Origin of the sequence: Mesorhizobium zhangyense, assembly GCF_011045115.1 — a bacterium.
GTDB lineage: Bacteria > Pseudomonadota > Alphaproteobacteria > Rhizobiales > Rhizobiaceae > Mesorhizobium_M > Mesorhizobium_M zhangyense.
On sequence record NZ_JAAKZG010000004.1, the window covers coordinates 346030 to 576715 of the forward strand.

Here is a 230686-nt window from a genome sequence, read left to right on the forward strand (position 1 = left end):
ACAGAGCGGGAGGTAAATCATGAAACTCGTTATCGAACACCAGAATACGATGAGCGCGGGACTTGATGTGCCGTTCGAGACTGCATTCGGTTCGAAGCCGCAGACGACCTATCCGCTCTTCGATTCTAACAATGAGTGGAAAGCCACGACGGTGTCCCTCGACAAGAGAAATCTTTCATTTTCAGTGACTTGACTAGCCTTTGCGGAAAATGGAAGCAAGTTGGTGACAAACTTTCGAACAACTGTTAGACTTTTTAAAAATCCCGGGTGGAGGAAGCGCTACGGGATAGGGAGGATCGATCCGATGAAAATTTCAGGTTTCCTGACACGATTTCGTGCGCCTATCGTTCAGCAGGCCGGCTGAAATGTTGGACGTCGAAAATATCCAGCTCACCTTCGGAGGCGTGAAAGCCCTCGCTGGTGTCAGTGTTCATGCCGCAACCGGCAAGATCACCGCTGTCATCGGTCCGAACGGTGCAGGCAAAACCAGCTTGTTCAATGTCATTTCTGGTTTCTACAAACCCAATAGCGGGCAAGTTCGGCTTGCCGGCGAAGACATTTCAGCACTTGGGCCTCATGCGCGCGCCTATCGCGGCATGTCCCGCACCTTCCAGAACATCGCCCTTTTCCACGGCATGACCGTGCTGGACAACATCAAGCTCGGCGCCCACACCAATCTCAAGAGCGGCGTGTTGTCGGCCGGCTTCCGACTTCCATCGACACGTCGCGAGGAAGACCGGCTCGACCGCGAAATCCAGCGCGACGTCATCGGCCTTCTGGAGCTGGACCACGTTCAGCACCATCAGGTCGAAGATCTCGCCTACGGACTGCAGAAGCGCGTCGAACTTGCCCGCGCGCTGGTCATGAAACCCAAGATACTGCTCCTCGACGAGCCGGTTGCAGGCATGAACCGCGAGGAAAAGCGGGAAATGAGCCGTTTCGTCACCGATGTCCGCAACAACTGGAACACCACCGTTCTGCTCATCGAGCACGACATGAGCATGGTCATGGGGATTTCGGATCACGTCGTGGTGCTCTCCTTCGGAAAGCCGATCGCATCGGGAACTCCTGACGAGGTCCGCGCGAACCCCGATGTCATCAAGGCCTATCTCGGCGGCGCCGAAGAACCGGCCGCGAACGCGGCATAGGAGAACGGTCCCATGAACTTCTTCATCGAATATTCGATCGTCGGCATCGCTTCGGGCGGCATCTACGCACTGATCGCGCTCGGCATCATCGTCATCTTCAAGTCGTCGAAGACCTTCAATTTCGCCATGGGCGAGATGATGATGCTGTCGGCGTATTTCTTCTACGCGGCAACCGTGACCTATTCCCTCGGCCTCGTCGCCGGATTCTGCGTCGCGCTGGCGGGTTCCATCGCAATTGCCCTTCTCATCGAACGGGTCGCGATCCGACCCATGCTGGGCCGACCGTTCATTGCCGTGGTCATGGTAACATTCGGCATCGGATCGATCATCCGTGGCGTTGTCGGCATGGTCTGGGGCCCGAACGACCTTCAGATCCCCGCAATCCTTTCGCGTAGTCCCGTCATGCTCGGCGACATATTCATTCCGGGAAAGACGGCGCGCGCCTTCGCCATCGCGGTCGTCATCGTCGTCGGGCTTATCGCCTATCTGCGCTATTCGCGGGCCGGCGTTGCCCTGCGAGCCGCGGCAGCAGATGCCATTACCGCCTACTCCATGGGCATCGACGTGCGGCGCATCATCGCCTTCACCTGGATCATCGCGGCGATCACCGGCTGCATCAGCGGCGTTCTGATGGCCAACGTCAACACGCTCACGCCGCACCTTGGCATGGTCGCGCTCAATGTCCTGGCAGTCGTCATCCTGGGCGGCATGAACTCGATCGGCGGCGTTCTGATAGCGGGCTTCATAATTGGCTGGCTCGAAGCAGTAACCGGCCTGATGCTTGGCACCGAGTACCGCGAAATCACCCCTTACATCCTGGCTCTGATGGTCCTGCTGGTCCGTCCCACCGGTCTGTTCGGCACCAAGGAAATCGAGAGAATCTGATGGTCAGTTACGTGGAAACAACAGCTCTCCGTTCCCCCGCGATGTGGTTCACCGCCAACCGGCTGACAACCGGCCTGCTGCTGGTAATTCTTCTGATCCTGCCATTCGTGGCGCCGCGTTACTGGATCTATTTCGCCGGCCTGCTCGGCATCAACATCATCGCCACGCACGGCCTCAACATCATGATGGGCTACACCGGCTTGCTGTCACTCGGCCATGCCGCCTTCATAGGTGTGGGTGCCTACACGGCAGCACTTGCGCAGATCCACCTTGGCCTGCCTTTCTGGATCGCGATCCCGCTTGCCGGTGTCATGGCGGCAGTGATCGGCGTCGGCTTCGGCCTGCCGTCCCTGCGCATCCGCGGGCTGTATCTCGTCATCGCGACGCTGGCGGCGCAGTTCATTCTAAACTTCGTCTTCGTGCACTGGCAAAGCGTGACGAATGGCGATGTGGGCCTTACCGTCCAGCCTGCGACCATCTTCGGCGTCTCGCTCAACAACGAAACCCGTATCTACTATCTGATCCTGTTTGCCGTCGTGTTCATGACCTGGTTCGTGGTGAATGTGATCCGCTCCCGCGTCGGCCGTGCTCTCATCGCCGTGCGCGAACGCGACCTCACCGCACAGGTTCTCGGCGTGGAAATCGTCAAATACAAGCTCATCGCCTTTGCGCTCGGTTCCTTCTATGCCGGCGTTGCAGGCGGGTTGCTTGCCTATTTCAACCGCTTCGTGAACCCCGAGCAGTTCGGCCTTCTTTTGTCGGTTTTCTTTCTCTCCGCCGTCATCGTCGGCGGCATGGGCTCGACACTCGGCGCCATACTTGGAGCGGTGTTCATGACGCTCCTGCCCGAGCTTCTGCGCGAAGGCGCGCTGCAGGTGGGCGATACTTTCGGTTTCGACATCGCGCTCATCCTCGTGCCGCTCCGTGAAACGGTGTTCGGCTTGCTGATGGTCAGCTTCCTGATCCTGGAGCCACGAGGACTGGCTCAGTTGTGGAAGCGCGCGAAACAAAAGTTTGAACGCCGCTGACAACGACGCGGCGGCGGCATCAAAGAATTTAAGCGATCGAAAGATCACGCAATGTGGAGGAAGGCATGTATAGCAGACGCAGTTTTCTAAAAACGGCAGGTGCGGCAGCAGCCGTATCGACCTTCGGCATTCGCACCGCCCAATCGGCGGACGACCTCAACTGGAGCATCCACTGTGACCTGACCGGACCGGCCGCGGAAGGTGGAAAGTTCCAGGGTGACGGCTTCACCGCCTATGCGAACTGGATCAACGCCAAGGGCGGCATTCGCGGACGCAAGGTAAATGCCACTATCAACGATTCCACCTTCAAGGTGGATGTGGCCGTTGCCAACGTCAAGAAAGCCCTTGCGCAGGGCCGAGTGGACTATCTGTTCGGCGAAAGCACGGGCATGATCCAGGCGATCTCGCCCGAGAACAATTCCACCAACAAGATCTTCATGACGTCGGGTTCCTTCGCTTCGGAACTGGCTGATGAAAAAGCCTATCCGTATCACTTCGTACCCGGCGCCACCTATGGCGCGCAGCTCAAGATGCTGGTGCAATACATCAAGGACTCCTCGGGCTCCAATCCGGCCAAGCTCGTCATAGTCCACTCCAGCACCGGCATGGGCCGCGACGGTATCGAAGCCGCCGTGGCATTCGCCAAGGAGCTCGGCATCGAAGTCGCCATGGTGCAGCAGACCAAGTTCGTCGAAACCGACGTCAGCTCGTTCGCACTTGCCATCCGCCAGGCACAGCCGACCCATGTGATCCACCACGGTTATTCTTTCGCGGTCTGGCCCGAGGTTATTCGGCTGGTGCGTGACTACGGCATGGAAGACGTCGTCTTCATGGGCACCGTCTGGCAGAGCGAGCGTGCCAAGCTCTTCGACCTGCGTGATGTCACTCCCGGACTGGTCGGGATCAAGGTCTGGAATGACGACACCGTCAAGCCGGCCGGCGAAACGATGCAGATCATCGGCGACATCCTGAAGCAGCAGAACCCGAACTTCAGCGGCTATGCGCGTCTCGGCTTCCTCGATGCATGGATCAGCAGCATGATGGCGACGAAGGCCTTCGAAATCGTGCTCGATGCCGGCCAGGAGGTGAACGGCGACAATCTGGCCGCTGCCATGCGCACGGTGAAGGATTGGGACACCGGCGGCCTGATCGGCGCGCCGGTCACCATCAGCGATCAGCAGATCGGGCTCGGGCGTGTCATCCGCTTCACCGAAGCGGAAAACCTCGAACCCGAGCTTCTGACCGAATGGGTCAAGGTGGGCTGAAATGGCAGCCGTTCTCGAAATCAGAGACCTGGAAGTCTGCTATCAGGGTGTCATCCAGGCGCTGTCCAGCCTGAGTTTGCGGGTCTCCGAAGGAAGCATCGTCGCTCTTCTCGGCGCCAATGGCGCAGGCAAGACAACGACGCTCAAGGCCATATCCGGCTTTCTTCCGCTCGAGAACGGCCGTGTCACCCGCGGCTCGATAACGATCGGCGGAGAAGACGTGCTCAAACTTGCGCCGCACAAGATCGTGCGGCGCGGCATCTTCCACGTTCGCGAAGGCCGTCATGTCTTTTCGGAGATGACCGTCGAGGAAAACCTGATCGCGTCGACTTTCGCGCAGCGCTCACCACGCTCGCGAAAGGACGCGTTCGACGAAGTCTATAACTACTTCCCGATCCTTTCGCAGCGTCGAAACCAGGCCGCCGGCTATCTCTCCGGTGGCGAACAGCAGATGCTGGCAATCGGCCGCGCTCTCGTTGCCGATCCGGAAATGATCCTGCTCGACGAACCCTCGCTCGGATTGGCGCCACTGATCGTTTCGGAAATTTTCGAGATCATCGCGCGCATCAACCGCGAGAAGCGCGTGTCGATGCTTCTGGTCGAACAGAATGCAGTGATTGCCCTCAAATATGCGTCCTATGGCTATGTGATCGAAAATGGTCGCAGCGTTCTCGAGGGACCGACGGAAGATCTTGCCAACAATCAGGACATCCAGAAATTTTATCTCGGCGTTGAAACGGACGAAGCGGCCTGAAAACTACTAGACCGCACAGAAACAAAAAAAGGGGCGGCGCCATGGCACCGCCCCTTTTTTGTTATGGCGAATACAACAACGTCAGTAGATGGAAATGCCCATCGAACGGCCGCCATCGAGCGTCAGTATCTGGCCGGTGACGTTTCTGGTGCGCGGGCTTGCGAAGAAGGCGATGCCATTCGCGATGTCTTCCGGCTGGCCGACTTCCTTCGTGGGTTGCTTGGCGATCAGTTCCTGCTGGCGTTCCGGCGTCAGCGAGCGGAACATATCGGTCTCGATCAGGCCCGGCGCTATCGCGTTTACGAAAATGCCGCGTTCGGCCAGATCGAACGCCATGCCGCGCGTCAGGCCGACAGCGCCAGCCTTCGACGTGATGTAGGGGGAATGGGCGTAGCCGGCGAGATAGGCGCGAGACGCGACATTGACGATCCGCGCGCCGCGTTTCATCACCTTGATGGCTTCCTGAGCCATGACGAAGGCGCCGATGACGTTGACTTCGTACATCTTCTTGAAGTCGTCTTCGCAGACATCATCGAACTTGCCATCCCAGAAAACCGCAGCGTTGTTCACCAGGACGTCCAGCCTCGGCAGCGAAGCAATCAAAGCCGAGACCGCTGCACGGTCGGTAATGGAAATCGCGTGATGTTCCACCGAGCCGCCTGCTTCGAGCAGCGCGGCCGCATTGGTGGCCAGAGGCTCCGCGTTGAGATCGACCATGACGACGTGAAAACCGTCATCCAGCAGGCGCTGCGTCGTGGCAAGCCCGATGCCGCGACCGGCACCCGTTACAAGCGCTACTTCTTTGTTCATCGCATTCCCCTCACGCCGCATCGACCGGCAGCACAAACGTTTCCGTCATGCCGCCATCGACCACCAGCACATGGCCGTTCATGTAGCTGGACGCCTTCGACGCCATGAAGGCGATAACCCCGCCGGCCTCTTCCGGGTCGCCCCAGCGGCCAAGCGGGATTCGGCTGGAAACGCCCTTTTCGTAGCCAGGCCTTGCCAGAATGGTGGTGTTGATCTCGGTGAGGAAATAGCCCGGCGCCATCATGTTGCAGGTTACGCCCTTGGGGCCCAGTTCCGCGGCCAGCGCTTTGGTCATGCCGGCAAGGCCATGTTTGCTGGCGACATAAGCCGTCACCTTTTCGCGGCCAGTCACCGCCAGCGCCGAGCCGACATTGATAATGCGCCCCCAGCCATTGGGCACCATCAGCCGTGCGGCCTCGCGACAAAGCAGATAAGGTGCCCGCACATTGGTGCCCATCACGCGGTCCCAGGTTGCAGTCGTGGCCTCCGCCAGCGGCTCCCAGGCATTGATGCCGGCATTGTTGACCAGTATGTCCAGACGCCCTTCCGCAGCACCGATTTCCCGGATCGCATCCACGCAGGCCTGACCGTCTGCCAGATCGAAAGCGCGTGTCCTGACATCGAGGCCTTCGGCCCTGAGGCTTTCCGCCGATGCCTCCAGCTGCTCCTGCCCACGCGCAGTCATCCAGACGCGTGCACCGGATTCGCCAAGCGCCTTTGCCATCTCGAAACCCAGGCCGCGCGATGAGCCGGTGACGACAGCGACACGACCCTTCAGGGAAAAACGTTCGGTCATGATGTCCTCTCAGGCTGCAAGCTGGAAGGTGAATGTGGCACTCAGCCCACCATCGACATGGATGACCTGACCTGTGACGAAGCTTGAAGCATCCGACGCAAGGTAGACGAGCGTCCCGACGAGTTCTTCCGGGCGGCCCCATCGCTCCATCGGCGTCACGCCGCTTACGGCTTCGACATAACCTGCTCGCGAGGTCACGCTGGCATTGATATCAGTCACGAAATAGCCGGGCGCGATGACATTGGCCGTGATGTTGTCGCGTCCAAGTTCAGCAGCGAGGGAACGTGTCAGACCGACGATTGCGGCCTTGGATGTGCAGTAGCCGTGTAACTTGGCCCGGCCGATTGTCGACAGCACGGATCCGGTGTTGACAATGCGCCCGCCACGACCGCCGGCTTTCATGACCGCAGCACATTCCTGCGCCATGATGAATGTCGCCCTCACATTCGTATCCATGATCTGCTCGAGATCGCCGAGGTCGCTTTCGAGGACGGGCTGCCAGTTGATGATGCCGGCATTGTTCACGCAGATATCGATGTGCCCGAGATCGCCGGCAACCTTGCGGATGCCTGTCCTGATCTCGTCTTCATTCGCAAGATCGAGCGGCAGCACTGTCGCCTGCCTGCCTTCGTCCGCGATTTCGGCGGCGACGGATTCGAGCTTCTGACGGTCGCGAGCGATGAGAACAACATGCGCTCCGGCAGCCGCCAGGCCCTTTGCCATCGGCTTTCCCAGCCCCCGGCTCGCACCAGTAATGACGGCGACCTTACCTTTCAACGAAAACAGTTCGAGCATGTTTCCTCCCTTGCCCGGTCGGGGCGCATCATTGTCGTGAATCGTGTGCGTAGAGGCTGCGTAGCTTCACCTTGTCGACTTTTCCGCTCGGCAACTTGGCGATCTCGTCGACGAAGACGACATGGCGCGGCTTCTTGTAGCTTGCGATGAGCGCCCGGCAGTGTTCGATCAATTGCTCGGCGGTAGCGCTATTGCCGGGCCGCAGCACGACGATGGCCATCACCGCCTCGCCCCACTTCGCGTCAGGCGCGCCGATCACGGCGACCTCCGAAACCGCGTCGTGTGTCACCACGGCTTCCTCGACCTCGCGCGAATAGATGTTTTCGCCGCCGGAAATGATCATGTCTTTCTTGCGGTCGACCAGATAGAGGAAGCCCTCGTCGTCGAGACGGCCCATGTCACCGGTATGCACCCAGCCGTCGCGCAGCGTTTCGAGCGTCGCCGCGGTGTTGTTCCAGTACCCCATCATTACGCCGGGGCTCGTCAGCAGAATCTCGCCGACCTCTCCGGTCGGCAAATCCTCGCCATGCTCGTCCACGACCCGCACATCGACGCGCGGCGAGGCTTGCCCGACCGAGGTCAGGATTTCCCGGTCACGATCCGTGCCATCGGGCCGATGCTGATGGGCAAGCAATGTCGTGCCGATTCCCTCGGTCTGTCCGAACTGCTGCTGAAAGACGGGACCGAACAGTTTCAGGCCGCGCTTGAGAACGGGGATCGGCATTGGTGCTGCCGCATAGACGATCATGCGCAGGCTCGATATGTCGGTGGTTCCGACTTCAGGCGAATCCAGCAGTGTCTGGATCATCGTCGGCGCCATGTGGGTCACCGTGATGCGCTCCCGTTCGATGCAGGTCAGCACCGCCTTGGGGTCGAAACCCTTCTGGACGACCACGGTGCCTGCCCGCCAATGCTGCGCGAGCTGGATGATCTTGGCACCGATATGGAACAGCGGCATCATGATCAGCAGGCGGTCGGCCGGCGAATTGCGCTGGTCCGAGCCCAGAACTTCTGCAGCGGCAACCTGACCGCCCTGCCCCAGCATCACGCCCTTTGGCCGTCCCGTGGTTCCGGATGTGTAGATCAGAAAGGCGATGTCCTCCGGCTTTGGCCGGAACGGGACGCCCGAGGCATCTCCGAAATTGAGCAGGTCCTCATAGTCCAGGGCAAAATCGGAGTTGCCGTCGAGGCAGATGAAGTGCTCGACCGTTTTCAGCTGATCCTTCATTGCAGCGATTGTCTCGGCGTAATCCGCCTCGAAAACCAGCACCTTCGGCGCACCGTCATTGATGATGTAGACCATCTCGGGGATCGCCAGCCGCCAGTTGACGGTCGCACAAACGAACCCGGAAATCTCACAGGCGCCGTAGACCTCCTGAAATTCCAGTCGGTTCTGGCTGAGGATGCCGACGCGGTCCTGGCGCTTCAGCCCCAATCCACGCAATGCACTGGCAAGGCGGCTGACACGCTCGTGAAACTGGGCGTGGGTTACCTGCCTCTCGCCCCAGACGAATGCGGTTTCGTCCGGATATTTCCAGGCATTGTTGTCGAGCATGTCGGCAAGCGTATTGGGCGCGCGCATCATCCTTCACCGCACCGCTATTGAACGGACGGATCGAAGTTCGGCTTGCGCTTTTCCCTAAACGCGGCAAGCCCTTCCTGAAAATCGTCGCTGGCGAAACAGACAGGCTGTGCGGTTGCCTCGAAATCGAGAACGGCAAAGGCATCGTCGGACAGTTCAAGCATGCGTTTGGTGAGAGACAGCGCCAAGGACGGGAACGCCGCCAGTTCGCGTGCCCGCTGCAGGGCAGTTTCGGCCACGGCGTCGTCCGCCACGATGTCGTCCGCTAAGCCTATGTTAAGTGCTTCAGCCCCTTTGTAGCTGCGGGAATAGAGAAGCGCCTGCCTCGCCTTGGCCAGTCCGATCCGCTTCGGCAGCGTGTATCCGATCGCGAAATCGGGGGCTAACCCGACTCGCGGAAATGGAAAGCCGATGCTGGCGGTTTCGCCCATGACGATCGTGTCGCAGAACAGCACGAGACCGGCCCCTGCGCCCACTGCATGGCCGCGCACCTCGGCGATCATCGGCTTTTCAGCGGCCAGCAACACACGTGCCAGCTTGTGCGCGGATGCGATCCGCCGCCGTCCGTTCTTCGGGTCCGACAGCGTATCCATGCGCGACAGGTCACCACCAACGGAGAAATCCTTGAGCGCCGACGCCAGAACGATGACACGCGTTCCGGCGTCGTCAAAGAGACCCTGGAAAACAGGCAGAAGCGCGTTGCGCAAATCCTCACCCAGCGCGTTGCGCGCCGCGGCATGATTCATCACCACACGAGCGATTCCGCGCTCGTGCCGTTCGACAGTAACCAGTTCCACCGTTTCCTCCCGGCAACCTTCAAGGTCGTAAGAAAGCTACACCAATCCAAAACCTAACACTAGTTAGAAAATAACAAATCTGCTCTTTGTTAGAAAAGTTTCCATCCTTGCGTGCAAAGTCGTACAATGTCCGTGAGAGGACGAGGAGCAGGCCCAATATGACACGAAAGCTGGCAAAGTCGGCAATTTCACAAAAACGCGTTCTGGACGCCGCCGCGAAGATTTTTCGCGACTACGGTTACGCCGGAACGACCATGCGGACCATTGCCGACGAGGCTAACCTCAAGGCGGGCAGCATCTACTATCACTACAAGTCCAAGGACGAGCTTATCAGCGCGGTACTCGACATCGGCATGCATGCCGTTCTCGACACTGTGAATTCTGCACTCGCAGCTCTTCCTGCGGACGCAGATGTTCGCCAACGCATTGAAACCGCGATACGCGCCCATCTTTCGGCGATCATCGACATCGGCGACTATACGCTGGCGACCCGCCGCGTGATTGGGCAGGTGCCCGAAGCAATCCGGGCCCAGAACATGCGGCTGCGCGATTCCTATGCCTCGCTGTGGCAGACCATTCTGGTCGATGCGCAAAAGCGCGGTGAGTTCCGCGCCGACGCCAACATCACCCTGTCGCGCCTGTTCATTCTCGGCGCGCTGAACTGGACCGTCGAATGGTTCAAGCCGGGCGGGCGGACCATCGATGAAGTTGCCCACGAATTTGCGGCGGTGGTTCTCGACGGCCTGGGAAAGCCGGGAAACACGAAATCGGAGGCCGCTCCTGCGAAAGCGAGAGCGACACCCCGGATAACGGTTTAAGTGGTCAGTCCCGGCCCAGTATATGGTCCGAGATGATCCGCATCTGGATTTCGGAGGTGCCTTCGAAAATCTTGGTCAGGCGGGCGTCGCGCCAGTGGCGCTCGACCTGGTTCAGCGTGGTGTAACCCCCGCCTCCGTGAATCTGCAGCGCTTCGCTGGTGACGCGCTCGGACATTTCGGAGGCGAACAGCTTCACCATCGAGGCTTCCTTGTCGCAGCGCACGCCCTGGTCGATCTTTTCGCAAACCGAATACATCAGCGCGCGCGCAGCCTCGATTTCGGTCGCCATGCTTGCGATCTTGAAGCGGATGGCCTGAAACGCGGCGATCGGGTTGCCGAACTGGCGACGCTCCTTTGCGTGGGCGACGGCATCGTCCAGCCCGGCCTGCGCAAGACCGATGGACCGCGCAGCAGTATGGGCACGCGCCGTTTCCAGCCCTGCCGTCGCGAGATAGAAGCCTCGGCCCTCTTCGCCGATGAGATTGGCGGCAGGCACGCGACATTTGTCGAAAGCCAGTTCCCAGGTCGTCCAGCCGAAATATCCGATCTTCGGAATGATGGTTCCCGAGACGCCTTCCGGCAGCTGGCCGCGCGGCTTTTCGACCATGAAGGCCGAAATCCCACGATGCCGTGCTTTCGGATCGACCGACGGATCGGTGCGGGCGAAGACCATGATGAAATCCGCGCCATCGGCGAAAGTGCACCAGTATTTGTTGCCCGTTATCTCCCATTCGTCGCCCACCCGCTTTGCACGGCAGGAGATATTGGCGACGTCGGAACCGGCGTCCGGTTCGGACAGGGAGAACGCTCCCAGAAATTCGCCCCGCGCCATGCGCGGCAGATAGACTTTCTTCTGTTCCGGCGTCATCGCCTTGAGCGAGCCGATCAGCGCATTGCCGCGCGCGATCATCGAAGCAACGCTCATCCAGCCACGCGCAAGCTCTTCGGCGACCAGACAATATTCGAAGGCCCCCAGTCCAAGACCGCCATATTCCTCGGGGATAAGGATGCCGAAATAGCCGAGCTCGGCCATCTGGTCGATCAGTTCGCGCGGCATCTCGCCCTTGACCGGATCGAGCTTGTCGGCCAGCGGGCGAACCTGCGTGCGCGTAAATTCACGCGCCGATTCCTGGATCATGCGACGTTCGTCGGAGAGTTCAGTCATAAACGGATTCCTCAGGCGGCAATTGGCCCTGGCCAAGCGAACGGCCGCCGTCGACGACCAGAACCTGCCCGGTGATGTAGCGGTTTTCGGGAGAAGCCAGGAAGGATACCGCGCGTGCGATATCTTCGGGCTGGCCGATGCGGCCAAGCAGTTGAAGGGACAACATCACCTGCTGGCGCTCCGGCGTCATGTAGTGGAGCATATCGGTATCGACCACGCCGGGAGCGATGGCGTTGACACGGATGTCGCGCGGCGACAGGTCGATCGCCATGGCGCGGGTCAACCCGACCACGGCTGTCTTGGAGGCAACGTAGTGCGCCATTTGCGGAGCGCCGGCGAAGGATCGCGAGGCGATGTTGACGATGCGCCCACCATTGCGCATGCGGCGCGCGCCCTCTTGCGCAACGATGAATGTTCCGACCGTGTTGATGTCGAAATTTTCGCGGAAATGATCTTCGGTCAGATCCTCGAAGCGGTGCGTGCTTGTGATGGCGGCATTATTGACGATGACATCGATCGGCGCGTAGCGAAGCATCAGTTCGGCAATCGCGGCACGGTCACGGATGTCCAGCACCACAGAATCGACATCAGCCCCCGAGCTGCGCAGACCGGCTGCCAGATCGTGGACTTCATCCAGCCTGTCGAGCGCAACCACATGATAGCCCTCACGGGCCAGATGCTCGACGATGCCGCGCCCGATACCCTTGGCGGCACCGGTAACGACGGCAGTCCCAAGTTTCTTGCTCAATGCATTCCTCCCCGGGCAAGCGCCATAATGCCGCCGACCGTTTCTTCCCCGCCGAAATCGGTCAGCGCGGCGCGCAAGACGGTAGCCCTTCCGCCGATTACCGGCACGGCCAGCGCATCGAATTTCGCCGCCAGCTTCAGGCCCTGGCGCACCAGATCGGTGTCGGCCACGCCTGCGTCATGGATTGCGGACAGGCGCGTGCCGTCCGCCGTCCTTATTGCGATTTCAGCCTTGGCTTCCGGCAATGCTTCATCGAAAGAAATCGTCGCCATGTCGCGCAGCCGGACAAGCTCCGGCTCCTGCGTCAGCGCGTCGGTGTAAGTCGCGATGCCGGAAGTGTCCCGGCCGGCCAGCGCCATCGCGACGGTCAGGCGCAAAGAGAACTTGGCCTCAAGGCCCGTGCGGGGTGCTGCGATGTTGCAAACCCGGTCGGTAACCGGCGGCACGCGGATTTCAACAGCCTGAATTGCGTTCGAGGAAACAGCGTGCCTTTCGCGGACCGCCTTTCCTGCTTCGATCGCACCGTGGGTGAGATAGCAGGAGGCGTGATATTTGAAGAGGTTGTTGGCGATGTGATGATCCAGCGGAGCATCCTTCATCGCCTCTTCAGGATTGAAGTCGACGCTCTGGGTCGCAGCCAGTCCCTGCGCGCACTCCAGCGCATCCTGGCGGCTGGTGAAGCCGCGCTTGGCCAGCCGTGCAGCCTGAAGTCCGTTCTGGGCAGCGCGTCCGGCATGCAATGGCTTGCACATCGTGCCGAACATCGACTTCAGGCCGGACGCCATCGTGGCGGCGATGCCGTAGGCGGTTGCCGTGGTTTCGGCATCAAGCTTCAGGAGACGCGCGCAGGCGGCGGCGGCCCCGACGCTGCCGACCGTCGCGGTTGCATGAAAGCCGTGCTGGTAGTGACCCGGGCTCATCAGCGCACCGGCGCGGCAGACGACATCATAACCGGCAACGAAAGCGGCCAAAACCTCGTCCTGCGACGCTGAAATTTCTTCTGCCAGGGCCAGAAGGCCGGGCAATATCGCGACGGTGGGATGGCCAAGTATCGCCATGTTCACATCGTCGAAGTCGATGGCATGCGACGCGGTGCCGTTGATCAACGCCGCGTTGGCTGCCGACGTTCTGTCCGACCGCCCAACCAGCGTTGCAACCGGCCGCGCGCCGTCGGAAAGCAGTTCGTCTGCCAGCAACGTCACCGCCGGTTCGGATGCCCCAGGCAGCGTGACCGCGAACCAGTCGAGAATGCATTGGCGCGCAATCGTGACAGCAGCGTCCGGCAGATCTTCGCGACGGATCGCGCAAGCCCGCTCGGCCAGCCAGCGTGTGACCGATGGACGTGATAAGTCGCTGCTCATATCACGCCCCTGCCGCTGCGGGCGCGCCGTGTAACTGCCGCAGCACCACCTTGTTGACCTTGCCACTGGGCAGACGCGGCAGTTCATCGACGAAGACCACCGATTTCGGCTTCTTGTAGCTGGCGATGAGGCTCCTGCAGTGCTCGATGAGTTCGGCTTCGCCCAGCGTCACGCCGGGATTGACGACGGCAACGGCGCGCACGGTTTCGCCCCAATATTCATCCTTTACGCCGATCACAGCGACATCCTGAATATCGGGATGAGCGGCAAGAGCCTCCTCGACCTCGCGCGAGTAGATGTTCTCGCCGCCGGAAATGATCATGTCCTTCTTGCGGTCGACCAGATAGAGGAACCCCTGTTCATCGAGATAGCCGAGATCACCGGTGTAGTACCAACCGTCGCGCAAGGCGGAGATGGTGGCGGCCGAATTGTTCCAATAGCCGAGCATCTGGCTGGTGGTCTTGATCAGGATCTCGCCGGGTTCTCCCACGGGCAGTTCTGTACCGGCTTCATCGATGATGCGAATGTCGACATTGGGCGCGGCCTGCCCGACCGAGCCGAGCAGCTTGATTTCCTCCGGTGTTCCGTCCGGCTTGTGCTGGCGCTTGTGAAGCGTCGTGCCGCCACCTTCGGTCATGCCGTAGAGTTGCAGGAAGACCGGGCCCAGCAGCTTCAGTCCGCGCTTCAGCAGCGGGACGGGCATTGGGGCGGCGGAATAGCAGATCGTGTGCAGCGAGGAGAGATCGGCTTCATCTATGCCCGCAACGCTCAACACCGCCTGCACCATGGTCGGCGCCATATGCGTCATCGTCACACGCTCGCGAACGATAGTTTCGACGATTTCGGCAGGCTTGAATTCGCGATGAAGAACGACACTGCCGCCGCGTATATGAACGCCGATCTGCAGGAACCGCGCGCCGACATGGAAGATCGGCATCATCAACTGGAGCCGGTCCGACACGATCAGCCCGAGTTCGGTCGCCATCAGGATGCCGATCGCAATCTCTGCTCTGTGCGTGCGCATCACGCCCTTGGGACGGCCGGTCGTCCCGCTGGTGTAGATGAGATGCATGATGTCGTCGGGCGTCGGGCGTGACGGGGCGCCTTCCACGTCTCCCGCAGCAAGCACAGCCTCGTAGTCTTCGGCCCAGGCCGGTACCGCACCGCCGAAGCACAGATATGTCTCGATATGCGGGAGCCTGTCGCGGATCTGTTCGATGACGCCGGCATATTGCGCCTCGAATATCAGCACGCGTGGTGTGGAATCCGTCAGGATGTAGAGTATTTCCGGCGGCGCGAGACGCCAGTTGACGGTCGCCGCTATGTAACCGGCCAGTTCGCAGGCGCCGTAGGCTTCCATGAATTCAAGCGTGTTCTGCGCCAGGATCGACACACGGTCCTGCCGCCTTATGCCGCGTTTCCATAGGCCTGAGGCAAGCCGGTTGGCGCGCTCGGCATGCTGGGCGAACGTGACGTGGCGGCCCGAATAGGTATAGGCGTTCTCGTTCGGAAACTTGTAGGCGTTGTTGCGCAGGACGTCGCCAAGCGTGTCGATCATCTCAGTGCCTCCTCCCCAGAACCGTCAGGCTTTCGGCAAGCCCATGCGGTTCGCAATGTTGTTCTTCTGGATTGCCGTCGATCCTCCGATGATCGGCATCAGCAGCATGTCGCGAACGTGGCGTTCCATATCGAAGCCGCGCGCATAACCATAAGCACCCATGACCTTCTGGCAGGTCAGCACGATGTCCAAGCCCATCTCGCAGACATACATTTTCGCCATCGAGGTCTCGACGCTGCACGGCAGGTTGTTGTCCGCCAGCCAGCAGCCGCGATAGAGCATCAGGCGCGCAGCAGCCAGCTTGGTCTGCACATCGGCCAGCATGTGGCGGATCGACTGGTGCGAACATATGCGCTTGCCGAACTGGCTGCGCGTCTGCGAGTACTCCCACGCGTCGTCGACCGCTTGCGTGGCAATGCCCAAAGCCATAGCCGCGACCTCCAGTTTCTCGACCTCAAGGGCCGGACCGGCTAGTTTCGGCCAGCCCTGGTTCCACCCTTCCTCGCCACCGACCACGTCCTCAATGCCAATCTCGACATTGTCGAGCGTGACGTCGTTGGTGTTGAGACCACGCGCGCCCATCGCAGGAATGTGCGTGAGCGTTACGCCCTTGGCTGTCGGCGGGATCAGAACCAGCGACAGGTTTTTATAGCGTGCGTCGGGCTCGCCCGAGCGGACCAGAGCGTAGATGTAATCCGCACTCTCGGCCCCCGAACACCAGCGCTTGAAGCCGTTGATGACGACCTTGTCGCCCTTGCGCTCGGCACGTGTCTTGACGCTGGCAAGGTCGGAACCGACATCCGGCTCCGACAGGCCATAGGCAAACAGAAGCTCGCCATTGGCAAGCCTCGGCAATAGCCGTTGCTTCTGCTCCTCGCTGCCCGAGGCCAGGATGTTCATCGATCCGTAGCAGGAATTCATGAGATAGAGCGTCGCGATCACCATCGACCGCCGCGACAGCTCCTCGACCGTCACCATGGTGGCAAGGATATCGCGTCCGGTTCCGCCATACTCTTCCGGTATAGTCATGCCGCATACGCCAAGCTCGGTGATGTGCTGCATGAGCGCGCGCGGAACCTTGTCCTCCTCGTCCCACTTCGCCATCATTTCGCGTGGCGCATGACGTTCGAGCATGCGCCGGATGCTTTCGCGCAACATCGTTACATGATCGGGTTCACCGAAATCCATTGCGTGCTCCTCCCGTGTACGAACCGAACCTCCCCGTCCGGTTCACTCAGAGACCATTGAATTTCGGCTTCCGCTTTTCAGAAAAAGCGTTGATCGCCTCGAGGTGATCCTGACTGCGATTGGTCAGCGCTTCATAGGCCATGCAGGTGTCCATCATGCTGTGGGCAAGCTGCTTCAGGCCGATATTGATCGCCGTCTTGGTGTATTTGATCGACTTCATCGCACCCGAGCCTATCTTTTTTGCGAAGGCATCGACGCGCGCATCCAGTTCGTCAGCTGGAACGGCATAGTTGATCAGCCCCATCGCCGCCGCGTCCTTGGCATTGATGAGATCACCGGTGAGCAGATATTCCTTGGCCCGCGCATAGCCGATCGCCTGCGGCCATATCACCGCACCGCCATCGCCTGCCGCCAGACCAACCCTGACATGCGGGTCGCCGATGCGAGCATGATCGGCAGCAAAGATGATGTCGCAGAACAAGGCCATCGTCGCGCCGAGGCCGACCGCATCGCCGTTCATCTTGCAGATGATAACCTTCTCGCAATCGAGAATGCCGAACACCACCTTCTTCGCCTCGTTGATCGAGCGATCGAACATTTCGGTGTCTTCGTACATCTTCTTCATGCCGACGATGTCACCGCCGGCGGAAAAGGCCTTGCCCGCACCGGTAAAGATGACGACGTCGATGGAATGATCCATTCCGAGATCGTAGAAGATGCGCGAAGATTCCTCGTGCATTTCGGCGGTCATGGCGTTCAATGCCTCCGGCCGGTTCATCGTCACCGTCATGGTGCGGCCGTCCTGCTCGAAGATGAAAAACTTGTAGCCAGAATAATCGACGGCCATTGAATCCTCCCGATTGACCAAGGGGCTCGCACCCCGAAATTTCATTTTCTAACGCTAGTTCGAAAGTTATCTCAATTCAAGTCCCGTCTTGGCACGACGAGCGCGTCGAGTGCGACGACTCCTTCGCCGACAGCCAGCACGACGACGGGATTGAGATCGATCGTCTCGATGTCATCGTGATGCGCGGCGGCAAATTCTGAAATCCGAACGAGCACATCGGCAAGGGCATCGACATCGGCAGGAGCCGACCCGCGTACGCCGGACAGCAGCGCCCGTCCGCGTATCGAATCGATCATGCGAACAGCTTCCGCGCGGCCAAACGGGGCAAGCCGAAAGACCACGTCCTTCAGCACCTCGACATGAACACCGCCTATGCCGAACATCACCACTGGGCCGAATACCGGATCACGGGATACGCCGATGATCGTTTCCACGCCCTTCCGCGCCATAGGCGCAATCAGCACGCCCTCTATCCGGGCGTCGGGCCGATGTTCGGCCGCACGTGCCATCAGCGTCTCGAAGCCGGCTTCCACGCCTGCCCGGTCTGCGACGCCGACCATGACCCCGCCGATCTCGGTTTTGTGCTCGATATCCGGCGAGACGATCTTCAATACCACCGGGTAGCCGATGGCATCTGCGTCCGCGCCGGCCTGCGCCGCAGAAGCTGCGACCCGCTCGTCAAGGAAGGGAATTCCCGCAGCGCCCAACAGCGCCTTGGCCGCACTTTCGGAAAGCGCTTCCGTACCTATCGACGCGGCGGGCTGGATACTCGGAGCATCATCGGACCTGTCGAAAGCTGCCGAAAACCCGACCAAAGCGGCGAGTGCCGCCACGGCGCGGTCGGAATCTTCGAACACCAGAAAACCGCTCGCTTCATAGGCAGCCACTACCTCAGGATCGCCGATCATCGACAATGCGATGAGGCGATCGGGAAAGCGCGAGCATCCCTTTGCGATTGCGTCCCGCAGCGGCCCGGACAGCGTCCTCGTATTCGGAACGGAGCTGAAGAAGCCTATCACTGCGTCATAGCCGCCTTCATCGAGGATGACCTCGATATTGCGGGCGAGCAGGTTCATGTCATTCAACGCCTGCGCCGTGGTATCGACCGGATTTTCAACGGACGCGAAGGGCAGCAGGTCCTTCAGCTTCTTTTGCGCGGTGGCCGGCATCGGCGCGACGTCCAGCCCATACCGCTCGGCAGCATCCGAGATCAGGACGCCGGCACCACCGGAAAGCGTGACCACGCCGAGCTTGTTCGACTTTGGAAACACCCCGCGCGCGCAGGCATAGGCAACGTCGATCTGTTCTTCCGTCGTGGTGGCACGGTGAACGCCATATTGCGCGAACACCGCATCGTAGATCGCGTCCGCCCCGGCCAGCGATGCCGTATGCGAAGATGCTGCCTTCGCCCCGATTTCGGAGCGCCCGACCTTCATCATCACGACCGGCTTGCGGTTCCGGCGGGCGAGCTCAAGCGCATTGCGGAAACGCGGACCGTCCCGAACGCCTTCGACATAGGCCATGATCACCTTGATGTCGGGTTGCACCGCCATCCATTCGAGGCTCTCGGCCACATCGATGTCGGCCTCGTTGCCGGTGGTGATCCAGTAGTTGATGCCGATGCCGCGCTTGCGGGCGAGATAGGCGATATGCGAGCCATAGGCGCCGCTCTGGCTGATGATGCCGAGCGGCCCCGGCCCCGGCATCTCCCGGTCGAGCGACTGCGTGAACGTGCCGAAGAAACCGATCTGTGGGTTGAAGATGCCAAGGCAATTGGGTCCCAGCAGACGCAGGCCGCCGGCGCGCGCGATATCGGCGATGCGTTTCTGGACTTCCAGACCCTCTTCGCCGCTTTCCGCATAGCCGGCCGAGAAGATGACAGCACCCTTTATGCCCTTGGCTATGCAATCGCGCACTGCCTGTTCCGTGAGACTGGCGGGCACCGCGAGCAAAGCCACGTCGGGCACGGCAGGCACGTCGGCCAGCGACTTGTAGGCTTTGACGCCCTGCACGGTTTCACGATTGGGATTGACCGGAAAGATGCCGCCCTTGAAACCGCCTTCCAGCAGATACCTTAGGGGCCTGCCGGAAATGCGCGTCGGATCGTCCGAGGCACCCAGTATGGCAACCGACGATGGACGAAACAGGGCATCGAGGCCCGCGGACGGTGTAACGTGCTTCATGTCGTTCCTCAGAAATTCACGCCCGCGCTCAGCAGATCGCGCGCGATGGTGCGACGCTGGATTTCGCTGGTGCCGTCGGGAATGCGCATCGAACGCGCAAATCTGTAGCCTGCTTCCAGCCTGAGCTCATTGGTCAGACCCATGCCGCCATGCACCTGCATGCAGCGGTCGAAAACACGGTTTGCCGCTTCGGTGCAGTGCAGCTTTACCATCGAGGTCTCGGCAAGGGCGCGCTGGCCGCGTTCGAGCTTGATGGCGCAATCCATCAGCATGGTCTCGGCGGCGTAAAGATCGGCGGCACTGTCGGCCAAAAGGATCTGCACCGCCTGGTGCTCGCCGATCGGCTGGCCAAAGGTCTTGCGAACCTTGGCGTATTCGACCGACTGAACCAGCGCCCAGCGGGCAAGGCCGATGCATGTCGCCGAGAGCCCCAGCCGACCATTGTTGACGCCGCGCAGCGCCACTTTCAGGCCCTGATCGACATCGCCGAGGCGATGGCTGTCCGGTACACGCATGCCGTCGAAGGCCAGGATGCCGATCTCCGCGCCCAGCTGTCCCATGATCGGGATGGTCGAGACGACCGAGAATCCAGCCCACGACGTATCGACGAAAAACCCAGTGATCCCACCTTTGCGGGCAGCGGCGAGTTCCGGATCGGTGACTGCAAAGATCATCGCATAGTCGGCATAAGGTCCGTTGGTGATCCACTGCTTCGAGCCGGTGATCACCCATTCGTCGCCGTCGCGGACGGCCCGCGTCTTCATCGCGAAAACGTCCGACCCCGCATCCGGCTCGCTGAGGCCGAAGCAAAGTGTCTTGTCGCCGCTTGCCAGTTGCGGCAGGTATTTTTCGCGCAACGGCTCAACGAGATTGGTCAGCACCGGCGACAGGCCATTGGTGAAAGGCGACGGGATCACCACCGGATGGATCAACGGGCGAGCTGGACCACAATGCGCCGAAAGAACGCCGTTGAGATAGACCGACGCCACCGGACCGAGCCCGCCGCCGCCGATCTCTTCCGGGCCGAACATCGTGTAAAAGCCCTGTTCGGCCGAAAGCATGCGCACCTTGCGCTTCAGCGCCTCCACCTCAGGCGTGAAACGGCCGGCTTCATCATAAATCGTCCGGTCGCTGGAAAGCAGCGCACGGTTGGCGTTTTCGATGGGAACGACATCCTGCTCGACGAAGCGTACGAGGCTTTCGCCGATCTGAAGAATATCCTCGGGAACATGAGTGGTGTTCATGTCAGTCCTTGTCGAGCGTGAATTTTGGCAAGGTCAGCTCCGGCGTGACGTCATCGAAGCGGACGGTCACGCGGTCACCGATCCGCACCTGCTCGACATCCTTGGTGACGATATTGGTCAGCATGCGCGGCCCCTCATCAAGGGCGATCATGGCGATCACATAAGGAACGTCGGCGGCAAACACCGGGCCAGCAGGCTTGCGCGCGATGGTGTACGAATAGACTTCTCCTTTGCCGCTGACATCGGTCCATTCGAGATCGTCCGAATGGCAATGCGGGCATAGCTCGCGCGGATAGAAATGATGCTGGCCGCAAGCCCGGCATTTCGGCATCGACAGCCGATGCGCGCGCGCCGCATCCCAGAACGGCTTGGTGCCGGGATCGATGACGGGCTGCGGCTTTTCATATGTTGCGGTATCGCTCATGACGCATCCCCCTCAGTTGTTCGCCAGGATAACGGTGGCGCCGGACGACAGCGTGCCTCCCGTGCCGTGAACGAGTGCGGTCTGGACATTATCGACCTGCCTGTCCCCCGCCTCGCCGCGCAGCTGCCGCACCGCCTCGACCAGCAGGAAGATGCCGTACATGCCCGGATGGCAATAAGATAGGCCGCCGCCATTGGTGTTGAGCGGGAACGCCCCTCCGGGTGCTGTCCGCTGGCCCGAGACGAATGCGCCGCCCTCTCCCGGCTTGCAGAAGCCGAGCGCTTCCAGCGTCATCAGAACCGTGATGGTGAAGCTGTCGTAGCACTCGACCAGGTCAATCGCGTCGTGGCTGACGCCGGCCATATCAAAGGCGCGCTTGCTCGCCATTTCGGCAGCGGTCAGCCGCGCGAGATCCGGCATGGCCCCGATGGACCAATGCGTATGCGCCTCGCCATAACCGCGGATGTGGATCGGCCTGCTGCCATGGGCCTTTGCGTTCTCCGCCGTCGTCATGACGATGGCGCCGGCGCCATCGGTCACCAGACAGCAGTCGAGGAGCTTCAGCGGATCGGAAATCCTGGTCGATGCCATGACGTCATCGATGCTGATCGGATCGCGCATGGTCGCATCCGGATTGAGGCTGGCCCATTTCCGCGTCGCAACCGCGATCTCGGCCAATTGTTCTTCCGTGGTGCCGAATTCATGCATGTGGCGGCGCGCGGCCATCGCATAGCCGCCGACTGGCTGCGGGATGCCCCAGACATTCTCGAACTGCATGGTCAGGACAGGCGGACGGCCGCCCAGCGTTCGGCTACGTTCGCTTTTCTGCGTCGAGCCGTAGACGATGAGTGCTACGTCGCAATAGCCCTTTTCGATGGCCATTGCGGCATGCGCGACATGAGCCTCGAACGCCGACCCGCCGATGTTGGTGGTGTCTGCAAAGCGCGGGAATATGCCGAGATATTCACCGAGCGTGACGGATGGCAGCTGGCCCGGTCCCGGTACACCCCAAAGCCCCGCAACCAGCAACCCGTCGACATCGCGCATGGGGATGCCGGCATTGTCGAGAGCCGCCTTTGCCGCCCGCGCCTGCACCTGCAGGACAGACCCGCCGCCGACCACTTTTCCGTCCTTGAGCGGGACGTCGCCGACCCCCACGATCACCGCTTCACGCGCCATGACTGTTCTTCTCCACTTACTCTATCGGCTGAATTGCGTGCCCGGCGAGAATCTGCCGCACGCCCGCGCTGCATTGAAGCTTGATCCGCGCGCACTGCCTGCCGTCTCGTTCGACGATATCTTCCACGGTCCCGGACACTTCGACGGTGTCGCCTGTATAGACCGGGCCGACGAAAGCAACGTCGATCTCGCCGGTTTCGTCGAACGCGCCTGCCGTCCACTCGTTCAGCATCTGCGAGACGAAAGCGAGCGTCATCAGACCATGGGCGATCGTCCGGCCGAATGGGCCGGCAGCCGCAAATTCCGGATCGACATGGATGGGATTGAAATCTCCCGACGCTTCCGCATAGGCATTGATCATCCCCTGCGTCACGTGCCGCACCAACACCGGCGACGCTTCGCCAGGTGCTGAAAATTGTCGGGTCGCAAGGCTGGCGCTCATTGGTCCTTCCCCCAGATGGAGGTTATACGGCCGCTCGTGACGAGGGTACCGTCGCTGCCCCGCGCCTCGAAGTCGGCGACCATGTAAGGACGTTCCTTGCGCGTATATTTCTCGACCACGCGCCCCTGCATCACCAGCGTCTCGCCAATAGCGATTGCCCGGTGAAAACGGATCGCCTGCTTGGCGTGAATGCCGCCGGGAGGACTGCGGCGCGCCATCAGAAGATCGATCAGATAGACGGAAGCGATCATCGACGGCGCGCGCCGTATTTCTCCCCCGTGATACAGCGCATCCTCGTTGCTCGTTGCCGCGAGAAAGCCGTTCACGACCTTTTCGCTCACCTTGAAGCTCAGCGGCGTTTCCGGAAAGACATCGCCGACAGCGATTTCGTCGTAACGGCGGTATTCGGACATCGTCAGACCGGTGTCCAGGAAAACACGTCGCGCGACATATCGAGCGATATGAAGGACGGCTTCAATGTCGGAAGCATATGGTCGCGAAGCGTTTCAGGCGTCCACCCTTCGGAGCGATGAACGGAGCGCAACGGGCGAGGCTGGCTCATCAGGAATATCTCATTGCCGCGCACGGCAAAAATCTGGCCGTTGACCTCTCTGGCCGCATCGCTACCCAGGAACACCGCCACCGGGGCGATCTTGTCCGGCGTCAGCATACGCAGGCCGTTCAGACGTTCCTCCTGGTCGGGCGTGTTGGGTATCGAGCCGACCATCCGGCTCCACGCAAAGGGCGAAATGCAGTTGGATCGCACGTTGAAGCGGGCCATATCCAGCGCGATCGACTTGGAAAGCCCGATGATGCCCATCTTGGCTGCCGAGTAATTCGCCTGCCCCGGATTGCCGACAAGACCGGAAGTCGAGGTCATGTGGACGAAGCAGCCCGACTCCTGCTTGCGGAAATGTTCGGCAGCCGCACGGCTGACATTGAAGCTGCCATACAGATGGACCTTGATGACCGAATCCCAGTCCTCGTCCGTCATCTTATGGAAGATCACATCGCGCAGGATGCCGGCATTGTTGACGACGATGTCGATCTTGCCGAAGGTTTCGACGGCACGGTTCACCATGGCGCGCGCATCTTCGACCTCGGAGACCGAGCCGAAATCGGCGACGGCCTCACCACCGGAAGCCTTGATGTCGCGTACGACCTCACGCGCGGGAACATCGGTCTCATCATTGCCCTGAAGCGAAACGCCGGGATCGTTGACGACGATCTTTGCACCGTGTGCCGCCATCATCAGCGCCATTTCGCGCCCGATGCCCCTGCCTGCACCGGTGATCAGCGCCACCTTGTTCTCGAGCATTCCAGCCATAGGCTCACCACCTCTTAGATATGTTGAATTCTAACTTTTGTTCGGTTTTTTCGCAGGCGAAAGCAGCATTACCGCCCTCAAACCATCCATCGGCCGCCGTCGACCACGACCGACTGTCCGGTCATGTAGCGGGCGTCATCGCTTGCCAGGAAAGCGGCGGCGGCGGCGATGTCTTCCGGTTCGGCAAAGAAGCCGAGGGGGATCGAGTCGCGAATTTTCTTCAGAATTTCTTCGGAAATACGGTCGATGACGCGGGTCTTGGTGACGCCGGGACAAACCGCGTTGACGTTCACCTTGAACGGCGCAAGCTCACGCGCAAGCGACCGGGTGAAACCGATCACGCCCATCTTGGCGGCCGCATATTCGCTGATGCCGATCTCGCCTGCCAGGCCGGCATTGGAGGCGACGTTGACGATCTTGCCCTTGCCGGCCTCGCGCATCACAGGAACGACCTGGCGCGAGGCAATCAGCGTGGACATGAGCGTCACGTCGATGACGAAGCGCCACACTTCAGGGCTCGACTTGTAGAACTCGGAGGCACGCTCACGCGCGCTCTGCCCGACATTGTTCATCAGGACGTCGACAAAACCGAAGCGGTCGTAAATCTTCTTGAACGCATCGACGATCACGGTTTCGCTGGTGCAGTCGCCGGCAATCGTCATGACTTCTGCGCCGCCTTTCCTGGCTTCCTCCGCGACCGTTTCAAGGCCATCGGCCTCAAGGTCGAGGATCGCGAGATTGGCGCCTTCCGATGCGAAACGCAGTGCTGACGCGCGACCGATGCCGTTTGCAGCGCCGGTAACGACGGCCAGCTTTCCTTCAAGACGACGCATTTCCGCTCCTCCCTTATCCATCGGAACGGCTGCGGGTCGCCTTCCGATGAAGCCGTTGACGGCTTGTCATTGTCTCATCCGGCAGGGCCGGATTTCATCCTCGTCAAAAACCTAACACTTGTTCGAAAGCGTCGCAAGCCGCGAAATTGTCATTGTCCGGTTTTCCTCGTCACGGATGCAAAAGCCGTTCCGGACGGGCCAAACGCCTGATCGTGGAGATGGCAACGCCAGCCAGCACCACGATGACGCCGAGGGCCGATTGTGCGGTCATGGGTTCGCCGAGGAAGACGGTTCCGCACAGCACCGCGATGACCGGCACGAGATAGTTGTTATAGGAAGTGAAGGTCGCCCCGGCGCGCGGCACCAACGCAAACAGCATGAGGCTGGATAGCGCGGTGTTGAGCAGGCCGAGCACCAGCACCGCTCCTGTCACCCCGATCGAAGGCCAGGCCGGCGGTATTCCATCGACGATCAGTGCGGTGGGAATCATCCAGAGCGCCGCTGCCGTCAGCGATCCAACCGTGACCGTCAGCGGGTGGTGGTGACGGACGATCGCCATGACAAACAGAGCGGAAGAAAACACCAGCGCTGCGCCGACAGCGGCAATTGCGCCGCGCGCACTTTCGCTCGCATGGAGAAGCGCGTCGGGGCCGAACAAAAGGACGATCCCCACCAGGCCGACCAGAATCCCGGCTATGTTGCGCGGCTTGGGACGGTCACCGCCAAAGACGGCGAGCATCGCCGTAATCAAAGGAACGAGGGCCAAGGTTGTGGCGGTAACCGAGGAATTCACATGCGACACCGATATCGCGATCAGCGAAAGCGGCGCCGCGTTCGACATCAGCCCCACCAGAGCAAAGGCAGCCAGGTCTCGCCATGCGAGGCGTTTGAATGAACGCCTGAAGGCCACGATCAAAAGGAGAGCGATCGCGGCAACGAAACAGCGACAGGCGATGAGCGTGAACGGCTGCAACGTCCCGACAGCAATCTTCGTGAACATATAGGAGGTGCCCCAGGTCAGGCTGACGCCTGCGAGCAAGGCGTATTCGACCGGTCCCGGCATTGCCGAGCCTGCTTTACCGCTGGACATAAGTTGCGTTCCTCCACTAAAAACGAACATCTGTTAGAATTTTACTGCGGTCAAGCACGCACAGGCCACGCTTCGGGGAGGAAGACATGACGAGACGGATATTGGTCACCGGTGCGACCGGCACTGTGGGTGGAGCCGTGATCGACCTGCTTGCCGGCGCATCCGGTTTAAAAGAGATCCAGCCGCTGGGGGCAGCCAGAAGCGAAGACAGCGCAGAGCGCCTGCGCAAGCGCGGGCTGATGCCCGTGCATTTCGATTATGATTCACCCGACACGCTGCGTCCGGCTCTGAAGGGCGTCGATGCGCTATTTCTGGCTACCGGCTATTCGGTCGACATGCTGGTTCATTCCAAGCGTCTTCTGGATGCGGCGAAAGCCGAAGGTGTGCGCCATATCGTGCATCTTGGAGCACTCGCGGAAGAAGATACGCCTCACGCGCACTTCGCCTGGCACCAGATGGTCGAGCGCGTGATCGAAGCGATGGGATTTTCCTACACCCACCTGCGCCCGAATTTCTTCATCGACACAGTCTGGGCAGGGTTCCGCCAACGCCCCGACCGCGTCGTGCATTTTGTCGGTGACCGGAAAGTATCGTGGATCTCGTCCGACGACATGGCCGCAGTCGCCGTCGAGGCGCTCTTGCATCCCGAACGCCATGCAGGCGCGACCTACCCGCTTGCGGTCGAGGCCCTGAGCTTCGGCGAGATCGCCGAAGTGCTTTCCGAAATTACGGAAACGCCGGTCGCCTACAGGCCTCGCCCCGCCTCCGACCTGCTGCCGATCACATTGAAGCAAGGCATGGAGCAAACTTATGCAGCCAGCCTCTCCGAGGGCGTGACGGCAATCGAGGCCGGCAGGATGCCGATCTCCGGCGCCGTCTACGATACGGTCCAGACCGTGACCGGGCGCCAGCCGATCGGCTGGCGGGCGTTCGCCGAGAAGCGGAAGGGCGAACTCACTTCGGCCGCTACAGCGTCCGCCCGATGAGTTCCTTCATGATCTCGTTGGTACCTGCGTAAATCCGCTGCACGCGCGCGTCGGCGAAGGCGCGCGTGATCGGATATTCCCACATGAAGCCGTAGCCGCCGTGAAGTTGCAGGCAGGCGTCCAGCACCTTCCCCTGCATCTCGCTGGTCCATAGCTTGACCATGGCTGCGGTGGTCGTGTCGAGCTTGCCTTCCAGCACCAGTTCGAGACAACGATCGAGGAAGATGCGGCCGACCTGCACTTCGGTCTTCATCTCCGCAAGCTTGAAGCGCGAATTCTGGAAGTCGATGACCGCCTTACCGAAGGCCTTGCGGTTCCTCGTATAGTCTATCGTCCAGTCGAGTGCGGCCTCGCAGCAGGAAACAGCCTGGATGCCGACATGCATGCGCTCCCATGCCAGCTCGCGCATCATGTAGCCGAAGCCCTTGCCTTCCTCGCCTATCAGATTGGAAACGGGAACGCGCACCTCGTTGAAGAACAGCTCGGACGTGTCCTGCGCCTTGGTGCCCAGCTTCTTCAGCCGACGGCCACGCTGAAACCCCGGACGATCTGCCTCGACGACGATCAGGCTGATGCCCTTGGCGCCTTCCGTACGATCCGTCTTGCAGGCAACCAGGAAAATATCCGCGGTCTGGCCGTTGGTGATGAAGGTCTTTTGACCGGTAATGACATAGTCGTCGCCATCCCTGACCGCGCTGGTGCGGATGGCTTGAAGATCGGAACCACCCCCGGGTTCTGTCATCGCAATGCCGGCGATGTAGTCGCCGCTCGCCATTTTCGGCAACCAGCGCAGCTTCTGCTCGGGCGTTCCATAGTGATCGAAATAGGGGGCGACGATGTCGGAATGCAGGGCAAACCCAAGCCCCGTGAGGTTCAGCCGCGCCTGCTCTTCCATCAGGATGATGGAGTATCGGCGGTCTGCGCCCACCCCGCCCCATTCTTCCGGGATCGCCGCACAGAGAAAACCTTGCTCGCCGGCCTTCTTCCAGGCCCAGCGCGGCACTTCGCCGTTTTCTTCCCACTCTTCGTGGTGCGGCGCCAGTTCGCGCTCCATGAAGCGGCGAACCTGCTCGCGAAACATCTCATGTTCGGACGAGAACAATGTCCGTTCAATCATACTCTTTCTCCTCCCGGCCTGCGCCTGAGCGCCGAACATATAACAGGAAATGCCAAAAGCCAGATCATTTTCTAACATATGTTTGAAAATAAAATGCCATTGGTTTAAGCATGGATCGACACGAACAGGGAGGTTCAACCGTGATCATCGAGAAGCGCACCTATACGTTTCATCCGGGCAAGGTTCAGGAGTTCCTGGCCTTGTACGAGGCCGAAGGGCTGGCGCTGCACACGAAATATCTGCCGATGATCGGATACTTCGTCTCCGACATCGGCACGCTCAACCAGGTCGTTACCATGTGGGGCTACAAGAGCATGGCCGAGCGCGACGAACTTCGGGCACAGCTTTACGCTGACCCCGCCTGGATCGCCTTCGGGCCGAAGACGACGCCCTTCATCCAGAAAATGGAGACGATGATCCTGAAGCCGACGAGCTTCTCGCCGATCCGCTGAAGGATCGTACGAGGCTGTCAGGCCACCACCTTTCGCGCTCTGAGATCGGCGATCTCGGCACTGCCCAACCCCAGTCCGGACAGCATTGCGTCCGTGTCCTCACCAGTCAGCGGGGCGCGACGCGCAACCCCGCCCGGCGTCGCGGTCATGCGGATCGGGGTGGAGGCGATGGTTACCGGCGTGGCCGAGCCGGGATGCTCGACTTCCGCCAGCATCCCGCGTGCCAGGACGTGCGGATCGGCATAGATGTCGGCTGCAGTGTTGACCGGACCAAACGGCACCTTTCCGTCGAGCGCTGTCGAAATTTCGGCTTTGGTGTGGTTGCGCGTCCACTCTTCGACAATGGCGACGGTCTCGGTGGAATGGGCCAGGCGGTCATTGTTGGTCAGGAAACGCGGGTCTGTTGCGAGTTCGGGCCGGCCGATAATGGCGACCAGTTCGCGCCAGAACGAATCTCTCGGACAGCCCACCGTCACCTGCCCATCCTTTGCAGGAAAGGTCCCGAACGGGCACAAAATGGGATGCTGATTGCCTTCGGGAACCGGCGATTTTCCGGTGTAGGAGTATTGATAGACAATGCGCTCGCACATGGCGAGTACGCCATCATACATCGCGACATCGACGAACTGCCCCTGCCCGCTCTGGCGCGCATGGTGGACCGCCGCCATGATGCCAAAGGCCGCAAGGGTCGCCGGGAAGATATCGCCGACGCCGGGACCGATCTTCATCGGCGTCGCCGAGTCCGGACCCGTTATGCCCATTGCGCCGCCCATCGCCTGCGCAACGACGTCAAAGGCCGGACGGTCCGTATAGGGGCTGGCGCCGGTGCGCGGATCGCCGAAGCCGCGGATCGCGGCATAGACGAGCCGAGGATTTTCCGCGGCGAGGCTCTCGTAGCCGATACCCAGCCGATCCATGACGCCGGCGCGAAAATTCTCCACGACAATGTCCGCGTCGGCTGCCAGCCGGCGAAACAACGCCTTGCCTTCTTCAGACTTCAGGTCGAGTGCGACGCTCTTTTTGTTGCGGTTCGTGCTCTGGAAGTAAGCGCCGAAATGGTGCGCTTCATCGTCTGCGCGAAACGGACCGAACTGGCGCGTCGGATCGCCATCGATCGGCTCGATCTTGATCACATCGGCGCCCTGGTCCGCCAGCAGCATGGTGCAGTAGGGCCCAGCCAGCATCTGCGTCAGGTCGACGACTTTCAAACCCGCCAGCGCGCCCTTGACGAACCCGGCCATGTCAAAGCACCTCGACCGCCGAAGAACCCTCAACCCGCTCTGTGACCGGCTCGTAGATCCACACCATCCGTTCCGGCGAAAGCGCAGGTGAGAGCGGCATCGCCTCCGTGCCACTCGCCTGCTTGAGCGCGGCCAGCGTCTTCGACAGATCGTCTATCTCGATCTCATAGACGGCCATGTATTTCCACTCGAACGGACCCGGCCGATGCTGGACATCTGAAAGTGCAAAACGCTGAGCCGCATTCACTCCCGGCAGCTTCAGAACGTCGCCGAGATGAACATTGGTGTACCAATCATTGAATTCATCTTCCCGTCCCGGAAGCGGGTTGGTGAGCGCGATCAGATTGTATTTCGGCATGGCATTCCTCCCGGCAGATCGTTTTCGATCTCGACAAAATCTAACGAATGTTCGAAAATAAGACAAGCACAAGTTTTATGCCGCGTCGCCGGTTAGGAGTGTTGAGATTCAGATCAGGACGAGTCGAAAATGGTGGTTTTCGAGAACCGGAGCGGAGTGGACATTTGGTCCATGAGCACCGGAAGCGCAGAAAAGTGTCATTTGCAGGCCGTCATGATTTGAATATCAACACTCCCTAGCGCGCAGTGTAGCCCCCATCGACAAGCATGTCGGCACCGGTCATGAAGCTCGACCGCTTCGAGCAAAGAAACCAGATCGCGTCAGCTATATCGGCGGGCTTTCCCATTCGCCCTATCGGGTGGAGAGGAAGCAGATAGTCCTGGGCCGCCTCTTCCGAACCAAACAATTCGAGCAGCCGGTCAGTGGCAATCCCTCCCGGTGAGACCGAGTTCACCCTTATACCCTGTTCTGCAACATCGAGCGCCAAGCTTCGCGTAAAGGCGAGCATCGCGCCCTTTGTCGTCGAATAAGCGACACGGCCCGGCGACCCGACATGCGCGAAGGTCGACGAAAGATTGACGATCCTGCCCCCGTATCCCATCAAAGGCAGCACGGAACGCGTGACGCAGAATGCCCCGGTGAGGTTCACGGACAAGGTTCTGTTCCACTCATCCAGGCCGAGTTCAGTGATGGGCGCAGCGCGCGTCACGGCAGCGGCATTATTGATCAGAACGTCGACTTTCCCGCCAAACGTTCCGACAACATCCTCGACCGCCTGAAGGTCGGTAATATCGCAATCGTGCCGCAAGAGACCGGCCTTTCGAATTACATCGGAATGCGAAATATCCAAAGAATGAACGATCGCGCCCTCGGCCAGGAACATTTTCACGACTTCCAGGCCGATGCCGCGGCCGCCACCTGTGACTAAGCAAACCTGTTCAGAAAACTCGCCCACAACGGCCCCTCCACGATACGGACACTGCGGCTCATCATAAGCCATATTATTCTAACAAATGTTAGATAAATTTCCTGGCACAGGTTTCGGTTTGATCGAGCCGGCAGAGATTCATGCCCGATTTTGCGAAGACGCCCGTCTGGGCGAAGGCCACCCATTATCGCGCAACGGCTTAACGCAGGCCTCTCACCTTGATCAGAATATCTTCTGAAAGAGCCGAGACGAGGGCCCGATCGGCACCCTTGCTCGGAATGAGGACGAACTCCACATCTTCCAGCTGTGGCAGATGCTCAAAAGATATCTCCTTCAGGCCCAAGGGAGACATGCTCTGCGGCTGCACCAGAACCCCCATGCCGGCGCGGGCTGCGGCCGTCAGCCCGCTGAGGCTTCCGCATGTGCACACGATACGCCATGGCATGCGGTGCCGCTCCAGCACCTCCAGCGAGATGCTCCGCGTGACGCTCGGTGCGGGGAAGGCGATCAGCGGCAAGGTCGCAAGCGACAGGACACGGCCCGGGTCGCGGGCAAGCCAGACAAGCGGCTCCCGATAGACGAGCCGGCCGCGGGTGTCGCCGAGCCGGCGCTTTGCCAGCACAAGGTCGAGTTCGCCATTGTCCTGCATCTGGTAGAGCGCACCGCTGAGCGCGACGGTGAGTTCAAGATCAACGGAAGAGTGAGACTGGACGAAGTCCTCCAGCACCGCCGGCAGGCGGCTAGTCACGAAGTCTTCCGACACGCCGAGCCTCAAGGTGCCGCGCAGCTTCTGCGCCGTAAAGAGCGCCTGCACCTGCCCCTCTATCGACAGCATGGTCCTGGCGTGACCGAGCAGGGCTTCGCCGTCGGGCGTCAGCACCACCTTGTGCGTATCCCGCGCCAGCAGTTGCCTGCCGATCGCCGTCTCCAGCTTGCGGATGTGCTGGCTGACGGTGGATTGCCCGAGCCCCAGCCTCTCTGCCGCGAAGGTGAAGCTTCCCATCTGCTGGACGGTGACGAAGCTGCGAAGTTGGGCAAGGTCGAGCATGGATATCCCAATTTGCGATAACTGTTATTCCTTGTATCCCATTTTGCGATAGGCGAAAAGACGCCCATCGCAGCCTTTGAGGACATGTCATGCGCCGCTTTCTGCCGGATACTTTTCTGATCCTGCTCCTGTGCACCGTCGGGCTCGCCTCGGTTGCACCGGCAAGCGGCCAGTTCGCAGCATGGTTTTCGATCGCGACCAACCTGGCCATAGCGCTTCTTTTCTTCCTTCATGGCGCCAGGCTCTCGCGGGATGTGGTTGTTGCCGGCCTGCTGCATTGGCGCCTGCATCTCGTCATTCTCCTGACGACCTTCGGCCTGTTTCCTTTGCTGGGCCTGGCGCTCGGCTATCTGCCCTCCTCGATCCTGCCGCAGCCGCTTTACTTTGGCATTCTGTTTCTCTGCGTTCTGCCATCGACGGTGCAATCCTCGATCGCATTTACTTCGATGGCCGGCGGCAATGTCCCGGCAGCTATCTGCTCTGCATCGGCTTCCAACATCTTCGGCATGTTCCTGACACCGCTACTTGTCGGCCTGCTCTTCTCCTTCGGCGGACATGGCGGGTTCTCATGGGATGCGGTGAGCCAGATCCTGGTGCAACTGCTCCTGCCCTTTGTGCTCGGTCAGATTCTGGAACCGAAGATCGGCAACTGGATACGCTCAAAAAAGAAGCTGCTGATGCCAGTGGATCGTGGCTCTATCCTGATGGTCGTCTATCTCGCCTTCAGCACGGCAGTGGTCGAGGGGCTGTGGCACATGTTCTCGCTGCGAGACATCGCCGTGGTCGTTGTCGCCGACATGGTGCTGCTCGGCCTAGTGCTTCTGTGCACGACCTATGGCAGCAGGCTCCTCGGCTTCAACAAGGCGGACCAGATCACGATCACCTTCTGTGGCTCGAAAAAGAGCCTGGCCAGTGGCGTGCCGATGGCGAATGTCATCTTTGCCGGCCAGGGCGTAGGCGCGATCGTTCTGCCGCTGATGCTCTTCCATCAGATACAGCTCATGGCCTGCGCCATGATCGCCCAGAAATACGCCAAGGCCGCGCACCGATCCGCCCTGCTGCCGCAAGCCGAGCCGGCGACCGCAACGGTTTAGAGACCGATCACCGCGTCTCAGTGGCAACCGGGAAAAGCGGCCCGCCAGTCATCTTCTCGGGCTGTTCTATTCCCATCAGTGCGAGAATGGTCGGCGCGACGTCGGCAAGGATGCCTTCGTTCAAACGCGACACGTCGCTCCGGCCGAACAGAATGACGGGGACCGGATTGAGCGTGTGGGCCGTGTGGGGCGCGCCGTTTTCCGGATCGATCATCGTTTCGCAATTGCCGTGGTCAGCGATGGCCAGCAGGAATCCGCCCGCGCGCTCGACACTCTGGCAAATCACACCCAGAGCGGCGTCCACGGTCTCCACTGCCGTTATGGCCGCTTCGAGGCTGCCGGTGTGCCCAACCATGTCCGGATTGGCGAAGTTCACGACGATGAAGTCGTATTCGCCGCCGTCTATCGCCGCCACTACCTTTTCGGTGAGTTCCGGCGCGGACATCGACGGTTGCAGATCGTAGGTAGCGACCTTGGGCGACGGCACCATCAGGCGCTCCTCACCGGCATGAGGCGTCTCGCGCCCGCCGTTGAGGAAATAGGTGACATGCGGATACTTTTCCGTCTCCGCCATATGAAGCTGACTTCGGCCTGCCTTGGCGATCGTCTCGCTCAATCCGTCATCGAGCGATTGAGGCAGAAAAAGTGTGCGCATCACCGCATTGAGTTCAGTTCCATAGGACGCCATGCCGATTGCCATCGCGATACCGGGCTGCTTGTTCTTGCCCTGGAAGCCGCACGAGTCGGGGATGAGAAGTGCTGACAGGGTTTCACGAACCCGGTCGGACCGAAAATTGGCGCACAGGATCGCGTCCCCTTCGCCAAGGCCGGCATAATCGCCGATGACACTCGGCAGTATGAACTCGTCCGTTTCGCCACGCTGAGCGGCTATCTCGACTGCCTGCTGGGGGGAAGAAGCAGCGACGCCCTCACCGTCGACGATTGCCGCATATGCGAGTGAAATTCGTTCCCAGCGATTGTCGCGGTCCATGGCGTAAAATCGGCCGCTGACGGTCGCAATCGAGGCATCTGCGGGAAGAGCCTCGGCGAGTTGCCGAAGGAAGTCACCTGCCTGTCCCGGCTGCGTGTCACGTCCGTCCGTCCAGGCGTGTATGACTGAACGTATTCCGAGACTGGAAAGTGCTCGGGCGAGTGCCGCGACATGACCCTGATGCGAGTGAACGCCGCCCGGGGAAACAAGCCCAAGGATATGGCAGGAGCCGCCCGTCCGTGCCAGGACTTCCGGCAGGCCAGTTTCGGCTATGAGTTTGCGCAAGGTGCCGTCCGCTACTGCGGCGTCGATGCGAGGCAGATCCTGCATCACGATACGCCCGGCACCGATGTTCAGGTGGCCGACCTCGGAATTGCCCATCTGCCCTTCCGGCAGGCCGACGGCAGGGCCATGCGTCGTCAGGAAAGAATGTGGATGACGTGACCACAAACCATCGAAATTTGGGGTCCTGGCTTGCAAGACGGCGTTGCCGTGCACTTCCTCGCGCCAGCCCCACCCGTCCATGATCATGAGAACAGTCGGTTTTTTGTTGGTCAATGTCTGTCTCTGCTGTTTGAAGCTTTCAATCCACGCCATGCGCAATACCCACCGCAACTGCGGTTGTCATCCATAAATGGGCCGGTGCGCCTCAACGAGCCTGTGTGATGACCGGCTGGCGCCACTGCGCGGCTTCATAAACGGGCTGGCACATCGAAACACTTCGGCCGGTTTCAGGCTGCCTCGCTCTCGTGGGGTGAAGTCGTGTTGAGATAAACGGCAAACAGCGTCCGTGTGGCGCAGATATAGAGCCTGTTGAAATTCGGGCCACCAAAACAGACATTGGCGACCGCTTCGGGAAGTTTGATCTTGCCGAGCAATGTGCCGTCCGCCGATAGGCAGTGCACGCCATCGCCGGCGCTGGTCCAGATATTTCCGTCGCGATCGACGCGGAAGCCGTCGTAAATCCCGATTTCACATTCGCGAAGAAGGCGACGATTGGTCAGCGACCGGCCCTCGACGACTTCGAATGCCAGGAGCTGGCCGGGCCTCGCTCCGCTATCGGCGATATACAGTACGCGCTCGTCGCGTGAAAAACACAGGCCATTTGGCTGCACGAAACCGTCGGCCACAAGACTGATCGACCCGTCGGCGTCGATCCGGTAGACATTGCTGCTGCCGATTTCGCTTTCGCTGCGACTTCCTTCGTATTCCGTCGCGATCCCATATGTCGGATCGGTGAACCAGATCGCGCCATCCCGGCCGACGACGACGTCGTTCGGCGAGTTCAGCCGCTTGCCATCGAAACGATCGGCGATCACCGTGATATCGCCGCTATGCTCGGTTCGTGTTACCCGGCGCATAAGATGTTCGCAGGAAACCACGCGGCCCTGAGCATCGAGCGTGTGCCCGTTGGAGAAATTCGAGGGCGACTGGAAAACCGAGATGGAATCGTCGCACTCGTTGTAGCGCATTACGCGATTGTTCGGAATGTCCGAGAAAAGCAGATGGCGCGATGCCGGAACATAAACGGGACCTTCCAGCCACCGGCCACCCGAGAAAAGGGTATCGACGTGCACATTCGACAGGATCAGGCGTTCGAAACGAGGATCGAATACCTCGAACCAAGCTGTGTACATATGCCCTCCTCCCCGGACAGTTCCCTGGCTAGGTTTTGTTCAGCCAGGTTAGTCCCGCGACCGTATCGCCCAGAGGACGATATTCACAGCCGACATATCCGCCGTAACCGAGCCTGTCGATCTCCGCGAAGATCATAGCATCGTTCAACTCACCCGTTCCCGGCTCATGCCGCAGAGGAACCGAGGCTATCTGGATGTGAGCAATGACCTGCATCATCTGGCCAAGACTCGTCAAGACATCGCCATGGATGATCTGGCGATGGTAAATGTCATACTGCAGTTTGACATTACGAGGACCAAACTCGTCGATCAGCGCGACAGCGCTATTGAAATCGTTGAGGAAATAGCCCGGCATATCGCGGCCGTTGATCGGTTCGATCACCAGGCCGATACCCTTTTCCGCAGTCTTCTCAGCGGCGAATGACAGAGCGTAGCGGTAGCTGGCCGCGGCGGCAGGGTCACGCGGATCGGCAAGCCCGGACATCATGTGCAACAGCGGCGTACCGATGATCGTGGCATAGTGCACCGCTTTGGCGACCGCCTCGCGAAACTCGTCACGCCGTTCCGGCAAGGCCGCAAGACCGCGCTCGCCCTTGGACCAGTCGCCAGCGGGCATGTTGAACAGTGCCTGACTGAGGCCGGCATTCGTCAGTTTTTCAGCAACCACCTCCGCGGGGAAATCGTAGGGAAAGAGATACTCTACCGCCTCGAAACCGGCGTCCGCCGCCGCCTGGAAGCGATCGAGAAAATCATGCTCGGTAAACATCATCGAGAGGTTTGCGGCAAAACGCGGCATATCAGTCTTCCTCGTCCATACCCGGCAATTTGAGCCCGGTAATCTGCGCCAGCAGGCGGGCGACCGACGAGTCATCGTCACCCCCCATGCCGGCTGCTTCAGTCATCACGAAAAGCTGCAGGGCGGCGCTGGCGATGGGCAGCGGAAACTTCAGCTTGCGCCCGATATCCGAAACGATGCCGAGATCCTTTGTGAAGATCGATACGGCGCTGTGCGGCGTATAGTCCCCCGCAATGACGTGCGGGACGCGGTTTTCGAACATCCAGCTATTGCCGGCCGATTTGGTGATCACCTCGTAGACCCGCGAGATGTCGAGGCCAGGCTCCTGGCAAAGGTGATGGCCTCGCAGGCCGCCGCGATATGCACGCCGGCCAGCAGCTGGTTGACGATCTCGAAGGAGGAGCCGATGCCCACGGCATCCCCGAGTTCATAGACCGTACCGGCCATGGCATCGAGCGCCGGGCGGGCAGCGGCGAAGGTTTCGACGGGGCCGGAGGCCATGACCGTGAGCTCGCCAGCCTCGGCCTTGACCGAACCACCGCTGATCGGCGCATCGAGATAGAGCAGGCCCTTGTCTGCCGCGCGGGCGGCGAAGCCTTTCGCCTCCGCCGGCGCGACGGTCGCAGAGGAAATGATGACGGCGCCGGGCTTCATGGCGGCGACAGCACCTTTCTCACCGAAAAGCACGGTTTCCGTCTGGGCAGCGTTCACCACCACGACGACGACGATGTCAGCACCTTCGACAGCGGCGGCGGGGGTGGAGAAAGGTTTGCCGCCGCTCGCCTCGAAGCTCTCCCGTGCCTGTTCGCTGATATCGCAGCCGGCGACGCTGTGACCGGCACGGATAAGCGAGCGGGCCATGCCGAGGCCCATGGAACCGAGGCCAATGACGGCGATATGAGTTTGACCGGGCATTGGCGGTTCCTTTTGAATCTGTGGATCAGCAAGCACTAACAGTATTATCAGGCCGAAGACGATCTGCCTGAAGGCAAACCCAAAACGCTATCTCAGCGCTAACACAAAAATTGTAATCACAGCTCTGGCCTTCTTCAAGTGAAATATGTTAGCGCTGAGATATCAAAAATCCGAGGCGAGCGAAGAGCCCGCGCAAGACAGGGAGGAGCGCCGCAATGCAATATGAGATGCCGACGCTCACCCATGTCGCGCGGCTTGCCGGCGTCAGCGAAAACACGGTTTCGCGCGTCATCCGCAACAAGGGTCCGATTGCCGATGCGACCCGCGACCGTGTGGTTCTGGCCATCGAAAAGCTCGGCTATGTGCCGAATCGGGCGGCGGGATCGCTCGCCTCCTCCGGCTCCCTGCTGATCGGCGTACTGCTGCCGTCCCTGTCGAACATCGTTTATCCCGAGGTGTTGCAGGGTATCTATGCGGCGCTGGCTGCGACATCCTACCAGCCGATGATCGGCGTCACGGACTACGACCCGGTCAAGGAACAGAGCATCCTTTCATCACTGCTTGCCTGGCAACCGGCGGCGATCATCACGACTGGCTTTGACCACACCGACGCCACGCGCCGGATGCTGGATAACAGCCGCGTGCGCGTGGCCGAACTCATGGATATCGATGCCGAGCCGATCGATATTGCCGTCGGCCTTTCCCATCACCAGGCGGGCTATGCCGTCGGCCGGCATTTGATCGCGCGAGGCTATCGGCGTTTCGGCTATGTCGGCCACGACTGGATCGCCGACCGGCGCGCGCGCATGCGGTATGACGGTCTTGTTCAGGCGCTCGCCGAAACAGGCATGACCCTGGAAGGGGAACAGTGCTTCGATGGACCGAGCTCGACCATGGCCGGGCGCGACACGCTCGCAATTCTGCTTGAGCGCCTGCCGGGTCTTGATGCCGTGGTTTTTTCCAATGACGACATGGCGGTCGGCGGCTTTTTCCACTGCCTGGTCGCGGGCATTGCCGTTCGAGAGCGGCTGGCCCTGTTCGGTTTCAACGGTCTCGATATTGGCCAGGTTCTGCCCTTGCCGCTTTCGACCGTCCGTTCGAACCGCTTTCTGATCGGCAAGATAGCGGTGGAGAAGCTGTTGGAGAGCCCTGAACGGGCCCTCGACAAACTGGTGGTCGATACCGGCTACGACATCGTCGAAGGCGCAACTGCCTGAGCCAATCCCATGAATACCCGGAGTGAATGAACATGCTATTAGGTGCGGTTGCGGATGATCTGACGGGAGCGACAGATCTGGCGCTGACATTATCGCGGGAGGGGATGCGCACGGTGCAGACTGTTGGCGTTCCCGCGGACGATTTCGATTTCGGCGATGCCGAAGCCGTCGTCATCGCACTGAAATCGCGGACAATCCCTGCCGCTGAGGCAATCGCAATGTCGCTGGAAGCGGCACGCCTGCTGAAGGCCCACGGAGCCGAGCAGATCATCTTCAAATATTGCTCCACTTTCGATTCCACGCCGCAAGGCAATATCGGACCGGTGGCGGAAGCGTTGCTCGAGGAACTCGGCGGCAACCTGACACTGGCCTGCCCTGCCTTCCCGACCAACGGCCGAACGGTTTATCGCGGCCATCTGTTCGTCGGTGACCAGCTCCTGTCCGACAGCCCGATGAAGGATCACCCCCTGACGCCCATGACCGATTCCGATCTGGTTCGGGTTTTGCAGCAGCAGACAACACTACCAGTTGGCCTCGTCATCCACGATGCGGTCAGCAAGGGACACGAAGCCGTCGCAGCCGCCTTCAAGGCGGCCGCATCCAAGGGCGAGAAGGTCATCATCGTTGACGCGATCACCAACGACGACCTGCGCGCTATCGGCAAGGCCGCCGCCGATATGACCTTGATCACAGGCGGGTCCGGGATTGCCATCGGCCTACCGGAGAATTTTCGCCGGGCCGGGAAGTTGGCACCCAGACAGACAGCGGCAGCCTTTGCTGGACCGGCTGGCCCCGCCGTCATGCTGGCAGGCTCCTGTTCGACCGCGACGCGCCGACAGGTCGAGACTGCAATCGCGGCCGGTACGCCTGCAATGAAGCTCGACCCGCTCGCGATTGCCGATGGCCGGAACACGGCGGATGCCGTGATCGATTGGGTAAAGGCCAACAGCTCCGCTGCGATCCCGCTTGTCTATTCAAGTTCCGACCCCGAGGATGTTAAGAAGGCCCAGGATGTGCTAGGGCGCGACCGGGCGGGCGCGGTGGTCGAACATCTGCTGGCCGATGTGGCGATCGCGCTGCGCAATGACGGCTACCGCCGCTTCCTTGTGGCCGGCGGCGAAACCTCGGGCGCGGTCGTCAATGGTCTTGGCGTCGAAGCCCTGTTTATCGGCCCCGAAATCGATCCGGGCGTGCCGTGGACACTGAGCCTTGGTGACGAGGCGCCATTGGCGCTGGCCTTGAAGTCCGGCAATTTCGGCAGTGACGATTTCTTCCTCAAGGCATGGGAACTGATGCGATGACCGCCATCCTCTCGGAAGAAACCAAGCTTCGCGACGAAATCGCCGCCGTGGGCAAGTCGCTGTTCGATCGGGCACTAACCTTCGGCTCGACGGGCAACATCAGCGCGCGCCTGTCCAATGGCGACCTGCTGATGACCCCTACCAATGCCTCCCTCGGCAACCTCGACCCGGCGCGCCTGTCGCGCTTTACCGCCGAGGGCGTCCATGTCGACGGCGACAAGCCGACCAAGGAAGCCTTCCTGCACCAGTGCATGTATTGCCAGCAGAAACTTTCCGGTGCCGTCGTGCATCTGCATTCCACCTACGCGGTCGCGGTCAGCATTCTGGAAGACGTCGACCCGGATGATGTGCTGCCACCGCTGACGGCCTATTATGTGATGCGGGTCGGCTCCCTTCCGCTGGTGCCCTACTATCCGCCGGGCGATACCGCGCTTGCGAATGCGGTCGCCGAGAAGGCGAAGAACAGCCATGCCGTGCTTCTCGCCAATCACGGACCGGTGGTCGCCGGAAAGACCTTGCGGGATGCGCAATACGCGACCGAGGAACTCGAGGAAACCGCCAAACTCCATCTCCTGCTCGAAGGACGGCGGACACGTCCCCTCACCCCGCAGCAGCGCAATGCCCTCCTGAAGACCTTTTGAAGGGCTCCCCATGTTGCACGGGTCGGTGCTGTTACATTGTTCAGGAATGGGCGGCAGCTCGGCGATGTTGGTATCGCGCAGTCTCCGGCACAAAATCACTGAGGCCCAGGCCGTCGAGAATTCGACCGTCGGCTCTGCGTCCTCCACGAGCCTGCCAGGCGATATCAGTTAAGCGGCTATAAACGCTCGGCAAAATTCCACCCAAAAATAGTAATTTCCGGATAATTGACCACAATTTTTGCCGGTCATAAGGTCCGGCTCGTCGGCGCTTGGGGAATAGGCGAGCGGCACCGGAATTTTTGCAACTGATGTGAACTGCGACCGGCAGCATGGCTGTTTTCGGCGGCGGCGAAGCTTTGCGCGACGCCTGTTGCCGGTTTGCGTTTGCCAGAGGGAAGACCAAGTGAATAGCATTCGCCGCAGCCGACCGGACGCCGCCCAAAACGATAGCGTCCAGAGGTATCCTGCCGCTAGGAAGGCCGAAGCCCCGGCAAGCTCACCGTATGCACGCTACCGCGCGATCCTGCTTGCCGGCACTGCCCTGGTCGCGCCCTTTGGGCTGCTGACGACGAACCAGCCGGCGCTGGCCCAGTTCATCGGAAGCAATGGCGGGAGTGGTGGCAGCGCCGGCGGCAATGGTACCACTGCTGGCGGCGGCGGAGCCGGCGGCAGCTATGGAGATGGCAGCGCGACCGCACCTGGCGGCGGAGGCGGATCCACGGGCGGTCAAGGGTCCCGCGGCGGCGGCGGCGGCGGCTCGGATGGTGGCGGTGGTGGCGGTGGCGGCTATATAGTTGGCGCCGGCGGTGGCGGTGGTGGCGCCGGTGGCGCCGGACTGGTCCTCGGCAGCGATATGAACAACAGCAATGCCATCACCGGCGGCAATGGCGGCAACGGTGGTAGCGGAAGTTACGGTTCCGTCCCCGCCGGCTCCTATGGCGGCGGCGGCGGTGGTGGCGGTGGTGGTTCCGGCATAATCGCCACGACCGGCGCCAACCTCACCAATTCCGGCACGATCACCGGCGGCAATGGCGGCGGCGGCGGAAGCGTGAACGGCATCTACCCATTTACCAACCTGTCGGAGAACGGTGCGGGTGGCCGCGGTGGCAATGGCATCAGCGCCACGGGTTCCGCAGGGTTGACGATAACGAACACCGGCACGATCAAGGGCGGCGGCGGCGGCACCGATTTCCAGAATTTCCAGCCCTACCGGCCACAGCCCGGCGGCTTCGGCATTATCGGCCAGAACCTGACGATCATCAACAGCGGCACGATCGCCGGCGGCGTCCAGGGAGCCGCCGGCGGGTCGAACGGCGCAACCTCCACCGCCATCATCATCACCGGCGGCGTGAACAGTATCAAGGCGCTCGCCAGCAGCAACATCGGCGCGATCGAGCTTGGTGGCAATACGACGCTGGCGGGCGCGTTCAACAACACGATCCAGGTCAACGGCGGCGTCACGATGTCGGTGAGCGGCTCGACCACTGCCGATGATGTGTCCGGCATCACCACGCTGACGAATTATGGCACGACCGCGATCGCTGCCGGGCGCACGCTGAGCGCCCAGACGATCAACAATGGCGCCGGCACGATCAGTGTCGGCGCCGGCGCAACGCTGCGCGGCACAGGCAACACGCTGAACAACAATGCCACCATCAATGTCGATGCCGGCGGCAACCTCATCGATGCCGGCGCTATCAACAACCAGGGCGGCGGCACCATCAATTTCAACGGCCCTACCGGAACCGCGACGCTGTCCGCCGGTGCGAGCGGTATCTACAACGACGGACAGATAAAAGTGCTGGGCGGCGACGTGACCGTCACCGGCAACCTGAGCAACCAGAACAACGGCACGCTCTCGCTGACCGGCGGCAACATGACCGGCATAGGCACGCTGACCAACAGCGGCACTGCGACGTTGAATGTTGCTTCCGGATACAATCTTGGCGTCGACACCCTCTCGGTGACCGGCGGCAGCGTCACCGGCACAGGCATGATTACCGCCACGACGGCCTTCAACATCCAAGGCGGCTCGCTCGCTACAGCACTTGCCGGCAGCGGCGCCCTTAACAAAACCGGCAGCGGCACCGCAACACTGAGCGGCACCAACACCTATTCAGGCGGCACCAATATCAACGGCGGCACGCTTTCCGTCTCGGCAGGCGCCAATCTCGGCACCGGCGCGCTGAGCTTCAACGGCGGTACGCTGCGGGCAACCGCTTCCTTGACCACCAACCTCGATGCTACCCTCGACACAGGCGGCGGCACCCTGTCGGCGGCGTCAGGAATCACGCTTACCTACAACGGCCTTCTCAGCGGCGCGGGCGCGCTTTCCGTCACCGGCGGCGGCAAGGTCTCGCTCGACGGCGCAAACACCTATCTCGGCGGCACTACGCTGATCGGCGGCACGCTGTCAGTGCTCAACGATTCAAGCCTCGGCGACACGGCAGGTGCGCTGACGCTTCAGGGCGGCACGTTGGAGACCCGCAGTTCGTCGGCGGCGATGCGCGATGTCGTGCTGAACGGGACGGGCGGCGACTTGGCTCAGGCTGCGGGAGCAACCCTTATCCACTCCGGCCAGTTCACCGGAACCGGCGCGCTTACCGTGAGCGGACCCGGTACGCTGAAACTCACCAACAGCGCCAACAGCTATTCCGGCGGGACAACGCTGGCCGGCGGCACGCTCGAGGTCACCGGCGACGACACGCTGGGCAGTGGCGGGCTGATCTTTACGGGCGGCGCACTGGCCACCACGGACAGCTTCACCATGAACCGCGCGGTCACGCTGTCGAGCACGGGAACGATCGCCCCAGTCGAAGGCACGACGCTTTCCTATGCCGGTGCGATCAATGGCGTTGGCAGCCTCACCGTCGCCGGCGGCGGCACGCTCGCCCTACTCGCAACCAACGGCTATCAGGACGGCACCACGATTTCCGGCGATGCCACCCTTTCGGTGCTGTCCAACGACAACATGGGCGCGTCAAACGGGACCCTCAATTTCGACGGCGGTACGCTCAGTGTGGGATCGTCCTTCGACATGAACCGCAGCGGCACCATCGGCGCCGGTGGCGGCACCGTGGCACTCGACGGCACGACCTTGACCTCCCTGGCAGGGTTCAGCGGTTCGGGCGCCCTGACCGTGGAAGGCAGCGGCACACTGGTGCTGGCCGGCGCCAACACCTATAGCGGCGGCACGACCATCACCGATGCCACGCTGCAGATCGGCGATGGCGGTGCCGGCGGTTCGCTGGCAGGCACAGTGACCAACAACGGCAAGCTCGTCATCGACAGAACCGGATCCGTCACGCTCGGCGGGGCGATCGACGGCAGCGGCAGCCTTGAACAGATCGGGCCGGGCACTACCGTCCTTGCTGCGGACAACAGCTACAGCGGCGGCACCAAAATATCGGGCGGAACACTGCAGATCGGCAATGGCGGCACTGCCGGTTCGTTATCGGGTGATGTCGACAACAGCGGCGCACTTGCATTCGACCGCTTCAACGACAGCGCTTTCGACGGCGTCGTCAGCGGAACGGGCACGGTTTCCAAGGCCGGCGCAGGCAAGTTGACCCTGAGCGGCGCTAACACCTATTCCGGCACCACCACCATCAGCGGCGGCACGCTCGAGGTCGGCGATGGCACCACATCCGGCACGCTCGGCTCAGGCGACGTCAACAATGGCGGCACGCTTGCCTTCAACCGTTCCGACATCGTCACCGTCGACAATGAAATCACAGGCACCGGCAAGCTCAACCAGACAGGCACCGGCACGACCGTCCTGACCGGCGACAGCACCTATACCGGCGCGACGACCGTTTCCGCCGGCACCCTCCTCGTCAACGGTTCGATCGCCTCGTCTTCCGGCATCACCGTCGACGCCGGTGCCACCATCGGCGGCAGCGGCACACTTGCCTCCACCATCGTCAACGGCACGCTTGCCGCCGGCAACAGCCCCGGCACCCTCACCGTCGATGGCGACCTCGTGCTCAATTCCGGTTCGACCAGCGTCTTCGAGCTCGGCACGCAGGGTGTGGCCGGCGGCCCTACCAACGATCTTGTCGTCGTCGAGGGCGACCTGACACTGGGCGGCACACTGGAAACACCCAACGCGGTGACCGGCTACTACCGGCTGTTCAATGTTTCCGGAACGACCACCGGCTCATTCGACACGCTGCCCACCGACGCCATCATCAGCACCGCCGTCAACAACCAGGTCAACCTGCTGCTGCGCAATAACGGCCAGCTCTTGCAGTTCTGGGACGGCTCAGACATGACCGGCAACGGCACAGTAGACGGCGGCGTGGGTACATGGGACGCAGCCAACAGCAACTGGACCGGCGCGCCCGGCGAAGCCGGCATCAATGACAGCTGGCGCGGCGAGGTCGGCGTTTTTGCCGGCACCGCCGCCACGGTCAAGGTCGAAGGGACCCTGGCCTTCCAAGGCCTCCAGTTCTCAACGGACGGTTATGAGCTGGCCGGCGGAACTTTGGACCTGTCCGGTGACGCCTACGGCAATACGGACGCGAGCTTCGTCAACACCGACGCCGGCGTGACGGCCATCATCTCGTCGGTTCTGACCAGCACCGGCCATGGTCTTGACAAGCTAGGCCTTGGCACGCTGGTGCTGGCCGGCGACAACACCTATTCCGGCCTGACCACGATCAAGGCGGGCACGCTGCAACTCGGCAACGCCGGCACTGCCGGCTCGGTTGCCGGAGACATCGCCAACGAAGGCGTGCTGGCTTTCAACCGCACGGACGACGGCTTGACGTTGGGCGGCGAGATTTCGGGCACTGGGCGGGTAGAGCAGAACGGCACCGGCACGACCACACTGACTGGCGCCAACACCTATACCGGCGGCACCGAGATAAATGTCGGCACCTTGCAGATTGGCGATGGCGGAAGCTCCGGCTCGATCGTTGGCGACGTCGTCAACGACGGTGCGCTGGTCTTCAACCGGTCGGATTTTTACGGTTCTTTCGCCGGCGATGTTTCCGGCTCCGGAACTGTTACCGTCACCGGTGGCGGCATGCTGGTGGCGAGTGGCGACCTCAGCCATACGGGCGGAACGACGATCGACAGCGACAGTGTGCTGCTGGTCGGCGACGGAGCGACGAATGGCTCGCTGGCCGGCAATGTGGCGAATTCCGGCACCCTGGCGTTCGACCGATCGGACGACATCGCGTTTGACGGCGACATCAGCGGCTCGGGGATTTTGAACAAATATGGCGCCGGCGTGCTGGCAATGACGGGTGACAACAGCGGCTATGACGGCATAGTCAATGTGCAGGCCGGCACATTGCGGGTCGAGAACAGCTCGGCGATCGGCACCGGCTATCTCATGATGTACGATGGCGCGCTCGACTATGCGGCCGGTGTCGAGCTTACCAACATCCTGACCGTCCAGCAGGACAATACCGAACTCTGGGTCAAGCAGGGCACTGCCACGCAGACCGGGATCATCCTGACCGGCGGCGGGGTGCCGCGCGCCATCGAAAAGAAGGGTGCCGGTACGCTGGTCATCTACGGGATGGATCACGGCGGCGCGACGACCGTAAGCGAAGGCACGTTGAAAGCCGGCGCTTCGAGCGCATTCGATTCGCGAAGCGACGTGGCGGTGGCTTCGGGCGCCAAGCTCGATCTCGACGGCTTCGACCAGATCATCGGATCGCTGGCGGGAGCCGGCGATGTCACTCTCGGCGCAGGAACTCTGACCTCTGGCGGCAATGACGGTTCGACAACATTCTCCGGCAGGATTTCCGGCACCGGCGGTCTGACGAAGGATGGAACGGGCATCTTCACGCTCAGCGGCGCCAACAGCTATACCGGGGACACGTTCGTCGACGCCGGCACCCTCAAGGCGGGCGCGGCCAACAGTTTTGCGGCCGGCAGCGCCTTCAGCATCGAGTCGGGCGCAAAGCTCGACCTCGGCGGCTACAACCAGACCATCGGATCGCTCGCAGGTACGGGCGAAGTCGCCCTGGGCGCCGGCACGCTCACCACCGGCGGCAACAACACCTCAACTGCATATGCCGGCGACATCGGCGGCAGTGGCGGCCTGACCAAGTCCGGATCGGGCACGCTCACCCTGTCAGGCTCCAGCACCTATGCCGGCGCTACCAAAGTGGAAGCCGGGAAGCTGAAGGCAGGGGCGGAAGACACCTTTGCGGCAGGCAGTGCCTTCAGCGTCGCTTCGGGCGCGACCCTTGACCTCGACGGCTACGACCAGATCATCGGATCGCTTGCGGGCGCCGGCGGAGTGACGCTCGGTGCCGGCACGCTGACCGCCGGCAATGCCAGCGACACCAGCTTCTCCGGTGTCATCTCGGGCAATGGCGGACTGGTCAAGCAAGGCGTTGGCACGCTGACCGTATCGGGCAACAACACCTACAACGGCACGACCTCGGTCCAGGCCGGCCGGCTGCAGGTCAACGGCAAGCTGGGCAACACCGCCGTCACGGTCGAAAGCAGCGCGACGCTCAGCGGCTCAGGTTCCATCGACGGGGCCGTCACGATTTCCGATGGCGGCCATCTCGCGTCCGGATCGGGCCTCGGCCCGTTGACCCTGGGCTCGCTGTCTCTGGCGAGCGGTGCCTATCTCGACTACGAGCTTGGCCTGACTGGCGATCGCATCGATGTCGTCGGCGACCTTACACTCGACGGCACCATCAATGTCAGCGGCGGCAACGACTTTGGCGCAGGCATCTATCGCCTATTCAACTATGGCGGCGCGCTGACCGACAACGGGCTGGCCATCGGCACCGTTCCTGCCGCCTTCCTTGCCAGCGACTTGACCGTACAGACCGCAATCGCTTCGCAAATCAACATGGTCAACGCGGGCGGCACCACACTGTCGTTCTGGGACGGCGGCTCAGCCGCGAATTTCAACAACGGCACGGTTGATGGCGGCGACGGAGTGTGGAGCGCTACCGGTGGAAATTGGACCAAGCAGGACGGCGCTTTCAATGCACCGATGAAGCCGCAACCCGGCTACGCCATATTCCAGGGCCAGGCCGGCACCGTGACGGTCGACGGCAGCCTCGGCGGAATTGCCGTCACCGGCATGCAGTTTGCAAGCGACGGCTACAAGGTCGAGGGCGATGCCATCACGCTCGCGGATGCGGCAACAACCATTCGCGTCGGAGACGGGACGACCTCCAGCGCCGGGACCGAGGCCACGATCGCATCGGAACTCACCGGCGGCGGTACGCTCGTCAAGGATGATCACGGCACCCTCATACTGACCGGCAACAACAGCTACACCGGTGGCACGGTCATCAAGAGTGGCAAGCTCTCGGTTTCTTCCGACGCCAATCTCGGCGCGACCTCCGGCGGCCTTGCCTTTGCCGGCGGTACTCTTGGCAACACGGCTGCGATGACGACTGCGCGCGACATCGACCTACGCGCCGCGGGCGGCATGCTCGATACGCAGGCAGACCTCACGGCATCCGGCACCATTTCCGGCCAGGGCAAACTGACGAAGTCCGGCACCGCGACGCTGACGCTGACCGGCGTAAACACCTACACGGGCGGCACGACGGTAGCGTCGGGAACGCTTACCGGCACGGCATCGAGCTTCGGAACCGGAGCCATCCTCAACGAGGCTGAACTCGTCATCGACCAGAACGTCGACGCCAGCTTCGCCAACGCCATCGACGGCACCGGCGTCTTCACCAAGACGGGCAGCGCGACGCTGATGCTGACCGGCGCCAGCACCCACTCGGGTGGCACCAGGATCAAGGCAGGCACGCTTCAGCTCGGCAATGGCGGCACGACCGGCTCCATGGCCGGCAACGTCGACAATAGCGGCGTACTCGCCTTCAACCGATCCAACCTCATGACCTTTGCCGGTTCGATCTCGGGCAGCGGCGCGGTTCAGCAGGCCGGCTCGGGCAAGACCGTGCTCACCGGCACCAACACCTATACTGGCGGCACGACGATAGCGTCCGGAACGCTTGCCGGCACGGCATCGAGCTTCGGAACGGGAGCCGTCCTCAACAATGCAGCATTCGTCATCGACCACAACGTCGACGCCAGCTTCGCCAATGCCATCAACGGTACCGGCACCTTCGCCAAGACGGGCAGCGGCGCGCTGACATTGACGGGCACCAGCCTGCTCAGCGGGGAAACCACGATCAGTGCCGGTCGGCTTGCCGTCAACGGCTCGCTCGCGAACTCAAGCGTCACCGTGGAATCGGGTGCGATCCTCAGCGGTACGGGCACCGTCGGCAAGGTTACGGCGCTGTCCGGCTCGACGGTCGCGGCCGGCAATTCCATCGGCACGCTCGATGTCGCCGGCGACGCACGCTTCGCCGCCGGCTCCACCTTCCAGGTCGACGTCGATGCCACCGGCAAATCAGACCGGCTCGCCGTCTCGGGTAAGACGACGCTTTCAGGCGGTACCGTGCAGGTTCTTGCGGGGAGCGGTAACTATGGACAGTCGACGCAATACACCATCCTGACGGCCGCCTCAGGAATCTTCGGCCAGTTCGCCTCGGTCACCACCAACCTTGCGTTTCTGACGCCGACACTGTCCTACACAACCAACGCGATCGGACTGAAGCTCGATCGCAACGCCGTCTCATTCACCGACATCGCGCTTACCCGCAACCAGATCGCTACCGGTGGTGCGGCCGAAAAGCTGGGCAACCAGCATGCGCTCTACAAGGCCATCGTCAATCTCGATGAGGAAGCAGCCCGCAAGGCCTTCGACGCACTGTCTGGCGAGGTCCATGCCTCGGTCCAGGGCATGCTCGCCGAAGACAGCAATCTCCTCGCCAACGCCGCGAATGATCGGATAAGGGCTGCGTTCGGCGATGCCGCAAGCTCCCTGCCGGTGATGGCATACGGTCCGGACGGCCCCTTGCTCGCGGAAGCGACGACCGACCGCTTCGCCGTCTGGGGCCAGGCCTACGGTTCGTGGGACAAGACCCGCAGTGACGGCAACGCAGCGGCTTTCGACAGCAGCACCGGAGGATTCGTTGGCGGTGCCGACGCGAGCATTAGCGACAATTTCCGCCTCGGCATATTCGGCGGTTACAGCCACAGCTCCTTCGATGCGGACGGCCGGGCTTCATCGGGCAGCGCCAGCGCCTACAATTTCGGCGTGTTCGGCGGCGGCCAGTGGGGCAACCTCGGCCTGCGCGGCGGCGCCGCATACAGCTGGAACAACATCGAGATCAGCCGCGAGGTCGCCTTCCCCGGCTTTTCGGACAGTCTCAAGGCGCAGTACGATGCCGGCACGACACAGGTCTTCGGTGAAGTCGGCTACCGCCTGCATGCCGGCGGCTCGACATTCGAACCGTTCGCCGGTCTCAACTACGTTGCCGTCAGGACCGACGGCTTCGGCGAAAAGGGTGGCAAGGCAGCTTTGACGGGCTCCGGCTCGACCACCGAGACGACTTTCGCAACGCTCGGCGTGCGTGGCAGCACCGACATCATGATACAAGACTTCAACGCCACCCTGCACGGCACGGTCGGCTGGCGGCACGCCTTCGGCGATGTCACACCGCTGAGTTCGCTCGCCTTCACCGGCGGCAGTACCTTCACAGTCGCCGGCGTGCCGATCGCACGAAACAGCGCGATCGTCGAAGCCGGGCTCGATTTCACCCTGTCGCCTGCCGCCAAATTCGGTCTTTCCTATGCCGGCCAATTCGGCAGCGGGGCCATCGACCAAAGCTTCAAAGCCAATCTTGCAGTAAGCTTCTGAAGCACGCACGAACCAACAAGGACGTTACCGGTCTCCCGGTAATGTCTGGTTCTCCGCTTTCGACAACTCACCTTCCAGCACGTTCCGCGTCACGCCCCATCCGCTCAGATGATGCGCGCGCAGCACCTCGCGCAGGAGCGCCCCCTCGCGCTGCCTGAGCGCGTCGAGAATCTGCTCGTGCTCGAACACCGCCCGCGCCCAGCGTTCGGATCGGCGATTGCCGGCGTAGCGATATCTGCGGATGCGCGCGCTTTCTGCGGCATAGATGCGTGACAGCGTGGCATTGTGTGCGCAATCGACGATTCGCTGGTGAATTGTCTGGTTGATATGGAAATATTCCATGAGCTCACCGCGCTGATAGGCATCGACCATCTCAGCGTGCAACCGCTCGATCTCTGCGATCATCTGCGGTGTTGCCCGTTCGCAGGCGCGCGCCGCTGCCACGCTCTCCAGCCCGATCAGCACTTCGATGGCAGCCTCCACCTCTTCGGGGGAGATGCCGACCACCGTTGCTCCGCGGTTGGGATCGATGCGGACAAGGCCCTCCCCCTCGAGGATCTTGAAGGCTTCGCGCAGCGGAGTTCGTGAAACGCCCAGCTGCTCCGTCAGCACGCGCTCGTTGATCCTCGTTCCCGCTTCTATATCTCCCGCGACAATCATGTCGCGAACGCGCTGGGCCACGAAGGTAGAGCGCCGACCCCGCGGCCAAGTCGCTTCAAGTCCGGATTGGTCTGTCGTTTTTGAGGCATATTGCATGCAAACATCCTAGACACACCGCAAAAAAGGCACAAGCCCATTGACAGCTTGCCTATATTGCATGCAATGAGCTTTTAAAGCGGCCCTGATGCGCGACAACTGCGGTCCAAACAGGCCGCCTGAGTTTCGGCTGAGGCGTGATTGCATGCAGTGAGGTTGCGCGCGCGGGAAGGAGACGCGCGGGACGGGAACCACCGCCCGCTGGATACGAGTTCAATTCGAGGCCGTTCTGCGGCCCAGGACTATTTTCAGAAAGACAAAGAAATTTCTCGATGAATTATCACGCATACTTCAATGCCGGCGACCGTCTCATCGAGACCTGCGTTATCGGAACGGGTGGCTTCGGGCGAAGCTTCCTCGCGCAGGGCCTGCGGGTGCCGCTCATGCGCGCTCGCGTGGCTGTCGACGTCGATGCGCAAACTGCTTTACAGGCCATGTTGGCGGTTGGGATTGCACGCGAGGACATTCGCGTCTGCGATAACGCGGAGGCGGCGGAAAAAGCCTGGAATGAAGGTGCCTTCATCGCCGCCGGTGAGTTTGAGCATGTTGCCGGCCTGCCCGTGGACGTCGTTGTGGAAGCCACCGGTCACCCGGAGGCCGGAGCGCGACACGCGCGGATGGCGATCGAGGCTGGACGGCATCTCGCACTGGTTTCGAAAGAAGTTGACAGCGTGGTCGGTCCCGGCCTTGCCGTTATGGCCAGATCGCGCGGCAAGGTTGTTACGCCGGTCGATGGTGATCAGCCTAGCCTGCTGATCGGACTTGTAAGCTGGGCCGAGACCCTGGGTTTCGAGATTATCGCGGCAGGCAAGTCGAGCGAATACGATTTCGTCTTCGACGCCGCTGCCGGGACGCTGACGAGCAACGGCAGGACCGTGTCGGCGCCGGAGTTTGGCCAATACGCGCGTCTCGACGGGCGTGACAGTTCGCTGGTGGCCGAGGCGCGGTCCAGGGCGGCGGCGGCCCTGCCGCAGCGCGCAGTGCCCGATTTGTGCGAACTTTCAGTCGTCGCCAACGCTGTCGGCTTCGCGCCCGATCGTCCGCAGCTTCATGCGCCGATAGCCCGGATCGACGAAGTGCCTACCATTCTGTGCGAGACCTCGGAGGGTGGTATCCTTTCCGGTCCGCGCAGGCTTGAGGTTTTCCATTGCCTGCGTGATCCCGGCGGCATCAGCTTTGCTGGCGGGGTCTTCGTGGTGGTGCGCTGCGAAGATCGCCCGACCTGGAAGATGCTCGAGGAGAAAGGGCATGTGGTGAGCCGGAACGGCAACGCCGCAATGGTCTATATTCCGCGCCATCTTCTTGGCCTCGAAGCCGCAACCAGCATCCTGGCGGCCGGAATGAACGGCGTTTCCACTGGCGGCACCGAGCCTTCCCACCACGTCGATCTTGTGGCCGTTGCCGATGTCGATCTGGCTGCCGGCACAACGCTTGCCATGGGCGGACATCACCATTCGATCGAGGGCGTTTCATCAATGATGCTGCCGGCCGGCCCGCTTGTGCCGGACGCACCGGCGCCATTCTACCTTGCCTCGAACAAACGCCTGTCACGTCCGGTCAGGCAAGGCGAGCCGATCAGAATGGCCGATCTCGAAATTCCGGAAGACAGCGAGCTTATGAAACTGCGCCGCCTTCAGGATGCTCATTTCTTCGCTGAAGGGCGAGCCTGAAACAGATAATACCAACACGAATCGACATGGGAGGAACCATGAAACTGAACCTCACCCGACGTACTTTCCTGGCTGGAGCCGGCACGACTGCGGCAATGCTGGCGATGCCTCATCTGGCGCGGGCGAGCGCCGCCAAGACGTTGCGCCTCGCCCATCCTCACCCCGACACGGACAGCTGGCAGGACGCCGGCCAGTGGATGGACGAGGCCCTGAAGGAGCGGACCAGCGGCGCGCTTGGCGTCCAGCTGTTTCCCAACGGCGTACTCGGCAGCGATTCCACCATGATCAATGCCGTGCGTGCAGGCACGCTCGACATGATGGTGACGGGAAATCCGTTCTTTACCGGCCTGGTGCCGAAACTGAACGTTCTCGATCTGCCCTTCATTTTCAAGGACCGCGACCACGTCGCAGCCGTGCTTGACGGTGATATCGGAGACGAACTGCGCGCCGGCTTCTCGGATGCAGGGCTGGTTGCCCTGGCGACCTGGGAGACCGGCTGGCGCAATGTCACCAACAGCCGACGCCCGGTCAAAACGCCGGCGGACCTGCATGGCTTGAAGATCCGCACCACACCCAATCCCGCTCACATCAAGGCGTTCGAACTGCTCGGCGCAGCACCGACGCCGATGGCCTTTACCGAGCTTTTCACAGCGCTTGAAATGCGATCGATCGACGGGCAGGAGAACCCGACGACGCTGATTTTGAATTCGAAATTCTTCGAGGTTCAGCGCTATCTTTCGCTGACTCAGCATGCTTTTACCACGTCGCCGCTGGTGATGAACAAGGCCAAGTTCGAGGCCCTGGGTGAAGAGCTCGGCAACACACTGCTGGAGACAGCCAAGGAGGCTGCCAAGAGGCAGCGCCAGATGAATACCGAGCGTGAAGTCACCAGCCTCGAGGCGCTCAAGCAGGAAGGCATGGAGACCGTCGAGGATCCGGATCGCGAGGCGTTCCGGGCCATCGTGGCGGATACGGTTCGCGGGGACTTCGCCACCAAGTTTGGTCCGGACCTGCCTGAGCGCATCGCCGAACTGGCGGGTTAACGAAGGAATAGAGCTATGCGCATCGTCGATCTGAGCATGCCGGTGAGTGAGCATTTCCGGTGGCAGCCGGAGATAGCCGTCAAGGGCGACAAGTCCGCCGGAGACCAGTTTCGCGTGACACGGTTGGCTACCACCTGCCACGGCTTCACGCATGTCGATGCGCAGGCTCATTTCATCGATGGCGCACCCACCATCGAGGCGACGCCACTCGAACAGGTCGTCGGCCGCTGCCGCGTCTTCGACCTGTCGGCCTTGGAGGCAAACACCGCGATCGAGCCCGCCGCGCTTGCCGCTGCCGATCCCGGCGGTGAGGAGGGCGACATCCTGCTGCTGGCGACCCAATGGGATCTGAAGCGCGACTACCAGACGAGGCAATTCTGGACCGAGGCGCCCTGGCTGACGCGCGAGGCAGCACAGTGGCTGCTGGAACTCAAGCCCAGGGCGCTCGCCGTGGATTTTCCGCAGGATTATCCGATCCGGCTTCTGCTCGACAATGTGCGCGTTCCGGACGAGGAGCACGTGACGCACGACATTCTTCTGCGCGCCGGCGTGACGCTGATCGAATATGTCGTCAACACTGCTGCTTTGCGTGAGAAACGCCTGCTCCTTTGCGCAGCGCCGCTCAAGATAGTGAATGCCGATGGCGCGCCGGCACGCGTGTTCGCCATCGAGGGAGACGACCGATGACATCGAGATATGTCGGCGCCGCTCTGCTCAGAGCGGCCGACCTTGGTTTCCGCGCGCTGGAAGCCGCACTGGTGCTCGTGCTGGCTGCCATGGTGACGCTGGTCTTTGCCAATGTGGTCATGCGCTATGTCTTCGACAGCGGCATAACCGTCACCGACGAATTATCCCGGATGATGTTCGTCTGGATTTCCTTCCTGGGCGCGATTTTGGTTGCCCGCCGCAGCGAACATCTCGGCGTCGACCTGCTCACCGCGACCTTGTCGCCTGCCAGCAAGCGCATCTGCCGCATCCTTGCCGACATCGGCATCGTCATATGCAGTGCCATTCTGGCCAGCGGTGCCTTCAGCCAAACCGTGGCCAACATGTCCAATATCGCTCCGGTATCGGGGCTCCCGACCGGCCTCACCTATGCCGCGCCTTTCCTGGCCGGGCTTGCGATCGGCGTGATCGCTTTCGCCGATCTGCTGGGCGCGGTGCTGTCGCCTGGCACGGCCGAAACGGATGATCTTTCATGATCGTGCTTCTCATCTTCATCGGAGTCTTGCTGGCCACGATTCTGATCGGCGTTCCCATTGCCTTCGGCCTGCTGCTGAGCGGCGTCGCCATGATGTGGTATCTCGGCGCGCTCGACTGGCAGTCGATCGCGCTGCAGATGACCAATGGCGCCGACAGCTTTCCGCTGCTCGCCATTCCCTTCTTCCTGCTCGCAGGCGAGGCGATGAATGCGGGCGGGCTGTCGCGCCGTCTCGTCAATTTCGGGCTGGCGCTGGTCGGGCATCTGCGTGGTGGCCTGGGCTATGTCGCGATCGTCACTGCGATCCTGCTGGCCAGTCTTTCGGGCTCCGCGATCGCAGATACGGCCGTGCTTGCGGGGATGCTGATACCGATCATGCGCGAGGCCGGGTATCATATGGGCCGCTCGGGCGGCTTGATCGGCGCCGGCGGCATCATCGCGCCGGTCCTGCCGCCATCAATCGGCTACATCGTCTTCGGCGTTGCCGGCGGCGTTTCCATCACGCGGCTGTTTCTGGCCGGCATCGTTCCCGGCATCCTGATGGGGCTCGCGCTGGCGATCGCCTGGTGGTGGCTGAGCCGCCGCGAGGACACAGCAGTGTTTCCCCGCCGCTCCGGAAAGGAAATCGGCAAGGCAGCGCTCGATGCGGGCTTCGCGTTCATTCTTCCGCTGATCATCGTCGGCGGTTTGAAAGCCGGTGTTTTCACACCCACCGAGGCCGGCGTCGTCGCCTGCGTCTATGCGATCCTGACCGGTTTCTTCGTTTACCGGGAGCTTTCGCTTCAGCGCCTTTACGATTGCTTCGCGGCCACCGTGCGCACCACGGCAGCCGTCATGTTCCTCGTCGCGGCGGCGAGCATCACGGCCTACATGATCGCCATTGCCAATGTGCCCGGCGAAATCGGCGCCTGGCTCGGGCCGTTGCGGGAAAGCCCACTGCTGCTGATGATCGTCATCACCCTTCTGGTGGTCGTGGTGGGAACGGCACTCGACTTCATCCCCACGATCCTGATCCTGACGCCGGTGCTGTTGCCGATCGTCAAGCAAGCCGGCATCGATCCCGTCTATTTCGGCGTGATCTTCATCATGACGGCAGCCATAGGGCTGATCACGCCGCCCGTTGGTGCGGTTCTGAACGTCGTCTGCGCAATCGCCAAGATCAGATACATCGAGGTGGTGAAAGGAGCTGCCCCTTTCATCCTCATCCAGTTGGTGCTTCTCGCTTTGCTGATACTGTTTCCGCAGATCGTGATGGCGCCTGCGAAATGGCTTTACTGAACCCCACGCGGTTGAACTGACGGGTTCCACCTTCACCGTTTGAGGAAGAACAGCAGTCATATTCGGGATGCCTACGAGCGATGGTCGTAACGAGATGCGTTCTAGGAACCCATCCTGGATTTCCCGGCTGCCCTATCGCTCATGTTCAAGCGCGTGCCACAATGGCGTTTTCACGCGAGCATTCAGCGGGACAGGTGCGCTCCAACGCCGTCGCAGCGGCATTATTTGCAGGTGAAGCCTCCATCGATCGCAGAGCGACGCCTGCCTTCAGCGCCGCTCCGGAATCGCCGAAATCATCAGGCGCGCCATTCTCCGCTTTGGGCTCGACAGCGAATGAACCCACGCCCGACGGGGCGGAAAAAACCGGTCGCCATTACCGGCACTCCTGCCAGCATGCTGCGCCTTGCCAAGGAGAGAACAAGCATCCGACAACTCCCCAGATTTTCGGGGAGATAGGCACGGGAAGCCAACGGCTCCGTCGCCCTTCCAGCGAACCGACTGTCGGGAACACTCGCGTTCTCACAATTACGTGCAGTCCGACAACCGTGACAACGGAAGTGCGAATTCCCATATCAGCCGGATTGCGGACATCACGCGGTCATCGTTTGCGTCTATGATCCGCATATCAAAATTTGGAGGTGCCGTATGGGACATGGACGCGAACCCACGCTCGATGAGATCTTGAACGAACCAATCATCCGAAAGGTTATGAAAAGGGACGGATACACCCCGGACGATATTCGCCTTCTGATGCGCCAGGCGAGTGTCAAGGCAAACAGAAACGGCGTGACATATCTGATGTTGCCTTCAGGCACCGATGATGCGGGACTTCAGCATATGCCCACTTCAAAGACGCTGAATGCCTGTTGCCAACAGCCTTCAGCCTGAGCCTCTTTTGAAGAACGGATTCCGGTTCAATTGACAGGCGTTTTGCCACAAGTTTGTGTGACCAGTCACCCAGCGCCTCCTCAAGCAATGGCTCCTTGACGACATTTTCGGCATAGCCCTTTTAGGCTTGGAAAAGCTCGAATGAAAACCGGCCGTCGTAAAAACTATGGGTCGAGGGTTCGGTCCGTCAGCCGCCGCCGCGCGTGAATGATATGCAGTTCCATCGCCGCCCTCGCCCACACCGCGTCACGCTTGCGGATCGCCTCGACGATGTCGGTATGTTCGGAGACAACCTTGCGCGCGCGATCGGTCGATCCCGTGCGGGTTATCGACAGGGATATTCCCATGAAGTCGCTGAGTACGACGCCGTTGCCTTCCAGCGCGCCGCGAAAGAACTCGTTGCCAGTGGCGTCGAGTATGGCGAGGTGAAAGGTGCGGTCGCTTTCTGCGTCGAAGGTGCCATGCCCGATCTGCTGCGCAAAATGTTCGTGCGCCCGCACAATGTCGGACAAAGCTTTCTCGGTTCGGCGCTCGGCAGCCAATGCCGCAGCCTCGCCTTCGATTGAAAGTCGCAATTCCTGGTAACGAAGAAAGCGCGATACGTCGGTCAGGCTGGTGACATCGGTCAGATTGTCCGACGGACGGCTCAACACATAGGTGCCGCTACCGCGCCGCGCTTCCACCAGACCATCGACGCGCAGCCGCGCCAGCGCCTGGCGCACTACTGGCCGCGACACGCCAAAGGTTTCGCTCAGGTCATTCTCGCCGGGCAAGCGGCTACCCGGAGCGAACGCCCCACTCAGGATTTCGTCGAGGATGCGCCCGTAAACCTGGTCGGCAAAACTTGACGGCTTTGTCTCGAAAACCATCGAAATCATCTCACATTCTCGCCTCGCCGAATCTACCATCACGGATATCGAGCAGCATATTCAAACTCTAGCGATGGATCCGCAGCTTCTGCCGGCGCTCAAAACGGGTCTGGAAATATGGCACTTCGTGCGCGGTGCCAAGCGCGTAGGCGGTACCGTCGTCGGGGCTGATCTCGCGCACGTTGCGGCGGCTCGGATATTTGAGGATTTCCTCGATAACAATATCGACGCCGAGCCCCGGAGCGTCCGGCACCTTCATATGCCCGTCCACGACTTTCAGTGTGGGCGTGATGACATCGTCGCGGCCTTCCCAGTCGAATTCCAGGCGCTCGAGCATCAGCGCATTGGGGATCGTCGCCATCACGTGCAGTGCTGCAAATTCCGCGACAGGGCCCAGCGATCCAGAATGGGGCGCGAGCGTTATGTAGTGGCCTTCAGCCATCGCCGCCATCTTGCGCATCTGGGTGATGCCGCCGGCGCGGCCGGTGTCGGGCTGGATCACGTCGACCAGACCGCGCTCGATATAGGGCTGGATGCCCCAGATGGTGCTGACGCGCTCGCCTGCCGCAAGCGGAACGTTGACGGCGTCCCTGACGCGCGCCAGCGCATCGAGGTCTTCCGGCGCCACCGGGTCTTCGTAGAACAGGAGGTCCAGGCTTTCCAGTTCCCGGCCGACGGCAATCGCATCCTGCGTCGTCATCCACGAGGGGCCATGCGCGTCGACCATCAGATCGACCTTGCGCCCGATGTGGTCGCGGATGGAGGCGACGAGGTCCAGATCGACCGTGCCGGTGAAGCCGACCTTGATGCCGGTGTAGCCGAGCGCCAGCAGGCGATCCGCCTTGTTGGTGTCGTGGGCATGGCCGTAGACGCGCACCCGGTCGCGGAACTTGCCGCCGAGCAGGTTCCACACCGGCTGTCCAAGCGCCTTGCCCTTGATGTCCCACAGCGCCATCTCGATGCCGGTCAGCGCGCCACCGCCGACCGTTCCCAGCATGCCGTGCCCCATCATGGAAGCCAGCAGCTTGTGCCAGAGGCGGTCGATATGCGCCGGGTCCTCACCGATGAGCAGCGGCGTGAGATCCTTGACCGCCGTCTCGATGACGCGCGGCCACCCGGAACACTCGCCTACACCGTGAATGCCCTCGTCGGTAAGGATGCGCACGAACAGCCAGTTGCGCGAGCCGCCGAAATTCCCGCCTTCATAATGTCCGGCCGACGCCGTGCTTTTCGCCTCCCCCGGCCCACCGACCTGCATCAGGTAGGTTTCGATGGCTGTGATCTTCATTTACGCGGCTCCGTTCATCGTAAGCGGCTCTTCCGTCGAGCCGCCATATTGCTGGCTCGCTTCCAGAAGCAGCCTGGAATAGGGGTGCTCAAGCGTGCCGGCGCGCAGCCTGTCTGCCTCGACCTCCTCGACGATCTGTCCGGCCTGCATCACGCCTACGCGGTCGCACATATGGGCGATCACTGCGAGGTCATGGCTGACCAGCAGATAGGTCAGCCCCCGCTTCTCGCGCAATTCGTTGAGCAGGTTCAGGATTTCCGCCTGAACCGACACGTCGAGGGCAGATGTGGGCTCGTCGAGCAGCAGCACCTGCGGCTCCAAAATGAGAGCCCGCGCAATGGCGACGCGCTGGCGCTGCCCGCCGGAGAGCTGATGCGGAAAACGGTAACGCAGCTCGGGATTGAGCCCGACAGATGTCAGCGCCTCGAACACCGCTTCACGCGATCGTGGCAGGCGCTGGTTGCGCAACGGCTCGAGCAACTGCGCGCCGATCGTCTTGCGCGGATGCAGCGAGCCGTATGGGTCCTGGAACACCATCTGCACCGAACGGTAGAATTCCTTGGGACGAACAGGGCTAAGAACCTTGCCGCCGATCTCGATCTCGCCGCGATAGTCGGGGTTGAGGCCGGAGATGGCGCGCAGCACCGTTGACTTGCCGCAGCCGGACTCGCCGACCAAACCGTAGCTGCCGCCGGTCTCGACCGAAAAGCTCACGCGTTTGACCACCGCTTGCGGCGGCGACCCGAGGCGGACAACGAGATTGCGGACGTCGATCATGAGTTCGTTTCCACCGCGTCGATCCATGAAGGATCGCGCTTCAGCGTCGGCAGGCGCGACACCTTGTGGTCGATGGATGGCAGCGATGCCAGCAGCCCCCGTGTATACGGGTGCCTCGCCTCTCCGAGCTGCGATGCCGCCAAGGTCTCGACGATGCGCCCGGCATACATGATGATGACACGATCGCAGAAACGGCGGACCAGATTGAGGTCGTGGCTGATCAGGATCAGGCCGAGATTGCGGCGCGTCACCAACTCGTCGAGAAGGCTCAGCACTTCGAGGCGCACGGTCACGTCGAGCGCGGAGGTCGGCTCATCCGCAATCATGACTTCGGGCTCGGCAATCAGCATCATGGCGATCATGACGCGCTGGCCCATGCCGCCGGAGATTTCGTGCGGATAGAGCCTGGCGACGCGTTCCGGGTCGCGGATCTTGACGGCGTTGAGCATTTCCAGAACCCGCGCCCGCGCCGCCGCCTTGCCCCCTGCTGCGGGATAGTGCTGGAGGTAAGTTTCGGCGATCTGCTCGCCGACGCGCATGACCGGATTGAGCGAATATTTCGGGTCCTGCAGGATCAGGCCGATGCGGCGGCCGCGCACATGCACCATGTCCCGGTTGCTGGCGGTCAAGAGATCGATCTCCTGAAAGCGCAAGCGGTCTGCGACGACGCGCGCGGTGGGCGGCAGCAGGCGCATGATGGCGCGCCCGACCGTCGATTTGCCCGAGCCGGATTCGCCGACGATGCCTAGCTTTTCGCGGCCGAGCGTGAAGCTAACGCTGCGAACGGCTTTTATCTTGCCGCCGCCGAAGCCCACTTCAAGGTTGGCGGCCTCAATCAGGGGCGCGGTCATTCGCTACCTCGCGCATCCAGCACATCACGCAGAGCATCGCCGAACAGGTTGAAGGCAAGGCTGACGAGAGCGATGGCAATGCCGGGGGCGGCAATGACCCACGGGCTTTCGATCATGAATTCGCGGCCGCTGGATGCCATGGCGCCCCATTCGGGCGAAGGCGGCACGGCACCGAGGCCGAGGAAACCGAGACCGGCAGCGGTCAGGATAACGCTCGCCATGTTGAGCGTGATGCGCACGATCACCGAAGGCACACACATCGGCAGGATATGCCGCAGGATGATGGACCAGGCCGAAGCGCCCTGCAGCCGGACGGCGGCGATGAAATCCGCCTTGCGCAAGCTGAGCGTCTCGGCGCGCGCCAGCCGCGCGATCGGCGGCCAGGCGGTGAGCGAAATAGCGATGATCGCATTGGTGATGCCGGGGCCGAGCGCTGCGGCAAAGCCGAGCGCCAGAACCAGACCGGGGAAGGACAGGAAGACGTCGGTGACGCGCATCAGAATCTCGTCCACCCAGCCGCCGAAATAGCCGGCGCAGGTGCCGATCAGCAGGCCGATGGGCGCTACGATCACGGCAACCAGCATGATGATGTAGAGCGTCGTGCGCGCGCCGTAGACGATGCGCGAAAAGACGTCACGGCCGAACTCGTCGGTACCCAGAAGATGTTCCCATGAGGGCGCCGCAAGCCGGTTCGCCATATTCTGCGCGATCGGGTCGTAGCTGGTCAGAAGCGGCGCACAGATGGCCACCACGATCAGCAGCACGATGATGGCCAGGCCGACAAGCCCGAGAGGATACCCGCAAAAGCGCTGCCAGTTCTTGTAGAGCTGCTGCGCGGTGGCCTGGGTGCGGCCGCGAGGGTTTGGCTGCAAGAGCCACCCGCGTATGCCGACCCGTCTTTCCAGTATCTGCTCGCTCATGACCTTACCGTGTCCGTGGATCGAGGATGCGATAGAGCGCATCGGAGACCAGATTGATGACCAGGAAGAGCACGCCGATCATCAGCACCGAGCCCATCACGATATTGATGTCGTTCATCTGGATGCCGCGTGTGAGATACTGACCCACCCCCGGCCAGGCGAAGACGGTTTCGATGAGGACCGCACCGTCGAGCAATCCGCCGAAAGTGAGCGCGATGATGGTGAGCAGCTGCACACGGATATTCTTGAAGGCATGGCGCCAGATCACTTGCCGCGGCAACAGGCCCTTGGCCTGCGCGGTGATGACATATTCCTGCGAGAGCTGTTCCAGCATGAAGCTGCGGGTCATGCGGCTGATATAGGCGACCGAATAGTAGCCCAGGATCGTTCCCGGCAGGACGATGTGGTTGAGCGCGTTCCAGAAAACGTCCCAGTTGCGGCTGAGTGCCGAATCCAGGAGCAGGAACCCCGTCACCGGTGTGACCAGCCCTTCATAGAAGACATCGACGCGGCCGGAGGCAGCGAACCAGTCAAGCTTGGCATAGAAGAGGAGCAGCGCCATCAAGGCCAGCCAGAAGCTCGGAATGGAATGGCCGGCCAGGCCGATCAGGCGCGCGATAAGGTCGATGATTGTCCCGCGCTTAACCGCCGCGATGATGCCGAGCGGCACACCCAACCCAACACCAACCAGGAGCGCCACGATCGCGAGTTCGAACGTCGCTGGAAAGACCATCAGAAGGTCGGTGACGACCTTCTGGCCGGTGGTTGTGGAGACGCCGAAATCGCCGCGTAGCGCCTTGCCGACATAGGTCAGAAACTGCTCCCAGACCGGCCGGTCGAGGCCGAGTTCCAGGAACACCCGGTCATAGACTTCCTTGCTGACCTCCGGCCCGGTGATGGCGATCACCGGGTCGTTGGGAAGCAGGCGGCCCATGGCAAATGTCAGCCCCAGCAGGCCAAGCAGGGTCGTCGCAATGGCGAAGGCGCGGCCGGCGAAGCGCCGCACCAACTGGGCGCCGCGCGACGGCTCCGTGTCTTCGAAGCCGTCATCGACATCGAGCGGTGCGTCCCGCCCGTCTGTGCTGGCGGCGATCATTCTTTGGTTACGTCGTGCCAGCGGGTCGACCATGTCGTATGACCGGCATAGCCCTTGACGTTCTTCAGCATCACATAGGGGTCGCTGCGCTGGAAGAATATCACCAGGCCCGGGTCCATCTTGCTGTAGATGTCGTCCATCTGCTTGAAGACATCAGCCCGCTTCGTGGCATCGCCCTCGCGCATCGACTCGTCCACCAGCTTGTTGAGCTCCTCGTTCTGCTGGCCGACACGCCACAGATAGTAACTGCCTAGCCGTGCCTCGTCCCTGTTGTCGGGATTGTAGGCGTATTGCGTCGCAACCGCGAACGGGTCGGGCAGGCGGGCGCCGGAATTGCCGACCAGCACCTCGAACTTGCGTTCGCGGAAGGCCGGGGTGAACTCGCCAGGAACGAGATTCAAGTCGATGCCGGATTTACGGGCGCTGGCCTGCAGCGCCTCGGCGAACGGCCGAAGTGCGTCGCTGGACGGGTTGAGCGTCTTCTTCAATCCATTCGGATAACCCGCCTCAGCCAGCAGCTTTTTGGCCAACTCCGGATCATAGGTGTTGCGGCCAAGCGGATCGGCTGGAGCGCCTATCATGCCCTTGGGCACCATCGACTGCCAGGGATCACCCAGATACTTCATGATGTTGTCCTGGATCGCCTTCCAGTCGAAGGCGTGCTGGAAGGCACGGCGCACTTCCGGCTTCTGGAGATCCGGATCTTTCGTGTTCAGGGCGATGTAGTAGAATCCCAGCCCAGGCACCTTGTCGATGACCACGTCAGGGCTGTTGGAAAGGGCCTCAAGATCGCCGCTGGACATATAGTGCCCAACGTCGACGTCTCCCTTTTCCATCTGCAGGCGCAGATTGCCGGATTCGGGAATGTGCATGACGGCAACGCGCTGCATCGCCGGTGCACCGCCCCAATAGTCCTTGCGGGCGTCGAACATCGCAAGGTTGTTCGGGCGAAGCTGGCTCAGTACGAATGGCCCGCTGCCGGCCGTGTTGGCGGCAAGCCAACCGGAGCCGAAGTCGCCATTCGCCTCATGTTCGAGCGCCGTCTTCTTGTCGACGATGCCGACGGAGGAACCGGCAAGCGAGGCGAGTACCAGGTCGGTGTTCACTTCGGTGGGCAGCTCGATGACGAGCGTGTGCGGATCGCTCACGCGAACCAGCTGGTCGACATTGTCCTTGGTGAAGCCCCACAGCGCCAGATCGGTGGACCCGACCTGTCCCATCTTGATGATACGCTGGATGGACCAGGCGGCGTCTTCGGCTGTCACCGGATTGCCGCTGGAGAAGGTTGCATCCGGGCGCAACTTCATGGTGATCGTCTTCTTGTCGTCGGAGACGGACCACTCCGTTGCCAGCATCGGCTCCAGCTTGTCGATGCTTGCAGGCTTCGTCTGCACGAGGTTGTCATAGGCGTTGGACATCAGCTCGGAGACCGTGCGCGCATTGTTCGCCGCCGGATCCAGCGTGCGGATACCGCCGAGATTGGTGCCTATCACCAGCATGTTCGGAGGCGACTTGGCGAGTGCATCGGCGCTTGCAAAAGCTGCTGCCGATGCAAGAAGTGCTGCGGCTATCAGACGTCTCATCGTGCATCTTCCTCCCGTTGGGCGCCGAACCAGGACTTGCCGGCCGGCGGATTGTCAAAAGCGTTCACGGATAGCCGAGCGAACCGTCCGGCTTCTGCGGCAGCTTCCGCTGCCAATGAAGGTAGTGGTCTTTCTCGAGGTACTTCTCGTCGATCTCGACTCCCCAGCCGGCGCGGTCCGGCCGCAGTTCGAGATAGCCGTCCTTCGGCAGATACGGGTCCTTCACATAGGGCGCTTCCGTCGGCAGCCGGTATTCGAGGATCTTGAAGTTCGGGGTCACTGCCGCGAAGTGAAGGTTCACTGCGGTGGCGAGCGGCCCCATAGGATTGTGAGGGGCAATCGGTATAAAATGCGCTTCGGCGATTGCTGCGATCTTCCGCATTTCGAGCAGGCCGCCGACGACGCAGATGTCCGGCTGGGCGATGTCGCAGCCGCGCACCTGAAACAGCTTGAGGAATTCGTAGCGGCTGTAGAGGCTCTCGCCGGTGGCCAGCGGGCATTTGATCTTTGACCGGATTGCGCCCCAGGCCTCGAAATTTTCCGGCCTGATCGGCTCCTCGAAGAACAGCGGATCATACGGTGCCAGCGCATCGCCGAGCTGGATCGCCTGCCAGGGCTCGAAGAGCTTGGCATGCGCGTCGAAGGCGAACTCGAAATTCGACGGCGCCATTTCGCGCAGGCGGCGAAAATAGTCGGCGCTGGTGCGCACCACCTCGCCCCAGCGCTCTGCATGGAAATCGACCCGGTAAGGGCTGAGCTTGAAAGCCGTCAGGCCGTATTTCTCGTTCTCTGCGGTAACCGTATCGATCGCGATCGCCGGATCAGGCGCCGTATAGACGCCAAGATAAACGCGCACCCGATCGCGCACTTCGCCGCCCAGCAGCCGGTAGACCGGGACATCAAGCGCCTTGGCGGAAATGTCCCACAGGCAATGGTCGATGGCCGAAAAGGCGGAAAGGTGCATGGCGCTGCCGGGAAACCGCGCCTGCTGCTGAAGCTTCAGCATGAGGTATTCGATGCGCCGGGGATCCTCGCCGTTGATCTGCTCGAAGAAGTAATCGAGGATCGGGATCAGCCCCTTGTCGGGCCCGTGATTGTAGCACTCGCCCCAACCAGTGATGCCGGCATCCGTGTCGATCGCGACGACGACGCGAGGGCGATTGGCATCGCGCGCCATGAAGCTGCGCAATCGAACGATTTTCATGCCACACGATCCTCCCAGGTAGCGATTGAAGGCTAGCCATGCCCTTTCAAGTTGTCAATTATGTTTTCATCTTGCTTGACTGATTTAAAAGATGTTGTTCATATGATTGATAAATCGGCCCCAATCGACCCACAGGCTGGTACCTGAATGGGTTGAACATGTTCCTCACTGTCCGGTTTGAAGGAGACTCTGCATGAGCATCGAACGGGTTCGGGCATCGCTCGGCGGAATATCCGGTATCCATGTCACGCCCTATCAGGCGGACGGCTCGCTGAACGAGGCCTTGCTTGCAAGGCTGGTGCGACGTCAGACTGACGCGGGCATTCACAACATCGTTTCAGGGGGCAACACCGGCGAGTTCTTCAGCCTTACCTTCGACGAGGTCGTTCGCCTGCAGGCCGTCGCTTTCGCTGCCATGGAAGGGTCAAAGTCGGTTCGCACCGCAGCTGTTGGCCGGTCGTTGCGCGAGGCTCTTGCCACAGCGAAACTGGCGATCAGCGCCGGCGCCGAGGCATTGATGTCCCACCATCCACTCGATCCCTTCGCCGCGCCACAGGCGCAGGCCGACTATTTCATTGCCATTGCCGAAGAATCCGCCGTGCCGGTCGTGGCCTATCTGCGCTCGGACAACATACCGGTCAGCGAAGTGGTGCGCATCGCCCGGCACCCGAACATCGCCGGGATCAAGTTTGCCACACCCAATCTGATGCATATGGCCGAATGCATCAGGGCAACAAGCGACTGTGCGGCGGTCTGGGTCTGCGGGCTGGCCGAGGGCTGGGCACCCGCCTTCTATGCCACCGGCGCAAGAGGGTTCACATCGGGCCTGGTCAATGTCGATCCGGAGCGGTCGCTGGCCATCTGGACCGCGCTGGAAGCCGGCCGTTATGACGATGCGCGCGGGCTGATTGCGCCGATTGCGCCATTCGAGGCAATGCGCACGAAGTTCAACAACGGCGCGAATGTGACAGTGGTCAAGGAGGCGCTGGCGCTAGGCGGATGGGACGTCGGCCCGGTTCGCCTGCCCGGTCTGCCAGAACTTTCGGCGAAGGACCGCGAGGAACTCGGACGGATTCTTGCCAGTATCGGACACCCGGTGCAAACGGCTAGTGCAGCCGAATAGTCAAAGGCATTGGAGACCGCCCGCGCTTGGTGCGAGCGGAACTTTGCTACAGCAAGCGGCGCATGTCGCCCTCAGGCAGGCGGCAGGGTCTCCTTCATGGACGGACGCTCCGAGACCTTCGCAAACCAGCTAGCAAGCTGTGGGCGGGAGCTTCTCCAATCCTTGTCGGAGAAGCGGAAGTCGAGATAGCCCAGCGCACAGGCGGCCGCGATTGCGCCAGCGTGAAAATCGCCTGAAACATCCACAAACCATCTTCCTTCCAGCGCATCGAGTCCGGAATCAACCTTGTCCATCTGGCCTCGATACCAATCCTCCCAAAAGAGAGCCTCCGGACGCATCACTTTCTCGTACCGGCATAGCAGACAGGCATCGAGGATAGAGTCGGCCAAAGCCTCGAGTGTGAGCACCGCGAAGCGGCGCGCATCCTGCGGATAGAGCGACGCTTCCGGTGAAGCGAGCGAGTCGACATAGGTGCAGATCACGCGGCTGTCGAACAGCGGCGTATGGTCTGCGAGCAGTGCGCACGGCACCTTTCCGGATGCGTTGTGCTGGACGATGGTCTGGTCCCGATCGACCGGTCCCGCCGCCGACGGCAGTTTCTCGATCCGATCCGCCAACCCTTTTTCGTGGGCGCAAACCATGACTTTGCGCACATAGGGCGAAGCAGGCGAGAAGAAGAGTCTGATTGTCACGCGGTATTCCTCCGGTTCTGGTTTCGGGCCCGGGCCCGCTTGGGACGCGGGTCCACTGTCGGGACACGCAGGAAATCTCCGGGAAATTGCTCAAGCTGCGTATGCAGGTGTTCAAGGGCAAAGGTTATATGTTCGCGCATGATTGCGGCCGCGCGTTCGCCCTGCCCCAGCGACAGCGCACGTGCAATGCGATGGTGGTCGTCATGCGACCGCCGGATCACGTAAAAGTCCCGCCACATGATCACGCGGTCGGAGGCAAGCGGCACATTGTGCAGGCTCTCCACGAACGTCCTGATCCACGGGTTCGCCGCGAGGTTCATGATTGCGGTGTGGAAGCAGACGTTCATGCGCCGGTAAGGCACAAGGTTTTCCGGCGGCAGTGAGTCCGACGACAAAAGACGGTCGCCCTCTTCGACAAGCTCGAACAGATTTCGCTCGGCAGCCTCCGACATGTTGGAAGCGGCAAGCCTGCACGCCGTCGCTTCCAACTCGGCCCGGACCTGAAACGCGCCCGCGACATCGGCGAAGGAGAATTCGCGCACGTAAAAGCCGCGGTTGCTTTCGTAGGAGACGAGGCCGCTTTGTGCGAGCGCGGTAAGTGCCGTCCTGAGCGGCGTACGCGAAATTCCCAGCATCTCGGCAAGCTTGTCCTGATGCAGTTTTTCGCCGGGGCGAAGGTCACCACTGAGGATCGCTTCGCGCATCCGTTCGATGGCCACTTCAGTGCTCGTATGCAGATCCGACAATGGCAGGCCCTCCTTCCGATTTGCACAGAATGTATCCAAAATGGCTTATATCTGCAATTTCTATTTGCAGTTTCCACCGTAATGTGTTCATTGCGTCCGCAACGGAGAGGGAGGAACCTCTGAACATGTCGAACGTTTGTTTGGTCACCGGCGCTGCCGGCGGCATCGGGAAAGCTGTTGTCTCGCGCCTGGCGCAAGACGGTTACGCGGTGTTGGCCGCGGACCTGTCAAAGGCGACGGCAGAAGCCGCCATCGAAGGTCTCCCCGGCGCCGGTCACCGCGCCATTGTCCTCGACGTGACGAGCGAGCAGGCGGTGGCTGCAGCCTTCGCTGAGGCCGAAAAGCACGGCACCCCTGTCGACAAGGTCGTGGCAGCCGCCGGTATCCTGCTCTTCGCTGCCAATGGCGAGCGGCCGCCCCTCACCGAGATTACGCTCAAGGACTGGGAACTCACGCACGCCGTCAATTCCACAGGCACCTTCCTGCTGCTGCGCGAATTTCTGCGCAGCGCCAGTCGCCGACAGATCGAGAATGGCCGCTTCGTCGGCTTCAGTTCTGTGGCAGCACAGCTCGGCGGCTATCGCTCCAGCTCGGCCTACATCGCTTCGAAGAGCGCCGTCCTTGGGCTCATCAAGGCGGGTGCGCGCGAAGCGGCATCGCTTGGCGTGACCGTGAATGCCATTGCTCCCGGACTGATCGATGCGCCGATGCTGCGGCAGTCGCTGCCGCCGGAAAACGATGCGACGGCGGCGGCGAATATCCCGCTGCAGCGCATCGGCACGCCGCAGGAGGTTGCCGGCGCCGTCTCGTTCCTGCTTGGCCCGGATGCCGACTACATCACCGGCGCCGTCATCGACGTCAACGGCGGCTACAGGATGCAATAGGGCACCAAAAGCAGGGGAGGAAACAATGGTAAAACTCGTCGAAAGGCTTACTCGGCTGCTGGCCTGGCTCGCGGGGCTCGCCGTGCTGCTGATGATGTTCCACGTCATGATCGACGTTCTGGGCAAATATCTCTTTAGCGCCCCCCTGCCGGGCACGGCCGAAGTCGTTGCCGCCTACTACATGATCGGCGCCGTGTTTCTGCCCCTCGCCTGGGTCGAGTTGTCGGGCGGCTCGATCGTCGTCGAGGTGATCTACGAGAAGGTTCCGGAGCGGGCGCAGAAGGTCATGCTGATCCTCGCCGACATCGTCTCGGCGGTCTATTACAGCGTGCTGGCGTGGTTTTCCTGGGGCGTGGCAAAACACGCCTACAAGGTCAATGAATCCGTTGACGGCATTTGGCGCATCACCACCTGGCCCGCCAAATTCCTTCTCCCATTCGGCTTCTGCCTCGTCGTTGTCGTGCTTGTCATGCGCGTGTTCATGGGAGAGCGCAACCGCATGACAACCACCCATTCCGCCGTCGAGATTTGAGGGGAAACCGACATGGAACGTCTTGAGATCGGCTTCGTCGGCATCTTCGCCATCCTCGCGCTGATCGGCATTCGTGTACCGATCGGCGTCGCCATGGGCGCGACCGCCTTCTTCGGCATCTGGGCAATGATGGGCCTCGGCGCCGCCATCGGCATATCGAAGGCAATCCCGTTCAATCTTATCGGCGACTGGAATCTTTCCGCCATTCCGATGTTCCTCTTCATGGGGTTCGTGGCGGTCGAAGCCGGGCTGACGCGTGGCCTGTTCGGCGCGGCGCGCATTTTCCTTGCACGAATCCCCGGCGGTCTTGCCTCTTCAACGGTCTTTGCGTCCGCGCTTTTCGGCGCGGCAAGCGGCTCGAGCGTAGCAACGTCCGCAGCCTTCTCGCGCATCGCCATCCCGGAGATGCTGAACAGCAAATACAATCCCGGCCTGGCAACCGGCTCCGTGGCAGCAGCCGGAACGCTTGCGGCACTGATACCACCCTCGGTGCTGATGATCGTCTACTGCCTGCTGGTCGACAGTTCGATCAACACGCTTTTCATAGCGGGCGTAGTGCCGGGCATCCTGACCGCCATAGCCTTTATCGTGATGATCACCGTGCGCTGCATGCTCAACCCCAACCTTGCGCCGCGCTATGTCGACACGACCTCGGCCGCCGAGAAATGGGCTCTCATCCGCGATGCCTGGCCGCTGCCGGTGGTCACTTTCGTGGTCATGGGCGGCATCTTCACCGGCGCTTTCACCGCAACGGAATCGGGTGCTGTCGGGGCTTTTCTGGCCTGCGTGATCGCGGCGGTCCGCGGCAAGCTGAATGCTCCAATGCTGAAGCGAGCACTCGTCGATACCGCCTCGGGTACGTCGGCCATTTTCATGATTGTTCTGGGAGCGGCACTCTTTGCCCGCTTCGTGGCGCTAGCCACCATACCGACCTGGGTGATGGGGTTCTTCGACGGCTACGAGACGATGACCATCGTCATCCTTGTTTGCATCATCCTGGTGGTGATGGGCACGTTCATGGAGGAAATCTCCATCATGCTGCTCACCATGCCGGTACTGGTGCCACTGCTCAACAGCCACGGGGTCGACCTTACCTGGTTCGGCATCCTGGTGATCAAGCTGATGACGATCGGGCTGATCAGCCCGCCTGTGGGCATGAATGTATTCGTCATCAAATCGGCGCTCGGCGACAGGGTGACGCTCAACCAGATATTCGCAGGCGTGACCTGGTTCATCGTCGTCGACCTGTTCGTGCTCGCCGCGCTGATTGCCTTCCCACAGATCAGCCTTTGGCTGCCGGGAATGATGGGCAGGTAGTCGCTTTGCAACGGGGTCTGCGCACCGATTAGCACTCGCACAGATTGTCAACTGCGCGGAAAGCGCAAACATGGGAGAGAGAAAAATGAAACGAGTTCTAATGACCGTCGCGGCAGTGCCGCTGATGGTAACGGCCGCGATGGCTACCGACTATCAGGCGACCAACTGGATGGCGCCTTCGCATATCCTGAACGGCGTAGCCTACGAACCCTTCGTCAAGGAAATCACCGAGGCAACCGGTGGCGATGTAAAGTTCGAGATCTATTCCTCGGGTTCGCTGGTGCCGGCGCCGACAACATTGCAGGCCGTCGGTGACGGCGTTGCGCAACTGGGTATCGTCGCCGCCTCCTACACACCATCGGAACTGCCCTTGTCGGGCCTGATCAACGACCTCGCCTTTCTGACCAGGGACGATTACGCCGCCGCTTTCGCGCTGACCGAGATCGGGCTGATGAATCCGGAGCTGGTCGCGGAATACGGCAAGCACAACACCGTGTTCGTGGGCGGCTATTCGACGCCGATCTACAACTTTTTCTGCATGAAGCCGATTTCGGATCCGGCTTCGGTCCGCGGGCTGAAAATCCGCACGGCGGGAACCGCGCAGAACGAATGGATCGCCTTCCTTGGCGCGACCCCTGTCGCCGTGCCAATGACCGATGTCTATACCGGGCTGGAACGCGGCTCGCTCGATTGCACCCTGTCTGATCCGACAAACCTCGAATTCGGCTACAAATTCTGGGAAATCGCGAAAGTCGTAAACCGGCTCCCTCAGGGCTCTTCGCTGGGCGCGACCTATGTCTACAACAAGGACTTCTGGGCAGGGCTTGCCCCGAAAGACCGGCGCGCGATCCTCGACCTGACTGGCCTTGCGCTGGCGCGAGCACAGGTGGCCTATCATCAGGGCGTGGAATCGGCCCTGAAGGGCTCTGCCGAGCGCGGCATCGCGATCATGGATCCCGATCCGGCGATGGAAGCCAAGCTGAAAGAGTTCCAGGACGGAATGCTTGCCGGTCTGGCCAAGCGCACGATGGATGCGCGCGGCATTGCCGACCCGAGCCCGATCATCAAGCAGTATATCGATCTGACGACCAAATGGTCCGGGCTGCTTGACGGGATCGACCGCAACGATCCTCAGGCGCTGGCCAAACTGGTGAATGAGCAGATCTATTCCAAGCTCGACGAAAATACCTTCGGGCTTAACTGAGCCTTCGGCCGGCGCGGGATCATGCCGCGCCGGCTTTCCCCCTCTTTTTCGGGCCGCGTCCGCGGCACGGCCCGTCTATCAACCAGAGTGATCCAATGTCTTCGCAGTCTCTTCCCACCGCCATCGTTACCGGCGCGGGGTCCGGCATCGGCCGCGCCATCGCCCACCGCCTGGCTTCCGACGGCTATGCCATCATCGTCGCCGACCGCGCTGCCGCCCCGGCGGCGGAAACCGTCCGGCAGTTGCAGGACAACGGGCACGAGGCGCGGGCAGTAGTGCTGGATATCACCGATCCAATCGCCACGCAGGCGCTGATAGACGGAGCGACGAACCTGCGGGTGCTGGTCAACAACGCCGGCATCTTCAACGTCATTCCCTTCGACACGCTGACGGCGGATGACTTCCGCGGGATGTACGAGGTCAATCTGATCGCCATGTTCACCCTATGCCAGCAGGCGGCGCGCGTGCTGCCCGAGGGCGGACGGATCATCAATCTTGCCTCGCGCGCGGCTTTCGGCGCGCGCCACTATGCCCACTACGTCGCTTCCAAGGCAGGCGTCGCCGGCTTCACCAAGGCGCTGGCTCTGGAACTGGCGGGGCGGCAGATCACCGTCAACGCCATCGCGCCCGGCGTGATCGAAACCGACATGCTCTTGGAACGGCCCGACGGGCTGGACGAGATGCGTGCCCAGCAGCCGACCGGAAAGCTTGGCAAACCCGAGCACATCGCCCATGCGGCCGCCTTTTTCGCAAGCCCGCTCGCCGAATACGTCACCGGACAGGTTCTGATCGTCGACGGCGGCCGCTCGGTGGGCGGCACTGCCGCATTCTAAGAAGAGGACGTCATGACGCTTCAACCTTCGACCATGGACGGCAAGACCGTCGTCGTAACCGGCGCGGGCCAAGGCATCGGCCTGGCCATTGCCGAAGCCTTCCTCCTCGCCGGCGCTTACGTCGTGGCCGTGGACCGCGAACCCGCAGGCATCGCAGCACTGGCCACCGCCAATGGTCGTGTCATTCCCGTGATTGGCGACGTGACCGACCCGGCACTGCCCGATGCGATTTCAGCCGCGATCGACAAGGCCGGGCTTTCACTCGATGTGCTGATCAACAATGCGGGCATAGCGCGCGGTGCCAATGCTCTTGGCACCTCCGACGAAGATTTCGAGCGCTATTTTCAGATCAACGTGCTGGGCCTGTTCCGGCTGTCGCGCTGGGCCGTGGGCATCATGATGAAAAAGGGCAGCGGCGCCATCGTCAACACCGCCTCGATTTTCGGGCAGATCGGCGCCTTCAACAGTTGCGGCTATTCCACCTCCAAGGCCGCCGTGATTGGGCTGACGCGGCAGATGGCGACCGATTTCGGTCCCTCGGGCATCCGGGTCAACGCCGTGGCGCCGGGCCTGATCGAGACGCCGCTTACCGCCGAGCGCATCCGGACCGAGACTTGGCGACGCCATGTGATGATCGACGGCGCGCCGCTGCGCCGCGTCGGCACGCCGGAAGATGTGGCACGTGCCGTGCGCTTCCTGGCTTCCGACGAGGCCAGTTTCATCACCGGGCAGGTGTTGGCCGTCGATGGCGGCTGGGCCATGGGACGCTATCCACGCGAAGAGCCTATCCATGCCAATTCCTGACCTGCCCGCATCGTGTGACCTGTTGGTGATCGGATCCGGCGCCGCGGGAATGGCCGCCGCGATTTGCGCCAAGCATCATGGGCTCAACCCGGTTATCATCGAAAAGGCCGATGTCTTCGGCGGATCGACCGCCGTGTCGGGCGGCGCCATCTGGGTTCCCTGCAATCCGCTGATGCTGGCTGCCGGGATGCCTGACAGCCGCGAGGCGGCGAGAACCTACATCCGGAATGAAACAGGCAACCATTTCAATGCCGAGCTGGTCGAGGCCTTTCTCGAAAAGGGGCCGGAAGCGATCGACTTCTTCCATAACAAGACGGCATTGAAGATGTCTCACCGGCCTGTCTCGCCGGACTATCATCCCGATGCGGATGGTGCGACAGAGGGCGGCCGTGTGCTCGACGCGTATGACTATGACGGACGCCGGCTTGGCGAAAACCTCCATCGCATGCGCCCGCCCATTGCCGATTTCACCATTTTGGGAGGGTTGCCGCTCGGCAGGCCGGACATCTATCATTTCCTGCGCCTGACTCGCTCTGCCAAGTCCGCGGCCTATGCGACGAAGACGGTCCTTCGCTACATTCGCGACCGGCTTACCTGGGGTCGCAACACGCGCCTGGTCATGGGTGGAGCGGTAGCCGGACGCCTTGCCGAAACCGTTTTTGAACTCGGCATCCCTCTTTTCACCGGTCATGAGTTGGTAAAGCTTGTCCAGGACGCCAGCGGCCGCATCACCGGCGCTGAAATCGATGGCCCACGCGGCATCGTTCGTGTTTCGGCTACGCGAGGTGTGGTGCTTGCCGCCGGCGGCTTTCCGCATGATACGACGCGGCGCAAGCAGCATTTCGAACATGTCCGCAAGGGCCTGCCCCACTACTCCATGTCACCTTCGGCGGGAACCGGCGGCGCGATTACCACGGCCGAAGCGGTAGGCGCAGCCTTCGTCGAGACAAACACCAATGGCGGCTTCTGGACGCCGGTTTCGCTTCTCCCTAATCCGGACGGATCGAAGCGACCCTTCCCGCACCTCTTCCTCGATCGCGCCAAGCCCGGGGTCATCGCGGTCGGGCATGACGGGCGCCGCTTCGTCAATGAGGCGTCAAGCTATCATGATTTCGTCCAGGGTCTCATTGCCACGCTTTTGGAGGAAGGCCAGAAATCGGCATGGCTGATTGCCGATCATCGCGCATTGCGTCGGTACGGACTGGGTGCCGTACATGCCTTCCCGTCCACGATCGGGAGGCATCTGAAAAGCGGCTACCTCAAGCGCGGCGCAACTCTTGGACACCTTGCTCGCGAATGCGGCATCGACGCCGCGCAACTAGAGCGGACGATGGCAGCCGTCAACGCCGCTGCGGCAGGCGGCGAGGATCCGCAATTCGGCAAGGGCACGACAAGCTATCAGCGCTATCTCGGCGACGCCGAGAACAAACCGAACCCCTGCGTCAGGCCGCTTGAAGCGCCGTTCTACGCGATCGAGATTTTCCCCGGCGACATTGGCACGACGATGGGCCTGGATATAACCGCCAAGGGTGAGGTCAAGCAGCAGGATGGCCGTGTCATTCCCGGCCTCTATGCCTGTGGCAATGACATAAATTCGATCATGTCAGGCTCTTATCCCGGCCCCGGCATCACGCTCGGCCCCGCGCTGACCTTCGGCTATATCGTCGGCGGGACCGCGGCTGCCGCCTGACTTGCGTCTCTGCGCTCGATACACTTGGAAGCGATCATTCGCCCGATCGGAATGGCCGACGTCGCAGCAGGCGAAGGCGCATTGCCGACATGGAGGCTGCGCGCTGTTTCAGCAAACAGGAAATCGTGCACGGCCTCGCCGGATGACGTAACCGCCTGCGCACGGATACCGGCGGGGTAAGGCATCAGGTCCGCAAGCTCAAGCTCTGGACAATATTTTCTACACTCTTCCAGATAACCGCGCTTCGAAAGTGAATTGGCGAGCTCGTGAATCGCATGGCTTCGATGCCGTGCCACGAGCTTCCAGAAGCCGGGGAAGGTTAGCATCCCAACGGCGTCGCGGGCATTGATGGAAAATTTTGGATAGCCCTCGCGGGACAGGCCGAGCACTGCATTGGGGCCGAGCGTCACCGATCCATCGATCATGCGCGTGAGGTGGATTCCGAGGAATGGCAGATCGGGGTCAGGCACCGGATAGATGAGGTGGTTCACGATCCGGTTGAGCCGGGGCGGCAATTGGAAATATTCGCCGCGAAACGGCACGATCTTGTAGGCGATATCCGCGCCTGCCATGCGTGCCAGCCGGTCCGACTGGAGTCCGGCGCAGCAGACAAGCTGACGCGTCTGCCACGTCTCACCCTTCGAACCGATCTCGACGACGGAGCCGGTCTCCTTGATCCGGTCCACCGCTCTGCCGAAATGGATGGTCGCGCCGGCAGCCTGCAGAAGAGACAGCATTTTCCGGCAAATTTCGCGATAGTCGACGATTGCCGTTTCCGGGCTGAGCAAAGCGCCGACGCCGGCGATATGCGGCTCCAGCTCCTTCAGCTCGCCTTCTCCCACCCGCCGCAGGCTGAGACCGTTCGAGGTTGCCCGTTCATACAGCGCATCGGCGCGGGTCATTTCGAGCGCGTTGGTGGCGACGATCAGCTTGCCGCAGGTGTCGTAGCGTATCGCATGCTCGTCGCAGAACTCCTTGGTCGCGCGCGCGCCCTCGATACAGAGCCGAGCCTTGAGACTGCCGGGCGTATAATAGATGCCGGCATGGATCACGCCGCTATTGTGCCCTGTCTGGTGCTTGCCGACCGTATCTTCCTTCTCGATGAGAAGCAGGCTGGCCTGCGGGCGAAGCGCCAGCAGCTCCCTGGCGGTGGCAAGCCCGACGATGCCGCCGCCGATCACACAGAAATCGTAAATCAAGATAGCCTCCTGACGCGATGATGGAACGCGCCTCCTCGCGCCGCGGCAGGTCGAAGCGCACGGTGCCGATACGGTAATCGAGGTCCGGCAGCACGACGAAATAACCCTGTTTGGCGATCTTGCGCGCCATGTTCCACAGCTCGGGGGCGTATGCCCGGCGCATCCATGTAGAAAATGACGGTCGGCCACTGTCCGTCCTCATGCGGACAAACGACAAAGGCCGGCATTTTGCCGTGATGCGTGCTGATCAGAACTTCCTGCTCGAACATGGTTTCGGCACTCCTGGAGTTGGGCTCCAAATCTACAATTATGGCTACTCAGTCAACGATCCTGGCGGCATGCTGCTTGCGCCCGTCATGATCGACATATTCAAGCGCTACCGACCGTCCGATCCAGCTTCCCTCGGGCTCCGGCCCGGTGAGGTTCGTCACGATCAACGGCCCCTCTTCCAGCCGCACGGTGGTCGCATTGTAGGGTGGTGGAAAATCGTCGAAATATTTCCGGTGGAAGACCACCCATGACACGATCTTGCCCCTGCCCGAAACCGCCTTCCATTCCGCCTCCATCGAAAGGCATTTCGCGCAGATGGGCGCCGGCGGATAGCGGAAAGTGTCGCATCGACGCACCTCGAAACGATAAGCCGCTAAAACCGCAAACTACTCTGCCGATTTCCGGGAAAATGTGTCGTTGTTTACGGGTGGTTCAAGCATGACAACGGCAAGGAAATGCTCATCCCGGCCGTGTCACGGAGCGATGTCGTGGACCGGATTATGTGGCGATCAACCTCTCCAAACGCACCGGCAGCCTCGCGGCCTAATCAATACTCGGCATGGATTTTCGTGTCTGCGCAACAGAATTGCGAGACGTCATGGAAATCAAATCCTTGCCACTCTCTTCAAATCATCGATAGCGCCGGGTGCGGCCGCCAGAACCGGCGCTCCTTTGGTCAGGCCATCACCATCCACAGGGAAAGGCAGGAACCAGCCACCCGCTTCCTTCACCAGGCAATAGCCGGCGAGGCAGTCCCAGGCATGCATGTAGGGTTCATAATATCCGACCAGACGGCCCGCCGCGACATAGGCAAGCATCAGGGCGCCCGACCCGTTGCGGATGAAATTACCACCTTCTTCGAGCAGGTTCTCGACGATCCTGGCCACTTCCGAGGGCTTGACGTGATTGTTGGCGCCGATACCCGTGACGGCGTTGCGGATGGTGCGCGAAGCGTCCAGTGACAGGGTCTTGCCGTTCAGCCGCGCGCCGAGCCCAAGGGCTGCGGCATAGAGCTCGTCGTGGCAAGGCGCTGAAATCACGCCGACCACCGGTTCGCCTTGATGGATCAGGCCGATGGAAACGCACCAGTTCGGCATGCCGTTGACGAAGGGGCTCGTGCCGTCGATCGGGTCGATGGCCCAGGTAAAGCCGGAACGGCCCTTGTCGAGCCCGTATTCCTCGCCCAGCACCCCGTCGTCGGGATAGGCTTCGGCGATGCGGGTGCGGATCAACACTTCCACCTCGCGATCGGCGACCGACACCACATCCTGCGGATCGCGCTTGGTCTCCACCACCAGCGTTTCGCGATTCTTGAAATAGTCCAGCGCCACGGCGCCGGCCTCCCTTGCCATTGTTTCGGCCAGTGCCAGCCGGCCCTCGAGCCCGGATACGACGTGCGACGTCATGGTTCTACCCTCAATTTCATGGATGTTCAGGTGGTTCAGCTGCTGATGATCGCGACGCCACGTTCCTTGAAGCCGATCGCAACCCGGGTTGCCGGCGTCAGCGGCCGCTCCACAGCGGGATCGACCACGAAGAGCGTGCCGGCAGCCGTCTTCACCTCATATTCGACATGGTCGCCGAGATAGGCGGCGTGCGTAATCTGACCGGAGAAGGCGCCTTCGGCAGAAGGTTCGAGCGTGATCGCATTGGGGCGCACTGCTAGCTTTGCCGGCCCCGGCCTTGCATCGCGCCCCGGCACGCTGTGCGTCAGTGCCTCGACGCGAATTGTCGCGGCACCATTGCCGACATCGATGACATCGCAGGCGACGACATTTGCCTCGCCCATGAAATCCGCGATGAAGGCAGAAGTCGGCGCCTCATAGAGTTCGCGGGGCGCGCCCTGTTGCGCTATGACGCCGTCCTTCATCACGATGATCCGGTCAGAGACCGCAAGCGCTTCGTCCTGATCGTGGGTGACATAGACTGCGGTGAAGCCGAGACGCTGCTGCAACTCGCGGATTTCCGTGCGCACGCGCCGGCGCAGGCGCGCATCGAGGTTGGAAAGTGGCTCGTCGAGGAGCAGCACCTGCGGTTCGAGAACCAGCGCTCGAGCAACCGCCACGCGCTGCTGCTGCCCGCCCGAAAGCTCGGCCGGAAGCCGCTTGCCCATTCCGCCGAGGCCGACGAGCGTGAGCCCCTCTTCGGCGCGCTCACGCGCTTCCTTGCGCTTCAACCCGGAGGATTCGAGGCCGTAGGCGACATTGTCCAGGGCGGTCATATGCGGAAACAGCGCGTAGGACTGGAAGACCATCGAGACGTCGCGCTCATTGGCCGGCAGCATGGTCACATCCTTGCCGCCGATGAGAATTTTGCCGGCAGTCGGATGCTCCAACCCTGCCAGCATGCGCAGCGTCGTGGTCTTGCCGCAACCCGATGGCCCCAGCAGTGTCACCAGCGTTCCGGGTTCTATGGTCAACGACAGGTCGTGAATGGCGGTGAAGCTGCCGAAATCCTTGCGGACGTTGCGGAAGACGACCGAACCAGGGGCCTCGATGCTCATACCGTCTTCTCCTCATGAAGGGATACCGGAAGGGCGATGCGGTTTTCGCGCCGCAATCTCCGCTCGCCGACCAGAAGCTGGAAGCCGGCAATCACGACGAGCATCACCAGGATCAGCATGGAGGAATAGGCGATGGCGACGCCGTATTCGCCGTTTTCAACCAGACCGACGATGTAGGAGGTCGCCATATTGTATTCGGCGCTGACGAGAAAAATGACCGCGCTTATCGAGGTGATCGCGCGCACGAAGGAATAGACCAGTGCGGCGGTGATCGCAGGGCGCAGCAGCGGCAGGATCACCTTGCGGATGGTGCGGAAACTGTCGGCACGCAAGGTCAGCGACGCCTCGTCGAGGCTCTTGTCCAACTGGCTCATCGCCGCAACGCCGCCGCGCACGCCGACCGGCATGTTGCGGAAGACGAAGCAGGCGATCAGTATCATCGCCGTGCCGGTCATCTCGAGCGGCGGCAGGTTGAAGGCCATGATGTAGCTGATGCCGATGACCGTTCCCGGTATCGCGAAACTCATCATCAGGGCGAACTCGAACACCGAGCGCCCGGCAAATTTCTGGCGAACGATCAGATAGGCGGTGAGCAGGCCGACAGCCGCGGTGATCGGCGCTGAAATGAGCGCGATCTCCATCGTGGTCCAGAAGGAGTTCCAGGCGACGCCGGTCCAGGCTATCGAGCCGTCACGCGTGCCGATGGAGAAGGCGCGTTTGTAGTGCTGTAGCGTCAGCGAATTGTCGAGGCCCCAGGTCTTCACGAAGCCGCCGACGAGGATCATCGCGTAGACCACCACTGTGAAGATCGCCCAGGGAATGACCAGCGCATAGACGCCAATGGAAAGGGAGCGTGGCAGCGCGATATGCGCGCCGGAGTCGCCCTTGCCGGTGACGGTCGCGAAGTTCTTGCCAGACAGCCAGAACCGCTGGGCGAGGAAAGCCGAAAGCGTGAAGCAAAGCAGAATGATCGCAAGCACTGCGGCGCGGGACGGATCGTTCTGGGAGCCGACCACGGCAAAGAAGATTTCCGTCGACAGCACGCCGTGACTGCCGCCCAGCACCAGCGGATTGCCGAAATCGGCCATGCTCTCGATGAACCCGATGAGAAAGGCATTCGCCAGACCGGGCTTCATCAGCGGCAGCGACACATGCCAGAAGGTGCGCCAGCGGTCGGCGCGCAGGGTCTGCGAAGCCTCCTCCATCGACGGGCTGACGCCCTCGACCACACCGATCAGCACGAGAAACGAAATGGGCGTGAAGGAAAGAACCTGCGCGATCCAGATACCGGTGAGGCCGTAAAGCCAGCGGCCGGGCTCGATCCCGAAAAGTTCCGATATCGCCTGCGTTGCCACGCCCGAGCGGCCGAACAGTAGGGTCAAAGCCAGGCCGACGACGAAGGGAGGCGTGATGATCGGGAGCACCGTGAGAAGCCGAAGCCCCTTCTTGTAGCGAAAGCCGGTACGCGTCGCGACCAGCGCAAATGCCAGGCCCAGCAAGGTCGAGGCTCCGGCGGTCATGACCGCCAGCCAGAAGGTTCTGAGCGCTACGCCGCACCGGCCGCCACCGGTTAAGCAGCCAATGCTCCAGATCGAGGGATCGGAGATGTTGCGGGTGAAACCGTCCGGATTGAAAGAACCGTCGAAGTCCTGGAAGGCGCCGACCAGCATGCTTCCGACGGGATAGAAGACGAAAACGGCGACTAAGAAAATCAACAGCGCAATCGCGCTGACCACGAACGCGTCGCCCCGCATGACGCCGCGCTCCGCCAAGCCAAAGGAGAATATCAGCGCAAAGGCGAGCGCCAACAGCACCGCGCCGGCGCCCATGGATGGTTGACCGTCCGCCAGTGCGCCGAACAGGGTCTCGCTTATCGCCCAGGTCCAGCCGGAGAACCCGACGGCCAATCCCTGCACCGTCAGAAAGACGACCCCGAGCGCACCGGCCCAGGCAAGGAGAGTACCGCGCCGCATCGGATCGCCGATGAAGCGGGCAGCGAGCGCAAGCCCCAGCAAAAGCGCTGCGATCCCCAGCCATGGACGCCCGTGCATGGTCGTCTGCAGGATTGCGGGAGAGACGGCCGGGTCGCCCGGAAAATTCGCCAGCCAGCTGAAGCCGTAGAAGCCGCCGTCGATCCTGTACCAGGGCAGTATTAAGAACGCGACGGCGCCCAGCAGGAGAACGATATCGAGCCGGCGATTGCGATGTTCCATGGGCAAGACTCAAGGCCCCCGGCCGCCCGGAGCTTTGGATGGAAGGATGAACGCGACCGGCCAGGAAAAATTAGGCCGGGCGCGCTGCAACGAGGGTCACGTCAATTGGCGTTGGCGCCGATTTCCCGATCCCAGCGCTCGAGCAATTCCTTGCGCTTTGCCGGATCGCCATATGTCTTGAAGTCATAGTCGATCAGCTTGATGTCCTCGAACCGCGGCGCCTCCTTCGGCACCTCGGCATTCTTGTTGGACGGAAGCTGGAACGACTTGGCGTCCTTCATGCGGGACTGGACTTCGGCAGTCAGCGCCCAATCGTACCATTTCTTGGCGTTGTCGAGGTTCTTTGCGCCCTTGATGATCGACATGGAGCCGATCTCGTAGCCGGTGCCCTCGCAGGGTGCTACGGATTTCACCGGAAAACCCTCGACGGTCATCGAAACGGCGTCGTGCATGAAGACGATGCCGACCGTCGTCTCGCCGCGCGCTGCGGCCTTGACCGGCGCGGAGCCCGACTTCGTATATTGCGATATGTTGGCGTTGAGCTTCTTCAGATAGTCGTAAGCCTGTTCCTCGCCCATGATCTGGACCAGCGATGCAAGCGCCGTATAGGCCGTTCCCGACGAGTTGGGATTGGCCATCTGGATCTCGCCCTTCCACGCTGGATCGAGCAGATCTGCCCAGCACTTGGGTTCCCTAAGGTTCTTCGTCTTCAGGAGCTCGCTGTTGTAGCCCCAACCGAGCGCGCCGGCGTAGACACCGACAGTTCGATACTCCGCGCTTTCGGCCTGCTTCACGGCCCAATCCTGCAGCTGGTCGAGCATCGGCGACTTGTATTCAAGCGTCAGGCCTTCAGACGCTGCCTGCAGATGCGGATCGCCCGTGCCCGCCCACCAGATATCGGTCTTGGGATTGCGCGCTTCGGCGCGGATCTTGGCGTAGGTTTCGCCGGACGACAGGCGAACCATGTTGACCGAAATGCCGGACTGTTTTTCGAAATCGCCCTTCATCTGTTCGCAGATGACGACGTCCGCCGAGCATATGAGATTGAGGTTGCCTTCGGCCTGCGCAGCAAAGGCAAATAGAGAAGCACCCGCAGCAAGGACTGCTGCGCCCAGTTTAACCGAACCCATGATTTCCTCCCGGTTGTACCGGCGCCTCCACGCCGGCCGCTCTTTGCAAGCGTGTGCAAATGCTGCATGACCGGACTTAGAGTGTCAACAAATTTATAATAAAAACTGGCACAGCAGAGAATACGGCGACTTGCACGCCATTGCAAAGTGGTGCACTTCTCGGTGCAGTTTCGGAGGGATTGAGCTCATCGTGTCGCAAAAGGTTTTCGTCAGCGCTCAGGAGGTTGCGGAGCGCGCGGGCGTTTCCCGTTCAGCGGTTTCGCGCACCTTCACGCATGGTGCCAGCGTCTCGCCGGAGACCCGCCGCAAGGTGCTTGAGGCCTCCGAAGCCCTGGGCTATCACGTCAATCATCTGGCGCGTGGGCTGATGCGCAACGAAAGCGGCATCGTCTGCCTTATCGTCTCAGACATGGGCACGCCCTACCGCTCGAACCTGATCCGCGCCCTGACGCAGCAGTTGCAGGATGCGGGCAAGATCGCGATGCTGGTCAATACGGATCGTTCCGACGGCAGCGTCGATCTCGCGCTCCGGCAGGCGATCCGGTATCGGGCCGACGCCTCCATCATTCTGTCGGGAATGCCGGACAAGTCGATAACCCAGCTTTGCCTCAAGAATGGACAGCGGCTTGTACTCATCAACCGTGACGACGAACAGGAAGGCCCGCTCAGGATCAACCTAGACGATGCCGAGTCCGCCAGCCGGGTTCTGACCGCCTTCGTGCGAGCCGGCTGCCAAAGAATGGCCTTTGCCAATTCGGAAGCCGGAACGCCAAGCCTAATGGCGCGGGAGCGTGGTTTCATCGCGGCGGCCAAGGCGCTTGGCATCGACGTCGTCGTGGAGCGTTTCGGGCCTACAGGCTACGAGAGCGGCAAGATATTGGCCCAGCGGCTTCTAACGCGGCGCGAGCGGCCGGACGCGGTGTTCTGCGCGACGGACCTGCTTGCCTGCGGGTTCATGGACACTGCCCGGCACCAGTTTTCGATAAGCGTTCCAGATCAACTCTGCATCGCCGGTTTCGACGATATCGCACAGGCTTCCTGGTCTTCTTATCAGCTAACGACTTTTTCCCAGCCCGTCGAGGCGATCGCGCGCGAGGCGGTGACCTGGTTGGACGAAGCGGACCCGGCAATTGCCCGACAAAGCGTCAGGCTCCATGCCGACCTTATCTGGCGCTCCTCGATCAGGGGCGGTTAGCGGATACCGTCGCAAACGGGTCGTGATTTGAGTGGCCGAGTGGTGTAGGATAGCCGCCACATTGACGGGAGGACTATCATGCGCCTTCGCACAGTGACCGTCGTGACGATGCTGCTTGCAGGTATCTGCTCATTTGCGCACGCTCAACAACCAAAGCCGATGTCCATCGAGGTGTTTCCTTTCGAACTGGAGGACAAGAGCGCCGGAGCGGGGATAATTCCTCCGGATGAACACGACAGGCGCTATCTTTCCGAGTCGGCGCAAGTTGCGAAGGACATGCTCTCCCAGTCCGGACGTTTTACCATAATTGACGTGCCTGCGGCGGAAAAGCAGCCTGCGCCGCAGTATGGTTTGCGCAACTGCGGTGGCTGTGAAAGCCAGATTGCCAAAGGGCACGGCGCGGCCCTGGCCTTGCTGGGTGTCGTGACACGCGTCAACCGAACAGAGCATACGATGTTCATTCGCATCCTCGACGCGGAAACCGGGAAACCTGTTTCGGAGAGCTTTACCGACCTTCGCATGGGTGCGAACTATGGATGGCCTCGCTCCGTGAAATGGCTGATGACAAACAGAATTCTGAAGTAGGCAGCGCAGCCGCGTCGTCGCCGGCCAAGTGAAAACTCACATCGAATGAGTTGCTTTGGAATCAGCCTCGTCAGAGAAGCCGCTTATCCTCAGTCGTCTTGGGTGCGCTGTCGGTATCCGCCTTTCGGCGCTTTTCCGCGGCGGCCTTGCGAACGCGTTCGAAACGGTTTTCCTCGGTTTCTTTGACTTCAGGCGTCGACTTGGTTTTCGGTGTGAAGACGATCATTTCGTGGTCTCCTTGCTTTGACGAAGGGAGATAGACAGCCGGGAGCCAGGCTCCCGGCTGTCATCGAACTTTTATCGTAACCTCAGGTTGCTAGAACGGTCGCACAACCCTGCGCGCCGAGCCTGTCAGGCGATGTCTGTCCCGGCATGGTCGCCCATCCGCCCTCTTCCACGAACTGCCGCTTCTTGTAGGAATCGGTCAGGGCTTTGAAAGCGGTGATGCGCTGTGAAGCATCAGCCCCAGCTCTGAATTTCTCGACGCAAACAGCGGATGCCAGTTCTCCGCGCGCAATGTCGCTTGCGGTGGTTGCAGCACTTCGCGAAGTGCCGCCCGTCACCCAGCCGCCCCAGCTGAATCCGATGATCATCGTAGCGACCGCCGTGGCAACGCAGGCCCACACAAGGATCGACTTTGACGGTTGATAGCTTTCGAAACGCTGCGCGATCGAACTATTGCTGCCCTGTATAGCCATTGAAATTCTCCCTGCCGATTGTTGTTTTCGTTCCGGCGTTCGGCCGCGTCGGCCGAACGGTTCGGGCATACTTAGTATCCCATGCCACCCATGCCGCCGCCGTTGGCAGCCATCGATGGGGCGGAATCCTTCGCAGGAGCGTCGGTGATCATGGCCTCGGCGGTGATCAGCAAGGCTGCGATGGAGCCGGCGTCCTGCAAAGCCGTTCGCACCACCTTGGCCGGGTCGACGATGCCCGCCTTGATCATATCGACATAAGCGTCCGTCTGCGCATTGAACCCTTGATTGGGATCTTTGCTATCCATTAGTTTGCCAACCACGACGGAGCCTTCGACGCCGGCATTCTCGGCGATCTGCCTAATGGGGGCCTCAAGCGCTTTCAGCACGATCGAAATGCCTGCCGTAACGTCCGAGTTCGTGCCGGTAAGCCCGGTCAGCGATGCCTTGGCGCGTAGAAGCGCCACGCCGCCGCCAGCGACGATGCCTTCTTCGACCGCCGCTCGGGTAGCGTTCAGCGCATCGTCGATACGGTCCTTCTTTTCCTTGACCTCGGTCTCGGTTGCACCGCCGACGCGAATGACCGCGACACCACCTGCGAGCTTTGCCAGACGTTCCTGAAGCTTTTCCTTGTCGTAGTCCGAGGTGGTTTCCTCGATCTGCGCCTTGATCTGCTGGACACGGGCGGTAATCGCGGTTTTTTCGCCGGCGCCATCGATTATCGTCGTGGTGTCCTTTTCAATGAGCACGCGCTTGGCCCGACCGAGCATGTCGATCGTGACGTTTTCCAGCTTGATGCCGAGGTCTTCCGAAATCATCTGGCCAGCGGCGAGGATAGCAATGTCCTCCAGCATGGACTTGCGGCGATCGCCGAAGCCCGGAGCCTTGACGGCAGCGACCTTGAGGCCGCCGCGCAGCTTGTTGACCACGAGGGTCGCCAGCGCTTCACCCTCAACGTCCTCGGAGATGATCACAAGCGGCTTTCCGCTCTGCACCACCGCTTCGAGGATCGGCAGCAAAGCCTGCAGATTACCGAGCTTCTTCTCATGAATGAGGATGTAGGCGTCTTCCAGTTCGGCACGCATCTTGTCGGCATTGGTGACGAAATAGGGAGACAGGTAACCACGGTCGAACTGCATGCCTTCGACGACATCGAGTTCGGTCTCGGCGGTCTTGGCTTCCTCGACGGTGATCACGCCTTCATTGCCGACCTTCTTCATCGCCTTGGCGATCATCGCGCCGACCGTTTCGTCGCCATTGGCGGCAATGGTGCCGACCTGGGCGATCTCGTCGGAAGATTTGACCTTCTTGGCCCGTGCCTGGATGTCCTTGACGACGGCGACCACCGCAAGATCGATGCCGCGCTTGAGATCCATCGGGTTCATGCCGGCAGCAACGAGCTTCGCGCCTTCGCGCAGAATGGAGGCAGCAAGCACGGTTGCGGTGGTGGTGCCATCGCCAGCCAGATCATTGGTCTTCGAGGCCACTTCGCGCACCATCTGCGCGCCCATGTTCTCGAACTTGTCGGAAAGCTCGATTTCCTTGGCGACTGTGACACCGTCCTTGGTGATGCGCGGCGCGCCATAGGAGCGGTCGATGATGACGTTACGGCCCTTTGGGCCGAGGGTCACCTTGACGGCGTTGTTGAGGATTTCGACGCCACGCAACATGCGGTCGCGGGCGTCGGTGGAGAATTTGATTTCCTTGGCAGACATGATTTTCGTCCAGTTCAGTCTTGAGATTGCGGGATCGGAAACCGACCGGTCAGGCGGCCTTGCTGACCGCGACAGTCTTCTCGACGATGCCCATGACGTCGGCCTCCTTCATGATCAGGAGATCCTCGCCGTCGATCTTGACCTCGGTGCCCGACCATTTGCCGAACAGGACAGTGTCGCCTGCTTTGACATCGAGTGGAATCAGCTTGCCGCTTTCGTCGCGAGAGCCCGGGCCTACGGCGATCACTTCGCCTTCCTGGGGCTTTTCTTTCGCATTATCGGGAATGATGATCCCGCCTTTGGATTTGATATCGCCTTCCGCACGTCGAATGACGACGCGGTCGTGGAGTGGCCGGAATTTCATTGGAAGTCTTTCCGCGATCGGCGCATAGGGCAACCGCATCAGCTTTATAGGCCCTCTGGCACTCGATTGATAGGAGTGCCAAAACTTTAATTCAACGGAACGGAATTGGTGTAAAACAGGTTTGGCCCATTACAGTCGCCGCGCGTCAACAGGCCAGGCACCTCACAATCTGCTATGAGGTATTGGATTTACTGATTCCCAACGCAGGCCGTTTTGACCGCTGATCCCACACATATCCTGAAAGCCGTTTACGGCTACGACGCCTTTCGAGGACCTCAGGCGGAGATAGTCGACCATGTGATGGCCGGCAACAACGCCTTCGTCTTGATGCCGACCGGCGGCGGAAAATCGCTGTGCTACCAGATTCCGGCCATGGCGCGACCCGGCATGGGCCTCGTCGTCTCGCCGCTAATCGCTCTGATGGCCGATCAGGTGGCTGCCTTGCGCCAGGCTGGGGTCAAGGCAGCGGCACTCAACTCCGACCTGCCAGGCGACGAGCGAAGCGCGCTGTGGCGGGACGTGTCCTCCGGTGCGCTGGACATCCTTTACGTGGCCCCGGAAACACTCCTCCGGCGCGACATCCTCGAGCGTCTCGGCCAAGTGCCCCTGTCGCTGATCGCCATCGACGAAGCGCATTGCCTGTCGCAATGGGGACACGATTTCCGCCCCTCATACCGCCAGCTCGACACGCTGGCCGCGTTGTTCCCCGACACACCGCGAATGGCGCTGACGGCGACCGCTGACGCCCCGACGCGGGCCGAAATCCTGGCACATCTCAAGATCGCGGAAAGTGATGCGTTCATCGCAGGCTTCGACCGCCCTAACATCCGCTATGCCATCCAGGAGAAAGACAATCCGCGGGCGCAATTGAAGCGTTTCCTGAAAGAGCACGAGGGCGAAAGCGGCATCGTCTACTGTCTGTCGAAACGAAAGACGGAGGAGACTGCCGCCTGGCTTTGCACGCAAGGACATGATGCGCTGCCCTATCACGGCGGTATGGACAAGGCTGCGCGCGGGGCCAACCAGGCGCGTTTTCAACACGATGAAGCCGTCATCATGGTTGCCACCATTGCCTTCGGCATGGGCATCGACAAGCCGGATGTACGCTTCGTCGCCCATATCGATCTGCCGGGCAGCATCGAGGCTTATTATCAGGAGACCGGACGCGCCGGACGCGACGGCCTGCCTTCCGACGCCCTGATGCTGCATGGCTATGAAGACATTGCGCTGCGCAGCCGCTTCATCGAGGAATCAGACGCGCCCGAGCAGCGCAAGCGCACGGAACGGCAAAAGCTCGATGCACTCCTTGGGTTGGCCGAGACTGCAGGCTGTCGTCGCCAGGTGCTGCTTTCTTACTTTGGCGACAGTTGCGAGCCCTGCGGCAATTGCGATACCTGTGCCGAGCCGCCACGGCTGTTCGACGGAACGATCGCTGCGCAAAAAGCTCTGTCCTGCGTTCACCGGACCGGAGAGCGCTTTGGCCAGGCCTACATCGTCGATGTACTCTTGGGTGCAGAGGACAAGCGCATCGCCGATTTTGGTCACGACCGCATCTCCACCTACGGTATTGGCAAGGAGCATGACAAACGCACCTGGCGCGCGATCTTGCGTCAGTTGGTGGCCCTGCGGCTGATCGAGGCCGACCTGGCCGGCCATGGAGGGCTGGCGATCTCGGAGACGGGGCGCCAGTTCCTGCGCGAAAAGCCCACGCTTATGCTGCGCGTGCCGCCACCGCCACGCGCCGGGCGGGAAAAGGTTTCCCGCAACCAGACATCGATCGCCCTGCCCGACGCCGACCGCGCTCTGTTTCAGGCATTGCGGGAAAAGCGCATTGAAATCGCCCGGACGCAAAATCTGCCGCCCTACGTGATTTTCCATGACCGAACGCTGATCGAACTCGCCGCCGCCCGCCCCACTTCGCGCGCGGAGATGGCAGGAGTTCCAGGTGTTGGCGAGACCAAGCTGGATCGCTACGGCCCTGCGTTCCTGGCGGTGATTGCCGAACATGCGATTTGAAACGACCGTGCCTCAGTTGATGAAGTAACGCTGCCACTCGAAGTCGATGGTCGCCTGCTGTTGCGAGCAGTCATAAGAGGCGCATGATTGTGCCCTCGCAAGAATGGGGCGTATGGTGCCACTGGTGGGACGGTCGATGGCGACCGCTCCATTCGCCGGACTGGTTTATGGCAAAGCCACTCGCACAAGGGTTCTGACGAGAAGTCATGACACGCGCTCAGCAGCTTGGCGTCGTCATCGGATTGCTTATTGTCGCGGCGCTTACCGTTCTTCGGGCAAGTGACCCACCACAGTTGAAACTGGCTCGCGAGGCGACGTTCGATCAGTATCAGCACTGGGCGCCCCGGTCCTTCGAGCAGATGCCGGTCCGGGTCGTCGACATAGACGAAGCTTCGCTGCGACAGTTCGGGCAATGGCCCTGGCCCCGAAACCGCATGGCAGCACTCGTCGACAGGCTCTCGGAGATGGGCGCGTCGGCTATCGCATTCGATATTCTTTTTGCTGAGCCCGATCGCCTGTCGCCGCGCAATGTTGTGCGCGATATAGCAGGCGTCGACCCTGCTCTTCTGCGTCAACTGCCGGACAATGACGAGTTGTTTGCTCAATCCATTATCAGAAAGCCGGTCGTCCTGGGCTTTGGCCTATCCAACGAAGGAAATTACCGGCCCCAGGTGAAGGCCGGCTTTGCCTTCACCGGCGAAAATCTTATCGACGCGCCGCCTCATATGAAAGCGGCAACGCCTTTTCAGCCGCAGCTCGAGGCAAATGCAGCCGGCATCGGGCATATCAGCCTTAATCCCGGAAACTCGTCGTCGGTCGTGCGTACGGTTCCGCTGTTGTTGAGCGATGGCCAACAGCTCTATCCCAACCTCGCCCTTGAAGCGCTGCGCGTTGCGCAAGGCGCCTCCACCTATCTGCTGATCGGCGCTGCGGACGCACCAAACATCGTCACCTCGATCAAGGTCGGGGACTTCGTCGTGCCGACGACCGCGGCGGGTGAATTGTGGCTCTATGTCAGCCGGGATAATGCGAAAAGGTATGTTTCCGCCAGGGACGTTCTCGCAGCCGGTGGCGCCACCGCTGACGTGAGAGCCGCGATCGAAGGCAGCATCGTCTTCATCGGAACATCGGCTGCGGGGTTGCAGGACATTCGCACGACGGCCCTGGGAGAGAACGTTCCAGGTGTGTCCGTGCATGCGCAAACCGTCGAGCAGATATTGTCGGGCCAGTTTCTCTCTCGCCCTGATTGGGCGAACGGTCTTGAGATATTGTCCATCGCAGCACTGGGCAGCCTTCTTGTGGCGCTGACCATCTTTGTCAGTCCGGCAATCGCCCTGGTCGCGGGCCTGCTGGCTACGGCCTGCGCCCTCGTTGCCTCCTGGCTTGCCTTTTCATTTGCCGGGCTTCTCTTCGACCCGCTGGCACCAGTCGCAGCGGGAACGATCACGCATTTTGCCACCACGTCCTTCCGCTTCCTCGTCACGGACCGGGAACGCCGCGAGATTCGCCGGGCATTTGGTCAATATCTTTCGCCATCGCTTCTGTATCGCGTCGAGCATACGCGGGGCGCCCTTCGCCTCGGCGGGGATGACCGTGAACTGACCGTGATGTTCGTCGACGTGCGAAACTTCACCGAGATAAGCGAAAGGCTGCCACCCACTGCCGTGGTTGGATTTCTGAACACACTTCTGGATGCACTCAGCCGTCATGTCACCGAGAACGAAGGCACGCTGGACAAGTTCATCGGGGATTCCATCATGGCCTTCTGGAATGCCCCGCTGGACGTCAACGATCATTGCGGCAAGGCCGTTCGTGCTGCCCTGGCGATGCGTGAAACCCTGGCCGAGCTCAATGCCAGCGATGCTTTTGGCTTTGGGACGGAGCACAAGGTCGGCATCGGCATCGGCATCCACACGGGAATCGCCTGCGTCGGGAATATGGGCGCAGAGGCTCGGTTCAACTACTCGGCCGTCGGAGATGCCGTAAACGTCGCTTCGCGAATTGAGTCCGCCTGCAAAATGGTGAGCTTCGACATTCTCGTCTCCGAGACCACGGCACAGGCGCTTGCCGGCAGCGCCCTGCTCAACGCGGGAGCGCTGGCGCTGCGCGGCAAACGTGATCGCACCAATGTCTACGCGGTCGTCGGCGATGAGCAGGTTGCTGCCTCGCAGGAATTCGCAGATCTGCAGACGGTGCACGGGCGGCTTGTCCAGGCCCTGCGTTCACGGTCGGCGGGAACTCGCAGGATCGCCATCACCGCGAAAGTGAAGGCGACACGGCTGCCCGCCGGATTGCAGGATTTCTACGACCGGATATCCCGCAGGTCAGATCAATTTCTCATTGATCCTGCAGACAAGAACAAACTACGCCAAGTGACGGACTAATAACCGTCATTGCCGGCATTTCCGCCTCCCGGAGGTGACCCGTCGTGATGGCCGTTGCCCTTCCCATTGTCACCGTGATGTCCCCCATGGCCATGGTGCCCCTTATCAGGCTTGTCAGGCTTACCGGGCTTGTCCGGTTTGCCAGGCTTATCGGGCTTACCCGGCTTGTCAGGCTTACCAGGTTTGTCCGGTTTGCCCGGCTTATCGGGTTTGCCCGGTTTGTCAGGCTTCCCAGGTTTACCTGGCTTATCGGGTTTCCCAGGCTTGTCAGGCTTCCCAGGGTTATCCGGTTTGCCCGGCTTGTCAGGTTTTCCGGGTTTTTCAGGCGTATCCGGCTTGTTGGGCACGTCCGGGCGGTCGGGGTTGGGTGCGGCTGGTTGGCTGACGCTTTTGTTTTGGTCCATCTCGCGCAGAGATGCCATGGAAAGGCCACAGCCGGTGCTGGACTGAAATCCCCCCGAAAGCTGCTGGTTGCCAGACAGGAACGGCAGTGCCCGCATACTGCCCAGCGTGCCGAGCATTCCTCGATTGACCCGTTTGGGATCGGTTACGCCGCCCGACCGCGTCGCGATGACACAGTCGCATCGCCGTTTCAGTTGCCGACAGCCATTGCTGCCACAGAATTGGGCGGAGCCGCTTAGAAGAACCACCGCAGTGGTGCCGTTCGCTCCGACAAAAAAGTCGAACACGGTTCCACGAACCCCGATCGTTCCGGCTGGCGTAACAATCTCATAGGCCGAGGACTTCGAATTTCCGCTGATCCAGCGGAAGGTTCCCTTGACCGCTTTGATCGTGAGCTTCTTCACAGATTTGCTGTCATCAAAGACAAACTTGTCGATAACGACGGAAGAGCCCCATCCGACCGCAAGTTTGGTTCCATCCCTGAAGACGAATTGACCAAGCCCGGAGTTTGACGTCCGGATACGCTCATCCCGGTAAACCGGAGCCTTGACCGTTAGCGGACCATTCGCACCCGTTACGTCAGTCTTGATCAAGACGGCCTCACCGACCTCCTCGGCGGCCGATGTCGGCATGGTACTGTAGAGTGCGATAGCTACTGCCGCCGTTGCGGCAAGCGGCAAGGACGACATTCCACCCTCCTGCTTGCTTATATTAGCATGCGGTAAGGAAAGGAGTCTTACTGCTACGCACCAACCGTTTTAGGTAGGGAGCGCTACTCCTTTTGAATAGGCAAAGCTGAGACCGCTGTCGTTTGCGTCGACCATCCCGCTTTGCCCGGACGCCGATTGCCGGCAGCAACTGGACCGAGCGGAAAACCGCCAAAAGAGCGTTCTCGCAGTCATGCAATCGCAATCTTCCCTTTGTCGACCAACGCTGGGATCGTTTACCTGGTATTCAACGACGGCGTTGACGATGGGATCGAACAGCCGATCTGGCGAGATGATTCGTTACGAAACAGAGGATCCATGCTCGAAACTTCACTCTACAGCCCGGTCAAAGGATTCCTCGAAGGCTTGGGATTTGTGGTCAAAGGCGAGATCGGCGGCTGCGACTTGCTGGCGCTGAGTGCTGACTCTCCACCAATCGTCGTTATCTGCGAGCTGAAGTTGCAGTTCAATCTCGAACTTGTGCTCCAGGGCGTCGACCGGATGGCAGCGAGCGACGAGGTCTGGCTTGCCGCGCGCATGTCGATCCGCGGCAAGGGCCGCGAAAGTGACGCTCGGTTCCGCAATCTGTGTCGTCGTCTCGGCTTTGGCCTCCTTGGCGTCTCTGCAAACGGCCAGGTGCAGGTGCTGCTCAGCCCGATAGCAGCTACGCCGCGCCGGGATCCAAAACGCCGCTCAAAACTGATCGACGAACATCGGCGCAGGCAAGGCGATCCGGTCGCCGGTGGTGGTTCGCGTGCCCCAATCATGACAGCCTATCGCCAGGAAGCATTGGCATGCGCCGCTGCCCTGGCCGGAGGTCAAAAACGGCCGCGTGATTTGAAACCCGGCATGCCAAACGCAGCCAAAATCCTGCTTCACAATGTGTATGGCTGGTTCCAACGCACAGAGCGCGGCGTCTACGATCTGACCGAGAGCGGCCGCCAGGCGCTTCTGCGCTGGCCTCAAGCGTCGAGCGGAGCGATGTGATCCAGTGGCAGGCTGCGCGCCCGCCAACCTGGCGGGTTAAATCTCCGTTTCAGGTTGTAGCGTTCCTGCGTCTTCAGAATATGGGCAAATCGGCGGCCGCGTCGATGTCGCCTCCCTCCAGCATCGCAATGATCGCGAAATACCGGGCATTGGCCTGATTGCGCGTAGGAAGAGGACCAGATTATCGGGTTGCGACGACGGCTTCCGGTTGTCCATTACCCGACAGGATTTGCGCCGTCCCTCGCACAACAAGCAACCTTATTGTCCCTTGGTTTGCTTTTGGTCTGAACTCTTCGGCGAAGCCTCTCCATCCGTACCTTCAGATTCGGCTTCGAAAGCTGGAACGCCGCCATTGTTCTCGGTCCGGTCGCGATAGAGTGCTGCACGGGCCAGCAGCATGAGCGAGACGGGTGTCGTGACGATCACGAAGGCGGCAATCAGAATCTCGTGAAGGGCCGGGCGCGACTGAAGCACGGTGAAGCAGATCATCGAGGCGATGAGTATGCCGCCCGCTCCCCAGGTCGTACCCAATGTCGGCGCGTGCACCCTCTCGTAGAAGCTGCCGAACCGCAGCAGCCCGATCGCTCCCAGCAAGGTCAGCCCGGAACCGAGGAGGAGAAAAAATGCCGTGGGCAGCGCGGCCCAGGCGGGCAGATCGGCGGCGTGGGTCATTCGATTACCTCTCCGCGCATGAGGAATTTCGCCAGCGCCACGGTAGACACAAAACCGAGAAGGGAAATCACCAGGGCGGCCTCGAAATAGATCGTGGTTCCCGTGCGGATGCCGAAGGTCAGCAGAAGCAGCATGGCGCAGACATAGAGCGCGTCGAACCCGAGCACGCGGTCCTGGGCGCGTGGCCCCAGCACCATGCGCGCCACTGCGCAGGCCATCGCCGCAAGCAGGAACAGCTGCGCGACCGTGATCGACCATATGAGGATGGTGGCGCTCATTCGAAAATCTCCATCAGCGGTCTTTCATAGCGGCCCTTGATGATGTCGATCCACTCCTGTTCATCGGCAAGGTCGAGCACATGGAGCAACAATACGCCGGTTCCCGAGCGGTATTCGACCCAGGCCGTGCCCGGCGTGCTGGTGATGATGCAGGCAAGCACGGCCAGCCCGGTCGGGTCGCGCAATTCAAGCGGGATCGTGACGAAGCCGGAGGTTCGCTGCCCTCGCCTGCCACGCAGGACAATGCTGGCTACGGCGATGTTGGAGCGCAGGACATCCGCCATCACGGTGACGAACAGCCCTGGGATCAGACCCCACCGGCGCAGCCGGGGCTTTGCGGGCTCCAAGGCCGTCATGGCCCAGGATGCCGCAATGCCGATGATGGCGCCCAGCACCAGATGGCCGGCGGACAGCCCGTTGAGCAGAATCCACATGACCAGCAGTGACGTCGCGAGCAATGGGTAGGGAAGCAAACGGCTCATTGGCTTTCCGCCGCTTTCGGACCCGGGACCTGCGCGGTGGACATCACCGCCCGCACATAGTTCATCGGCGTATGGAGGGATTGGGCCGTGGCGTCCATGTAACGCATGACCGAGCCGCCTTGCACGGTTAGCACCAGACACAGGACAAGAAGGAATCCTACCGGCACGATTTCGCTCACCCGGACGCGCGGCACGGTTCCTTCGATCGGGGCCCAGAAGGTACGGATACCGGCGCGGGTCATGGCAATCATGGCCGAAAGGCCGGAAAGAAGCAGCAGCGCGGCCAAAACCCACATGGCAGCGTTTTCATTCCCGCCGATCATGGCGGTCAGCAGCGCGAATTTGGCGATGAAGCCGGAGAGCGGCGGCAGGCCGGCAAGCAGCAGGGCGCAGCCGACGAAACACAGGCCGAGCACGGCAAGCGTGCCGGGAATGGCGAGCCCGACCTCTTCCGGCGCCTCTTCCTCGTCCATGTCGTCACCGTAGGCTTCCATCGTGACTGCCAGCACGTTAGCCGCCGGATCCTGTGCCCGCTCGACCAGTTCGATCAGCAGAAAGAAGGCGCTGATCGCCAGCGTGGAACTCACCATATGATAAAGCGCGCCGGAGGTGACCGAGACACTGGCCATGCCGATCGCGGCCAGCAGCGTGCCGGACGAGACCAGCACGTAGAAGCCGGCAAGCCGTCCCATCGCCTGCGATGCCAGCACGCCGATGGCGCCGAATGCGATCGTCGCCATGCCGCCGAACAGCAGCCATGAGCTACCGAAGCCCGCGGTCGCGCCTGCATCGACGCCGAAGAGCAGCAGCGAAAGCCGCAGGATAACGTATACGCCGACCTTGCTGAGGATGGCGAAGATCGCAGCGACCGGCGCGGCTGCGGCGGTATAGGCGGTGGGCAGCCAGAACCCCAGCGGCCACATCCCGGCCTTGACCAGGAAAGCGATGCCGAGAACCGTAGCCCCTGCCTCCAGAAGCATCCGGTCTTCCGCCGCAACCGCAGGAATCCTGAGCGCAAGATCGGCCATGTTGAGCGTGCCGGTGACGCCGTAGATAAGACTGACCCCGATCAGGAACAGCGACGAAGCGGCAAGGTTGATCGCGATATAGTGCAGACCGGCCTTCACCCGAAGCTGGCCAGAGCCGTAAAGGACAAGGCCGTATGATGCTGCGAGCAGCACCTCGAAGAACACAAACAGGTTGAACAGGTCACCCGTAAGGAAGGCGCCGTTCAGCCCCATTAGCAGCAGCTGGAAAAGCGTATGGAAATGCGGCCCGCTCTTGTGCCAGCGCGCCAGCGAAAAGATCAGCGCCGCGAGCGCCAGCACGCTTGTCAGCACCAGCATGAGAGCCGAAAGCCGGTCAAGCACCAGCACGATGCCGAACGGCGCCGGCCAGTTGCCGAGCGGGTAAACGCTGGTCATTGCCGTTTCGGAATCGACGAAGCGCAGCAGCACAACAGTTATGACGAGAAGCGTCAGCACCGAGGCGAGGCTGATCGCGGCCTTGAGCGTGTGACGGCGCTCGTCGAACATCAGGAGCAGCGCGCCGGCGACGAGCGGCAGGACGATCGGCGCGATCAGGAGATGGCTGGTCCACTCCATCAGTGGGGCTCCCTGCCATCGACATGATCGCTACCGGTCAAGCCGCGCGACACCAGAAGGACAACCAGAAACAGCGCCGTCGTCGCAAAGCCGATGACGATGGCCGTGAGCACGAGCGCCTGCGGTACAGGGTCGGCATAGTCGGCGGGGTTGACGTTGGTACCGGAGGAAAGCACCGCCGCCGCGTTCATGCGCAACCTGCCCATCGAGAAGATGAACAGATTGACGCCATAGGCGATGAGCGACAAGCCGATGATGACCTGATAGGTCCGCGGCCTCAGCAGCAGCCAGACGCCGGAGCCGACCAGAACACCGATGCCGAGGGCGAGCGTCAGTTCCATCATGCGGTCTCCTCCTCGGCCGCCGCGATCCGCGAGGCGCGGAGCCGGCGGACGGACTGGTGGGCAAACGCAATCAACATCAGCACCGTGGCGCCGAGAACCAGCGAGAAGACGCCCAGATCGAAAAGGATCGCGCTTGCCACGGGAATGGAGCCTATCAGCGGCAACTCCACATATTGCGAATGGGATGTCAGGAACGGATAGCCGAACAGCCAGGAGCCCATGCCGACCAGAGCGGCAAGGAGCAGGCCAAAGCCGATCCAGTTGAGGGGCAAAACCCGCAGCCTGTCTTCGACCCATCGCGTGCCCGCGGCCAGATATTGCAGGATGAAGGCCGCAGCCATGGCCACGCCGGCGGCGAAACCGCCTCCGGGAAGGTCATGCCCCCGGAAGAACAGATAGGCTGCGAGCACGATGATGACCGGGAACAGCCATTGCATGATAACCGCCGGGATCAACAGATAGTCGCTCACCGTTTCGCCGGCTGTGCGGTCCGGCCTTGCCTCGTCGGTGGCGTTCTGAACGCGCTGCTGTTCCGGCGACTCGACGGAATCGGGCGCCGGCCTGAAGCGCCGGAACAAGGAGAACACCGTCAACGCCACGATGCCGAGCACGGTAATTTCGCCAAACGTATCGAACCCGCGGAAATCGACGAGGATAACGTTGACCACGTTGCGGCCTCCGCCCTCCGTATATGCTTTTTCGAGGAAATAGTCGGCGATGGTCGGCGGGGCTGCGCGCGTCATTACGGCGTAGGCAACGAGCGTCATGCCGCCCCCTGCCGCCACAGCGATGGCAAGATCGCGGTATCGGCGCAGTCTCGCAGCCATCCTGATCGCATCGGTTTGAAATTCTTCGGATCGCTTGGGCAGCCAACGCAGGCCAAGCAGAATGAGCACGGTCGTCACGATCTCGACGAGCAGTTGCGTGACGGCAAGGTCGGGCGCGGAAAACCACACGAATGTGGTGCACGTGACGAGCCCTGCCCCGCCCAGAAAGATAAGAGCGACCAGCCGGTGGAACTTGGCCTGATAGGCGGCGCCAACGGCGCAGAAGATGCCGATTGCCCAAAGGCCGGAAAAGACCGCATCGTCAAGATTCCAGCTGAATGCGGCCAGACCGAAACTCATGTGGTAGAGCGGCCAGGCAGCAGCGATGAGCGCCACCGCCACGAGAAGGCGAAGCTGCGGCTGAAGACGGCGGGTGCCCAGGCGGTTTTCGAGAAACCGCGCGCCTCTCCACGACACCGCCACCATTACGCGCTCGAAGATGCGCTGGCCCTTGAGCTGACGAAAGTAGGGCGGCCCCTCTTCGCAATGCGCCAGATAATTCTTCAAAAGCAGATAAAGGAGCGCGCCGCCCAAGAGTGCCAGGAAGCTCATCAGCAACGGCAGGGTGACGCCATGCCAGATCGCGAGGCTGTATTCAGGTGTGGCGAGGCCGAGAACGGATGTGACCGCCGTATGCAGGAACGGTCCTATGGTCAGCCCGGGAACGATGCCGACGACAAGGCAGGTCAGCACCAGAAGCTGGATCGGGAATCGCATCAGAAACGGCGGTTCGTGCGGCTCGCGAGGCAGGTCGTCCGGCAATTTGCCGAAGAACACGCCGTGGATGAACCGTATCGAATAGGTCACCGCAAACGCGCTCGCCAGCACGGCGACATACGGCGCGACCCTGTCGAGGATGGAATCGGCGTGGGTTTCGATCGCCTCGGCGAAGAACATTTCCTTCGACAGAAAACCGTTGAGCAACGGCACGCCCGCCATCGCCGCGCTCGCCACCATGGCCAATGTGGCGGTGAATGGCATGAAGCGGAACAGCCCGCCCAGGCGCTGCATGTCCCGCGTGCCGGTCTCATGGTCGATGATGCCGGCTGCCATGAACAGCGATGCCTTGAAGGTGGCATGATTTGTCATGTGGAAGATGGCGGCGATCAGGCCCAGAGGGCTGCCGAGGCTGAGCAGGAGCGTGATCAGGCCGAGATGGCTGATGGTCGAATAGGCAAGCAGGCCCTTTATGTCGCGCTGGAAAATCGCGAAATAGGCTCCAAGCAACAGCGACGCCATCCCGGCAAAGCCGACGATCCAGAACCATTCATAGGTGCCCGCCAGCACCGGCCAGAAGCGTGCCATCAGAAACACACCGGCCTTCACCATGGTCGCCGAATGCAGATAGGCGGAAACCGGCGTCGGCGCGGCCATGGCGTTGGGCAGCCAGAAATGGAACGGAAACTGCGCGCTCTTGGTCAGGGCGCCGAGCAGGAAGAGTATGAGGGCGGGCAAATAAAGATCGCTTGAGCGGATCAGATCGCCCGACGCCAGAACAACGTCGAGATCATAACTGCCGACGATGTGGCCGATCAGCAGGACACCTGCCAGCAGGCAGAGCCCGCCGATGCCCGTGACGGTCAGCGCCATGCGCGCGCCATCGCGGGCGTTGGCGTTGTGGTACCAATAGCCGATCAGCAGAAAGGAGAAGATGCTGGTCAATTCCCAGAAGACGACCAGCAGGATGAGATTCCCCGACAGCACGATGCCGAGCATCGCCCCCATGAACGCCAGGAAGAAGGCGTAGAACCGAGGGATCGGGTCTTCCGGCGACATGTAGTAGCGGGCGTAGAGCACGACCAGAAAGCCGATGCCACTGACGAGCATGGCGAAGAGCCAGGCAAAGCCATCCATGCGCAGCGTGAAGTTCAGGCCAAGCGTGGGCAGCCACTCGATCTGCGCACGAACAGGTCCTTCCGCGACGATTGCCGGGTAGCACATGGACGCCAGCACAAGCCCGCAGACAGTCACCGCGCCGGCAAGCCATGCTTCGGCATTTCTAGCATTGGAGGGAAAAAATGCAGCCATCGCGCTGCCGATGAACGGCAGGAAGATCATCAAGATAAGCGATGTATCTTTCGCCATGCACCCTGTCTTCTCTCGTGGAGGAATCGGCAAACCATTGCCCTATCTCGCCCATTATGGTTGACTTGCACGGCAAACGGCAAGTTTTTTATCCATGCCCCTACTTCCATCGCAATGCCGCGCGGCGCGCGGCCTTCTCAACTGGTCGCAGGAGCAGCTTGCAATGCTGGCGGGCGTATCGCGCAGCACGATCAAGGATTTCGAGTGCCATCGCCACGCACTTCACCGCAGCTCGGAAGACCTGCTGGTGAGCGCATTCGAGACGGGCGGCGTTCAGTTTCTGTTCGAGGAGGACGCCGGGCCAGGCGTCCGGCTGAAGTCACGCCGGCAGGAAGGGCGCTAGTTCGGATATTCGCTGTCCCGTCTTAGGTCGCCGTTGATCTGACAGCGACCAAAGATCGCTACGGCGCGCCCTGCTCCACCGCAGCCAGCCCCCGCTCCTCTTTCACGAATGGCCGGAACGTCATGGCGATCAGCATCGCGGCGATGCCCATCCCCCACGAGCCGATATAGAGCCATGCGTAGCTGTCAAAACGGTCATAGATCAGGCCGCCCAGCAGCGGGCCGGTCGACATGCCGAGGCTGCCGGCCATCGCAGTGCCGCCGATGATGGTGCCCATCATCCTGAGCGGAAAGTTCTCGCGCACGATCACCGCATAAAGCGGCATCACGCCGGCATAGATGAAGCCGACCATCACCGCCACGGCGTAGAATTCGCCGAGCTGGCTGGCGAAGACGTAGGCAAGCACGCCGAAGGCCTGCGCCAGCAGTCCCAGCACCAGCACGCGCTGCGCGCCGAACCGGTCGCCCATGATGCCGAAGCCGATTCGCCCGAACATGCCGGCCAGCCCCTCGACACTGTAGATCGAGACAGCGGCGATCATTGGAATGCCGCATGTCACCGCATAGCTCACAGTGTGGAAGATCGGGCCGGAATGGGTGGCGCAGCAGAAGAAATTGGCCAGCATCAGCACGATGAACTGCGGCGAGCGCACTGCCTGCTTCACTGTCATGTCCGATTGCGGTTCGTCGGCCATGGCCGCCTCATTGCCCTGCTCCAGTGCGGGCGGGCGGCGCAGCAGTAGCGATGCCGGGATCATCGTCACGGCGGCAATGCCGGCAATTATCAGCATCGAGGTTCGCCAGTCGTAAGCTGTCACCAGCCAGGCTGCCAGCGGCGCCATGGTCATCGGCGCCATGCCCATGCCGGCCGAGACCAGCGAAACGGCGAGGCTGCGCTGCGTGTCGAACCAGCCGGTGACGCAGGCCATCATGGGCGCAACCATCGCAGCGGTCGCAGCGCCTACGAAAACACCGAAGACCAGTTGGAACTGGACCAGCGATCCGGCCTGGCTCGCCAGCGCGAGGCTTGCGGCAAGCGCGACCGATCCCGCCAGCACCACGGGGCGCGGGCCAAACCTGTCGGACAGGCTGCCCCACACCATGCTGGCCAGCGCCATGGCCAGAAAACCGAACGTCATGGCGGTGGAAATGCCGGTCACCGACCAGCCGGTCTCTTTTGCCATAGGCTGCAGGAAAACCGGCAGCGAAAACATCGCGCCGATAGCGACACACCCCAACAGGCCGCCAGCGGCAACGATGACCCAACGATAGGAACTGGTCATGTCAGTCTCTCGCTCTTGCACCGCTCCTGCCGGCCCTTCCGGTCACATTATCGCGGCTATGCTGCAAGGACGTATGGAGGCCGCCAATTTCGACATCGCAATTGCATTTTAATTCTGGTTGCAAAATATCATCAGATACAGACGCATCGCGCGCAATCACCGCGCAATGCCGTGGAACAGCGGGGGAAAGACCGAGACGATGCTGTCGTTCCAGGCATCCTTGCCGAAGCACTAAGACAGCCATGGCGGCCCCTTTCGCCATCGCTCACCTCAGCGCTTCTGGCGATCGTGGTGGAGCGAGCGACCGGGCTGCGCTTCGCCTGCTTGATGGCTAGACGTATACGGCAGCCGGTGCCCGGCATGGTGCCTGCATAACCGTGGATACCGGCGGAACGGTACACGGCGCGGGAGGAGCCTGCCTGACGCCTGACTGCGCGGGATTTGGTTGCCAAGGCCTGGCTGGAGATGTCAGCTCCAGGCGTGCAGCGGCGGGTTTTCGCCGTTGAGGAAATACTTGCCGAGAATCGAATATTTCCAGCGCACCGGGTCGTGAAGCGTGTGCGTGCGGGCATTTCGCCAGAGACGATCGAGACCGTGCTCGGCAAGCGTAGAACGCGTGCCTGCCAGCTCGAACAGCTTGTTGGTCGCCTCGATCGCGATTTCGGTCGACAGGATCTTTGCCTCGGCAGTTACGATCTGCGCTTCGGCAACGGCTTCGGCTGTCGGACTTGCGACAGCGCGGTCGATGGCCAGGCCGGCCTTTTCAAGCAGGGCCTGGGCCGCGTGCAACCTCAGCGTCAGGCTGCCGATGGCCTGGATCGTGTAGGGATCGTCCCAGGCATTGTCGACACCGCTGTCGACCCAGGCACGGCTCTTCGTCCGCACGAACCGGACCGTCTCGTCGATTGCGGCCTGAGCAATGCCTGTATCGACCGCCACCTGGATGATCTGGAAGATCGCGCCGTCGGCAGTCGGCTTGTCGTAACCCTTGTAGCCCGGCACAAGATGGGTCTTCGGCACCTTGACGTTGTCGATGATGACCGTGCCCGACAGCGTCGTGCGCTGGCCGAAGCTCGACCAGTCGTCGATCACGGTGAGGCCCGGCGCCGCGCGGTCGGCAATGGCATACCAGGCGCGGCCCTCGTCATCGAGCGCAACTATCGGAACCAGATGGGCAAGCAGTGCGCCGGTCGAATAGAATTTCTGGCCGTTGACGATCACATCGTCGCCAGCGTCGACGAAACGTGTCTCGAAGTCGGCTGCGCGTTTGGAGCCGAACTCGGAAAAGGCATTGCCGAAGCGCGTGCCCTTCAGAACTTCCGCGAAAAGCAGCTTCTGCTGTTCGATATCGGAGACGGTGCGGATGGCCGCGACCACGCCAAGATGGTTCTGCGCCACCTGCCCGATCGACGAGTCGGCTGCCGAGATGATCTCGATCACCTTTGCCAAAGTGGCATAGGACAGTTCCGGGCCGCCGAAAGCTTTCGGCACGTTGATGGACCAGAGGCCGCTCTGCGAAAAGGCGTCGAGCTCGGCCTGCGGCCAGATGCGCTCACGGTCGCGTTTGGCGGCATCCACGGCGAAGTCCGATGCGAGTTTCCGCGCAATCGACAGCGCCTCGGCGTCGTCCTTGATGATATGGGCAGGCGCGGCTGGCCTTGCGACGGCCGGAACGGCGGCGGAGGCCTTGTCGGTCTTGACGGTGGAAAGTGTCATGGCTGGTTTCCTTGTCTGGGGTGTTTCGGTCAGGCGACGGCAGGAATGGGAGTGGCCTCTGCGAGCGGCTGGGGCTTCTGGCCGAGGTAGAAGGCGCGCACGTCCTCGCGCTGCCTGAGCTCAGTCGCCGAGCCGGCAAGAACGGTGACGCCGTTTTCCAGAACCGTGGCCTCGTCGGCATATTTGAGCGCGACTGCCGAGTTCTGTTCGGCCACCAGGATGGTCAGGCCGGCATCGCGGTTGAGTCTGCGCAGCGTCAGGAAAATATCCTGGACCACGAGCGGGGCGAGCCCCATCGAAGGCTCGTCGAGCACGAGCAGGCGCGGACGCGACATCAGCGCACGGCCAATCGCTGTCATCTGTTGCTCACCACCTGACGTTAGGCCGGAAAGCGTGCGCCGCTTCTCTTTCAAGCGTGGAAAATAACCATAGACCTGTTCGAGGTCCGCCTTGATCTCGCCGCCGCTTGCGCTGCGCCCGATACCGCCGGACACGAGATTTTCCTCGACCGTGAGGCTGCGGAAGCAGTGGCGGCCTTCCAGCACCTGGACCAGCCCGGCACGGACGAGATCGCCCGGCCGCCGGCGTGCGACGTCGACACCCTCAAACCGAATCGTGCCCGCGCTGACCTGCCCGCGTTCGGCCGGCAGAAGGTTGGAGACGGCCTTCAGCGTCGTCGTCTTGCCCGCACCGTTTGCCCCAAGCAAGGCAAGTATCTGCCCGCGGCGCAGCTTAAAGCTCACCCCGTGAAGAGCGGTGATGGCGTGGTTATAGGTGGCGTGAACATTGTCCACCGAGAGAAGAATGTCGTCATTGGCCATGGAGATTCTTCCGTTCGCCTGGGGCGATGAGGAAGATGGGTGCCGGAAAAACCCCGGCGTCCATCCTGTCGATCAGTTGGTGGAGACGGCGTCCGCATCTTCGGCGGTACGCAGCTTGATGCCCTTTTCGGCCGCATAGGCTTCCGAAGACTTCTCGATGATCGGCCGCAGCAGCGCCCAGTCGGGGGCGATCCAGTCGGAGACGACGTTCCATTTCGCGCCGTCCCACTGCTGGAAGGTCACGTAGCCCTCGCCCTCATGGTTGTCCCAGCTCACATTGATCGAGTGGAACAGACCCTTGGCGCCGAGCGCCTCGACTTTGGCCGGGTCGAGCTTGAGATGTTCGAAGCCCCAGCGGACTTCGTCGCCGGTCAGCGTGCGCTTGCCGAACTTCTCCTGGGCGATGCGGATCGCCTCGACATTCAGGATGCCGTTGACGATGCCGAGATTGTGGTAGACCGAGCCGATGCGCTTCTTGTCTTCCAGATTGCCCTTGCCGGCGTCGTAGACCGTCTTGACGATCTCCTTGACCACCGGATACTCGGCACCCGAAGCCTGCGTGGTGATGGCGGTGTAGCCCTTGGCAGCGTCGCCGGCGGGGATCACATCCTCTTCCGAGTTCGACCAGACATTGCCGACGATGTGGTCAACCGGGAAGCCGACCTTGGCCGCCGTCTTGAGCGCCACCGGGTTCATCACGCCCCAGCCGCGCAAGACGACGAAATCGGGCTTGGCGCGGCGGATGGTCAGCCACTGCGACTGCTGCTCGTTGCCCGGATGCGGAACCTCGATCTGCTGCAGCTCGAAGCCATATTTTTGGGCAAGCAGTTCGTAGATCGGGATGGTTTCCTTGCCATAGGGCGAGCCGTGGTAGAGCACCACGATCTTCTTGCCCTTGAGGCCTTCGAGCCCGCCTTCCTTCGAGGCGATGTAGTTCACGATGCCCGAGGTTTCGCTGTAGGGATTGAGCAGCAGCGGAAAGACATAGGGAAACACACGGCCATCAGTGGAATCGGTGCGGCCGTGGTTGATGGTGATCAGCGGCACCTTGTCCTGCGTGATGCGGTCGATCATGGCGTAGGCGATGCCGACTGACAGCGGGTTCCAGGCAGCGACGCCCGGGTTGCTTTTCAGCCGCTCGTAAACCTCGACCCCCTTCTCGACCTCATACTGCGTCTCGCCTTCCGACCAAGTCAGCTTGACGCCGTTGACGCCGCCGTCGCGCGTGTTGATCAGGTTGAGATAGTCGATGAAGCCGCCGAAGAAGCCGGTTCCACCGGCGGCATAAGGTCCGACGCGATAGCTTTGCAGCGGAAAATACTGCTCGTCGGCATAGGCGGCGGGCAATGCCACCGACAGGGAGAGTGCCGCCGACAGCGCCACCGCCTTGAACTTGCTTATGATGGTCATGGATACACTCCTTGATTGGATCGTCCCGGTTTCGGTCCGATGTTCATTTTCAGGTACAAATTCCGTTCGGAGCGCTTGCTCCGTCTATCTCCGGGTCAGCCGAAGCGCCGACCCGAGGCGTCTTCGTATCCGGTCCCAGAGCGACACGAGGCCATCCGGTTCGAGGATCAGAAACAGGATGATGAGCGCGCCCAGCACGATGCGCTGGCTCATGTCGAGCACGCCTGAATCGAAGATGTCGCCGAGCAGGAAACTCCCGAGCCGGGCGAGGACCAGAGGGAAGACCACGATCAGAGCCGCGCCGAAGAAGGCTCCCCGGATCGAGGCCAACCCGCCGATGATGATGATGAAGAGGATCTGGAACGAGCGGTCGAGGTTGAAGCCGGCGGGCTCCACGGTGCGCAGATAGGCGAAGGCCCAGAGCACGCCGGCGACCCCGATGATGAAGGACGAGATGGCGAAGGCGAGAAGTTTTGTCCGCAGCACCGGCACGCCGATGATGCGTGCCGCCGTCTCATTGTCCCGGACAGCAATGAAGTTGCGCCCCGTCTGGGAAATCACCAGCCTGTAGGCGAGGAAGGTGATGACGGTCACGATCGTTAGCGAGAAAAGATAACGCCCGGCAGCGCCGCTGAAGACGATCCCGCCGATCGACAGTGTCGGCGCGTCGATCACGCCCGACGAGGAGTTGTTGGAAAACCAGCTGAACTTGGTCAGCGCCCATTGCACGAAAAACTGCGCCGCAAGCGTCGAAACCGCCAGGTAGAAGCCTCGCAGACGCAAGCTCGGCAGGCCAAAGACAATACCGATCCCCGCTGCCACAAGGCCAGAGAGAATGATGCTGCCGACGAGCGGCAGGCCCTCGACCCTGAGGTTGAAATTGTAGGCGGCGAATGCCCCGGCGGCCATGAAGGCCGCACTGCCGAGCGACAGCTGGCCGGCATAACCGGTGAGGATGTTGAGCCCGAGCCCGGCAAGGCTCAGCGCCAGGAAGGGCAGCAGTATGGCTTCGAAGAGGTAGCTCGTGCCCACGAAGGGCACGACGCCATAGGCGATTATGAGAACGAGAACCGGAGCCGCCCATTTCGGAAGGGTCGGCGCGACGGTGAATTCGGTTGCAAGTGCCGACATGGCTCAGACCCTCTCCACGAGCTTCTGGCCGAACAGGCCGGCGGGCCGGATAAGCAGGAAGGCGAGCGCTACGACATAGGCAAACCAGGTTTCGATGCCGCCGCCGAAATACCCGCCAATATAGACCTCTGCGAGCTTCTCGCTGGCGCCGATCAGCAGGCCGCCGACAATGGCACCGAGGATCGAATCGAAGCCGCCCAGCACGAGCACAGGCAACGCCTTGAGGACGACGAGGGAGAGCGAAAACTGGACGCCGAGCCGCGCGCCCCAAAGCAATCCGGCGACAAGCGCCACGAGGCCGGCGGCGGCCCAGACCGTCGTCCAGATCAACGGCAGGCGCAGGCCGACGGCGAGCGCCGCGAACTGGTCGTCGGCCACCGCGCGGAAACTGAGGCCTATGCGGGTGTAGCGGAAGAACAGCGAAAGCAAGAGCACCATGCCGGCGGCGACCGCGGCGGCGAAGATGTCGAACTGGCTGATGAAGACGCCGCCTATTTCCAGCGGGAGGTCTTCGATGCCGAGGTCGAGCCCATGAACCTGCGTGCCCCAGATCAGCTGGGCAGCGCCCTCGAGAATATAGGAGAGGCCGAGCGTCGCCATGAAAAGCGTGATCGGTGGCTTGTTGGTCAAGGGCCTCAGCACCGTGCGCTCGATGGCGATGCCGATCGCCACCATCGCCGCGAAGGTGATAGCGAACGCCAGGGCGAAAGGCACGCCGCGCTCGACGAGGCTGACGAAGGTCAGCGCCGCGAAAAGCAGCATGGCTCCCTGCGCGAAATTGAGCACGCCCGAAGTCTTGTAGATCAGCACGAAACCGATCGCGACGAGCGAATACATGACGCCGGACAGGAGCCCGCCGACCAGCACCTCTATGAAGAAGAGGTAATCGAAATCTGCCATCATATGCCGCCACCGTCCTCGTTTTCGGAGACGACGCCGAGATAGGCGTCGATGACGCGCTGGTCGCTGCGGATTTCGGCAGGCGTGGCGTCGGCGATCTTGAGCCCGTAGTCGAGGACGGCAATTCGATCCGAGAGTTCCATGACGACGCCAACATCGTGCTCGATGAGCACCACCGTCATGCCGAAGCGGTCGCGCGCAGCGCGGATGAAAGACGCCATCTCGGATTTTTCGGTCGCCGTCATGCCGGCCATCGGCTCGTCGAGCAGAAGGAGACGCGGCTCGGCGACCAGCGCGCGCGCCAGCTCGACGCGCTTCTGCAAGCCATATGGCAGCGTGCCGGCAAGGCGGTCGCGAACGCCGCCGAGATGCAGGAAATCAAGAATTTGGATAGCGCGGTCATACGAGTCACGCCGCTCGCGGCGCGAGAGCGGCGTACCGACAATCTGGCCGGCGAAGCTCGACCGGACCGTGTGGGCGCGGCCGGCAACGACATTGTCGAGTACGCTGAGACCCTTGAACAAGGCAAGATTCTGGAATGTCCGGGCAACACCGAGATGGGCGAGCTTTTGCGTGGGCACCTGGGCGTAGCGCACACCATTCAGCACGACATGCCCGCGTTCCGGACGGTAGACGCCGCTGATGACGTTGATCAGCGAGCTCTTGCCCGCCCCGTTCGGGCCGATGATCGCGCGGATTTCGCCGGCCTTGATGGAGAGGTCCACACCGGCAAGCGCCACGACGCCGCCGAAGGACAGGTTGATGTCTTCGAGTGCCAGACCCGTCGACAGATCGCTTTCGTCGCGGACAGGCGCAGACGCTGCGTCGTCCCGCCGCTCCGCGCTGGAAAGGCCTTCGAGAATTTCCGGCGCATAGGCCGAGGTCTGTGAAACCTCGAATGCGTAGTTTGCCATCGACATTCCAAGCGTCCTTGATCGCGCGGAAACCGCACGTTGCCATTCGCCGTCCGCTTGTGCGGACACGATGCGTCTTTCGGTCGAAATGCGGAGCCGCCCTCGTCCCCAAGGGCGGCAGTCAGGCCTATTCGGCGGCGAGGACCTTTGCCTCTTCGAGCTCGCGGACGAGCGGGATCACGCGCCTGCCGAAATATTCCACCTCTTCCTGGAAGTGCAGGAAGCCGAGCAGGATCAGGTCTGCGCCGGCGTGCTTGAGGGCGACGATGCGTTCAGCGACCTGGAGGGGCGTGCCGATCAGGTTGGAACGGAAGCCGTCATTATACTGAACGAGATCGTCGAAGGACGATTTGGCCCAGTTGCCCTCGCCCTCGGGCGAGGCCTTGCCGGCGTTCTTGACCTCATGGCCGAAGGCGTTCACCGCCTCAGGATTGGCCTTTGAGATGATTTCGGCCAACACCGATCTGGCTTCTTCCTCGGTCTCGCGGACGATGGCGAAAGCGTTGACGCCGACCCGCACGGAATGCCCGTTCGCCCGCGCCTTTTCCTGAATGTCGTCCACCTGCCTGGCGATTTCGGCAGGCGTATTTCCGTTGGTGAAATACCAGTCCGAGACGCGGGAGGCCATGTCGCGTGCGGCACGCGAGGAGCCGCCCTGGAAAATCTCGGGCAGCGGCGTGGCGGGTTTCGGCTTCAGGGAATAGTCGTTGAAGCGGTAGAAATCGCCGCGGAAAGTGAAGCTCGCCTCCGTCCAGATGCCGCGCAGCGCCCGGATGAACTCTTCCGAGCGGCGGTAGCGCTCGTCATGGTCGAGCCAGTGTTCGCCGATGGCATGGAACTCGCCGCGGAACCATCCCGAGACGATGTTCACCGCCACGCGGCCGTTCGTCAGGTAGCTGATCGTCGCGATCTGCTTGGCGGCAAGTGCGGGATTCCATGGCCCGGGAAGGAGTGCGGCGATCACCTTGAGCGTGGTCGTCGCGGCCAACAGGTCGTGGCTGAACGACACGGATTCATGCTGTTCGTCGGCGCCGTAGCCGGCGGTGAAGCGGATCTGGCTGAGCGCGTAATCGAACCCGGCCTTCTCGGCGATCTGCGCCAGTTTTCGGTTGTATTCCGCCGAATGGTTCGTGCGCTGCTCGATGTCGGAAATGACCAGGCCACCCGAAACATTCGGCACCCAATAGGCGAATTTTACTGCGTCGCGTTCGGTATAAGACATTACGAACTCCTGAGTGACCCGCCCGTTGCACGATCCGACGAAAGCCGGGTTTCGAATATTTATTATGTTTGTAGATTTTATATACAAAGGACGATTTGGCGTTTTTCGGATCGGATTGAGAAGCGCATTCCAAAGTCGCACAGCCGCATATCAGGCTGATTTTCAGCCTTGATCAGCCTTCCCGAGGCCGTTGATGCCGGCGGCGTTCCGCCCCAGCATGGTGCCGACTTCGGCGGCGACCGCCTGCGCATGGCAAGCAACTTCCGGCAATCCCATCAGCTCGCCGAACGCCCCTCTTGCAAGCGGACCTGCAACCAGAAGCGTCGCCACCGGCACGCCATCGCTCGAAATTGCCCGGCTTGCACCATTCGTTTCCAGTCCCAGGCCGTAGCGGTCGAGGCGCAGGATGCCGTGATCGGCAAGACCGCGCAGAGCCGGATTCTGCTCCAGAATGGTGCGATGTGCCGGCCCGGTCGTGTTGATCACCGCATCGAAACGAAGCGTCTCGATCTCCCTTTGTCCGCGGCGCCGAAAACTGACGGCAAGCAAATCGCCCTGGCGTCTTGCGGCCACAAGGCTGGCAGCAATGTTGGCGAAGAAACCTTCCGACAGGCGACGCTCCAGAACGGCCTCGACCTGCGGCGCGATGCGGAACCGATGGACATCCCAGAAGACACGAAGACGCCGTACCAGCCTGTAACGCTCCTCGGGCGAAAGCGCCGACCAAATGACGAGGCCGTCGCTACGCAGCCGGTCCAAGACGGAATGCCAGGAACCGCCTGAGCCGGACGCGGCCCGCACGGTTGCGCGGACGCGCCGAAGCAGTTCGAGCGCCGTTCGAGCCGGATCGGCGGCGAAATCGCCGAATGGCTCGTATCGCTTCGCCGGATGACCGCGCGATCTGAGCCCGTGACGCGAAATCGCGAGGATATCGCCACTATGTCCCCTGCGGTCGAGCTCGGCGACCATATCGGCCGAGGTCAGGCCGGAACCGACTATCAGAACCTTGGCGGCCGCGCCGATGTTCGCAAGCGCATCTGGCGCATAAGGATTGGCGACGAAGCCGCTCGCATGCGCGATATCGGACAGTGCTTGCGGGACGGCCGGCGCCGGGTGCGTGACCGCAAGGACGACGAACGTTGCCGCGAGCCTCCCGCCATGCTCTGTCGCAACGGTCCAGCCGGCTGCCGCTTTCTCGACCCGTGTTGCAAGCGCCCGGACATGGCGCACGCGGCCCGAGACGAGATAGGGATGGAGCTGCGCTTCGACATAACGGCCAAAGACGCGGCGGCGCGGATAGGCATCGCCATTCGTCCACAGCGCCTCACGGTCGCGATCGAGCTCTCCGTTTGCCGAAAGCCATCGATCGAAATGATCCGGATCGTCGGAAAACATGCTCATGCGCGTCGCCGGGACATTGACGCGATGAGCCGGCTCCTCACTCGAATAGGCAACGCCTCCACCGAGGAACGAGCGGGGCTCGATGACGGTTATTTCAAGATCGTCGGGACCGTGAGCGTGGGCCAGATGCAAGGCGACCGCAGCACCAGAGAATCCGCCGCCGATGATGACGACATGAGGTCGCCCGGAGCGAACGAGAACGTTCACGATGCGCTGGCTACCGGCTTCGGTCTATGGTCGCCGGCGATGGTTTCTCCGAACGGCCCCGTGTTGACGGCAGCATTCGCACTCTTTGTCGCGTGATCGGTCGGAAGCTTCGGAAACACAAGCTCGGCGAAACGATAGGCCTCTTCGAGGTGCGGGTAACCCGACAGTATGAACGTATCGATGCGGAGGCGGCGATACTCGTCGATCCGTTCGGCAATCGTATCGGGATCGCCGACGAGCGCGGTGCCGGCACCGCCGCGCACAAGGCCGACGCCGGCCCAAAGATTGGGCGACACCTCGAGCTTCGCACGCTCTCCGCCATGCAGCGCGCTCATCCGCGACTGACCGACCGAATCCATCCGACTGAAAACCTGCTGGGCAGAAGCGATCGTTGCGTCGTCAAGTCTGCTGATCAGCCTGTCGGCTGCAGCCCAGGCTTCCTCCGTCGTTTCCCGGGCGATAACGTGAAGGCGTATTCCGAAACTGACCTTGCGTCCCGCCTTCTGCGCCTGCTCGCGAACGTCATCCAGCTTGCGTTCTACATCTGCGGGAGGCTCGCCCCAGGTCAGATATTTGTCGATCTCGGCTGCGGCCACAACCGTCGCCGCGTCGGACGATCCGCCGAAATAGAGCGGCGGATAGGGTTGTTGGAGCGGTGGAAACAGAAGCCGCCCGTCCTCGATATGGAAGTGCTTTCCCCGATGCTCGACCGTCTCGCCGGACAGCACCCGCTTGTAGATGTGCAGGAACTCCTGCGTCACCTCATAGCGCTCGGCATGCGACAGGAATATTCCGTCACCCTTGTTTTCGAGGGGGTCGCCGCCTGTGACCACATTGATCAGCAGACGCCCGTTGGAGATCCGGTCGAGCGTCGATGTCATGCGCGCGGCCAAGGTCGGCGACTGGAGACCGGGCCGGACAGCGACAAGGAAGCGCAGCCTTTCGGTCAGCGGCACCAGCGCGGAAGCGATGACCCAGGAATCCTCACAAGATCGCCCGGTCGGCAGGAGCACGCCATAATATCCCAGCGTGTCGGCGGCCTTGGCGATCTGGGTCAGATAGGGCAGATCGACCGCCCTGCCCCCTTCCGTCGAGCCGAGATAGCGGCTGTCGCCATGCGTCGGCAGAAACCACAAGACCTTGATGCGATCGGGGATGTCGATGGTCATGGCTCTTCCTTTACTGGTCGGCGCTAGTCCCGGCCGGCCCACGGTACGAGCGCGGCTTCGAGGCGGCGGATGACGAATTCGAGCACGAAGGCGACACCGGCGATGACGAAGATGCCCATGATGACGACGTCGGTGACGAGGAACTGGGCGGCAGACTGGATCATGAAGCCGAGGCCACGCGTGGCGGCGATCAGTTCGGCGGCGACCAGCGTCGTCCAGCCTGCGCCGAGCGCGATGCGCAATCCGGTCAGGATCGACGGCAGCGAACTTGGCAGGATGACATGGCGGATCACCTGCGCGCGCGAGGCGCCGAGCGCGCGCGCCGCATTGACCCTCTCCTGGCTGACGCCGCGCACACCGCTGGCCGCCGACAGAGCGATCGGCGCGATCATGGCGATCGCGATGACGAGTATCTTCGACGGCTCGCCGATGCCGAACCAGATGATAACGAGCGGCAGATAGGCGAGCGGCGGGATCGGCCGGAGGAATTCGAGGATCGGATCGAAAATGCCCCGGCCAACAACGCTGACACCGATGGCGATCCCGACCGGGATACCAACCGCAAGTGCGACGACGAGCGCTGCAAAGACACGGCCGAGGCTCGCGGCCAGATGCTGCAGGAGCGTCGCGTCGACAAAGCCGTTCTGGGCGACCGAAACCAGCTTGGCAGCCACGGCATATTGCGACGGCAGGAACACCGGCGAGACGAGTTGCAGATGGGCCGCCAGCGACCATGCGAGCAAAAGTGCGGCGACCGTGATGAAGCTGACCGTGCGCGCCGATACCGGCGGCCTCAGCCGCAACTGGTTCGACTGGTCCTGAGTCGGGTCTGCGTCGCCTATCCAGACCGCGACCGGTTCGCCGGTGGGGCGCAGGCCGGTGATCGGCAATTCCCTGCCGGTGGTGAGCGTCATGCAAGCTCTCCCTCAAAAATGGCGTCGGCGAGTTCTGCACGAGCCAGAACGAATACGGCGTCCGCCTTGATCGAGCGCACGGGTTCACCGGCTGCGTAGCGCCGCCCGAAATCGGCTTCGATGCGCTTGACGATGCGCCCCGGACCGGGCGCCATGACGAAGACTGTCGTGGCCAGAAGCAGCGCTTCCTCGATGCCATGCGTAACCATAAGCACCCCGACGCCGCTTGCCGCCCAGATGTCGAGAAGCAGCGTTTGCATGCGTTCGCGCGTCAGCGCGTCGAGCGCGCCGAGCGGCTCGTCCATCAGGAGGAAATCGGGCTCTGCCGCGAGCGCCCGCGCCAGGCCGACGCGCTGGCGCATGCCACCGGAAAGCTCCCATATCCTTCTGTCGCCATACCCCTCGAGCTTGACCTGGGTAAGCACGGCATCGGAACGGTCGCGCCTCTCCGCTTCCGGCACGCCGCGCATGCGCAACGCAAAGGCAACGTTGTCGCGCACGGTCAGCCAGGGAAACAGCGCATCGTTCTGAAACACCACGGCGCGATCGGCGCCGGGTTCTGCAATCGGCAGCCCATTCACGCTCGCCCTGCCCCCGGCGGGCGCAACCAGCCCGGCGGCAACATTGAGCAGCGAGGTCTTGCCGCAGCCCGAACGCCCCGTCAGCACCACGAACTCGCCCGACGCGACGGATAGCGACGTATCTACCACGGCGGGCTGAGGCTGGCCCTCATAGTGCACAGTAACATTGTCCAGCGTCAGTTTCGTCATCTTGGATGAGCAGCCATGTTCAGGCTTTCCTTGCCAGCACCGACGCCTGCCACGACCTATGAAAGGTCGGGACAGGCCGGGCTTCGCCACGTGGGGCGAAGGACTAGTTGGAAGCGAGCGCGTCGGTCACATACTTCGCCGTGACATACTTGCTGTAGTCCGGCAGGACAGCGTCGATCTTGCCCTGCTCCTTGAGGAATTCGGAGGTCGCCGTCACGGCCTTGACCGTCTCGCCGCCGAGGAATTTGTCCGACGCCTGTTCGGCTAGCGTCGGGAAGACATAGCCCTTCAGCAGAACCGGAATGTCCTCGACCTTTGCGCCCGTCAGCCTGGCGATCTTGCCGGCTTGCTCGGACGATGACGACCATGCGCCGGGATTGGCCAGGAAGTCGGCATAAGAAGCACCGGTGACCTTGACGAAGTCGCGCACGGCTTCAGGGTGTTTCTCGGCAAAATCGGTGCGCACGATCCAGGCGTCAAAAGTCGGTGCGCCCCAGGCGGCCACCTGGGCTGAGTCGGTCACTACCTTGCCGCTGGTCTTGATCTGGCCGAGCGCGGGATCCCAGACATAGGCAGCATCGATGTCGCCGCGCTCCCAGGCCGCAGCGATTTCCGGCGGACGCAGGTTGAGGATCTCCACCGACTTCGGATCGACACCTTCATGCTTCAGCGCGGCCAGCAGGCTGTAATGCGTGGTCGAAACGAAGGGCACGGCAACCTTCTTGCCGGCAAGATCGGCGACCTTCTCGACTCCCGCTCCATTGCGGGAAACCAATGCTTCGGACTCGCCGATAAGGCCGACCACGTAGATCGTCTGGATCGGCAGATCGCGGCTGGCGGCAGCCGCCAGCGGGCTCGACCCGACATAGCCGATATCGACCGCGCCCGAAGCGATCGCCGCAATGACATCAGCGCCGGAGTCGAATTTGCGCCAGTCGATGGCGGCACCGAGGGTCTTTTCATAGACGCCGTCGGCCTGCGGAATCTTCGACGGCTCGACGACCGTCTGATAGGCAATGGTGAGCTTGAGGTCCTCGGCGCTTGCAACGCCGTGGCTGGCAAAGGCGATAAGAGCCGTGGTCGCGGCAAGAAGCGAGCGGCGGGAAATCATCTGCATGGACTGTTCCTGTCACGTTGGACATCAGATTGCCCATGCAGACTGCGAATTTCTACAAGATCTGTAGAGTTAGTTTATTCCAAATATCAGCTCATTCGAGAAATTTCTGCTTTCGCCTGACTCCGCCAAGCCAAAGTCGTTGATGGCACACCGCAGGGTGGCTACCCCTCAATAGAGAGTCTGTGTCTTGACTGCAGTGCAGCCGATATCGCCGATGGGCAACAGAAAAAGATGACTTTCCTGGCCGTTGGTGTAGGCGCGGACACGATCACTGAAAGAAAGAGGCTCATTAAAGCTGGGAAAATACTCCCGGTGCGCGACCTCGCACGACACCGCAAATGATGCGACGGCCTGATAGGACGAGTTGCATCCACTCTCTCCGACCGGCGTCGATACGAAGGTGGAGACGGTCTCGATTCCCTGCGGATCGCGTGCTGCGATGGTCGATGTGAATGCTTCTGCATCGACAGCGCCGTCGACCCGTTGCGACAAGGCCGCATAGCTTCGATTTACGGTCAGGAAATCGGATACCAGTGCGATCTGCGGCAGGCACGTCCTCACACCCCATTCCGACGCCTGCCGCGAGATCGTATTGCGGAGATCGACGGACGATGCGGAACGCACGGAATCGTCACCCGGTTGCGCGCCGGCTGCCGCAACAGGCATAGGCGCCGGCCGACCGGTCAGTGTGGAGTAGCCGAAAGCGAGGCCGACCAAGCCGACAATGACCACCAAGGAGGCAATAAGGTAGGCTGGTTTCCTGGACACGAGCAGCGGGTGGATGGGTTCGTTTCGCAGCATCTCGTTTCTTCGTTCCTTGTTCTCTGACTGGGACTGGACTGCCTCACCCAATATCGTTCCGGGGAGTGCTGTCACACCGGAACGAGCAATCACACAACCGGCCGATCGGCCTGAAAACGCAACAGCCTTTCAGGCAGAAAGTGTCCCGACCGGTGTCGAAGCAATCGCCTTCGGTGTGATCGGCGCTGTTCCAGCACTTTCCAGACCCGCCGCCCTCGCGGCGCTCTGGCGGGCCAGCACGGCGTGGTCCGCCTTGAGGTGCCGCAAGAACAGAGTAGTGAGATCATTCCAGACCGCGAACTGATATTTCAGATGATCGCGGCTCACGCCGCCGGCCACGATCACGTCCATCTCGATCAGTAGCTGTTTGTCGGTGCGATAAACCCGGGCAAATCGATTGCGGCGGTTCCAGAAGGCACCGAGAACGGAGGAAATCTCTTCGTCGATGGCAAAGGGAGCTGAGACGGTAAAATCCGTCCAGCCATCTCCATCAGTGCATCTTGTACCGAAATGGATGTTGAAGTTGACGCCGTTGACGGCGCTTGCAATCCGAGGCGCCTCGTCGTTTCCCTCAAGCGTCACCTTCCATCCGCACTCGCCAAGGATTTCGGCGAGAAGTCCGCGGGTTATCCTGGAGACCAATTTGTCGGGCATCGTCCTGTTCTTTCACGAGCGCCACGCGGACGCGTTTTAATGATCAATCGTTTTGCGGATTTGACTGTCGGTATGGCGCAAGCCTCGATTGCAACGTGGCCATGACCTGGATCTACGATCCATGAAAACTTCGGAAGGAGAGGAACCTCTTGGGCGGGTGTTCCTCCCCTTCCTCAGTCGCACAGGATAATCCTGCGCCTGCTTCGGTCTGCTCGGGCGGGGGCAGACCGAATGGGTGCGATGACGTCAGTTCCGGCTGATCGCGTTCGACACGCTGTTGCCGACGGCGTTGGCGGAGATGGTGTTGCCCTTGACGCCAAGCGAGCTGCCGCCGACCATTCCAGATCCCGTCACACCGAGCGCGGCCTGCGTGACCGAAGCGGTGATCGCCCCGGAATTCGCCTGATAACTGCTCACCGCTGCCGACGACGTGCCGGTGTTCAGCCCGCTGAGCGACACCTTGTTCACGGCGCTGTTGCCATAGGCCTCGCTGGCGATCTGGTTGCCGGAAACGGAGACGGACCCATTTGCAATGCCGGTCGTCCCGTTGAGCGCGACGGCGTAGACCGTAGCGATGCTCACCGCAGAAACGTTGCCGCTGTTCGTCTGTCCGTTCAGCACGGCGGCATTGGCGCGGGCCTCAAGTCCCCCGGCTCCTACCGAGCTGCCCGCTCCAGCCGTGGATGCACCGTAGCTGCTGCCGGCAACCGCATTCAGGACATTGGTGGCGGCATTTCCGCGGGCCAGTGACGTCGTGCTGTTGCCGTCGACCTTGACGCTGCTGTTGTCGAGAGCGGCCGAAGTGGCATCTCCTGCAAGCGCAACCCCGGCCAGCGTGGCCGACAGGGCCGATACCGCAGCTTCACTGTCCTGCCGGTTCACGATGCCGCCATTAGCCGACAATGTTGAGGCTGCGTCCAGCGTCAGCTTGTTGTCCGCACGGTTGGCGGAAGCTTCCGAGACCGTGCGGTTGCCGCTGACCGTCAGCGAGCTGTTGTTCAGCCCCGATGTTTCGGCAGCAATGCTGTCCTCGTTGTAGAGCTGCGTGATGGCGCTGGCTTCCACCGCCGTGTAGGCGGTCTGGCGATTGCTCAGGACATGATCGCCCGTCGCGCTCCACAGGCCGCTGACGAGATCGCCCGACAGCACCACCTCACCTGCCGTGCTGAGCGAAGCGATATTGGTTCCGGTCACGCTCAGCGTGTTGGTCGCGTCGTTGATCACACCCAGCGCCGTGTTGGTGTTGCCCGAAATCTCGACCGACGACCCGCTGACGGCGGCGGGAGCGAAGATTTCGAGGTTCGAGAACGCTTCGACAATGGCATCGCCCCACTGGTCGGAGGCAAGCGCCGAACCGGCCGAGATGTTGGTGCCGTCCAGGCTCAGCACATTCCCTGCCGTATTGGCGACCGCCGTCGCGCTCTGGGTGTTGTCCGAGATATTCAGCGAAGAGTCGGCGATCGTCGCACCCTCGGTTGCGTCGATGGCGAATGCACCATGGACGCGGGAAGCGATGTAAGCAGCGCCTTCCTCGTAGGATACTTCCTGCACATTCGAAAGTGCATGATCGGCCACCGCACCTATGACATCAGCCGAAAGCGAGCCCGCCGTCGATGCCGCCAGATCGCTGCCGGTGGAAATGTCGGTCGCTGCGATTTTCAGCGCATTCGACGCTGCGTTGCCAGTCACCGAGCCTGCGGTGACATTGCCGGACACCGAGACCGACGAACCTGCGATATCGGCTCCCACCGCCACCGTCACGCCACCCTGGTTGGGAGTGCCTGCCGTCGCCGACACTGCCGGGATAGTATAGGAGAGGTTTGCGGTGCCGCCGCCCTGCAGCGTTGCGTAGTCACCGACCGAGATCGTGCCGAGCAAGCTTGCCGGACCGCTGATATTGCCACCGGAGATCGTCCAGCCATTGGCGGTCAGATAATCGACCTGTCCGGAACTGAGGCTCGATACGGGGAAGAGCAGCGTGCCTCCCTGGAGTGTCACGAGGCTTCCCGAGATAGTGCCGTCGAGATCCTCCGGATTGTCGGCAGTGACCGCGATTCCGAACGTGTCTTCGGCTGCGCCCGGCGTGGGCGGTGTCCCCGGCAAACCGATCAGTGCCGTGACATCCGCGCCGGCGGTCTGGAAGTTCTGCACGCCGCTGGTGGTCGCGAGCCTGTTGACATCGATCGACAGAGCGTTGGCGGCGCTGTTGGCAGTTGCCGACGCGAGCGAGCGATTGCCGTCAGCCGCAACCGATGAGCCGGAAATGTCGCCCAGCGCCGAAACGAGAATTCCCGCCGCGGTGGTTGGGCTGTCGGGATCGTCGAGTTGCGAGGCCGTAACCGACCCCTGCGCCGACTGTGCATTCTGCACGCTGAACGAAGCATTCGCGGCAAGTGCACCGCTATCGGTGTCGAAGGTGACTCCGCCCCGGCCGTCGCCTGCCGCCTCGATATTCGTGCCGGTGACCGTCACGCTGTTGTCCGTCGCCCTGTTGCCATAGACGAGAGCCTGGATGAGGTTCTGCGCAGCTGAGAGCGAGGAGCCAATGACATCTCCATCCACGGAGGCCAGGATCACGTTCTCACCGCTCGCGGTCGCCGAAATGTCGGCGGCCACTGCCTGCGTGTTCGTCACATTGGCGACTGCGGCACCCTCGCCCTCTTCTAAAATATCGATGCCGACGTTGCCCGCATCGATGGCGATGGCGCTTGCCGCGTCGTTGCCGTAAGCCGCGGCCACGATAGCGTTAAGTTCGTTCCGCGCCGAGCTTTGCCGCAGGTCTCCCTCCACAGCAAGACCGATCTGGCCGCCGTCGGCATTGGCGGTGACATCCGCGCGGCTCGACTGATCGTTGAGTATGCCATAGGCCGCGTTGACGACCGGCTGGCCGCCGACAGTATTGCTGAACGGAAGCTCGCCGGCCTGAGCGGCATTGATGACCGATGCCAGAGGCGCATCCGCTTCACCAACCGTGATAGCATTGGCAGACACGGACAGAGCATTGGCCGCCGAGGAGCCGTATCCGATCGCGCGCTGCGTGTTTCCGGTCACCGAAAGCGTGCTGCCATCGACATCCGTGCCCGCCGTCAGCTCCGTGCCCGCTTGAGCAAGAGTGGCGGAGACGCCTGAATTGCCGTCGAGGATCTGGACGTTGGCGATACCGGCGCCGGAACCGACCGTGGTTCCCTCAAGCGAAAGCGCGTTGCCGGCAGCATTGCCGAGCGCAATGGCTTCCTGGGCGTTTGTGCCCACCGTGAGCGTGCTGCCGAGAACGCTGGTTCCGTTCAGCTCCGATCCTTGCGAGTCGGCATTCAGCCGGATCGCTGATCCGGAATTCGTAACAGTGAGGTTGCTGCCATAACCGCTCTGAAGTGAGCTGATCGTGACGTTTCCGGAAACCGAGACATTGCCCTGCGAGGCGGTGCCGCCGGTCAGTGAAACATTGCCGGCGCCGGCCAGCAGGATCGTTGCATCGAGATCGACCGACTGACTGACATCGTTGCCATAGCCGGTCGCGGCGATGCGGTTGCCGGTCACGCCGATCGAGCTGTTGTGGGTCACTCCGCCCTCATTGCCTGTCGCGGCGGCGATCGTCGCTCCCGTATTGGCCGCGGAAAGATCGGTGTTGTGGTTGGATTGCTGGTTGGCGAGTGCGACCGTGCCCTCGAACGAGGCCGCATTCTGTCCGTTCGCCAGCGCGCTGGACGCCGCATTTCCAGCAGCCGCTACCGTCACCCGGTCGGCCGACTGTGCGACCGATCCGTTGTCGATCGACTGTACCGTAGCGAGAACCTGTCCACCCGCCGTCGTCGCCGAGAAGCTCTGCCGCTCAGTTGCCGACACGCCCTGATTGCCCTGGCTGTTGTGGATGATGAGATCGGCTGCAACAGCGCTTTCGACGCCGCCGCTGGTATAGGACGTGGTTGACCCGGCTCCATCACCCCCCGCGCCGGCGAACAACAGACCGTCTCCGAGCAGGATGCGGTTACCCGCGGAGCCGGTGGTAGCGCCAAGTGCTTCGTTGCCGGTGATGCTGCTCGAGATGCGGTTGCCGCTGACCGAAAGCCCGCCTTCGAGTTCGTAAAGAGCATCCGCCGCATCGCCAGTGATGATGGCTGCAATTTGAGAGCCCAGATTCTCCGCGGCCGAGTCATCCGACAAGCCCGGCGTGTTCAACTGGAGATTCGTGACGGCGGCGGAACCCTTGAAGCTCGGTGCGTCTGCCGATCCGATATCGATCGTGCTGCCAGCCGTATTGCCCTTCAGCGTGGCGCTGATCGTGTTGTCGTCGAGCGCCGGGCTACCGCTGAGCGTGTAGTCGTCCGTCGAAGCCAGCGACAGGCCGATTGCATTGCCGGTGACTGCCGCGCTGTGACCGCCCTCAAGGTTCTGCTGGACCGAACCGGCGACCAGCGATCCCGTCGAGGCAAACAGATTGCCGTCACCGTCGCCATCCGGGAATGCCAGGTTCGAAGAACCGGCTGTCACGGAAACAAAGGTCGTCGGAACATTGCCGGCAAGGCTGGTGCTTCCTTCGTTGACCGCCGTGGCGGCGGAGATCGTGTTGCCGATCGCCGAGACGGACCCGCTTTGGAAGTCCAGGTCGTCCACGAAGAAGCTGCTGCCCTGCACAAGGCTGGTCACCGTGGCGACGCCGCCGTCGGGATCGACGGTCTGGTTGCGCGCAACGCCGAGTGAAGCCGCGCCATCGTTGACGCCGTTTTGCACCAGGGACAGATCGATGGAATTGGCGAAGCGGTTGCCGGTCGCGCTGGCATTGATGCGGTTGCCGGACACGGTTTCCGTTACACCGATCTGTGTTCCGTCCCGCGAGATGCCCGCCGAAACGCCGGAGATCGTAGCACCAACCGCTCCGCTGTTTGCGTTGATCGGGTTGACGAGGTCGAGCGTTCCCGTGATCGTCTGGCTGCCGCGGACATTGACGCCGAGCGTATCGTCGATGGTGATGCCGCCGGCATGCGCGCCACTGGCGATCATGGTTGCGAGCACCGTCGTTCCGACGCTGCCGAGCAGCCTGGACTTCGTTTTCATCTTGTTTGACATGGTCGTTTCCTGAGATTGAATTGAACGTTTGCGAGTTTGATCGTGGTCAGGTACGCGGGACGAACCCGCCCTGATCTTCTGGTGGCAGCTGTCCTTCGGACGAACTGGTTTTCCGGAGCCCAAACCCGGCATTCCTGCGAACCGGGGCTTGTCACCCGATCCTGATCCTAGCGATTTCCTGCACACCGCCGGCTGCCGATGCGAGCACCGGCGTTTGCGATGCACGCCACAAGACACGGGCGTCGCCCCTGGAGACGCCGTGGCGCATCAGCGCGATGACGACAGCCTTCATCCGGGCCTCGTGAAGTTGCGTCCGCCCGTCGGCAGTCAGTTCGGTGGCATCGCGTCCGCTGACCGTGAGGTTGACGCTGCGCCCGCTCTTCACGAGCGAGGCGACTTGCTCCATCGTGGCGGAAGACGTATCGTCGAGTTTGTCCTGGCCACTGGCAAAGATGACTGCATATTCCCCACCGCTTGGTGAAGCGCTGCGGTCGGAAATACTGGCCGTCTTAAGATCCTGGATTTCCTCGACCTTCGCAGTGACGGCCTTGTTTCCCTTTTCCTCCTCGGCATAGCCGAGCTTCGGCGCGACGGGCTGCGCTGGCGGAGGCAATGGCTGCGCGAGCTCCTGTCTGGCGGCAGCATGAACAGCGGCCGCGTTCGCGCCATCCCACTTGGCAGGCCCAAGCTCCGGCGGGAAGCAGGGTGTGGGATTTACACCGGCGACTGACGCTACCAGTTGCAGCACGCCCGCCTCTATGGCCGTGCGCACGCCGAGCTGGAGCGGTTCCTGGCTCTTCGTACCGACATTGATGTCGAAGAGGTTGCTGCCGAAGAAGCGGAAGACGCCGACGCCGACTTCATAGCCTGTCAGTTGCTTCTCGACGCTGACGGTGTCGTAAACCATCAGGGTCTGCGTCCCCACGATCCGCAGATCGACGGCGATGTTCATCGTATAGCGCCGCGCCTTGGGACCGACATTGCCGACCGCGACCTCGGCTCCGCCCGACTGGATGTTGTAGTTGAGCTCGGTCACACCACCGACAATGAAATAGTCTGACTGCCGTATGGTCCCTCCGAAATAGGGCTTCCACGGCACGCTGGACCGGCCACCCGTGTTCGGGTCATCAACGGAATGAGACTGGCCGTCGCCGAGCTGGCGCTGGTTCATGTAGACAAGCTCAGCTTCGGCGATGCGCGTGTCGAAGCGCTCGTGAACGCGAACGGCCGGTCCCATCTTGCCGAGCGCCGAATAGGCCATCAACGCGCCGCCCTGGGTGATGGCGAAACCCTCGTCCTGGCCCTGCTTACCGGTATAATCCTTGACGTCGCCGATCGCGATGCCCAGCGGCTTTCTGCCGGCTGCCTTCATCTTGTCGCCGAAACAGGCGAGCGACTTGCTGAGAGGCGTCGCGCTGTTGCGCACTGGTGAGGTGTAGATCACCGATGCTTCCTTGGGGTGGTTCCGGACACTGCCTATATCGGCAACCTCGGTGACACAGCCGGACAGGGCCAGCGACGCGACGAGAGGAGCTGAAAAGCTCAGGAGTTTTGATACCATTTCTGCGACCCTCAATTCAGCGGACCGCTGATGGCGGAATTGACGTTTCCTTTGACGGTGCTTCCCGTCATGTCGCAGGCAGTGCTGCCGTTGATGCTGGCCTGCTGGGTGCCGGAATTCGTCTGCGTGTTGTTCAGTCCCTGCGTGCTTGGCCCGCCATTGATCGGGCCGGAAGCCGAGGAACTCGTCGAGCCCGTCACGCCCGAGGTTACGGTTCCGGAATTCTCCTGACCGTTGCTGACACCCGGCTCATCGCCTCCGGCAGTGCCTCCGCCTGAATTGTTGGCCTCGTTGCCAGTGGCAGAAGAGTTCACGCCCGACGTATTGGTGACCGTCGGAGAATTGGCAACCTGGCTGTTGGCCGCCTCATTGCCGGTTGCGCTGGCAACGTTGTTGCAGTTTATCTGCGTGCCGACATTGGTGTTGTTGTAGTTGTTCACCGTTGTCGAGAAACCGTCATAGTAACCGCCCTTCTTGCGCTCGATCATGTCGACAACGGCCGCCTTGTTGGCCTTGTCCGCAGAGGTATCGAACTGCCATGGACGGCTTTCGTACCAGCCGTTGGCAAGGGCTTCGCCGATCGGCTGAACGCTGCAGGCCACGGCTACCAAGCCGGCCACCAAAAGTTTCTCCATGCGTCCGGTCACTCTCAACCGTCGCGATTGCCGTCCCAAAAGGCGGAGCCCGCTGTCTCCGCCAAACTTGCTCATCTGCATTCCACCCACCCAATGTACCTTGGTACGACTGCAGTCACCCACCAGTCGTCGACAAAGAAATTCCCTCCACCGGGAGAGTGTCCCAGTAGTTATTCAGCATCATCGATGTCTTGATCCTTCAGCCGTCCCGTCTTTACTTTCTGCCTTGGACAGGGCGGAACCTAATGGCCAGATCATCTGACCGTCAACATGGGGAAAGCCCGGATTCGCGACCATTATTGGGAGGTTTTCGCATCATTTCTGGGAGCATCCCGGATTCGCGTCAGCTCAGGGCATAACGCAAGGCGGATCGCGCGACGCGATCGCAGCCGGGAGCGGGAGCGTGCCTGGCAGCAGCTCAGATCAAAGATGGCAGCTTCACGCTAGAGTGAGATGACGGTTCCTTGAATCGTCATCTCACTCCAGGATATAGATTTTGAAGCATGATCTTGTCCGAAAAGTCTGCAACTTTTCGGGATCATGCTCTATCAAGCGTCGGGGCCGAAACATTTTTCATAGGCCGCATCGACGATGGCAAGCTTGACTGCCTGAGCGGTCATATACTCATCAAGGAAATCTTTTGAGACCCACATCATCGAGCGGCCCCTGCGTCCCTTCCAACCAAGACTACCCAGCCGCTCGGCCTCTCGAAACTTACGATCGAGATGCGTTCTTGAGAGCTTCAGGAACTCCGCGAAATCGCCGATCGACAATACCCCTGTCGGAATGCGGTCAGCAGTAGCGTCAGCGGGATCAATTCCCCCGAACAGCCAATCCATCACCACCCCGCCATTGTTCAGCCAGGTGAAAAGAGAGAATGTCTGTTCCGGTTGCCGCACCTCAGGTGCGGACAGGAGGTTGTCGGCGATCAGAGGCTGGATGCGTGAAAGCCCGCCCAGGTCGCTCCAGTAGGTCACACACCGCTGGCCGCCGTCCAGCCCGTCTAATGTCTTCAGATGAGTCACGATCCAGTTGTTGAGGACGATCAATGCAGACTCTGACGGCATCACCGGACGTACGCGCTTGTCACCGCTGTCGGGGGCAGGAAGGATGATCTTGTAGTGCAGCAACTCCTTCAGGAACGTATCGGCGGTGTTGCGACTGGCGATGCCATACCTCTCCACCAACTCGAATATCCGCGCCGCGGTCGTCTCGGCACGATGTTCCGGGCCCTCCCTTCTAAACGTCAGCGAAAGGCCCGCATGGGCCATCAGCCACCGCTGCTGGGTTGCGAAGACGGAGCCCAGGCGTGGGTCGGCCTTGTAGCTCGCCAGCATAGTCTGCGCTTGCCGGCGAATGACTCCATGCAGCGCCGGATTGGCCAAAATCTGTTCTACTGAAAGCCCGCTTCGCCTCGAAATCGATGCGTTCCCAAAACTCGCCAATTCTGTTCCGCTATCCATGCAACCACCTGACTGCAGCCCAGGCTTGGTGAACGTGGTACTGCAAAGATTCTGGAAGATCAGCCGCGAGATTAAAAATCCGCGGCGCAGGCGCGACGGGGAGCCGACACACCCAAAAAAAGTGAGATCGCTGCAATGGCACAGCGTGGCGCACAACCGACGAACGATATCGGCCCTACGCGCCGGGTTCCGCGCAAACACCATTAAACTCAACGTGGATTTTTCCCGCGCTGTTGCTACCCAAAGTAGCAATCTCGACACGTCATCTCATGAAAGGGCGCAAGGTGTCCTGAAGGGGCAATGATGACATTCTGAAGTTTTTCTGATATTTGCACCGTCCCTAATATGGGGTGGGGATACAGTGTGCTCCGGTTTGCCGGCTTTGAGCTTGACCAGCAGCGTGCCGAGCTGCGTGGTCCCGATGGCGAGCCTATACGGCTGCGGCCGAAGCCATTTGCCATGCTGCATTTGCTCGCCACCAATGCCCAGCGCATCGTCAGCAAGCAGGAGTTGATGGAGGCGGTCTGGCCGAACATCCATGTCGGCGAAGACAGCCTTTTCCAGTGTATCCGCGAGATTCGCTCCGCCCTCGGAGACGATCAGCGACAGTTGCTCAAGGTCATCTCCGGCCGCGGCTATCTGTTTGAGGCCGAGGTGTCGGGCCTTCCGACGGGCCTTTCCGTCGATGGTGATGGATCGGCAGGCATAGCTTCCGGGCCTGAGATAGCCGTATCTGCAGGAAGAAGATTACCATTCGGCCTTCGTGGGACTGCCGCGGCCGTGGCGGGGCTTTGCGTCGTCATCGGATTTGCCGTGGCCGTGATCCTTGCGCCAGACTTCTTCTTCAAGCGCGAAGCGCCGACAGTCGCCGTGATGCCGATCATCGGTTACAGCGATGACAGCCAAGCGATAGCAATCGCCAATAGTGTAACCGAACACCTCATCAACGGCCTGGCCAAGATCGACAATATCCGCGTGGTAGCGCCGCGATCGGGCGCACCGGCGGCCAACCCCACACCAACGCCCTCTTCCACGCAATCGGACTTCGTATTGCAGGGCGAACTACAGAAAGGCCCGCAATCCTGGGTCTTGCAGGCGCGCGTGATCGAAGCTGCTACCGGCGAGGTCCAGTCGGTCGCCACAGCGTTGGTAGACGTCAACGAGCCGGACGTGCAACTCCTGCAATCACGGCTTGCGGCAGGGGTGGGCGACACGCTGACGCGTCGCCTCAATGTGCTTCTGGAAGCTGGTACCACGGCTGGCGGCAACGCCAAAGTCGTCATCGAACAGGCGATGGCTTCCATCAACCAAACCTCGCGAGAACGTTTTCTGGCATCGCAAACGATGCTGGAAAACGCGCTTGCCGGCGAACCCGACAATATCGATCTGCAAGTCGCGCTTGCCGCACTTCAGACGCGCGGGATTCAGATGGTCTGGTACGGTCCGATCGAGAATGCCGCGGCAGAGAGCAATGCCAGATCGCTGCTGGAGAGCGCATTGCAGGCCAGGCCGCGATACATTCCCGTGCTGGAAGCATACTGCCGCTTTCTCAGCGCAACCAACCACTTCATAGACAGCCTGGTCGCCTGCGCGGAGGTTCTGGATTTCGCGCCATGGAATGGATCGGCTCTTTACCAGTTGGGTCTCACGCAGATCCAACTGGGGCGCTTCGAGGACGCGCTGGCAACCTTCAAGCAGGCCGATCGGTTCGACACACCGGTGGTCTCGCGCTGGACCTGGCTGCTTGGCATAGGATGGGCCAACCTGCTACTGGGCCACAACGAAGAAGCGGTGCGCTGGCTGGAACGCTCGATCGCCATCACGCCGGCATCGGGGAGGCCCTACATGCTGTTGGCCTCGGCCTATCAGCGCCTCGGCCGACCTGGCGAGGCAAGTGCGGCCATGGCGAAAGCCCTGGAATTGCGGCCCGGTTCGACGGCACTCAACGTTGCATCACCGACCGATAATGTCAGCCCGATTTTTCTTGAGGCTAGCAAGCAACTCCAGCAGACGATGATCGAGGCCGGATTACCGGAACGCTAGAGCCACCTGGCCGCTAGGCCTCCGCGACAAACTCCGCCATCCGCCTGACCAGGAAATAACCAACGGTCGCTCCCGCATCCTGCAGGCCGATCGTCTTCTGCTGGAAGGCCGCCGCCTTGCCATGCTGCGCCAGCATGGACTCCGTCGCCTTAAGCGCCTGCTCGGCCGCGGCAGCCGCCGCAGCCAGCGCCTCGGCGAGCGGCGCGGCGCTTTCGGCCTGTGCCTCGAGGGCCACGGCAATCGGGTCAAGGACATCGAGCAATGTCTTGTCGCCGACCTTGGCCTTGCCGCGCTCGGCGACGCCATCACGAAAGGCGCGCCAGAAGGCGGCGACTTCAGTTGCCCCGAGTGCCTCCTTTCCGTCGACCGCCTTGCTTGCGCGTAAAAATCCGGTCGCGGTCAGGGTTCCCATCGTGGACGGCGCCGTGCGGGCCATGGTGGCGCCCGCGGTCCGAAGCAGCTTTGCGATACCCGCCACCTCGCCTTCCCCGTGGAGCGCCTCGGCGGCAGCGGCGAAAGACTTGCTCATGGTGATGCCGAGGTCGCTATCGCCGACCTTGCCGTCGAGCGCTATGAGAAACTCCCGCTGCTCGGCGAACAGCGTTTTCCATGCGTCGAAAAGCCGGATGATATCGGAAGCGGTGATCTTATCCATGATTGGCCTGCCTCAGCCCGCGACGTGCTTGAAGAAGGGGGTGTTTGCGGGTGCTGCGACCAGCCGATCCAGTTCCTCGTCGAGATGCAGGATCGAGACGGAAGCTCCAGCCATTTCCATCGAAGTGGCGAATTCGCCGACCCAGACGTGCTTCGCCGTGACGCCGCGCGCTTCCAGAAGCTGTGAGACACGACGGAAGAGGATGTAGAGCTCTTCCATCGGCGTGCCGCCGAGACCGTTGACGAGAACGGCTACGTCGTCACCGTTCCTGTAGTCCTGCTCGGCAAAGATACGCTCCATCATCTCGTCGATGACCTGATCGGCAGGGGCGAGCTTCTTGCGGATGATTCCGGGTTCGCCGTGAATGCCCATGCCGATCTCCATCTCGTCTTCGCCGATGGAAAAGGTCGCGTGGCCGATTTCCGGCACGACACAGCTGGAAAGGGCGACGCCCATGGTCCGGGTTCTCAGGCGCGCCTTGTCTGCCAGGCGGGTCACCTCGTCAAGCGACAGCCCCTCGGCTGCGGCGGCTCCCGCAGCCTTGTAGACGAAGAATATGCCGGCGACGCCACGGCGCTTGTGCTCCTCGCCGACGACGGAAGAGGCGACGTCGTCATTGCCGATGACCTGCTTGACCTGAATGCCGTCGAGATCGGCCAGTTCGGCGGCCATATCGAAATTGATGATGTCGCCGCTGTAATTGCCGAAGATGTAGAGAACGCCGGCACCCTGATCGATATGCTTGGTCACCTGGTACATCTGCTCGGCGCTGGGCGACTGGAAGACGCCACCGACCGCAGCGCCGTCGAGCATGCCGTCGCCGACATAGCCGAGGAACAATGGAAGATGGCCGGAGCCACCGCCGGTTGCGATCCCGACCTTGCCGGCCTTGAGCTTGCTGGTCACGAGGCAGCGCTTGTCGTCGGCCACATAGGTGACGGCTGGATGCGCCTTGTATATGCCCTCCAGCATCTCGTCGGCGAAATCGACCGGGTCGTTCAAAAACTTCTTCATAGGTTCCTCTTTGGGTAAGGGCTTATTTCTTGCGCTGGCGCGTGACGAAGAAGGCGGCGGCAAGCAGGATGAAGCTGCCCACGACCAGCCGCTGCCACGTGCTGGGAATACCGACCATGACCAGCACGCTGTTGATGACGACGATCAGAAGCACGCCGAGGATGGTGCCGAGCACCGTGCCGGTGCCGCCGGTTATCCGCGCACCGCCGAGCACGACCGCGGCAATCACGTTGATTTCCGTTCCCACCAGGTCGAAGGGGTTGGCCTGCCGGTTTGCACAGACATGGATGATGCCGGCAAGACCAGCCAGTGCACCGGCATAGCCGAACAGGAAGACGTGCACGGTGCGCAAATTGTAGCCGAGACGGCTTGCTATGTTGGCGTCGCCCCCGACTGCGAAGATCGCTCGCCCCATCAGCGTGCGGTTCAGAATCCACCAGGTCACGAGCGCTGCAAGCGGCAGGATCAGGAAGTAGACGGGCAGCGTGACGAGCGCGCCATTGGCGGATTCGAACTGGAAGAGCGGCATGCGGCCAAAGGCGCCCATCTGCGGCGGCAGCGACATGATCCACACCGTTCCGATGAAGGACAGCAGGAAACCGCGGAACAGATATTGCGTGCCGATCGTGACGATCAGCGACGGAACCTTCAGGTGATGGACCAGAAGGCCATTGATGACACCGAGAAGCGCGCCGCCGGCGACTGCTATCAGCATGATTACCGCCATCGGCATGCCTGGGAAGTTGTTCAGCACCAGCACCGTCAGCGAATACATGGTGAAGGCGGCAATCGCCGTGAACGAGACATCGATGCCGCCAGCAGCCAATATGATGAAGACGCCAAGCGCGAAGAGGCCCATGACAACGCTTGCGCGGCCGATGTCGATAAGCGTCGAGGGCTGCAGGAAGGCAGGATTAACGATCGCGACGATCACGCAGATCGCGACCAGCAGCATGAAGGTGATCGTTTCCGGCCTTCTGCGCACAAGGTCTCCAAAGCTGAAGGACCGGGATGTGTTTTCGGAGAGCCCGTCGATCCGTGAAGTGCTCATTGGACGGCCTCCAGTTCCGAAGTCAGCATGGCCTTGTAGACCTGTTCCTCGGTCGCCCGCTCTGCTTCGAATTCGGCAACGACGCGGCCGCTGTTCATGACGAGGATGCGATCGGCGTTCTGCAGTAGTTCCGGCAGGTCGTCGCTGACGATGACAAGACCCATGCCGGCTTCGGCGAGAGACTGGATCGCGCGATAGATCATGTCCTTGGAGCCGACATCGACGCCCACCGTCGGGCCGTGCAGCACGAGGAGTTTCGGCGCTATGCTGAGCCAGCGGCCGATCAGCACGCGCTGCTGGTTGCCTCCGGAAAGAGCACCGACCGGCAGGTCGAGGTTCTTCGTGTTGAGGCGCATCTCTTCGGAAAGGCGCGCGGCAATGGCACGGCCCTTGTTCTTGTCGATGATGCCGAACGCGTTGCTGAGCCTGGTCAGGATCAGCGCGATCTCGTTCTCGAAGATCGACTTGTCGAGGAAAAGTCCTTCGGCGAGGCGGTCCTCCGGAACATAGCCGATGCCGTGGCCAATCGCGTCCGCAGGGCGGCGGATCGCAACCTTGCGCCCATCAAGCGAGATGGTGCCGCCGCTGGCGGGCTCGATACCGGTGATGGCCATGGCAAGTTCGTTGCGGCCTGAATCCGCAAGCCCGGTGATCCCTAGGATTTCGCCCTTGCGGACCTTGAAGCTGATATCATGCACGCCGGGCGCCACGAGGCCGGACGCTGCGAAGAGTTCGGCCTCCGCCGGCTTGCCCGTCCGGTAGCGTTCAGAACCGATCGACCGGCCGGTCATCAGCTCGGTGAGTTCCTTTTTGGTATATTGCTCGATCAACCCCTGGGCCACGCACTGGCCGTCGCGAAAAACGACGGCATGGCCGCCGATGCGGTAGCACTCATCGAGCTTGTGGGTCACGAACAGGACGGCGACGTTTTCAGAGCGGAGGCGCTCGACGACCTTAATGAGATTGTCGACCTCCCGGCGGGTGAGCGACGTCGTCGGTTCGTCCATGATGACGAGCTTCGCCCGGGTGGCGATAGCGCGGGCGATGGCGACAAGCTGGCGCGTGGCGAGCGGTAGATCGGAAACAGTGGTGCCAAGGAAAGCGCGGTCGGTCGGCAGGCTGACCATGGCAAGCGCCCTTTCGGCGGTCTGCCTGAGGCGGGAGCGGTCGAAGAGGCGTACGAGGCGCCCATTTGCGCTGACGAGCTGCTCGTTCAGCGCAACGTTTTCGGCAACGGTCAGGTTAGGCAGGAGCGAGAGGTCCTGGTAGACGGTCTCGATACCTGCTGCCAGCGACTGGATCGGCGAAAGCGAAGAAAAGGTCTGGCCATCCAGCACGATCTCTCCATCGCTCGGCTCCAGCGCTCCGGACATGATCTTGATAACCGTGCTCTTGCCGCAGCCGTTCTCGCCCAGCAGGTGGTAGGCCTCGCCGAGGTCAAGCGTCAGGGATATGCCGCGAAGGGCATGCACACCACCGAACCGCTTGTGGATGTTCCTGAGCTCCAGGAACCGGCCGGAGGCTTGTTCGCTGTATTCTTTTGCCGACACGTCGGGATCCTTCGTGAATTGACAGCGCCACGCCATACGAGGCGCTGACGGCCGGAGTGCTTGTCGAAAGCACCCCGGCCGGCTTGGAAGAGCGACTAGAACAGGTAGTCCTTGTAGGTAGCCTTGTCGGCCAGGACCATACCATTGCCGATGATCAGCAGGCCCTCACCCGCACCCTTTTTCACCGCTACCTTGTTGTAGCCTTCGACACCGAGGTCCATGCCGTCCGTGAGTTCCTTCTTTTCGATAAGGAGCTTGGCGACGGCGTTCATGGCCATGCCGGCCTTCTGGGGATCCCAGAAGCCGATCGCCGTGATGGCACCGGTTTCGAGCAGGTCGGCCGAGGGGTTCGGCAGGCCGGTACCAACCAGGCAAATCTTGCCCGACAGGCCGGCTTCGTCGATCGCGCGGCCGACGCCGAGCACGTCATTGCCAGCGGAAGTCTGGAAGCCCTTGATGTCCGGATGCTTGCGCAGGATCTCCTTGGCCTTCTCATAGGTGCCGTTGGCATCGTCGAAGGATTCATTGTTCGGATCGACGAGCTGCATGCCGGAGTATTTCTTGGCGTTCTCCTCGCCAGCACCGACCCACTGCATGTGCGTACGGCTGCCGAGCGAACCGACGAAGGTCGTCCACTTGCCTTCGTTGTTCATGCATTTTGCGAGGCGTTCGTTGAGCGCTGCGCCATAGTCGGCATTGTCGAAGGCCTCGACGTCGGCCTGGGTATTGATCTGGTTGTCAGCCTCATGCGTCACCACCACGATGCCGCGCTCCATGGCACGCTTGAGCGTGCCTTCCAGAACGGCCGGATCCATCGGCACGACGGCAAGTGCGCTGACGCCCTTCGCAACGAGATCCTGGATGATCTGAAGCTGCTGCGCGGAATCGGCAGTTGCCGGACCGCTCTGGCTTGCGACGACATCCGGGTTCGCCTCGGCGAAAGCCTGGACGCCGGTGCTCATGCGGTCGAACCACGGAATGCCACTGATCTTCACCACAGTGGCGATGACAGGTTTATCTTGCGCCAGGAGCGTGCCGATCGAACCGGTAAGCATCGCTGCCGCAACCGCGGTGCCTGCCAGAAACTTCTTGGATAGCGTTTTCATTCTCTCCTCCACATTAGATCTCCCTCAGTTGTCTTGCTTCGGCGCGTGAGGGACAGGCACCGAAGAAACCGTTTGGCGAATGCCAGGGAACAGGAAGCCCGTGAGGTCGTATCGACCTACCGCCAGGAACGTCAGAAGCAGCAGGCCCCAGGCGAAGTCGCGCACGAAATTCGAGAGTCCGCCGAAGTTGAGAAGGCTGGACATCAGCTGCAGCGCCACCGCGCTCAGCACCACGCAGACCACCCGTCCGTAACCACCCTCGGGCTTCACGCCGGCCATGACGGCGATGAGGATCGCGATAAGCAGATATGAGCTGCCATAGTCGAACTTCACATTGACGTTGCGCGCAGCGATGATGATACCTGCAAGTCCGGAAAGCAGGCCGCTGATCGCATAGGTTGCGACCAGAACGCCGGTCTTCGGGAAGCCGGCATAGACCGCGGCTTTAGGATTGGTGCCCATCAGCATCAACCACAGCCCATAGGGCGTAAACTTCAGGACAGCCGCAATCAGGCCAGCCACGATCACGAAGAGGAGGAAGCTGATCGGCACTGCGAGGAACATGTCGTTGCCGATGCTGGAAAGCAGTGCCGGACTGCCGACCATCACGGCCTTTCCGCCTGAGACGACGATCGCGAGCCCCATGAACGCCATCTGTGTGCCGAGCGTGCACAGGATGGGGGTGATGTTCAGCTTCGAGATCAGAAGACCGTTGATCACACCCCCGAGAAAGCCGATCGCCAATGCGCCGAAGATGAACGCCAGGCTGAAGGCCGTCTCGCTTTCCCCACTCGAAATGAAGGCCGAGACTATCACTGCCGAAAGGACGCCGGAGAGATTCGCAAGCGCAATGCCGGAAAGGTCGATACCGCCATTGCCCGCGCACATGGCAAGCATGACGCCGATCGCCAGCAGACCAATTTCCGGCAGTTGGCTCGCCATGGACTGGAGATTGAACAGCGAAAGAAAGGAGCCGCCGGAAATGGCGGCGCCAAGAACCAGCAGCAGGCCATTGATCGCAACGAGCATGACCAGCTGCCCGCCGGCTTTCTGCATGGTCTCCTCCCATGTTTAGTAAACAAGTGCGAGCTTTAGTAAAGAGTTAGCAAAGCAATTTAGCCAGCGCAAGCCCGTTATCGTTGAAACCTTCTTGTGAACGGGTCGGTTTTGGCCTACCTCTCGCGAGCCGGAGCGAATACGTTTACTAAACTTCCTCGCAGCCGCAGCATAAATTGGGGGCCATTCGGGTACGCATGAAGGGCAAGAAAACACGGACGATCCGGGACATTGCAGGTGCGGCAGGTGTATCGCCGGCCACGGTTTCGCTTGTCCTGAACGGAAAGGGCGACATTTCCGGCGTCACGCGGGCCCGTGTGCTCGAGGCGGTCGCAAGCCTCAACTACGTGCCGCGCGTATCGAAGAGCGGCTCGGAGCCGGGGGCGACGCTGCGCTTCCTGAAAATTGCCAAGCATGGCCATACCGTGAACCGGGATCACAGCGTTTTCATCTCCGATTACATCGACGGCATGTCGGCCGAGGCCACGCGGCGTAACTACACGCTCGAAGTCGTGAGCTTCGAGGGGCAGCCGATCAGCACCGTGGCGGAGTCGCTTGCCGGCGCGCCCATAGCCGGCGTCATTGCGCTTGGCACGGAACTCACCGAGGCCGACATCCGGCTGATCCAGGGGCTCGGCCTGCCGACCGTGTTCATCGACACGTTCTATCAGGTGGTCGACGCCAACTTCGTCGACATGAACAACGAGGATGCAGTGCACAAGGTGCTCGCCCGCTTTCAAAAGCAGGGTTACGAGCGCATCGGCTTCGTCGCCTCGCATGTCGACACGACCAATTTCCGGCTCAGGCGCGACGCCTTCTTCACCAACATGGCGCGGCTCGGCCTCAAGGTGCGCGAGGCTGACGTGCTATCGGTGGAGTCGACCTATGACGGCGCCTATGTCGATACCCGCGCGTTGCTCGAGGACGGCCTTGACCTTGCCGAATGCTATTTCTGCACCAACGACATTATTGCCTACGGTTTCATTCGGGCACTCAAGGAGCACGGCGTCGCGATCCCCGACGACGTCTCGATCATCGGCTTCGACAATCTGCCGCAAAGCGCGACCATGGAGCCCGGGCTGTCGACGATCGAAGTCTCCAAGCGCAAGATAGGCTATCTCGCCGTGACGATGCTCGACGACCTGATCAGCGCCGCAGAGCCACAGCCACCGGTGAAAATCCTGGTCGGCGCCGATCTGGTGCTGCGTGCAAGCCACGAGCGGGGCGCGACCCATCCCATCGGCCGCCGCGCCCCGAAAATTGCGGCAAAGCTGCCTGCGGACTGAGGTCCAGGCGGCGGAACGAGGAGGCGTTCCCATACCGCAGATCGCATTCATCCACACCACAGCCGATCTAGCCACGCGCTTGCGCCCACTCGCGGCGGAAAGCCCTGCCCGGCTGAACCATCACGACAGACGACAATCAAACTATTCTCGGGAGTCAGAACCATGGAATACAGGACGCTGGGACGCTCGGGCCTCAAGGTCTCGGCCATTGCGATGGGCACCTTCTCGTTCGGCGGCGTCGGGGGTTTTTCCAAGGTCGCCAGCCAGGGCGTGAACGAGGCCAGGCGGCTTGTCGACACTTGCATCGAAGGCGGCGTGAACCTCTTCGATACCGCCAACATGTATTCGCTGGGCCGTTCGGAGGAGATCCTCGGGGAAGCACTGGGAGAAAAACGCAACCGCGTTCTCATTTCGTCCAAGGCACGCATGCGCATCGGCGACGGGCCGAATGACGAGGGCGTCTCGCGCTACCATCTGATACGCGAATGCGAACTGAGCCTGAAGCGGCTCCGGACCGACCACATCGACATCTATTTCATGCATGAATGGGATGGGCTGACGCCGGTAGACGAAATGCTCTCGGCGCTCGATACATTGATGCAGCAAGGCAAGATCCGCTACATCGGCTGCTCGAACTATTCGGGCTGGCACATCATGAAGGCGCTGGGCGCGTCTGAAGCAAAGAACCTGCCGCGCTTCGTTACCCAGCAAATCCACTACACGCTCGAGGCGCGCGAGGCGGAATACGAACTCCTGCCGATCTCGGTGGACCAGGGTCTCGGCGTCATGGTCTGGAGCGCGCTGGCCGCAGGCTTGCTTTCGGGCGCCTTCGGCCGCAACAGGACGCCCGCCGACTCGCGCCAGGCCGCCGGCTGGACCGAACCACCGATCCGCGATGAGGAGCGGCTCTGGACGATTGTCGACGTATTGGAAGAGATCGCCAGAGATCGTGGCGTGTCGGTTGCCCAGGTCTCGCTTGCCTGGACGCTCTCGCGTCCGGCAATCTCCAGCCTCGTGGTCGGTGGCCTGAGCGAACAGCAGTTCAAGGAGAATATCGCAGCCGTCGACCTGAAGCTCGGTGAAGAGGAACTCAAAAGGCTCAATCTGGCGAGCCGCCCTGCCTACATCTATCCGTACTGGCACCAGCACAACTTCGCCCGAGATCGCTTCTGCCAAGGCGACTGGGCGCTCCATGCAAGTTATGAGGATGTTGGAATGGTTTGACCGGGCGGCTGGTGCGCGCCGGAAGAGCCCGCGCCAGCGACGATGAGGTCATACTTCCGCTGCCACGGGTGTTGGCTCCACTCCTCGATCAATCATGCGGCCGCTGGTGGTCGCTTTCACTGACGCCGACCAGGCTCGGCAGACCGTTCGGAGTGCCCTGCGAATCTGGTCTTTCCTTTTGCTAGCGAGCCCGAAACTTTCCGCCCTGAGCGGCAAATCAAAAAGCTCAAGCTGCTCAAGCGGCAGATGCAAGGCGGCGAAAAACTCTCACTGTTAGAAGCCCGCGGCATCGGAACACCTTCAACATCATCAAATGCGTCAGAGCCCTTATTCCACGCCGAAACACAGGTTCGGCGGAGCTCTCGTTTCGATGGCAGGAAACCGACGCTGGACGGATTGCGATATGTATAGGCATAATGCTTCAGGTACAGACATTCTGCTTAAATGGTAGGCAAAATTCAGCAAATATTTTCCCGTTACCACAACTAAATAGGAAAAATCGACTATCAGATGTCGCATTTTCCTTATAATTTACTAGTGCACTTGGGATTTTATCATCTGCAGGCAACCCTTCCAACTCCTCGGAGACAGTCATGATTTTCAACTTACTGAAAGCCGCCGGGCTCGGCGCCCTGGCCTCTCTCGCCATCACGTCTTCGAGCTTCGCGGACGCCGTCAAGATCGGCAGCAAGAACTTTACCGAACAGTTCGTCGTCGCTGAAATCTATGCCCAGGCACTCGAGAAGGCTGGCATCGAGGTCGAGCGTCGCCTCAACCTCGGCGCAACGCTTATCGCGCATGGCGCGCTGACCAATGGCGACATCGATCTCTATCCCGAATACACCGGCACAGCACTTGCCGCGGTGGTCAAGGGCGACCTGTCCGGCAGTGCCGACAAGATCTACGGCGAGGTCAAGGACTACTACGAAAAGAACCTCAAGCTGACGCTGCTCGATCCGACCAAGATCAACAACGGCTACGCCATCATCCTGCTTCCCGAGACGGCGGAAAAGTACAAGCTGAAGACGCTGACCGACCTTGGACCGGCATCCAAAGACCTCACCTTCGGCGCTGAAGGCACGTTCGGTGAACGCAAGGACGGGCTGCCGGGACTGGAAAAGGTCTATGGGATCAAGTTCAAGGAGTTCGTCAAATTCGCCAAGCTCGGCATCCGCTACAGCGCGCTGACCAGCAAGCAGATCGACGTCTCCTTCGGCTTCACCACCGACTGGCAGATCGCCGACAGCAAGCTGGCCGTGCTCGATGACGACAAGGCGCTTTTCCCGCCCTACTACCTCGTTCCGGTCGTGCGGCAGGATGCGCTGGAAAAGAACCCCAAGATCGCCGAGGTGCTGAACAAGATCAGCCCGCTTCTCAACAATGAGAACATGCGCGAACTGAATGCCGCCGTGGAACGCGACCGCAAGGAGCCTGCCGAAGTTGCGACCGAATTTCTGGCAGCCAACGGCATCTGAAGACTTCCGGGCCATGGCGAGATAGGATTCCCGCCGGCCAAATCATCAGACCCGGGCGCGATGACGGCCTATCCGTCTCCATCGCGCCCGGTTTTCATCAGCGGGCGGACTTGTGACCTGGGCACCTAAGCACATACCCGAAATATTGGCGGCGGCTGGACAGCACCTCGTGCTTTCGCTGCTTTCGGTGCTGATCGGCGGCATCATTGCGGTGGCGCTGGGCATCGTATGCGCGCGCAGGCCGCGGCTCTATGCGTTTGCCCTGACGATTACGGGCATCATCTTCGTCATCCCGAGCCTTGCGCTGTTTGCGCTGATGATCCCGTTCCTGGGGCTTGGCATGAAGCCGGCCCTGGTCGGGCTTTCCTCCTACTGCCTGCTCATTTTGCTGCGCAACGTGGTGACGGGCCTGCGCGGCGTTCCGGAAGACATTCTCGATGCCGCCGACGGCATGGGCTACGGCCCCTGGCAGCGGCTCGTTCGCATCGAGCTCCCCCTGGCGCTGCCCTTGATCCTCTCCGGCATCCGCATTGCGCTCGTCACCGTCATCGGTATCGCGACGGTCGCGGCCTTCATCGATGCCGGCGGACTGGGCACCATCATCCTTATGGGGATAGACCAGAATTATCCTGAAAAGATCCTCGTCGGCGGCCTGCTGACGGCGTTCATCGCGACCTTCTTCGATGTCCTGCTGAGCCGGACCGAAAAGGCCATCGTTCGCTGGCGGAGCGACTGACGATGGTGCAGCAGGCTTTCAACTGGGTCCTGGAACATCCGGACGAATTCAATCGCGCGCTTTGGCAGCATCTCTTGATGTCGGGCGCGTCGATGGCCTTTGCGTTGCTGATCGGCATTCCGCTGGCGATCGTCATCCTCGGCCGCGAGCGACTGGCCTTCGCCGCGATCAACACGGTCAACGCGATCCGCACCCTGCCGAGCCTGGCCATCCTGGCGATCATGATGCCGTTGCTTGGCATCGGCCTCTGGCCGTCGATCGTCGCGCTGACCTTCCTCGCTCTGCCGCCGATCCTGCTCAACGCGCATGTCGGCCTGCGCAATGTCGATGCCGACGCGGTCGAGGCCGCGATCGGCATGGGCATGAGCCGCTGGCAATTGCTGCGGCGCATCCAGATTCCGCTGGCAGCACCCGCGATGTTTGCCGGTGCCCGCACCGCCGCCGTGCAGGTGCTGGCCGGCGCGACGCTCGCGCCTTTCATCGGCGGTGGCGGTCTTGGCGACTTCATCGCCGTCGGTGTCGCCGGGATGGATATGTCGCGGCTGCTTGTCGGCGCCGTCCCGATCGCGTTGCTGGCGCTCGCGACCGAATTCCTGCTCGGCCGCACCGAGAAAGTCCTGTTCGGAGAAAGAACGGCCGCATGATCACGATGGAACACGTCACCAAACGCTATGGCGAAGGCGCGGCCGCTTCCGTCGACGATCTCAGCATCGAGGTCCCCGAGGGCGTGACCGTGGCGCTGGTCGGGCCGTCCGGTTGCGGCAAGACCACGACAATGCGGATGATCAACCGCCTGATCGACCCGACAGAAGGGCGGATCGTCGTCAATGGCGCCGATGTCCGTTCCGTCGATCCGGTGATCTTCCGCCGTCATATCGGCTACGTCATCCAGCAGGTCGGCCTGTTCCCGCATATGACGATCGCGCAGAATGTCGGCGCGGTGCCGAAGCTGCTTGGCTGGTCCGCCGACAGGATAGCAAAACGCAACGATGAACTGATGCAACTGGTAGGCCTCGACCCGGAAATGCTGCGCCGCTATCCACGCCAGCTTTCCGGCGGCCAGCGCCAGCGCGTCGGCGTTGCGCGTGCGCTCGCGGCCGACCCGCCGGTGCTTCTGATGGACGAACCCTTCGGCGCCATCGACCCGATCGCCCGCGCGCGACTGCAGGAAGAGTTCCGGCAGATCCTGCGCCGCGTCCGAAAGACCGTCGTGCTGGTCACCCACGATCTGGATGAGGCGATCCGGCTGGGCGACAGGCTGGCCATCATGCGCGACGGCAAGATCGTGCAATACGATACGCCCGATGCCATCCTGTCGCATCCTGCGGACGAATTCGTGGAGAATTTTGTTGGCCTGGACCGCGCCTTGAAGCGGCTCAGCCTGTTCACTGTCGAGACGGCCATGACCAAAGGCGCGCCGAACGGAAAAGCCGGCAAGGTGGCGGCGGGCACGAACCTGCGCGATGCGCTGGCGCTGATGGCGGCGGACAACAGCGAGGTGCTGGCGGTGACCGACGCCTCTGGCGCTGTGCTCGGACAGTTGAAACGCGACGCGATTTTTGCGGTCTGATCCGGAATTCAGGAGGAGGAACAAAGCGCCGATGAGCCGCGAACGGACAATGCATCTCGGTATTTCTTTCTCCCCCGGAAGCGGTTCTGCCGCAGCCGCTTTGGATTTCGGCCTGTTCGCGCAACTGGTCCAAAAGGCCGAGGCGAATGCGCTCGACATGGTGGTGTTTGCCGATGCCGCGCCCTTCGAGGCTACGACGCTGGTGGCGGCGCTCGCCACGGTGACCAGCAGGATCGGGCTCGTTGCCGCAGCGTCGACAGTCGCGCATCAGCCCTACAATCTCGCTCGCCGTTTCGCCTCGCTCGACGTCATCAGCCATGGCCGCACCGGCTGGCACGCTTCGATGACGCAGAGCCCGCTCGAGGCAGCGAATTTCAGCCGTCCGGACGGCTTTTCTCCCGACGGCTTTCGTCGGCGGACGGAGGAATATCTCGATATCGTTCAAGGCCTGTGGAAAGGCTGGGACACTGATGCGCTGCTCTTCGACAAGGTGGGCGGGCGTTTCCACGATCCCGCAAAGATGCACCTGCTCGATCACAAGGGCGAGTTCTTTTCCGTTCGCGGGCCTCTGAATGTCGCGCGGTCTCCGCAGGATACGCCCGCGCTGGTGATGTCCAGCCTGTCGGCGTCGGACTTGGACATTGCCGCCCGCACGGCCGATGTCGTGCTGACGGACGAAGTATCACCCGAAAGCGCCAAGCTGTTCCATGACGATCTGACTGCCCGCGCCGCAGCATGCCGACGCGAGCCCGATGCGGTGAAGATATTCGTCACGCTGGAGCCGTCGGGCACGCCGGCCGAAACCGCCGACCGGCTCGAAGCGCGGTTCCAGTCAGGAACCTGCCACGGCTTCAACATCGTCCTGCCGCCGCAGATGGCCGCGCTCGACGATTTCGTCGGTGGTGTCCTGCCGGAGCTGCGGCAGCGCGGCCTCGCCCGGTACGACTATGCCGGCGCGACGTTGCGCGCAAATCTTGGCCTTGCCGGGGGAGGCGCATCATGACGGCCAATCGCAGGCAGATGAAACTCGGAGCCTTTCTGTGGGCCACCGGACATCACATCGCGGCGTGGCGTCATCCCAATGCGCATGTCACGGCCGGCATCGACATCGATCATTACATACAGCTTGCGCGCACCGCCGAGGCTGCCAAATTCGATCTCATCTTTTGCGAGGATGCCGCAGGCCTGCGCGAGGCCAACATCGCCATCGCCAGCCAGACCTCGCGCTCGATAGGCTTCGAGCCTATCAGCCTGCTCGCCGCGCTCGCTGCCCAGACGAGCCATATCGGTCTCGTCGCAACGGCCTCGACCAGCTACAACGAACCTTACGGCCTGGCCCGCGCCTTCTCCTCGCTCGACCAGATCAGCGGCGGGCGCTCCGGCTGGAATCTTGTTACGTCGGCCAGCCACATAGAAGCGGCGAATTTCGGCTCGACCGGCTTGCGTCCGCATTCCGACCGCTATGAGCGCGCCCGCGAATTCGCGACTGTCGTCGCCGGCCTGTGGCATGGCGATGGTGCCAATGCGCTCAACCATGACGGCCGGAACTTTTCGGTGCGCGACCCGCTGGACCTGCCGCCCTCGCCGCAGGGCGCGCCGGTGATGGTGCAGGCCGGGGCTTCCGACGAGGGCCGCGATCTTGCCGCCCGCACCGCCGACGTCGTGTTCACCGCCGCACAGACCTTCGAGGAGGCAAAGGCCTTCTACGACGATCTCAAGGCGCGTCTGGTCGCCTGCGGGCGCGAACCGGACGATATCAAGATCATGCCGGGCGTCGCGCCCGTCGTGGCGGCAAGCGAAGCGGAAGCCCGCGCAAAGGTTGACGAGTTGCAGGAACTGATCCCCGACGATGTCGGCGTGGCGCTGCTGTCCAGCTATCTCAGCACCGACCTGTCGGCCTATCCGGTCGACGGCCCGCTGCCTGAACTACCGGCCACCGAGGGAATGCAGAGCCGGCAAGCCCTCGTTGTCGAACAGTCGCGCCGCGACAATCTTTCGATAAGGCAGCTTGCACGCCACTTTGCCGGCGCGCGCGGACACTGGCGCGTGGTTGGTACGCCGGCACAGATCGCGGACGAGCTTCAGGCGCGGTTTGAAGGTGGCGCTGCCGACGGCTTTAACGTCATGCCGTCCTATTTCCCCGGAGAACTCGATGCCTTTGCCACGCTCGTCGTGCCGGAACTGCAGCGCCGCGGCCTGTTCCGGCAGGACTACGAAGGCCGCACACTGCGTGAACATCTTGGCCTGAAAAAACCGGTGCGGAAATGATAGACGTCTCAGAGATCACTGCCCTCGGAACCACAATCGCCGGCGAAATCATCGAAAAGCGTGTCTTTGATCGGCATGTCGGCTCGATCGGCACCGATCTCGATCTTGCCTATGAGGTTCAGGACGAAGTTGTGCGGCAGCTGCAGGCGAGCAAGCCGCAGCGTAAGATCGGCGGTTACAAGATCGCCTTCAACAAGGCGTCGTCGCTGCAGTACTACGGGCTCGATGAACCCTGCATCGCGCCTGTCTTCGCCGATCTGATCGTGCCGAGCGGCGCGGTTCTTGATGGCATCGACTACCGCGACCTTATCATCGAACCGGAACTGGTCCTCACCCTTTCGCGCGACTTGCCGGCGAGGCAATGCAGCCGCGACGAAATCCTGGCCAGTCTGGAACCGGTGCGGCCCGGCTTCGAGCTGTTGGACCCGCGCAACGCTTTCGCCCTTGATCCAACTGCGGCGCAAGCGGTGGCGCAGGGCATATACAATGTCGGCGCGGTCATCGGCGGTCCGGGCATCGCGATCGAAAGTCTCGATCTGGCGACGCTGACGACAAGCGTATCAATCGACGGGAAAGTAGTCGCCGAGGCAACGGGTGCTGCGCCGCAGGACCCGTTGGAGGTTGTCGCCTGGATGACGCGCGTTTTGGCCGACAGAGGTGAACAGCTGCGGGCCGGAATGTCGGTCCTGTGTGGAACGCATCTGCCGACCCGCTCCGTCGCCGCGCCCTCCGAGGTCTCCGTCTCCATGACCAGCGTCGGACACGCGTCGTTCAGGTTGCGGTAGTCCGCGGCGATATATTCCCGGCTGGGGTGACGCGAGCCGCGATGCCGGGTTCGATTTTTCAAGGAGTGCCCATGCAGCCGATCTACCTGACCTACCTGAACCGGCACGATATCGAGGCGGCAGCACTTTCGGACGCCGAAATACTGGCGGCCATCGAGGCGAGCCTTGGCATGCAGGGACGCGGCGAAACGGTGATCGAGCCTCGCGTGCATCTGGAGCCGAAGGCCGGCGTCGAGGGCCACTTCAACGTCCTGCGCGGCTGGATCGGCGGCGAGATCGATGCGGCGGGTGTGAAGGTGGTCGGCGATTTCGTCGACAACTACAAGCAGGGCCTGCCGTCTGAATTCGGGATCTTGAACCTGTTCGATCCGCGCACCGGCATGCCCACCGCCATCATGGATGCCAGCGGCATCACCGACATGCGCACCGGAGCGGTGACTGCGGTCGGTGCCAAATACCTCGCCCGCAAGGGATCGAAGACGCTCGGTCACATCGGTGCACGCGGCACGGCCTATTGGAACGTCAGACTGCTGGACAGCCTGTTCGATTTCGAAACGATCCGCGTCCATTCGCGCCGGCCCGAAAGCCGCAACGCCTTTGCCGAGAAGCTCAGCCGCGACCTCGGCAAGGAGGTCATCGCCACCGACGACTGGCGCTCCTGCGTCGAGGACGCGGATATCGTGGTGGAGGCCTCACGGCTCAGCGCGCCGCAACCCATGCTGAAGACCGAATGGATCAAGCCGGGCGCATTCGTCGTGCCTTATGGCACGATGAGCGCGGTGGAGCTTTCGCTGACCGATATCATGTCCAAGATGGTCGTCGACGATTGGGGTCAGTGCAAGGGTGGCAAGTTCGGGTCGCTGCGCGCTCATGTCGAGGCAGGCAAACTGTCGGAAGCGACGCTCCATGCCGAACTCGGGCAGATCGTGGCCGGTCTCAAGCCCGGGCGCGAGAAAGATGCCGAGACCATCCTGTTCTGGCATCGCGGCCTGTCGCTGTCCGATATCGCGCTCGGCCATGCCATTTTGAAGAAAGCCGCCGGTATGGGCGCCGGCCACAGGTTGCGCTACGCATGAGCGTGCCCGATTTCCATCTTGGCGCCCGCCCGCTGAGCATCGCGGATGTGGTGAACGCCGCGCACACGCCGCTGCGGGTCGTGCTGAGCCCAGAAATCCGCGCCCGCATGCAGGCTTCGCGCGCGGTGGTCGACGATCATCTGGCGCGCAATATCCCGGTCTACGGGCTCAACACGGGTCTTGGCGGCAATGTCGGGCATCGCATCACGCAGGACGAGATACCGGCGTTTCAGGAGCAGATGGTGCGCGGCCGCATCGCCGGCGTCGGCGACCCGCTGCCCATCGAGACCTGCCGGGCCGCCCTGTTCTGCCGCATCGCCACTCTGGCGCAGGGTGGAGCCGGAGTGTCGCCGCATGTCCATGATCTGATGATCGCGATGCTGGAGCGGGACGTCGTTCCGGTCATTCCATCGCGCGGGTCGCTCGGCACCGGCGATCTGGTCCTCATGATGAGTGTCGCTGCGGTGCTGATCGGGCGAGGTCGCGCCTATTTCCGCGGGCGAGTCCTTTCCGGCGCGGAAGCCTTGAAAGCGGCCGGGCTCGCGCCGGTCAAACTCGGCTCCAAGGATGGCCTCGCCGTCGGCAATGCCTCGTCTGTCACCTGCGCCATGGCAGCCCTTTCCCTCGAGGCGGTGCGCGCGCTGTTGACTGTCCATATCGCGACAGCCGCCTTTGCCTGCGAAGGCTATGCCGCCAATGCGCTGATCTTCCACCCGCGCCTGGTGGCGGCGCGACCGGCCAACGGCCAGCAACAGGCGGCAACGCTGTTCCGCAAAGCCATGGAAGGCAGCAGCCAGACGCAGGCTGCGGCCTCGCGGCAGATACAGGACGCCATCTCCTTCCGCACGCTGCCGCAAATAACTGGAACGGTCCTCGGTGCTTTCGAGGCCGCGCGCGATGCCGTCGAAATCGAGCTGAATGCGGTTGCGGATAATCCGCTGGTTCTGCCTGAAACCGGCGAGATCCATTCCTCCGCCAATTTCCACACGCCCTCCATAGCGCTGGCGTTCGACACACTGGCCATCGCGCTTGTGCATCTCGCCACCGCCTCGGCGCAGCGGTCGATCAAGCTGATGACCGGGCGGCTTTCAGGTTTGCCGAACTATCTGTCGCCGGTCGGCGGCGCGGCCGCCGGTTTCGTTCCCATGCAGAAGTCTATCGCGGCACTCCACGCGGAAATCCGGCTGAAGGCGCAGCCCGCCAGTCTTGATGCAATCGTCGTTTCCGACACCGTCGAGGACCTCGCGCCGCAGACCACTCTCACCATCCGCAAACTCGACGAGCAGATCGAACTTGTCCGCTGGCTGGTCTCGATCGAGGCGCTTCTGTCAGCTCAGGCTTGCGACCTGCGCGTGGCGGCGGAACCGGAACGCAAACTCGGAGATGCCGGCAGTCTCCTTCACAAGATGGTGCGCGCGGTGGCGGCAGAACTGGTGGAAGACCACGAGACCGGCCCCGATGCCGCAGCGGTCCATGACATGCTGTGGAAGAGGGATACGATAAAGGCGATCGACGCCCTGTTTTCCGGCATTCCCTCAATCATATCCGCGTAAGCGGGAAAACTTAGGCGATCTGCGCCGAGATGCCCAACGAGACATAGCCTCTATTGACAACATGCAATGCGTTTGATTGAAGTGGTCTTACCACTGTCATTCCAGTTGAATGTGACCCATGCTTGCTCAAAGTGAAGACCTGTCCGGCGCTGAGAAGGTATTTGCCTTCTTCCGTAATGCGCTGCTCGACGGGACCCTAAAAACAGGAGAGCGATTGCTGGGCGAGCGCGAACTGGCGCTCAAATTGGGAGTGTCGCGTCCGCTACTGCGCGAGGCCTTGCGCTCGCTGTCCATGCTGGGTTTCCTCGATATTCAACATGGCCGCGGCGCTTTCGTGCGCCATGCCGAGATCTCGGTGCTTTCGGATTTTTTCACGTTCAGTTTGGCCCAGCAGCCTGACATTCTCGATGACGTGATGCAGGCGCGCATCGCCATCGAATGCCAGGCGATCAGGCTTGCATGCGACCGCGCAAGCGAGACCGATCTCAAGGGTATCGGCTCCAAGCTGACACGGCTGATGGACACGCTGCATGACCCTGCCGAGGGTGGCGCGGCTGATTTCGCTTTCCACCAGGCGATAGTCGACGCCAGCCACAGTGAGGCTCTGAACACGCTCTACCGCGCAATTGGCGACCTTCTGCGCCGCAGCCACATACAGCGCCGTGAGGTGACGATCTCCGAGCCCGGCGTCATCGACTACCTGGTCGACGCACACCGCGAGGTCTTCCTGTCCATCGTCGACAGGAACCCGGATGCAGCCGACCGGAAGCTTCGTGAACATTTCGCCATCGGTGACGCATTCCGTCGCCGGAGCCTGATCTCGGCCTTCTCGAGGAGGCCGGCGACCTAACCAAAAGCATGAAACCAATGGGAGGAGTTACAACATGCTGCACAACAGAATTCTAAGTGTATTGACCGGCGTGACCATCGCGCTCGCTGCCACGACTGCCGCGCAAGCCGCCGAGCTGCGTTACGCCCATGTCGGCGCGGAAGGCGATATCCAGACGATATATGCCGCGCAGGCGGCACAGGGCATTGCGACCGCAACCAACGGCGATGTCACCGTTACGGTCTATCCGGCCAGCCAACTCGGTGGCGTGGCCGAGATGGTGGACGGGGTCCGCATGGGCTCCATATCGATGGGCCATCATGACTTCGCTTCGCTTGCCCGTCTTGTCCCTGAGGTGGCGGTTTTCAACGCACCGTTCATCTATCGCGACGGCGCGCATGCGCTTGCGGCAACCGATCCGGACACGTCGCCGGCGCTCCAGGCCATAAATGAGAAGCTCGTGGCGCAGGGCATCCGCATCGTCGGCCGCATCTATCGCGGCGACCGGCACATCTCTTCGAACTTCGCCGTAAAGACACCGCAAGATCTCGCCGGCAAGCCTTTCAGGGCCGTGCCGCTCGAGCTTTGGGTTTCCATGGTCAAGGGTTTCGGCGCCATTCCGACCCCCGTTGAGGTCGCGGAACTGCCGACTGCGCTGATGACGGGTGTGGTCGTCGGCCAGGAGAACCCGCTGACCATGATCGCTTCCAATAACCTCAACGAGGTCCAGTCGCATCTGTCCATGACGGGCCATATGCGTGCCGTGCTTGCCGTCTTCGTCAATGAGGATGTCTGGCAAGGACTTGGCGAGGAACAGCGCGCTGCCATCACGAAGGTTCTCGATGATGAGGCCGAGAAGTCGCTGAAGATGGCAACCGAATCCGAGGCCAAGCTGGTCGAAGATCTCAAGGGCCGCGGCATGACCGTCATCACCGAAGCAGACGGCCTCGACGTGACCGCCTTTCGTGAAAGGGTCGGTGCGCAGATCACCCAGGACTTCCCGAACTTCACGCCGCTGATCGAACAGATCGCAGCGGTCAAGTAACACGATCGCACCGCATGGACGCGGCTCCCGCCGCGTCCTGCCTGCTGTTCCAGAAATGGGAGATACGAGATGCGCGTGCCAGAACGCATCCTGACGGTCATTGTTGTCGCCGTCATGGTGGGGCTGATAATCGTTCCGACCGCTCAGGTCATCATGCGCGGCGTCTTTACGCTGCCCTTCATCGGCGCGGAGGAGCTGACGCGCTTTCTGCTCATTTGCCTTGTCTTCCTTGCCTATCCGCTGGTGATCGAGCACGGCGAGAACATCGTGATGGGAGAATTCAAGGCGGCCATGCCCAGGAAACTGCGTGCTGTGGTGAACTTCACGATCTCCATCAGCGCTGTTGCGATCACCGGTTTCATCGCCTGGGTGACGGCGGCAAATATTTCCAGGAACCTCGCAAACGCGACGCCGACGCTGGGCATCCCCTTCTGGATATTCCTGGGCGCGACGCTGTTCGGTTTCGCCGGGGCCACTCTCGTCCACCTCGTCCATCTGCGGAAACCACCGCAGGCCGACACGAACATCGCGATCTGAGGATCGATTGACATGGGCTTTCTCGTCGTCGCCACCTTTCTCGCGCTTTTCATGCTAGGCTTCCCCGTTGTCTACGCCATTCTGTTGCCCTCGATCGCCTACATCCTCATCGAAGGGCTCCCGCTGGGACTGCTGGCCCAACGCATCACCTATGCGCTCGACTCCTTTCCGCTAGTCGCCGTCCCCCTCTTCATCTTCGTCGGCAACCTGATGAACCTCTCGGGCATAACGGATCGTATCTTCCGTTTCGCCTACACGCTGGTCGGGCGGGTGCCGGGCGGTCTTGCCCAGGTGAACGTCTTCGGAAGCCTCGTCTTCTCAGGCATGTCCGGTGCGGCCCTCGCCGACATCGGCGGGCTCGGCCGTATCGAGATCGACGCCATGAAGAAACGCGGTTTCGATCCGTCCTTTGCCGGTGCGGTAACCGCGGCTTCCGCCACGCTGGGGCCGATCTTCCCGCCTTCGATCCCGCTTATCGTCTACGGCTCGGTCACGAGCGTATCGATCGTCCAGCTTCTCGTCGCAGGCATCATGCCGGCTATCGCCTGCACGATATTGCTTATGCTCACCGTGCTGATCGTGGCTATCCGGCACGGTCATCCCCGCGCCGAACGCCGGCCAACCTTCGGCGAGGTCGTGGCCGCACTCCTGCCGGCGCTTCCCGCGATCGTCGCTCCGGTCCTCATGGTGGCGGGAATGACGGCCGGTGCCTTCACGCCAACCGAAGCTGCCGCGATCACGGCAGTTTATGTCATCTTCATCAGCGGCGCCTTCTACCGGGAATTGACGCTCGCGCATCTCTGGAACTCGGCTGTTCTGACAGCCCGCAGTTCCAGCGCGATCCTGATCATCGTAGCCTCGGCTGCACTTTTCGGCTGGATTCTCGCCGTCGAACAGGTGCCTCAGGTTTTTGCAGCCACCTTGCTCGACTGGTCGAAGGACCCGTTGATGCTGCTCATCATCGCAAACCTGATCTTCTTCATTGCCGGGATGTTCCTGGACTCGACAACGGCGACCCTGCTCCTGGTGCCGATCATCGCACCGCCATTGGTTCTCGCAGGCGTCGATCCGGTCCAGCTTGGTATCGTGACGATCTTCAATCTGATGATCGGCCTGCTGACGCCGCCCATGGGCCTCTCGCTGTTCCTTGTCTCGGACATCGCGAAAGTGTCCATAAAACAGCTGCTGAAAGCCCTTCTGCCCTTCTACATTCCGCTGCTGACCACGCTTGCCATCCTGACCTTCGCCAAGGATTTCACGCTGTGGCTGCCGCGCATGATCGCTCAATAATCCCAATCCGTGGAGATATCCCCTATGCGCATCGTCATCGGCTCGGACCACGCCGGCTTTGCCCTCAAGGCCACCATCGTCGACCATATCAAGTCGCTCGGCCACGAGGTTCACGACGCCGGCTCATACGACCCGAACCCCGTCGACTTCCCCGATATCGCCAAGATGGTCACATCCTCTATAAATGAGGGGAAGGCCGAGCGCGGGGTCATGGTTTGCGGCACCGGCGTCGGCGCGTCGATCGCTGCAAACAAAGTCAAGGGCATCCGCGCTGCCGTCTGCCACGACGTCCATTCAGCACACCAGTCGGTCGAGCACGATGACGTCAACGTCATGTGCATCGGCGCGCAGATCGTTGGCGCCTGGCTCGCCAAGGATCTGGTCACCGCATATTTGCAAGCGGAATTCTCGACAGACGAGGATTTCCGCCGGCGAGTACGCAAGCTAGCCGAAATGGATGAAGCTCGGAAGTGACGGCCTTCAAGCAGCCCTCGCCCTTCCTAAACGATGCGGCGGAATTGAAAACAACGCCGCCGCATGGGACCACCTAGTTGGCTGGCGCGTGGTTGATCCCCGCATCGGTCCATAATCGCGCGGGCGAGGATCACCGCCCTACCATCGCCGCCCAGCTTCCGATTGCAGCACAGCGCCTGTCGGCCGCGCGCACCCCTGGAAGCGCCTCACTGATACCCTGAGTATCCGATTGACTCAAAAACATACGAACCATATATGGTTCGTATGTTCACTAAATATCAGAGACACCCATGGGCCTCGTGAAAATCGACGACGACCTGCATGAGGAAGCCCGTCGGGCCAGCACAGTGATGTGCCGGTCCATCAATGCGCAGGCCGAGTTCTGGATGAAGATCGGCATGCTGGCTGAAGCCAATCCGACCTTGTCCTTCAACGAAATCGTGAAGGTGCAGTTCGCGACTGCGCATGTGAGTGTCGCGGATTTAGCGGTCGCCTAACGTGGTAAAGACCCCGGACGAACTGGCGCTCATGCGCGTATCGGGCAGGATGCTGGCGTCCGTCTTCGAGATGCTGGACGGGCAGGAGCTCGTCGGTATGTCGACATTGCAGGCCAACGATCTGGTCGACCGCTTCATCACTGTGGATCTTGCCGCACGTCCAGCCAGCAAGGGACAATATGGCTTCAAATATGTCCTGAACTGTTCGATCAATCATGTCGTTTGCCACGGCGTGCCGGGTCCGAGCGAGATCATCCGCGACGGCGACATCGTCAACTTCGACATCACGCTCGAAAAGAACGGCTTCATTGCCGATTCGAGCAAGACCTACCTGGTCGGCAATGCCCCGCCCGCCGCGAGGCGGCTGGTGCGGGTCGCCCAGGAGGCGATGTGGAGAGGCATAAGACAGGTCCGGCCCGGAGCACATCTGGGCGACATCGGTTTCGCGATCGAACGGCATGCCAAAAGGAACGGCTATTCGGTTGTACGGGAATATTGCGGGCATGGCATCGGCCGCGAGATGCACGAGGAACCGCAGGTGCTGAATTTCGGACGGCCGGGAACGGGCTTGAAGCTGCGCGAGGGCATGGTCTTCACCATCGAGCCGATGGTCAACCAGGGCACCCGCAAGGTCTCGACGACAAGCGACGGATGGACGGTCGTGACCAACGACCGGAAGCTCTCCGCCCAATTCGAACATACGGTCGCCGTCACGAGAACTGGCGTCGATGTCTTGACCCTGCGCCAAGACGAGACGCCGATGCTGGAAAGCAGGGCGTGATCATTGGTCCGTACCTGCCTTGGGTGGGCAGCAACTAGCACCTCTGGTTTCACGCAGCGGCAGCGATCAAAGTACGCGTGTATTCATGATTTGGGGCTTCCCAGATCGTTTCTGTGCTGCCGCGTTCCAGGATCTTGCCGGAACGCATCACCATTACTTCGTCGGAGATGTAGCGAACGATCGCAAGGTCATGGGAGATGAACAGGTAGGTCAGCCCGAGCTCGTGCTTCAGGTCTGCCCGCAGGTTCAGGATTTGCGCCTGGACCGAGACATCCAGGGCCGAGGTTGGTTCGTCGCAGATTACCAGTTCCGGGCGCAGGATGAGAGCGCGCGCGATCGCAATGCGCTGTCTTTGGCCACCGGAAAACTCATGTGGCAGACGATGGATGGAATTGTATGCCAGGCCCACCTGCTCGAGTGTCTCGCGAATACGCCTGTGACGCTCGACACTGGATGAATTGCCGTTGGCTTGCAGCACTCCGCCAAGGATCGTGCCCACCGAATGACGAGGATTGAGAGAGGCGAACGGGTCCTGAAAGACCATCTGTAGCCGTTTGCGATGGGGTTGCATGGCCCGGCTCGACAAACTGGACAGGGAGTCTTCGCCTAGAACGATCTCACCTGAAGTGGACCTGACGAGGCCCATGATTGCGCGGGACAAGGAAGACTTGCCGCAGCCGGATTCTCCGACCAGCCCCAGCGTGCGCCCCTTCGGAATGGTGAAGGAAACGCCGTCGACAGCTCTGGTTCCCCCATATTGGACAACGAGATCGCGAACCGTCAGTGCGGGTTCGGCAGCTGGAAGCATCCCGGTCGTCGCCGAGACCGCTTGCTTCAGCATGAAGTCGAACTCGCCGTCCGGCTTGCGCACGGCCTGCACCTCGGCAAGGCGGGCCCTGTCGTAGCGCTTGCCGTCATCGAGGCGGATAGACGCTCCGATCAGCCCGCGCGTATAAGGATGGCGCCCGGCCTTGAACAATTCGGGCGACGGCAATGCCTCCATCGCCTTGCCGTGATGCATGATGATTACCCTGTCGGTCCATCGGCTAACCAGCGGCAGATCATGCGAGATCAGCAGTACCGCCATATTGAGCTCGCGGCGCAAGCGGTCGATAAGGCTTAGTATCTGCTCCCGGACCGACGCATCCAGCGCCGTTGTCGGTTCATCCGCGATCAAGAGCTGTGGCTTCAAGGCAATGGCCATGGCGATCATCACGCGCTGACGCTGACCGCCTGTGGCGGCCTCGTCGAGGACGCGCGCTGCCGCGAGTACGATCGCCTCGGTGGCGAAAGCATCTGCATGGCGCTCACCGATTGAGGCGAGCAGCAAGGGGTCGTTCAGCGCGCTTTCGGTCGGAGCGAAATAGAAGGTCCGTTCGCGACTGCCGAGAACCGCTTCGGCATCTTCGGCAATCGCCGCAGTAATGCCGGCAATGACAGTGGTCAGGAAAAGCTGTGCGATAGTCGAGGAGAAGAAATTGCCCCTCGGATGCAACACTTCGGGCCGCACGACTTCTTCAGGTGCGACTTCGACATCATGGAAAATGGTGGTGCCGGTGCCGGTCAGGCGTTGGCCCATCCCGTCCCAGTCGTCGATCAATTCGAGGCCCTTTCGGTCACGCGGCAGGAGGACGCCGATATTGGTTCCATCCTCCAGCGCCGCATAGGTCGAAATCCAGTCGGCGAAAAGTGAGCCGGTTGAATAAAATTTCTTGCCCGACAGGCGATAGCCTGCACCATGCCTGACCAACTTGCTGCTCAGCGGGGATGCGCCGCCGGTCTGCTTGCGGTCAAGCTCGATGCCAGCGAGGCCGATCAGCTCGCCCTGGCTGACCCGCTCGCGAAGCCTCTGCAGAAAGGAATCGGTGGTCGGATATACGACAAGCCGCTCGATCAGCATGAAGTGGTTGCGCCAGATATGAGCGATGTTGCTATCGGCCTTTGCGAGCAAAGGACTGCTCCAGGCTCGCGCCTCCGCCACCTGCCCGCTTGGGCAGTCGGTATGCGCCAAAACGCAGTTTCTTCAGGGTCTCGACGGAATCGAACGGCAGATCGCGACCGGCATCGCGCGCCGAAGCATCCTGCGCAAACCTGGCGAGCACGTCTTCGGGGATGGGACCAGCAGCCCGTTCCCCAATCTCGACCGGCGCAGCAACATTCTTCACGGCGACATTCATGGCTCGGTCCTGTCGGTTGAAACGGCTTCGTGTTCGCTGCCTATTCGGCAGCGATTGCAGCTGTGGCCGAACGTGCGCCAAGAAGTAGCGCCGCCTCTTCGACGGCCTGCGCCGTACGCGCCTGGATTGCTTCTGATGATAAGGTGCCGTCGATGAAATCCCGGTCCGAGGCATAGATCGCAGTCGGCAGAACGAACGCCTCAAAGAACCCGAAAAGTGGCCGCAGTTGGTGTTCGACGATCAGCGAATGACGATCGCCACCACCCGTGGCAGTGAGCACGACCGGCTTGCCGCGCAGCGCCGCAGGGTCGATCAGGTCGAAGAAATGCTTGAAGAGCCCGGTATAGCTGCCCTTATAGGTGGGTGAGCCGACAACAAGAACGTCAGCATCAACGATCGCGCGCAAAATATCCGCAGCATCGGAATCGAGATCACGTTGCCAACGAGCGGTTGCGAGCGACGGGCCGAGGTCCTCGATATCGAAAACATTAGCCGACAAAGCTGATCGCGCGGCAATCGATTTTACGACGTGATCAACGAAACCACGCGTCTTTGAGGGGCGCGTGATATTGCCTGAAAAGCCGACAACGGTGCGATTGGACATCCACAAACTCCCAACACTCAATATCCACTAACTTTATAGACATTGAACATCGGAAGAAGGAACGAAATGCCTTCCTCATCATCCGTTGGGAGAAATTCTTACGGTCTTGGTGGCCCTGACCGATAATAATGCCGGGGGAATAAAGCCTTTCTGCTCAGGCGACGTCGAGTTGCTTCATGAACTTGTCGAGTTCCGCAGGATCCATGCGCACGATGTGTTTTTCCTCGGGATAGACCCCGCTTTCGACATCGGCGACGTACTCCTGGAATGCTGCCACCCTCTCCTGCTGCAAACGCTCATACTCGGCAGCGAAGTTGCGGTAGACCTTGGAGTGGCGCGGCATGTGACCCCGATTTGTGCCGAGGATGTCTTCGGCAAACAGGTACTGCGCATCGCAACCCGTGCCGGCCCCCATCGACAGCATGAAGAGCGAAGTGCGCTTCGAAATGGCTTCGGCGACCTCAACGGGAACCACCTCTATCTCAGCCCCGAAGGCACCTGCGGCCTCAAGCTGCTTCACCGCCTCCATGATTTCCATTGCGCTGTCGGCGGTCTTCCCGACAGCCTTGAAGCCACCGGTCCAGGTCTTGCGCGACGGAATAAGTCCGACATGGCCGACGACGGGAATGGCTTCATCGGCCATTCGCTTGATCGTGGCGTAGCTGGCGCTGCAATAGACGCAGTCGGCGCCGGCCTTGAACATCCTGAACGCCCAGCGAACGAAATCATCGCCGGTGCCGATTTCGAAGAAGTTGTCGCCGGGCATGGAGAAAAGCGTCGGTGCCGCGTCGCGGTACTGAGGGTTCAGGATCAGTTCCGGCGGGATGGACACGATGTCGATGCCTGCGCGCTCGGCAGCCTCGGCCTCCTCGAGCGTCATGACGCGCAGCATCGTTAGCTGGCGCTTGCCCTTCATCTCGCGCAGATCGGCGACGGTCGGTCTCTTGCGGCTTGTACTCATGGTATCCTCATGCGGCGAGAAGTGATTTCAGTTTCGTGTCCGATGCGGCCAGCTTGTCACCCGGCGGCTTCGCGCCCCTGGCAATCAGCATCTCGGCGAGCCGGATATCGCGAGCCACAGCATTGCCCGGGCCAATACCACTGGCCGCGACGAGCCGCCCATCGGCAGCGAGGTGGAAGAGTATGAAAGCATCCGCGCCGACCTCCCGACGGACGGTCGTCACGCCTTCATCGACCAGACCCGCGATCTGCATTGAGAGGTCGTATTGATCCGACCAGAACCAGGGGACCGCGCTATGCTGCTCGCCTTTGCTCAACATGTTTCTGGCGGCAAGCGCGCCCTGTTCCTGCGCGTTTCGCCAGGCTTCAAGGCGGACACGACGACCGCCATAGATTACCAGCGGGAACGAGGCGCAATCGCCCGCAGCGAAGATGTTCGGATCGGATGTCGCCATGGTCTCGTCGACGCGGATGCCATTCTCGACGGCAAGGCCTGAATCGCTTGCTATTTCGGTGTTCGGGACAGCGCCAATGCCCACAATACAAAGGTCCGCCTCGATCCTTGCGCCGTCGACCACCAGCGAGACGGCGCGTGTCGAGTCATCAGCTGTCATTTCGGAAATGGAGACCCCGCAACGGATAACGACACCGCTTCTTCCGTGCGCCTCAGCGATGATATCGGCGATCTCGGCGGGCACGCCGCGCATGAGAATGCGCGGCTGGGTTTCCAGCACCGTGACCCTGCAGCCTCGCATCGACGCTGCCGCAGCAAGCTCCAGACCGATAAATCCCCCGCCGATAATGGCGACGTGGGCGTCGGGACGCAGGCGGGCGCGGATCGCTTCGGCATCGTCGTGGGTGCGAAGATAGACGCAACCGCCGATGCCTTCCGCCATCGGCAGGCGGCGCGGGCGCGCGCCGGTTGCGAGCAGAAGCTTGTCATAGGGAATGACGCGACCGCCGCCGAGCGCAAGCGTTCGAGCATTCCGGTCGATCCTGACGACCTCGCTGGAGAGCATCAGGTCGATACGGGCTTCCAGCAGGCGCGCGGCATCGGCAATGACCTTCGCGCCGATGGCCTCTGCCGCCATTCCGTCCTTCGACAGCGGCGGGCGCTCGTATGGCAAATGCCGCTCGGCACCGATCAGCGTGACCGGACCGTCATAACCTTCTTCGCGCAGCGCCAGCGTCGCGCGCGCGCCGCACTCGCCAGCACCAACGATCACCATGCCGGGCGTCATCGGGACATCTCCCGCAGGCCCGCCTGAGACGTAGACCGGGCAACGATCTTACGGTTATGGATTCGTGCCGTTTCCATAGCCCTTCAACCGATCTGGACCAGAACCTTCCCGGATTCCACCTTCACCGGGTAGGTCTGCAGGTTGACACAGACCGGCGCACCCTTGGCCGCACCGGTCTTGTAGTTGAAGCGGCCATTGTGCTTGGGGCACTCGATGATGTCGTCCATCACCAGTCCGTCGGCAAGATGCACCTTCTCATGCGTGCACAATCCATCGGTGGCGAAGAACTCGTCGTCGGGCGAGCGATAGATCGCGAACGTCTTTCCCGCGTGGTCGAAGCGGATGACATCCTCCTCGTCGACATCGTCTACCTCGCAGGCTTCTATCCATTCACTCATGTCACTATTCCAGGTCGTTGGGAGGAATGCCGGCCGGGCCGGCGGTCTGTCGGGCGGCCTATTCGGCGGCCGCTGGAATCACGAAATTGTGGTATTCGTCGCGATAGGGTTTTGCCGTCGGCGGCAGTTCGCGCTTGAGGTAGAAATCCTCGTAGCGCAGCTGCTTCTTGAGGACCGGCCACACTTCCTTGTAGGCGTGCCAAATCGAAGGGTTTGGCGTCGGAAGGTCGTGCTTGATCATCTCGTGCAGCCTTGGCAGCGCATGATACGGCACCATCGGGAACATGTGGTGCTCGACATGGTAGTTCATGTTCCAGTAGATGAACCGGCTGATCGGGTTCATATAGACGGTGCGCGTGTTGAGCCGATGGTCAACGACATTGTCGGCCAGCCCGATGTGCTGCAGCAAGCCGGTCATGACCATGTGCCAGCTACCGTAGATGCGCGGCAGGCCGATCAACATGAGTGGCAGCCAGGAACGCAGGTAGACCGCCAGCGCCACGGTGGCTATGTAGATGGCAACGTGCCAGCGGGCGGCGACAACGGCCTTGTAGTGCTCCATCTCGGGAATGTAGCTCTTCTCCTCGTCGTTCAGGCCGACAAAGGCCTGCCGGAACAGGCCGGGCAGCGAGTAGCGGAAGTCCAGCAGGCCCGTGAACATCAGCGCGACCTTCAGGAGATCCGGAGGGCGCATCACGGCGATCTCCGCGTCCCGGCCGACGATGATCGTGTCGGTATGGTGACGCGCATGGCTCCAGCGCCACTGGGTCGGGTTGCGCATCAGCATGAAGCTGGCGATCTGATAGACCACGTCGTTCATCCAGCGCGTGCGGAACGCCGTGCCATGGCCGCATTCATGCCAGCGGGAGTCGCTCGACGATCCATAGAGCACGCCATAGACGAAGAAGAACGGCACGCACCACCAGGTGCCCCAGAAATAGATGCCTCCGACTGCAGAGGCCAGGATTGCCGCGAACCAGATAACGGTGTCACGGATTGCGGGACCGTCGCTGCGCTGCATCAGTTCCTTTATGGCCTTGCGCGGCACATCCGTATGATACCACTCGGCCGAAGCCAGTCCGGTTTCAACGGCCTTGCGCGAGCTTTCGCCCACGAGGCTGTAGTCTCGAACCGTCTTTGATGTCGCTGCCGTCATCTCATTCTCCATCTCGTCCTCGGTTGTCCTGCGCTCCTCCTCAACTGCCTGGGGCGTGCGGCACCATGCCGACCGACCTCGGTGTGCGCGTTCAAGCCTCTCCCTGTCATGTACGTCGCTCCAGGGGCACGAAATTGCCCGAAGGAAGCGGAAAATCGGTGTCGGGCTGACGCACGATCGACGCGATGCGCTTTTCCGCATCGGCGATGTCGCCCGCTCCGCTCAGCACGCGCAGCGTCGCGTCGTAGGCGCGCTCCTCGCCATGCTCGAGCCAGATCATCTCGCCGCGCTCGCGTGCAGCCAGATCCCCCAGCACGTGGTGGGTCGAAGGCTCGATGCCCAATGCGTACTGGCCGGCCTGGAAATTCTCCCACTGGTAGGCGCAGGGCAGCTGGTCCTTGCGCGTCACGACCTCAAGGCCAAGGCCGAGCTTGTCGTTCACGATCGCGACCGGAACCGTTCCGTCAGCGGCAGCGGCCATCTCGTGCTGCCACACCTGCTCGCGGAAGTTCATCTGCGGCGCAGGTATGGTGCGATAGCCGACCTTCTGCACCTCGTAGGCGTCGCCGGCATGCCCTGCCCAGACCACGTCGCGGATTGGCGCGAGATAGCGCGACCCTTTGTCGAGCACGGGATAGCTGACATTCACATGGTAGAAGAACATGTGAGGCGTGCGCGAGAACCCGTGGTTCACCACGCGGTCGCAGATGCGGATCTCGTTGCCGCCTACATCCGCCTCGATGCGGCGGATGAGATGCAGGTCCTCGGCGAAGACGGCAGATTGCTGGACGATGCCCTCTGCCCACAGAACGCAGTCGTCGCCGGTCCACGTCTCGCCATAGCCGGTAAGCCGCGCCGGGATTCCGCCGATCCGGCCATGCAGCGAATGGCGTACGGTCTTCTTGCCGGGATAATTGTATTCGTCGGCCGGCACTTCTTCCGGTCCGAGGATGTGGTCGAGACCGCAGGTGGTGAGCAGGCCCGAGAAGGACCGCGCCCAGGCGAAACCGTTCTCGCCTTCATACTCGTGCAGGCCGGGGTGGCGGAAACCTGCCGGCGAATGCCAGCCGATCGCCTTGCCCTGGAATTCGCAGTCGGCAATGTCGAGCGCGCGATCTAGAAGCGCTGTGAAACGCAGGCCGGTGCCGGTGCGGAATTCGAGCATGCGGATGCCCCGCTCGACACCGTCTCCGAGAGTCATCAGACGCACACCGGCGAATTGCGAAAGCATGCCGGAGCGCTCCGCCACCTGCCGCCGCGTCAATGTCTGGCCGTACAGGCTTACCATCAATGCACCTTCGCCTGCTCGGCCAGCGTTGCCGCATCGACCCCCATGATCAGCGCTTCGACGCTCAGGAGGTCCGTGTCGCCGACAGTCTGCTCCGCTACGACCTCACCCCGACGCATCACGATGATCCGGTCGGCGACCTGGAACACATGGTGGATGTTGTGGGTGATGAAGAGCACCGTATGGCCTGCCGCGCGCATTTCCTTAACGAAGCGCAGCACGCCATGCGTTTCCTCGACGCCCAGATTGTTGGTCGGCTCGTCGAGGATGATCACCTTGGCGGCGAATTGCATGGCGCGTGAGATCGCGATCGACTGGCGCTCGCCGCCCGACAGCGTGTTCACGGCCGCATCGGCGTCGAGCTTCTTGGAGATGCCGACGCGCTTCAACAGCGTCGACGCCGCCTGCCGCAGCAAGGGGAAGTCGATCGGGGCGAACACGCCGAGAAAGGGCAGCTTCACCGGCTCGCGGCCGAGGAAGAGATTGCGTGCGATCGACAGGTCGGGCGCCAGCGATGTGTCCTGGTGGATCGTCTCGATGCCCAGTTCGATCGCATCGCGGGCAGAGCGGATCGTCGCCTTCTCCCCCCGGACATAGATCGCGCCGCCATCGGCGGGATGCACGCCGGAGATCGCTTTGATGAGCGTCGACTTGCCCGCGCCATTGTCGCCGAGCAGCGCAACGACCTCGCCCTCGCGGAGCGTCATCGACGCGCTTTTTAGCGCCTTCACGCTGCCGAAGGATTTGCGGATGCCTTCCAGCCGCAGGACTTCCACGCTCATCGCCGTGCTCCCCGCTTGCTGAGCATCGCGTGAAGCACGAGCATGACGAGGATGAGCGCGCCAACGAAGATATTGAAGGCAAGGCCGGGCACTCCGATCAACACGATGCCGTTTCGGATCGCGCGCAGCATGAATGCGCCCACTACGGTCCCGAGGATCGTGCCGTAGCCGCCGGTCAGCGCCGTGCCGCCGACGACCACCATGGCGATGACCTCGAGCTCATATCCCGTCCCTGCCACCGGCGACGCCGCCGAAATGCGAAAGGCGCTGATCATGCCGGCAAGGCCCGACAAGACGGAAGCGGCGATGAAGAGCCCGATCTTAACAGCGTCGGCAGGCACGCCGCGCGCGATGGCCGCATTGCGGTTCGAGCCGATCGCGCTGATCCAGTTGCCCAGTTTCGACCAGTTGAGGATGTAGGCGGCGATCAGGGTCAGGCCGATGAACCAGTACAGCGACACGTAAAGCTTGAACGGCCCGAGCTGGAAGCTACCCGCCAGAAGAGAGACGAAGATGCCAGGTTCGTTCCAGGATTTCAGCGGAAACCCCTGCGTGACGTAGAGCGCCGTTCCGCGCACGATGAGAAGCATCGAAAGCGTCACCAGGAAGGACGAGATGCCGATCTTGGTGACGATGACGCCGTTGACGGCGCCGATCGCAATGCAGACGGCGAGGCCAACGAGAAGCGCGAAGCCGATATCGATGCCCGCCTGCTGTGCCAGCAGCATGACGATGACAGGGCCGAGCGCGAACACCGCGCCGACCGAGAGGTCGAACTCGCCCGCCGTAAGCAGGAGCGTCATGGCGAGCGCCATAATGCCGAGCTCCGGCAGGAACGCCATCATGTTGGAGATGTTGAGCGGCGACAGAAAGTTCGGATTGGCGATCGAGAAGCCGGCCAGAACCACCGCCAGGATGATGAGAGACGTCACCTGGGGCGAGGCCGAAAGGCCTTGCCACCAGTTCCGACGTTCCTCGAGTCTTTCAGTCACTGTCGCCATTATTCAGCCGCCGCTCCCCACGTCATTTGCTGTAGAGCTTGAGGATCGGTTCGACGCTGTCCTTGTCGTACAGGCTGAACGTCTGGATGTCGTAACCGATCGGCTCGCCCGAGGCGGCGAGGTTCAGCAGCGCGACGGGCATGAAGCCCTGTGCGGAAGGGAACTGCCAGGCAGCCGCGTTGAAGTAGCCGGCCTTGACGGCCTCCGCTGTCTCCTTCGAGTTGCCCCAGCCCACGACCGGGATCGAGCCCGCCGCCATGCCGGCATTTTCCATGACCGGCTTTACGGCTGCCGCGACGGAATCGCCCAGCGCGATGATCGCCGGCGGATTGTTGGCGAGCATGTAGTCGCTCATCTTGGCGATGATGCCGGCCGGATCGGTGCCCGCGTCCACGACGTCATAGGTGATCTTCAACGGATCGAAGACGCTAGCGATGCCTTCCGTCTCCAGTTGCTGATAGCTGGCGCCTGGCACTTCGACCGGCAGGAAGACCTTGTCGCCCTCCTTCACCAGCTTGTTGTCGACGAGATACTTCGCCCAGATCACGCCAGCCTGCCGGAGGTCCGCACCTACATAGGCCTGGCGGCCGGTCGCCGTGTCGTCCGTGTTGAAGAAGACAACCGGGATGCCGGCAGCCTTGGCCACCTTCACTTCCTCATTCCAGAGGCCCGGCTGCGCGGATGTCGTGCCGATGCCGTCCGGCTTGGCGGCGATGGCCGAGTTGAAGGCCTCCTTCTGCGCGGCCATGTCGCCGCCTGAGAAGGAAATCTTGCAGTCGACGGCAAGCTGCGTGCACGCCTTCTCGGCTCCTGCATTCCAGTCAAGCCAGAACGCATCGGACGGACCGCCGTGCGAAAGAAGATAGAATGTCTTCTTGCCGTCCTGCGCGCCTGCGACGCCCGTGAAGGCGGCGCAGGCGAGGAGTGCAGTGGCTGCGAGTTTCAGAACGAATTTCATCTTTTCCTCCCTTTACAGACCATTCGACCGGAATTTGCCGTCGAGGAACTTCTTGGCGCGCGGCACGTCGTCCTCGCTCAGATGTTCGATGATGACCGGGATGTTCGGGTGCTTCTCGGCGAGGCGTTGCAGATAGAGGTCGTAGTTGAGCGAACCGAGGCCGGGGGCTGGCAGTTCGATTTCGCCGACGCCGCGGAAGGTGTGGCTCTCGAGCGCGTCCGCATCGCCGATGTCGGCATGCTTCTCGGTCTTGTCGTCGCCCGAGCGCTTCACATCCTTGGCGTGAGCGATCTTGATCTTGTCCGTCAGCGTGTCGAACACCTGATCGAGGATCTGGTCCATGCGATCGATGTTGTGGGTCTCGAAATAGTTGGTCGGGTCCATCAGCAGGCCGAGGCCCGGATGGTCGACCTGGGCGAACATCTTCACCGTCTCTTCGACCGAGCCGACGACATTGTTCACATAGGTTTCGAGCAGGAACACTGCGCCATGATCATAGGCGGTCTGCGAGAGGTCGGCGATGACCTTGCGGCATTCCTCAAAACCTTCCTCAGTCTTGTTCTTCTCGTGGTGAACCCAGTCCGACTCGGTGTTGTAGGTGCCGGTCTCCGAGATGACATAGGGCGTGCCGAAATGGCGCGCGTTGCGGATGATCTCCTTGAGATAGCCAACGCGCTTGTCGCGCTCGGCCTTGTCGGGATGAATGATGTTGGTGTAGCCGGAGATGCAGCAGATCGGCAGGTGATGGTCGCGGAACGTGTCGCGCACCTTCCTGGCCTTGTCCTTCGTGATCTGCCCCGCCGACAGGTCGACATCCTTGAAATGAAGGTCGAGCTGGACGGTGTTGAAATCCAGCTCACGGATCTTCTTGGCTGTCTCTTCGAGGCCGTACGGGAAATATCCTGTGAAAATACCGGCTTGCATCATGGTGTAATTCCTCCCTTGGAAATTCAGTCGATTGCGATTTCGGAAAGCCGCACAGTGCGGCCTTCAGCGATGGAGCGGTAACCGGCCTCGATCAGGGCCATGGTCTTCACATTGTCGGCGACGGTGAGCGCGGGCGCCTCGTCCGATTTCAACGCGTGCTGAAGCTGCTCCATCACACCGATGAAGGCATGCGGGAACCACATCGTCTCCCAGCTCGGCGAAACCCACTCGCCGCCGGTCGTCGTAGCCGATGCATAGCTGAGCGTGGACGCCGTACCCGTCGGCCAGCCGATCGTTCCCTTGGCGGTGCCGAGCGTGCCTTCGACGCGCCAGGTGATGTGCTGGTCGTCCTTGTAGCCCTCCTGGCGCGGACCCGACCACACATCCTCCAGCGACAAAGCGAGCACGCCGGACGGAAAGCGTAGTGTCGAGACGACGATGCCATCCGAATGGTCGAATGTCGTGCGCGGATCCTTGCGCGTCAGCGTGGTGATCTCGTCGGGATCACCGAACAGGAAGCGCAGCGCATCGAGATGATGCACGCTCATGTTGGAAAGTGTCAGCCGGTCATATTCCTCGAGGAAACCCTGCCAGTGCGGGATCGCATGCATGTCGATCTGCGCGAAAACGATCTCGCCGAGCGCGCCCTGCTCGATGATCTGCTTGAGCACGCGCATCGACTGGTCGTAGCGCATGTTCTGGTTGACGGAGAGGATCTTGCCCGCCGCCTTGGCCTCGTCGCGCAGCTTCCTTGCCTCGTCGAGTGACAGCGCCAGAGGCTTCTGCGCGAGGATCGCCTTCACATGCGGCTGCTTCAGCGCGTGGCGGATCAACGCCGGCTGCTGATCAGGCGGGAAGGCCAGATCGATGATCTCGACCTGCGTATCCTCGATCAGTTTCTCAGGCGTGTCATGGACGGTCGGGATGCTCCATCGGTCAGCCACCTTCTGCGCGTTCGCCCTGGTGCGCGAGGCAATGGCGACGACCGGGAAGTCCGCTTCCTTATAGGCGGCAAGATGGCACTCGGCCATGATCATGCCGGCGCCGATGCACCCGATCCTGAATTCCTTTGCACGGACTTTGACGTCCGGCTCGAAGCCACCATTCGCTGAGCCATTGGCATTCGCCATTCGATCCTCCCCCTCGATTTTTCCCACGGCCTGGCTCATCGCTGAAGCGCGCTCCCATCGCTTGCGAAACGGTGGACGCGCGCAGCCTCGCAGGACAGCGCGACCATCGCGTCGGGCCGGATGTCGGGCTGGCCACGCACCAAGGCACGCACCCGCGACGACCCGGCATCGACCGTCACCACCGTATAGCCGCCCAGCGGCTCGACCTCGTAGACCTTCGATGGCGGCGTAGCAGCACCCTCGCTCCAGGCTGCGACCTTGATGTCTTCGGGGCGCAGGCCCACCTCTGCAATCTCGCCACCTCCGGCAAGGCCGGGCACGGCGATTGCGCCGCCGGCGACGTCGATCGCACCGGCGCGTGGCTGCGAGGGCAGGATGTTCATCATCGGCGAACCGAGCAGCCGGGCGACATAGACACTCGCCGGGCGGTCATAGATGCCGCGCGGGGTGTCGATCTGGCGGATCGTGCCGGCTTCCAGAATGGCCATGCGGTCGGCGACCGACATCGCCTCCTCCTGGTCGTGGGTGACGTAGATCAGCGTCTTGCCGAGCTCGCGCTGGATGCGCTTCAGCTCGACGCGGGTTTCCTCGCGCAGCCGCGCGTCAAGCGCGGAGATCGGATCGTCCATCAGATAGGCGACCGGATCGCGAACGAGCGCCCGGGCGATTGCCACGCGCTGGCGCTCGCCACCGGAAAGCTGTGCCGGCGGCTTGTGCAGGATGTGGCGGATATGGAGCTTTTCGGACACCTGGTCGAGCTTGCGAGTGATCTCAGCCTCGGGAACACGCCGCTCGGCCAGGGGAAAGCGAATGTTTTCGGCCGCGCTCATATGCGGGAAAAGTGCGAGGTTCTGGAACACCATCGCCACATTGCGCTCGGCCGGCGAAACCCGATTGACCGGGCGCCCGTCGATCAGGATTTCGCCCGCATCCGGCGTCTCCAGCCCGAGGATCAGGCGCAGGATTGTCGACTTGCCCGACAGCGGCGGACCGAAGAAGCAGAAGAATTCGTTGTCCTCGACCGTAAAACTGGCGTCGGACAATGCGACCGTCCCGCCATAACGCTTGGACACGTTGCGAAATGCGATCTCAGCCATGACGACCTCCGACGGCCTTGCCGGTTGCAACATCGAAGATGCGCACGGAGGCGGCATCAGGGGCGAGCACCATCATTTCGCCCACCGCGACGCGCAAATTATTGTCGAAGACCGCCTTCACCGCGCTGCCACCCTGCCCCATATGCACGATGGTACGCGCACCGATGCGCTCGACGAAAGTGACCGGCAGCGTCAAACCCTCGCCATCTTCGGCGATAGCCGCCTGCTCCGGCCGGAAACCGTAGAGCACCGTGGCATTGGACCGGCGCAGCGCGGCCGCGAGATGGTCGGGCAAAGGCGGCGTGACACCTAGCGGCCCCAGATCTACGACCAGCCCGCGATCGCTTTCGGCCGGGCGGCCGGGGATCAGGTTCATGCCGGGCGCGCCAATGAACTTGGCGACGAAGACATTGGCGGGGTTGTTGTAGACCTCGATGGGCGTGCCCACTTGCTGCAGCACGCCATGGTCCATCACCGCGATGCGGTCGGCCATCGTCATCGCTTCAAGTTGGTCATGCGTGACATAGACCATGGTCTGCCTGAACTCGCGCTGGAGGTGCTTGAGTTCGGTGCGCATGACTGCCCGGAAGGCGGCGTCGACATTGGACAGCGGCTCGTCGAGCAGGAAGATCGCTGGCTCCATGATGGCCGAGCGCCCGATCGCCACGCGCTGGAGGATGTTCACCGAGAGACGGCCGGCGCGGCGGTCGAGGAGCGGCGTCAATTGCAGCAGTTCTGCAATCGCACCGACGCGGCGGTCGATCTCGGCCTTCGGCTTGCCATGCATCCTCGGCCCGTAGGCGAGGTTCTGGCGAACCGTCATGTGGGTGAAGATCGCGTAGTTCTGGAAGACGAAGCCGACCCCGCGGCGCCCCATCGGCACACCCGTCATGTCGCGGTCGCCGAAGAGGATGCGCCCTTCGGTCGGCTCCTCCATGCCGGCGATCATGTTCATCGTCGTCGACTTGCCGCAGCCGGAAGGGCCGAGCAGCGCCATGAACTCGCCGTCGGCGATTTCGAGGTCCATGGTCTTCAGCGCGGTGAAATTGCCGAACGTCTTGACCAGGTTCTGGAGATGGATCGCGCTCATGCCCGCACCTCGCGCACCGCGGCCATGCGCTTCATGGCAAAGACCGTAGCGATGGAGAGCACGATGAGGATGGCGAGCGCGATGGCCGCGACATAGCCCCAGATCAGGTCCTGCGTGGTCACCTTGTAGATGTAGACTGAGATCGTCTCGGTCGCGACGCCCGGGCCGCCACCAGTCATGATGTAGAGCGTGTCGAAGATCTTGAAGTTCTCGATCACCCGGATCGCCAGCGCGATGATGATGATCGTCTTCATCTTCGGCAGCACGATCGTGGTGAAGCGCTGCCATGGATTGGCCCCAAGCAATGTCGCGGCCTTGATCTGATCCTGCGGCACGCCGACGAGGCCCGCGAGAAGGATCAGGAACATCAACGGCGTCCACTGCCAGATATCGGCGATCATGACTGCGATCAGCGCCAGCGTCGGATCCGAAAGCCATGCGATGGCAACGCGCGTGCCGGTCAGCGTCGAGAGAATGTCGTTGAGCGGCCCTCCCGACTGGAACAGCATGAAAAACATGTAGCCGGCCACCGCCGGTACCACCATCATCGGCATCAGCAGGATGGAATAGAAGAAGCGCTTGCCGGGAAAGTCGTCGGCAAATAGCGTCGCCAGGGCGAGCCCGAGCAGGAACTCGGCCGGCACGCAGACGACCATGACCACGGCGGTGCGCCAGAGCGCACCCCAGAAGCGGTTGTCTGACGCGAGATCGGAGTAATTGGCGAAGCCGTTCCATAGCTCCCAGGCGCCCCACCAGTCCAGGCCGGAGAGCGGCGACCAGTCGGTCAGGCTGATATAGAGCTGCATCAAAAGCGGGAACACCGCGATGAACAGAACAAGAATTTGCGCGGGCAGCGTCAGCCGGAAGCCGAGCCGTGCGGACTCGTCGTGCCTGTTTATTGCCGCCTCCGGCGTCGACTTCGCCATGGCAGCCTCCGATGCGGTCAGGGCGCTCATTGCTTCAGCGCTCCGAAGGTGAGCCCGCGCACGAGGTGGCGCTGGATGGCGATGCCCATGACGACCGGCGGGATGGCTGCGATGAGACCCAGCGCTGCCTTGGCGCCATAGAGCTGGCCCGTCATCGAGGAAGACAGCGAGGCCATGTAGACCGGCACCGTCACCCATTCGCGCGTCGTCAGCAGAAGCGCGATCAGATAGTCGGACCAGTTCAGAATGAAGACGAAGAGAGCAGCGGACGCGAGCGGCGCGCGCATCATCGGCAGTGTGATTTTTGTGAAGACGCGCCAGCGCGAGCAACCTTCGACAAGGCCCGCCTCCTCGATCTCGCGCGGCATGTCGTCGAAGAAGGTCTTCATCAGCCAGAAGGCGAAGGGCAGGGTGACGATGCCATAGACCAGCGCCAGGCCCCACCAGGTGTCGGTGAGGTTGAGGAAAGCCCACATGATCATAACCGGGATCATGACCGCCATCGGCGGGAAGAGACGAAGCTGCGTCAGCGCCAGCGGCAGGTTCTGGCCCGAACCGAAACGCGACAGCCCATAGGCTGCGGCCGTGCCGGCCGCCATCGCGATCAGCGTACCGAACGTCGCAGATAGCAGCGAGGACAGGATGGGCTTCATCGCAGTCCTGTCCAGCGCGACGATGAGGCTGGAATCCGACTCGCCGAAGATGAAGCGGAAGTTGGAGAGAGTCGGCTCCTTGGGCCACCATGTCAGGGCAGTTCCCGTCGCGGACCACTCGCCGATCGGCTTGAACGCCATGGACACCATCCACAGGATGGGTACCAGGGTCACGCCAAGCGCCAGCAGGATCGCGGCATAGCGGAAGATTTCGAAAGGGACTGAACGCTTCATCTTGCGGTTTCGCTGGAGTGGCTTGTTGCTGAGGGGGAGGAACCTTCGTACCTCCCCCTCATTGGTTCGGCTTGGGAGGATCAGCCGATCGGATCGGTAACTGTCGGCCAGGCTTCCTTGTTGGTCTTGATCGCCTCGAGAAGCTTGTCCTCGCCGGTGCGGCGGGCGATGCGCTTCCATTCGCGCTCGGTGTCGGCCATGGCCTGTTCCGGCGTCTTCGCCTTGGTGCATGCGGCGACGAGGTTTTCGTCGAGTGCGTTGTGGAAGGCGGTCGCGCCCGGGTAGTTGATCGAAGGCACGGTGCGCGCCACCGTCTCCCGCACGACATCCATGTGGTAGTCATGATAGGTATGGCGCACCAATGGATCGGCAAAGTCCGACAGGCGGAACGGATCAAAGTAGCCGCCCGGGTTTGCAGTCATCCAGGCATAGATGCGGGCCGAGCCGACCCACTGCAGGAAGAGGTAGCAGAGCTCCGGATTTTTCGCCTGCGACGAGACCGAGGCCGACAGGTTGAGCCAAAGGACCGAGCGGCTGATCAGCTTGCCATCGACCTCTCGGCCGGGCGGCAGCATGGAACCGATCTTGCCGGTGACCTTTGAGTCCTTGTTGCCCGGGTTGTCGAGGAATTTCGGCAGGTTCGAGAAGGCGCAGGTCATGGCCGCGCCGCCATTGGCGAAATTGCCGTACTGTTCCGGCCAGCCCCAAGACACGGCGTCCGGCGACTTGTAGGCGAGGGAGTCGACATATTCCTTCGTCGCCATGATTCCGGCTTCGGAATTGATCAGCGGCGCGCCGGCGTCATCGAACAGGAACTGGTTCGGGTTGCCCATCGAAACATAGCGCTGATACCAGTTGGTATAGCCCCAGCCTTGGTTGCGGATATCCGTCGAGCCGAGCAAGCCTTTGTCTGGCCGATGGAAGAATGTCCCGATCTCGTCGAGCTGTTTCCACGTCTTCGGCGGCGCGAGGTCGTAGCCGTATTTGTCCTTGAACGCCTTCTTCTCGGCTTCGTCGCCGAACAGGTCGGTGCGATAGACCCAGGTCTGGAAATCGCCATCGAGCGACACGCCATAGGTCGAGCCGCGATACTGATTGAGCAACGAGACGCCTTGGGCGCCATTGACGTAACCGGTCTTGGGATCGTCCCACTCCGGCTTGTGCTTGGCGACGAAATCGTCGAGCTTCAGGATGCCGCCGGTCTCGGCGAGGTCGCCGAGACGGTTCCATTCCACGGCATAGATGTCATAGGCCCCACCCTTGGTGGAGATGTCCTGCATCGTCTTGGTGAATTCCTGGCCGTTCGGAACGCCGACGATCTCCAGCGTGATGCCTGTCTCTTTCTCCCAGAGCTCCTTGATGGACGGCGCACCCGCCGGAAACGGCTGGGTGAGCTGCCCGATCGAACCATCGGAAAGGCCGAGCACGATCTTGTCGGCGCCGGCTGCCTTAAGCGCCTTGGCCGCCTCGACCGCCCTGCCCTCGGGCGTATCGGCTCCGTACTGATAGCGCTCGGCGCCGTCGAAGCCCGTTGGCCCCCCGATCATGCCCGGCGAAAGCGCGTCCGCCGCATAGGCGCGGCCCGGACGAATGAACTTCGGCGCAATTCCCACCGCACTCACCCACAGTGCGGCCTTCCCCCCAGACGCAAGCAAGCCGCGTCGCGAAATGCGAACCAGATCTGACATTGATTTTCCTCCCAGTGGACCATGTCGGGCCCAATATGATGAATATTGACGTTCACAAATGATGATGTCAACATCAAATCAACTCATAACACATCATATCTAGGATCTGGATAAAAACTATTGCGGAATCAGCGGCCTCCCGCATCGCACCATCTACCCTTCGCAGTCGCGATGATGGCTTTTGATGCACTTCCCCGATTGCGCTTTTCACTTCATTCGACGGCAAAACGCCGCGCGTCGCTTGCAAGCACCGCCAGTGCGGCTACATCAATTTCAATCAGATTCGCCCATCGCCGGGGCGGTGAAGCAGGGAAATGACATGCGTTCAACCCTCATAGACGTTGCCCGGGAGGCGGGCGTTTCCGCAGCGACAGTGGACCGCGTCCTGAACAATCGTCCTGGTGTACGTGTGCGGACGCGCGAGATCGTCTTCGATACGGCCCGCAGGCTGGGCTACATTGCGGAGGTCAAGCCCATGTCGGCACACCGAGCTGCGGACACGATCCGACTCGACTTCGTACTGCCGGTGGGCACGAATACCTTTATTCGGAAACTGAACGAGCAGTTGGGCAGTCAGGCCGCTCTTCGGCCGGACATTGACGTACGTATTCATGCAATCGAAGGGTTCAACCCCGACACGCTCGCCCAGACGCTGCGCGACCTGCACGGCCATACCCAAGGCGTTGGCCTTATCGCCCTCGACCACCCGACGGTGCGCGAGGCAATCCGCGAATTGTCGACCAACGATATAAAGGTCGTGACACTGGCGACCGATATTCTGCACGTACCGCGCGTCGCCTATGTCGGGATAGATAATCGCCAGGCAGGACGCCTTGCCGGACATGTCGTCGGACGCTTGCTGGGGACGGAGGCGCCCGGAAAGGTCGCAATGTTCGCGGGCTCCCTGTCCTATCGCGGCCATCAGGAGCGCGAAATGGGCTTTCGCCACATCCTCGCCGAAGAGTTTCCAAAGCTTGAGATCGTGGAACTGCGCGAAATGGGTGACGACCGCGAGCGCGCTTACTCGGAAGCCACCACACTACTCGACCGCCACCGCGACCTCGCAGCCATCTATAATATCGGCGCCGGCAATCAAGGCATTGCCCAGGCAATGCGCGAGCATAACAAAGAAAGTGACATCGTCTTCATCGGCCATGAATTGACCGAAGGCACGAAGCGGTTTCTCCTTGACGGCACGATGGATGCAGTGATCGACCAGAATCCACGCGTGGAAGCTCGCGAGGCGCTGAACATTCTCACCCACTCTGTCCGGGGACTGCCTTATGAAGGCCACCCTCCACGCCTGCATCTGATCCTCAAGGAAAACATCCCCGAAGTTTGACCTCTTCCGGGAAGTTAATCCGGTCAATGACGCAAGGCGGCCGTGCGAACCCGCTGTTTATTTCTGCGTATCGGCGCGCCAACAAGCCACGCACAGGCAACAGGACTTCTTGAACGGTGCAGTCGAAAAGCCGCACAAAAGTTTCGCCGCTTGCGACCGACCAGCCATCCAGCCCCTGCCCGACTGACAGTGCAAGCCAGACCACAATGGGCAACGGTGCAATCAGGAGAGCAATAGCGATCAAGGGCATTTGCGACAAAGCCCTTTAGAACCTACGCCACGACGCGCTCGCTGCCGAACACGCCCTGCTCCACGACGAAACGCCGGCAATGCTCGATGAACGCCTGCACTGTCTGGGTGCGATGTTCGGCGTTCGGCAGGGCAACGCCCATGGTGAGCGGCCGAAGATCGCCTGCCAGCGGCACGAAAACCAGCGGCTTGCCATCCGGGGCCAGCGTATTGAGAGGCCTCATATTGGCGATGCCGTAGCCGAAACCATTGGCCACCATCGAGCGCATGACGGCGATGTCGCCCGTCCGCTCGGCGATGTAGGGCCTCAGCCCCTTCTGTTGAAAAGCCGATAGAAAATATTCTCGGCTGAAGGGCAGATCCAGAAGCACCATTGGTTCACCAGCGAGCTCTTCCGGCGTTATCGACGCCTTGCCCGCAAAGCGATGTCCCGGCGGCAGCATGACATAGGCGGGGACCAACATCAGCGGCTCGAAGGTCAGATCCTGTGAAAGCTCGAGATCGTATGTCAGCGCGAGATCGACTTCGCCACGTTGTAGCATCTCGAGAAGCTGGCCCTGGTTGCGCTCGAATTGCCTGACCCGCACATCCGGATAAGCGTGCTCGAACTTGGTTCGCAATGCCGGCAGGACGATCTGCGCGAAAGTCAGCAGGCATCCCACCGCCAGCGGACCGCGCACCCTTTCGGCGATGTCGCCAGCGATATCGTGAAGGGCATCCGCATCGTTGAGCAGGCGCGCGGCTTCCTTCAGGAACACGCGCCCGCCCGCCGTCAGCGACAGGCCATGCGAATGTTTGCGAACAAAAAGCTGGATGCCGAACTCGGCTTCCAGCTGGGCGATGGATGCGGAAATCGACGGCGGCGAGACATTGACCTGCTCGGCCGCCTTGGCAATGCTGCCGGCTTCGCCGACGGCAACGAAATATTCCAACTGTCTGAGCGTGAAGCGTAATGGCATGGGCTGCTATGTTGCGCGTTCACGCTTGTCGATCAAGCCTTTGCGCCCATCAGTATTTGATCCACGTCGTTTTCAGCGCCGTATATTTGTTCAGCGCATGAAGCGACAGGTCGCGACCGAAGCCGGATTGCTTGAAACCGCCGAACGGTGTCATCGGGCTCAGCGCATCTACGGTGTTTACCGAGACAGTTCCTGCATGGAGCCGGCCGGCAACGCGATGCGCGCGCGAAAGGCTGTCGGTCCAGAGAGACGCCGCCAGCCCATAGGGGCTGTCGTTGGCGATGCGGATCGCTTCGTCTTCGTCATCGAACGCAATGACCGACAGGACCGGACCGAATATTTCGTCGCGCGCCAGCGAGTCCTGATGCGCGACATCGTCGAAAATGGTGGGCTGAACGAAGCTGCCGCGACCGTTCACCGTCACCTGCTCGCCGCCCGCAACAAGCCGCGCGGTCTTCTTGCCGGACTCGATGAAGCGCATGACGTTGGCTGTGTGGCCGGCATCGACCATGGCGCCCATCTTCGAGCCCGGATCGAGCGGATCGCCGGGTTGCGTGGAGGCCGCGCGTTCCACCAGCTTTTCGACCAGCGCGTCTTTGATGCTACGCTGGACCAGCAGCCGCGAATTGGCCGAACAGACCTCGCCCTGGTTGAAGAAGATGCCGAAGGCGGCCATGTCGGCTGCCGCATCGAGATTGTTGCAATCGGCAAAGACCAGGTTCGGACTTTTGCCACCAGTCTCCAGCCAGACCTGCTTCATGTTCGACTGACCGGAATACTGCAGGAACAGCTTGCCGACAGCGGTCGAGCCCGTGAAGGCGAGGCAGTCAACATCCATGTGCCGGCCCAGAGCCTGCCCGGCGGTCTCGCCAAGGCCGGGTACAACATTGAGGACACCGGCGGGAAGCCCTGCTTCCATCGCAAGTTCTGCCAGACGAAGCGCGGAGAAAGGCGACTGCTCCGCAGGCTTCAGCACGATGGAATTGCCGGCGGCAAGTGCCGGAGCGCATTTCCACGTTGCCATGTCGAGCGGGAAATTCCACGGCACGACCGCGCCGATGACGCCGAGCGGTTCGCGCCGCACGAGTACGAGATCGCCCTCGCCAGTCGGGGCGACCTCGTCATAGATCTTGTCGATCGCTTCCGCATACCACTGGAAGATCGCCGCTGAACCCGGCACATCGACGGTGGATGCGTCGTTGACCAGCTTGCCCATGTCGAGCGATTCCAGAAGGGCGAGCTCATGCAGATTGTCGCGCAGCAATTGCGCGAGACGCAGAAGTACTTCCTTGCGATGCGCGGGCTTTGCGCGAGACCACACGCCGGACTCGAAGCTGCGCCGCGCGGCCGCAACCGCCAGCTCGATATCCTCTTCGCCGCAGGAAGCGACCTCGGCCAGCGTCTCGCCAGTTGCGGGATTGATGCTGGCGAATGTTCTGCCGGACCGTGCCGGCACAAATTTGCCGTCGATGAAAGCCTTGTCGCGGAAGCGGATCACAGCCGCCTTGCTGATCCAGTCCTTGTGGCTGAGTTCGCTCATGACGGTCCTTGTCCCTGGTCTTTATTCGTCGCCCGGTACGCCGTAGCTCGGAGCATCCGATGGGTTGATCGCACGGGTCACGTAGGCGTCGAGCTGCGGCTTGTAGAGTTCCCACAGCATCGCCACCTGCTCGATGGGGCATTCTTCGGTCCAGTCGCAGCGCAGGTCGGCAACAGGCCATGAAACGTCACGCACCAGCTTCATGCCGGCAGAGCGAACCGGGCCAGCCTCGCCGCCAGCCTTGAGCGCAGCGCGCATCGTGGCAATGAGGCGATCGCCCAGATGACCTTCCGATGCCAGAAACGCATTGACCATTGCCTGCGGAATGCCGTCATTGGCCAGAAGATTGCCGCCGCATGCGACGTTTTCCGCGCGGGCTTCCGCCCAAATTCCAAGTGCCTTGGGGCCGGAGTGAATCGCACTCATTCCTGTCGCGTCCACAGCCAATACCTGACGGTATTCGCTGTAGGTGGTGCGCTTCAGAATAGCGATGGCTTCCGCAGCCGAAGCGCCGCGCGCCAGAAGCTCCAACCCACGGATGCCCAAAGTCGGGTCGGTAATGTTCTGGCTCGCCACGGCACCGACACCGGCCTGCGCATAGGCGCAACGCGCGGCAACAGCAGGCGACGAGGACGACACGGCAACGCCGAACATGCCGGTCTTGCTGCAGCGTGCTACGATGGAGAAAGTCATGCCGGTCAGTCCGGAATGACGGCGGTGCCGTCGATCTCGACCAGCCAATCCGGGCGCGCCAGCGCCTGAACGACGAGGCCCGTCGAGACGGGATGAACGCCCTTGATATACTCGCCCATGGTGCGATAGACCGCCTCGCGATGGCGGACGTCGGTGATGTAGACGACAACCTTGACGAGATGCTCCATCGTGCCGCCGCACTCTTCGATGAGCTGCCTGATGTTCTGCATGACCTTGTGGGTTTGCTCGACCGGATCGTGGCTTTCGATGTTCTTGGCCGTATCCAGATCCTGCGGGCACTGGCCGCGCAGATAGACGGTTTTGCCACCCCGCGTAATCACCGCCTGGCAAAGGTCGTTGTCCAGCTTCTGCTCGGGATAGGTGTCCTTGGTGTTGAACGTACGAATTCGATCATGTGCCATCTTGGTCTCCATCGGGTCGGCTCGGGTCAAGGCGTCCGTTGCGCGAATTTTGGCTCAACGGCTCCGTTTGCGAAAAGCACCGGGACCGCAATCCGCATTTCGCGGTGATGTTTCCACAGCGCTGATGAACTTTGAAGAATAGTCTTTCTCATCCTTGCTAAGGGCGCTCCTAATCGGTCGCATCCTTTTCAAGCCGGAGTTGGCTATGCCTCTTCAGTCACGCGTTTAGCGGACTCGTGATATTCCAGATACTTTCGCTGCGTGGAAATATGGTCCGCCACGAACTTGGCATCATGCCAGACGCCCCAGATGAAGCTGGACCCTCTGCGCGATTGCCATGGCAATCCAAGGAAGTAGATTCCAGGCTCGGATGACACCCCGCGCTGATGCTTCGGCCGGCCTTTCTCGTCGAACACATCAACCTTCAGCCAGCTGTAGTCGACGGTGAAGCCGGTGGCCCAGATGATGGAGGTTATTCCGGCGTCGGCCAGGTTCAGTTCGAGGATGGGATCGGTCACGCATTTCGGCTCTGGTTCGATCCGGCGGGCTTCAGGGTCTTCCGGCAAGTCCACGCCGTTGCGAACAACATAGGCGTCGGCCTCGTCCAGCAGAGACATGTAATTGGCATCGCCCCGCGCAAGATTCTCGGCAAGATCGGGCGCGAAGGTCAGCCCGCCTTCCTTGTAGTCTTCCGTTCGGCCAAGCAGGATCATCCCCTGCCCGGCAAGGCGCCGGAAGTCGATCGTCTCGCCACCGCGAGCGCCGCTCACCGCGATCGTGACATGTTCCGTGCCAGGACCCGGCGTTGCGGCATCCCACTTGCCGAGAACGCCCAGCCACCAGCAGAAGTCGCGGCCGCGATAGGCGCGCGGAGGCCGATCGTGCGGGCCGACCGAGAGGTAGACGCGCTTGCCGGCGCGCAGAAGTTCGTCCGCTATCTGCACGCCCGAAGATCCGGCACCCACCACCAGCACCGCGCCCTCAGGCAATTGGCCGGGATTGCGATAGGAGCTGGAATGGATCTGCATCAAACCTGCATCTTCAGGCACTACGGCCGGAATGACCGGGTTCTGGAAAGGACCGGTGGAGGCAACGATGTTGCGGGCCTCGATCACACCGTCCGAGGTTTCCACACGGAAACCCGGCCGGCCGACATTACGTCGCACTTCTCTCACCTCGACGCCACAGCGGATGGGGGCAGCGATCTTTTCCGCATAAGCAACAAAATAGTCCGCAACCTTCTCCTTGGCGACGAAGGCGTCGGGACCGGCACCCGGAAACTCCATTCCCGGAAAACGGTCATGCCAGGCGGGACCATTGGCAACCAGCGAATCCCATCTTCCCGAGCGCCAGCGTTCGGCGATCCGGTCCCGCTCCAAGACGAGATAAGGGACGCCGCTTTTGCCGAGATGCTCGCTCATAGCCACCCCTGCCTGGCCAGCACCAACCACAAGCGTGTCTACCTTTTCAACTGACATTTCTGCTCCCTTTCTGGCTGTCCGAGCGTTTCTGCAGATGCAACGGCGGCCTTGTCTTTGGTTTACTGGAGGGGCTGGCTTGCGAAAATTACGATTTTTTGTGGCAACGGTTAGCTTGTCCCTAAATGCTGGAAGAGCAGTCGCATATGGAATTCGACCCCCACTCCGTCTCGGCTTCGCCGAGCAACCTCTCCCCGTTCGACGGGGGAGAGGAAACGCCGTCCGCAAGGCTGGCACCCTTCCTCCCCCTTTTGAGGGGGAGAGGTGCCGAGCGAAGCGAAGCGGAGTGAGGGTCGGCTGTGCCATATGCGTTAGCCCTGCTGATCGCCGGGAGAGGTTGGCCGGTGCAGAAAATACGGGGGCGGGATCGAAACGCTCAGAGATAGAGGCTTTTCGCCACTTTCGAGGACAGAAGTTCCTTCGCCGGACCTTCCTGAGCGACCTTGCCCTTGACGAGCACGTAGCCGCGATCCGCGATGCTGAGACCCATCTCGGCGTTCTGCTCGATCAACAGGATTGTCGTTCCGCGACGATGGATTTCCTGCGTGATCTCGAAATACTCGCCGATAAGCTTTGGCGACAAACCGAGCGAAGGCTCGTCCATGATCACCAGTTTCGGCTCGCCGATCAGGGCACGCGCCAGCGCAACCATGGCCTGCTCACCGCCCGACAGAGTTCCGGCCAGCTGACGCAGACGCTCGCGGATACGCGGAAACAGAGCGCACATTTTTTCGAGTTGCGGCTCGAAATTCGGGCCGCGAGCCGAGACGGCATCATAGCCGAGCCGCAGATTCTCCAGAACCGTCAGGCCGGGGAACAGGCGGCGGCCTTCCGGCACGAGTCCCACGCCAAGTGAAGCAAGGTTTTCCGTGCCAAGTACCGCGATGTCCTTGCCCATCACGCTGACCTTGCCGCGTTGCGCGCGCACCACGCCGCAGACCGTCATGAAGGTCGTAGTCTTGCCCGCACCATTGGGGCCGAGTAGGCAGACCAGCTCACCCGCCTGCACGCTCATCACCACGTTGCGCAGCATCGGAACTGCGCCGTAAGCCGTGTCGACATCGTTCAGTTCAAGCATGGACAGCCGCCTTTCCGAGATAGGCTTCCTGAACGCGCGGATCGGCGCGCACGGTGGCGTAATCGCCCTCGGCGATACGGCTTCCATAGTCGATGCACATCACATGCTGGGGGAAAGCATCGACAACGCGCATGTCGTGCTCGATGAGAATGACCGACAAGTCAGGATTTTCTTTTCGTAGCCGAATGATGTCTGACACGAGCGCATCAGTTTCCGTTTCGTCCATCCCGACGGATGGTTCATCTAGGAGCAACAGCTTGGGTTGCGAGGCAAGCGCGCGGGCGATTTCCAGCCTGCGGCGGTCGGCCTGCGCCAACGTTCCGGCAGGGCGATAGCGCTGCTCGAACAGATCGCCGGAGCCGAGCTTCAGCAGGGATTCGGCCTTGCGGACGCATTCATCCATCTCGCGGCGCGCAACGCCTGGACGAAACAGCGCGGTCAGCACGCCCGTTCGCGTTCGCGTGTGCATGCCGATGATGACGTTATCGAGCACACTCAGATCGGAGAACAGGCGCGACGACTGGAAGGTGCGGGCAATGCCGCGCTCGACCACTTCGTAGGATGGACGCCCGGTGATCTCCGTGCCGTCGAATGTCACGCGGCCGGAGGTCGGCTTGTAGACGCCGGTGACGACGTTGAAGAGCGTAGATTTGCCGGCACCATTAGGCCCGATCACCGCCAGAACGGAGCCTTTTTCAATCGAAAAGCTCACATCGTTCAGCGCAACGAGCCCGCCGAACTGGATCGTTACATTTTCGACTTTCAGAAGCGTACTCACTATTCGCCTCCATAACGGCGCATGCGCTGCGGGAACAATCCTTGCGGCCGGATCATGAGGAAGCCGATGATGACCACGCCGAAGAAAAGCAGGCGGTAGTCGGAGAAAGCGCGCAGCTTTTCAGGCAGGATCGTCAGCAGGAATGCGCCGACGATGACGCCGAAAATATTGTCCATGCCGCCGACGATAACCATCGTCATGATCGTGACCGAGACGAGGAATGTAAAATTGTCGGGCGAAATATAGGATACGTAGAAAGCGTAGATCGTACCGGCAAAGGCCGCCAGAAACGCATCAACCGCGAAAGCCAGGACCTTGTACCAGGCAACATTGATGCCTTGCGCCTTGGCTGCGATTTCGTCGGCGCGCAAGGCGTTCCAGGCAAGGCCGATCCGGGAGGAATGAAGACGGTGCGCGGTAATGATCGCCACGACCACCAACGCGGCGGAGAGGTAATAGAAATTCGCCTGGCTCGGCAGTCTCCAGCCGAAAACAACGAGCGGATCGGCAAAGGAATGGCCGAACAGGCTTGGTGCGGGAATGCCAACCAGACCGTTGGGACCGCCGGTCCATTCGAAATTGTTCAGCAATTGCTGGACCACGACACCGAATGCGATGGTGACGAGCGCCAAATACGTATCACGCGTCCGCATCGACGGAATACCGATGATGAAGCCGAACAGCGTCGCCGCAAGTGCTGCGACCGGCAGCGTCAGCCAGAAGCTGAGGCCGAAATTGATCGCCAGCAGCGCCGAAACATAGGCGCCGATGCCATAGGAAGCGCCGGTCGCGAAGTTCGGAATGTTTGCGCTGCCGAGCTGGAAATTGAGCGCGAGCGCCAGCACCGCATAAAGCTGCGCCACGATCAGCAGATGCAGAATATAGGTGTTGGACCCGACGATGAAGGGAAATCCGACGACGATTATGCCTGCGGTAATCATGGAGACAAGCGGAACGCGGGCAAAGCTCGCCATCGCCTGTTCGGCAATCCAGGGCTGCTTTTCCAGAATGAAGAAACCGAGCCCGAGCAGTGCCAGCAGACCGACGATCTGCAAGCCGCCATCGGCCTTCAATATGAGATAGAGGAAAACCGCGCCGACGAGTTGGGAGGCGACGGTGAATGCGACCGCGGCAGACTTGCCTGGCGACGCCGATGAAGCGATGTCCTGCCGCATGTCAGACTTTCTCCATCACGGTGCGGCCGAGAAGGCCGGCTGGCCGGAATATCAGAACCGCGATGACGAGGAGGAAGACGAATACCAGCCTGTAAGACGCCCCATCCGGCACGAAGGTCTGCGCCAGCACCTCTATGCCGGCGATAATCAGGCCGCCGAGGATTGCTCCCGGCATCGAACCCAGACCGCCGATAACGGCAGCGGAAAAGCCGAGAAGCCCGGCCATGACACCGAAATCGAAGCGCGTCACGCCGGCATAGCTTGCGAAAAGCAGGCCGGCGATTGCACCGATGGCGGATGCAATGAAGAAGGTCGCGCGGAAAACGCGTGAATCGCGAATGCCCATCATGCGGGCCACGACCCGGTCTTCGGAGGCGGCGCGAATGCGCAGGCCAAGCGCCGTCATGCGCAGGAATACGAAAAGGAGCGTTACCAGTATTGCGGTAATCGCCACCACGAGCAGCGCAAACCAGCTTACCGAAACGCCGGCGACTTCAAACGCCATTCCCGACACCAGGCGCGGGAAAGCATGCGGATTAGACCCCTGCGGGTAGAGATGACGGATCAGTTCGCGAATGACGATGCCGAGCGCCACCGTCGCGACCAGCGCCATCATTGCCGGTGCATCGCGGAAACGCCGGATCACGATCTTGTCGAGCGCGATGCCAATCACGCCGACCGCAAGCACCGCCACCACGACCGCAAGCAGCAGCCAGGCAGGGCCGGTCACGCCGACAACCGCCATCGACCCCTGGACCAGAGCCAAAGCTATGAAGGGCGCCGTCATGGCAACGTCGCCATGCGAGAAATGGATAACGTTCAAAACGCCGAAAATCAGACTGAAGCCGATAGCCAGCAACGCATAGATACAGCCAAGGGTTATCCAGTTCACCAATTGCTGGACCAGCAGTTCCGCCATCCGATCAGTCTCTCATTTAAGTTGAAACGACTATCAGTGCGTTTTGTGAGGGCACATAATGAATCTCCGAAGTCACGGATAGCAATTTCCGAATTTCCAGACCAAATACGCGGAAATAGGCTGATGCTCAGCCGACGATCATGATCGGCCGGGCCGTTACGTTGGCGGCAAGACAAGACCTTTGAGGTGGAACCATGCATAACAGGCGCAGCGCGATCGTCCGCGTATCATCACTTATTGCCGGATCTCTGTTCGCCGTGGCGCTGGGCGCCGCCCAGGCTCAGGCAGACCAGATCAAGCTCGGCTTCATCGGACCGCTTTCCGGCGGCAATGCACAGCAGGGCCTTGGCGCCCGCAACGGCTTTCTCCTGGCAATCGAACAAGCGAATGCCAGCGGCTACCCGCATCAGGTGGAAGGCGTCGTTCTCGACGATGCTTCCGATCCGGCCGTCGGCGTTTCTGCCGCCCAGAAGCTGGTGAACGACCCCGCGGTCGTCGCCGCCACGGGCCACTGGAACAGCTCGGTCGCGCTGGCGACCATCCCGGTCTTCAACCGTTCGCAGATGCCGTTCATCGTCTGGGGCGCAGTCAGCCCGAAGATCACGGAACAGAACTTCGCCAATGTAACGCGCGTCACGCCGACACTCGTCAATGAGAACAAGCCACTGGCCGAGGCGATCGCCAAGGAAGGCAAGGTCAAGAAGATCGCGATCATTTCGGACACGACCGACTATGGCGCGGCCAATGCGAAATGGTTCGGCGATTTCTTCAAAGAAGCCGGCGGTGAAATCGTCGCTTCGGATTCCGCAGCGGTCGGCACCACCGACTTCCGCGCGATGCTGACGACCGCGAAGGCCGCTGGCCCGGATGCGATCTATTTCGGCGGCGTTGTCACCGAAGCGGCACTCGTGCGCAGCCAGATGGCCGATCTCGGCATGGGCAGCCTGCCGATGTACGGCATTTCCGGCATCTACGATCCCAAGTTCATCGAGATCGCAGGCGCTGCGGCCGAAGGCACGATCGTCGGCACGCCGGCAGTCCAAAGCAACCCGAAGCTGGAGGAATTCTACAAGGCCTATGAGGCGAAGGGCTACACCGACCCTGCCGGCTCCTATGCGAAATATGCCTATGAGGCCGCCCAGATCCTGCTGGAAGTCATCAAGGAAAAGGGCATCGAGGACAAGGAAGCGCTGAGCGCCGCGATCCGCGGGATCAAGCATGACGGTATCCTCGGCGAAGTCTCCTTCGACGACAACGGCCAGACCAATATGGCGGTCGAGATCGACAGGTATGTCGTACGCGACGGCAAGTGGGAAAAGATGTAATCAAAAACATCGTGTATTGCCGCGCCGCCCTTCAGGCGGCGCGGCATTGTTTTGGCAAGATGCCGAATAGTCCCGCGCCGGAGCATTGCCCATGACCGACAGCAGTTTGCACAAGCCAGGAAAGGCGGTGGAGATCAAAGGGGTCTCCAAGATTTTCGGCAACTATCAGGCGCTGAAGCCTGTCACCTTCGACATCTATGAAAATGAGTTCTTTACGCTGCTCGGACCGAGCGGCTGCGGCAAGACCACCCTGTTGCGGATGATTGCCGGCTTCGAACAGCCTTCCACGGGCGAGATTTCGCTGCACGGCGCAGATATCCAGCGCCTTCCGCCGCACAAACGGCGGGTCAATACCGTCTTCCAGAGTTACGCCCTCTTCCCGCATATGACGCTCGAGCAGAACATCGCTTTCGGGCTGGAAAATCTCGGCTGGGCGAAAGACCGCCGCGAGGCGCGCGTCACTGAGATGCTGCGTCTCGTGCATATGGACAAGTTCGCAGCGCGCAAGCCGCAGCAGTTGTCCGGCGGCCAGCGGCAACGCATCGCGCTGGCACGGGCGCTGGCGCCGGAGCCCGAGGTGCTTCTGCTCGATGAGCCGCTTTCGGCACTGGATCTCAAGCTCCGGCAAGCCATGCGCGACGAGCTCCGCACCCTGCAGCGCCAGACTGGCATCACCTTCGTATTCGTGACCCACGATCAGGAAGAAGCGCTCGATATGTCGGATCGCGTCTGTGTGCTGGGCGACGGCGAAATCCAGCAACTGGGAACGCCCTCGGCGATCTATGAAGAGCCGTCTAACCGTTTCGTGGCCGATTTCATCGGCGAAACCAATTTCTTCGAAGTCGATGTGATTTCGCTTGATGGCGAGCGCGCAACCGTTTCGATCCCGCAAGGAATGAAGTTTACTGCGCCGCAAAAGCAGGCTTTGGTTGGCCGGAAGGCGACCATGTCGATCCGGCCGGAGAAGATCAGTCTTCCAGCGCTGGCCGACCAGATTCCGATCGACGGAACGATCGTCGGCACGAACTATCTCGGCGGCTACACCTATTATCTCGTCGAAACCGGCGTCGCCAAACTGCGCGTTTCCAAGCGCAACAGCGTCACCAGAAGCGAGATGTTCGAGGTCGGCCAGCCTATCAGCGTGAGTTTCGCGGCGGAATCTGCAAGGATACTGGGCGCATGACGCGGCGCGTCAAGATCCCGGGCTGGAATGTTCTGGGGCTGTTGCCGACGCATGTGATCATGCTTCTCACGCTGATCATACCGGTCGGCATCATCATCCTCGTATCGTTCTCGACACGCGGACCTTATGGCGGTTTCGAGTATGTCTTTACCACCGCCCCTTACAAGCAGATCCTGTTCAATGAGGGCTGGACGGGCGAGCTTGAATTCAATCCGCAATATCTGATCGTCATCGCCAGAACGCTTTTGCTGTCGGCTATAACGACGGTGATTTGCCTGCTGCTCAGCTTCCCCGTCGCCTATTTCATCTCGCTGCAGAAGCCGTCGCTCAAGATCGCGTTGATCTATCTCGTGACCCTACCGTTCTGGGTTTCGATGATCGTGCGCGTCTACTCCTGGATCATCATTCTCGGCAAGGAAGGCGTTATCGAAAAGACGTTACGCGCGCTCGGCCTGATCGACAGCATGGACAGTCTGCTGTTCGGCGACACGGCGATGCTGATCGGTCTCGTCTACAGCTACATTCCGCTGATGATCCTGCCGATCTTCGCATCGATCGAGAAACTCGACCCGGCGCTTGTCGAGGCATCCCACGATCTTTACGGAAGCCGTCTCGTCACGCTGCGCCGCGTCATCCTGCCTCTTTGCCAGCCGGGCATGCTTGCCGGGGCAATTTTGGTGTTCGTTCCCTGCCTCGGCGCGGTGCTTGAGCCAACGCTGCTTGGCGGCGGCAAGACGATGATGATGGGCAATCTGATCCAGCTGCAGTTCGGCGCCGCGCGCAACTGGCCGCTGGGCGCCGCCATCTCGCTGGTATTGATGGCCGCGGTACTGATCTTCCTGGTTGCGAGAGGGCTGCGGTCCGTGCGCAAGGAGACGAGGGAGTTGACGCTATGAAAAGCGGTTCCGACGTCAGGCGCTATCCCGGTTTTGGCCTCTTCAGCATTCTTTTCTTCGTCTATCTCTACCTGCCGATATCGGTGGTGATTTTCTACTCATTCAACGCCAATCGCATCGTCTCCAACTGGGGCGGTTTTTCGCTGCATTGGTACACGACAGCTCTGTCGAATTCGGCGCTGGTCTCGGCTGTGAAGACGTCCCTCCTGATCGCCGTCATCGCGACGACAATCTCGACGATCGTGGCGTTGATGGCCGCACTCGTCATCGTTCGCGGCAGAGATGTTCGCTTCCGGCGCATTTCCGAAACGATCGTCAACCTGCCCTTGCTCCTGCCCGAAATCGTCGTCGCGGTGGCGTCGCTGATCCTGTTTTCCCAGCTCGGCCTCGTCAACGGCATCATGAAGCTGGCCATCGCGCACACGACCTTCTGCATCCCGTTCGCGTTCCTGCCCATACGTGCCCGCCTGCAAGGCATGGACGCCAATCTGGAAGAAGCCGCGCGCGATCTCTACGCTTCGGCCTGGGTCGCGTTCCGCCGCGTCACGCTGCCGCTCATTCTGCCGGGGGTATTCAGCGGCGCGATGCTCGCCTTCGTCATTTCCATGGACGACTTCATCACCAGCAATCTTTTGAATTCCGGCGGCGCAACCACCCTGCCCGTCTACATCTTCTCGCTGATCAAGCAAGGCGTTTCGCCGCAGTTGAACGCGATATCGACGTTGATAATGCTGGCCTCCGTGGCATTGGCGACGATCGCCTTTCTCGTACAGCGGCAGAAATAGCGAAGCGAGTTTTTACCTAATCACCGCATCGGGGAATTCAAATTTATCGCCGGGGGATGTCGGCTATCGTCACCCTCGGGAGAACAAAAGATCAAAGGGGAATATCATGTCCACGAATCCGCGTATCGCATCACTCATCGCAGCCAGCGCGCTAAGTCTGGTTTTCAGCGTCTCGGCCCACGCCGAGGGCAAGCTTTCCATCTATGCATGGGCGGATTCCATCGCCCCTGACGTCGTCGCGAAATTCGAGAAGGAAAGCGGCATCGACGTCACCGTCGATGCGTTCTCTTCAAACGAGGATCTGCTCACCAAGCTTCAGGCCGGATCTGCGGGTTACGACATCGTCACGCCGTCGCAGCATTTCGTGAAGATCATGGTCGACAGCGGCCTGCTCGAGGATTTCGGAGCCAGCAGCCTGCCGGCCTATCAGCAGGTACTGCCTGAATGGCAGAAGCAGTGGTGGGACCCGACGGGCAACTACTCCGTGCCCATGGCCTTCGGCAATGCCGGCTTCACCGTCAACCGCGACGTCTACAAGGGACCGGTCGACAGCTGGAAGATCTACTTCGAGCCATCGGCAGAACTGCAGGGCAAGATCGCCAGCCTTGCACAGCCCGACGAGGTCATCCCGGCGGCACAGAATTATCTCGGCATCAAATATTGCAGCGAAGACCCGCAGGAAATGAAGCGCGTGCTCGACCTTCTGGTGGCGCAGAAGCCTTATGTTGCGGCCTATTCCAGCGACAACATCGAAAACCGCATCGGCAGCGGCGAAGTGGCCGCCCATTTCTGGTGGGACGGCAATACGATGCGCGTGCGCCGCAATGACAAGGCGAATGTCGAATACGCGATGCCGAAGGAAGGCCTGGTCGGCTGGCTCGACTCCTATGCCGTGCCGAAGAATGCGCCGAACCTCGAGAATGCGAAGAAGTTCATCGACTTCATGACCAAGATCGAAAACGCGACGGCGCAGTACAATTATTATGGCCACTCCTCGCCGGTGAAGATCGACGAGAAGGAAGCGATCTACACGAAGGAAAACGCCCCGGAATTGTTCCCGACCGTTCCGGTGAAAATGGGCGAAGCCTGTTCGCCTGCAGCGCAGGAACTCGTCACGAAAGTCTGGACACAGCTCCTCCAGTAAGTTCGGCGGGCCGGAATCGCTCAAGGATTCCGGCCCGTTTCATTTCTTCGAAAGGGCTGTGAATGTCGGCTGATACTTATGATTACGTTGTGGTTGGCGCAGGTTCGGCTGGCTGCGTCGTTGCCAATCGCCTGAGCGCGAACCCCTCCGTGCGGGTCTGCCTGATCGAGGGCGGCGGAAGCGACAGCAGCGTGCGGGTGAAGGTGCCGGCGGGAATTCTCTCGCTCTACGGCAATCCGAACTACGACTACCGCTATGTCGGCGTGCCGCAGCCGCATTTGAACAACCGCAGAATTCCCGTCAACCGCGGCAAGGCCCTGGGCGGTTCTTCGTCGATCAACTCGATGGTCTACATTCGAGGCGCAGCCAGCGACTACGACGAGTGGGCGCGGCTCGGTTGTGCCGGCTGGGGCTATGAAGACGTGCTTCCCGTATTCAAGAAGCTGGAGCGTAATCGGCTGGGGCAGAACCAGCACTATCACGGCACCGACGGGGAACTGCTGGTCGACAATCCGCGCGATCCGAACATCCTCTCGAAAATGTTCGTCAAGGCCGGCCGGAATGCGGACCTGCCCAGCAACGACGATTTCAACGCTGCAAGCCAGCTTGGCCTTGGAATCTATAATGTCACGCAGGATCGCGGGCAGCGCTTCAGCAGCTACTCGGCGTTCATTCGCCCGGTACTCGATCGCAAGAACCTAACTGTTTTGAGCGAATGCGAAGTGCTCGACCTCGTCATTTCCGAAGGCCGCGTGACCGGCCTGCGAACGCTGCGCAACGGCGAACGGAAAACCATCAACGTCAACCGCGAGATCGTACTGTCGGCCGGAGCGATCAATTCCCCCAAGATTCTGATGGAATCGGGCATCGGTGAAGCAGAAGCTCTTCGCCAGCAGGGAATAGAGCCCATCATAGATCTTCCCGGTGTCGGCAAGAACCTGCAGGATCATGTCGACGGAATGATCACCGTCCGCTCCTCGAGCGCCAAGACGCTCGGCCTTTCAGTGGCGAACCTGCCGCGCATGCTGGCTGCTCCGTACCAGTATTTCGTGAATCGCAAAGGCATGCTCACCACGAACTATGTGGAAGCCGGTGGATTTGCCCGCACGAAATATGCCGGTGAATTGCCCGACGTCCAGTTTCACTTCGTGCCGGGCTACCGAAGCCATCGCGGGAAGCTGGTCGAATATGGCCATGGCTATGCTATTCACACCTGCGTGCTTCGGCCAAAAAGCGTCGGCGAAATCAAGCTGACGACCGATGGCTCACGTCGCGACGTATTGATCGACCATCGCTTCTTCTCGGACGAACGGGACGCCGCGGTTCTGGTCGAAGGAATCAGGATCGCTCGCAGCATCTTTGCGTCGCCGGAATTCGACGGTGTTCGCGGAGAAGAAATGCTGCCGGGCAAAAACGTCCGCAGCGACGATGAAATTCTCGCCTATCTGCGGGCCGAGGCGCTTACGGTCTATCACCCCGTCGGAACCTGCAAGATGGGAACCGACGCCATGTCGGTCGTCGATCCGCAGACACTCAAGGTCAATGGCGTCGAAGGTTTGCGCGTGGCGGATGCCTCGGTCATGCCTACCCTGATAGGCGGCAACACCAACGCACCGAGCATGATGATCGGAGAGCGCGCAGCAAGAATGATTTTGAATACGCCACACTAGGTCTGTGGCCGATTAGAGTCGGCTTTGTCGCAAACTTGCCAATTGGATGAACAAGCTGATCAGATGCGGTATTCAGGCAGCGAGGCTTTCAAATTGCTCGGCGAGCGATGGTGTCGGATTGCAGGCGTACCTCGACCGCGCGCAGATCATCACCCGCTTTTCCGCTCCACAGCGCCAGACGGGAAACCGCGTCCTCCAATGTCGCCAACTCCTTGGCGAAGCAGAACCGAACGTGGGTCGCAACCTCCCGATTCTCGTAAAAAAAAGGACATCGGAACGGTTGCTACACCGGCCTCCATTGTCATTCGGCGACTATACCAGGTCATCCTCGCCAAACCGGTTCTCACTGATATCAGCCACGGCAAAATAGGTAGCGGACACGTCCACTACCTTGAATCCGGCGGTGCGCAGGCCGCCGAGCAAAAAGTTGCGACGCTGTTCGAGACGTTCGCGCAGGGCACTGAAGTAGCCGTCAGGCATGCCAAGCCCTACGGCAACGGCTGCCTGAAGCGCCGGGGGCGTCGAAAAGTTCACATACTGATGAGCACGCGATATCGGACGCAGGAGCCTGTTATCGGCTGTGACATAGCCGACTTTCCAAAAACATATTCACCGCCTGCAGGCCATGGCGGAATGGAAAGCCGTGACCGTGGTCAACTGACGTCAGCGGCCGCAGATCTAAACGCGTTCATATGCAGAATCATCCCTGCGCTAGAATGAAATCTGCGCAGCGCTCGCCGATCATTATCGACGGTGCATTGGTATTGCCGCTGACCAGGGTTGGCATGACGGAGGCATCGGCGACCCGCAGGCGGGGAACTCCGCGGACCCGCAGCTTGGCATCGACGACAGCATTGTCGTCGGAGCCCATCCGGCACGTGCCCGAGGGATGGAAAACCGTCTTGGCGAACTGACGACAGTGATTCTCAATCGCTGAACGATCGAGAATATCCGCCTCTCCCGGCGCGAGTTCTTTAGCGATCAGCTTCTTGAGTGAAGGAGCACGAAGAATCCTTCGGCAGAGTTCGACGCCGCGTACCAGCGTATCGATGTCCTGTTGCGTCGCCAGGTTGTTGGCGTGGATCGCCAACGGCGTTGCCGGATCGCGATCCTTGAGGCTGATCGTTCCGCGCGAGGTGGGCCGCAAGACACATGGATTTAGTGAAATGCCATGAATTTGCGGTGGGGCGCGATCTGCGTCGCCGACAAGTGCGGGCACGACATGCAGTTGAACATCCGGCCGCCCTGATCCTGATGTATCGACGAAAGCGCCGCTTTCCACGACATTCGAAGTGAGCAAGCCGGTGCGCCATAGAAGATACTGTAAACCGTTGCGCGCAGCGCGTAGGCCCTTATCGTTACCGAACAGGCTGATCGGATCTTTCGTCGCACCATAAACGGAAGCGCTGATGTGATCCTGGAAATTCTCGCCGACGCCGGGAAGATCGCGAATGACCGGAATGCCAAACCGGCTTAGTTGTTCGGCAGGACCGATTCCGGACAGAAGCAACACCTTGGGCGAGCCGATGCCACCGGACGAGACGATGACCTCTTCACGGACACGGGCGCTTTTCACTTCGCCATTGGCATGGCGGTAGAGCACGCCGGACGCTGCACCGTTTTCCAGGATGAGGCCTTCTACCATCGCCTGTGTATGCAGTGTCAGCAGTGGGCTCGATTTGACCCCAGCGAGAAAAGTCGCCGCCGTCGAGCCACGACGCCCGTTGAATGTCGTGGTCTGGTAAAAGCCGGCGCCTGCTTGTTCCGCACCATTGAAATCGTCGTTGTAGTCGATGCCGGTTTCCTGTGCGGCGCGCAAGAAGGCATAGCTCAGCGGGTGGCGATAGTGCGTATCCGAAACGCGAAGCGGTCCGTCTGTTCCATGATAAAACCCGGCCAGGCGCTGGTTGGCCTCGGAACGCCGGAATACGGGCAGGACATCCTCATAGCCCCATCCTGGGCAGCCGGCATCGCGCCATGCATCATAGTCCTCCGCCTGTCCGCGAATATAGATCATGGCATTGACGGACGAGCTTCCGCCAAGCGTCTTGCCCTGCGGCACATGCATGACGCGACCGTTTGCGCCCGGCTCCGGCTCGGTTTTGTAGTTCCAAGTGCGCTTCGTTCCAAGGACCCGAACGAAGGTGGCGGGAATATGGATGAACGGCGTGTTGTCGGCATGTCCCGCCTCGAGCAGAAGAACGCTCTTGCCGGCCCGGATCAGCCGGTTGACGATCACACAACCTGCCGAACCAGCGCCAACGACGATATAATCATAGCTGTTCATTTGTCCGCCCGACCTGTCATGTCAGGCGTTCAACTGGCTGACGAACTTCGTCGTCAGATAGGCCTGGATACCTTCGCTCCCGCCTTCGCTGCCATGGCCGGAGTCCTTAATGCCGCCGAAGGGCGTTTCAGGTGCTGCAAGACCGAAGTGATTGATCGACATCATGCCGGTCTCAATGCCGCGCATGAGGCGGTCGGTGCGGTCGGTGCGCTTCGAGAACGCGAAGGCGGCAAGGCCGTAAGGCAAGCGGTTTGCCTCGGCGATGGCGTCTTCCAGATCATTGAAACGGTTGACGACCGCGATCGGGCCGAACGGTTCCTCGTTCATGACGCGGGCGGAAAGCGGCACATCAGCCAGAACGGTCGGTTCAAAGAAGAAACCTTCATTGCCGATGCGGCTTCCGCCTGTCTTCAGCTCGGCGCCCTTCTCAACCGCATCACGCACAAAGCCTTCCATAGCGTCGAGCCGGCGGGCATGGGCGACTGGTCCCATCTGGACGCCTTCCGCAGAACCATCCCCAACCTTGAGATTCTTTGCGCCGGAAACGAACGCATCGAGGAACGCGTCATAAATACCGTCCTGTACGAGGAAGCGCGTCGGCGAGGCGCAGACCTGGCCGGCATTGCGGAATTTGAGGGCGACGCCGAGACCCGCAATTGCGGCGATATCGACATCGTCACAAACGATAAACGGGGCGTGGCCGCCGAGTTCCATCGTCGTGCGTTTGAGGTGCTGGGCCGAGAGAGCGCCCAGGTGGCGACCGACGGGGACCGAGCCTGTAAATGACACCTTGCGGATGATGGGAGACGTAATGAGATGCTCTGAAATCTCGGACGGAACCCCGAAAACGAGGTTGACGACACCCGCCGGAACGCCGGCCCGTTCAAAGCACTCGACGAGCTTGATGGCGCAGGTCGGCGTTTCTTCCGGCGCTTTTGCGATCACCGAGCAACCGGCCGCCAGAGCACCCGCGATCTTTCGTACAAGCTGGCCGATCGGGAAATTCCAAGGGCTGAACGCTGCCACAGGACCGACGGGCTCAAAAAGCACCATCTGTTGCGTGCTCGGCGTACGGGCGGGAATGACACGACCATAGGTGCGCCGCGCTTCTTCGGCATACCAGTCGATATGGTCACCTGCGCTGCCTGCTTCCATCCGCGCTTCCGCGAGCGGCTTGCCCTGTTCGCGTGTGATGGCTTCGGCAATGGCGCCGGCATGCTGGCGGGCAAGATCCGCCGCCTTGCGCAAAATCCTCGAGCGTTCATAGGCCGAGGTCTGGCTCCAGACCCTGAAACCCGCTTCCGCAGCAGTGAGCGCTGCATTGAGGTCTGCCTTTTCAGCAAACGCGACTTCGCCGATCTCAGCCCCGGTGGACGGGTTGAGGAGCTTGCCCCGGCGGGTTCCCGTTCCTTCGGTCCATTTTCCGTTGATAAATAGGCTTGCGGTCATGAGTTCGTTCCAGTCTAGTGCGAGGGGCGATGCCAAAGGGATCTGTGGGAGCGTGGCAGAAGCGCGATCCCCGGTTCAAACAATCGTCGGAAAGGTCAGGCGTATTCGGGACGCGACGGCGTGAAGACGTCGAGATTGAGCGCCGGCTCATTACCGACGACGACAGCATGGTGCATGACCATAGACGGAACGACGGCGAGGCCGCCTGGGCCGAGACGCACGACTTCTTCGCCGATATGGAAATCTACGGTTCCGGCAAGGATGTAGACGATCTGCTCGTGAACATGGTTATGCGGCTTCGGCTCATGATCCGGCTGCAGGCGATGCAGCGCCACCGTCGCTCCTGCGCCGGAAAATGCCTTGCGATCGACGCCATGGCGAACCGGCGTCCATTCGATCGCTTCCCAGTCGATGCTGTGTATGTTCATTGCTTCATCCTTTCGGTTCCGGGCCGTTTGCGGCGGCCTTGATCTGTCGTGCCCCTGCCAGGATCATCGACTGGTCCGATCCGCAGACGAAAATGCTGATGCCTTTGGCCGTGCAGGCCGCAATCTGGTCGCTGCGCCCAACGAAGATCGCCACCGGCTTCGAATGGCGCCTGCCTGCCGCAGCGATGCGGTCAATCGCGTCTGCGAGCGCCGCGTCAGTGGGGCCGCAGCCAAGCGAAAGCGCCAGATCGGCGGGGCCGATGAACAAGGCGTCTATTTCGGGGATTGAAGCGATCGCATCGAGATGGTCGAGCGCCTCCGCATCCTCGATCTGCACCATCAGAACGCTGCCGTCGTCGGCACGTTTGCGGTAGGCGGCGGGATCGTCGGTTCCATAAAGGCCCGCCCGCGCCGACGGCGAAAACCCACGTTCGCCGGCGGCATATTTGGCGGCCTTCACAATGGCCATTGCCTCGTCGACATTGCGCACATGCGGCACCAATACGCCTTCCGCCCCGACATCGAGGCTTGATGCGATCGACACCGGCTCATTCGACGGGATGCGCACCAGCAGCGGCAGTCCGACACCGCGCGCCGTAGCGACGAGCATATCGAGCGCCTCGATGCCTATGGGCGCGTGCTCGCGGTCAGCTACGGCGAAGTCGAGCCCACCCAGACCCAACAGTTCCACGACATGCGGCGCTGGCGTCTTGATGAAGGTACCGACAATCGTTTCGCCCGCGCGGATACGGGCACGCAGGCTCTGCATCTTATTGAAGACCCACGAAGTCGGATGCGTTGGTCGACACCATCTTGCGGATGTCGTCGACGCTGTAATCGAGATCGAGCAGCAGCTCGATCATCAGCCTGAAGCCCTCGACGGGGGTCGGGTTGTTGTTCTGCCCGAGGTCCGATCCGAAGAAAGTGTTGTCGACGCCGGCAGCGGCGATTGCCGCCTTCAGATGTTCCTTGTCGAACAGATAGAAAGTGGAAGGCACGAACATGCAGATCGAATGCTCCATCTTCACACCCATGCTGACGAGGCGGCTGATGTCCTGGAACGAGCCTTCGTTGACATAGGTCGGGTGGTTCAGGAACAGCCGCGTGACGCCACGCTTCTTGGCTTCCTCATAGAAGGGATAGAGTTCATCGATGTGATGATGCCCGCCGGATACGGCGGCATCGGCCTGCGCTATGAGATCGAGGATCAGCTTGACGTCGTCGGTCACTACTCCCTTGCCGTCGACGAGCGATGCCGGGATCGGCTGCACGGTCTTCTTGCTGTTGACCGGGAACTTGTTCTTGAAATCGGCGTCCTTCTTGTCGTGGTCGATGTGATTGCGCGCATGCGCCGTCGCCATCCAGACGATGCGCGCACCCTGCTTCAGCGCGTAGTCGACAGCACTTGGATTGAGGCCGCCGACAGGATTGTTGAGCACAATGGCGCCCAATGTCTCGACGGGCAGGTCGAGATGCTTGTTGAGCAGATGTGCGATCGGCATCGTCGGGTAGTAGTGATCCTTCAGAAGGATCGCCTTCATGCCTGCATCCGCGGCCTGCCTGACGACCTCGATATGGTCGACCTTGCGCGGCATCAGCGACGGACCGCTGTGGACGTGAAGGTCGACAGTGCCTTTCATGAGATCGGCTACGATGGTTTCGCGTTCGCTGGGCTTGTTGGCGACGTTCATGACGTCCTCCTGCTTTGTTGATTTTCCGGAAGCGCGGCGGGAGTGAATTTCCGCCAGTGATTGTCGAGCGGCGGCATATCGGCAAACGACTTGCGCCGGTCGGCGGCGATGCCGACGAGATCGGATGCGTTCATCTGCTTCTCGCGGCAATAGGTTTCCAGTTCGGCGATGCTGTCCGTGATGAACTGGAATCCGCGCATCATCACGGCCGACGACAGACCGACCGCCGATGCGCCCGCCAGCATCATACGGGCGACGTCGCGGCCGCTCGCCGCACCGTTGATGCCTATAAGACTGCGTTCCGACCCGAGCTGGCGGCGGGTAAGCGCAAGCCAGTGGCATGTCAGCGGCAGGTTCCAGAAGCCGCCGATGCCGCAGCTCGTGCCGAGCACCGGCGCCTGCGTTTCGAGATCCGGAACAAGGCCAAGAAGCCGCCCAGCCATGACTACGCTTTCAGCACCGGCGTCGAAGGCTGCCTGGGCTAGATCGGCTACGCGCTCACTCTGCCCGGTGACCTTGATCCAGAACGGGGTCGAAATCGCCGCGCGCAGGGTTTGCGTGATCATCGCGACGCGATCGGGCGATAGTTCGGTGCTGACGGCGCCTTTGGCGGCCTGACTGGCATAGGGCGTGCCGATATTGAATTCGAACGCCCGGAAGCCGGCCTGTTCGATCGCCTTCGCCATCAAGACTGCGTCATCGAGACCTGCCAGAATGAGGCTCGGCACGAGCAGGCAGTCATGCTGCTTCGCCAGCATGTCCATCCGCAGGTTCTGTTCGATCCATTCCTCGAAGCCCAGCGGCGTCAGTCCCGAGCGCGTCACCAGCGTGGCGTCGCGCGGAGCATCGGGGCCCCACTCGACCGGTTCCCAGTCATTGCCGAGCGCCACATATTCGGCGCGCAGCAACTGGTCTTTCGCAGCCTGGGACTCGTTCGTCGACTTGACCACCACAGCACCCGCCCCAGCGACGATCGCCGAGCGGATACCAGCCTCGTCGATCATATGCTCGCCCGAGGCCGCAATGACCGGGTTCTTCAGGCGCAGGCTGCCGACATTGGTTTCAAGACTGATGGTCATTTGGATATGTCCTACGCCTGCTCTTTGATGACAGGCGCCAAAAGAAAGTGACCCGGCCTCACGGCCGCATGATATTCGCATTCCAAAAGGGATGAGTCGCGAATGTCCGCGACGATCGGCTCGGATAATGCATTGCACGGGGTCGGCCGCACTTTAGGCGCGGCCGGTGTTACCTGGATCAGTTCGCCGGCTTGCCGGCGTGAATGGCCTGAGCCTCTTTGACGAAGTCCGCAATCAGCGGGTTCTTTGAAGCGTAGCTATCGACAACCGGTTTCATGGCTGCGGAGAGATCCTGCTTGAACTGGGCGTCCGGTTCGATGACGTTCACGCCGCGACCCTTGAGGTCCTCGATGATCTGCTTGTCGAGGGCGGCAACGGCCATCACCTGCGGTTCGACTATTTCATCGGCGGCCTGACGGATTGCCGTCTGCTGCTCGGGCGTGAGGCCCTCCAGCTTTGCCTTGTTTATCAAGAGGAAGCTCGGCCAGAAGTAGTGTCCTGTCAGCGTGATGTTCTTGGCGATCTCGTAATATTTCTCGCTCTCGATCGAAGTCAGATTGATCTCGACCGCGTCGAGCGTACCGGTCTCAAGAGCAGGATAGACTTCGCCATAGGCCATTGGCGTGGGGCTCACGCCGACGGCTGACCAGACGTCCAGGAACAGCCGGACCGGCGCGACGCGCGTCTTCATACCCTGAAGATCCGCCATCTTCTCGACCGGCTTCTTCACCGTGAGGAAGTGACGCTGACCACCGTCATAGAGACCGAGAGCGACTATCCCCTGGTTATCGAGCGTTGCCATGATCGCCTTGGCGGCCGGAGAAACGGCAAGCTTGGCGAACTCCTCGTAGCTGCCGATCACACCCGGAAGCTGAAATGCGTCGATGGATGGCTCGACGGTCGCAAGGGCCGAAGAAGAGTTGACAGTCATATCGACCGTGCCGAACTCGACGCCTTCCATCAATTCCTTGACGTCACCGAGCTGGCGTGACGGAAAGATGTCGACCTTCACGCTGCCCTTCGAGATTCGTTCAACCGCCTCTTTGAAACGTACGGCAGTGTCGTGATTCGGGTGCTTCTCGAAAACCGCATGTCCGAGGCGAAGCGTAACGTCTTCCGCCTTGGCACTCGTTGCAGCCACCAGAGCCAGCACGATTGCAAATCCAAGAACTTTAGAAACTTTCATGATCCTCCCCTTGTTCTCTCTGTAAGAACGATGTTCTCATTCTTGATTGTCCCGCAGAAATTGTCAAGCCGCCTTGGCGGCCTGACAATCCGTATTGGGCGTTTTCCGAAAAGGCTGCGAAAGCAGCCGAGCCACCCTACCTTTACGGCATCAGCAAGCGAGGAAGGAAAAGGCTGACCTCAGGGACCAGCGTCACAAGCGCGAGCACGATCAGGGTGACCCCGATCATCGGAAGCGCCTCCCAGGCCACGGCTTCCACCTTTCGTTTGGTGACGCTTGCGACCACGTAGAGACACAGCCCGACCGGCGGATGAACGAAGCCGATCACCACATTGGTGACAACCATGACGCCGAGTTGAACCGGGTCCATGCCGATTGCATTTCCGATCGCCATGAGCGCCGGCACGGTCAGGATGAGGATGCCTGTCGCTTCAAGGAACATGCCGAGAACCAGCAGGATGATGTTGACCAGCAACAACAGAACATACTTGTTGTCGGTCAAGGTGGTCAGAAGTTCCACCGTATGCTTGGGAAGCTGCTCCATCGCGAAGATCAGTGCGGCGATATTGGCCATGCCGATCAACAGATAGATCACCGTGCTCATGATCGCCGTTGCCAGAAGCGCTCGTCGCATATGGCTCCAGCTCAAGACGCGATAGTAGAAGGCCGCGACCAGCATGGCATAGACAACAGCTATCCCTGAAGCTTCTGTCGCCGTGAAGATGCCGCCTCGGATGCCGAAGATGATGATCACCGGCAGCAGCAGGACCGGAAGACTGGCCCAGGCCGAGCGCGCGAATTCCCTAAGCCCGACGGGGGCAAGCTTGGGATAGCCGCGCCTGTGAGCGACATAGACGGCATAGGCAGACAAGCCGATCGCAATCAGGAACCCAGGGACAATGCCGGCAATGAACAGTTGTGAGATCGAGGTGCTGCTCAGCGAGCCGTAGATGATCATGGTAATGCTGGGCGGCACCAGAGCATCCATAACGGAGGACGTCGCGATCAGTGCCGCCGAATAGTCGGGATCGTATCCCTCCTTCTCCATGTCGGGGACCATGATGCTGCTGAGTGCTGCGGCCTGTGCTGCTGCCGAACCGCTGACGCCGCCAAACAGGAAACTCCCCCAGACCGCGGTCAGGGAAAGCCCGCCACGGAATCGCCCGACAATGGAATTGGCGAACACAATCAAACGGTTGGTGAGTCCGCCGACCTCCATCAGGTTGCCGGCAAGCACGAACATTGGAATAGCCAGGAGGACGAACTGGTCCATACCGGCAAACATTCGCTGCGGAAGAGTGATGAGAAACTGCGTCTGTCCCGTGAACAGGAAATAGCTGAGAGCACTGATGACCAGCACGAAAACGATCGGCATGCCCAACAGCAGGGTAGTCACAAAAACCGAGCCAAGCCAGATCACTGAACCAACTCCACAGGCGTTTCGAGATAAGGCTGGATCGGCGCCAGCCATTTATGGAGTGCGACATGAAAGATCAGAAGCACGCACCCCACCGGAATGGAGACATGAACCCAAAACAGGGAAATGTTCAGGGCGATCATCGACTGGTGGCGTGTTCGCCATGCGAATTCGAAGCCATAACGGGCAAGCGCTATGAGCGTCAGGACGATAAGGACCGCCATGATGATGTCGATGATGCGAACCAGTCCGGCCGGAAACAGTTCCAGAAGGAGGCGCATCGCCGGCAGTTCACCTTGCGTGTAAGCCAGGCCCGCCATAAGGAACGCCGTCCAGATCATCAGCGACTTGGTGACCTCGTCCGCCCAATAGAGCGAGAAGCCGAGAATGTAGCGGCAGCCCACCTGCGCTACGATGATGCTGACCAGAGCAGCCATGGTGAGAATGCCGAGGGTCTCGACGACCTTCACATATCCGAGATAGGCTCTGGCAGCCCGATTTGGTTCCGCAGATTTATTCATAATTCCTCCGCTCAGACTCCCAAGAACGTCAATGGCGGCGTACAGAGAATCGACAGCCGGGATCGCGATATCGCTGATCCCCCTCCCGGTGTTCCTGTAGCTCCACCCAAAACAGCTATAGGCTGCGAGCCAGCCTTACTAAAAAAATGTTCTCTATGAAAGAACGTTGTTCTCAATTCTCGCAATTATGTTACATATGTCAAGCGGATTGCGTTCAATCGGCCACGTTGGCGCAGACCGTCAATGTCCTGGCATGTCGCAGAGGCGCGTTCGCGAGCGATATAGGTGTCGACACGATCGGCATCGGACGACTATGAGAATTAGACGGGGTTCAGAGCGATATGGAAAAAAACGATAAAAAACTTTCGGTCACGGAGGGGGTCAAAGCAGCTGATACGACGCTCCATATTCTGGAGAAGGTTGCGTTCGCCCAGGAGCCATTAGGCGTGACCCAGATCGCCTCAGATATCGGAATAGCCAAGAGCGCCGTTTTCAAGCACCTCCATACGCTCTCCGAGCGTGGCTATCTCACTCAGGATCCGATTTCCACGCGCTACAAGCTTGGCCCGAAAGCATGGCTCATTTCCAAGCTTGCCCCCTCAACAGACGATATCACAGCCCTCACCGAGCCTCTTATGCGCGAGGCACGCACGAATACAGGGCTGGCAGTGGTTCTCAGCACCCCCACGCCGAAAAGCGCTTTCGTGCTGGCGACATTTCCTGGCAATAAATCCATAGAGATCGGGGTTCGTCCTGGCAGCGAACTCGAATTGCACGCCTCGGCCCAGGGCAAGATTTTCCTGGCCTATGGGCCGAAGTCGATGACGGACAGCCTGGCGAAAAGAAAGTTGCAGGCTCTGACAAGCTGCACCATCACCTCTTTCGAGGAATTGCTCGATCAGATTGGCGAAGTCAGAAAGAGAGGTTACGCCTCAGCACCCGAGGAATCGCTGCTCGGCGTCAACGCGATCGCAGCACCTATCTATGATTACCGGGACAATCTCGTCGCCAGTGTCGGCCTTGTCGGCTCGATTCAGCATTTGCCGAAAGAGGACAATCCCCAAACGGTGAAGACTATCCTCGACCTTGCAGCCTCGATCTCAAAAGTCCTAGGCAATGGCATGATGTCGTGAGCGACGCGATGCACCAGCCTGTATAGATCAGGCTTTCGCTTCCAGCGGGAATGCGCCTGATAAAGCAGAGACTCCAGGAAAATCACTGGCCGTGCGAAGCCCCGCCAATTTCCCAGAATTTGCTCGAAACCGTCCATGACGGGGGATTTCCTGGCGAGGCGGCGCTTGCCACCAGTCTTCGCGACACGCTCGCGTAATCTTCTGAAACTCCCCGAGATACTCCTGTCGGTTTTGCGCAAGCCAATGGGATATGCTGTTGTTGATCACGGCGATTTTGAGAAAACTGAGCCGCGTCCTGTCCCGCGCGCGACGGTCTGCTCATACCCAAGAGACCTGGATGACGGTTCTCAGTCACGGCCTAGAAGCTTGCCGCTGGCAAGCCAGAAGGGCGGCAGGCAGAGTGGAATGGCCGACAGCAGCAGGATATCCTCCTTCACCGTGATACCGATCCGCTCGGCGACAAACCGGCGGCGCGCCTCAAACCGCTGCGACAGCGCCGGATGACGCTCCGCGATCTCAGCACGCAGGCCAGCATCGGCGAAGGTCACCGCGTCCTCGCAATTGAGCGTCCATCCATCAGGCATCGGCACGGGTATGATGTCGACCTGGAACGGCATGCCGGAAACGATGCGCTCGGTCGAGCCAGGACGGATCGGCGAGTTCATCCACTCGTCGAGGCCGACGAGATGGCCGGGATTGAGGGCTGGGCGCAGCTTGCCGCGCGCCAGGGTCGAAACCACTGCCTCGTGGATCGCACCACCCTCGGTGCCAATGCCAGCCGTCTCGTACCAGGCAATCAGCCCACGGAAATAGGCCTTGGCCACGTCAAGAAAAGTGTCGTCATGCTCGGCGATCAGGCCGCCACGGGCCGTCAATCCGCCCCAGTAGCCGACCGCAGTGGTAACGCCATCGCCACGCTTCGGCACACGAGCCGTAGGGCTGCGCAGGCCGATCACCTGGCCAGACGCGTCATTGGTCGCCAGCATCGGATGGCAGTTCATCGGCTCACCAGCATAACCCATGCGCGAGGCCGCCATCAGTTCGGTGTCGCCGAGCGTGAAGCCGCTGAGGATACGCCACACGGCCATTGAAGACCGGGCCGCACCCCATTCGGCCTCGGCGATCTGATCGGCATCGACGACGGCGCGCAACCCGTCTGTCTGGTGCATGAGTACCGGCGTCGCATCGACGATGGACGACGCGGACACGATCGAAGCGATCGCATCGACGATAAGGGCCGGCACAAGGAAGGCCGGACGCCCCGCGGGCCACTCTTCCTTCTCAAGATACTTCCAGCCCACCAGGCCGACACTGTCACCTGAAGCGATTCCGGCTTCGCGCAGCACGGCCACGAGGTCCGGCTTCTGTGTGCGGTCCTGCGCCATCAGGCTGAGCGACTGCGCCAGCAGGGTGACGATGCCCGGCAGTCCGGCGATGGGCGTGTAGCCGAGATTCTCGTTGCCGGTGACGATGATGCGCTGGCCCCACCTGCCGAGTAGCAGGACCGCCTCCTCGAAACGCGGTTCGAAGCCGGTCAGGAAGGCAATGTTGGCGGCATGCTCGCGGTCGGCGTAGACAGCGAGCCAGTCCGTTCCGGCGCGTGTCAGCGCCTTGGCGCAGCGTGCCTCATAGGTCGCGGCCGGAATGGCGGGGCGCTCGACGGGAAGTCCGAAGTCGGGAATGTCGATGGTGCGAAGGCTGATGTTCATCATGTCTCTCAATCTGTCAGTGAGTGCGTATTTCGGCCGAAGCCGACAGTCGACTGGATGCGCCGGCGATGTATGCCGTCCTATTCCTCAGCAAGAAAGCCGATGCTCGACGGCAGCACGCTGCAGGTGACCTTGCCACCAGCAGTGATGTCGCGGGCCGCCGCCGAGGATGCCAGGACCAGCAGTTCCTGGTTGTCCGGGGTGGATACGGTCACGCGCTCGGAAGAGCCGACGAAGGAAACGTCGGCCACGGTGACGGGAAAGGCGATGGCGCCGGGCTGCGGCTCGCCGATAGCGATGTCTTCCGGCCGCATCCAGATCGTGAGCGCCGATAGCCCATGCCGCGATGCATCATAGCCGCCGGGCATCGGCGCCTTTGCCCCGAACAGCTCGATCCCGCCGTCGGTGACACGCGCCGAAACGATGTTGTTGCCGCCGAGGAAGCCCGCGACGAAACGCGAAGCGGGTGCGCGGTAGATGTCGCGCGGGGTACCGACCTGGACGATTCCGCCATTGTGGAAGACCGCTATGCGATCCGACATGGCGTAGGCTTCCTCCTGGTCATGGGTAACATAGACGAAGGTCACGCCGGTTTCCTGATGCAATCGCTTGAGCTCGCGCTGCATGGTGTCGCGCAGCGTGCGGTCGAGCGCCGACAGCGGTTCGTCGAGCAGCAGTATCTTCGGCCCGAAGGCGAGCGCGCGGCCGATCGCCACGCGCTGTTGCTGGCCGCCCGACAGTTCACGCGGCCTGCGCGCCGCCAGTTTGTCTAATCCGACGAGTTTCATGACCTCCTCGACCCTGGCGGCGATCCTGGCCTTGTTCCATTTGCGAACCCGCAAGGGGAAGGCGATGTTGTCCGCCACGTTAAGGTGGGGAAACAGCGCATAGCCCTGAAAGACAAGTCCGAAATTCCGGTCCTCCGGATCCACGCGCGTGATGTCGGCGCCATCCAGCAGGATGGCGCCTTCGTCAGGCTTGGTGAAGCCGGCGACCGACATCAGAAGCGTCGTCTTGCCCGACCCCGAGGGGCCGAGCAAGGTGACGAACTCCCCCGCCTCGATCGACAGGTCGATGCCGTCTAGCGCGACGGCGGAACCGTAGGTCTTGCGGAGGTTTCGGACGTCTAGAAAGGACATTCAGATCGGATCCCGGGCAAGCGGACCTGTCGAGCAGTGGATGCCGCCACCGTTCAGTTCGATGCATTCATAGTCCAGCGTCAAGATCTCGATGCCGGCGGCGTCGAGACGGTCGGCCAGGCGCGGCGTGCGGGTGGCGTGCATGACGACCCGGCCGGGCCCAATGGCCAGGCAGTTGAGCGAGAAGGCGTTGTCTTCCGGCGGCAGCTCGATCAGCTTCATGCCGCGCTTGTTCAGATAGTCGATGAAGACATAAGGCAGTTCGTTGATGTTGATAATCGCGGTCTCGCGGTCGATCATCATGAAGCTGCCGTCGATGTGGATACGGTATCCGGGCATCGGCACCTTGATCAGCTCGACGCCGAGGCTGTTGAGGATCATCTCGACCTGGCGGACGCCTTCGGGATTGCAGGCGACGGACACCGAGCAGACGGCCGTCTTGTCGTCGATCAGCGCGAAGCCGCCGCCCTCGAACACTGCCTCGCCATGCAGTGTGCCGAGGATCGGGCAGCCGGCCTTGGCCAGCGCCTGGGTGACCATCAGCTCCTCGCCGCGGCGCGCGCGGCGGGCAAGGCGTGTGACGATCGCGCCGCCCTTCACGCCGATGACGCTGTCGCGGCAGAAGGTCGACTTGAGGGCGCCGGGCGCCGCCTTCTCGGTCAGGATGACGTCGACGCCTTCGGACCGCAGCAGCTTGGTGAAGGCATCGTGGGCGGCCTGCATGGCGGCAAGATCCGGCGGGGTCTTGCCCATGAAGTACCAGCCCTTCTCCGGATCGCCGAAACCGCCGATCTCGGGCATCGGCTTGTTCTTGTCGACGACATTGATTTCCTCGCCGGGCCTATGCATCAGCACGGCGCGCAGCTTGCCGACATCACTGGTGCAACCCCAAGGTCGGCCCCAGACGCGGGTCTGTTCTTCGGGGTCGTGGAAAGCCGGCGTTGGGACGGAGCCAAAAGTCTGGAAGAACTTGGCCTCGCGGTATTCGTGCTCGCTCATTGCGGCGCTGTGGGCAGTCATGTCTTCGATTTCCTTTCTGAACCAAGCGAAGCTATTGAAAGTCGTGTCGTGACCGACGCTGGGCGATACGGTCCCAGACGGTCATGCGCAGGATGAGGCCGACGATGGTCACCGCCAGCATGACGGTCGCGATCGCGGCCAGCGCGGGGTCGACGGCATCTGCGATGCTCGTCCAGATCTTGCGTGGCAGGGTGACGATGCCTCGGCTGGTGATGAACAGCGTCACGGTGATCTCGTCCCAGGAGACGATGAAGGCGAGGATCGCTCCGGCGACCGTGCCCGGAACGATGTTGGGCAGGATGACGCGGCCGAAGATGGTCGCCGGACGGGCGCCGAGCGAGCGGGCCGCCTGCACCAGTCTCGGATCGAGGTTCGACAGCGAAGCGCCGATCGCCAGCACCGCCAGTGGCATGGCCAGGATGACGTGGACGATGGTGACGCCAAGCCATGTGTCGAGAAGCCCCAGCTTCGACCAAAGCCGCACCATGCCGACCGCATAGATGATCGGCGGCACGATCAGCGGCGAAAGCAGGATGACGCGCAGGATCGAGGGCCAGCGTCCGACATAGACCCAGGCGCCGATGGCGAAGGCCGCCGAGACGGCCGTCGCAATGACGGCCGAGGCCATGGCGATGCCGAGGCTGGTGAGTATGCTCGGCATCCAGCCGGCGCGCCAGTTCGCCAGGGCGGCGAAATGGTCGAACGAAATGCCGTTGTTGGGCAAGGACAGATAGTCCCGGTCGGTCAGCGCCACGGGAATGACCACGAGCACGGGAACGAACAGGAAGGCGAGCAGCAGCCAGGCGACAAGCTTGGGCAGCCCGCGTTCGAGCAGGCGTCGGCTGCGCGGCGTCATTTGCGGCCCCCTTCAAAGGCGGCGCGCAGAGCCGGGCTGCGCATGGCGAGCGCGATCAGGATGCCGACGACGAGCAGCAGCATGGTCGACAGCGCCGTCGCCACGCCCCAGCGCAGCGTCGAGGATATCTGCACGGAGATGTATTCTGCGACCATCAGCACCCGACCGGCACCAAGGATCGCCGGCGTAACCAGGAAGCCGAGTGAGAAGATGACGATGAACAGGCCGGCGATCGCCAGGCCGGGCATGGAGAGCGGCAGCCAGACGCGGAAGAAGATGGAGACCGGGCGGGCGCCAAGCGATCTGGCTGCCTGAATGATCCTGAGGTCGATCTCCGACAGATTGGCGTAGAGCAGCATGATGGCGAAGGGCATCATGTAATGCACCATGCCGACGATGACACCGAACTGGTTGTACACCAGTTCGAGCGGCTGGCTGACGGCCCCACTGCCGACGAGGGCCGAGTTGAGCACGCCATTGCGGCGTAGGATGGTGATCCAGGCAAAGGCTCGCACCAGCACCGATATCCAGAACGGCACCATGACCATGAACAGCGCGACGCGACGCGTGGCCGGCGGCATATGAACCAGCGCAAAGGCCACCGCGTAGCTCATGACGATAGTGAGCACGGTCGTCACAGCCGAGACGAACACGGTCGTGCGCACGACGCGGCCGATCGCGGCGTTCTGGAACAGGGCCACATAATTGCCGAGGCCAACGGTCGGCTCGGTGAAACTGAGCGCCAGCACCTGAAGGATGGGTAGCACGTAGAGACACAGGGTCAAAAGCGCTGCCGGCACCGTCAAGCAGAAGGCCCAACGCTGGAATGAGGTCATGATCTTTCGAACCACCACCGGCCGTTGGCCGGTGGTGGTCTCCGATGGTTAGCGTGAGATGAAGTCGAGGAACTTGTTCTGCAGCTCGGCCTCGTTATCGGCATAGTATTGCGCCGAGATCGGCAGGCCGGACTTGGCGTTCTCAGGAGCCAGCGAATAGACCGCCTTGTCCTCGTCGGTCATCAGTGCCAGCGCCTTCGGGTTCGAGGGGCCGTTGCCCATGAGGCGCAACAGCGTCACCTGGCTCTCCGGGTCCAACGACGAATTGATGAAGTCGAAGACCTTCTTGCCGGCGGGGTTGCCCTTCGGCACAGACCAGGCGCTGGCGAACATCAGGTTCTGGTTCCAGGTCCAGGTGTAGTCGGGGTTCTCCTTGCGCAGCAGGTTGGCGCGCGTGTGCCAGATATTGCCCATGACCACCTCTCCGTCGCGGAAGAGCTGCTGGCTCTGCGCGCCGGACTCCCAGAAGATCAGCTGCGGCAGCAGTGGCTCGAGCTTCTTGAAGGCCCGGTCGACGTCGAGCGGATACATCTCCTCCGGCTTAACGCCATCGGCAAGCAATACGGCTTCGAGCTGACCCTGAATCCACTTGCACATGGTGCGCTTGCCGGGAAACTTCTCGAGATCGAAGAAGTCGTTCCAGCTCGAAGGAGCAGTGGCGCCGACCTTCTTGGCGTCATATGCCAGCACGTTGGAGTAGGTGTAGTTGCAAATGCCGAACTCGGCAGCGAGGCCCTCGCCGACAAGAGACTTGTCGACGATGGAATAGTCGATAGGCTCGACATAGCCGCCCTTGCCGAGCACGACGGCGTCCACCATGCCGCCATCCGTGGCATCCCAGGTGACGTTCTTGGAATCAACCATGGCGCGGATCGCGCCTGTGGCCGGGCCGGCGCCGTCGATGATGACCTCCATGCCGGACTTGGCCTTGAAAGGCTCGCCATAGGCCTTCTGAAAGGCTTCGAGGGCAGCGCCGCCCCAGTTGCAGACGACGATTTCCGACGCCTCGGCGGAAGCCGGTCCCGGCTTGAACGCGACTGCGATGCCAAGTCCGGCCATGGCGGTCATGAAGCCTCGGCGATCGATGTTCCCATTTCTAAATTTATCAAGCGCAATCAACGCTGCGTCTTGACCAAAGCGATTGATGGACATGTGTGTTCCCCTTTCACGTCCGCGGTCTAATTTTCTTTCTCTCCCTCCCTGGCCTGCACCGGGAACCCATCAGAGCTTCCGGAGCCGGTAGCGCGATCTAACGTCCAGATGGACGGCGGTGTGGCGGCGCCACCGAACTGCGTATGACGAGTTCGACGCCAACCCGTTCAGTCACCGTTTCGGATTTCCGGCCGGCGATGAAATCGAGCAGCATGTTGACGCCGCGCGTACCGAACTCAGCTGCCGACTGACGCACCGTGGTCAGCGCCGGCGCGAGCAGGTCCGCATTGCGGATATCGTCGAAGCTGACGAGCGAAATGTCGTCGGGAATGCGGATACCGGCGTGCCGCGCGGCCCGCATCGCACCGGTGGCCAGCATGTCACCGAAGGTGAAGATCGCGGTGGGCGGATCGTCCTGTTCCATAAGATCGAGAAACGCAATCGAGGCAGGCGCCTCCTCATATGCGCAGAACCTTAGCAGCGCGGGATCGGCATCGAGACCGGCCTCCGCGAGCGCCCGCGTAAAGCCATCGAGACGTTCTGTGGTGCTGAGAAGCCCTCGCGGCCCTCCGATAGCGGCGATACGGGTATGGCCACGCGATATCAGATGACGTGTCGCCAGGAGCCCGCCATGGATGTTGTCGGCGAACAGGCGCGGCGCCTTCGCGCCCGGCACGTCCTCGTCGAGAAGCACGACGCTTCCCGTTTCGTTGATCCGCCGCAAAAGCCGGCCGTCATCATGATGGTTGGTGAGAAGCAATATGCCATCGACCTGCCGGTCTTCGATGCGCGACAGGAAGGAGACTTCCTTCTCCACCAGGTTCCGGCTGTTGAACATCAGGAGGTTGTAGCCATGCCTTGCGGCCTCGGCCTCCGATGCGCTGGCGATCTCTGCAAACAGCGGATAGGCGATATCGGCAGTGATGAGACCGAGCGTCTCGCTCTTGCCGCTGCTCAGTCTGCGGGCGATCGCATTGGGCCGGTAGCCTAGCCGCTCCGCTGCCCGCTGGATGCGGCTCGCCGTCGCCTCCGGCAGGCTGATCTGCCCGTTGAGATGGCGGGAAACGGACGTGACGGACACGCCGGCAGCCCGGGCGACGTCGCGAATGGTGGTTTTCAATCTTCCCGACAAGCGGCCCCACTCCCGCGAGACATGTGCAGACAACCGTTTAAGTAAACCGGTTTCACAAATGACCGAAAAAAAATCTCGCACGCCATCCGCAACCGGGGAAGAGCGAATGACGGCGGTGCTCACGAGGGATCTCCGGCTCGGAAGAATTCCTGGTGCTCGAGCTTCAAGCTCACCTGATCCAAATCGGCATTGCGGATGTGCGCCGCCATGAGCCGTGCGGCCTCGCCCATATTGCCGGCCCGAACCTCGTCGAAAATGACACGGTGCTCGGCGATGATCGAGCGGATATGATCCGGCTTCATGCCGATCAGGAACTGGATGCGCATCATGTCGGCCGAAACGTGCTGGCACGCCGTCCACGCCCGCGGATGTGCGAAAGCCCCAAGCAGACCTGCATGGAAGGCCATGTCGGCACGGTGCAGGGCGCCCATGTCATCGCCGTGAACAAGACGTTCTTGCGCCCGAAGCGATAGCTCGATCTCGTCCAGCATGGCCGGATCGGGCCGGATGCCGCTGCTGGCTACGACTGCACTTTCAAGCGTGGAGCGAATGAACACCGCCTCACGGACACGAGCCATGTCGATCAGCGAGACGCGGGTGCCAGTTTGGGGTGAAATCTCGATCAGACCCTCATCGAAGAGCCGCGTGAAAGCCTCACGCACAGGGGTGCGGCTGATGCCGAGCGACTGGGCGACGTCTGTTTCCGAAATATTGGCACCGGGTGCGATGCGTGCGGTGATGATCGCCTCACGCAATTCGACATAAGCCTTCGCCGAGATCGTGTTTCGACGCTCGTTCTGATCCGCCAGGAGTGAGGTGCTTAGGTTCAGCATGGCTGTATGCTGGCATTCAGGATTGTTTCGAGTCAAGCGCATTTCTTGTGCAGATGCAAAATTGGCTCAATTTTCGATCAGCCTCCCCGACCGAACCAAACCTGGAAGCGCGTGACCTTGTTCGAGCGCCGCAGCGACGGCTGCAATGGAGGCCGCAGCGCCCTGCGGCGTCGGCAGGCCGGCACGATGAGGCGTCAGCCGGATCCATTCGTGCCGCCAGAACCAGTGCTCGGGTGGCAGGGGCTCGACAGGAAAGACGTCCAACCACGCAGCGCCGAGTTGACCCCGATCGAGCGCAGCACGCAGCGCCTCCTCATCGAGGTGATCGCCGCGGCCGAGATTGACGACATAGGCGCCGGGCGCGAGGCGGGAAAACAGCCGGTCCGACAATATGCCTTTCGTTTCCGGCCTGGAGGGCAGGAGATTGACCACCACGTCGGCGCCGTCGACACAGGCGCTGAGCCCATCATCGCCATGCAGACAAGCGACGCCGTCGATGCTGCGGGGAGTTCGCGACCAGGCAGACACCGGGAAACCGGCTGCCGAAAGCCCTTGCGCGACATGCAGACCGAGCGGACCCAGCCCAAGGACGGCCACGCGCAGTGATCCGCGTGTCCGGTTCTGTTGATCTGGCAAGCGCCAGAAGCGGGCCTGCTGGTCCGCCCTGACAACGACGTCATCTTGCAGGAGCGCGAAGACCGCGTGCGTCGCATAGTCCAGCAGTTGCTCGGCCTGGCCTTGATCCTGCAGGCGTGCGATCGGAACATCGCCCGGGATGCGGGGATCATCGAGAAGTTGGTCCGTCCCCGCGCCGAAACAGAAGACGGCACGCAGCGATGGCGGCAACGCCGTCATATCCTTCGGCAAATGCCAGGCAACCAGCAAATCATAGTCGGCGCCCTCCGGCAGATCAGGCCATCGGACGAAGTCCGCCGACGGAAGCGCGGCGCGCAGCGCGCGCTCGAAGGGGTCGCTGTAGGCAAGCGGATCGGCGATGACGATCCGCATCGATCAATGTCCCTCGATGGGCATTCCCGCAAGCCGGCGCAGCGCCAGCCATTCCAGTTCCGCCGCGCCATCCGGATCCGCCTCATACTGCCTGGCGGTGCGCTCGCACACCTCCTTACTCGGCAGGTGGATGGGACGCCCGCTACCGAGCGCCGAAAGCTGGATGCGGCATGCCTGCTCGAGGTTGTACATCAGGGAAAAAGCCTCTCCGATGGATCGCCCCACAGTCAACAGCCCATGGTTTCTCAGGATCATGGCGCGATTGGTGCCGAGATCGGCAACGAGGCGTTCCTGCTCGCCGGGATCGAGCGCGATGCCCTCGAACTCATGATAGCCGACCTGCCCATAAAACAGCAGTGATGTCTGGTTGAGCGGCAGAAGCCCCTCCTCAAGGCAACTGACCGCGACACCGGCGGCGGTATGAGTATGCATCACGCAGACCGCGTCCGGGCGCGCGGCATGGACCGCCGTGTGAATGACGATGCCCGCCGTGTTGATCGGCGCCTGCTGGCCGCGCATCTGCTGGCCATGGTGATCGATCACCGCCAACGATTCCGGCGTCACCTCTCGAAAAAGATCGCCGTAGCGGTTGATCAGCAGGAGTTCCGGCTCTTCGGGCAGACGCGCAGATATGTGCGTATGGATGATGTCATCCATCCCAAACCGGGCGATCAGCCGATACGCCGCCGCCAGATCTTCGCGCATAGCCATTTCAGCAGTCGAAATCATACCGGATCGTCCTTCCTCTCTGATCATTTCCGGATACTTGAATTCCTGTATACAGTCAACAAGTCGGATGGGACTTGCAGCCCACAACGGCGACCAACTCTCTATGGTTTCCACATAAAGTAGGCTGGATCAGAGCGGCCGATGTCCATGCGAGGTCGCGGCGATCAGGTATGCGGAATCGAAGGATACCAGCGCCTGGGTGGAAAAAGCTTCCTGCGGAAATTGACGGCCAGTTGGGTTGACGATGGCCGTCTGCGAAATGACTAAACGGCGCTTAAGATCAGAGCCGCGATTATCTTCCCCGAGCCACGCAGGTAAAGAACATCTGGGTTCGTTACGGCGAATGAACGGCCTTTCAGCCGATTTAAACAGTTCTCAAAACTGGGTTGCTTGTATCCAAATGATAAGGCTGTTCGTCCGGCCTGACAGCATGCTCACTCCTGTAATCGCGCTCTTTTGCGCGTAAAGAAAGGGAACAGCACAATGATGAAAAAATCTACGCGCCGCGTAGCCACTTCACATTTGAACGGTCTTATTTCAGGTCTCATTGTCACTTGCGCCGCCGCGACATCGGCCCTTGCGCAAGAAAGTGCTTGCAAGCCATCCAAGATCGATCTCGGCGACGGCAAATTCATCGAATCGAACTGCGAGTCGCTGAAAATCGCGTTTCTGACAGCAGCCACGAACAACACACATCTGCAGGCCGGCATTAAGGGCGCGCAGGACGCTGCCAAGGAAATTGGCGCGACACTCGACGTGTTCGATCCGAACTGGAGCCCGACGGTTCAGTACAACCAGGCCCAGAATGTCATTTCCAGCGGCAAGTACAATGCGATTGTAGCCGAGATGAACGACGGCAACCAAGCCTGTAAGATTCTAACTGAAGATGCTCCGAAGGCCGGCGTTCTGGTGGCAGTTGCCAATCTACCGCTCTGCAACCGCGCCAGCAACGAGGGTGATGAGCTCTGGTCGCCCGGCACGCTGAATTTCGTCGGAGGCTCGCAGGGCCGCGAGGCATTCCGCAGTTGGATCATGTCGATTGCCGAAGCCAACCCCGGTCCCCAGAAGGTTGCCGTCCTGACCGGACCGGACCTCAACGCCAACACGATCAACACCGAACTTGCACTTAAGGACGTCCAAGAGAAATATCCGGATTTCAAGGTCAGTGCCGTGGTCAAGACCGACTATTCGGTTCTGCAAGGCAATCAGAAGACCTTGCCCCTCTTCCAGGCCAATCCCGACCTGACAATCTTCATCTCCAATTATTCCGACATGACGCGCGGTGCCGTCCAGGCGGCCCGCCAAGTCGGCCTTAACCACAAGATGAAAATCTATGACAATGGCGGCAACATATGGTCGTTCCAGGCCGTACGCGAGGGCCTGATCGATAGCACCAGGACTCTTCTGCCCTATACCGAGATGTATGAAGCGGTCAAAGCGCTTGGCCAAGCCTGGAAGGGCGAGAAAACCCCACGCTTCGTGCCGCTTGCAGCCTACAACATCGATAAGGAAACGGTCGCCAAGTACGAACCGCAATACTGACGCGCAATAGGCCGGTCCTGGAGACCGGCCTTACGCTCCCAGTTTCTTGCGTCGAAGCCAGGGCGGTAACATGAAGGCCGATTGACCGTAGGGCGCAGGCGAAAGGATGCGCTGTTCGCCATGCTGGATCTGGTAGATCAAATGGGCCTGACTGATAGAGGGATCGACCGACGTATCCGGATAGGACTGGGCGCACTGGCCCACATTGTCGAAGAAGTAGGCACCATTCACACCCCGATGGATCACCGAGCGGATTTCGGGAATGACCTTGTCGAAGGCGCGGGGATTGTTGGCGCGCGTCCACGCCGTGGCGAGAATATTGACCCTGTCATAGGCAAGGCCTGCATGGGAATGACCGGGCTTCTGGCCATGCATGCGCTCGTAGCGCTCGGCAAAGCCTATCGCTAACTGGTCGGAATACAAACCCGTCGTCGTCGCCCAGATTACACCTTCAGCACTGTGGCCGAGCTGCTGCCTATAGGCGGGGATAGAGGGGCCGTAAAGCGTATAGACAAGCGCATTCGCCGGGCGGCTCAGGAAATGCTGCAGGAAGGAAATACTTTCCTCGGGAAAATAGTAGGCAAGGAATATCGCGGCAGGATCGCTGCGATGCAGCTTGTCCATTACTCCATTCCAGTCGATGTTTCGGAACGGCAGATCTTCCAGAAGATCGACCTTGAAGCCGGCCTTGCGGGCCATCCGCTCCAGGGTCATGAAGCCGATATCCATGCGCGACCAACGTGGCTGGATCACCACCACGCGCCGCGACTGCGGGATCCACTTGCGGCTTTTTTCGAGCTCGGACAGGAACTGGATGAATCGCGGGCCGTAGTTGATGTCGCTCGGACAAAGCTGGAACACGTTGCGCAGTCGATGACGGTCCTGCCGCACGCGATCAACCATGGCCTCCATGGTGGCACAGTGAAGATAGGGCGCGCCATATTCGGCCAGCACGTCCTGCACACTCTCTTCGGCGCAACTATAGCCGGAGGTAATTGCGTCGACCTCGGCATCGACCAGCGACTTCACCGCCCGGACGACGTCAGCCTCGTCGCCCACATCGCATTCGGCGATCTTAAGCTCGATCCGGCGGCCGGAAACACCGCCGCGGCGGTTGATTTCGTCCACGGCCAGCCGCGCGCCGTTCAACATCTCATAGGCATCAGCTGAGGCGAGCCCCTGGGTGGAAAGGGGCGTACCGATGAGAATCGGTCGTCTGTCCAATGAAGAGCTGACGAAGGAACGCACGGTGTCGTGCGGCAGCGGCACACGGCTGTCGACTAGGCCGGCGGTGAGCGGCATGAGGTTGCGCCCGCCACCCGGTGTAGGCAGGCGCAGTAGCCCGAGATCGGTGGCAAGGGTCGCTGCGCCGGTCCGGCTGACCTGTCCGAGCTTGACGAGAATCCGTTCGTTGTGGGTCGTCACGGTCCGCTGGCTGGTCTCCAGACAGGCGGCGATGTCCTGGTTGGAAAGACCACCCGCAATCAGCGTGAGCACGTCGAGTTCACGCAACGTCAACCCGAAGGGCGGCTCGATGGGTTTGGCGATCAGGTTGCTGCGTTGCTCGCCCGAAGCGGTGACATCAAGCTCGATCCGCACCGCAAACCAGCGCTTGTCGCTGTCGATCCAGACGAAGCGGACGAGGTCGCGGCCGCTTCCCGCGAGGCCTTTGGCAAAATTCTTGAGCTCGGGCCGCGCGGCGAAGAAGCGGTTGGCGCTTTCGCTCTCGGTCGCGTCTATCAGTCCTTCCCCATTGATCAACGCGCGGAAATAGCCCGCGGAATCCGAACCGGAAAACCATGATGTTTCTCGGTTCTGAACAACCAATCTCACACTCATTTCATGCTCCGATTACCGCTCCGTGCAGTTTGTCGACGGGAAGTTCGCGTGCCGCGTCGGTAGGTTTACGTATTTCGCCTCCCTACCGTTTTCTTCACCTTCCACGGACCGGCCGTGAGATCGGTTAACCGGTACTCTTATCAAAATGCACGCAAAAGATGCATTCCTCACCAGAGCGGAACCGTACATAATGGAAGCTTCAAGCACAATTGCATGGAGACGAGATTCGTCGAATCCTCAGTTTCGGGCGCCGGCCAAGATTCTATCCTGCGCGGCAAACGGCATCGCACAGTTCATTTCCAGGCACGGAACGAGCGCTCATGAAATTCTGTGGTCCGTCGGGATGGATGAGGCCGATACGCGCAAGGAGCGCGAAATCCTGGATCTGGGAGCATATTGCGAGCTGCTCGAAACGGCGTCTCGCAAAACCCAGAACGACAATTTCGGTCTTCACTACGGCCGCGACTTTACGCCGGACAGGCTGGGCCTGATCGGAGAAATCGCCGTTTCATCGCCGACACTTGCAGACGCACTCGGCAATCTGGTCAAGTATTTCCCCTACCACCAGCAGAACACCTTGGTCGCCTTCCATCGGCGAGAGGAGCTCTGGCATCTCGAATACCGGATTCTCGACGGCTTCATCCTGCAGCGGCGGCAAGATGCCGAGCTGACGATCGGAATGTATCTGAACATCATTCGCCGGGTCATGAACGCAGCGTGGTCGCCGGACGAAGTGCATTTCGAACATCCGCGACCGGAAAACTGGCGCGAGCATGAGACCGTGTTCAATGCGCCGGTCTATTTCAACATGAAGACCAATGCATTGGTCTTTCGCGAAAAGTCGATCGCACGGACGGCAGCAGACTGGGATACGGGCCGCATGCATGCGCTCTGCGAAGCGCTGATGCAACTGACCGGCGACACAGGGACACTCGGGTTGAACCGACGGGTGGTTGGGGAAATCCGGGCGCAATTGCCCTCCGGCTATCCCCATATCGAAGATGTGGCCGAAGCGCTCAAGATGCCGCGCTGGACGCTGCAACGTCGGCTGGCGGCCGAGGGACAAATCTTTTCCGCCCTCGTGGAGGAGACACGTCGTCGCCTTGCCCTGCTCTATCTTGCTCAGACGCATCTCATGATTAACGATATCGCCAACATCCTTGGCTATTCGGAGCTTAGCGCCTTCAGCCGCGCCTGCGTGCGATGGTTCGACGCCTCCCCCTCAAAGATGCGGGCAATGAGCGTACAAGCCGCGACGACCAGAAGATTGGCGCCGTGTCTAAACTGAGTGCTCAATTGTCAAACTCAGGATTGAGTATCCGACTACAATCAGCCCCAGCGATAATCCGCCACGATGGGGAGTGGAGATGAAATTACAAGGTAAGCTGGCGCTGGTGACTGGCGCCTATCGCGGCATCGGGAGAGCCTGTGCCGAAGCGCTCGCCCGCGAAGGGGCGCGCGTGATCGCAACGGACATATTTACCGAAGCACCGTCCTACGACACCGATATTCTCTATCGCCAATGCGATGTCGGCTCGGAAACTGACTGGGAACGGATCGGTCGGGAGATTGATGCCGGGGATGGGAAAATCGACATTCTGGTGAATGCCGCCGGCGTTGCGCCAACGAAAGACGGCGTTCATGACGTCACCATGGCCGATTGGGATTTTATCCTGCGGGTGAACCAGACCGGCGTGATGCTCGGCATGCGCATGGCAACCGCTCGCATGCTCGGCAAGGGATCGCTTTCCATCGTCAACATCTCGTCGATCTGGGGGCAGGTCGCCGGCACCGGGCAGATCGCCTACCATGCCAGCAAGGGAGCGGTCATCAACATGACACGCAACGTAGCGGTCACCTATGCCAAGCAGGGAATCCGCGCCAACGTCATCCTGCCGGGTCTCATCGATACCGAGATGGTGCGCGTCCAGAAACCGGAAATGAATGCGGCGACACTCGCGCTCACACCCATGGGCCGTATCGGACGGCCTGAGGAAATCGCTGACGGAGCCGTATTCCTTGCCAGCGACGCATCCTCTTTCGTGACTGGCGCCGTCCTGCCGATCGACGGCGGATTTACAGCACAATAGGAAATATCATGAACAACAATACGGATTATCATCCGCTTGCCGGGCGGACTGCACTGGTCACAGGTGCCGCCCGAGGCATTGGAGCAGCCATTGCTCAACGGCTCGCCAGTGAAGGTGCCCTTGTATATCTCGGCGACATCCTGGAAGGCGAAGGTGAAAAAACGGCCGCGCACCTGGACAGGACGGGCGTGTTCCAACCTCTCGATGTGACGTCTGAAGCACAGTGGGCCGCCATGATGGAGCGGATTGCCCGCGACGTCGGCCGCCTCGACATTCTCGTCAACAATGCCGGAATCTACGGGCCGGCCTCGCTGCAGGACGAGACGGCTGATGGCTTCCGACGCATGTTCGAGATCAACCAGTTTTCGATCTTCTGGGGTATGAAATGTGCCGTGCCCCTTATGTCGCTGGGCGGCTCCATCATCAATCTTTCATCGATCGGAGGCATGGTCGGCTACAAGGGCACATTTGCTTATGCCGGCGCGAAATGGGCCGTGCGCGGCATGACGAGGTCGGCAGCCCGCGAGCTCGCGCCCCTGAAAATCCGCGTCAACACCGTTTGCCCAGGCGTGATCGACACACCAATGTTCTATGAAAACGACCCCGCACAGCTGTCGCAGTTCCTGCAGTCCGTGCCGCTCGGCGCCCTGGGACTGCCGAAGGACATTGCGTCCGCGGTCGCCTATCTGGCTTCGGACGAAGCGCGCTACATCACTGGTTCCGACATCCTCGTCGACGGCGGCATGCTCGCCTGAGCTTCCCCCCAGAGGACCTGACAGGTCCAATTCCTGTCGTATTGCGCTTTGAACTCTCTGTTTCAAGGGGCTTTTTGGACTGCAATACAACTGCCGCAACCGGAAGCAAAAGCCGGTGAGCCTCGACAGCTCACCGGTTCACGAAGCCAGGTTTCACGCCCGCAGGTCATCTGCCCGGCGTAAGCACGATCCGTTGTTCGGTCGCCTCATCCACACGCCCCTGCGAATACAGGAGCGGCACGAATTCGCCACGCGACCACTTTTCGGCGAGATCGCCATAATGTTTGGAGGAGGGATTTCCGGATTGGCCGGGTGCGTTGATGCAGAGACTGTTGTCCCACGCGCCGACATCGACGACGACTCGGACGGATGCGCCGAGCGTGACGCGGAAATCCGATGTCCGGTACGACGCATTCATGGGGCTAGAATCGCTCCCGCCCTTCTCAAGGGGTCCAACGTCACCGTCCGGGCGCAACTTCTCCTTGTATATATTGCTCGTCGCATGAATGAAATGCGCCTGGTGCAAAGTCCCCCAACGCCAGCCGGAGGGAACAACGCCGAGCATATCGCGGCACTCCGCCAAGGCCGTTTCGAGCGTGGAGGCGAGGAGCGCGTCGCGCGCTGCCACAGGGTCCGTTCCCAGTCGATGATCCGGCTTCTCCATTAGGGCGAGCACAGCCTCCGGATCTCCGGGTAGCAGGAGCGTCCGGACGGACGGGTTATCGGTGATCAGCCGGAACAGTCCGGGCCGCAGATGCTTGCTCCACCAGACTTCGAACAGGGCGGCACTGGCACTGTCGGCATCCAAACGGTGATTCCAACCTTCAAAAATAGCCTGGGCCTCGGCCACGCTGGCCGCCGTCGATGCATCCAGCATTCTGAGAAGCCTCACCAGTCGACGTGCTGCAAGCGACGTGCTGTCTGCCTGCAAGGCCCCAGAGGAGCGGATACTGTGCCTGCTGTCACCGGACAGCACCTCCGATATGCGATCGGCACGCGAACGTTCCAGCCACTCGTATCCGATCTGCTTTTCGCGTTGATCCCATTCAGCCGGCAGATTGGGTTCGTTGGCGGTTGCAAGGAAGCCAGTCTCCGGGTTGCTGACGGCCGGTAGTTCAGCTGCCGCGAAATAGCCGTTCCACTCGTAGCGCCCGTCCCCGGGTACGGGCAAGAGGCCGTCCCAATTGGGCCGTACCGGGCTGAAGCCGGCGACGACCCAGCCGATCGTTCCGCCCTTATCGGCGTAGACCTGATTGGTCGCGGGCACGCCCCACCTTGCCATCATGTCGCGGAAATCGGCAAAGCACTTTGTGCGCATCGAGGCGATCGACGCGAAATAGGGTGCTGTGCCCGGATCGAACCAGACCGACTTGATCGCATAGGCCCGGTTGAGCGATGCATCCTCATAAACCACCGGTCCATGACGGGTGAAACGCAACGTGAGCGCGGTCGAAGAGCCGTCCCTGAGCGCGATATGCTCCTGAAGCACCACCATTCGCTCCCAGTTGCCGCCATAGCGATAGAGATCCCGGTCTTCAGGCGAGATTTCGTAGACATAGACGTCTTCCTGGTCATGCCCGAAAAACAGCGTGAGGCCGAATGCGCTATTGCCGTTGTGGCCAATACATATGCCCGGCAGGCAAGGTTCACCGGCGCCTATGACGTCGAATTCCGGGCAGGTCAGATGCACGAGATAACGCAATGAAGGAACAGCATGAGTGCGGTGCGGATCATTGGCCAGGATCGGTCGGCCGCTCTCGGTGCGGCTGCCATGGATAACCCAGTTGTTGGATCCTTGCGCTGACGCGTCTCGCACCACCTCGCCGGTCCCGGCAACCTTTCGCCACAAACCGGCCTCGTCCAGCTGTGCCGACAGTCGCTGCTCTTCGAAAGTGACAGCGGCGAGTGCAAGCTTGAACGTGTCAGTCACCTCCAGCGGGATTTCATCCAGTATTATGCCGTCCGCGACAAATGGATCCTTGGCGGGCACGAGCGCCTGGCGCAACTCATCTATGCCGGCGTCGGTGCGGCTCATGACATTGGCGCGGATTACCTCGGAAAGGGCATTGCGCATGAGGGAATGGCTGCGGATGCGCACCACATCCTCGGCCTTCCACCGGGCGGGAGACGTACCGAAAAGAGAAAATTCCGGCGGCAGTTCAGCATCGCCCCTATCGATCAGATCAACATAGGCATTGATGCCTTGGACGAACGTGGTGGCGATTTCCTCTGCATCCTCGCAATAGGCATCCCATTCCGTCTGCATGTCGCCACGGTAGAGGAACAGGCGAGCGGCACGATCCTGTTCGAGATAGCCGGGGCCAAAATCGGCAGCCAACAGGCCAAGGCCGCGCTTGCGCCAGAGATCGATCTGCCAAAGCCTGTCGCGGGCGGCGTTGTATCCTTGCGCGAAAAACAGGTCACGTTTGTTTTTTGCACGGATGTGGGAGATGCCCCACTGGTCGATGTAAATGGACACGTCGTCCGTAAGACCGGAAAGAACTATCGCGTCTGGCGTCATCATTTCGTCCTGGCCTGCACGGCCGCCCGCTGAATTGGAAACGGGAGGTGCCGTGACCGGCACCTCCCTGTGAAGTTCTGGATCAGGATTCGGCAGTGTCTGCCGGCAGGGACGGTGTCTTGCCCTGCTTCCAGTGCCGTACATAGTCACCCATGCGGGTGAAGCTCACCCCTGGCTTGTCCTTCACGTAGTCGATGAACTGTTCGAGGACCAGCATTCGATGACCCCGGCCGATCGTCTGCGGATGCATCGTCGCGATGAAGACGCCTTCGCCGATCCGGTCGTAGAGGAAATCGAACTCGTCCTTCCACATCTGCAGGAGGTCACGCGGCGTAATCACGCCCTGGTTGGTGCTGGATTTGCCGACGACATATTCGAATTGCGGGAAATCGTCGAGGTGCCACGCCACCGGCATTTCCACGAGATCGACTGGCTTGCCGAAGACATAGGGGCCATCCTTGGTCCAGCTGTCGCCAACGCGGCACCAGTAGGGCTGGAAGTCGCTGCCCATCATGCTGCTTTCGTATTCGAAGCCGTGTTCGAGAAGCAGCGGCACGGTCTGCGGGCTGTTGTCCCAGGCAGGGGAACGATAGCCGGTCGGACGGATGCCGGCGACCTTGTCCAGCGCCTCGAAGCCCTTTTCGAGAATCCAGCGCTCCTTGTCGGCGGAGACCGAGGCCGGGTTTTCATGGACCCACCCATGATGGCCGATTTCATGACCGGCTGCGGCGACCGCCTCTACCGTCTTCGGGAACGCATAGGCCGTATGCCCCGGAATGTAGAAGGTCGCGGGGATCTTCTCGGCTTCGAGCGAAGCCAGGATGCGGCGCACGCCGACCGGTCCGAACTCCCCGCGTGACAGCATGCTCGGCGAATTGGAATCGAAAGTGCCAATCCAAAGCGAATAGGCATCGAAGTCGAAGGTAAGGGCGATTCTGACGTCTTTCTTCATACTGCTGACTCTCTCTTTTCGTTGAGCTGTTAGGTCCGCATCTTGCGGGCATAGATGTCGAGGGCGACAGCCGCGATCACGATGAGGCCCTTGGCGACGAGCTGGTAGTTCGTATTGATGGCGAGCGAATCGAAGACGTTGGTCAGCGTCGCGATGATCAGAAGACCGACGGCCGTCCGCCACAGGGCCCCTTCCCCGCCGAGCAGCGAGGTTCCGCCGATGACGACGATGGCGATCGCATCGAGTGCCAGGCTACCGCCCATATCGGCCTGCCCAACGCCGAGGCGCGACGACAGAATCATACCGCCTACACCCGAGCAGATCGCCGTCAGCACATAGGTGCTGGCCCGGTAGAGATCGACGGGAATGCCCGATAGGCGGGCCGCTTCCTCATTGCCGCCCAGGGCATAAATCGACCGGCCGTAGACGCTCCTGGAGAGGATCGCGGCACCCACCGCGAACGTGATGAACAACATCCAGATAGAGATCGGCCAACCGAACCAGGAGCCCGTTCCCAGATCGCCGAAATTGAAATCGTTCGGCACCTGCGGGGCGGAGTTGGAATAGATGTAGGCGAGCCCGCCGAAAACCGAGCCGGAACCAAGCGTGGCGACGAAGGCATTAACCTTCAGCCGGGTCACGATCAGCCCGTTGATGATGCCACATATGGCACTGACGGTGACCACCGCCGCTGCAGCGCCCCAGAGGCCGAACACATCCGCGCGGTTTGCGAACACGACTGCGCCAAGCGCGAAGATCGCCGCAACGGACAGATCGAACCCACCGCCGATGATTACGAATGTCATGCCCACCGCCACGATGCCCACCGGAGCGGACTGGCTGAGGATGTTCTGGATGTTCTGAAGCTCGAACACGCGCGGATAGAGAAAGGCGCTGACGATGAGGAGCAGCAAGAATGCCCACAAGACACCGTATTGGAGCATCACATCCCGGCTGAAGAACCGCATTTCCTTGGGGGTGGTGCTGACGTTGATGGCAGAGTTCTGTGCGTTCATCTTAATGGACCCTGAAAGCGGCGTGCAGGATATCGCCGACTGCAACGGTTGACCGAGACTGATCGAGTTCGGCGACGGCCTGGCCCTCGGACATGACAACGATCCGGTCGCTGATCGCGATGACCTCCTCGAGGTCCGAGGAAACGACGATGATGCCGACCCCTTCATCTGCGAGGGCTCTCAGCGTGTTCATGATTTCATCCTTGGCGCCGATATCGATACCGCGCGTCGGCTCGTCGACAAGCAGGATGGAGGGAGAACAGAAACGCACTTTGCCCAGCAGCACTTTCTGCTGGTTGCCACCCGAAAGGTGCCGGACAATGGTTTCAAGGCGAGTTTCGGGGTAGCCGAATTCACGCGCGATCTTGCGGGACTTTTCCCGGATCATGGTGTTGGACAGGAAGCCCATGCGGGAGACCTGCTTCATGTCGGCCATGACAACATTGTCCATGGCGCGCATGCCAAGCACGAGGCCTTGCGCCTTGCGGTCTTCGGGCACCAGAGCGATGCCCGCACCCAGCGCCCGCCGCGGATCATTGGGCCAGGGACATGCCTCGCCGTTGATGACAAGCGTGCCGGTGCTGCGCGGCTCGAGACCAGCCAGAGCTCGCAGTAGGCTGGTCCGGCCAGAGCCGACGAGACCACCAATGCCGAGGATCTCACCGCGTTTCAGCGTGATGCTGACATTCTCGATCGCGCCCGGCACGGTGACCTTGTCGGCCTGCAACAGGAACGGCATGCCTGCAGGAACCGGCGGCCGCTCGACGCGACGGTTCTCTACCACGTCATGGCCGACCATGGCGCGGATAAGCGAAGGCTTGTCCCAGTCGGAACGGTCGCCGCTCGCTGAAAGCGATCCGTCGCGGAAAACCGTGACCGTATCGGATATGTCCAGCACTTCCTCAAGATTGTGGCTGACGAACATCATCGTCGTACCGTGATCCTTGAGCTGCCGCATGATCTTGAACAGCGCTTCGCGCTCGGGCGGGGCAAGCGACGTGGTCGGCTCGTCGAACAACAACAGCCGCGCCTCGGACTGGATGCCTCGCATGATCTCCAGCATCTGCTGGTCGGCAACCGAAAGCGTTCCGGCCAACACATCCGGACGGATGCGAACATCAAGTCTCTCACACAGCGTGTCAAAATCACGGCGCATCGACTTTTCATCGAGCATGCCAGACCGGGAGATCGGCTGGCCGAGGAAGACGTTCGCCACGGCAGACAGACGCGGAACAATCGTCAGTTCCTGATAGATCGCCGTGATGCCCAGACGCCGCGCCTGCCGCGGCTGGCCAAAGACGTGCGGCTGACCGAAGATGCTGACATTGCCGGCGCTGGGAACGACACGACCGGCGATCACCCCGAGAAAAGTGGATTTCCCTGCGCCGTTCTCACCAATCAGCGCATGGATATTACCGGCCTTGGCCTCCAGGCTTACGCCCTTGAGCGCCATGGTGCCACCATAGCGCATCTGGACGCCATCTGCGCGCAACGCAAGGGGACTGGAGGCGCTTGGGCCAGCCGATGCCACTGCGCCGGCAGCGGTGTTCACGTCGAACATTAGACTCGCCCCGTAGCTCGCCGCGCCTGAATGATCAGTATTGCGGTTCATTGTTCTTGACGGTCTCCGCATCGATCTTGATCGACTTGGTGGGCGTAAATCGTGCAACCGGCGTGCCTGTCCATGCGTCTCCGAGCTGCTTCACGGCGAGATAGGTTTCGGTATAGGGCTCGATCGTCCGGGTGCTGGTGATCTGCCCGGCTGCGACCGCCTTGAAGGCCCAGTCATTGCCGCCGCTGTCATAGACCTTGAGCTTGTCGAGCAACCCCACCTGCCGGGCTGCCTGGACTGCGCCGCGCGTCATATCGGAATAGTTGGAAATGAAGATTGTCAGATCGGGATTGGCTTGGAAGAGTGGAAGGGTCTTCTGGTTTCCCTGCACCACCGAATAATCCGTGCGCACGACTGCAATGACCTTGAACTCAGGGTACTTTTCCTGGACATCCTTGAGGGCGAGATCGGTGTTGATCGTGTTGGAGTTCAGATCCGGACCGGTGACCACGGCAACCTGCTGCGGCCCCGGATTTTCCTCTGCAATGGACATGATCCAGTCGCGGAACGCCGTGCGGCCCTGCGAGCCACCGACAAAATTCAGCGTGCCCGGAGCCCAGAGCTCGTCACCCTCGTTGGTGCCGCGGTTGCAAAGGGGCTGATTGGTGACTGCAACGAGGACGCCGGCTGCCCGCGCTTTATCGGTCATGATGCCGCAGGCCTGGTTGCCGTCGTTCATTTCGGCAAGGACGGCATTGTACTGGCCGCCGGAAATGATGTTCTGCGCCTGGTTGAATTGGGTCGTCGGGCTCCAGTTCGGATCGAAAACGTCCAACGTGGCGCCGATTTCCTTTGCGGCATCCTGCGCTCCTTTGATCTGCGCCTGGAGATGGGTATTGTTGGTCGCGGCGATCATAAAGGCGATCTTGAGTGGCTCGCAGCCGCCCATCACCGACTTGCCGTCGCCGAGATCTATGGCATGCCGCTCGCAAGCGACCTGAGCTCGTGCCGGAACCACCGTCGTAACTGTCGAGGCCAAAAGAAGGCCAGCCGTGACCGGCAGGATGCTGCCGAGTGAGAACATTCTGATCATGCTGCGAACCCCTTTATTGTAACTGGCAGACACCAGATTTTTAATGGGGACATTATTCACAGGCTGAGAGGTTTCGACTTAACACTTCAGCACATTCTCAATCGGCAATGCCATCAGGTCGAAAAGCCGTATCCGTCTATCCCCGTTTACACGGCGCCATGCTCAATGACGCCCTCGACCATCTCATCCTTAAGGGTGACGCCGGTTTGCCCAATCTTGCGGGCCTGCTTCAGAAGCCAGGCGATCTTCGCCGCAGCCTGGGCATGGCTGAGGCCTCCATTGGCATGAATGTTGGAAATGCAGTTGCGGTCGGAATCCATTCGCCCGATAGCTGGCTTGCGGGTGATATAGACGCCAAGGCTGTCGGAAACGCTCAAACCCGGTCGCTCGCCGATCAGGACGACGCAAAATTCGGCCCCGAGACAGGCCCCGATCTCATCGCCAATCGCTACCCGTGCCTGGCTGGCAATGACCACCGGGCCGACGGACCAGCCTTCCAATCGCTCGACTGCTAATTTCAGAACGGGCGCCACATGTTGCTCTACCGCGCGCGCGGAAAGCCCGTCGGCGACCACGAAGACTACATCACAGCCGATCGCGGGAAGGTCGATCAGGCATTCAGCATGCAGCCGGCGACCCAGGTCGGGGCGCCTGAGATACGTGCCGCGATCCGGCGTCTGGCTACGGACGAGGCGGCTGGGTAGCGGCGCGACCGCTCGCGCGATGCCCGCCGCATCCAGCGGCTCATGAATGGCGTCCCGGGCCAGGGCATAAGCCTGCTGGAAATCGAGTACGCTCCTGGTCGGGGCGGTGCCGTCTGCTGTTGCAACGCCGACGCGCGATGGCGTCAGGGTACGGAGATTTCCGAAAAGATTGGCAGGAGCGCTCATGATGCGAGGCCCACCGCATCGACCATTCCCAGCATCCGGTCGCGCGGATAGTTCGGCAATGCCCGCCCGCCGGAGAGCCGGATCAAATCCATCTCCAGCAGCCACGTCTCAAACTCCGGCGCGGGGCGAACGCCAAGATTCTTTCTGAGAAAGGTGAGATCTTCGAAAGAGGCGCTTTGATAGCTCAGCATGACATCGTCGGAGCCCGGCACCGTGATGATGAAATTCACGCCGGCAACGGTCAAAAGCGTGATCAGGGTATCGATATCGTCCTGATCTGCCTCGGAATGGTTGGTGTAGCAGGCGTCGCAACCCATCGGCAAACCGAGCAGCTTGCCGCAGAACAAGTCCTCGAGACCGGCGCGAATGATCTGCTTTCCATCGTAGAGATATTCCGGCCCGATGAAACCCACGACCGTGTTGACCAGAAGGGGCTGGAAATGCCGTGCCACGGCATAGGCACGCGCCTCCATGGTCTGCTGGTCGACCCCATGATGCGCGTTGGCCGACAGGGCCGCACCTTGGCCGGTTTCGAAATACATCACGTCGTTGCCGACGGTGCCTCTTCCCAGCGACAGGGCTGCCTCCTGGGCCTCCTTCAGAATGGACAGGTTGATGCCGAAGCCTTCATTGGCTGTCTGACTGCCGGCGACCGACTGGAAGACAAGATCGACAGGCGCCCCCATCTCGATCAAACGTATCGTGTTGGTGACATGGGTCAGAACGCAGGACTGGGTCGGCATCCGATAGGCTTGGCGAAGCTCATCAAGCATTCCGATCAGCCGTGCGCTGTTTTGCATATTGTCCGTCGCCGGATTGATCCCGATGACGGCGTCACCAGCACCATTCAGCAATCCGTCAAGGATGGCGACAGCAATGCCTTTCAAATCGTCGGTCGGATGGTTCGGCTGCAGCCGCGTCCCAAGACGGCCCTGGAGACCAAGCGTATTGCGAAAGGTCGAAATGACTGTGCACTTTCGGGAGACTGCAATCAGGTCCTGGTTGCGCATGAGCTTGGAGACAGCTGCAATCATTTCTGGCGTAAAGCCGCGCGCTCCCGCCTTGAGCGTATGAGCATCGGCCTCGAACGATAGCAACCAGTCGCGAAATCCCCCGACCGTCATTGTGGAGAAGGGAGCGAATGCCTCGGCGTCATGAGTGTCCGCAATGAGCCGCGTCACCTCGTCCGTCTCGTACGGAACAACGTTTTCGGCTAGAAAGCTTGCCAAAGGCAGGTCGGCCAGAGCATACCGCGCGGCCACGCGCTCAGTGTCGCTCTGCGCTGCAAGGCTAGCCAGTTCATCACCGGAGCGCCTCGGCGAGGCTGCTGCGAGCAGGGACGAGAGACCTGAAAACCTATAGCTCTGCCCGCCTGCCGATGCTCTGTAAGTCGCCATCTCGCCAATTCCAACTGTTGCACCGCACAATGATATCCCGCAACCGGCGCCGCCATTTGACAGTGCAGCACATTCCGTTTTGTCGCTGATTCAAGTAACGGACCTCGACGGATCGTGGTCATAGGGTTTCCGCCTTCGAGAACGTAGTGCTGCCGCAGACGGGGCGCCGCAACATCCACTGGATACGGAGACTCGCGCGCGTGACGGCGTAGAAATGCAAGCGTTCAAGTAGGCAATTTGCCGATACTAATTATGGCGTCGACTAACTTCTCCCGCTGCGGATTCCTTGCGCCGCCCCGTCGCCAAAAAACGACATATTCATAGGTCGCCGGGGGATGAAAGGGCACAACTTTCAAGTTGAACAGTGCGCACTGTCGAGCGATGAATTCGTTCGCGATTGAAATTCCCAAACCTTCTGCCACATACCCAGCGACAAAACCGACAGCGTCGGTCCGAACTTTTATGACCGGGTTGCTTCCCTCGTAGAGCAATGCGTTCAATCCGGTTTGATGAGATGCGAACTCCCGTTCCAAAATTATCAGACGTTCCCCAGAGAGGTCATCGACGGTGACCTTGTCCTTGTCCGCCAATGGATGCTCTGGGGGAACGAGACAGACACTCTTGCTCATTGCAATTGTACGCCATTCAAAAAAGCGATCATCGAGGGGCAGCCGCGAAATCCCGATGTCGGCCTCCTGCGTTAATATGCTCTGTGCGATCTGATCGTACCCCTGAGCGCGGACATAGAAATCCAGCGAAGGTTCTGTTTGGTCGAATTCCTTGATCAGCTTGGGGACAAATGACAGGCAAACAAGGTGAGGTGCCGCAACCGTCAAGCTGTCCCTCGCCGTGCCGAAGGATCCAGTTATTTCCTTCTCTATTCGAATCAGCGTTTCAAAATAGCGATCGATCTTGTTGTAGATTTCAATCGCGCGCGTTGTGGGAATGAGGCCACGCCGATCCCTCACAAACAGCTTTTCGCCCGCCATTTCCTCGAACAGCTTCAGCTGTTGGCTGACGGCCGATTGCGTGACCCGCAGAGCTTTTGCGGCACTGCGCGTCGAGCCACATCTTATGATCTCCCGAAACGCTCGGGCCCGCCTGAAGCCGAACCCGGCATCGTCATCCAATTCGTCCATCGTCTTCTCCGCAGCGAGCATCCAACTTCGGGATGCTGCTCAATGCCTATATTAGCCACCCTAATAGGGCAGCACGAAAACTTAATAAATTGACGGTCCCCGCCGATTTTCTAATCCTTGGTTGGCAAGCAATTTCGATGAGGTCATCGTCGGGACGCCGCAGGGGACATAGCGCCTCCTTTGACGCTCGAGGTGCTCGGCGATGTCGAGGAATGCCTCACAAAAGAAAAGGGGAACCCTGAATGAAATTTCCGACCTGTCTTCGATTCACAGGCATCCGTACAGCGGCTGCAATGTTGGCTCTTTTCACCGCGACCGCATTGGCGGCCGCAGCGCAGGAGCTGCGTGTTGCGACATCCTACAAGCTGATGACGCTCGATCCTCACTATTCGACATTGAACGAGAACAGCTCGCTGCTCTCACATATCTACGAGCGGCTCGTCTACCAGGACGAGCACTTGAATCTGCAGCCCGGTCTGGCCACCTCGTGGCGGCGCTTGTCGGACACCAGTTGGGAGTTCAAACTTCGGGAAAATGTGCGCTTCCACGACGGGTCGCCCTTCACCTCCGACGACGTCGTGTACACGATCGAGCGCATCCGCAATTTTCTCAAACCACCCAGCGGTGGCTTCCAAGCCTACACCAAGGGAATTGCCTCCGTCTCCGCTCCGGATCCCTTGACCGTCATCATCGACACAGATGGAAGTCAACCGACCCTGCCCCTGTCGCTTTCCGCGATCTTTATCATGCACCGCGACGCGAGTGGTTTTGCAACGACCGAGGCTCTCAATGCCGGTACCGCGCTTGTTGGCACCGGGCCTTACAAATTCAAAAGCTGGCGTTCCGGTGAGATTTTGGAGCTTACCAGAAACGATGACTACTGGGGCGATCGCCCGTCCTGGTCGGAAGTCAAATTTCGCATCGTCGAGAGCCCTGCGGCCCGCGTGGCAGCTCTCTCCACGGGAGACGTCGATATCGCGGATTTCCTGCCCGCGCGCGACGTCGAAGCCATCAAGCAGCGTGGCGCAAAGGTGGAGAGCGTGCCAGCCGCTCGGCTGAACTTCCTGCAGTTCGAGCTTGCCAAGGAAGCCGCACCGGGCGTTACCGACAAATCGGGAAATACCATCCCGAACCCGTTTCGCGATCAAAAAGTTCGACAGGCCCTTTCGATGGCGATCGATCGTGGGATTCTCGTGGAGAAGATCCTATCGGGCTTTGGCACGGCTGCGGCGCAGTTCTTCCCGAACGGGCTGGCGGGCACATCTTCCAACCTTACGGCACAACCGCCGCGTTACGACGAAGCGAAGGCGCTGTTGGCAGAGGCCGGCTTCCCCGACGGTTTCAAACTGGTGCTCAATGGGCCGGCTGGCCGCTATCCCGGTGATGGCGAGACGTTGCAGGCTGTCGCGCAGAGTTGGGCGCGCATCGGGGTCAGCGTGCAACCCGTCGCGGTCCCGTTCTCGGTGTTCAACACCAAGCGGGGAGCCGGAGAATATGGCGTCTGGTACGGGGGCTGTTCGGGCGAGTCGGTGGATGTGTGCCTGGAGGCGGTCCTGGCTTCACCCGATGCGGAGAGCGGTGCGGGCGCCTTGAACTACGGCCAGTACAGGAACCCTGCATTCGACGAGATGCTTGAGAAGGCGCGAGCCCTGGACGTCGGTCCCGCCCGCGACAAAGCCCTCGCCGACGTGACGGATTTCGTGATGAAGGATCAGCCGATCGCGCCGCTCTATCACTTCCACCACATTTTTGGATATGGCGAGCGGGTCGGCTCCTATGTCATGCATCCGCGCGGCTGGACCACAGCGATGCAAGCATCGCCGGCTGCGAAGTAAGAACATGGCTTTGCTGACAACGATCACGGGAAGGTTATCTCAAGCCTTCCTGCTCCTCCTCGTCATGTCGTTGATCGGGTTTATCGGCATTCACAGCGTCGGGAACCCGGTCTACAACGTCGTCAACATTGAAACCGCCACGCCCGAAGACATAAGGCGCGCAACCGAGCTTCTCGGTCTCGACCAGCCTTTGTGGCGTCAGTATGTGGTTTTCGTCCAGAACCTCGCCACCGGCAGTTTCGGCACGTCCTACATCTACCATCTGCCGGCTTTCGACCTGGTTCTGAGCAAGCTGCCCGCGACGCTCGAGCTTGCCGTCGGTGCGATTGTCATCGCCACGATTGCCGGAACCGGCTTGGGGCTACTTGCAGTCACGCGCCCTGGCACGCTTATAGATCGAATTGTCGTCACGGCGACGGTCTTTGCGCTCAGCGTTCCATCGTTCTGGCTGAGCATGATGCTCATACTAGCCGGCGCAGTGATGACCGGATGGTTTCCGCCTGGGGGCAGAGGCAGCACCGTTGAGGTGCTGGGCGGCGATTGGAGCTTTCTCACGGCCGACGGGCTGAAGCATCTGGTCCTCCCCACACTGGCGCTCGCAATCCCAAATGTAGCGCTGATCGCGCGCCTTGCCCGCGCCGGCACGGTCGAGGTCAAAAAAACAGATTTCGTCCGGTTCTGCATCGCCAAGGGGCTTTCCGGTCGGCGCATCCTGTTTCGTCATGCCCTGCCGAACATCAGCCTTCCGATCATCACGATCGTCGGGTTGCAATTCGGCGGCATGCTCGCCTTTGCCGTGGTGGTCGAAACCATCTTCGCCTGGCCGGGTGTGGGCAAGCTGCTGATCGATTCCATCCAGCTTCTGGATCGACCGGTCGTGATGGCGACACTGACATTCATCTCGATCGCTTTCGTCGCACTGAATGCTCTCGTCGATCTCCTTTATGCCGTGCTCGACCCGCGCGTGCGAATTTCAGCTTAGGGAGGACCGGAAATGACACACCAGCCTTCTACCACTCTCAAGCGTCGTCCATCTCGTCGCGTCTGTACCCCACCCAACCTCATCCTGGCATTGTTCGTGGCGGCGGCTGTGGCAGCGCCCGTGCTGGCACCGCAGAACCCCTACGACCCGCTTCAGATATTCGGCTGGGAAGCATCCTCTCCTCCCGGCACGATAGGCAGCGGCGGATACCATTACCTGCTTGGAACGGACGGCCTTGGGAGAGATATCGCAAGCTGTATTCTTTATGGCCTGCGCATAAGCCTCATGGTTTCGATCGTCAGCGCCCTGGCTGCCGCGGCCATCGGCCTCACCGTTGGTGTCACCGCCGCCTATTTCGGCAAATGGGTCGACGCCATCATCATGCGGGTGGTCGACCTGCAGCTCAGCCTGCCGACCATGCTGGTCGCACTCATTGCAATCGTTACGCTCGGCCCCGGGGTCGACCGGATTATTCTGGCGCTCATCATCGTGCAGTGGGCGACATATGCGAGGGTCGTGCGAAGCGTCGCCTTGAGTGAGGCTGGCAAGCCATACATCGACGCGGCACGCACGATGCCACTCTCGAACGCCCGTATAGTCCTTCGGCATCTTCTGCCGAACAGCATCGCACCGGCCATCACCCTGCTTCCCATCGAAATCGGCCATGCCGTTGCCCTTGAGGCCACGCTGTCGTTCCTGGGGCTGGGCGTTCCGATGGATCAGCCATCTCTCGGTTCGACTGTCGCAAACGGATTTCAGTACCTGCTGACCGGCCAGTATTGGATCAGCCTGTTTCCCGGGTTTGCGCTGTTCGGACTCATCGCCGCCATCAATTTTGCCGGCGAAGACATCCGCCGGATATGGGATCCCAGGAACAGATCGATATGACGATAGAAAACAGCGAAATCCCGCCGCTCGACGTCAGAAATCTCACGCTCCAGCACCATGGTGCTTCCGGAACCACGACGATCGTTCGCGACGTCAGCTTCGTGCTCGGTCGCGGCGAGGTCCTCGGTATCATCGGGGAATCCGGTGCCGGCAAGTCGACGATCGGCAATGCCGTTATCGGTTTGCTAGGCGCGGGTTTTGAACAATCCTCCGGAACAGTCCGGGTGAATGGAACTGCAATCGAGACTCTGACTGCCAGCAAACGCCATGCCCTCAGAGGCAGGACCATTGCCAGCATCTTTCAGGATCACACCTCATCGCTCGATCCACTCATGACGGTCGGCGCCCAGTTGAGCGAGACGATCTCGACGATCTTTCCCGATTTGCCAGGAACGGGCGTGCGGCAAAGGGCTCTGGAGCTTCTTCAGCGGGTTGGCATTCCCGATCCGAACGGGCGTTATCACAGCTATCCGCACCAGCTCTCCGGCGGACAGAGGCAGCGCGTCGTCATCGCGATCGCCCTGGCGGGCTCTCCCTCGATCATTGTAGCCGATGAGCCGACCTCCGCGCTCGATGCCACCGTGCAGAAGCAGATCCTCCGGGTACTAAGAGGTCTGGTCGAGGAAACGGGGCTCTCCCTCCTC

General features: G+C 61.2%; 206 protein-coding genes and 1 pseudogene (1 of these 207 cut by a window edge). 69 read left to right on the forward strand and 138 right to left on the reverse strand.

Going from position 1 to position 230686, the window contains the following annotated elements:
* The first annotated feature begins 19 nt into the window (after positions 1-19).
* The 6 genes from G6N74_RS11465 (at position 20) to G6N74_RS11490 (ending at position 5080) form a co-directional block, all read left to right on the forward strand.
* Entirely contained in the window at positions 20-193 is a 174-nt protein-coding gene (locus G6N74_RS11465) for a hypothetical protein (protein ID WP_165117346.1), read from the forward strand.
* A gap of 172 nt (positions 194-365) precedes the next feature.
* A complete protein-coding gene (locus G6N74_RS11470; protein WP_165117348.1) occupies positions 366-1148 on the forward strand; it encodes an ABC transporter ATP-binding protein in 783 nt (260 codons plus the stop codon).
* Positions 1149-1160: 12 nt separating this feature from the next.
* Entirely contained in the window at positions 1161-2033 is an 873-nt protein-coding gene (locus tag G6N74_RS11475; RefSeq protein WP_165117350.1) for a branched-chain amino acid ABC transporter permease, read from the forward strand.
* Positions 2033-3061, forward strand: a complete 1029-nt coding sequence (locus G6N74_RS11480; RefSeq protein ID WP_165117352.1) for a branched-chain amino acid ABC transporter permease — start codon at positions 2033-2035, stop codon at positions 3059-3061. The genes G6N74_RS11475 and G6N74_RS11480 overlap by 1 nt, the downstream gene beginning before the upstream one ends.
* 65 nt (positions 3062-3126) lie before the next feature.
* The gene (locus tag G6N74_RS11485; RefSeq protein ID WP_165117837.1) at positions 3127-4326 is read left to right on the forward strand and encodes a substrate-binding domain-containing protein; all 1200 of its coding nucleotides are present in this window, start codon (positions 3127-3129) and stop codon (positions 4324-4326) included.
* A gap of 1 nt (position 4327) precedes the next feature.
* Entirely contained in the window at positions 4328-5080 is a 753-nt protein-coding gene (locus tag G6N74_RS11490; protein ID WP_165117354.1) for an ABC transporter ATP-binding protein, read from the forward strand.
* Between the two features lie 81 nt (positions 5081-5161).
* Here G6N74_RS11490 and G6N74_RS11495 read toward each other — a convergent pair whose 3' ends face one another.
* Genes G6N74_RS11495 through G6N74_RS11515 form a run of 5 tightly spaced genes read right to left on the reverse strand, consistent with a single transcriptional unit; the run spans position 5162 to position 9860 of the window.
* Positions 5162-5890: an SDR family NAD(P)-dependent oxidoreductase gene (locus tag G6N74_RS11495; RefSeq protein WP_165117356.1), complete on the reverse strand. Its 729-nt coding sequence runs from the start codon at positions 5888-5890 to the stop codon at positions 5162-5164.
* Between the two features lie 10 nt (positions 5891-5900).
* On the reverse strand, positions 5901-6686 hold the full coding sequence (locus tag G6N74_RS11500; protein ID WP_165117358.1) for an SDR family NAD(P)-dependent oxidoreductase: 786 nt from the start codon (positions 6684-6686) through the stop codon (positions 5901-5903).
* A gap of 9 nt (positions 6687-6695) precedes the next feature.
* Entirely contained in the window at positions 6696-7481 is a 786-nt protein-coding gene (locus G6N74_RS11505) for an SDR family NAD(P)-dependent oxidoreductase (protein WP_165117360.1), read from the reverse strand.
* A gap of 28 nt (positions 7482-7509) precedes the next feature.
* The gene (locus G6N74_RS11510; RefSeq protein ID WP_205826635.1) at positions 7510-9063 is read right to left on the reverse strand and encodes an acyl-CoA synthetase; all 1554 of its coding nucleotides are present in this window, start codon (positions 9061-9063) and stop codon (positions 7510-7512) included.
* A gap of 17 nt (positions 9064-9080) precedes the next feature.
* Entirely contained in the window at positions 9081-9860 is a 780-nt protein-coding gene (locus tag G6N74_RS11515; protein WP_165117364.1) for an enoyl-CoA hydratase/isomerase family protein, read from the reverse strand.
* A gap of 158 nt (positions 9861-10018) precedes the next feature.
* On the opposite strand from G6N74_RS11515, the gene G6N74_RS11520 reads away from it, so the two are divergent.
* Positions 10019-10678, forward strand: a complete 660-nt coding sequence (locus G6N74_RS11520; RefSeq protein ID WP_165117366.1) for a TetR/AcrR family transcriptional regulator — start codon at positions 10019-10021, stop codon at positions 10676-10678.
* A gap of 4 nt (positions 10679-10682) precedes the next feature.
* Here the strand turns inward: G6N74_RS11520 and G6N74_RS11525 are convergent, their stop codons facing one another.
* The 15 genes from G6N74_RS11525 to G6N74_RS11595 all read right to left on the reverse strand — a co-directional run bounded on the left by G6N74_RS11525 (position 10683) and on the right by G6N74_RS11595 (position 26267).
* Entirely contained in the window at positions 10683-11843 is a 1161-nt protein-coding gene (locus G6N74_RS11525) for an acyl-CoA dehydrogenase family protein (RefSeq protein WP_165117368.1), read from the reverse strand.
* Positions 11836-12591: an SDR family NAD(P)-dependent oxidoreductase gene (locus G6N74_RS11530; RefSeq protein WP_165117370.1), complete on the reverse strand. Its 756-nt coding sequence runs from the start codon at positions 12589-12591 to the stop codon at positions 11836-11838. Before G6N74_RS11530 ends, G6N74_RS11525 begins: the two co-directional genes overlap by 8 nt.
* Positions 12588-13952 carry an MmgE/PrpD family protein gene (locus G6N74_RS11535; RefSeq protein ID WP_165117372.1) on the reverse strand — a complete coding sequence of 455 codons (1365 nt, stop codon included), beginning with the start codon at positions 13950-13952 and terminating at the stop codon, positions 12588-12590. Before G6N74_RS11535 ends, G6N74_RS11530 begins: the two co-directional genes overlap by 4 nt.
* A gap of 1 nt (position 13953) precedes the next feature.
* The gene (locus G6N74_RS11540; RefSeq protein ID WP_165117374.1) at positions 13954-15510 is read right to left on the reverse strand and encodes a long-chain-fatty-acid--CoA ligase; all 1557 of its coding nucleotides are present in this window, start codon (positions 15508-15510) and stop codon (positions 13954-13956) included.
* A gap of 24 nt (positions 15511-15534) precedes the next feature.
* Positions 15535-16698, reverse strand: coding sequence for an acyl-CoA dehydrogenase family protein (locus G6N74_RS11545; RefSeq protein ID WP_165117376.1), 1164 nt, complete (start codon positions 16696-16698; stop codon positions 15535-15537).
* Positions 16699-16744: 46 nt separating this feature from the next.
* On the reverse strand, positions 16745-17545 hold the full coding sequence (locus G6N74_RS11550) for an enoyl-CoA hydratase/isomerase family protein (RefSeq protein WP_165117378.1): 801 nt from the start codon (positions 17543-17545) through the stop codon (positions 16745-16747).
* Between the two features lie 71 nt (positions 17546-17616).
* Entirely contained in the window at positions 17617-19728 is a 2112-nt protein-coding gene (locus G6N74_RS11555; protein WP_165117380.1) for an acetate--CoA ligase family protein, read from the reverse strand.
* A gap of 8 nt (positions 19729-19736) precedes the next feature.
* A complete protein-coding gene (locus tag G6N74_RS11560) occupies positions 19737-20972 on the reverse strand; it encodes an acyl-CoA dehydrogenase family protein (RefSeq protein WP_165117382.1) in 1236 nt (411 codons plus the stop codon).
* Position 20973: 1 nt separating this feature from the next.
* Entirely contained in the window at positions 20974-21396 is a 423-nt protein-coding gene (locus tag G6N74_RS11565) for a Zn-ribbon domain-containing OB-fold protein (protein ID WP_165117384.1), read from the reverse strand.
* A 12-nt stretch (positions 21397-21408) separates the two neighbouring features.
* Positions 21409-22575 (reverse strand): acetyl-CoA acetyltransferase, encoded by a 1167-nt coding sequence (locus G6N74_RS11570; RefSeq protein WP_165117386.1) that lies wholly within the window; start codon positions 22573-22575, stop codon positions 21409-21411.
* Between the two features lie 16 nt (positions 22576-22591).
* Positions 22592-23017, reverse strand: a complete 426-nt coding sequence (locus G6N74_RS11575; RefSeq protein WP_165117388.1) for a MaoC family dehydratase — start codon at positions 23015-23017, stop codon at positions 22592-22594.
* Positions 23014-23430, reverse strand: coding sequence for a hypothetical protein (locus G6N74_RS11580; protein WP_165117390.1), 417 nt, complete (start codon positions 23428-23430; stop codon positions 23014-23016). The genes G6N74_RS11575 and G6N74_RS11580 overlap by 4 nt, the downstream gene beginning before the upstream one ends.
* A gap of 2 nt (positions 23431-23432) precedes the next feature.
* The gene (locus G6N74_RS11585) at positions 23433-24344 is read right to left on the reverse strand and encodes an SDR family NAD(P)-dependent oxidoreductase (RefSeq protein ID WP_165117392.1); all 912 of its coding nucleotides are present in this window, start codon (positions 24342-24344) and stop codon (positions 23433-23435) included.
* Positions 24345-24421: 77 nt separating this feature from the next.
* Positions 24422-25177: an SDR family NAD(P)-dependent oxidoreductase gene (locus tag G6N74_RS11590; protein WP_165117394.1), complete on the reverse strand. Its 756-nt coding sequence runs from the start codon at positions 25175-25177 to the stop codon at positions 24422-24424.
* Between the two features lie 169 nt (positions 25178-25346).
* The gene (locus G6N74_RS11595; protein WP_165117396.1) at positions 25347-26267 is read right to left on the reverse strand and encodes a DMT family transporter; all 921 of its coding nucleotides are present in this window, start codon (positions 26265-26267) and stop codon (positions 25347-25349) included.
* A gap of 86 nt (positions 26268-26353) precedes the next feature.
* Between G6N74_RS11595 and G6N74_RS11600 the strand changes: the two genes are divergently transcribed.
* On the forward strand, positions 26354-27253 hold the full coding sequence (locus G6N74_RS11600) for an NmrA family NAD(P)-binding protein (protein ID WP_165117398.1): 900 nt from the start codon (positions 26354-26356) through the stop codon (positions 27251-27253).
* Here the strand turns inward: G6N74_RS11600 and G6N74_RS11605 are convergent.
* Positions 27234-28370, reverse strand: coding sequence for an acyl-CoA dehydrogenase family protein (locus G6N74_RS11605; RefSeq protein ID WP_165117400.1), 1137 nt, complete (start codon positions 28368-28370; stop codon positions 27234-27236). The two genes, G6N74_RS11600 and G6N74_RS11605, sit on opposite strands and share 20 nt — an antisense overlap.
* A 140-nt stretch (positions 28371-28510) precedes the next feature.
* On the opposite strand from G6N74_RS11605, the gene G6N74_RS11610 reads away from it, so the two are divergent.
* On the forward strand, positions 28511-28822 hold the full coding sequence (locus G6N74_RS11610; protein ID WP_205826637.1) for an NIPSNAP family protein: 312 nt from the start codon (positions 28511-28513) through the stop codon (positions 28820-28822).
* 17 nt (positions 28823-28839) lie between these two features.
* Here the strand turns inward: G6N74_RS11610 and G6N74_RS11615 are convergent, their stop codons facing one another.
* The 4 genes from G6N74_RS11615 to G6N74_RS11630 all read right to left on the reverse strand — a co-directional run bounded on the left by G6N74_RS11615 (position 28840) and on the right by G6N74_RS11630 (position 32397).
* Positions 28840-30063 carry a CaiB/BaiF CoA transferase family protein gene (locus tag G6N74_RS11615; protein ID WP_165117404.1) on the reverse strand — a complete coding sequence of 408 codons (1224 nt, stop codon included), beginning with the start codon at positions 30061-30063 and terminating at the stop codon, positions 28840-28842.
* A gap of 1 nt (position 30064) precedes the next feature.
* Entirely contained in the window at positions 30065-30421 is a 357-nt protein-coding gene (locus G6N74_RS11620; protein WP_165117406.1) for a DUF4286 family protein, read from the reverse strand.
* A 235-nt stretch (positions 30422-30656) separates the two neighbouring features.
* Complete coding sequence (locus G6N74_RS11625; RefSeq protein ID WP_165117408.1) at positions 30657-31421, reverse strand: SDR family NAD(P)-dependent oxidoreductase; 765 nt, start codon at positions 31419-31421, stop codon at positions 30657-30659.
* Positions 31422-31548: 127 nt separating this feature from the next.
* Positions 31549-32397: a LysR family transcriptional regulator gene (locus G6N74_RS11630; RefSeq protein ID WP_165117410.1), complete on the reverse strand. Its 849-nt coding sequence runs from the start codon at positions 32395-32397 to the stop codon at positions 31549-31551.
* A gap of 89 nt (positions 32398-32486) precedes the next feature.
* On the opposite strand from G6N74_RS11630, the gene G6N74_RS11635 reads away from it, so the two are divergent.
* The gene (locus G6N74_RS11635; RefSeq protein ID WP_165117412.1) at positions 32487-33491 is read left to right on the forward strand and encodes a bile acid:sodium symporter family protein; all 1005 of its coding nucleotides are present in this window, start codon (positions 32487-32489) and stop codon (positions 33489-33491) included.
* Positions 33492-33498: 7 nt separating this feature from the next.
* On the opposite strand, the gene gpmI is transcribed toward G6N74_RS11635, so the two are convergent.
* The 4 genes and pseudogenes from gpmI to ltnD all read right to left on the reverse strand — a co-directional run bounded on the left by gpmI (position 33499) and on the right by ltnD (position 37830).
* Complete coding sequence (gene gpmI / locus G6N74_RS11640; protein WP_165117414.1) at positions 33499-35040, reverse strand: 2,3-bisphosphoglycerate-independent phosphoglycerate mutase; 1542 nt, start codon at positions 35038-35040, stop codon at positions 33499-33501.
* Between the two features lie 173 nt (positions 35041-35213).
* Positions 35214-36119, reverse strand: coding sequence for an SMP-30/gluconolactonase/LRE family protein (locus G6N74_RS11645; RefSeq protein ID WP_165117416.1), 906 nt, complete (start codon positions 36117-36119; stop codon positions 35214-35216).
* A 28-nt stretch (positions 36120-36147) separates the two neighbouring features.
* Positions 36148-36915 carry a 2-oxo-tetronate isomerase gene (otnI, locus tag G6N74_RS11650; RefSeq protein ID WP_165117418.1) on the reverse strand — a complete coding sequence of 256 codons (768 nt, stop codon included), beginning with the start codon at positions 36913-36915 and terminating at the stop codon, positions 36148-36150.
* Between the two features lies 1 nt (position 36916).
* Positions 36917-37830: pseudogene (ltnD, locus tag G6N74_RS11655) on the reverse strand (L-threonate dehydrogenase).
* 215 nt (positions 37831-38045) lie between these two features.
* Here ltnD and G6N74_RS11660 point away from each other — a divergent pair.
* From G6N74_RS11660 to G6N74_RS11680, 4 genes are all read left to right on the forward strand, one after another.
* On the forward strand, positions 38046-39047 hold the full coding sequence (locus G6N74_RS11660; RefSeq protein WP_165117420.1) for a LacI family DNA-binding transcriptional regulator: 1002 nt from the start codon (positions 38046-38048) through the stop codon (positions 39045-39047).
* A gap of 26 nt (positions 39048-39073) precedes the next feature.
* Entirely contained in the window at positions 39074-40348 is a 1275-nt protein-coding gene (gene otnK / locus G6N74_RS11665; protein WP_165117422.1) for a 3-oxo-tetronate kinase, read from the forward strand.
* Positions 40345-40989: a 3-oxo-tetronate 4-phosphate decarboxylase gene (gene otnC / locus G6N74_RS11670; protein ID WP_165117424.1), complete on the forward strand. Its 645-nt coding sequence runs from the start codon at positions 40345-40347 to the stop codon at positions 40987-40989. The genes otnK and otnC overlap by 4 nt, the downstream gene beginning before the upstream one ends.
* A gap of 403 nt (positions 40990-41392) precedes the next feature.
* Complete coding sequence (locus G6N74_RS11680) at positions 41393-50698, forward strand: autotransporter-associated beta strand repeat-containing protein (protein ID WP_312857865.1); 9306 nt, start codon at positions 41393-41395, stop codon at positions 50696-50698.
* Between the two features lie 24 nt (positions 50699-50722).
* On the opposite strand, the gene G6N74_RS11685 is transcribed toward G6N74_RS11680, so the two are convergent.
* A complete protein-coding gene (locus G6N74_RS11685) occupies positions 50723-51454 on the reverse strand; it encodes a GntR family transcriptional regulator (RefSeq protein ID WP_165117428.1) in 732 nt (243 codons plus the stop codon).
* Between the two features lie 272 nt (positions 51455-51726).
* Here G6N74_RS11685 and G6N74_RS11690 point away from each other — a divergent pair, with 272 nt between their 5' ends.
* The 6 genes from G6N74_RS11690 to G6N74_RS11715 all read left to right on the forward strand — a co-directional run bounded on the left by G6N74_RS11690 (position 51727) and on the right by G6N74_RS11715 (position 57534).
* On the forward strand, positions 51727-53124 hold the full coding sequence (locus G6N74_RS11690) for an NAD(P)H-dependent oxidoreductase (protein ID WP_165117430.1): 1398 nt from the start codon (positions 51727-51729) through the stop codon (positions 53122-53124).
* Between the two features lie 38 nt (positions 53125-53162).
* Entirely contained in the window at positions 53163-54167 is a 1005-nt protein-coding gene (locus G6N74_RS11695; protein ID WP_165117432.1) for a TRAP transporter substrate-binding protein, read from the forward strand.
* Between the two features lie 15 nt (positions 54168-54182).
* Positions 54183-54854, forward strand: coding sequence for a cyclase family protein (locus tag G6N74_RS11700; RefSeq protein WP_165117434.1), 672 nt, complete (start codon positions 54183-54185; stop codon positions 54852-54854).
* On the forward strand, positions 54851-55369 hold the full coding sequence (locus G6N74_RS11705; RefSeq protein WP_165117436.1) for a TRAP transporter small permease: 519 nt from the start codon (positions 54851-54853) through the stop codon (positions 55367-55369). Before G6N74_RS11700 ends, G6N74_RS11705 begins: the two co-directional genes overlap by 4 nt.
* On the forward strand, positions 55369-56646 hold the full coding sequence (locus tag G6N74_RS11710) for a TRAP transporter large permease (RefSeq protein WP_165117838.1): 1278 nt from the start codon (positions 55369-55371) through the stop codon (positions 56644-56646). Before G6N74_RS11705 ends, G6N74_RS11710 begins: the two co-directional genes overlap by 1 nt.
* A gap of 645 nt (positions 56647-57291) precedes the next feature.
* The gene (locus G6N74_RS11715; protein ID WP_165116863.1) at positions 57292-57534 is read left to right on the forward strand and encodes a hypothetical protein; all 243 of its coding nucleotides are present in this window, start codon (positions 57292-57294) and stop codon (positions 57532-57534) included.
* A gap of 164 nt (positions 57535-57698) precedes the next feature.
* Here the strand turns inward: G6N74_RS11715 and G6N74_RS11720 are convergent, their stop codons facing one another.
* The 8 genes from G6N74_RS11720 to G6N74_RS11755 form a co-directional block, all read right to left on the reverse strand.
* Complete coding sequence (locus G6N74_RS11720; protein WP_246245726.1) at positions 57699-58403, reverse strand: FadR/GntR family transcriptional regulator; 705 nt, start codon at positions 58401-58403, stop codon at positions 57699-57701.
* Between the two features lie 67 nt (positions 58404-58470).
* Positions 58471-59691 (reverse strand): mandelate racemase/muconate lactonizing enzyme family protein, encoded by a 1221-nt coding sequence (locus G6N74_RS11725; RefSeq protein ID WP_165117440.1) that lies wholly within the window; start codon positions 59689-59691, stop codon positions 58471-58473.
* Entirely contained in the window at positions 59692-60468 is a 777-nt protein-coding gene (locus G6N74_RS11730) for an ABC transporter ATP-binding protein (protein ID WP_165117442.1), read from the reverse strand.
* Positions 60465-61319, reverse strand: coding sequence for an ABC transporter ATP-binding protein (locus G6N74_RS11735; RefSeq protein ID WP_165117444.1), 855 nt, complete (start codon positions 61317-61319; stop codon positions 60465-60467). The genes G6N74_RS11730 and G6N74_RS11735 overlap by 4 nt, the downstream gene beginning before the upstream one ends.
* Positions 61316-62239 carry a nickel transporter permease gene (nikC, locus tag G6N74_RS11740; protein WP_165117446.1) on the reverse strand — a complete coding sequence of 308 codons (924 nt, stop codon included), beginning with the start codon at positions 62237-62239 and terminating at the stop codon, positions 61316-61318. Before nikC ends, G6N74_RS11735 begins: the two co-directional genes overlap by 4 nt.
* 4 nt (positions 62240-62243) lie before the next feature.
* Positions 62244-63335: an ABC transporter permease gene (locus G6N74_RS11745; RefSeq protein WP_165117448.1), complete on the reverse strand. Its 1092-nt coding sequence runs from the start codon at positions 63333-63335 to the stop codon at positions 62244-62246.
* Positions 63332-64918 carry an ABC transporter substrate-binding protein gene (locus tag G6N74_RS11750; RefSeq protein WP_165117450.1) on the reverse strand — a complete coding sequence of 529 codons (1587 nt, stop codon included), beginning with the start codon at positions 64916-64918 and terminating at the stop codon, positions 63332-63334. The genes G6N74_RS11745 and G6N74_RS11750 overlap by 4 nt, the downstream gene beginning before the upstream one ends.
* A gap of 64 nt (positions 64919-64982) precedes the next feature.
* Entirely contained in the window at positions 64983-66122 is a 1140-nt protein-coding gene (locus G6N74_RS11755; RefSeq protein WP_165117452.1) for a mandelate racemase/muconate lactonizing enzyme family protein, read from the reverse strand.
* Positions 66123-66315: 193 nt separating this feature from the next.
* Between G6N74_RS11755 and G6N74_RS11760 the strand changes: the two genes are divergently transcribed.
* Positions 66316-67245 (forward strand): dihydrodipicolinate synthase family protein, encoded by a 930-nt coding sequence (locus G6N74_RS11760; protein ID WP_165117454.1) that lies wholly within the window; start codon positions 66316-66318, stop codon positions 67243-67245.
* Positions 67246-67316: 71 nt separating this feature from the next.
* Here the strand turns inward: G6N74_RS11760 and G6N74_RS11765 are convergent, their stop codons facing one another.
* Positions 67317-67937, reverse strand: a complete 621-nt coding sequence (locus tag G6N74_RS11765; RefSeq protein ID WP_376767696.1) for a glutathione S-transferase family protein — start codon at positions 67935-67937, stop codon at positions 67317-67319.
* A complete protein-coding gene (locus G6N74_RS11770) occupies positions 67934-68683 on the reverse strand; it encodes a GntR family transcriptional regulator (protein ID WP_246245727.1) in 750 nt (249 codons plus the stop codon). The genes G6N74_RS11765 and G6N74_RS11770 overlap by 4 nt, the downstream gene beginning before the upstream one ends.
* A 125-nt stretch (positions 68684-68808) precedes the next feature.
* Between G6N74_RS11770 and G6N74_RS11775 the strand changes: the two genes are divergently transcribed.
* The 7 genes from G6N74_RS11775 (at position 68809) to G6N74_RS11805 (ending at position 75947) form a co-directional block, all read left to right on the forward strand.
* Positions 68809-69567: an SDR family NAD(P)-dependent oxidoreductase gene (locus G6N74_RS11775; protein ID WP_165117456.1), complete on the forward strand. Its 759-nt coding sequence runs from the start codon at positions 68809-68811 to the stop codon at positions 69565-69567.
* Positions 69568-69592: 25 nt separating this feature from the next.
* A complete protein-coding gene (locus G6N74_RS11780; RefSeq protein WP_091916190.1) occupies positions 69593-70099 on the forward strand; it encodes a TRAP transporter small permease subunit in 507 nt (168 codons plus the stop codon).
* 12 nt (positions 70100-70111) lie between these two features.
* On the forward strand, positions 70112-71416 hold the full coding sequence (locus G6N74_RS11785; protein WP_165117458.1) for a TRAP transporter large permease: 1305 nt from the start codon (positions 70112-70114) through the stop codon (positions 71414-71416).
* 85 nt (positions 71417-71501) lie between these two features.
* On the forward strand, positions 71502-72620 hold the full coding sequence (locus G6N74_RS11790) for a C4-dicarboxylate TRAP transporter substrate-binding protein (RefSeq protein WP_165117460.1): 1119 nt from the start codon (positions 71502-71504) through the stop codon (positions 72618-72620).
* A 95-nt stretch (positions 72621-72715) separates the two neighbouring features.
* Entirely contained in the window at positions 72716-73453 is a 738-nt protein-coding gene (locus G6N74_RS11795; protein WP_165117462.1) for an SDR family NAD(P)-dependent oxidoreductase, read from the forward strand.
* Between the two features lie 12 nt (positions 73454-73465).
* Complete coding sequence (locus G6N74_RS11800; protein ID WP_165117464.1) at positions 73466-74257, forward strand: SDR family NAD(P)-dependent oxidoreductase; 792 nt, start codon at positions 73466-73468, stop codon at positions 74255-74257.
* Positions 74244-75947, forward strand: coding sequence for an FAD-dependent oxidoreductase (locus G6N74_RS11805; protein WP_165117466.1), 1704 nt, complete (start codon positions 74244-74246; stop codon positions 75945-75947). The genes G6N74_RS11800 and G6N74_RS11805 overlap by 14 nt, the downstream gene beginning before the upstream one ends.
* Here G6N74_RS11805 and lhgD read toward each other — a convergent pair.
* The 6 genes from lhgD to G6N74_RS11835 form a co-directional block, all read right to left on the reverse strand.
* On the reverse strand, positions 75914-77146 hold the full coding sequence (gene lhgD / locus G6N74_RS11810) for an L-2-hydroxyglutarate dehydrogenase (protein WP_165117467.1): 1233 nt from the start codon (positions 77144-77146) through the stop codon (positions 75914-75916). The two genes, G6N74_RS11805 and lhgD, sit on opposite strands and share 34 nt — an antisense overlap.
* A gap of 317 nt (positions 77147-77463) precedes the next feature.
* Positions 77464-77712, reverse strand: coding sequence for a Zn-ribbon domain-containing OB-fold protein (locus G6N74_RS11815; protein WP_165117469.1), 249 nt, complete (start codon positions 77710-77712; stop codon positions 77464-77466).
* Between the two features lie 309 nt (positions 77713-78021).
* Complete coding sequence (locus G6N74_RS11820) at positions 78022-78822, reverse strand: inositol monophosphatase family protein (protein WP_165117471.1); 801 nt, start codon at positions 78820-78822, stop codon at positions 78022-78024.
* A gap of 35 nt (positions 78823-78857) precedes the next feature.
* Entirely contained in the window at positions 78858-79919 is a 1062-nt protein-coding gene (locus tag G6N74_RS11825; RefSeq protein ID WP_165117473.1) for an ABC transporter ATP-binding protein, read from the reverse strand.
* Positions 79916-82132, reverse strand: coding sequence for an ABC transporter permease (locus G6N74_RS11830; protein ID WP_165117475.1), 2217 nt, complete (start codon positions 82130-82132; stop codon positions 79916-79918). Before G6N74_RS11830 ends, G6N74_RS11825 begins: the two co-directional genes overlap by 4 nt.
* 101 nt (positions 82133-82233) lie before the next feature.
* The gene (locus G6N74_RS11835) at positions 82234-83262 is read right to left on the reverse strand and encodes an ABC transporter substrate-binding protein (protein ID WP_165117477.1); all 1029 of its coding nucleotides are present in this window, start codon (positions 83260-83262) and stop codon (positions 82234-82236) included.
* Positions 83263-83452: 190 nt separating this feature from the next.
* Between G6N74_RS11835 and G6N74_RS11840 the strand changes: the two genes are divergently transcribed.
* Together G6N74_RS11840 and G6N74_RS11845 are read left to right on the forward strand one after the other, a co-directional pair.
* Positions 83453-84457, forward strand: a complete 1005-nt coding sequence (locus tag G6N74_RS11840; protein WP_165117479.1) for a LacI family DNA-binding transcriptional regulator — start codon at positions 83453-83455, stop codon at positions 84455-84457.
* A 78-nt stretch (positions 84458-84535) separates the two neighbouring features.
* Positions 84536-85042 (forward strand): DUF3280 domain-containing protein, encoded by a 507-nt coding sequence (locus tag G6N74_RS11845; protein WP_165117481.1) that lies wholly within the window; start codon positions 84536-84538, stop codon positions 85040-85042.
* Positions 85043-85112: 70 nt separating this feature from the next.
* On the opposite strand, the gene G6N74_RS11850 is transcribed toward G6N74_RS11845, so the two are convergent.
* The 4 genes from G6N74_RS11850 to G6N74_RS11865 all read right to left on the reverse strand — a co-directional run bounded on the left by G6N74_RS11850 (position 85113) and on the right by G6N74_RS11865 (position 87816).
* Positions 85113-85268 carry a hypothetical protein gene (locus G6N74_RS11850; protein WP_165117483.1) on the reverse strand — a complete coding sequence of 52 codons (156 nt, stop codon included), beginning with the start codon at positions 85266-85268 and terminating at the stop codon, positions 85113-85115.
* An 82-nt stretch (positions 85269-85350) separates the two neighbouring features.
* Positions 85351-85740, reverse strand: coding sequence for a hypothetical protein (locus G6N74_RS11855; RefSeq protein ID WP_165117485.1), 390 nt, complete (start codon positions 85738-85740; stop codon positions 85351-85353).
* Positions 85741-85811: 71 nt separating this feature from the next.
* Entirely contained in the window at positions 85812-87452 is a 1641-nt protein-coding gene (groL, locus tag G6N74_RS11860; RefSeq protein WP_165117487.1) for a chaperonin GroEL, read from the reverse strand.
* Positions 87453-87501: 49 nt separating this feature from the next.
* On the reverse strand, positions 87502-87816 hold the full coding sequence (locus G6N74_RS11865) for a co-chaperone GroES (RefSeq protein ID WP_165117489.1): 315 nt from the start codon (positions 87814-87816) through the stop codon (positions 87502-87504).
* A gap of 213 nt (positions 87817-88029) precedes the next feature.
* Between G6N74_RS11865 and recQ the strand changes: the two genes are divergently transcribed.
* Together recQ and G6N74_RS11875 are read left to right on the forward strand one after the other, a co-directional pair.
* Positions 88030-89832 carry a DNA helicase RecQ gene (gene recQ / locus G6N74_RS11870; RefSeq protein WP_165117491.1) on the forward strand — a complete coding sequence of 601 codons (1803 nt, stop codon included), beginning with the start codon at positions 88030-88032 and terminating at the stop codon, positions 89830-89832.
* 206 nt (positions 89833-90038) lie between these two features.
* Positions 90039-92216: a CHASE2 domain-containing protein gene (locus tag G6N74_RS11875; protein ID WP_165117493.1), complete on the forward strand. Its 2178-nt coding sequence runs from the start codon at positions 90039-90041 to the stop codon at positions 92214-92216.
* Here G6N74_RS11875 and G6N74_RS11880 read toward each other — a convergent pair.
* Positions 92213-93307 carry a FecR family protein gene (locus G6N74_RS11880; protein ID WP_165117495.1) on the reverse strand — a complete coding sequence of 365 codons (1095 nt, stop codon included), beginning with the start codon at positions 93305-93307 and terminating at the stop codon, positions 92213-92215. The genes G6N74_RS11875 and G6N74_RS11880 overlap by 4 nt on opposite strands.
* A gap of 336 nt (positions 93308-93643) precedes the next feature.
* On the opposite strand from G6N74_RS11880, the gene G6N74_RS11885 reads away from it, so the two are divergent.
* Positions 93644-94312 (forward strand): DUF2161 domain-containing phosphodiesterase, encoded by a 669-nt coding sequence (locus G6N74_RS11885; protein ID WP_165117843.1) that lies wholly within the window; start codon positions 93644-93646, stop codon positions 94310-94312.
* 258 nt (positions 94313-94570) lie between these two features.
* On the opposite strand, the gene mnhG is transcribed toward G6N74_RS11885, so the two are convergent.
* From mnhG to G6N74_RS11915, 6 genes are read right to left on the reverse strand one after another with little or no spacing between them, the layout of a single operon-like run.
* On the reverse strand, positions 94571-94984 hold the full coding sequence (mnhG, locus tag G6N74_RS11890) for a monovalent cation/H(+) antiporter subunit G (RefSeq protein WP_165117497.1): 414 nt from the start codon (positions 94982-94984) through the stop codon (positions 94571-94573).
* Positions 94981-95262 (reverse strand): K+/H+ antiporter subunit F, encoded by a 282-nt coding sequence (locus G6N74_RS11895; protein WP_165117499.1) that lies wholly within the window; start codon positions 95260-95262, stop codon positions 94981-94983. The genes mnhG and G6N74_RS11895 overlap by 4 nt, the downstream gene beginning before the upstream one ends.
* Complete coding sequence (locus G6N74_RS11900) at positions 95259-95744, reverse strand: Na+/H+ antiporter subunit E (RefSeq protein WP_165117501.1); 486 nt, start codon at positions 95742-95744, stop codon at positions 95259-95261. Before G6N74_RS11900 ends, G6N74_RS11895 begins: the two co-directional genes overlap by 4 nt.
* Positions 95741-97348 (reverse strand): monovalent cation/H+ antiporter subunit D, encoded by a 1608-nt coding sequence (locus G6N74_RS11905; protein ID WP_165117503.1) that lies wholly within the window; start codon positions 97346-97348, stop codon positions 95741-95743. The genes G6N74_RS11900 and G6N74_RS11905 overlap by 4 nt, the downstream gene beginning before the upstream one ends.
* Complete coding sequence (locus tag G6N74_RS11910) at positions 97348-97689, reverse strand: Na+/H+ antiporter subunit C (RefSeq protein ID WP_165117845.1); 342 nt, start codon at positions 97687-97689, stop codon at positions 97348-97350. Before G6N74_RS11910 ends, G6N74_RS11905 begins: the two co-directional genes overlap by 1 nt.
* Entirely contained in the window at positions 97689-100604 is a 2916-nt protein-coding gene (locus G6N74_RS11915) for a monovalent cation/H+ antiporter subunit A (protein ID WP_165117505.1), read from the reverse strand. The genes G6N74_RS11910 and G6N74_RS11915 overlap by 1 nt, the downstream gene beginning before the upstream one ends.
* A 94-nt stretch (positions 100605-100698) precedes the next feature.
* On the opposite strand from G6N74_RS11915, the gene G6N74_RS11920 reads away from it, so the two are divergent.
* The gene (locus tag G6N74_RS11920) at positions 100699-100947 is read left to right on the forward strand and encodes a helix-turn-helix domain-containing protein (protein ID WP_165117507.1); all 249 of its coding nucleotides are present in this window, start codon (positions 100699-100701) and stop codon (positions 100945-100947) included.
* A gap of 58 nt (positions 100948-101005) precedes the next feature.
* Here the strand turns inward: G6N74_RS11920 and G6N74_RS11925 are convergent, their stop codons facing one another.
* The 19 genes from G6N74_RS11925 to G6N74_RS12015 form a co-directional block, all read right to left on the reverse strand.
* The gene (locus G6N74_RS11925) at positions 101006-102229 is read right to left on the reverse strand and encodes an MFS transporter (protein WP_165117509.1); all 1224 of its coding nucleotides are present in this window, start codon (positions 102227-102229) and stop codon (positions 101006-101008) included.
* 468 nt (positions 102230-102697) lie between these two features.
* Positions 102698-103945 carry an SfnB family sulfur acquisition oxidoreductase gene (locus G6N74_RS11930; RefSeq protein ID WP_165117511.1) on the reverse strand — a complete coding sequence of 416 codons (1248 nt, stop codon included), beginning with the start codon at positions 103943-103945 and terminating at the stop codon, positions 102698-102700.
* Positions 103946-103974: 29 nt separating this feature from the next.
* Positions 103975-104766: an ABC transporter ATP-binding protein gene (locus G6N74_RS11935; RefSeq protein ID WP_165117513.1), complete on the reverse strand. Its 792-nt coding sequence runs from the start codon at positions 104764-104766 to the stop codon at positions 103975-103977.
* A 72-nt stretch (positions 104767-104838) separates the two neighbouring features.
* On the reverse strand, positions 104839-106176 hold the full coding sequence (locus tag G6N74_RS11940) for an ABC transporter substrate-binding protein (RefSeq protein WP_165117515.1): 1338 nt from the start codon (positions 106174-106176) through the stop codon (positions 104839-104841).
* A gap of 84 nt (positions 106177-106260) precedes the next feature.
* Entirely contained in the window at positions 106261-107307 is a 1047-nt protein-coding gene (locus G6N74_RS11945; protein ID WP_165117517.1) for a branched-chain amino acid ABC transporter permease, read from the reverse strand.
* A gap of 3 nt (positions 107308-107310) precedes the next feature.
* On the reverse strand, positions 107311-108207 hold the full coding sequence (locus G6N74_RS11950; RefSeq protein ID WP_165117847.1) for a branched-chain amino acid ABC transporter permease: 897 nt from the start codon (positions 108205-108207) through the stop codon (positions 107311-107313).
* Positions 108207-109127 carry an ABC transporter ATP-binding protein gene (locus G6N74_RS11955; protein ID WP_165117519.1) on the reverse strand — a complete coding sequence of 307 codons (921 nt, stop codon included), beginning with the start codon at positions 109125-109127 and terminating at the stop codon, positions 108207-108209. Before G6N74_RS11955 ends, G6N74_RS11950 begins: the two co-directional genes overlap by 1 nt.
* 121 nt (positions 109128-109248) lie before the next feature.
* Positions 109249-110343 (reverse strand): dimethylsulfone monooxygenase SfnG, encoded by a 1095-nt coding sequence (gene sfnG / locus G6N74_RS11960; protein ID WP_165117522.1) that lies wholly within the window; start codon positions 110341-110343, stop codon positions 109249-109251.
* A gap of 162 nt (positions 110344-110505) precedes the next feature.
* On the reverse strand, positions 110506-111951 hold the full coding sequence (locus tag G6N74_RS11965; RefSeq protein WP_165117524.1) for an FAD/NAD(P)-binding protein: 1446 nt from the start codon (positions 111949-111951) through the stop codon (positions 110506-110508).
* Entirely contained in the window at positions 111948-113120 is a 1173-nt protein-coding gene (gene ssuD, locus G6N74_RS11970) for an FMNH2-dependent alkanesulfonate monooxygenase (protein WP_165117526.1), read from the reverse strand. The genes G6N74_RS11965 and ssuD overlap by 4 nt, the downstream gene beginning before the upstream one ends.
* A gap of 23 nt (positions 113121-113143) precedes the next feature.
* A complete protein-coding gene (locus G6N74_RS11975; RefSeq protein ID WP_165117528.1) occupies positions 113144-114034 on the reverse strand; it encodes an ABC transporter permease subunit in 891 nt (296 codons plus the stop codon).
* A complete protein-coding gene (locus G6N74_RS11980; RefSeq protein ID WP_165117530.1) occupies positions 114031-114804 on the reverse strand; it encodes a taurine ABC transporter ATP-binding protein in 774 nt (257 codons plus the stop codon). Before G6N74_RS11980 ends, G6N74_RS11975 begins: the two co-directional genes overlap by 4 nt.
* Before the next feature lie 103 nt (positions 114805-114907).
* On the reverse strand, positions 114908-115921 hold the full coding sequence (gene tauA, locus G6N74_RS11985; RefSeq protein ID WP_165117532.1) for a taurine ABC transporter substrate-binding protein: 1014 nt from the start codon (positions 115919-115921) through the stop codon (positions 114908-114910).
* 168 nt (positions 115922-116089) lie between these two features.
* Positions 116090-116722, reverse strand: a complete 633-nt coding sequence (locus G6N74_RS11990; protein WP_165117534.1) for a hypothetical protein — start codon at positions 116720-116722, stop codon at positions 116090-116092.
* A 129-nt stretch (positions 116723-116851) separates the two neighbouring features.
* A complete protein-coding gene (locus tag G6N74_RS11995) occupies positions 116852-117376 on the reverse strand; it encodes a YbjN domain-containing protein (protein WP_246245729.1) in 525 nt (174 codons plus the stop codon).
* Positions 117377-117622: 246 nt separating this feature from the next.
* On the reverse strand, positions 117623-122440 hold the full coding sequence (locus G6N74_RS12000) for a beta strand repeat-containing protein (protein WP_165117538.1): 4818 nt from the start codon (positions 122438-122440) through the stop codon (positions 117623-117625).
* A 151-nt stretch (positions 122441-122591) separates the two neighbouring features.
* Positions 122592-124001 carry a CsgG/HfaB family protein gene (locus tag G6N74_RS12005; RefSeq protein ID WP_165117540.1) on the reverse strand — a complete coding sequence of 470 codons (1410 nt, stop codon included), beginning with the start codon at positions 123999-124001 and terminating at the stop codon, positions 122592-122594.
* A gap of 11 nt (positions 124002-124012) precedes the next feature.
* Entirely contained in the window at positions 124013-124621 is a 609-nt protein-coding gene (locus tag G6N74_RS12010) for a hypothetical protein (RefSeq protein WP_205826640.1), read from the reverse strand.
* A 563-nt stretch (positions 124622-125184) separates the two neighbouring features.
* Complete coding sequence (locus tag G6N74_RS12015; RefSeq protein ID WP_165117542.1) at positions 125185-126099, reverse strand: hypothetical protein; 915 nt, start codon at positions 126097-126099, stop codon at positions 125185-125187.
* Between the two features lie 363 nt (positions 126100-126462).
* On the opposite strand from G6N74_RS12015, the gene G6N74_RS12020 reads away from it, so the two are divergent.
* Positions 126463-128142 carry a winged helix-turn-helix domain-containing protein gene (locus tag G6N74_RS12020; RefSeq protein WP_165117544.1) on the forward strand — a complete coding sequence of 560 codons (1680 nt, stop codon included), beginning with the start codon at positions 126463-126465 and terminating at the stop codon, positions 128140-128142.
* 13 nt (positions 128143-128155) lie between these two features.
* Here G6N74_RS12020 and G6N74_RS12025 read toward each other — a convergent pair whose 3' ends face one another.
* Genes G6N74_RS12025 through G6N74_RS12050 form a run of 6 tightly spaced genes read right to left on the reverse strand, consistent with a single transcriptional unit; the run spans position 128156 to position 134574 of the window.
* Positions 128156-128797, reverse strand: a complete 642-nt coding sequence (locus G6N74_RS12025; RefSeq protein WP_165117546.1) for a dihydroxyacetone kinase family protein — start codon at positions 128795-128797, stop codon at positions 128156-128158.
* Positions 128798-128809: 12 nt separating this feature from the next.
* Positions 128810-129811: a dihydroxyacetone kinase subunit DhaK gene (locus tag G6N74_RS12030; RefSeq protein ID WP_165117548.1), complete on the reverse strand. Its 1002-nt coding sequence runs from the start codon at positions 129809-129811 to the stop codon at positions 128810-128812.
* A 22-nt stretch (positions 129812-129833) separates the two neighbouring features.
* Entirely contained in the window at positions 129834-130862 is a 1029-nt protein-coding gene (locus tag G6N74_RS12035) for an ABC transporter permease (protein ID WP_165117550.1), read from the reverse strand.
* Positions 130859-132448 (reverse strand): sugar ABC transporter ATP-binding protein, encoded by a 1590-nt coding sequence (locus G6N74_RS12040; protein ID WP_165117552.1) that lies wholly within the window; start codon positions 132446-132448, stop codon positions 130859-130861. The genes G6N74_RS12035 and G6N74_RS12040 overlap by 4 nt, the downstream gene beginning before the upstream one ends.
* Positions 132449-132507: 59 nt before the next feature.
* On the reverse strand, positions 132508-133518 hold the full coding sequence (locus G6N74_RS12045; RefSeq protein ID WP_165117554.1) for a substrate-binding domain-containing protein: 1011 nt from the start codon (positions 133516-133518) through the stop codon (positions 132508-132510).
* A gap of 24 nt (positions 133519-133542) precedes the next feature.
* Positions 133543-134574 carry an ABC transporter permease gene (locus G6N74_RS12050; RefSeq protein WP_165117556.1) on the reverse strand — a complete coding sequence of 344 codons (1032 nt, stop codon included), beginning with the start codon at positions 134572-134574 and terminating at the stop codon, positions 133543-133545.
* 197 nt (positions 134575-134771) lie between these two features.
* Between G6N74_RS12050 and G6N74_RS12055 the strand changes: the two genes are divergently transcribed.
* The 18 genes from G6N74_RS12055 (at position 134772) to map (ending at position 152000) form a co-directional block, all read left to right on the forward strand.
* Positions 134772-135860 (forward strand): LacI family DNA-binding transcriptional regulator, encoded by a 1089-nt coding sequence (locus G6N74_RS12055; RefSeq protein WP_165117558.1) that lies wholly within the window; start codon positions 134772-134774, stop codon positions 135858-135860.
* A 162-nt stretch (positions 135861-136022) separates the two neighbouring features.
* The gene (locus tag G6N74_RS12060) at positions 136023-137084 is read left to right on the forward strand and encodes an aldo/keto reductase (RefSeq protein ID WP_165117560.1); all 1062 of its coding nucleotides are present in this window, start codon (positions 136023-136025) and stop codon (positions 137082-137084) included.
* Positions 137085-137677: 593 nt separating this feature from the next.
* The gene (locus tag G6N74_RS12065; protein WP_165117562.1) at positions 137678-138559 is read left to right on the forward strand and encodes a glycine betaine ABC transporter substrate-binding protein; all 882 of its coding nucleotides are present in this window, start codon (positions 137678-137680) and stop codon (positions 138557-138559) included.
* A gap of 112 nt (positions 138560-138671) precedes the next feature.
* The gene (locus G6N74_RS12070) at positions 138672-139295 is read left to right on the forward strand and encodes an ABC transporter permease (protein ID WP_165117564.1); all 624 of its coding nucleotides are present in this window, start codon (positions 138672-138674) and stop codon (positions 139293-139295) included.
* Positions 139296-139297: 2 nt separating this feature from the next.
* Positions 139298-139939, forward strand: coding sequence for an ABC transporter permease (locus G6N74_RS12075; RefSeq protein ID WP_165117566.1), 642 nt, complete (start codon positions 139298-139300; stop codon positions 139937-139939).
* Positions 139936-140865, forward strand: coding sequence for an ABC transporter ATP-binding protein (locus G6N74_RS12080; RefSeq protein ID WP_165117568.1), 930 nt, complete (start codon positions 139936-139938; stop codon positions 140863-140865). Before G6N74_RS12075 ends, G6N74_RS12080 begins: the two co-directional genes overlap by 4 nt.
* A 31-nt stretch (positions 140866-140896) precedes the next feature.
* A complete protein-coding gene (locus tag G6N74_RS12085; protein ID WP_246245730.1) occupies positions 140897-141868 on the forward strand; it encodes an LLM class flavin-dependent oxidoreductase in 972 nt (323 codons plus the stop codon).
* Entirely contained in the window at positions 141865-143133 is a 1269-nt protein-coding gene (locus G6N74_RS12090; protein WP_165117570.1) for an LLM class flavin-dependent oxidoreductase, read from the forward strand. Before G6N74_RS12085 ends, G6N74_RS12090 begins: the two co-directional genes overlap by 4 nt.
* On the forward strand, positions 143130-143918 hold the full coding sequence (locus G6N74_RS12095; RefSeq protein ID WP_165117572.1) for a 2-keto-4-pentenoate hydratase: 789 nt from the start codon (positions 143130-143132) through the stop codon (positions 143916-143918). Before G6N74_RS12090 ends, G6N74_RS12095 begins: the two co-directional genes overlap by 4 nt.
* 71 nt (positions 143919-143989) lie before the next feature.
* The gene (locus G6N74_RS12100; protein ID WP_165117574.1) at positions 143990-144994 is read left to right on the forward strand and encodes an ornithine cyclodeaminase family protein; all 1005 of its coding nucleotides are present in this window, start codon (positions 143990-143992) and stop codon (positions 144992-144994) included.
* Positions 144991-146547 carry an HAL/PAL/TAL family ammonia-lyase gene (locus G6N74_RS12105; RefSeq protein WP_165117577.1) on the forward strand — a complete coding sequence of 519 codons (1557 nt, stop codon included), beginning with the start codon at positions 144991-144993 and terminating at the stop codon, positions 146545-146547. Before G6N74_RS12100 ends, G6N74_RS12105 begins: the two co-directional genes overlap by 4 nt.
* Before the next feature lie 118 nt (positions 146548-146665).
* Positions 146666-147397, forward strand: a complete 732-nt coding sequence (locus G6N74_RS12110; RefSeq protein WP_165117579.1) for a FadR/GntR family transcriptional regulator — start codon at positions 146666-146668, stop codon at positions 147395-147397.
* 34 nt (positions 147398-147431) lie between these two features.
* Complete coding sequence (locus tag G6N74_RS12115; RefSeq protein WP_165117581.1) at positions 147432-148421, forward strand: TRAP transporter substrate-binding protein; 990 nt, start codon at positions 147432-147434, stop codon at positions 148419-148421.
* A gap of 69 nt (positions 148422-148490) precedes the next feature.
* Positions 148491-148958 (forward strand): TRAP transporter small permease, encoded by a 468-nt coding sequence (locus G6N74_RS12120; RefSeq protein WP_165117583.1) that lies wholly within the window; start codon positions 148491-148493, stop codon positions 148956-148958.
* Between the two features lie 12 nt (positions 148959-148970).
* The gene (locus G6N74_RS12125) at positions 148971-150248 is read left to right on the forward strand and encodes a TRAP transporter large permease (RefSeq protein WP_165117585.1); all 1278 of its coding nucleotides are present in this window, start codon (positions 148971-148973) and stop codon (positions 150246-150248) included.
* A gap of 24 nt (positions 150249-150272) precedes the next feature.
* Positions 150273-150722, forward strand: coding sequence for a ribose 5-phosphate isomerase B (rpiB, locus tag G6N74_RS12130; RefSeq protein WP_165117587.1), 450 nt, complete (start codon positions 150273-150275; stop codon positions 150720-150722).
* Positions 150723-151012: 290 nt separating this feature from the next.
* Positions 151013-151219: a ParD-like family protein gene (locus G6N74_RS12135; protein ID WP_165117589.1), complete on the forward strand. Its 207-nt coding sequence runs from the start codon at positions 151013-151015 to the stop codon at positions 151217-151219.
* Position 151220: 1 nt separating this feature from the next.
* Positions 151221-152000, forward strand: coding sequence for a type I methionyl aminopeptidase (map, locus tag G6N74_RS12140; RefSeq protein WP_165117591.1), 780 nt, complete (start codon positions 151221-151223; stop codon positions 151998-152000).
* Between the two features lie 49 nt (positions 152001-152049).
* Here the strand turns inward: map and G6N74_RS12145 are convergent, their stop codons facing one another.
* From G6N74_RS12145 to G6N74_RS12230, 18 genes are all read right to left on the reverse strand, one after another.
* Positions 152050-153951, reverse strand: a complete 1902-nt coding sequence (locus tag G6N74_RS12145; protein ID WP_165117593.1) for a dipeptide ABC transporter ATP-binding protein — start codon at positions 153949-153951, stop codon at positions 152050-152052.
* Complete coding sequence (locus G6N74_RS12150; RefSeq protein WP_165117596.1) at positions 153932-154177, reverse strand: hypothetical protein; 246 nt, start codon at positions 154175-154177, stop codon at positions 153932-153934. Before G6N74_RS12150 ends, G6N74_RS12145 begins: the two co-directional genes overlap by 20 nt.
* Before the next feature lie 40 nt (positions 154178-154217).
* Entirely contained in the window at positions 154218-154781 is a 564-nt protein-coding gene (gene msuE / locus G6N74_RS12155; protein ID WP_165117598.1) for an FMN reductase, read from the reverse strand.
* A gap of 154 nt (positions 154782-154935) precedes the next feature.
* A complete protein-coding gene (locus G6N74_RS12160; RefSeq protein ID WP_165117600.1) occupies positions 154936-155742 on the reverse strand; it encodes a 3-methyl-2-oxobutanoate hydroxymethyltransferase in 807 nt (268 codons plus the stop codon).
* A gap of 7 nt (positions 155743-155749) precedes the next feature.
* Positions 155750-156982 (reverse strand): NAD(P)/FAD-dependent oxidoreductase, encoded by a 1233-nt coding sequence (locus G6N74_RS12165; RefSeq protein WP_165117602.1) that lies wholly within the window; start codon positions 156980-156982, stop codon positions 155750-155752.
* A gap of 83 nt (positions 156983-157065) precedes the next feature.
* Positions 157066-157380 carry a MocE family 2Fe-2S type ferredoxin gene (locus G6N74_RS12170; protein ID WP_091910889.1) on the reverse strand — a complete coding sequence of 105 codons (315 nt, stop codon included), beginning with the start codon at positions 157378-157380 and terminating at the stop codon, positions 157066-157068.
* 58 nt (positions 157381-157438) lie between these two features.
* The gene (locus G6N74_RS12175; RefSeq protein ID WP_165117604.1) at positions 157439-158536 is read right to left on the reverse strand and encodes a fatty acid desaturase family protein; all 1098 of its coding nucleotides are present in this window, start codon (positions 158534-158536) and stop codon (positions 157439-157441) included.
* Positions 158537-158642: 106 nt separating this feature from the next.
* On the reverse strand, positions 158643-159824 hold the full coding sequence (locus G6N74_RS12180) for an aldose 1-epimerase family protein (protein WP_165117606.1): 1182 nt from the start codon (positions 159822-159824) through the stop codon (positions 158643-158645).
* Positions 159824-160606: an ATP-binding cassette domain-containing protein gene (locus tag G6N74_RS12185; protein ID WP_165117608.1), complete on the reverse strand. Its 783-nt coding sequence runs from the start codon at positions 160604-160606 to the stop codon at positions 159824-159826. The genes G6N74_RS12180 and G6N74_RS12185 overlap by 1 nt, the downstream gene beginning before the upstream one ends.
* Positions 160603-161607 carry an ABC transporter permease gene (locus G6N74_RS12190; protein WP_165117610.1) on the reverse strand — a complete coding sequence of 335 codons (1005 nt, stop codon included), beginning with the start codon at positions 161605-161607 and terminating at the stop codon, positions 160603-160605. Before G6N74_RS12190 ends, G6N74_RS12185 begins: the two co-directional genes overlap by 4 nt.
* A gap of 22 nt (positions 161608-161629) precedes the next feature.
* Positions 161630-162565, reverse strand: coding sequence for a sugar ABC transporter substrate-binding protein (locus G6N74_RS12195; protein WP_165117612.1), 936 nt, complete (start codon positions 162563-162565; stop codon positions 161630-161632).
* A gap of 12 nt (positions 162566-162577) precedes the next feature.
* Positions 162578-163492: a sugar phosphate isomerase/epimerase family protein gene (locus tag G6N74_RS12200; RefSeq protein ID WP_165117614.1), complete on the reverse strand. Its 915-nt coding sequence runs from the start codon at positions 163490-163492 to the stop codon at positions 162578-162580.
* 23 nt (positions 163493-163515) lie between these two features.
* Positions 163516-164622 (reverse strand): Gfo/Idh/MocA family protein, encoded by a 1107-nt coding sequence (locus G6N74_RS12205; RefSeq protein ID WP_165117616.1) that lies wholly within the window; start codon positions 164620-164622, stop codon positions 163516-163518.
* A gap of 35 nt (positions 164623-164657) precedes the next feature.
* On the reverse strand, positions 164658-165719 hold the full coding sequence (locus tag G6N74_RS12210; protein WP_165117618.1) for an ABC transporter ATP-binding protein: 1062 nt from the start codon (positions 165717-165719) through the stop codon (positions 164658-164660).
* Positions 165712-166809: an ABC transporter ATP-binding protein gene (locus G6N74_RS12215; protein WP_165117620.1), complete on the reverse strand. Its 1098-nt coding sequence runs from the start codon at positions 166807-166809 to the stop codon at positions 165712-165714. Before G6N74_RS12215 ends, G6N74_RS12210 begins: the two co-directional genes overlap by 8 nt.
* Entirely contained in the window at positions 166806-167765 is a 960-nt protein-coding gene (locus G6N74_RS12220) for a carbohydrate ABC transporter permease (RefSeq protein ID WP_165117622.1), read from the reverse strand. The genes G6N74_RS12215 and G6N74_RS12220 overlap by 4 nt, the downstream gene beginning before the upstream one ends.
* On the reverse strand, positions 167762-168622 hold the full coding sequence (locus tag G6N74_RS12225) for a carbohydrate ABC transporter permease (RefSeq protein WP_165117639.1): 861 nt from the start codon (positions 168620-168622) through the stop codon (positions 167762-167764). The genes G6N74_RS12220 and G6N74_RS12225 overlap by 4 nt, the downstream gene beginning before the upstream one ends.
* A gap of 80 nt (positions 168623-168702) precedes the next feature.
* Positions 168703-170310: an extracellular solute-binding protein gene (locus G6N74_RS12230; RefSeq protein ID WP_165117641.1), complete on the reverse strand. Its 1608-nt coding sequence runs from the start codon at positions 170308-170310 to the stop codon at positions 168703-168705.
* 319 nt (positions 170311-170629) lie between these two features.
* Here G6N74_RS12230 and G6N74_RS12235 point away from each other — a divergent pair, with 319 nt between their 5' ends.
* Complete coding sequence (locus G6N74_RS12235; RefSeq protein WP_165117643.1) at positions 170630-171652, forward strand: LacI family DNA-binding transcriptional regulator; 1023 nt, start codon at positions 170630-170632, stop codon at positions 171650-171652.
* 272 nt (positions 171653-171924) lie between these two features.
* Here the strand turns inward: G6N74_RS12235 and G6N74_RS12240 are convergent, their stop codons facing one another.
* The 9 genes from G6N74_RS12240 to G6N74_RS12280 form a co-directional block, all read right to left on the reverse strand.
* On the reverse strand, positions 171925-172860 hold the full coding sequence (locus G6N74_RS12240; protein WP_165117646.1) for a LysR substrate-binding domain-containing protein: 936 nt from the start codon (positions 172858-172860) through the stop codon (positions 171925-171927).
* Positions 172861-172909: 49 nt separating this feature from the next.
* On the reverse strand, positions 172910-174400 hold the full coding sequence (locus tag G6N74_RS12245) for an aldehyde dehydrogenase (RefSeq protein WP_165117648.1): 1491 nt from the start codon (positions 174398-174400) through the stop codon (positions 172910-172912).
* Positions 174401-174421: 21 nt separating this feature from the next.
* Positions 174422-175093 (reverse strand): DUF1028 domain-containing protein, encoded by a 672-nt coding sequence (locus G6N74_RS12250; RefSeq protein WP_165117650.1) that lies wholly within the window; start codon positions 175091-175093, stop codon positions 174422-174424.
* 5 nt (positions 175094-175098) lie between these two features.
* Positions 175099-175515 (reverse strand): RidA family protein, encoded by a 417-nt coding sequence (locus tag G6N74_RS12255; protein ID WP_165117652.1) that lies wholly within the window; start codon positions 175513-175515, stop codon positions 175099-175101.
* A gap of 203 nt (positions 175516-175718) precedes the next feature.
* Positions 175719-176993: a flavin-containing monooxygenase gene (locus G6N74_RS12260; protein ID WP_165117654.1), complete on the reverse strand. Its 1275-nt coding sequence runs from the start codon at positions 176991-176993 to the stop codon at positions 175719-175721.
* A 376-nt stretch (positions 176994-177369) separates the two neighbouring features.
* Positions 177370-178071: an ABC transporter ATP-binding protein gene (locus G6N74_RS12265; protein WP_165117656.1), complete on the reverse strand. Its 702-nt coding sequence runs from the start codon at positions 178069-178071 to the stop codon at positions 177370-177372.
* Entirely contained in the window at positions 178064-178849 is a 786-nt protein-coding gene (locus tag G6N74_RS12270) for an ABC transporter ATP-binding protein (protein WP_165117658.1), read from the reverse strand. The genes G6N74_RS12265 and G6N74_RS12270 overlap by 8 nt, the downstream gene beginning before the upstream one ends.
* Positions 178849-180024 carry a branched-chain amino acid ABC transporter permease gene (locus tag G6N74_RS12275; RefSeq protein ID WP_165117660.1) on the reverse strand — a complete coding sequence of 392 codons (1176 nt, stop codon included), beginning with the start codon at positions 180022-180024 and terminating at the stop codon, positions 178849-178851. Before G6N74_RS12275 ends, G6N74_RS12270 begins: the two co-directional genes overlap by 1 nt.
* A gap of 1 nt (position 180025) precedes the next feature.
* The gene (locus G6N74_RS12280) at positions 180026-180943 is read right to left on the reverse strand and encodes a branched-chain amino acid ABC transporter permease (RefSeq protein ID WP_165117662.1); all 918 of its coding nucleotides are present in this window, start codon (positions 180941-180943) and stop codon (positions 180026-180028) included.
* 194 nt (positions 180944-181137) lie between these two features.
* Here G6N74_RS12280 and G6N74_RS12285 point away from each other — a divergent pair, with 194 nt between their 5' ends.
* The 6 genes from G6N74_RS12285 (at position 181138) to G6N74_RS12310 (ending at position 187946) form a co-directional block, all read left to right on the forward strand.
* Positions 181138-182268 carry a branched-chain amino acid ABC transporter substrate-binding protein gene (locus tag G6N74_RS12285; RefSeq protein ID WP_165117663.1) on the forward strand — a complete coding sequence of 377 codons (1131 nt, stop codon included), beginning with the start codon at positions 181138-181140 and terminating at the stop codon, positions 182266-182268.
* Positions 182269-182359: 91 nt separating this feature from the next.
* Complete coding sequence (locus G6N74_RS12290) at positions 182360-183451, forward strand: ABC transporter ATP-binding protein (RefSeq protein ID WP_165117664.1); 1092 nt, start codon at positions 182360-182362, stop codon at positions 183449-183451.
* Positions 183448-184347, forward strand: coding sequence for an ABC transporter permease (locus G6N74_RS12295; RefSeq protein WP_165117665.1), 900 nt, complete (start codon positions 183448-183450; stop codon positions 184345-184347). Before G6N74_RS12290 ends, G6N74_RS12295 begins: the two co-directional genes overlap by 4 nt.
* Complete coding sequence (locus tag G6N74_RS12300; RefSeq protein ID WP_165117666.1) at positions 184344-185132, forward strand: ABC transporter permease; 789 nt, start codon at positions 184344-184346, stop codon at positions 185130-185132. The genes G6N74_RS12295 and G6N74_RS12300 overlap by 4 nt, the downstream gene beginning before the upstream one ends.
* Before the next feature lie 106 nt (positions 185133-185238).
* Complete coding sequence (locus tag G6N74_RS12305) at positions 185239-186276, forward strand: extracellular solute-binding protein (RefSeq protein WP_165117667.1); 1038 nt, start codon at positions 185239-185241, stop codon at positions 186274-186276.
* Positions 186277-186338: 62 nt separating this feature from the next.
* Positions 186339-187946: a GMC family oxidoreductase gene (locus tag G6N74_RS12310; RefSeq protein WP_165117668.1), complete on the forward strand. Its 1608-nt coding sequence runs from the start codon at positions 186339-186341 to the stop codon at positions 187944-187946.
* Between the two features lie 312 nt (positions 187947-188258).
* On the opposite strand, the gene G6N74_RS30730 is transcribed toward G6N74_RS12310, so the two are convergent.
* From G6N74_RS30730 to G6N74_RS12360, 10 genes are all read right to left on the reverse strand, one after another.
* Complete coding sequence (locus G6N74_RS30730) at positions 188259-188555, reverse strand: aminotransferase class I/II-fold pyridoxal phosphate-dependent enzyme (protein ID WP_312857868.1); 297 nt, start codon at positions 188553-188555, stop codon at positions 188259-188261.
* Between the two features lie 91 nt (positions 188556-188646).
* On the reverse strand, positions 188647-190233 hold the full coding sequence (locus G6N74_RS12320) for a GMC family oxidoreductase (RefSeq protein WP_165117669.1): 1587 nt from the start codon (positions 190231-190233) through the stop codon (positions 188647-188649).
* Between the two features lie 21 nt (positions 190234-190254).
* Entirely contained in the window at positions 190255-191682 is a 1428-nt protein-coding gene (locus tag G6N74_RS12325; protein WP_165117670.1) for an NAD-dependent succinate-semialdehyde dehydrogenase, read from the reverse strand.
* Between the two features lie 95 nt (positions 191683-191777).
* On the reverse strand, positions 191778-192110 hold the full coding sequence (locus tag G6N74_RS12330) for a cupin domain-containing protein (RefSeq protein ID WP_165117671.1): 333 nt from the start codon (positions 192108-192110) through the stop codon (positions 191778-191780).
* A 4-nt stretch (positions 192111-192114) separates the two neighbouring features.
* Positions 192115-192879, reverse strand: a complete 765-nt coding sequence (locus G6N74_RS12335; RefSeq protein ID WP_165117673.1) for an HpcH/HpaI aldolase family protein — start codon at positions 192877-192879, stop codon at positions 192115-192117.
* Position 192880: 1 nt separating this feature from the next.
* Complete coding sequence (locus G6N74_RS12340) at positions 192881-193801, reverse strand: DUF6282 family protein (protein WP_165117675.1); 921 nt, start codon at positions 193799-193801, stop codon at positions 192881-192883.
* Positions 193798-194880, reverse strand: coding sequence for a beta/alpha barrel domain-containing protein (locus tag G6N74_RS12345; protein ID WP_165117677.1), 1083 nt, complete (start codon positions 194878-194880; stop codon positions 193798-193800). Before G6N74_RS12345 ends, G6N74_RS12340 begins: the two co-directional genes overlap by 4 nt.
* A 178-nt stretch (positions 194881-195058) precedes the next feature.
* The gene (locus tag G6N74_RS12350; RefSeq protein ID WP_165117679.1) at positions 195059-196066 is read right to left on the reverse strand and encodes a TRAP transporter substrate-binding protein; all 1008 of its coding nucleotides are present in this window, start codon (positions 196064-196066) and stop codon (positions 195059-195061) included.
* A 142-nt stretch (positions 196067-196208) separates the two neighbouring features.
* Positions 196209-197486 (reverse strand): TRAP transporter large permease, encoded by a 1278-nt coding sequence (locus tag G6N74_RS12355; RefSeq protein WP_165117680.1) that lies wholly within the window; start codon positions 197484-197486, stop codon positions 196209-196211.
* A complete protein-coding gene (locus G6N74_RS12360) occupies positions 197483-198004 on the reverse strand; it encodes a TRAP transporter small permease (protein ID WP_165117682.1) in 522 nt (173 codons plus the stop codon). The genes G6N74_RS12355 and G6N74_RS12360 overlap by 4 nt, the downstream gene beginning before the upstream one ends.
* Before the next feature lie 341 nt (positions 198005-198345).
* On the opposite strand from G6N74_RS12360, the gene G6N74_RS12365 reads away from it, so the two are divergent.
* Positions 198346-199137, forward strand: coding sequence for an IclR family transcriptional regulator (locus G6N74_RS12365; protein ID WP_165117684.1), 792 nt, complete (start codon positions 198346-198348; stop codon positions 199135-199137).
* A gap of 347 nt (positions 199138-199484) precedes the next feature.
* On the opposite strand, the gene G6N74_RS12370 is transcribed toward G6N74_RS12365, so the two are convergent.
* The 10 genes from G6N74_RS12370 to G6N74_RS12415 form a co-directional block, all read right to left on the reverse strand.
* Entirely contained in the window at positions 199485-200846 is a 1362-nt protein-coding gene (locus G6N74_RS12370; protein ID WP_165117686.1) for a M24 family metallopeptidase, read from the reverse strand.
* Between the two features lie 80 nt (positions 200847-200926).
* The gene (locus G6N74_RS12375; protein ID WP_165117688.1) at positions 200927-201985 is read right to left on the reverse strand and encodes an ABC transporter ATP-binding protein; all 1059 of its coding nucleotides are present in this window, start codon (positions 201983-201985) and stop codon (positions 200927-200929) included.
* Positions 201986-203005: a dimethylarginine dimethylaminohydrolase family protein gene (locus G6N74_RS12380; protein WP_165117690.1), complete on the reverse strand. Its 1020-nt coding sequence runs from the start codon at positions 203003-203005 to the stop codon at positions 201986-201988.
* Between the two features lie 31 nt (positions 203006-203036).
* The gene (locus tag G6N74_RS12385) at positions 203037-203861 is read right to left on the reverse strand and encodes an ABC transporter permease (RefSeq protein WP_165117692.1); all 825 of its coding nucleotides are present in this window, start codon (positions 203859-203861) and stop codon (positions 203037-203039) included.
* Positions 203858-204697 (reverse strand): ABC transporter permease, encoded by an 840-nt coding sequence (locus tag G6N74_RS12390; RefSeq protein ID WP_165117694.1) that lies wholly within the window; start codon positions 204695-204697, stop codon positions 203858-203860. The genes G6N74_RS12385 and G6N74_RS12390 overlap by 4 nt, the downstream gene beginning before the upstream one ends.
* 48 nt (positions 204698-204745) lie before the next feature.
* Positions 204746-205765 carry an ABC transporter substrate-binding protein gene (locus G6N74_RS12395; protein WP_246245731.1) on the reverse strand — a complete coding sequence of 340 codons (1020 nt, stop codon included), beginning with the start codon at positions 205763-205765 and terminating at the stop codon, positions 204746-204748.
* 181 nt (positions 205766-205946) lie between these two features.
* The gene (locus G6N74_RS12400) at positions 205947-206981 is read right to left on the reverse strand and encodes a LacI family DNA-binding transcriptional regulator (RefSeq protein WP_165117698.1); all 1035 of its coding nucleotides are present in this window, start codon (positions 206979-206981) and stop codon (positions 205947-205949) included.
* Positions 206982-207100: 119 nt separating this feature from the next.
* Entirely contained in the window at positions 207101-207814 is a 714-nt protein-coding gene (locus G6N74_RS12405) for a GntR family transcriptional regulator (RefSeq protein ID WP_165117700.1), read from the reverse strand.
* Between the two features lie 66 nt (positions 207815-207880).
* Positions 207881-208822, reverse strand: coding sequence for an NAD(P)-dependent oxidoreductase (locus G6N74_RS12410; RefSeq protein WP_165117702.1), 942 nt, complete (start codon positions 208820-208822; stop codon positions 207881-207883).
* A 3-nt stretch (positions 208823-208825) separates the two neighbouring features.
* Complete coding sequence (locus tag G6N74_RS12415; RefSeq protein ID WP_205826670.1) at positions 208826-209578, reverse strand: class II aldolase/adducin family protein; 753 nt, start codon at positions 209576-209578, stop codon at positions 208826-208828.
* A gap of 456 nt (positions 209579-210034) precedes the next feature.
* On the opposite strand from G6N74_RS12415, the gene G6N74_RS12420 reads away from it, so the two are divergent.
* Complete coding sequence (locus G6N74_RS12420) at positions 210035-211093, forward strand: sugar ABC transporter substrate-binding protein (RefSeq protein ID WP_165117704.1); 1059 nt, start codon at positions 210035-210037, stop codon at positions 211091-211093.
* Between the two features lie 30 nt (positions 211094-211123).
* On the opposite strand, the gene G6N74_RS12425 is transcribed toward G6N74_RS12420, so the two are convergent.
* The gene (locus G6N74_RS12425) at positions 211124-212932 is read right to left on the reverse strand and encodes an ABC transporter substrate-binding protein (RefSeq protein WP_165117706.1); all 1809 of its coding nucleotides are present in this window, start codon (positions 212930-212932) and stop codon (positions 211124-211126) included.
* A 190-nt stretch (positions 212933-213122) separates the two neighbouring features.
* On the opposite strand from G6N74_RS12425, the gene qhpR reads away from it, so the two are divergent.
* From qhpR to G6N74_RS12440, 3 genes are all read left to right on the forward strand, one after another.
* On the forward strand, positions 213123-214220 hold the full coding sequence (qhpR, locus tag G6N74_RS12430; RefSeq protein WP_165117708.1) for an AraC-like transcriptional regulator QhpR: 1098 nt from the start codon (positions 213123-213125) through the stop codon (positions 214218-214220).
* A gap of 79 nt (positions 214221-214299) precedes the next feature.
* Positions 214300-215022: an SDR family NAD(P)-dependent oxidoreductase gene (locus tag G6N74_RS12435; protein ID WP_165117710.1), complete on the forward strand. Its 723-nt coding sequence runs from the start codon at positions 214300-214302 to the stop codon at positions 215020-215022.
* Positions 215023-215030: 8 nt separating this feature from the next.
* Positions 215031-215777, forward strand: a complete 747-nt coding sequence (locus G6N74_RS12440) for an SDR family NAD(P)-dependent oxidoreductase (RefSeq protein ID WP_165117712.1) — start codon at positions 215031-215033, stop codon at positions 215775-215777.
* 166 nt (positions 215778-215943) lie between these two features.
* Here G6N74_RS12440 and G6N74_RS12445 read toward each other — a convergent pair whose 3' ends face one another.
* The 8 genes from G6N74_RS12445 to G6N74_RS12480 form a co-directional block, all read right to left on the reverse strand.
* Positions 215944-218298, reverse strand: coding sequence for a penicillin acylase family protein (locus G6N74_RS12445; RefSeq protein WP_205826643.1), 2355 nt, complete (start codon positions 218296-218298; stop codon positions 215944-215946).
* An 82-nt stretch (positions 218299-218380) separates the two neighbouring features.
* Positions 218381-219250, reverse strand: a complete 870-nt coding sequence (locus G6N74_RS12450; RefSeq protein ID WP_165117716.1) for a polysaccharide deacetylase family protein — start codon at positions 219248-219250, stop codon at positions 218381-218383.
* 29 nt (positions 219251-219279) lie between these two features.
* Positions 219280-220266 (reverse strand): ABC transporter permease, encoded by a 987-nt coding sequence (locus tag G6N74_RS12455; RefSeq protein WP_246245732.1) that lies wholly within the window; start codon positions 220264-220266, stop codon positions 219280-219282.
* 1 nt (position 220267) lies between these two features.
* A complete protein-coding gene (locus G6N74_RS12460) occupies positions 220268-221878 on the reverse strand; it encodes a sugar ABC transporter ATP-binding protein (protein WP_246245733.1) in 1611 nt (536 codons plus the stop codon).
* Entirely contained in the window at positions 221862-222911 is a 1050-nt protein-coding gene (locus tag G6N74_RS12465) for a sugar ABC transporter substrate-binding protein (protein WP_165117718.1), read from the reverse strand. The genes G6N74_RS12460 and G6N74_RS12465 overlap by 17 nt, the downstream gene beginning before the upstream one ends.
* Before the next feature lie 146 nt (positions 222912-223057).
* A complete protein-coding gene (gene eutC / locus G6N74_RS12470; protein WP_165117720.1) occupies positions 223058-223801 on the reverse strand; it encodes an ethanolamine ammonia-lyase subunit EutC in 744 nt (247 codons plus the stop codon).
* The gene (locus G6N74_RS12475; RefSeq protein WP_165117722.1) at positions 223798-225198 is read right to left on the reverse strand and encodes an ethanolamine ammonia-lyase subunit EutB; all 1401 of its coding nucleotides are present in this window, start codon (positions 225196-225198) and stop codon (positions 223798-223800) included. Before G6N74_RS12475 ends, eutC begins: the two co-directional genes overlap by 4 nt.
* 224 nt (positions 225199-225422) lie before the next feature.
* Complete coding sequence (locus G6N74_RS12480; protein WP_165117724.1) at positions 225423-226337, reverse strand: LysR family transcriptional regulator; 915 nt, start codon at positions 226335-226337, stop codon at positions 225423-225425.
* Positions 226338-226630: 293 nt separating this feature from the next.
* Between G6N74_RS12480 and G6N74_RS12485 the strand changes: the two genes are divergently transcribed.
* The 4 genes in view from G6N74_RS12485 to G6N74_RS12500 are tightly spaced (at most 12 nt apart) and all read left to right on the forward strand, a layout consistent with a single transcriptional unit that may run on beyond the window.
* Positions 226631-228172, forward strand: a complete 1542-nt coding sequence (locus G6N74_RS12485) for an ABC transporter substrate-binding protein (RefSeq protein WP_246245751.1) — start codon at positions 226631-226633, stop codon at positions 228170-228172.
* Between the two features lie 4 nt (positions 228173-228176).
* Positions 228177-229154, forward strand: a complete 978-nt coding sequence (locus G6N74_RS12490; RefSeq protein ID WP_165117728.1) for an ABC transporter permease — start codon at positions 228177-228179, stop codon at positions 229152-229154.
* 12 nt (positions 229155-229166) lie between these two features.
* Positions 229167-230042: an ABC transporter permease gene (locus tag G6N74_RS12495; RefSeq protein WP_165117730.1), complete on the forward strand. Its 876-nt coding sequence runs from the start codon at positions 229167-229169 to the stop codon at positions 230040-230042.
* Positions 230039-230686, forward strand: partial view of a dipeptide ABC transporter ATP-binding protein gene (locus tag G6N74_RS12500; protein WP_165117732.1) — the 5' portion only. The gene runs 1035 nt beyond the window's last position; only the first 648 of its 1683 coding nucleotides appear in the window; it begins with the start codon at positions 230039-230041; its stop codon lies beyond the right edge, outside the window. Before G6N74_RS12495 ends, G6N74_RS12500 begins: the two co-directional genes overlap by 4 nt.

Excerpts from the sequence above, each read along its gene's own strand:
- G6N74_RS11885 (WP_165117843.1), top strand. The coding sequence starts at position 93,644 with ATGCTCGAAACTTCACTCTACAGCCCGGTCAAAGGATTCCTCGAAGGC.
- G6N74_RS12250 (WP_165117650.1), bottom strand. The coding sequence starts at position 175,093 with ATGACTTTCTCCATCGTAGCACGCTGCAGCAAGACCGGCATGTTCGGC.
- G6N74_RS11560 (WP_165117382.1), bottom strand. The coding sequence starts at position 20,972 with ATGAACACCACTCATGTTCCCGAGGATATTCTTCAGATCGGCGAAAGC.
- G6N74_RS11535 (WP_165117372.1), bottom strand. The coding sequence starts at position 13,952 with ATGAGCAGCGACTTATCACGTCCATCGGTCACACGCTGGCTGGCCGAG.
- G6N74_RS12295 (WP_165117665.1), top strand. The coding sequence starts at position 183,448 with ATGACGCGGCGCGTCAAGATCCCGGGCTGGAATGTTCTGGGGCTGTTG.
- G6N74_RS12200 (WP_165117614.1), bottom strand. The coding sequence starts at position 163,492 with ATGATGCAAGCCGGTATTTTCACAGGATATTTCCCGTACGGCCTCGAA.
- G6N74_RS12065 (WP_165117562.1), top strand. The coding sequence starts at position 137,678 with ATGATTTTCAACTTACTGAAAGCCGCCGGGCTCGGCGCCCTGGCCTCT.
- G6N74_RS12245 (WP_165117648.1), bottom strand. The coding sequence starts at position 174,400 with ATGAGCGAACTCAGCCACAAGGACTGGATCAGCAAGGCGGCTGTGATC.
- G6N74_RS12005 (WP_165117540.1), bottom strand. The coding sequence starts at position 124,001 with ATGGTATCAAAACTCCTGAGCTTTTCAGCTCCTCTCGTCGCGTCGCTG.
- G6N74_RS11715 (WP_165116863.1), top strand. The coding sequence starts at position 57,292 with ATGGGACATGGACGCGAACCCACGCTCGATGAGATCTTGAACGAACCA.
- G6N74_RS11700 (WP_165117434.1), top strand. The coding sequence starts at position 54,183 with ATGCGCATCGTCGATCTGAGCATGCCGGTGAGTGAGCATTTCCGGTGG.
- G6N74_RS11705 (WP_165117436.1), top strand. The coding sequence starts at position 54,851 with ATGACATCGAGATATGTCGGCGCCGCTCTGCTCAGAGCGGCCGACCTT.
- G6N74_RS12230 (WP_165117641.1), bottom strand. The coding sequence starts at position 170,310 with ATGTCAGATCTGGTTCGCATTTCGCGACGCGGCTTGCTTGCGTCTGGG.
- G6N74_RS12480 (WP_165117724.1), bottom strand. The coding sequence starts at position 226,337 with ATGGACGAATTGGATGACGATGCCGGGTTCGGCTTCAGGCGGGCCCGA.
- G6N74_RS12175 (WP_165117604.1), bottom strand. The coding sequence starts at position 158,536 with ATGACGGCAGCGACATCAAAGACGGTTCGAGACTACAGCCTCGTGGGC.
- G6N74_RS11690 (WP_165117430.1), top strand. The coding sequence starts at position 51,727 with ATGAATTATCACGCATACTTCAATGCCGGCGACCGTCTCATCGAGACC.
- G6N74_RS11725 (WP_165117440.1), bottom strand. The coding sequence starts at position 59,691 with ATGAAGATCACAGCCATCGAAACCTACCTGATGCAGGTCGGTGGGCCG.
- G6N74_RS12420 (WP_165117704.1), top strand. The coding sequence starts at position 210,035 with ATGATGAAAAAATCTACGCGCCGCGTAGCCACTTCACATTTGAACGGT.
- G6N74_RS12025 (WP_165117546.1), bottom strand. The coding sequence starts at position 128,797 with ATGGATAAGATCACCGCTTCCGATATCATCCGGCTTTTCGACGCATGG.
- G6N74_RS12100 (WP_165117574.1), top strand. The coding sequence starts at position 143,990 with ATGCAGCCGATCTACCTGACCTACCTGAACCGGCACGATATCGAGGCG.
- G6N74_RS11990 (WP_165117534.1), bottom strand. The coding sequence starts at position 116,722 with ATGCTGCGAAACGAACCCATCCACCCGCTGCTCGTGTCCAGGAAACCA.
- G6N74_RS12280 (WP_165117662.1), bottom strand. The coding sequence starts at position 180,943 with ATGGCGGAACTGCTGGTCCAGCAATTGGTGAACTGGATAACCCTTGGC.
- G6N74_RS11790 (WP_165117460.1), top strand. The coding sequence starts at position 71,502 with ATGAAACGAGTTCTAATGACCGTCGCGGCAGTGCCGCTGATGGTAACG.
- G6N74_RS12075 (WP_165117566.1), top strand. The coding sequence starts at position 139,298 with ATGGTGCAGCAGGCTTTCAACTGGGTCCTGGAACATCCGGACGAATTC.
- G6N74_RS11905 (WP_165117503.1), bottom strand. The coding sequence starts at position 97,348 with ATGGAGTGGACCAGCCATCTCCTGATCGCGCCGATCGTCCTGCCGCTC.
- G6N74_RS12495 (WP_165117730.1), top strand. The coding sequence starts at position 229,167 with ATGACACACCAGCCTTCTACCACTCTCAAGCGTCGTCCATCTCGTCGC.
- G6N74_RS12285 (WP_165117663.1), top strand. The coding sequence starts at position 181,138 with ATGCATAACAGGCGCAGCGCGATCGTCCGCGTATCATCACTTATTGCC.
- G6N74_RS12235 (WP_165117643.1), top strand. The coding sequence starts at position 170,630 with ATGCGTTCAACCCTCATAGACGTTGCCCGGGAGGCGGGCGTTTCCGCA.
- G6N74_RS12125 (WP_165117585.1), top strand. The coding sequence starts at position 148,971 with ATGGGCTTTCTCGTCGTCGCCACCTTTCTCGCGCTTTTCATGCTAGGC.
- G6N74_RS11950 (WP_165117847.1), bottom strand. The coding sequence starts at position 108,207 with ATGGCAGATTTCGATTACCTCTTCTTCATAGAGGTGCTGGTCGGCGGG.
- G6N74_RS11500 (WP_165117358.1), bottom strand. The coding sequence starts at position 6,686 with ATGACCGAACGTTTTTCCCTGAAGGGTCGTGTCGCTGTCGTCACCGGC.
- G6N74_RS11920 (WP_165117507.1), top strand. The coding sequence starts at position 100,699 with ATGCCCCTACTTCCATCGCAATGCCGCGCGGCGCGCGGCCTTCTCAAC.
- G6N74_RS12445 (WP_205826643.1), bottom strand. The coding sequence starts at position 218,298 with ATGACGCCAGACGCGATAGTTCTTTCCGGTCTTACGGACGACGTGTCC.
- rpiB (WP_165117587.1), top strand. The coding sequence starts at position 150,273 with ATGCGCATCGTCATCGGCTCGGACCACGCCGGCTTTGCCCTCAAGGCC.
- G6N74_RS12475 (WP_165117722.1), bottom strand. The coding sequence starts at position 225,198 with ATGGCGACTTACAGAGCATCGGCAGGCGGGCAGAGCTATAGGTTTTCA.
- G6N74_RS12405 (WP_165117700.1), bottom strand. The coding sequence starts at position 207,814 with ATGCTGAACCTAAGCACCTCACTCCTGGCGGATCAGAACGAGCGTCGA.
- G6N74_RS12320 (WP_165117669.1), bottom strand. The coding sequence starts at position 190,233 with ATGAACAGCTATGATTATATCGTCGTTGGCGCTGGTTCGGCAGGTTGT.
- G6N74_RS12060 (WP_165117560.1), top strand. The coding sequence starts at position 136,023 with ATGGAATACAGGACGCTGGGACGCTCGGGCCTCAAGGTCTCGGCCATT.
- G6N74_RS12080 (WP_165117568.1), top strand. The coding sequence starts at position 139,936 with ATGATCACGATGGAACACGTCACCAAACGCTATGGCGAAGGCGCGGCC.
- G6N74_RS11660 (WP_165117420.1), top strand. The coding sequence starts at position 38,046 with ATGCAATATGAGATGCCGACGCTCACCCATGTCGCGCGGCTTGCCGGC.
- G6N74_RS11575 (WP_165117388.1), bottom strand. The coding sequence starts at position 23,017 with ATGAGCGCCAGCCTTGCGACCCGACAATTTTCAGCACCTGGCGAAGCG.
- G6N74_RS12040 (WP_165117552.1), bottom strand. The coding sequence starts at position 132,448 with ATGGCGTGGCGCTGTCAATTCACGAAGGATCCCGACGTGTCGGCAAAA.
- G6N74_RS12440 (WP_165117712.1), top strand. The coding sequence starts at position 215,031 with ATGAACAACAATACGGATTATCATCCGCTTGCCGGGCGGACTGCACTG.
- G6N74_RS11630 (WP_165117410.1), bottom strand. The coding sequence starts at position 32,397 with ATGCTCGACCTTGCCCAACTTCGCAGCTTCGTCACCGTCCAGCAGATG.
- G6N74_RS12215 (WP_165117620.1), bottom strand. The coding sequence starts at position 166,809 with ATGAGCGCGATCCATCTCCAGAACCTGGTCAAGACGTTCGGCAATTTC.
- G6N74_RS12185 (WP_165117608.1), bottom strand. The coding sequence starts at position 160,606 with ATGAGCGTGGAAGTCCTGCGGCTGGAAGGCATCCGCAAATCCTTCGGC.
- G6N74_RS12260 (WP_165117654.1), bottom strand. The coding sequence starts at position 176,993 with ATGTCAGTTGAAAAGGTAGACACGCTTGTGGTTGGTGCTGGCCAGGCA.
- G6N74_RS12360 (WP_165117682.1), bottom strand. The coding sequence starts at position 198,004 with ATGAATAAATCTGCGGAACCAAATCGGGCTGCCAGAGCCTATCTCGGA.
- eutC (WP_165117720.1), bottom strand. The coding sequence starts at position 223,801 with ATGAGCGCTCCTGCCAATCTTTTCGGAAATCTCCGTACCCTGACGCCA.
- G6N74_RS12460 (WP_246245733.1), bottom strand. The coding sequence starts at position 221,878 with ATGAACCGCAATACTGATCATTCAGGCGCGGCGAGCTACGGGGCGAGT.
- G6N74_RS12220 (WP_165117622.1), bottom strand. The coding sequence starts at position 167,765 with ATGAGCGCCCTGACCGCATCGGAGGCTGCCATGGCGAAGTCGACGCCG.
- otnI (WP_165117418.1), bottom strand. The coding sequence starts at position 36,915 with ATGCCGCGTTTTGCCGCAAACCTCTCGATGATGTTTACCGAGCATGAT.
- G6N74_RS11490 (WP_165117354.1), top strand. The coding sequence starts at position 4,328 with ATGGCAGCCGTTCTCGAAATCAGAGACCTGGAAGTCTGCTATCAGGGT.
- G6N74_RS11815 (WP_165117469.1), bottom strand. The coding sequence starts at position 77,712 with ATGGAGGCGGAATGGAAGGCGGTTTCGGGCAGGGGCAAGATCGTGTCA.
- G6N74_RS11825 (WP_165117473.1), bottom strand. The coding sequence starts at position 79,919 with ATGAGCATCGAGGCCCCTGGTTCGGTCGTCTTCCGCAACGTCCGCAAG.
- G6N74_RS11995 (WP_246245729.1), bottom strand. The coding sequence starts at position 117,376 with ATGCCCGACAAATTGGTCTCCAGGATAACCCGCGGACTTCTCGCCGAA.
- G6N74_RS11980 (WP_165117530.1), bottom strand. The coding sequence starts at position 114,804 with ATGACGAAACTGACGCTGGACAATGTTACTGTGCACTATGAGGGCCAG.
- G6N74_RS11845 (WP_165117481.1), top strand. The coding sequence starts at position 84,536 with ATGCGCCTTCGCACAGTGACCGTCGTGACGATGCTGCTTGCAGGTATC.
- G6N74_RS11475 (WP_165117350.1), top strand. The coding sequence starts at position 1,161 with ATGAACTTCTTCATCGAATATTCGATCGTCGGCATCGCTTCGGGCGGC.
- G6N74_RS12170 (WP_091910889.1), bottom strand. The coding sequence starts at position 157,380 with ATGAGTGAATGGATAGAAGCCTGCGAGGTAGACGATGTCGACGAGGAG.
- G6N74_RS12395 (WP_246245731.1), bottom strand. The coding sequence starts at position 205,765 with ATGACCGCCATGGCCGGACTTGGCATCGCAGTCGCGTTCAAGCCGGGA.
- G6N74_RS12195 (WP_165117612.1), bottom strand. The coding sequence starts at position 162,565 with ATGAAATTCGTTCTGAAACTCGCAGCCACTGCACTCCTCGCCTGCGCC.
- G6N74_RS11805 (WP_165117466.1), top strand. The coding sequence starts at position 74,244 with ATGCCAATTCCTGACCTGCCCGCATCGTGTGACCTGTTGGTGATCGGA.
- G6N74_RS11645 (WP_165117416.1), bottom strand. The coding sequence starts at position 36,119 with ATGTACACAGCTTGGTTCGAGGTATTCGATCCTCGTTTCGAACGCCTG.
- G6N74_RS12390 (WP_165117694.1), bottom strand. The coding sequence starts at position 204,697 with ATGACCTCATTCCAGCGTTGGGCCTTCTGCTTGACGGTGCCGGCAGCG.
- G6N74_RS12300 (WP_165117666.1), top strand. The coding sequence starts at position 184,344 with ATGAAAAGCGGTTCCGACGTCAGGCGCTATCCCGGTTTTGGCCTCTTC.
- G6N74_RS12265 (WP_165117656.1), bottom strand. The coding sequence starts at position 178,071 with ATGCTTGAACTGAACGATGTCGACACGGCTTACGGCGCAGTTCCGATG.
- G6N74_RS11625 (WP_165117408.1), bottom strand. The coding sequence starts at position 31,421 with ATGGCTTATGATGAGCCGCAGTGTCCGTATCGTGGAGGGGCCGTTGTG.
- G6N74_RS11830 (WP_165117475.1), bottom strand. The coding sequence starts at position 82,132 with ATGGAACATCGCAATCGCCGGCTCGATATCGTTCTCCTGCTGGGCGCC.
- G6N74_RS12105 (WP_165117577.1), top strand. The coding sequence starts at position 144,991 with ATGAGCGTGCCCGATTTCCATCTTGGCGCCCGCCCGCTGAGCATCGCG.
- G6N74_RS11580 (WP_165117390.1), bottom strand. The coding sequence starts at position 23,430 with ATGTCCGAATACCGCCGTTACGACGAAATCGCTGTCGGCGATGTCTTT.
- G6N74_RS12150 (WP_165117596.1), bottom strand. The coding sequence starts at position 154,177 with ATGAATGTCGCCGTGAAGAATGTTGCTGCGCCGGTCGAGATTGGGGAA.
- G6N74_RS12190 (WP_165117610.1), bottom strand. The coding sequence starts at position 161,607 with ATGGCGACAGTGACTGAAAGACTCGAGGAACGTCGGAACTGGTGGCAA.
- G6N74_RS12350 (WP_165117679.1), bottom strand. The coding sequence starts at position 196,066 with ATGAAAGTTTCTAAAGTTCTTGGATTTGCAATCGTGCTGGCTCTGGTG.
- G6N74_RS12375 (WP_165117688.1), bottom strand. The coding sequence starts at position 201,985 with ATGTCCTTTCTAGACGTCCGAAACCTCCGCAAGACCTACGGTTCCGCC.
- G6N74_RS11875 (WP_165117493.1), top strand. The coding sequence starts at position 90,039 with ATGACACGCGCTCAGCAGCTTGGCGTCGTCATCGGATTGCTTATTGTC.
- G6N74_RS12425 (WP_165117706.1), bottom strand. The coding sequence starts at position 212,932 with ATGAGTGTGAGATTGGTTGTTCAGAACCGAGAAACATCATGGTTTTCC.
- G6N74_RS11945 (WP_165117517.1), bottom strand. The coding sequence starts at position 107,307 with ATGTCGGCACTTGCAACCGAATTCACCGTCGCGCCGACCCTTCCGAAA.
- G6N74_RS11520 (WP_165117366.1), top strand. The coding sequence starts at position 10,019 with ATGACACGAAAGCTGGCAAAGTCGGCAATTTCACAAAAACGCGTTCTG.
- G6N74_RS12415 (WP_205826670.1), bottom strand. The coding sequence starts at position 209,578 with ATGATCAGAGAGGAAGGACGATCCGGTATGATTTCGACTGCTGAAATG.
- G6N74_RS12240 (WP_165117646.1), bottom strand. The coding sequence starts at position 172,860 with ATGCCATTACGCTTCACGCTCAGACAGTTGGAATATTTCGTTGCCGTC.
- G6N74_RS12435 (WP_165117710.1), top strand. The coding sequence starts at position 214,300 with ATGAAATTACAAGGTAAGCTGGCGCTGGTGACTGGCGCCTATCGCGGC.
- ssuD (WP_165117526.1), bottom strand. The coding sequence starts at position 113,120 with ATGACCATCGACATCCCCGATCGCATCAAGGTCTTGTGGTTTCTGCCG.
- G6N74_RS11745 (WP_165117448.1), bottom strand. The coding sequence starts at position 63,335 with ATGATCGCCGCCAGCACAGACGGGCGGGACGCACCGCTCGATGTCGAT.
- G6N74_RS11735 (WP_165117444.1), bottom strand. The coding sequence starts at position 61,319 with ATGACCGCGCCCCTGATTGAGGCCGCCAACCTTGAAGTGGGCTTCGGC.
- G6N74_RS11600 (WP_165117398.1), top strand. The coding sequence starts at position 26,354 with ATGACGAGACGGATATTGGTCACCGGTGCGACCGGCACTGTGGGTGGA.
- otnC (WP_165117424.1), top strand. The coding sequence starts at position 40,345 with ATGACCGCCATCCTCTCGGAAGAAACCAAGCTTCGCGACGAAATCGCC.
- G6N74_RS12055 (WP_165117558.1), top strand. The coding sequence starts at position 134,772 with ATGAAGGGCAAGAAAACACGGACGATCCGGGACATTGCAGGTGCGGCA.
- G6N74_RS11635 (WP_165117412.1), top strand. The coding sequence starts at position 32,487 with ATGCGCCGCTTTCTGCCGGATACTTTTCTGATCCTGCTCCTGTGCACC.
- G6N74_RS12330 (WP_165117671.1), bottom strand. The coding sequence starts at position 192,110 with ATGAACATACACAGCATCGACTGGGAAGCGATCGAATGGACGCCGGTT.
- G6N74_RS11975 (WP_165117528.1), bottom strand. The coding sequence starts at position 114,034 with ATGACGCTCACCACCGGCAGGGAATTGCCGATCACCGGCCTGCGCCCC.
- G6N74_RS11590 (WP_165117394.1), bottom strand. The coding sequence starts at position 25,177 with ATGCGTCGTCTTGAAGGAAAGCTGGCCGTCGTTACCGGCGCTGCAAAC.
- G6N74_RS12385 (WP_165117692.1), bottom strand. The coding sequence starts at position 203,861 with ATGACGCCGCGCAGCCGACGCCTGCTCGAACGCGGGCTGCCCAAGCTT.
- G6N74_RS11760 (WP_165117454.1), top strand. The coding sequence starts at position 66,316 with ATGAGCATCGAACGGGTTCGGGCATCGCTCGGCGGAATATCCGGTATC.
- G6N74_RS11550 (WP_165117378.1), bottom strand. The coding sequence starts at position 17,545 with ATGGCCGTCGATTATTCTGGCTACAAGTTTTTCATCTTCGAGCAGGAC.
- G6N74_RS11915 (WP_165117505.1), bottom strand. The coding sequence starts at position 100,604 with ATGGCGAAAGATACATCGCTTATCTTGATGATCTTCCTGCCGTTCATC.
- G6N74_RS12450 (WP_165117716.1), bottom strand. The coding sequence starts at position 219,250 with ATGAAGAAAGACGTCAGAATCGCCCTTACCTTCGACTTCGATGCCTAT.
- G6N74_RS12370 (WP_165117686.1), bottom strand. The coding sequence starts at position 200,846 with ATGAACATCAGCCTTCGCACCATCGACATTCCCGACTTCGGACTTCCC.
- G6N74_RS11800 (WP_165117464.1), top strand. The coding sequence starts at position 73,466 with ATGACGCTTCAACCTTCGACCATGGACGGCAAGACCGTCGTCGTAACC.
- G6N74_RS11695 (WP_165117432.1), top strand. The coding sequence starts at position 53,163 with ATGAAACTGAACCTCACCCGACGTACTTTCCTGGCTGGAGCCGGCACG.
- G6N74_RS11495 (WP_165117356.1), bottom strand. The coding sequence starts at position 5,890 with ATGAACAAAGAAGTAGCGCTTGTAACGGGTGCCGGTCGCGGCATCGGG.
- G6N74_RS12210 (WP_165117618.1), bottom strand. The coding sequence starts at position 165,719 with ATGGCTGAGATCGCATTTCGCAACGTGTCCAAGCGTTATGGCGGGACG.
- G6N74_RS12380 (WP_165117690.1), bottom strand. The coding sequence starts at position 203,005 with ATGACTGCCCACAGCGCCGCAATGAGCGAGCACGAATACCGCGAGGCC.
- G6N74_RS11565 (WP_165117384.1), bottom strand. The coding sequence starts at position 21,396 with ATGAGCGATACCGCAACATATGAAAAGCCGCAGCCCGTCATCGATCCC.
- G6N74_RS12335 (WP_165117673.1), bottom strand. The coding sequence starts at position 192,879 with ATGCAGAGCCTGCGTGCCCGTATCCGCGCGGGCGAAACGATTGTCGGT.
- G6N74_RS11955 (WP_165117519.1), bottom strand. The coding sequence starts at position 109,127 with ATGTCGATGGCAAACTACGCATTCGAGGTTTCACAGACCTCGGCCTAT.
- G6N74_RS11615 (WP_165117404.1), bottom strand. The coding sequence starts at position 30,063 with ATGGCCGGGTTCGTCAAGGGCGCGCTGGCGGGTTTGAAAGTCGTCGAC.
- G6N74_RS12135 (WP_165117589.1), top strand. The coding sequence starts at position 151,013 with ATGGGCCTCGTGAAAATCGACGACGACCTGCATGAGGAAGCCCGTCGG.
- otnK (WP_165117422.1), top strand. The coding sequence starts at position 39,074 with ATGAACATGCTATTAGGTGCGGTTGCGGATGATCTGACGGGAGCGACA.
- G6N74_RS12180 (WP_165117606.1), bottom strand. The coding sequence starts at position 159,824 with ATGGTAAGCCTGTACGGCCAGACATTGACGCGGCGGCAGGTGGCGGAG.
- G6N74_RS11505 (WP_165117360.1), bottom strand. The coding sequence starts at position 7,481 with ATGCTCGAACTGTTTTCGTTGAAAGGTAAGGTCGCCGTCATTACTGGT.
- G6N74_RS12345 (WP_165117677.1), bottom strand. The coding sequence starts at position 194,880 with ATGACCATCAGTCTTGAAACCAATGTCGGCAGCCTGCGCCTGAAGAAC.
- G6N74_RS11775 (WP_165117456.1), top strand. The coding sequence starts at position 68,809 with ATGTCGAACGTTTGTTTGGTCACCGGCGCTGCCGGCGGCATCGGGAAA.
- groL (WP_165117487.1), bottom strand. The coding sequence starts at position 87,452 with ATGTCTGCCAAGGAAATCAAATTCTCCACCGACGCCCGCGACCGCATG.
- msuE (WP_165117598.1), bottom strand. The coding sequence starts at position 154,781 with ATGTCCAATCGCACCGTTGTCGGCTTTTCAGGCAATATCACGCGCCCC.
- G6N74_RS11755 (WP_165117452.1), bottom strand. The coding sequence starts at position 66,122 with ATGAAAATCGTTCGATTGCGCAGCTTCATGGCGCGCGATGCCAATCGC.
- G6N74_RS11880 (WP_165117495.1), bottom strand. The coding sequence starts at position 93,307 with ATGTCGTCCTTGCCGCTTGCCGCAACGGCGGCAGTAGCTATCGCACTC.
- G6N74_RS11540 (WP_165117374.1), bottom strand. The coding sequence starts at position 15,510 with ATGATCGACACGCTTGGCGACGTCCTGCGCAACAACGCCTACAAGTTT.
- G6N74_RS12120 (WP_165117583.1), top strand. The coding sequence starts at position 148,491 with ATGCGCGTGCCAGAACGCATCCTGACGGTCATTGTTGTCGCCGTCATG.
- G6N74_RS12410 (WP_165117702.1), bottom strand. The coding sequence starts at position 208,822 with ATGCGGATCGTCATCGCCGATCCGCTTGCCTACAGCGACCCCTTCGAG.
- G6N74_RS11470 (WP_165117348.1), top strand. The coding sequence starts at position 366 with ATGTTGGACGTCGAAAATATCCAGCTCACCTTCGGAGGCGTGAAAGCC.
- G6N74_RS11850 (WP_165117483.1), bottom strand. The coding sequence starts at position 85,268 with ATGATCGTCTTCACACCGAAAACCAAGTCGACGCCTGAAGTCAAAGAA.
- G6N74_RS11930 (WP_165117511.1), bottom strand. The coding sequence starts at position 103,945 with ATGACACTTTCCACCGTCAAGACCGACAAGGCCTCCGCCGCCGTTCCG.
- G6N74_RS12325 (WP_165117670.1), bottom strand. The coding sequence starts at position 191,682 with ATGACCGCAAGCCTATTTATCAACGGAAAATGGACCGAAGGAACGGGA.
- G6N74_RS12225 (WP_165117639.1), bottom strand. The coding sequence starts at position 168,622 with ATGAAGCGTTCAGTCCCTTTCGAAATCTTCCGCTATGCCGCGATCCTG.
- G6N74_RS11585 (WP_165117392.1), bottom strand. The coding sequence starts at position 24,344 with ATGGCTGGAATGCTCGAGAACAAGGTGGCGCTGATCACCGGTGCAGGC.
- G6N74_RS11865 (WP_165117489.1), bottom strand. The coding sequence starts at position 87,816 with ATGAAATTCCGGCCACTCCACGACCGCGTCGTCATTCGACGTGCGGAA.
- G6N74_RS11895 (WP_165117499.1), bottom strand. The coding sequence starts at position 95,262 with ATGAGCGCCACCATCCTCATATGGTCGATCACGGTCGCGCAGCTGTTC.
- G6N74_RS12290 (WP_165117664.1), top strand. The coding sequence starts at position 182,360 with ATGACCGACAGCAGTTTGCACAAGCCAGGAAAGGCGGTGGAGATCAAA.
- G6N74_RS12015 (WP_165117542.1), bottom strand. The coding sequence starts at position 126,099 with ATGGATAGCGGAACAGAATTGGCGAGTTTTGGGAACGCATCGATTTCG.
- G6N74_RS11925 (WP_165117509.1), bottom strand. The coding sequence starts at position 102,229 with ATGACCAGTTCCTATCGTTGGGTCATCGTTGCCGCTGGCGGCCTGTTG.
- G6N74_RS12115 (WP_165117581.1), top strand. The coding sequence starts at position 147,432 with ATGCTGCACAACAGAATTCTAAGTGTATTGACCGGCGTGACCATCGCG.
- G6N74_RS12340 (WP_165117675.1), bottom strand. The coding sequence starts at position 193,801 with ATGAACGTCGCCAACAAGCCCAGCGAACGCGAAACCATCGTAGCCGAT.
- G6N74_RS12490 (WP_165117728.1), top strand. The coding sequence starts at position 228,177 with ATGGCTTTGCTGACAACGATCACGGGAAGGTTATCTCAAGCCTTCCTG.
- G6N74_RS12030 (WP_165117548.1), bottom strand. The coding sequence starts at position 129,811 with ATGAAGAAGTTTTTGAACGACCCGGTCGATTTCGCCGACGAGATGCTG.
- G6N74_RS12085 (WP_246245730.1), top strand. The coding sequence starts at position 140,897 with ATGAGCCGCGAACGGACAATGCATCTCGGTATTTCTTTCTCCCCCGGA.
- G6N74_RS12045 (WP_165117554.1), bottom strand. The coding sequence starts at position 133,518 with ATGAAAACGCTATCCAAGAAGTTTCTGGCAGGCACCGCGGTTGCGGCA.
- G6N74_RS11510 (WP_205826635.1), bottom strand. The coding sequence starts at position 9,063 with ATGCGCGCGCCCAATACGCTTGCCGACATGCTCGACAACAATGCCTGG.
- G6N74_RS12275 (WP_165117660.1), bottom strand. The coding sequence starts at position 180,024 with ATGCGGCAGGACATCGCTTCATCGGCGTCGCCAGGCAAGTCTGCCGCG.
- G6N74_RS11595 (WP_165117396.1), bottom strand. The coding sequence starts at position 26,267 with ATGTCCAGCGGTAAAGCAGGCTCGGCAATGCCGGGACCGGTCGAATAC.
- G6N74_RS11570 (WP_165117386.1), bottom strand. The coding sequence starts at position 22,575 with ATGGCGCGTGAAGCGGTGATCGTGGGGGTCGGCGACGTCCCGCTCAAG.
- G6N74_RS12110 (WP_165117579.1), top strand. The coding sequence starts at position 146,666 with ATGCTTGCTCAAAGTGAAGACCTGTCCGGCGCTGAGAAGGTATTTGCC.
- G6N74_RS11555 (WP_165117380.1), bottom strand. The coding sequence starts at position 19,728 with ATGAAGCACGTTACACCGTCCGCGGGCCTCGATGCCCTGTTTCGTCCA.
- G6N74_RS12035 (WP_165117550.1), bottom strand. The coding sequence starts at position 130,862 with ATGAGCACTTCACGGATCGACGGGCTCTCCGAAAACACATCCCGGTCC.
- tauA (WP_165117532.1), bottom strand. The coding sequence starts at position 115,921 with ATGCAGATGATTTCCCGCCGCTCGCTTCTTGCCGCGACCACGGCTCTT.
- G6N74_RS11820 (WP_165117471.1), bottom strand. The coding sequence starts at position 78,822 with ATGACGTCGCACGTCGTATCCGGGCTCGAGGGCCGGCTGGCACTGGCC.
- G6N74_RS11910 (WP_165117845.1), bottom strand. The coding sequence starts at position 97,689 with ATGGAACTGACGCTCGCCCTCGGCATCGGTGTTCTGGTCGGCTCCGGC.
- G6N74_RS11795 (WP_165117462.1), top strand. The coding sequence starts at position 72,716 with ATGTCTTCGCAGTCTCTTCCCACCGCCATCGTTACCGGCGCGGGGTCC.
- G6N74_RS11855 (WP_165117485.1), bottom strand. The coding sequence starts at position 85,740 with ATGGCTATACAGGGCAGCAATAGTTCGATCGCGCAGCGTTTCGAAAGC.
- G6N74_RS12160 (WP_165117600.1), bottom strand. The coding sequence starts at position 155,742 with ATGAGTACAAGCCGCAAGAGACCGACCGTCGCCGATCTGCGCGAGATG.
- G6N74_RS11620 (WP_165117406.1), bottom strand. The coding sequence starts at position 30,421 with ATGCCGAAATACAATCTGATCGCGCTCACCAACCCGCTTCCGGGACGG.
- G6N74_RS12095 (WP_165117572.1), top strand. The coding sequence starts at position 143,130 with ATGATAGACGTCTCAGAGATCACTGCCCTCGGAACCACAATCGCCGGC.
- G6N74_RS12455 (WP_246245732.1), bottom strand. The coding sequence starts at position 220,266 with ATGAACGCACAGAACTCTGCCATCAACGTCAGCACCACCCCCAAGGAA.
- G6N74_RS12305 (WP_165117667.1), top strand. The coding sequence starts at position 185,239 with ATGTCCACGAATCCGCGTATCGCATCACTCATCGCAGCCAGCGCGCTA.
- G6N74_RS12205 (WP_165117616.1), bottom strand. The coding sequence starts at position 164,622 with ATGGCGAATGCCAATGGCTCAGCGAATGGTGGCTTCGAGCCGGACGTC.
- G6N74_RS11780 (WP_091916190.1), top strand. The coding sequence starts at position 69,593 with ATGGTAAAACTCGTCGAAAGGCTTACTCGGCTGCTGGCCTGGCTCGCG.
- G6N74_RS11785 (WP_165117458.1), top strand. The coding sequence starts at position 70,112 with ATGGAACGTCTTGAGATCGGCTTCGTCGGCATCTTCGCCATCCTCGCG.
- G6N74_RS11720 (WP_246245726.1), bottom strand. The coding sequence starts at position 58,403 with ATGGTTTTCGAGACAAAGCCGTCAAGTTTTGCCGACCAGGTTTACGGG.
- G6N74_RS12165 (WP_165117602.1), bottom strand. The coding sequence starts at position 156,982 with ATGACGCCCGGCATGGTGATCGTTGGTGCTGGCGAGTGCGGCGCGCGC.
- G6N74_RS11605 (WP_165117400.1), bottom strand. The coding sequence starts at position 28,370 with ATGATTGAACGGACATTGTTCTCGTCCGAACATGAGATGTTTCGCGAG.
- G6N74_RS12465 (WP_165117718.1), bottom strand. The coding sequence starts at position 222,911 with ATGATCAGAATGTTCTCACTCGGCAGCATCCTGCCGGTCACGGCTGGC.
- mnhG (WP_165117497.1), bottom strand. The coding sequence starts at position 94,984 with ATGACCCACGCCGCCGATCTGCCCGCCTGGGCCGCGCTGCCCACGGCA.
- G6N74_RS12365 (WP_165117684.1), top strand. The coding sequence starts at position 198,346 with ATGGAAAAAAACGATAAAAAACTTTCGGTCACGGAGGGGGTCAAAGCA.
- G6N74_RS12050 (WP_165117556.1), bottom strand. The coding sequence starts at position 134,574 with ATGCAGAAAGCCGGCGGGCAGCTGGTCATGCTCGTTGCGATCAATGGC.
- G6N74_RS11730 (WP_165117442.1), bottom strand. The coding sequence starts at position 60,468 with ATGATCGACGTCCGCAATCTCGTTGTCCGCCTCGGGTCGCCGCCGCAA.
- sfnG (WP_165117522.1), bottom strand. The coding sequence starts at position 110,343 with ATGTCTTATACCGAACGCGACGCAGTAAAATTCGCCTATTGGGTGCCG.
- G6N74_RS11835 (WP_165117477.1), bottom strand. The coding sequence starts at position 83,262 with ATGGGTTCGGTTAAACTGGGCGCAGCAGTCCTTGCTGCGGGTGCTTCT.
- G6N74_RS12000 (WP_165117538.1), bottom strand. The coding sequence starts at position 122,440 with ATGTCAAACAAGATGAAAACGAAGTCCAGGCTGCTCGGCAGCGTCGGA.
- G6N74_RS11940 (WP_165117515.1), bottom strand. The coding sequence starts at position 106,176 with ATGACCATCATAAGCAAGTTCAAGGCGGTGGCGCTGTCGGCGGCACTC.
- G6N74_RS12090 (WP_165117570.1), top strand. The coding sequence starts at position 141,865 with ATGACGGCCAATCGCAGGCAGATGAAACTCGGAGCCTTTCTGTGGGCC.
- G6N74_RS11685 (WP_165117428.1), bottom strand. The coding sequence starts at position 51,454 with ATGCAATATGCCTCAAAAACGACAGACCAATCCGGACTTGAAGCGACT.
- G6N74_RS11480 (WP_165117352.1), top strand. The coding sequence starts at position 2,033 with ATGGTCAGTTACGTGGAAACAACAGCTCTCCGTTCCCCCGCGATGTGG.
- G6N74_RS11900 (WP_165117501.1), bottom strand. The coding sequence starts at position 95,744 with ATGAGCCGTTTGCTTCCCTACCCATTGCTCGCGACGTCACTGCTGGTC.
- G6N74_RS11465 (WP_165117346.1), top strand. The coding sequence starts at position 20 with ATGAAACTCGTTATCGAACACCAGAATACGATGAGCGCGGGACTTGAT.
- G6N74_RS12485 (WP_246245751.1), top strand. The coding sequence starts at position 226,631 with ATGTTGGCTCTTTTCACCGCGACCGCATTGGCGGCCGCAGCGCAGGAG.
- G6N74_RS12310 (WP_165117668.1), top strand. The coding sequence starts at position 186,339 with ATGTCGGCTGATACTTATGATTACGTTGTGGTTGGCGCAGGTTCGGCT.
- nikC (WP_165117446.1), bottom strand. The coding sequence starts at position 62,239 with ATGAGCGAGCAGATACTGGAAAGACGGGTCGGCATACGCGGGTGGCTC.
- G6N74_RS11485 (WP_165117837.1), top strand. The coding sequence starts at position 3,127 with ATGTATAGCAGACGCAGTTTTCTAAAAACGGCAGGTGCGGCAGCAGCC.
- G6N74_RS11525 (WP_165117368.1), bottom strand. The coding sequence starts at position 11,843 with ATGACTGAACTCTCCGACGAACGTCGCATGATCCAGGAATCGGCGCGT.
- G6N74_RS12255 (WP_165117652.1), bottom strand. The coding sequence starts at position 175,515 with ATGGCACATGATCGAATTCGTACGTTCAACACCAAGGACACCTATCCC.
- G6N74_RS11935 (WP_165117513.1), bottom strand. The coding sequence starts at position 104,766 with ATGGCCAATGACGACATTCTTCTCTCGGTGGACAATGTTCACGCCACC.
- G6N74_RS11545 (WP_165117376.1), bottom strand. The coding sequence starts at position 16,698 with ATGGATTTCGGTGAACCCGATCATGTAACGATGTTGCGCGAAAGCATC.
- G6N74_RS11750 (WP_165117450.1), bottom strand. The coding sequence starts at position 64,918 with ATGAGACGTCTGATAGCCGCAGCACTTCTTGCATCGGCAGCAGCTTTT.
- qhpR (WP_165117708.1), top strand. The coding sequence starts at position 213,123 with ATGGAAGCTTCAAGCACAATTGCATGGAGACGAGATTCGTCGAATCCT.